199 protein-coding genes, 1 pseudogene and 1 riboswitch (2 of these 201 cut by a window edge) are annotated in these 230,686 nt (G+C 61.4%); of the genes and pseudogenes, 87 read left to right on the top strand and 113 right to left on the bottom strand.

Annotated features, from left to right (window positions below):
• The 8 genes from hflK to KSS96_RS03520 all read right to left on the bottom strand — a co-directional run.
• Positions 1-514 carry the 5' end (the start) of an FtsH protease activity modulator HflK gene (gene hflK, locus KSS96_RS03555; RefSeq protein WP_017526418.1) on the bottom strand. It extends 662 nt beyond the left edge of the window, so the window shows 514 of its 1,176 coding nt (coding positions 1-514); it begins with the start codon at positions 512-514; its stop codon lies beyond the left edge, outside the window.
• 96 nt (positions 515-610) lie between these two features.
• Positions 611-1,912, bottom strand: a complete 1,302-nt coding sequence (hflX, locus tag KSS96_RS03550) for a ribosome rescue GTPase HflX (RefSeq protein WP_017526419.1) — start codon at positions 1,910-1,912, stop codon at positions 611-613.
• A 12-nt stretch (positions 1,913-1,924) separates the two neighbouring features.
• Entirely contained in the window at positions 1,925-2,185 is a 261-nt protein-coding gene (gene hfq, locus KSS96_RS03545) for an RNA chaperone Hfq (protein ID WP_003188059.1), read from the bottom strand.
• Between the two features lie 94 nt (positions 2,186-2,279).
• Complete coding sequence (miaA, locus tag KSS96_RS03540) at positions 2,280-3,251, bottom strand: tRNA (adenosine(37)-N6)-dimethylallyltransferase MiaA (protein ID WP_017526420.1); 972 nt, start codon at positions 3,249-3,251, stop codon at positions 2,280-2,282.
• Complete coding sequence (gene mutL / locus KSS96_RS03535) at positions 3,251-5,167, bottom strand: DNA mismatch repair endonuclease MutL (protein ID WP_017526421.1); 1,917 nt, start codon at positions 5,165-5,167, stop codon at positions 3,251-3,253. Before mutL ends, miaA begins: the two co-directional genes overlap by 1 nt.
• Positions 5,167-6,588, bottom strand: coding sequence for an N-acetylmuramoyl-L-alanine amidase (locus tag KSS96_RS03530; RefSeq protein ID WP_135196327.1), 1,422 nt, complete (start codon positions 6,586-6,588; stop codon positions 5,167-5,169). The genes mutL and KSS96_RS03530 overlap by 1 nt, the downstream gene beginning before the upstream one ends.
• Positions 6,589-6,603: 15 nt before the next feature.
• Positions 6,604-7,074: a tRNA (adenosine(37)-N6)-threonylcarbamoyltransferase complex ATPase subunit type 1 TsaE gene (gene tsaE, locus KSS96_RS03525; RefSeq protein WP_135196328.1), complete on the bottom strand. Its 471-nt coding sequence runs from the start codon at positions 7,072-7,074 to the stop codon at positions 6,604-6,606.
• Positions 7,062-7,922, bottom strand: coding sequence for an NAD(P)H-hydrate dehydratase (locus KSS96_RS03520; protein ID WP_217855734.1), 861 nt, complete (start codon positions 7,920-7,922; stop codon positions 7,062-7,064). Before KSS96_RS03520 ends, tsaE begins: the two co-directional genes overlap by 13 nt.
• A 63-nt stretch (positions 7,923-7,985) precedes the next feature.
• Here KSS96_RS03520 and queG point away from each other — a divergent pair, with 63 nt between their 5' ends.
• Complete coding sequence (gene queG, locus KSS96_RS03515; protein WP_017526425.1) at positions 7,986-9,050, top strand: tRNA epoxyqueuosine(34) reductase QueG; 1,065 nt, start codon at positions 7,986-7,988, stop codon at positions 9,048-9,050.
• Here the strand turns inward: queG and KSS96_RS03510 are convergent.
• Positions 9,047-9,664, bottom strand: coding sequence for a trimeric intracellular cation channel family protein (locus tag KSS96_RS03510; protein WP_175404229.1), 618 nt, complete (start codon positions 9,662-9,664; stop codon positions 9,047-9,049). The genes queG and KSS96_RS03510 overlap by 4 nt on opposite strands.
• Positions 9,665-9,839: 175 nt before the next feature.
• Positions 9,840-10,382 (bottom strand): oligoribonuclease, encoded by a 543-nt coding sequence (gene orn, locus KSS96_RS03505; RefSeq protein WP_017526427.1) that lies wholly within the window; start codon positions 10,380-10,382, stop codon positions 9,840-9,842.
• 109 nt (positions 10,383-10,491) lie between these two features.
• Here orn and rsgA point away from each other — a divergent pair, with 109 nt between their 5' ends.
• Positions 10,492-11,523 carry a small ribosomal subunit biogenesis GTPase RsgA gene (gene rsgA / locus KSS96_RS03500; protein WP_003171340.1) on the top strand — a complete coding sequence of 344 codons (1,032 nt, stop codon included), beginning with the start codon at positions 10,492-10,494 and terminating at the stop codon, positions 11,521-11,523.
• A 51-nt stretch (positions 11,524-11,574) separates the two neighbouring features.
• On the opposite strand, the gene motB is transcribed toward rsgA, so the two are convergent.
• Together motB and motA are read right to left on the bottom strand one after the other, a co-directional pair.
• Positions 11,575-12,594, bottom strand: a complete 1,020-nt coding sequence (motB, locus tag KSS96_RS03495; RefSeq protein WP_017526428.1) for a flagellar motor protein MotB — start codon at positions 12,592-12,594, stop codon at positions 11,575-11,577.
• A gap of 3 nt (positions 12,595-12,597) precedes the next feature.
• Complete coding sequence (gene motA, locus KSS96_RS03490) at positions 12,598-13,449, bottom strand: flagellar motor stator protein MotA (protein WP_017526429.1); 852 nt, start codon at positions 13,447-13,449, stop codon at positions 12,598-12,600.
• A 167-nt stretch (positions 13,450-13,616) separates the two neighbouring features.
• On the opposite strand from motA, the gene KSS96_RS03485 reads away from it, so the two are divergent.
• The 3 genes from KSS96_RS03485 to asd are packed head-to-tail and all read left to right on the top strand — an operon-like array spanning position 13,617 to position 16,900.
• A complete protein-coding gene (locus KSS96_RS03485) occupies positions 13,617-15,152 on the top strand; it encodes an HDOD domain-containing protein (protein ID WP_017526430.1) in 1,536 nt (511 codons plus the stop codon).
• A 57-nt stretch (positions 15,153-15,209) separates the two neighbouring features.
• A complete protein-coding gene (locus tag KSS96_RS03480) occupies positions 15,210-16,031 on the top strand; it encodes a rhodanese-like domain-containing protein (protein WP_017526431.1) in 822 nt (273 codons plus the stop codon).
• An 8-nt stretch (positions 16,032-16,039) separates the two neighbouring features.
• The gene (gene asd / locus KSS96_RS03475; RefSeq protein WP_017526432.1) at positions 16,040-16,900 is read left to right on the top strand and encodes an archaetidylserine decarboxylase; all 861 of its coding nucleotides are present in this window, start codon (positions 16,040-16,042) and stop codon (positions 16,898-16,900) included.
• Positions 16,901-17,019: 119 nt separating this feature from the next.
• Here the strand turns inward: asd and serB are convergent, their stop codons facing one another.
• Positions 17,020-18,234, bottom strand: a complete 1,215-nt coding sequence (gene serB / locus KSS96_RS03470; RefSeq protein WP_017526433.1) for a phosphoserine phosphatase SerB — start codon at positions 18,232-18,234, stop codon at positions 17,020-17,022.
• A 133-nt stretch (positions 18,235-18,367) separates the two neighbouring features.
• Between serB and KSS96_RS03465 the strand changes: the two genes are divergently transcribed.
• Entirely contained in the window at positions 18,368-19,897 is a 1,530-nt protein-coding gene (locus tag KSS96_RS03465; protein ID WP_017526434.1) for an AhpA/YtjB family protein, read from the top strand.
• A gap of 120 nt (positions 19,898-20,017) precedes the next feature.
• Here KSS96_RS03465 and KSS96_RS03460 read toward each other — a convergent pair whose 3' ends face one another.
• The 10 genes from KSS96_RS03460 to KSS96_RS03415 form a co-directional block, all read right to left on the bottom strand.
• Positions 20,018-20,725, bottom strand: coding sequence for a PqiC family protein (locus KSS96_RS03460; protein WP_026067142.1), 708 nt, complete (start codon positions 20,723-20,725; stop codon positions 20,018-20,020).
• Between the two features lie 176 nt (positions 20,726-20,901).
• Entirely contained in the window at positions 20,902-23,166 is a 2,265-nt protein-coding gene (gene parC / locus KSS96_RS03455) for a DNA topoisomerase IV subunit A (RefSeq protein ID WP_065879446.1), read from the bottom strand.
• 73 nt (positions 23,167-23,239) lie between these two features.
• The gene (locus KSS96_RS03450; RefSeq protein WP_217855732.1) at positions 23,240-24,235 is read right to left on the bottom strand and encodes an esterase-like activity of phytase family protein; all 996 of its coding nucleotides are present in this window, start codon (positions 24,233-24,235) and stop codon (positions 23,240-23,242) included.
• Positions 24,235-26,139, bottom strand: a complete 1,905-nt coding sequence (gene parE / locus KSS96_RS03445; protein ID WP_065879448.1) for a DNA topoisomerase IV subunit B — start codon at positions 26,137-26,139, stop codon at positions 24,235-24,237. Before parE ends, KSS96_RS03450 begins: the two co-directional genes overlap by 1 nt.
• 54 nt (positions 26,140-26,193) lie before the next feature.
• Positions 26,194-26,802, bottom strand: coding sequence for a YqiA/YcfP family alpha/beta fold hydrolase (locus KSS96_RS03440; protein ID WP_065879449.1), 609 nt, complete (start codon positions 26,800-26,802; stop codon positions 26,194-26,196).
• A 130-nt stretch (positions 26,803-26,932) separates the two neighbouring features.
• Positions 26,933-27,337, bottom strand: a complete 405-nt coding sequence (locus KSS96_RS03435) for a hypothetical protein (RefSeq protein WP_017526440.1) — start codon at positions 27,335-27,337, stop codon at positions 26,933-26,935.
• A gap of 15 nt (positions 27,338-27,352) precedes the next feature.
• The gene (locus tag KSS96_RS03430) at positions 27,353-27,829 is read right to left on the bottom strand and encodes an ImmA/IrrE family metallo-endopeptidase (RefSeq protein WP_026067143.1); all 477 of its coding nucleotides are present in this window, start codon (positions 27,827-27,829) and stop codon (positions 27,353-27,355) included.
• A 209-nt stretch (positions 27,830-28,038) separates the two neighbouring features.
• Positions 28,039-28,854, bottom strand: a complete 816-nt coding sequence (cpdA, locus tag KSS96_RS03425) for a 3',5'-cyclic-AMP phosphodiesterase (protein WP_065879450.1) — start codon at positions 28,852-28,854, stop codon at positions 28,039-28,041.
• Positions 28,855-28,951: 97 nt separating this feature from the next.
• Entirely contained in the window at positions 28,952-29,401 is a 450-nt protein-coding gene (locus tag KSS96_RS03420; protein WP_017526444.1) for a DUF1249 domain-containing protein, read from the bottom strand.
• A complete protein-coding gene (locus KSS96_RS03415; protein WP_017526445.1) occupies positions 29,392-30,009 on the bottom strand; it encodes an NUDIX domain-containing protein in 618 nt (205 codons plus the stop codon). Before KSS96_RS03415 ends, KSS96_RS03420 begins: the two co-directional genes overlap by 10 nt.
• Positions 30,010-30,201: 192 nt before the next feature.
• Here KSS96_RS03415 and KSS96_RS03410 point away from each other — a divergent pair, with 192 nt between their 5' ends.
• Entirely contained in the window at positions 30,202-30,939 is a 738-nt protein-coding gene (locus KSS96_RS03410; RefSeq protein ID WP_017526447.1) for an RsiV family protein, read from the top strand.
• Here KSS96_RS03410 and cytX read toward each other — a convergent pair.
• Positions 30,908-32,197 carry a putative hydroxymethylpyrimidine transporter CytX gene (gene cytX / locus KSS96_RS03405; RefSeq protein ID WP_065879451.1) on the bottom strand — a complete coding sequence of 430 codons (1,290 nt, stop codon included), beginning with the start codon at positions 32,195-32,197 and terminating at the stop codon, positions 30,908-30,910. The genes KSS96_RS03410 and cytX overlap by 32 nt on opposite strands.
• Positions 32,198-32,289: 92 nt before the next feature.
• Positions 32,290-34,179, bottom strand: coding sequence for a phosphomethylpyrimidine synthase ThiC (thiC, locus tag KSS96_RS03400; protein ID WP_068937579.1), 1,890 nt, complete (start codon positions 34,177-34,179; stop codon positions 32,290-32,292).
• A gap of 148 nt (positions 34,180-34,327) precedes the next feature.
• A riboswitch (TPP riboswitch) is annotated at positions 34,328-34,433 on the bottom strand.
• A 192-nt stretch (positions 34,434-34,625) separates the two neighbouring features.
• On the opposite strand from thiC, the gene KSS96_RS03395 reads away from it, so the two are divergent.
• Positions 34,626-36,065: a TolC family outer membrane protein gene (locus KSS96_RS03395; protein WP_017526450.1), complete on the top strand. Its 1,440-nt coding sequence runs from the start codon at positions 34,626-34,628 to the stop codon at positions 36,063-36,065.
• A 56-nt stretch (positions 36,066-36,121) separates the two neighbouring features.
• On the opposite strand, the gene waaA is transcribed toward KSS96_RS03395, so the two are convergent.
• Complete coding sequence (gene waaA, locus KSS96_RS03390) at positions 36,122-37,399, bottom strand: lipid IV(A) 3-deoxy-D-manno-octulosonic acid transferase (protein ID WP_065879453.1); 1,278 nt, start codon at positions 37,397-37,399, stop codon at positions 36,122-36,124.
• A gap of 23 nt (positions 37,400-37,422) precedes the next feature.
• Complete coding sequence (locus tag KSS96_RS03385; RefSeq protein WP_116079075.1) at positions 37,423-38,313, bottom strand: LysR family transcriptional regulator; 891 nt, start codon at positions 38,311-38,313, stop codon at positions 37,423-37,425.
• A 103-nt stretch (positions 38,314-38,416) separates the two neighbouring features.
• Here KSS96_RS03385 and KSS96_RS03380 point away from each other — a divergent pair, with 103 nt between their 5' ends.
• From KSS96_RS03380 to KSS96_RS03365, 4 genes are read left to right on the top strand one after another with little or no spacing between them, the layout of a single operon-like run.
• Positions 38,417-38,752 (top strand): DMT family transporter, encoded by a 336-nt coding sequence (locus KSS96_RS03380; RefSeq protein WP_017526453.1) that lies wholly within the window; start codon positions 38,417-38,419, stop codon positions 38,750-38,752.
• 55 nt (positions 38,753-38,807) lie between these two features.
• Entirely contained in the window at positions 38,808-39,983 is a 1,176-nt protein-coding gene (locus tag KSS96_RS03375; RefSeq protein WP_017526454.1) for an NAD(P)/FAD-dependent oxidoreductase, read from the top strand.
• Entirely contained in the window at positions 39,980-40,792 is an 813-nt protein-coding gene (locus KSS96_RS03370; protein WP_017526455.1) for an aldo/keto reductase, read from the top strand. Before KSS96_RS03375 ends, KSS96_RS03370 begins: the two co-directional genes overlap by 4 nt.
• 41 nt (positions 40,793-40,833) lie before the next feature.
• Entirely contained in the window at positions 40,834-41,793 is a 960-nt protein-coding gene (locus tag KSS96_RS03365) for a hypothetical protein (protein ID WP_017526456.1), read from the top strand.
• A 47-nt stretch (positions 41,794-41,840) separates the two neighbouring features.
• Here KSS96_RS03365 and KSS96_RS03360 read toward each other — a convergent pair whose 3' ends face one another.
• The 3 genes from KSS96_RS03360 to msbA all read right to left on the bottom strand — a co-directional run bounded on the left by KSS96_RS03360 (position 41,841) and on the right by msbA (position 46,126).
• Positions 41,841-42,776 carry an NAD-dependent epimerase/dehydratase family protein gene (locus KSS96_RS03360; protein WP_017526457.1) on the bottom strand — a complete coding sequence of 312 codons (936 nt, stop codon included), beginning with the start codon at positions 42,774-42,776 and terminating at the stop codon, positions 41,841-41,843.
• Complete coding sequence (gene hldE, locus KSS96_RS03355; RefSeq protein WP_017526458.1) at positions 42,769-44,193, bottom strand: bifunctional D-glycero-beta-D-manno-heptose-7-phosphate kinase/D-glycero-beta-D-manno-heptose 1-phosphate adenylyltransferase HldE; 1,425 nt, start codon at positions 44,191-44,193, stop codon at positions 42,769-42,771. The genes KSS96_RS03360 and hldE overlap by 8 nt, the downstream gene beginning before the upstream one ends.
• A 127-nt stretch (positions 44,194-44,320) precedes the next feature.
• Complete coding sequence (gene msbA / locus KSS96_RS03350) at positions 44,321-46,126, bottom strand: lipid A export permease/ATP-binding protein MsbA (protein ID WP_017526459.1); 1,806 nt, start codon at positions 46,124-46,126, stop codon at positions 44,321-44,323.
• Between the two features lie 158 nt (positions 46,127-46,284).
• Between msbA and KSS96_RS03345 the strand changes: the two genes are divergently transcribed.
• Positions 46,285-48,168, top strand: coding sequence for a bifunctional O-antigen ligase/aminoglycoside phosphotransferase family protein (locus KSS96_RS03345; RefSeq protein ID WP_065879458.1), 1,884 nt, complete (start codon positions 46,285-46,287; stop codon positions 48,166-48,168).
• Positions 48,169-48,195: 27 nt separating this feature from the next.
• Here KSS96_RS03345 and KSS96_RS03340 read toward each other — a convergent pair whose 3' ends face one another.
• The 16 genes from KSS96_RS03340 to glnE form a co-directional block, all read right to left on the bottom strand.
• Positions 48,196-49,080 carry a glycosyltransferase gene (locus tag KSS96_RS03340; protein WP_017526461.1) on the bottom strand — a complete coding sequence of 295 codons (885 nt, stop codon included), beginning with the start codon at positions 49,078-49,080 and terminating at the stop codon, positions 48,196-48,198.
• On the bottom strand, positions 49,077-50,231 hold the full coding sequence (locus tag KSS96_RS03335) for a glycosyltransferase family 4 protein (RefSeq protein ID WP_017526462.1): 1,155 nt from the start codon (positions 50,229-50,231) through the stop codon (positions 49,077-49,079). Before KSS96_RS03335 ends, KSS96_RS03340 begins: the two co-directional genes overlap by 4 nt.
• On the bottom strand, positions 50,228-51,112 hold the full coding sequence (locus KSS96_RS03330; protein WP_017526463.1) for a DUF6625 family protein: 885 nt from the start codon (positions 51,110-51,112) through the stop codon (positions 50,228-50,230). Before KSS96_RS03330 ends, KSS96_RS03335 begins: the two co-directional genes overlap by 4 nt.
• Before the next feature lie 59 nt (positions 51,113-51,171).
• On the bottom strand, positions 51,172-52,587 hold the full coding sequence (locus KSS96_RS03325; protein ID WP_065879460.1) for a PIG-L deacetylase family protein: 1,416 nt from the start codon (positions 52,585-52,587) through the stop codon (positions 51,172-51,174).
• Entirely contained in the window at positions 52,584-53,480 is an 897-nt protein-coding gene (locus KSS96_RS03320) for an antimicrobial resistance protein Mig-14 (protein ID WP_017526465.1), read from the bottom strand. Before KSS96_RS03320 ends, KSS96_RS03325 begins: the two co-directional genes overlap by 4 nt.
• Complete coding sequence (locus tag KSS96_RS03315; protein WP_068937573.1) at positions 53,480-54,610, bottom strand: glycosyltransferase; 1,131 nt, start codon at positions 54,608-54,610, stop codon at positions 53,480-53,482. The genes KSS96_RS03320 and KSS96_RS03315 overlap by 1 nt, the downstream gene beginning before the upstream one ends.
• Complete coding sequence (locus KSS96_RS03310) at positions 54,594-56,351, bottom strand: carbamoyltransferase family protein (RefSeq protein ID WP_017526467.1); 1,758 nt, start codon at positions 56,349-56,351, stop codon at positions 54,594-54,596. The genes KSS96_RS03315 and KSS96_RS03310 overlap by 17 nt, the downstream gene beginning before the upstream one ends.
• A gap of 134 nt (positions 56,352-56,485) precedes the next feature.
• On the bottom strand, positions 56,486-56,821 hold the full coding sequence (locus tag KSS96_RS03305) for a YceK/YidQ family lipoprotein (RefSeq protein WP_065879462.1): 336 nt from the start codon (positions 56,819-56,821) through the stop codon (positions 56,486-56,488).
• 104 nt (positions 56,822-56,925) lie between these two features.
• Entirely contained in the window at positions 56,926-58,380 is a 1,455-nt protein-coding gene (locus tag KSS96_RS03300; RefSeq protein ID WP_065879463.1) for a lipopolysaccharide kinase InaA family protein, read from the bottom strand.
• The gene (locus KSS96_RS03295; protein ID WP_017526470.1) at positions 58,380-59,132 is read right to left on the bottom strand and encodes a lipopolysaccharide kinase InaA family protein; all 753 of its coding nucleotides are present in this window, start codon (positions 59,130-59,132) and stop codon (positions 58,380-58,382) included. The genes KSS96_RS03300 and KSS96_RS03295 overlap by 1 nt, the downstream gene beginning before the upstream one ends.
• Positions 59,129-59,863 carry a lipopolysaccharide kinase InaA family protein gene (locus KSS96_RS03290; RefSeq protein WP_017526471.1) on the bottom strand — a complete coding sequence of 245 codons (735 nt, stop codon included), beginning with the start codon at positions 59,861-59,863 and terminating at the stop codon, positions 59,129-59,131. Before KSS96_RS03290 ends, KSS96_RS03295 begins: the two co-directional genes overlap by 4 nt.
• Positions 59,863-60,669 (bottom strand): lipopolysaccharide core heptose(I) kinase RfaP, encoded by an 807-nt coding sequence (rfaP, locus tag KSS96_RS03285; protein ID WP_017526472.1) that lies wholly within the window; start codon positions 60,667-60,669, stop codon positions 59,863-59,865. The genes KSS96_RS03290 and rfaP overlap by 1 nt, the downstream gene beginning before the upstream one ends.
• Entirely contained in the window at positions 60,666-61,790 is a 1,125-nt protein-coding gene (locus tag KSS96_RS03280) for a glycosyltransferase family 4 protein (RefSeq protein WP_017526473.1), read from the bottom strand. The genes rfaP and KSS96_RS03280 overlap by 4 nt, the downstream gene beginning before the upstream one ends.
• On the bottom strand, positions 61,790-62,851 hold the full coding sequence (gene waaC, locus KSS96_RS03275) for a lipopolysaccharide heptosyltransferase I (protein WP_017526474.1): 1,062 nt from the start codon (positions 62,849-62,851) through the stop codon (positions 61,790-61,792). Before waaC ends, KSS96_RS03280 begins: the two co-directional genes overlap by 1 nt.
• Before the next feature lies 1 nt (position 62,852).
• The gene (gene waaF / locus KSS96_RS03270; protein ID WP_017526475.1) at positions 62,853-63,887 is read right to left on the bottom strand and encodes a lipopolysaccharide heptosyltransferase II; all 1,035 of its coding nucleotides are present in this window, start codon (positions 63,885-63,887) and stop codon (positions 62,853-62,855) included.
• Positions 63,888-63,941: 54 nt separating this feature from the next.
• Positions 63,942-66,881: a bifunctional [glutamate--ammonia ligase]-adenylyl-L-tyrosine phosphorylase/[glutamate--ammonia-ligase] adenylyltransferase gene (glnE, locus tag KSS96_RS03265; RefSeq protein ID WP_217855730.1), complete on the bottom strand. Its 2,940-nt coding sequence runs from the start codon at positions 66,879-66,881 to the stop codon at positions 63,942-63,944.
• 383 nt (positions 66,882-67,264) lie between these two features.
• Between glnE and aceE the strand changes: the two genes are divergently transcribed.
• The 4 genes from aceE (at position 67,265) to msrA (ending at position 75,285) form a co-directional block, all read left to right on the top strand.
• Positions 67,265-69,910: a pyruvate dehydrogenase (acetyl-transferring), homodimeric type gene (gene aceE / locus KSS96_RS03260; RefSeq protein WP_017526477.1), complete on the top strand. Its 2,646-nt coding sequence runs from the start codon at positions 67,265-67,267 to the stop codon at positions 69,908-69,910.
• A gap of 11 nt (positions 69,911-69,921) precedes the next feature.
• Positions 69,922-71,568, top strand: coding sequence for a dihydrolipoyllysine-residue acetyltransferase (gene aceF, locus KSS96_RS03255; RefSeq protein ID WP_217855728.1), 1,647 nt, complete (start codon positions 69,922-69,924; stop codon positions 71,566-71,568).
• Positions 71,569-71,870: 302 nt separating this feature from the next.
• Entirely contained in the window at positions 71,871-74,564 is a 2,694-nt protein-coding gene (locus KSS96_RS03250) for a putative bifunctional diguanylate cyclase/phosphodiesterase (RefSeq protein ID WP_065879467.1), read from the top strand.
• A 73-nt stretch (positions 74,565-74,637) separates the two neighbouring features.
• Positions 74,638-75,285 (top strand): peptide-methionine (S)-S-oxide reductase MsrA, encoded by a 648-nt coding sequence (gene msrA, locus KSS96_RS03245; protein ID WP_065879468.1) that lies wholly within the window; start codon positions 74,638-74,640, stop codon positions 75,283-75,285.
• 71 nt (positions 75,286-75,356) lie between these two features.
• On the opposite strand, the gene KSS96_RS03240 is transcribed toward msrA, so the two are convergent.
• Entirely contained in the window at positions 75,357-76,193 is an 837-nt protein-coding gene (locus KSS96_RS03240) for a 23S rRNA (adenine(2030)-N(6))-methyltransferase RlmJ (RefSeq protein ID WP_017526481.1), read from the bottom strand.
• Between the two features lie 174 nt (positions 76,194-76,367).
• On the opposite strand from KSS96_RS03240, the gene KSS96_RS03235 reads away from it, so the two are divergent.
• Positions 76,368-77,645 (top strand): O-acetylhomoserine aminocarboxypropyltransferase/cysteine synthase family protein, encoded by a 1,278-nt coding sequence (locus tag KSS96_RS03235; protein WP_217855726.1) that lies wholly within the window; start codon positions 76,368-76,370, stop codon positions 77,643-77,645.
• On the opposite strand, the gene KSS96_RS03230 is transcribed toward KSS96_RS03235, so the two are convergent.
• The 6 genes from KSS96_RS03230 to putP all read right to left on the bottom strand — a co-directional run bounded on the left by KSS96_RS03230 (position 77,631) and on the right by putP (position 84,399).
• Positions 77,631-78,356 (bottom strand): DUF4123 domain-containing protein, encoded by a 726-nt coding sequence (locus tag KSS96_RS03230; RefSeq protein ID WP_065879470.1) that lies wholly within the window; start codon positions 78,354-78,356, stop codon positions 77,631-77,633. The two genes, KSS96_RS03235 and KSS96_RS03230, sit on opposite strands and share 15 nt — an antisense overlap.
• A 72-nt stretch (positions 78,357-78,428) precedes the next feature.
• The gene (locus KSS96_RS03225; RefSeq protein ID WP_017526484.1) at positions 78,429-78,815 is read right to left on the bottom strand and encodes a hypothetical protein; all 387 of its coding nucleotides are present in this window, start codon (positions 78,813-78,815) and stop codon (positions 78,429-78,431) included.
• Positions 78,816-79,272: 457 nt separating this feature from the next.
• The gene (locus tag KSS96_RS03220; protein WP_135196337.1) at positions 79,273-79,617 is read right to left on the bottom strand and encodes a hypothetical protein; all 345 of its coding nucleotides are present in this window, start codon (positions 79,615-79,617) and stop codon (positions 79,273-79,275) included.
• Between the two features lie 41 nt (positions 79,618-79,658).
• Positions 79,659-80,510: a hypothetical protein gene (locus tag KSS96_RS03215; protein WP_217855724.1), complete on the bottom strand. Its 852-nt coding sequence runs from the start codon at positions 80,508-80,510 to the stop codon at positions 79,659-79,661.
• Complete coding sequence (locus KSS96_RS03210) at positions 80,467-82,710, bottom strand: type VI secretion system Vgr family protein (protein WP_225913309.1); 2,244 nt, start codon at positions 82,708-82,710, stop codon at positions 80,467-80,469. Before KSS96_RS03210 ends, KSS96_RS03215 begins: the two co-directional genes overlap by 44 nt.
• A 204-nt stretch (positions 82,711-82,914) precedes the next feature.
• On the bottom strand, positions 82,915-84,399 hold the full coding sequence (gene putP, locus KSS96_RS03205; protein WP_217855722.1) for a sodium/proline symporter PutP: 1,485 nt from the start codon (positions 84,397-84,399) through the stop codon (positions 82,915-82,917).
• A 461-nt stretch (positions 84,400-84,860) separates the two neighbouring features.
• Between putP and putA the strand changes: the two genes are divergently transcribed.
• Positions 84,861-88,814, top strand: coding sequence for a trifunctional transcriptional regulator/proline dehydrogenase/L-glutamate gamma-semialdehyde dehydrogenase (gene putA, locus KSS96_RS03200; protein ID WP_017526488.1), 3,954 nt, complete (start codon positions 84,861-84,863; stop codon positions 88,812-88,814).
• Positions 88,815-89,041: 227 nt separating this feature from the next.
• Positions 89,042-90,844: an acyl-CoA dehydrogenase gene (locus KSS96_RS03195; protein WP_017526489.1), complete on the top strand. Its 1,803-nt coding sequence runs from the start codon at positions 89,042-89,044 to the stop codon at positions 90,842-90,844.
• Here the strand turns inward: KSS96_RS03195 and KSS96_RS03190 are convergent.
• Together KSS96_RS03190 and KSS96_RS03185 are read right to left on the bottom strand one after the other, a co-directional pair.
• A complete protein-coding gene (locus KSS96_RS03190; RefSeq protein ID WP_017526490.1) occupies positions 90,841-91,131 on the bottom strand; it encodes a cell division protein ZapA in 291 nt (96 codons plus the stop codon). The genes KSS96_RS03195 and KSS96_RS03190 overlap by 4 nt on opposite strands.
• Positions 91,128-91,358: a hypothetical protein gene (locus KSS96_RS03185; protein ID WP_065879473.1), complete on the bottom strand. Its 231-nt coding sequence runs from the start codon at positions 91,356-91,358 to the stop codon at positions 91,128-91,130. Before KSS96_RS03185 ends, KSS96_RS03190 begins: the two co-directional genes overlap by 4 nt.
• A 360-nt stretch (positions 91,359-91,718) precedes the next feature.
• Here KSS96_RS03185 and KSS96_RS03180 point away from each other — a divergent pair, with 360 nt between their 5' ends.
• Genes KSS96_RS03180 through selO form a run of 3 tightly spaced genes read left to right on the top strand, consistent with a single transcriptional unit; the run spans position 91,719 to position 98,409 of the window.
• Positions 91,719-93,461 (top strand): potassium/proton antiporter, encoded by a 1,743-nt coding sequence (locus tag KSS96_RS03180; RefSeq protein WP_017526492.1) that lies wholly within the window; start codon positions 91,719-91,721, stop codon positions 93,459-93,461.
• 52 nt (positions 93,462-93,513) lie between these two features.
• Positions 93,514-96,897, top strand: coding sequence for a mechanosensitive channel MscK (gene mscK / locus KSS96_RS03175; protein ID WP_217855720.1), 3,384 nt, complete (start codon positions 93,514-93,516; stop codon positions 96,895-96,897).
• A gap of 48 nt (positions 96,898-96,945) precedes the next feature.
• The gene (gene selO / locus KSS96_RS03170) at positions 96,946-98,409 is read left to right on the top strand and encodes a protein adenylyltransferase SelO (protein WP_065879475.1); all 1,464 of its coding nucleotides are present in this window, start codon (positions 96,946-96,948) and stop codon (positions 98,407-98,409) included.
• 2 nt (positions 98,410-98,411) lie between these two features.
• Here the strand turns inward: selO and KSS96_RS03165 are convergent, their stop codons facing one another.
• Together KSS96_RS03165 and KSS96_RS03160 are read right to left on the bottom strand one after the other, a co-directional pair.
• Positions 98,412-98,816: a helix-turn-helix domain-containing protein gene (locus KSS96_RS03165; protein WP_017526495.1), complete on the bottom strand. Its 405-nt coding sequence runs from the start codon at positions 98,814-98,816 to the stop codon at positions 98,412-98,414.
• Positions 98,813-99,118, bottom strand: coding sequence for a type II toxin-antitoxin system HigB family toxin (locus KSS96_RS03160; protein WP_026067145.1), 306 nt, complete (start codon positions 99,116-99,118; stop codon positions 98,813-98,815). The genes KSS96_RS03165 and KSS96_RS03160 overlap by 4 nt, the downstream gene beginning before the upstream one ends.
• A gap of 207 nt (positions 99,119-99,325) precedes the next feature.
• On the opposite strand from KSS96_RS03160, the gene trxC reads away from it, so the two are divergent.
• Complete coding sequence (gene trxC, locus KSS96_RS03155) at positions 99,326-99,760, top strand: thioredoxin TrxC (RefSeq protein ID WP_017526497.1); 435 nt, start codon at positions 99,326-99,328, stop codon at positions 99,758-99,760.
• A gap of 137 nt (positions 99,761-99,897) precedes the next feature.
• Here the strand turns inward: trxC and KSS96_RS03150 are convergent, their stop codons facing one another.
• The gene (locus KSS96_RS03150) at positions 99,898-100,668 is read right to left on the bottom strand and encodes a ParA family protein (protein ID WP_003171256.1); all 771 of its coding nucleotides are present in this window, start codon (positions 100,666-100,668) and stop codon (positions 99,898-99,900) included.
• A gap of 327 nt (positions 100,669-100,995) precedes the next feature.
• On the opposite strand from KSS96_RS03150, the gene KSS96_RS03145 reads away from it, so the two are divergent.
• From KSS96_RS03145 to KSS96_RS03050, 20 genes are read left to right on the top strand one after another with little or no spacing between them, the layout of a single operon-like run.
• Entirely contained in the window at positions 100,996-101,715 is a 720-nt protein-coding gene (locus KSS96_RS03145) for a beta-ketoacyl synthase chain length factor (RefSeq protein WP_017526498.1), read from the top strand.
• Complete coding sequence (locus tag KSS96_RS03140) at positions 101,691-102,503, top strand: lysophospholipid acyltransferase family protein (protein ID WP_017526499.1); 813 nt, start codon at positions 101,691-101,693, stop codon at positions 102,501-102,503. Before KSS96_RS03145 ends, KSS96_RS03140 begins: the two co-directional genes overlap by 25 nt.
• Entirely contained in the window at positions 102,481-102,750 is a 270-nt protein-coding gene (locus tag KSS96_RS03135) for a phosphopantetheine-binding protein (protein WP_017526500.1), read from the top strand. Before KSS96_RS03140 ends, KSS96_RS03135 begins: the two co-directional genes overlap by 23 nt.
• A 9-nt stretch (positions 102,751-102,759) precedes the next feature.
• Positions 102,760-103,014: an acyl carrier protein gene (locus KSS96_RS03130; RefSeq protein WP_003187949.1), complete on the top strand. Its 255-nt coding sequence runs from the start codon at positions 102,760-102,762 to the stop codon at positions 103,012-103,014.
• Positions 103,011-103,556: a COG4648 family protein gene (locus tag KSS96_RS03125; protein WP_017526501.1), complete on the top strand. Its 546-nt coding sequence runs from the start codon at positions 103,011-103,013 to the stop codon at positions 103,554-103,556. Before KSS96_RS03130 ends, KSS96_RS03125 begins: the two co-directional genes overlap by 4 nt.
• Positions 103,553-105,223 (top strand): acyl-CoA synthetase family protein, encoded by a 1,671-nt coding sequence (locus KSS96_RS03120; protein ID WP_068937014.1) that lies wholly within the window; start codon positions 103,553-103,555, stop codon positions 105,221-105,223. The genes KSS96_RS03125 and KSS96_RS03120 overlap by 4 nt, the downstream gene beginning before the upstream one ends.
• The gene (locus tag KSS96_RS03115) at positions 105,216-105,950 is read left to right on the top strand and encodes a glycosyltransferase family 2 protein (RefSeq protein ID WP_065879478.1); all 735 of its coding nucleotides are present in this window, start codon (positions 105,216-105,218) and stop codon (positions 105,948-105,950) included. The genes KSS96_RS03120 and KSS96_RS03115 overlap by 8 nt, the downstream gene beginning before the upstream one ends.
• Positions 105,947-106,882, top strand: a complete 936-nt coding sequence (locus KSS96_RS03110) for a lysophospholipid acyltransferase family protein (RefSeq protein WP_065879479.1) — start codon at positions 105,947-105,949, stop codon at positions 106,880-106,882. The genes KSS96_RS03115 and KSS96_RS03110 overlap by 4 nt, the downstream gene beginning before the upstream one ends.
• Positions 106,866-108,407, top strand: coding sequence for an HAL/PAL/TAL family ammonia-lyase (locus KSS96_RS03105; RefSeq protein WP_065879480.1), 1,542 nt, complete (start codon positions 106,866-106,868; stop codon positions 108,405-108,407). The genes KSS96_RS03110 and KSS96_RS03105 overlap by 17 nt, the downstream gene beginning before the upstream one ends.
• Positions 108,400-108,825, top strand: a complete 426-nt coding sequence (locus KSS96_RS03100) for an acyl-CoA thioesterase (RefSeq protein ID WP_017526506.1) — start codon at positions 108,400-108,402, stop codon at positions 108,823-108,825. Before KSS96_RS03105 ends, KSS96_RS03100 begins: the two co-directional genes overlap by 8 nt.
• Positions 108,822-109,517: an outer membrane lipoprotein carrier protein LolA gene (locus tag KSS96_RS03095; RefSeq protein WP_032883352.1), complete on the top strand. Its 696-nt coding sequence runs from the start codon at positions 108,822-108,824 to the stop codon at positions 109,515-109,517. The genes KSS96_RS03100 and KSS96_RS03095 overlap by 4 nt, the downstream gene beginning before the upstream one ends.
• Positions 109,507-111,816, top strand: coding sequence for an MMPL family transporter (locus tag KSS96_RS03090; protein ID WP_017526508.1), 2,310 nt, complete (start codon positions 109,507-109,509; stop codon positions 111,814-111,816). The genes KSS96_RS03095 and KSS96_RS03090 overlap by 11 nt, the downstream gene beginning before the upstream one ends.
• 36 nt (positions 111,817-111,852) lie before the next feature.
• Entirely contained in the window at positions 111,853-113,100 is a 1,248-nt protein-coding gene (locus KSS96_RS03085) for an NAD(P)/FAD-dependent oxidoreductase (protein ID WP_017526509.1), read from the top strand.
• Positions 113,097-113,831: a class I SAM-dependent methyltransferase gene (locus KSS96_RS03080; protein ID WP_217855718.1), complete on the top strand. Its 735-nt coding sequence runs from the start codon at positions 113,097-113,099 to the stop codon at positions 113,829-113,831. Before KSS96_RS03085 ends, KSS96_RS03080 begins: the two co-directional genes overlap by 4 nt.
• Complete coding sequence (locus KSS96_RS03075) at positions 113,828-114,310, top strand: hypothetical protein (protein WP_017526511.1); 483 nt, start codon at positions 113,828-113,830, stop codon at positions 114,308-114,310. Before KSS96_RS03080 ends, KSS96_RS03075 begins: the two co-directional genes overlap by 4 nt.
• Positions 114,307-115,473: a beta-ketoacyl-[acyl-carrier-protein] synthase family protein gene (locus tag KSS96_RS03070; RefSeq protein WP_017526512.1), complete on the top strand. Its 1,167-nt coding sequence runs from the start codon at positions 114,307-114,309 to the stop codon at positions 115,471-115,473. The genes KSS96_RS03075 and KSS96_RS03070 overlap by 4 nt, the downstream gene beginning before the upstream one ends.
• Positions 115,470-115,931 carry a hotdog family protein gene (locus tag KSS96_RS03065; RefSeq protein WP_017526513.1) on the top strand — a complete coding sequence of 154 codons (462 nt, stop codon included), beginning with the start codon at positions 115,470-115,472 and terminating at the stop codon, positions 115,929-115,931. Before KSS96_RS03070 ends, KSS96_RS03065 begins: the two co-directional genes overlap by 4 nt.
• Positions 115,928-116,656 carry a 3-oxoacyl-ACP reductase FabG gene (gene fabG / locus KSS96_RS03060; protein WP_017526514.1) on the top strand — a complete coding sequence of 243 codons (729 nt, stop codon included), beginning with the start codon at positions 115,928-115,930 and terminating at the stop codon, positions 116,654-116,656. Before KSS96_RS03065 ends, fabG begins: the two co-directional genes overlap by 4 nt.
• On the top strand, positions 116,656-117,882 hold the full coding sequence (locus tag KSS96_RS03055) for a beta-ketoacyl-ACP synthase (protein WP_017526515.1): 1,227 nt from the start codon (positions 116,656-116,658) through the stop codon (positions 117,880-117,882). Before fabG ends, KSS96_RS03055 begins: the two co-directional genes overlap by 1 nt.
• 26 nt (positions 117,883-117,908) lie before the next feature.
• Positions 117,909-118,352: a hypothetical protein gene (locus tag KSS96_RS03050; protein ID WP_065879484.1), complete on the top strand. Its 444-nt coding sequence runs from the start codon at positions 117,909-117,911 to the stop codon at positions 118,350-118,352.
• A gap of 67 nt (positions 118,353-118,419) precedes the next feature.
• Here KSS96_RS03050 and KSS96_RS03045 read toward each other — a convergent pair whose 3' ends face one another.
• Positions 118,420-119,313: a LysR family transcriptional regulator gene (locus tag KSS96_RS03045; RefSeq protein WP_017526517.1), complete on the bottom strand. Its 894-nt coding sequence runs from the start codon at positions 119,311-119,313 to the stop codon at positions 118,420-118,422.
• A gap of 124 nt (positions 119,314-119,437) precedes the next feature.
• On the opposite strand from KSS96_RS03045, the gene KSS96_RS03040 reads away from it, so the two are divergent.
• Positions 119,438-120,706, top strand: a complete 1,269-nt coding sequence (locus KSS96_RS03040; protein ID WP_065879485.1) for an MFS transporter — start codon at positions 119,438-119,440, stop codon at positions 120,704-120,706.
• Between the two features lie 58 nt (positions 120,707-120,764).
• Here the strand turns inward: KSS96_RS03040 and hemE are convergent, their stop codons facing one another.
• From hemE to pilM, 10 genes are all read right to left on the bottom strand, one after another.
• Positions 120,765-121,832, bottom strand: a complete 1,068-nt coding sequence (gene hemE, locus KSS96_RS03035) for a uroporphyrinogen decarboxylase (protein ID WP_017526519.1) — start codon at positions 121,830-121,832, stop codon at positions 120,765-120,767.
• Positions 121,833-122,088: 256 nt separating this feature from the next.
• Positions 122,089-123,507 carry an FAD-dependent oxidoreductase gene (locus tag KSS96_RS03030; protein WP_010213750.1) on the bottom strand — a complete coding sequence of 473 codons (1,419 nt, stop codon included), beginning with the start codon at positions 123,505-123,507 and terminating at the stop codon, positions 122,089-122,091.
• A 32-nt stretch (positions 123,508-123,539) separates the two neighbouring features.
• Complete coding sequence (gltB, locus tag KSS96_RS03025; protein ID WP_017526520.1) at positions 123,540-127,985, bottom strand: glutamate synthase large subunit; 4,446 nt, start codon at positions 127,983-127,985, stop codon at positions 123,540-123,542.
• Positions 127,986-128,333: 348 nt separating this feature from the next.
• A complete protein-coding gene (locus KSS96_RS03020) occupies positions 128,334-129,890 on the bottom strand; it encodes an SPOR domain-containing protein (protein ID WP_017526521.1) in 1,557 nt (518 codons plus the stop codon).
• 10 nt (positions 129,891-129,900) lie between these two features.
• Positions 129,901-131,001, bottom strand: a complete 1,101-nt coding sequence (gene aroB / locus KSS96_RS03015; RefSeq protein ID WP_017526522.1) for a 3-dehydroquinate synthase — start codon at positions 130,999-131,001, stop codon at positions 129,901-129,903.
• 115 nt (positions 131,002-131,116) lie between these two features.
• Positions 131,117-131,635: a shikimate kinase AroK gene (aroK, locus tag KSS96_RS03010; RefSeq protein WP_003171222.1), complete on the bottom strand. Its 519-nt coding sequence runs from the start codon at positions 131,633-131,635 to the stop codon at positions 131,117-131,119.
• Positions 131,636-131,639: 4 nt separating this feature from the next.
• Entirely contained in the window at positions 131,640-132,968 is a 1,329-nt protein-coding gene (locus KSS96_RS03005) for a type IV pilus secretin PilQ (protein WP_017526523.1), read from the bottom strand.
• Between the two features lie 69 nt (positions 132,969-133,037).
• Positions 133,038-134,009, bottom strand: a complete 972-nt coding sequence (locus KSS96_RS03000) for a pilus assembly protein PilP (protein ID WP_217855716.1) — start codon at positions 134,007-134,009, stop codon at positions 133,038-133,040.
• The gene (locus tag KSS96_RS02995; protein WP_217855714.1) at positions 134,006-134,560 is read right to left on the bottom strand and encodes a PilN domain-containing protein; all 555 of its coding nucleotides are present in this window, start codon (positions 134,558-134,560) and stop codon (positions 134,006-134,008) included. The genes KSS96_RS03000 and KSS96_RS02995 overlap by 4 nt, the downstream gene beginning before the upstream one ends.
• Positions 134,557-135,210 (bottom strand): type IV pilus biogenesis protein PilM, encoded by a 654-nt coding sequence (gene pilM / locus KSS96_RS02990; protein ID WP_017526525.1) that lies wholly within the window; start codon positions 135,208-135,210, stop codon positions 134,557-134,559. The genes KSS96_RS02995 and pilM overlap by 4 nt, the downstream gene beginning before the upstream one ends.
• A gap of 220 nt (positions 135,211-135,430) precedes the next feature.
• Between pilM and KSS96_RS02985 the strand changes: the two genes are divergently transcribed.
• Complete coding sequence (locus KSS96_RS02985) at positions 135,431-137,890, top strand: penicillin-binding protein 1A (RefSeq protein ID WP_438811441.1); 2,460 nt, start codon at positions 135,431-135,433, stop codon at positions 137,888-137,890.
• Positions 137,891-138,036: 146 nt separating this feature from the next.
• Here the strand turns inward: KSS96_RS02985 and KSS96_RS02980 are convergent, their stop codons facing one another.
• The 3 genes from KSS96_RS02980 to rpmE all read right to left on the bottom strand — a co-directional run bounded on the left by KSS96_RS02980 (position 138,037) and on the right by rpmE (position 140,541).
• Complete coding sequence (locus KSS96_RS02980) at positions 138,037-139,305, bottom strand: malic enzyme-like NAD(P)-binding protein (protein ID WP_049710409.1); 1,269 nt, start codon at positions 139,303-139,305, stop codon at positions 138,037-138,039.
• Positions 139,306-139,486: 181 nt separating this feature from the next.
• The gene (locus KSS96_RS02975; protein ID WP_065879488.1) at positions 139,487-140,293 is read right to left on the bottom strand and encodes a thermonuclease family protein; all 807 of its coding nucleotides are present in this window, start codon (positions 140,291-140,293) and stop codon (positions 139,487-139,489) included.
• A gap of 14 nt (positions 140,294-140,307) precedes the next feature.
• Positions 140,308-140,541 (bottom strand): 50S ribosomal protein L31, encoded by a 234-nt coding sequence (gene rpmE, locus KSS96_RS02970; RefSeq protein WP_005784030.1) that lies wholly within the window; start codon positions 140,539-140,541, stop codon positions 140,308-140,310.
• 227 nt (positions 140,542-140,768) lie between these two features.
• Here rpmE and KSS96_RS02965 point away from each other — a divergent pair, with 227 nt between their 5' ends.
• From KSS96_RS02965 to KSS96_RS02920, 10 genes are all read left to right on the top strand, one after another.
• Positions 140,769-142,988, top strand: a complete 2,220-nt coding sequence (locus KSS96_RS02965) for a primosomal protein N' (RefSeq protein ID WP_017526529.1) — start codon at positions 140,769-140,771, stop codon at positions 142,986-142,988.
• Positions 142,989-143,174: 186 nt separating this feature from the next.
• A complete protein-coding gene (argS, locus tag KSS96_RS02960; protein WP_217855712.1) occupies positions 143,175-144,911 on the top strand; it encodes an arginine--tRNA ligase in 1,737 nt (578 codons plus the stop codon).
• Between the two features lies 1 nt (position 144,912).
• Entirely contained in the window at positions 144,913-145,614 is a 702-nt protein-coding gene (locus KSS96_RS02955; protein WP_217855710.1) for an SPOR domain-containing protein, read from the top strand.
• A gap of 257 nt (positions 145,615-145,871) precedes the next feature.
• Entirely contained in the window at positions 145,872-146,402 is a 531-nt protein-coding gene (gene hslV / locus KSS96_RS02950) for an ATP-dependent protease subunit HslV (RefSeq protein ID WP_003171209.1), read from the top strand.
• A gap of 37 nt (positions 146,403-146,439) precedes the next feature.
• Positions 146,440-147,777, top strand: a complete 1,338-nt coding sequence (gene hslU / locus KSS96_RS02945; RefSeq protein WP_003171208.1) for an ATP-dependent protease ATPase subunit HslU — start codon at positions 146,440-146,442, stop codon at positions 147,775-147,777.
• Between the two features lie 68 nt (positions 147,778-147,845).
• On the top strand, positions 147,846-148,223 hold the full coding sequence (locus KSS96_RS02940; protein ID WP_017526532.1) for a gamma-butyrobetaine hydroxylase family protein: 378 nt from the start codon (positions 147,846-147,848) through the stop codon (positions 148,221-148,223).
• A 249-nt stretch (positions 148,224-148,472) separates the two neighbouring features.
• Positions 148,473-150,152 (top strand): class II poly(R)-hydroxyalkanoic acid synthase, encoded by a 1,680-nt coding sequence (gene phaC, locus KSS96_RS02935; protein ID WP_017526533.1) that lies wholly within the window; start codon positions 148,473-148,475, stop codon positions 150,150-150,152.
• Positions 150,153-150,301: 149 nt separating this feature from the next.
• On the top strand, positions 150,302-151,147 hold the full coding sequence (phaZ, locus tag KSS96_RS02930) for a poly(3-hydroxyalkanoate) depolymerase (protein WP_017526534.1): 846 nt from the start codon (positions 150,302-150,304) through the stop codon (positions 151,145-151,147).
• 87 nt (positions 151,148-151,234) lie between these two features.
• Positions 151,235-152,917 carry a class II poly(R)-hydroxyalkanoic acid synthase gene (gene phaC / locus KSS96_RS02925; RefSeq protein ID WP_217855708.1) on the top strand — a complete coding sequence of 561 codons (1,683 nt, stop codon included), beginning with the start codon at positions 151,235-151,237 and terminating at the stop codon, positions 152,915-152,917.
• A 27-nt stretch (positions 152,918-152,944) separates the two neighbouring features.
• Positions 152,945-153,565 carry a TetR/AcrR family transcriptional regulator gene (locus KSS96_RS02920; protein ID WP_065879491.1) on the top strand — a complete coding sequence of 207 codons (621 nt, stop codon included), beginning with the start codon at positions 152,945-152,947 and terminating at the stop codon, positions 153,563-153,565.
• A gap of 7 nt (positions 153,566-153,572) precedes the next feature.
• On the opposite strand, the gene KSS96_RS02915 is transcribed toward KSS96_RS02920, so the two are convergent.
• Positions 153,573-154,256, bottom strand: a complete 684-nt coding sequence (locus KSS96_RS02915; protein ID WP_017526537.1) for a response regulator — start codon at positions 154,254-154,256, stop codon at positions 153,573-153,575.
• Between the two features lie 341 nt (positions 154,257-154,597).
• On the opposite strand from KSS96_RS02915, the gene KSS96_RS02910 reads away from it, so the two are divergent.
• The 6 genes from KSS96_RS02910 (at position 154,598) to KSS96_RS02885 (ending at position 160,921) form a co-directional block, all read left to right on the top strand.
• Positions 154,598-155,164, top strand: a complete 567-nt coding sequence (locus KSS96_RS02910; RefSeq protein ID WP_065879492.1) for a fimbrial protein — start codon at positions 154,598-154,600, stop codon at positions 155,162-155,164.
• A gap of 32 nt (positions 155,165-155,196) precedes the next feature.
• Positions 155,197-155,970, top strand: coding sequence for a fimbrial biogenesis chaperone (locus KSS96_RS02905; RefSeq protein WP_065879525.1), 774 nt, complete (start codon positions 155,197-155,199; stop codon positions 155,968-155,970).
• A 12-nt stretch (positions 155,971-155,982) separates the two neighbouring features.
• Positions 155,983-156,726 carry a fimbrial biogenesis chaperone gene (locus KSS96_RS02900; protein WP_032883364.1) on the top strand — a complete coding sequence of 248 codons (744 nt, stop codon included), beginning with the start codon at positions 155,983-155,985 and terminating at the stop codon, positions 156,724-156,726.
• A gap of 156 nt (positions 156,727-156,882) precedes the next feature.
• On the top strand, positions 156,883-159,405 hold the full coding sequence (locus tag KSS96_RS02895; RefSeq protein ID WP_217855706.1) for a fimbria/pilus outer membrane usher protein: 2,523 nt from the start codon (positions 156,883-156,885) through the stop codon (positions 159,403-159,405).
• 24 nt (positions 159,406-159,429) lie between these two features.
• Entirely contained in the window at positions 159,430-160,377 is a 948-nt protein-coding gene (locus KSS96_RS02890; protein ID WP_065879494.1) for a fimbrial protein, read from the top strand.
• Between the two features lie 16 nt (positions 160,378-160,393).
• Positions 160,394-160,921, top strand: coding sequence for a fimbrial protein (locus KSS96_RS02885; RefSeq protein ID WP_065879495.1), 528 nt, complete (start codon positions 160,394-160,396; stop codon positions 160,919-160,921).
• A gap of 57 nt (positions 160,922-160,978) precedes the next feature.
• Here the strand turns inward: KSS96_RS02885 and KSS96_RS02880 are convergent, their stop codons facing one another.
• The 3 genes from KSS96_RS02880 to KSS96_RS02870 form a co-directional block, all read right to left on the bottom strand.
• Positions 160,979-161,929: a phasin family protein gene (locus tag KSS96_RS02880; RefSeq protein ID WP_116078961.1), complete on the bottom strand. Its 951-nt coding sequence runs from the start codon at positions 161,927-161,929 to the stop codon at positions 160,979-160,981.
• Positions 161,930-161,941: 12 nt separating this feature from the next.
• Positions 161,942-162,364 carry a phasin family protein gene (locus tag KSS96_RS02875; protein ID WP_017526545.1) on the bottom strand — a complete coding sequence of 141 codons (423 nt, stop codon included), beginning with the start codon at positions 162,362-162,364 and terminating at the stop codon, positions 161,942-161,944.
• Positions 162,365-162,468: 104 nt separating this feature from the next.
• Positions 162,469-162,744, bottom strand: a complete 276-nt coding sequence (locus KSS96_RS02870) for a polyhydroxyalkanoic acid system family protein (RefSeq protein WP_017526546.1) — start codon at positions 162,742-162,744, stop codon at positions 162,469-162,471.
• Between the two features lie 144 nt (positions 162,745-162,888).
• On the opposite strand from KSS96_RS02870, the gene ubiE reads away from it, so the two are divergent.
• The 12 genes and pseudogenes from ubiE (at position 162,889) to KSS96_RS02815 (ending at position 172,909) form a co-directional block, all read left to right on the top strand.
• Positions 162,889-163,659: a bifunctional demethylmenaquinone methyltransferase/2-methoxy-6-polyprenyl-1,4-benzoquinol methylase UbiE gene (gene ubiE / locus KSS96_RS02865; protein WP_003171186.1), complete on the top strand. Its 771-nt coding sequence runs from the start codon at positions 162,889-162,891 to the stop codon at positions 163,657-163,659.
• Entirely contained in the window at positions 163,659-164,282 is a 624-nt protein-coding gene (locus KSS96_RS02860) for a ubiquinone biosynthesis accessory factor UbiJ (protein WP_017526548.1), read from the top strand. The genes ubiE and KSS96_RS02860 overlap by 1 nt, the downstream gene beginning before the upstream one ends.
• Positions 164,279-165,883, top strand: coding sequence for a ubiquinone biosynthesis regulatory protein kinase UbiB (gene ubiB, locus KSS96_RS02855; protein WP_017526549.1), 1,605 nt, complete (start codon positions 164,279-164,281; stop codon positions 165,881-165,883). The genes KSS96_RS02860 and ubiB overlap by 4 nt, the downstream gene beginning before the upstream one ends.
• A gap of 41 nt (positions 165,884-165,924) precedes the next feature.
• Positions 165,925-166,317, top strand: coding sequence for a phosphoribosyl-AMP cyclohydrolase (gene hisI, locus KSS96_RS02850; RefSeq protein ID WP_017526550.1), 393 nt, complete (start codon positions 165,925-165,927; stop codon positions 166,315-166,317).
• Positions 166,318-166,319: 2 nt separating this feature from the next.
• Complete coding sequence (locus tag KSS96_RS02845; RefSeq protein WP_003209299.1) at positions 166,320-166,652, top strand: phosphoribosyl-ATP diphosphatase; 333 nt, start codon at positions 166,320-166,322, stop codon at positions 166,650-166,652.
• Positions 166,653-166,677: 25 nt separating this feature from the next.
• Positions 166,678-166,956, top strand: a complete 279-nt coding sequence (locus tag KSS96_RS02840) for a twin-arginine translocase TatA/TatE family subunit (protein ID WP_017526551.1) — start codon at positions 166,678-166,680, stop codon at positions 166,954-166,956.
• Between the two features lie 10 nt (positions 166,957-166,966).
• On the top strand, positions 166,967-167,368 hold the full coding sequence (gene tatB / locus KSS96_RS02835) for a Sec-independent protein translocase protein TatB (protein WP_017526552.1): 402 nt from the start codon (positions 166,967-166,969) through the stop codon (positions 167,366-167,368).
• Positions 167,365-168,156: a twin-arginine translocase subunit TatC gene (tatC, locus tag KSS96_RS02830; RefSeq protein ID WP_017526553.1), complete on the top strand. Its 792-nt coding sequence runs from the start codon at positions 167,365-167,367 to the stop codon at positions 168,154-168,156. The genes tatB and tatC overlap by 4 nt, the downstream gene beginning before the upstream one ends.
• Positions 168,153-168,860: a 16S rRNA (uracil(1498)-N(3))-methyltransferase gene (locus KSS96_RS02825; RefSeq protein WP_017526554.1), complete on the top strand. Its 708-nt coding sequence runs from the start codon at positions 168,153-168,155 to the stop codon at positions 168,858-168,860. Before tatC ends, KSS96_RS02825 begins: the two co-directional genes overlap by 4 nt.
• A gap of 93 nt (positions 168,861-168,953) precedes the next feature.
• Positions 168,954-170,012, top strand: a pseudogene (locus tag KSS96_RS28205) (methyl-accepting chemotaxis protein); the annotation flags it as partial.
• The gene (locus KSS96_RS28200) at positions 169,998-170,870 is read left to right on the top strand and encodes a methyl-accepting chemotaxis protein (RefSeq protein ID WP_439653351.1); all 873 of its coding nucleotides are present in this window, start codon (positions 169,998-170,000) and stop codon (positions 170,868-170,870) included. The pseudogene KSS96_RS28205 and the gene KSS96_RS28200, both read left to right, overlap by 15 nt.
• A gap of 131 nt (positions 170,871-171,001) precedes the next feature.
• Positions 171,002-172,909 (top strand): methyl-accepting chemotaxis protein, encoded by a 1,908-nt coding sequence (locus KSS96_RS02815; RefSeq protein ID WP_065879498.1) that lies wholly within the window; start codon positions 171,002-171,004, stop codon positions 172,907-172,909.
• A gap of 36 nt (positions 172,910-172,945) precedes the next feature.
• On the opposite strand, the gene KSS96_RS02810 is transcribed toward KSS96_RS02815, so the two are convergent.
• The 20 genes from KSS96_RS02810 to hutC form a co-directional block, all read right to left on the bottom strand.
• The gene (locus tag KSS96_RS02810; protein WP_017526557.1) at positions 172,946-173,680 is read right to left on the bottom strand and encodes an amino acid ABC transporter ATP-binding protein; all 735 of its coding nucleotides are present in this window, start codon (positions 173,678-173,680) and stop codon (positions 172,946-172,948) included.
• A complete protein-coding gene (locus tag KSS96_RS02805; RefSeq protein ID WP_017526558.1) occupies positions 173,673-174,632 on the bottom strand; it encodes an amino acid ABC transporter permease in 960 nt (319 codons plus the stop codon). The genes KSS96_RS02810 and KSS96_RS02805 overlap by 8 nt, the downstream gene beginning before the upstream one ends.
• 141 nt (positions 174,633-174,773) lie before the next feature.
• Positions 174,774-175,571 (bottom strand): transporter substrate-binding domain-containing protein, encoded by a 798-nt coding sequence (locus KSS96_RS02800; protein ID WP_065879499.1) that lies wholly within the window; start codon positions 175,569-175,571, stop codon positions 174,774-174,776.
• Positions 175,572-175,782: 211 nt separating this feature from the next.
• Complete coding sequence (locus KSS96_RS02795) at positions 175,783-176,592, bottom strand: transporter substrate-binding domain-containing protein (protein WP_065879500.1); 810 nt, start codon at positions 176,590-176,592, stop codon at positions 175,783-175,785.
• Positions 176,593-176,779: 187 nt separating this feature from the next.
• Positions 176,780-179,350: a glucans biosynthesis glucosyltransferase MdoH gene (gene mdoH / locus KSS96_RS02790; protein WP_017526561.1), complete on the bottom strand. Its 2,571-nt coding sequence runs from the start codon at positions 179,348-179,350 to the stop codon at positions 176,780-176,782.
• Positions 179,343-181,022 (bottom strand): glucan biosynthesis protein G, encoded by a 1,680-nt coding sequence (locus KSS96_RS02785; RefSeq protein ID WP_223271434.1) that lies wholly within the window; start codon positions 181,020-181,022, stop codon positions 179,343-179,345. Before KSS96_RS02785 ends, mdoH begins: the two co-directional genes overlap by 8 nt.
• A 324-nt stretch (positions 181,023-181,346) precedes the next feature.
• Positions 181,347-181,784, bottom strand: a complete 438-nt coding sequence (gene dtd, locus KSS96_RS02780) for a D-aminoacyl-tRNA deacylase (RefSeq protein ID WP_017526563.1) — start codon at positions 181,782-181,784, stop codon at positions 181,347-181,349.
• Positions 181,781-182,752 (bottom strand): prolyl aminopeptidase, encoded by a 972-nt coding sequence (gene pip / locus KSS96_RS02775; protein ID WP_017526564.1) that lies wholly within the window; start codon positions 182,750-182,752, stop codon positions 181,781-181,783. The genes dtd and pip overlap by 4 nt, the downstream gene beginning before the upstream one ends.
• Before the next feature lie 139 nt (positions 182,753-182,891).
• Positions 182,892-183,692, bottom strand: a complete 801-nt coding sequence (gene hutG, locus KSS96_RS02770) for an N-formylglutamate deformylase (RefSeq protein ID WP_017526565.1) — start codon at positions 183,690-183,692, stop codon at positions 182,892-182,894.
• An 11-nt stretch (positions 183,693-183,703) separates the two neighbouring features.
• The gene (hutI, locus tag KSS96_RS02765) at positions 183,704-184,909 is read right to left on the bottom strand and encodes an imidazolonepropionase (RefSeq protein ID WP_017526566.1); all 1,206 of its coding nucleotides are present in this window, start codon (positions 184,907-184,909) and stop codon (positions 183,704-183,706) included.
• Positions 184,910-184,924: 15 nt separating this feature from the next.
• Positions 184,925-186,334: an amino acid permease gene (locus tag KSS96_RS02760; protein WP_065879503.1), complete on the bottom strand. Its 1,410-nt coding sequence runs from the start codon at positions 186,332-186,334 to the stop codon at positions 184,925-184,927.
• A gap of 106 nt (positions 186,335-186,440) precedes the next feature.
• On the bottom strand, positions 186,441-187,973 hold the full coding sequence (hutH, locus tag KSS96_RS02755) for a histidine ammonia-lyase (RefSeq protein WP_217855704.1): 1,533 nt from the start codon (positions 187,971-187,973) through the stop codon (positions 186,441-186,443).
• Positions 187,974-188,012: 39 nt separating this feature from the next.
• Positions 188,013-189,521: an HAL/PAL/TAL family ammonia-lyase gene (locus KSS96_RS02750; RefSeq protein ID WP_065879504.1), complete on the bottom strand. Its 1,509-nt coding sequence runs from the start codon at positions 189,519-189,521 to the stop codon at positions 188,013-188,015.
• Between the two features lie 89 nt (positions 189,522-189,610).
• Positions 189,611-190,435: a quaternary amine ABC transporter ATP-binding protein gene (locus KSS96_RS02745; protein ID WP_017529530.1), complete on the bottom strand. Its 825-nt coding sequence runs from the start codon at positions 190,433-190,435 to the stop codon at positions 189,611-189,613.
• Positions 190,432-191,283 carry an ABC transporter permease gene (locus KSS96_RS02740; RefSeq protein WP_065879505.1) on the bottom strand — a complete coding sequence of 284 codons (852 nt, stop codon included), beginning with the start codon at positions 191,281-191,283 and terminating at the stop codon, positions 190,432-190,434. Before KSS96_RS02740 ends, KSS96_RS02745 begins: the two co-directional genes overlap by 4 nt.
• Positions 191,284-191,354: 71 nt before the next feature.
• Positions 191,355-192,320, bottom strand: a complete 966-nt coding sequence (locus KSS96_RS02735) for an ABC transporter substrate-binding protein (RefSeq protein ID WP_065879506.1) — start codon at positions 192,318-192,320, stop codon at positions 191,355-191,357.
• A gap of 68 nt (positions 192,321-192,388) precedes the next feature.
• The gene (locus tag KSS96_RS02730; protein WP_065879507.1) at positions 192,389-193,849 is read right to left on the bottom strand and encodes a purine-cytosine permease family protein; all 1,461 of its coding nucleotides are present in this window, start codon (positions 193,847-193,849) and stop codon (positions 192,389-192,391) included.
• Between the two features lie 70 nt (positions 193,850-193,919).
• On the bottom strand, positions 193,920-195,590 hold the full coding sequence (gene hutU, locus KSS96_RS02725; RefSeq protein ID WP_017529534.1) for a urocanate hydratase: 1,671 nt from the start codon (positions 195,588-195,590) through the stop codon (positions 193,920-193,922).
• Positions 195,591-195,995: 405 nt separating this feature from the next.
• The gene (locus KSS96_RS02720) at positions 195,996-196,556 is read right to left on the bottom strand and encodes a HutD/Ves family protein (RefSeq protein ID WP_065879508.1); all 561 of its coding nucleotides are present in this window, start codon (positions 196,554-196,556) and stop codon (positions 195,996-195,998) included.
• The gene (hutC, locus tag KSS96_RS02715; protein WP_223271435.1) at positions 196,553-197,263 is read right to left on the bottom strand and encodes a histidine utilization transcriptional repressor HutC; all 711 of its coding nucleotides are present in this window, start codon (positions 197,261-197,263) and stop codon (positions 196,553-196,555) included. The genes KSS96_RS02720 and hutC overlap by 4 nt, the downstream gene beginning before the upstream one ends.
• A gap of 147 nt (positions 197,264-197,410) precedes the next feature.
• On the opposite strand from hutC, the gene KSS96_RS02710 reads away from it, so the two are divergent.
• Positions 197,411-198,775, top strand: a complete 1,365-nt coding sequence (locus KSS96_RS02710) for a formimidoylglutamate deiminase (protein WP_017529537.1) — start codon at positions 197,411-197,413, stop codon at positions 198,773-198,775.
• Positions 198,776-198,828: 53 nt separating this feature from the next.
• Here the strand turns inward: KSS96_RS02710 and KSS96_RS02705 are convergent, their stop codons facing one another.
• The 6 genes from KSS96_RS02705 to KSS96_RS02680 form a co-directional block, all read right to left on the bottom strand.
• Positions 198,829-199,398, bottom strand: a complete 570-nt coding sequence (locus KSS96_RS02705; RefSeq protein WP_017529538.1) for a lipocalin family protein — start codon at positions 199,396-199,398, stop codon at positions 198,829-198,831.
• 30 nt (positions 199,399-199,428) lie between these two features.
• Positions 199,429-199,683, bottom strand: coding sequence for a hypothetical protein (locus KSS96_RS02700; protein ID WP_003171143.1), 255 nt, complete (start codon positions 199,681-199,683; stop codon positions 199,429-199,431).
• 176 nt (positions 199,684-199,859) lie between these two features.
• A complete protein-coding gene (locus tag KSS96_RS02695) occupies positions 199,860-200,870 on the bottom strand; it encodes a class 1 fructose-bisphosphatase (protein WP_003171139.1) in 1,011 nt (336 codons plus the stop codon).
• Positions 200,871-200,979: 109 nt separating this feature from the next.
• Entirely contained in the window at positions 200,980-202,332 is a 1,353-nt protein-coding gene (locus KSS96_RS02690; protein WP_026067401.1) for a DUF3999 domain-containing protein, read from the bottom strand.
• Complete coding sequence (locus tag KSS96_RS02685) at positions 202,332-205,847, bottom strand: DUF2339 domain-containing protein (protein WP_217855703.1); 3,516 nt, start codon at positions 205,845-205,847, stop codon at positions 202,332-202,334. Before KSS96_RS02685 ends, KSS96_RS02690 begins: the two co-directional genes overlap by 1 nt.
• A gap of 157 nt (positions 205,848-206,004) precedes the next feature.
• Positions 206,005-208,455: a glycogen/starch/alpha-glucan phosphorylase gene (locus tag KSS96_RS02680; protein ID WP_017529541.1), complete on the bottom strand. Its 2,451-nt coding sequence runs from the start codon at positions 208,453-208,455 to the stop codon at positions 206,005-206,007.
• A 226-nt stretch (positions 208,456-208,681) separates the two neighbouring features.
• On the opposite strand from KSS96_RS02680, the gene KSS96_RS02675 reads away from it, so the two are divergent.
• Complete coding sequence (locus tag KSS96_RS02675) at positions 208,682-209,116, top strand: YkgJ family cysteine cluster protein (RefSeq protein WP_068935359.1); 435 nt, start codon at positions 208,682-208,684, stop codon at positions 209,114-209,116.
• Between the two features lie 193 nt (positions 209,117-209,309).
• On the opposite strand, the gene typA is transcribed toward KSS96_RS02675, so the two are convergent.
• Both typA and thiI read right to left on the bottom strand, forming a co-directional pair.
• Positions 209,310-211,130, bottom strand: a complete 1,821-nt coding sequence (gene typA, locus KSS96_RS02670) for a translational GTPase TypA (RefSeq protein WP_008028025.1) — start codon at positions 211,128-211,130, stop codon at positions 209,310-209,312.
• 139 nt (positions 211,131-211,269) lie between these two features.
• Positions 211,270-212,724 (bottom strand): tRNA uracil 4-sulfurtransferase ThiI, encoded by a 1,455-nt coding sequence (thiI, locus tag KSS96_RS02665; RefSeq protein WP_217855700.1) that lies wholly within the window; start codon positions 212,722-212,724, stop codon positions 211,270-211,272.
• Between the two features lie 334 nt (positions 212,725-213,058).
• Here thiI and glnA point away from each other — a divergent pair, with 334 nt between their 5' ends.
• The 5 genes from glnA to ntrC all read left to right on the top strand — a co-directional run bounded on the left by glnA (position 213,059) and on the right by ntrC (position 218,454).
• The gene (gene glnA / locus KSS96_RS02660; RefSeq protein WP_017529544.1) at positions 213,059-214,465 is read left to right on the top strand and encodes a glutamate--ammonia ligase; all 1,407 of its coding nucleotides are present in this window, start codon (positions 213,059-213,061) and stop codon (positions 214,463-214,465) included.
• A gap of 109 nt (positions 214,466-214,574) precedes the next feature.
• A complete protein-coding gene (locus KSS96_RS02655) occupies positions 214,575-215,114 on the top strand; it encodes a chorismate mutase (RefSeq protein ID WP_065879511.1) in 540 nt (179 codons plus the stop codon).
• 99 nt (positions 215,115-215,213) lie between these two features.
• Positions 215,214-215,639 carry a cupin domain-containing protein gene (locus KSS96_RS02650; RefSeq protein ID WP_065879512.1) on the top strand — a complete coding sequence of 142 codons (426 nt, stop codon included), beginning with the start codon at positions 215,214-215,216 and terminating at the stop codon, positions 215,637-215,639.
• Positions 215,640-215,935: 296 nt separating this feature from the next.
• The gene (glnL, locus tag KSS96_RS02645; RefSeq protein ID WP_017529546.1) at positions 215,936-217,021 is read left to right on the top strand and encodes a nitrogen regulation protein NR(II); all 1,086 of its coding nucleotides are present in this window, start codon (positions 215,936-215,938) and stop codon (positions 217,019-217,021) included.
• Positions 217,018-218,454 carry a nitrogen regulation protein NR(I) gene (gene ntrC, locus KSS96_RS02640; protein ID WP_017529547.1) on the top strand — a complete coding sequence of 479 codons (1,437 nt, stop codon included), beginning with the start codon at positions 217,018-217,020 and terminating at the stop codon, positions 218,452-218,454. The genes glnL and ntrC overlap by 4 nt, the downstream gene beginning before the upstream one ends.
• Before the next feature lie 335 nt (positions 218,455-218,789).
• Here ntrC and KSS96_RS02635 read toward each other — a convergent pair whose 3' ends face one another.
• Positions 218,790-219,230, bottom strand: a complete 441-nt coding sequence (locus KSS96_RS02635; protein WP_068937236.1) for a hypothetical protein — start codon at positions 219,228-219,230, stop codon at positions 218,790-218,792.
• Here KSS96_RS02635 and KSS96_RS02630 point away from each other — a divergent pair.
• A complete protein-coding gene (locus KSS96_RS02630) occupies positions 219,229-219,684 on the top strand; it encodes a tRNA (cytidine(34)-2'-O)-methyltransferase (RefSeq protein ID WP_010563141.1) in 456 nt (151 codons plus the stop codon). The two genes, KSS96_RS02635 and KSS96_RS02630, sit on opposite strands and share 2 nt — an antisense overlap.
• Positions 219,685-219,803: 119 nt before the next feature.
• Here the strand turns inward: KSS96_RS02630 and secB are convergent, their stop codons facing one another.
• The 3 genes from secB to KSS96_RS02615 are packed head-to-tail and all read right to left on the bottom strand — an operon-like array spanning position 219,804 to position 220,988.
• Positions 219,804-220,283, bottom strand: coding sequence for a protein-export chaperone SecB (gene secB / locus KSS96_RS02625; RefSeq protein ID WP_012721755.1), 480 nt, complete (start codon positions 220,281-220,283; stop codon positions 219,804-219,806).
• A 35-nt stretch (positions 220,284-220,318) separates the two neighbouring features.
• Positions 220,319-220,573: a glutaredoxin 3 gene (grxC, locus tag KSS96_RS02620; protein WP_017529549.1), complete on the bottom strand. Its 255-nt coding sequence runs from the start codon at positions 220,571-220,573 to the stop codon at positions 220,319-220,321.
• A 1-nt stretch (position 220,574) separates the two neighbouring features.
• Complete coding sequence (locus KSS96_RS02615; RefSeq protein WP_017529550.1) at positions 220,575-220,988, bottom strand: rhodanese-like domain-containing protein; 414 nt, start codon at positions 220,986-220,988, stop codon at positions 220,575-220,577.
• 151 nt (positions 220,989-221,139) lie between these two features.
• Between KSS96_RS02615 and gpmI the strand changes: the two genes are divergently transcribed.
• From gpmI to KSS96_RS02590, 5 genes are all read left to right on the top strand, one after another.
• A complete protein-coding gene (gene gpmI, locus KSS96_RS02610; RefSeq protein ID WP_017529551.1) occupies positions 221,140-222,666 on the top strand; it encodes a 2,3-bisphosphoglycerate-independent phosphoglycerate mutase in 1,527 nt (508 codons plus the stop codon).
• Positions 222,667-222,923: 257 nt separating this feature from the next.
• On the top strand, positions 222,924-224,219 hold the full coding sequence (locus tag KSS96_RS02605) for a murein hydrolase activator EnvC family protein (protein ID WP_017529552.1): 1,296 nt from the start codon (positions 222,924-222,926) through the stop codon (positions 224,217-224,219).
• 30 nt (positions 224,220-224,249) lie between these two features.
• Positions 224,250-225,578, top strand: a complete 1,329-nt coding sequence (locus tag KSS96_RS02600; RefSeq protein WP_017529553.1) for a S41 family peptidase — start codon at positions 224,250-224,252, stop codon at positions 225,576-225,578.
• A gap of 1 nt (position 225,579) precedes the next feature.
• Positions 225,580-226,365 (top strand): divergent polysaccharide deacetylase family protein, encoded by a 786-nt coding sequence (locus KSS96_RS02595; RefSeq protein WP_017529554.1) that lies wholly within the window; start codon positions 225,580-225,582, stop codon positions 226,363-226,365.
• Between the two features lie 36 nt (positions 226,366-226,401).
• On the top strand, positions 226,402-227,721 hold the full coding sequence (locus tag KSS96_RS02590) for a Vps62-related protein (protein ID WP_135196349.1): 1,320 nt from the start codon (positions 226,402-226,404) through the stop codon (positions 227,719-227,721).
• Here KSS96_RS02590 and KSS96_RS02585 read toward each other — a convergent pair.
• The 5 genes from KSS96_RS02585 to hisH all read right to left on the bottom strand — a co-directional run.
• Complete coding sequence (locus KSS96_RS02585) at positions 227,674-228,429, bottom strand: substrate-binding periplasmic protein (protein ID WP_065879515.1); 756 nt, start codon at positions 228,427-228,429, stop codon at positions 227,674-227,676. The genes KSS96_RS02590 and KSS96_RS02585 overlap by 48 nt on opposite strands.
• 66 nt (positions 228,430-228,495) lie before the next feature.
• Entirely contained in the window at positions 228,496-229,266 is a 771-nt protein-coding gene (hisF, locus tag KSS96_RS02580; RefSeq protein WP_003171107.1) for an imidazole glycerol phosphate synthase subunit HisF, read from the bottom strand.
• Between the two features lie 9 nt (positions 229,267-229,275).
• On the bottom strand, positions 229,276-230,013 hold the full coding sequence (gene hisA / locus KSS96_RS02575) for a 1-(5-phosphoribosyl)-5-[(5-phosphoribosylamino)methylideneamino]imidazole-4-carboxamide isomerase (RefSeq protein WP_003187784.1): 738 nt from the start codon (positions 230,011-230,013) through the stop codon (positions 229,276-229,278).
• 39 nt (positions 230,014-230,052) lie between these two features.
• Positions 230,053-230,310: a DUF2164 domain-containing protein gene (locus KSS96_RS02570; protein ID WP_017529557.1), complete on the bottom strand. Its 258-nt coding sequence runs from the start codon at positions 230,308-230,310 to the stop codon at positions 230,053-230,055.
• Positions 230,311-230,686 carry the 3' portion of an imidazole glycerol phosphate synthase subunit HisH gene (hisH, locus tag KSS96_RS02565; protein WP_017529558.1) on the bottom strand. Its footprint extends 263 nt past the window's final position, so only the last 376 of its 639 coding nucleotides appear in the window; its start codon lies beyond the right edge, outside the window; the stop codon is at positions 230,311-230,313. It abuts the gene before it with no gap.

The following is a 230,686-nucleotide window of genomic DNA, read 5'->3' as shown; positions in this document are numbered from 1 at the left end:
TGATTTCCGGCTGATCAACGTTCAGCACGAAGTCCTGCAGGTTGCTGATCTTGTACTGCACGGTCAGCGGCACTTCGACGATGTTTTCGTCTTCAGTCAGCATCTGGCCCTGCTTGGTGTAGGCACGCTCACGCGTGACGTTCTCCATGTACTTCTTGTCGATCGGCGGGAAGTAGATGTTCAGGCCTGGCCCGACCGTCTCGTAGTACTTGCCGAAGCGCAGCACCACGGCCTGCTCCTGCTCGTCCACGACGTAGACAGCGCTGTACAGCCAGACGGCCGCCAGTACGACAAGACCCAGGCCCAGCAGGCCATAGCCACCGCCCTTGCTTGTGCGACCGCCGTCGTCACCACCCCGTTTTTTTCCACCACCGAACAACCCATTCAGGCTTTCCTGCAGCTTTCGGAAGGCCTCGTCGAGATCTGGTGGCCCCTTGCGGTCGCCATTATTGCGGCGTTTACCACCCCAAGGATCCTGATTATTCGAGTTGCCACCCGGCTCATTCCAAGCCATAGCGCTCTCCATCTGATAAAGCAAAGACGCACCCACGGCGCGCCGACCAATGCTACAGAATGCCTGCTACTGCGGCACAACCGCTTTCGGAGGCTTTTATTGCAAAGTGTGTTGTTCGATGAACTCTGTCGGTACAACGCCTTCACGGCTGACCAGCCGATTGAGCTCCGAGCGCGGCAATCGAACGGCCAGCAAGCTGACACCTTCTTCGTCGTGTTCTTCTTTCTGTACCGCGCCCAGCTCGAAAAACTGTGCACGCAGTCGAGCAAAACGCTGAGGCAAGCGCAAGGTGCCGACAAACAAATCGCTGCCGAGCAATTCGGCAATGGCTTGTTCAAGCAGCTCCAAACCACTGCCATCGCGCGCCGACAGCCATACCCGTTGGGGCTTGCCGTTCTCGTCGCGCTGAATTTGCGGCTCAACGCCCTCAAGCAAATCGAGTTTGTTATAGACCTCGAGGATCGGCAAGTCCTGGGCCCCGATCTCGCCCAACACCACCATTACCTGCTCGATCTGCAACATGCGATCCGGCTCAGCCGCATCGATCACGTGCAGCAGCAGGTCGGAGTTGCTCGACTCTTCGAGCGTAGACCGAAATGCCTCGACCAGTTTGTGTGGCAGGTGGCGAATGAAACCCACGGTGTCGGCCAGGACAATCGGCCCCAGGTCGTCGATATCCAGACGGCGCAAGGTCGGGTCGAGGGTGGCGAACAGTTGGTCGGCCGCGTACACGTCGGATTTGGTCACGTTGTTGAACAGCGTGGACTTGCCGGCGTTGGTATAGCCCACCAGGGAGACGGTCGGGATATCCGCACGTGAACGGCCACGTCGCGATTGCTCGCGCTGGCTACGTACTTTTTCCAGACGCCCCTTGATCTGGCGCAGGCGAACCCGCAGCAGGCGCCGGTCGGTTTCCAGTTGGGTTTCACCAGGGCCGCGCATGCCGATACCGCCACCCTGACGCTCAAGGTGAGTCCAACCGCGAACCAGCCGCGTGCTCATGTGGTCAAGCTGGGCCAGTTCGACCTGGAGCTTGCCTTCATGGGTACGGGCGCGCTGGGCGAAAATATCGAGAATCAGGCCGGTACGGTCGATCACGCGACACTCGAAAACACGTTCGAGGTTACGCTCCTGACTGGGCGTGAGGGTATGGTTGAAGATCACCAGATCGGCTTCTTCGGCGTGTACAAGGTCGCGCAGCTCCTCGACCTTGCCGCTGCCAATCAGGTATTTGGCGGTTGGCCGATGACGCGGCACGTTAAAAAACGCAACGGTCTCGGCGCCGGCAGAATTTGCCAACTCCTGAAACTCCTGCGGATCTTCGCGCGCCTCAGGGTCCTGTCCATCCAAGTGAACGAGGATCACTCGCTCACCACCACCGTGGCGCTCAAAGAACAAAGGAGACTCCTATCAGGCGTTACCTGGCTCAGCGTCACCCTGTTCATCACCTGCTGCGCTAGGCAGACGGATTGGACGAACTGGAACGACTGTCGAGATAGCGTGTTTGTAGACCATTTGGCTGACGGTGTTTTTCAGCAGGATCACGAATTGGTCGAACGACTCGATCGTGCCTTGCAGTTTGATACCGTTGACCAGGTAGATGGAAACCCCCACTTTCTCTTTACGTAAAGTATTCAAGTAAGGGTCTTGTAGCGAATGCCCTTTTGACATGTGCCGCACTCCTTTAAGGATCAATAATAAAAAATCGGAAAATAGGTAGCTCATGGCCGTCACACCCCCAAGGATAGACGGCAATTGCAAGGACTCAGCTCAATATGGAGACCGTTCCCAAGTATTTCAAGGTGCGTGACAGATTGTCGCTGTCCAGACTGTCCAACCAGTGCAAATCGCTCCAGCTGCGCAGCCAGGTGAACTGGCGCTTCGCCAATTGGCGCGTGGCAATGATGCCGCGCTCCTGCATTTCGGCTGACGTCAGCTTGCCATCCAGATGGTCCCAGACTTGGCGGTAGCCTACAGCACGTATCGAAGGCAGCCCTGGGTGCAGGTCACCTCGTGAACGCAGTGCTACGACCTCGTCGATAAACCCCTGTTCCAACATAATTGTGAATCTTTGTGCAATTCGATCATGCAGCACCTGGCGATTTGCCGGAGCGATAGCCAGATTCGCCACAGTATAGGGCAATTGTGACTGTCCAGATGCGCCTGCATCAGCACTTTGCGCAGTTTGTTTCAGCCGCAGTTCAGTCATGGTCTGGCCGCTGACACGCCAGACTTCCAAGGCACGGCTGAGCCGCTGGGGATCATTCGGGTGAATCCGCGCGGCGGATACCGGATCCACCGCCGCCAACTGGTCGTGCAGGGCTTGCCAGCCAAGGCGTGCGGCCTCTTCTTCGAGTTCTGCGCGCACTCGGGCATCGGCGGCCGGCATGTCAGCCAAGCCTTCCTGTAAAGCCTTGTAATAGAGCATCGTGCCGCCCACCAGCAGCGGGATGTTGCCCCGCGCCGTGATTTCAGCCATGGCGGCCAGCGCGTCAGTACGAAAATCCGCGGCGCTATAGCTCTCGGCCGGGTCGATGATGTCGATCAGACGGTGCGGATGCTCGGCAAGCAGCTCCTTGGAGGGCTTGGCGGTGCCGATATCCATGCCCCGGTAAACCAGGGCAGAGTCGACACTGATCAGTTCGCATGGCAACACCTTCGTCAGCTCGATGGCCAGGTCGGTCTTGCCGGCGGCCGTGGGGCCCATCAGGAAGATTGCGGGGGGCAAGGCGCTCATCAACGCCCGCGCAAAAACAATTTGTCCAGATCGTCCAGGCCCATCTGGGTCCAGGTCGGTCGGCCATGGTTGCATTGACCGCTGCGCTCGGTGTTTTCCATATCACGCAGCAAACCATTCATTTCCGGCAGGGCCAGGCGGCGATTGGCGCGGATGGCACCGTGACAGGCCATGGTGCCGAGCAATTCGTTGATATGCGCCTGGATACGGTCACTCGTGCCGTACTCCATCAGGTCCGCCAGCACGTCGGCCACCAGCCGGTTGGCTTCGGCTTGCTTGAGCAGCGCAGGAATCTGGCGGATCGCGAGGGTTTCTGGCCCCAGGCGTTGCAGTTCGAAGCCCAGCTTCTGGAATACGCTGTGGTGTTCTTCTGCGCAATCGGCTTCACGCTGGCTCACGGCCAGGGACTCCGGCACCAGCAGTGGTTGGCCGCTGAGGCCTTCGCTGGCCATGGCAATCTTCAGGCGTTCGTACATGATTCGCTCGTGGGCGGCATGCATGTCGACCAGCACCAGCCCGTGGGCGTTTTCAGCGAGGATATAGATGCCTTTAAGCTGCGCCAGCGCATACCCCAGCGGCGGAATATCCCCGCCGCCTTCCGGCAAGGACGCCGCCGCACCCGGCTCGCCCCCCGGCAGTGGCGCAAAGAATTCGCGATAGGCCGCCTGGGCCTCAGCCACCGGTACCGCTGACTGCGGGCGCGGCGTGTATTGATATTGATAACCCGCTCCGGCACCGGAACCCGGCGCGGTATAGGCCGGCTGCGACTGCGGCGTTTGCAGCAGGTTGCCCGCCAGGCTCATTTCGCCCTGAGGGCCGAACTCACCGGCCTCGGGACCGCTCGGGCGCACCACCGCCGTCACAATCGGCGCCGACAGTTGATCGTCCGGGCGCACATCGCCCAAGGCTCGGTGCAAGGTGCCGTACAGGAAGTCATGCACCATGCGCCCATCACGGAAGCGCACTTCGTGCTTGGTCGGGTGCACGTTGACGTCGACCACCGCAGGGTCGACCTCGAAAAACAGTACGAACGTCGGGTGCCGCCCGTTGAACAACACATCGCGATACGCCTGGCGCACCGCGTGGGCGACCAGTTTGTCGCGTACCGCGCGGCCATTCACAAAGAAGTACTGCAAATCCGCCTGGCTACGGGAGAACGTCGGCAACCCGACCCAGCCCCACAGGCGCAGGCCATTGCGCTCGATCTCAATCGGCAGCGCCTGCTCCAGGAAACCCGCGCCACAGATCGCCGACACTCGACGCGCACGTGCCGCCTCGTCATGGGCTTCGTGCAGGCTGAGGATGGTCTTGCCGTTATGGCGCAGGTGAAATGCCACGTCGAAGCGCGCCAGGGCCAGGCGTTTGATGACTTCTTGCAGGTGATCGAATTCGGTCTTTTCGGCCTTGAGGAATTTGCGCCGCGCGGGGGTGTTGAAGAACAGGTCGCGCACCTCCACCGAGGTACCCACCGGATGCGCCGCCGGCTGGACCCGAGGCGCCATGTCGCGGCCCTCGGTCTCCACTTGCCAGGCCTGCTCGGCGCTGCGCGTGCGGGACGTAAGCGTCAGGCGGGCCACAGAGCTGATCGAGGCCAGGGCCTCACCGCGAAAACCCAGGCTCATCACCCGTTCAAGGTCTTCCAGGTCGCGGATCTTGCTGGTGGCGTGGCGGGCCAGGGCCAGCGGCAGGTCATCGGAGGAGATGCCGCTGCCGTCGTCGCGCACGCGCAGTAACTTGACGCCGCCCTGCTCCACGTCGACATCGATGCGCTTGGCGCCGGAATCGATGCTGTTTTCCAGTAGCTCCTTGATCACCGATGCCGGGCGCTCGACGACTTCGCCCGCCGCGATCTGGTTAGCCAGGCGCGGGCTGAGTAATTCAATACGCGACCCGCTGTTCAAGGTTGATTCGCTCATTACTGTGCCGCCAATTCAGTGCCGGGGATGGTCAATACCTGGCCGACTTTCAGCTCATCCGTCTTCAGGTTATTGGCATTGCGCAACGTCGCCGCCGACACCTGGAAACGCACCGCCAACATCGCCAGGGTGTCGCCGGGCTGAACGCGATGGTCACGCGGGCCCTGGGCAATTTTGCCGGAGTCGCGCAGCCAGGCGATGTAAGTGCCCGGCGGCGGGTTCTGCTGGAAGAACTGGCGCACACCCGCGCTGATGGAGCGCGCCAACGCTTGCTGGTGACTGGCACTGGCGAGCTTCGAGGCTTCGTTGGCGTTGGAGATAAACCCCGTTTCCACCAGGATCGAGGGAATATCCGGCGACTTCAGCACCATGAACCCGGCCTGCTCCACACGCTGTTTGTGCAGGGAGGTCACACGGCCGATGTTGCTCAGGACCTTCTGGCCCACGTTCAGGCTGGAAGTCAGCGAGGCGGTCATCGACAGGTCGAGCAGTACGCCGGCGAGCATCTTGTCTTTGTCATCGAGGGACACGTTGCCGGCCCCGCCGATCAGGTCGGAACGGTTTTCGCTGTCGGCCAGCCAACGAGCGGTCTCGGACGTGGCGCCGCGATCAGACAAGGCAAACACCGAAGCGCCGAACGCAGCGGTCGACGGCGCCGCATCGGCGTGGATCGACACGAACAGGTCAGCGCCTTTCTTGCGGGCGATTTCGGTACGCCCGCGCAATGGAATGAAGTAGTCGCCGGTACGGGTCAGCTCGGCGCGGTAGCCTTTCATGCCGTTGACCTGGCGTTGCAGTTCGCGGGCAATGGCCAATACCACGTCTTTTTCATGCTGCCCACGTGAGCCGGAGGCGCCCGGGTCTTCACCGCCGTGGCCGGCATCGATCACCACGATGATGTCGCGCTTGCCGGCCGGCGCCGGTGGTGGTGGCGGCAGCTTGACCTGGGGTTGCGACGGGTTCACCGGCACCGCAGGCACAGTCGCCACGCTCGGGGTTGGCGCAGGCGGGGGTGCGGCATCGGCGGCGTTATCGAACAGGTCGACCACCAACCGGTTGCCATACTGGGCATTCGGGGCCAGGGAGAAGCTTTTCGGCGTCACGACTTTTTTCAGGTCGATGACCACGCGCAAGTCGGTCGGCGTGCGCTGGGCCGAGCGCATGGCGGTGATGGGGGTATTGGCGGTGGACACCTTCAGCGGCGCGGCCAGGGTTGCACCGTTGATGTCGATCACCAGGCGATCAGGCGCCGTGAGGGTAAAGACACTGTGCTGGACCGGGCCAGACAGGTCGAACACCAGTCGCGTGTTATCCGGCGCTCGCCACAGGCGCACACTCTTTACCTGTGAAGCAGCCAGAGCATTGACAGTCATTGCCGCAAGCAACACCCCTACGACAGCAACCAACGCGCGAAAGCGCATACCTAACCCCACCAATTATTTGAATTCCAATGCCAGAGCGGCACACCACGATTCACCGCGCGGGCTCTGGGGCAACAACTTCAGCTGACGTCCGTGCTCATGCGGCGTAATGGTAATGGTCAGGTCCGGCTTTGGCAAAAAGCCTGTGCCTTTATCTGGCCATTCAATCAAACACAGCGGGTCTTCATCGAAGTAATCACGGATGCCCATGAACTCCAGCTCTTCGGGGTCCACCAAGCGATAGAGGTCGAAGTGAAAGGCGCGCAGGTCGCCGATCTCATAGGGTTCGACCAAGGTAAACGTCGGGCTTTTTACCGCGCCCGCATGGCCCAGCCCGCGAATAATCCCGCGGGATAACGTGGTCTTGCCCGCCCCCAGGTCGCCTTCGAGGAAGATCAACCCCGCCCCACGTGTGAGCTGGGCAATACGATGACCCAACGCGACCATGGCGTCTTCATCGGCCAGGAAAAGAATTACTTCAGGCACGGCGACTGCTCCTCCAGCAATTGACGAATGGCAGGTATGAGATCGCTGGCTGCCAAGCCGCGACCCAAGGTGCCTTGGCGCTGCCCTGCAGTGGCGTGCAACCACACAGCCAGGCAACTTGCTTCATAAGCCGGCATGCCCTGGGCCAGCAATGCCCCCACCAGGCCGGCCAACACATCGCCCAGGCCCGCCGTGGCCATTGCCGGGTGGCCCTGATCACAGCGGGAAACACGCCCATCCGGGCTGGCAATCAAACTGCCAGCACCCTTGAGGACAGCGACGGCATTAAATGTCTGGCTCAACGCGCGCGCCACCTTAAGCCGGTCGGCCTGAACCTCTGCTGTCGAAATGCCCAGCAGGCGCGCAGCTTCCCCCGGATGCGGTGTGATCACGCAATTGGCCGGAAGGTTGACGCTACCCGTGGCCAACTGATTCAAGGCGTCCGCGTCCCACACTTGCGGCTGGCGCGCATTGGCGGCGACCGACAACAGGCTGCTACCCCACGAGGCTGCGCCCAAGCCGGGGCCGATGACGATGACCGAGATTTTTTCCAGCAGGCCCATCAGTTGATTGGCAGAACTTACGCCCACGGCCATGAGTTCCGGCAAGCGCGCCAGCGCGGCGGGCACGTGCTCAACGCGGGTGGCCAGCGACACCATGCCCGCGCCACTGCGCAAAGCGCTTTCGGCACTCAGCAACGCTGCGCCGCCGAGGCCACGGTCGCCGCCGATCACCAACAGGTGGCCGAACCGGCCTTTATGGGCGTCCGGAGAACGCGCAGCCAGTTGCGGCAAATTCCCGTGCAACAGGAGCTGAACGTCGGTTATTGGGTGTTTTGTCTGAGGCATGCGTCTTCAAGCTCCGATGTCTGGCAGAATTATACGCATCTAACTTGTGGTTTCCCGTGTCTCATGCCTGCTATTACCTCCGATCTGCCCGCCCTCGCCCAATCGATCAAAGACTGGGGTCGCGAGCTGGGCTTTCAACAAGTCGGCATCAGCGGGCTGGACCTGGCCGAGCATGAACAGCACCTGCAACGCTGGCTCGACGCGGGCTACCACGGCGAAATGGACTACATGGGCGCCCATGGCAGCAAACGTTCCCACCCCGAAGAGTTGGTACCGGGCACCCTGCGCGTGGTGTCGCTGCGCATGGATTATCTGCCAGGCGACTCCCAAATGGCGCAGTTGCTCGCTCAGCCGGAAAAAGCCTACATCTCGCGCTATGCCCTGGGCCGTGACTACCACAAGCTGATCCGCAAGCGCGTGCAGCAACTGGCCGACCGCATTCAGGCGCAGATCGGCCCGTTTGGCTTTCGCGCTTTTGTCGATAGCGCGCCCGTCCTGGAAAAAGCCATCGCAGAAAAGGCCGGCCTCGGCTGGATCGGTAAAAATACCTTGGTGCTCAATCGCAAGGCCGGCAGCTATTTCTTTTTGAGCGAACTGTTTGTCGATTTACCGCTGCCGATCGATGAGCCACACAGCACTGAACATTGCGGGCGCTGCACAGCGTGCCTGGACATCTGCCCGACCAATGCCTTTGTCGGCCCCTACGTGCTGGATGCCCGGCGCTGCATTTCCTACCTGACCATCGAACTCAAGCATGCGATCCCGGAGGATCTGCGTCCCTTGATCGGCAACCGTGTATTCGGCTGTGATGACTGTCAGATCGTTTGCCCCTGGAATCGTTTCGCCCGGTCCACCGCCGAAGGCGATTTCCAGCCGCGACACAACCTGGATAACGCAGAACTGGCCGAGCTGTTCATGTGGGACGAGGATAAATTCCTCAGCAGCACCGAAGGCTCACCTTTGCGCCGTGCCGGTTACGAGCGCTGGCTGCGTAACCTCGCGGTGGGTTTGGGCAATGCGCCATCGAGTATTCCGGTGATCGAGGCCTTGAAGGCGCGCCGGGATTACCCGTCCGAGCTGGTACGCGAACACGTGGAGTGGGCGCTGAACCAGCACGCCACGCGCTAGTGCACGTCGTCGTTGTAGACAAACTTGGGCATTTCCCAGTGAAAACGGATCGCCAGCAGGCGCAATAGAAAGCCGCTGAACAACGTCAGCAGAATCGCTTGCTCGCTGGGCAACTCCAGATAAAGACACAGCAAATAGAACCAGGCGGCAAGGAACGACACGCTGGCATACAGCTCACGACGGAAAATCAGCGGAATGTCGTTACAGAAGATATCCCTCAGGATGCCGCCGAAAACCCCGGTAATCACGCCGCTGACCGACGCCACCAGCATGCCGTGGCCCATTTCCAGGGCAGTCATGCAGCCGATCAGGGTGAAGGCCACCAGGCCGACGGCGTCCAGCGCGAGAAACAGCGAGCGCAGGTGGCGCATCAGCGGCGCGGCAAAGATCGTCACCAGCGCCGCAACCGAGGTCAGCACCAGGTATTCGGGGTGCTTGACCCACGTCAGCGGGTAGTGCCCCAGTAACACGTCGCGCACCGAACCGCCCCCCAACGCCGTCACACAGGCGATCAGCACCACGCCGAACCAGTCCATGCCACGGCGCCCCGCAGAGAGGGCGCCGGTCATGGCTTCGGCGGTGATGGCAATGAGGTAGAGCATCAGCAGCATGATGGTGATCCTGGCAGAGAGGCCGGCAGTCTAATCATTTGCCGAGGGCACCAAAAGGGGGCACTTGGCGATAAACCGCGTCGCCGGCCATCGGGAGCAAGCCCCCACATTTGAAATGTGTTCACAAATCAAAATGTGTGGGCTTGCCTACGATGGCGTCAGCTCAGTCGCTACAGCTTCAGGCCTTGATGAAATGCTTGCGGTAATGCTGCAGCTCGGCGATCGACTCGCGAATATCATCCAGCGCCAGGTGAGTACTGCCTTTATGGAAGCTGTCTTTGACCTCCGGCGCCCAGCGTGCGGCCAGCTCTTTGAGCGTCGAGACATCCAGGTTGCGGTAGTGGAAGTAGCTTTCGAGCCCTTTCATGTGCGTATAAAGGAAGCGACGGTCCTGGCAGATGCTGTTGCCACAGATCGGCGATTTGCCCTTGGGCACCCATTTTTCCAGGAAGGCGATGGTCTGGGCTTCGGCTTCGGCCATGCTGACGCGGCTGTCGCGCACACGCTGAGTCAGGCCGGAGTTGCCGTGGGTGCGGGTGTTCCACTCGTCCATGGTGGCCAGCACGGCGTCGCTGTGGTGGATGGCGATCACCGGACCTTCGGCCAAGGTGTTGAGGTTGCTGTCGGTGACAATGGTGGCCATCTCGATGATGACGTCGGTGTCGGGGTTCAGACCGGTCATTTCCAGATCGATCCAAATCAGGTTCTGTGGGTTTTGCATGGCTTGATTCTCTTGGCACCTTGGCGTAGCTGCGCAGTTTAGCAGGCGGGGCCGTGCTAGACTCGCGACCGTTTTACCCAAACCTTTGCATTATCGACACGGAACACCAATGGCCAAACGCCAGCTCAACCGCCGCCAAAACTGGCGCATCGAAAAGATTCAAGGTGAACGCGCCGCGCGCGCCGCCAAACGTGAATCCTCCGCCGTAGAAGCGCTTGAAGGCGGCGACCTGGGCCCCGAGCAAACGGGCCTGGTAATCGCGCACTTCGGTGTGCAGGTCGAAGTCGAGGCGCTGGAAGGCGAACTCGCGGGCTCAGTCTCCCGTTGCCACCTGCGCGCCAACCTGCCGGCGCTGGTGACCGGCGACAAAGTGGTATGGCGCGCCGGCAACCAGGGCATCGGCGTGATCGTCGCCCAGTTGCCACGCACCACCGAACTGCGCCGGCCCGACAGCCGCGGCCAGCTCAAGCCGGTGGCGGCCAACGTCGACATGATCGTGATCGTATTCGCCCCCTTGCCCGAGCCTCATGCCAACCTGATCGACCGCTACCTGGTAGCCGCCGAACATGCCGGCATCCGCCCGTTGCTGTTGCTGAACAAGTTCGACCTGATCGACGAACAGAACGCCCCTGCGCTGAATGCGCTGCTGGCGGTCTACCGCACCTTGGGCTACCCGGTGCTGGAAGTGTCGGCCCATCACGGCAATGGCATGGAACAACTGCAACAGCAGTTGGACGGACGCATCAGCGTGTTTGTCGGCCAGTCCGGCGTGGGTAAGTCGTCGCTGGTCAACAGCTTGCTGCCCGAGGTCGACACCCGTGTAGGCCCGCTGTCGGAACTGTCCGGCCAAGGTACGCACACCACCACCACCGCGCGGTTGTTCCACTTCCCCGGCGGCGGCGAACTGATCGACTCCCCGGGCATTCGTGAATTCGGCCTCGGCCACGTGAGCCGCAGCGATGTGGAAGCGGGCTTCATCGAGTTCAACGACCTGATTGGCACCTGTCGCTTCCGCGACTGCAAACACGACCGCGAGCCGGGTTGTGCGTTGCTCAAGGCCCTGGAAGACGGCCGCGTGCAGCAGCAGCGAATGAACAGTTATCGGTCGATTATTGCGAGCTTGCCGGAGAGCAGTTACTAAACCGCCGAAACAACAAGGCCGCGATTATCGCGGCCTTGTTGTATGTGAAGCCTAGGATCCCGTCCCAGGCACCGTAGGGTCTTTCACCCCACCATCATCAAACAGATTCAATTTCTGACGCAGCTCATGCGCCGGCAAGGGTTCTTGCCCTGGCGGGATGGCGTTCGGGTCGGCCGGTACTTCGCCGGGCGCGCCAGCACCAGGGGTCGGTTGTGGCGGTGGGGGCTGATCACCCTCAATCGCACGCTGGGCCTTTTTGGTCAGCACGACGATATCGATGCGCCGGTTGGCCGGGTTGAACGGATCCTTGTGATCAAACAGCTGCGAGGATGCAAAACCCACCACGCGCGCGACTTGCGGGTCCGGGTAGCTGCCGGCTACCAACGCGCGACGTGCGGCGTTGGCGCGGTTGGCCGATAGCTCCCAGTTGCCGAAGTCACCCTGGCCCGCATACGGCTTGGCGTCGGTGTGACCGCTGATGCTGATCTTGTTCGGCACCGTCTTGATGGTGTCGGCCATGGCCAGCAGGATGTCTTCGAAATACGGCTTCAAGCGTGCGCTGCCGGAGTCGAACATCGGCCGGTTGGCGGCGTCGGTGATCTGGATGCGCAAGCCTTCCGGAGTGATTTCGAACGAAATCTGATCCTTGAATTTCAGCAACTGCGGGTTTTCTTCGACCTTGTTCTGCAACTCTTGCAACAGCAACTCAAGGCGCTCTTGCTCGACCTGCTCGGCCATGGCCTCGACGGTATCGCGCTCGATCGGGATTTTTTCCTGGGGCGCCTCGGTTTTGACTTCGGGGTTGATGGTGCGCTCAGGCGCCAATTGCGGCGAGCCGCCCAGATCGATCACGAAAGGCGTGCCGCTTTCCGAAAAGCCAATCGGGTCTTTGAAGTAGCCGGCAATGGCGATTTTCTGTTCGGGCGTGGCCGTCGACATCAGCCACAGCACCAGGAAGAACGCCATCATCGCCGTCGCAAAGTCGGCGAAGGCGATTTTCCAGGCGCCACCATGGTGCCCCGCAGCGAAGCGCTTGACGCGCTTGATGATTATCGGCTGGTTGTTTTCCATGGCTTAGCGACCGCGAACCGCTTGTTCCAGCTCGGCGAAGCTTGGGCGATGCTTCGGGTACAGGACCTTGCGACCGAACTCCACCGCCAGCGACGGCGGCATGCCGGAAGCGGACGCCACCAGACTGGCCTTGATCGATTCGTAAAGGTTGATTTCTTCCTTGGCATCATGGGCCAGGGAGGTCGCCAGAGGGCCGAAGAAACCGTAGGCCGCGAGAATACCGAAGAAGGTCCCCACCAACGCCGCACCGACGTGCATGCCGATGGCCGCCTGGTCACCCTCACCCAGGGAGGCCATGGTCACCACAATACCGAGTACCGCCGCGACGATACCGAAACCGGGCATGCCGTCTGCGACGCCGGTCACGGCGTGGGACGGATGCTCCAGCTCCTCTTTAAGGCTGAACAATTCCATGTCGAACAAGCCTTCAAGCTCATGGGGAGCCATGTTGCCGGAGGACATGATGCGCAGGTAATCACAGATATAAGCGGTCATGCGCTCGTCTTTGAGCACGGCCGGATACTTGGCGAAAATCGGGCTGGCCGCGGCGTCCTCGATGTCAGCCTCGATGGCCATCATGCCTTCGCGGCGGCTCTTGTTGAGGATCTCGTACACCAGCCCCAGCACTTCCAGGTAGAAGGTGTGGGTAAAGCGCGAACCAAACATGGCCAATGACTTCTTGATCACGTGCATGGTCATGTAGCCGGGGTTGGCCTGCAGGAAAGCGCCCAGTGCCGCACCACCGATAATCATCACCTCGAAAGGCTGGATCAGTGCCGCAATTTTACCGTGGGACAGGACGTACCCGCCGAGCACGCTCGCGAAGACGACGATGATGCCGATAATTTTAGCCATAGGAGATGAGTACTTGCGCCGTCGGGTTCATGGACATATTTGGGGGAACTGAAAAACTCTTGTTCTACTTATCGGCAAAACTGCGCCAGACTATAGCCCGTTAAGGCGAAAAGCCAGTTCGGCCCGCTCCGGGCGTGTTGACCGCATGTGATGATCGCGCCCCAATCATGGCTAATAAAACGACAGTCCCATCTGTAAGACCTCTCTCTCTCGCCGCTTGGATCAAGTGCCTGGACGAAGTGCCGCTGCCTGTTCCCCAGGCCAGCCACGACCGGGTGTGCAAGGCGATCCGCGACAGCCGCAGTTCGTTGCGAGATATTGCCGAACTGATGCAAAACAGCCCAGCCCTTGTACTCAGCGTGATGCGCGAGGCAAACAGCCATACCCATGGCAGCCTGACGGAGCCGGCGGAAAATCTCGAAGTGGCGCTCAACCGCCTGGGCCTCAAGCGCGCCGAAGAACTGCTGGCGCGCCTGCCCTCGGTGCCGGCCCAAGAGATCCCCATTGCATTGCGTCAATTGTTGCTGGTGAGCCAGCATGCATCGCAACAAGCCAACGGTTTGTTCGGCAGCCGCCTGGCACGGTTGTGGCAAGACATTCACTGGGGCAGCCTGCTGTTTCTGTCGCCGCTGTGGCCGATGGCCGTTGCCCACCCCAAGCTTCTCGAAGAGTGGGAGCTGCGCGTGATTCACAAGGGCGAGTCGGCACGCAAGGTCGAGCAGCAATTGTTCGGCGTACGCCTGCTGGACCTGTGCCTGGCACTGACCGAAACCTGGCACCTGCCGATCTGGGTGTCCCAGGGTTATAACCTGCTGAAGAACGAGCAACGGTTGCTGGTCAAGGCGCTGCATATCGCCCGTGAAGATGACCCGTTGCGCCATCAGCAGTTGCTCGACGCCGAGCCCAACCTGCGCCGCTGGCTGAACCAGCCGGCCAATACCGTGCTGCTGGCCAACGGTTTGGCGATGTCCGCGCAAGAATCCTGGACCTGCCCGCACACACAGCGCTGGCAGTACCTTACAGCTCTGTATCTGCAACAACCGCTGGCTGAGGTGCAGCAACACTCGCATCAACAAGCCGTCACCAGCGCTCGCACCACGCTGATGCCCGACCTCTGGCACCCGGCGCTTTCGCTGATCTGGCCGTGGCATGTACAGAAGATCCATCGCGGCCTGCTGCCCGCGCCGCCGCCCACCGCCGAAGCCTTGGCGGTATGGCGCAACCGCTGCACCGAACTGCTGGTGGAGCCGAGCCGTTTTGCCAACGCCATGCATTTGACCACGTGCGCCAAAGAAGCCCTGGTGGCCAGTGGCATGCAGCGAGTGTTGTTGTTCATGGCCGATCGCGCCTTGAGCACGCTGCGCGTACACCAAGCCGACGGCCTACCTAAAGACGCCGCCAACCTGAGCCTGGACGTGGTCAACAGCACACTGCTGCAGCGCCTGCTGGAAAAATCCGCCCAAGTGCGCCTCACACCGGACAATCATGCGCAGTTCTCGGCCTTGCTGCCGCCGATCCTGCGTCGCCTGTTCAACGGTGAGCACCTGTTGTTGCGTTCCATGAGCTGCAACGGTCGCGTGGTGATGGTGATGATCGCCGACCAGGGCGGTGGGCCGTTCTCGGAAACCACCGTGCAAGCCTTCGGCAAAACCGCGCAGTGCATCGAGAAAGCCCTGCACAGCTTTACCAACCGCAGCGTCTGATGCTTGCGCTACAATCGCCCTCCTTTATCGCCAACATTTGTGCCCAGGAGACCTCACATGCCTGACTTCTCTGGCTTGCCGCTGGTGATCGAACCCAGCGACCTGATCGGTCGCCTTGATGCCGAACACCTGATTCTGGTGGACCTCACCAGTGCCGCCCGCTACGCCGAAGGGCATATCCCGGGGGCGCATTTCGTTGACCCCAAGCGCACCCAGTTGGGCCAGCCGCCGGCACCCGGCCTGCTGCCCCACAAAGCCGACCTGGAAAAACTCTTCGGTGAACTGGGCCACACCCCGGATGCCACCTACGTGGTCTATGACGACGAAGGCGGCGGCTGGGCCGGACGCTTCATCTGGATGCTCGACGTGATCGGTCACCCGAAATACCACTACCTCGACGGCGGCCTGCTGGCCTGGCTGGCCGCTGAGTACACCGTGTCGACCGACGTGCCGCCAGCGCGCGGCGGCCCGGTCAGCCTCACGCTGCACGATGGCCCCACCGCCACCCGCGAATACCTGCAAAGCCGCCTCGGCGCCGCCGACCTGGGCATCTGGGACGCACGCGGCCCGCTGGAATATTCCGGCGAGAAGGTGCTCGCGGCCAAAGGCGGGCACATCCCCGGCGCCGTGAACTTCGAATGGACCGCCGGCATGGATAAGGCGCGCAGCCTGCGCATCCGCCGCGACATGCCGCAGGTCCTTGAAGAGCTTGGGCTGACCCCCGACAAAGAAATCATCACCCATTGCCAGACTCACCACCGCTCTGGCTTCACCTACCTGGTGGCCAAGGCGCTCGGTTATCCGCGAGTCAAAGGTTATGCCGGTTCCTGGGGCGAATGGGGCAACCACCCCGACACCCCCGTTGAGATTAAGGTTTAAGGACAGTTATGAAAAAGCAGTTGTTTATCCTCAGCCAGTACTTGCTGCCGCACCATCTGCTGTCGCGCCTGGCCGGCTGCATTGCCGAGTGCCGCGTGCGCTGGTTCAAGAACGCCTTCACCACCTGGTTCGCCAAACGCTATCAAGTGGACATGTCCCAGGCACTGGTTGAAGACGTAACCGCCTACGAGCACTTCAACGCGTTCTTCACTCGCGCCCTCAAAGACGGCGCGCGCCCGCTGGACCAGGCCCCTGGCGCCGTACTCAGCCCCGCCGATGGCGCGGTCAGCCAGCTTGGCCCGATCGAACATGGTCGTGTGTTCCAGGCCAAGGGCCACAGCTTCAGCGTGCTGGAATTGCTGGGCGGCGACGCCGCTGTAGCGGCGCCGTTCATGGGCGGCGACTTTGCCACCATCTACCTGTCACCGAAGGACTACCACCGAGTTCACATGCCGCTGGCCGGCACCCTGCGCGAGATGGTCTACGTGCCGGGCCGGATCTTCTCGGTCAACCAGACCACCGCCGAAAACGTACCGGAACTGTTTGCGCGCAATGAGCGTGTTGTGTGCCTGTTCGACACCGAGCGCGGCCCGATGGCGGTGGTATTGGTCGGCGCGATGATCGTGGCATCGATTGAAACCGTGTGGGCTGGCCTCGTCACGCCGCCCAAGCGCGAGCTGAAAACCTTCCGCTACGACGAAGCCGCGCGTGCGCCGATTTATCTGGAGAAAGGTGCCGAGTTGGGCCGCTTCAAGCTGGGCTCGACCGCCATCGTGCTGTTCGGGCCGGATCAGGTGAAATGGGCGGAAGAATTGGTGGCCGGTTCGCCGGTGCAGATGGGCCAGGGTATCGCACTGCCCAACGCCTGACCTGACGCCAATCCAGGTCAATTGTGGGAGGGGGCTTGCTCCCGATAGCTGTGTTTGAGTCAACTCATCGGGTGACTGATCCACGGCCATCGGGAGCAAGCCCCTTCCTACATTTTCAGTTACAGCTGCCCGTCGCGGTCGCGAAAGCCCAGCAGGTACAGCACACCGTCCAGCCCCAAGGTCGAAATCGCCTGCTTCGCCGATTGCTTCACCAACGGCTTGGCGCGAAACGCCACGCCCAACCCGGCAATCGCCAGCATCGGCAAGTCATTCGCGCCGTCGCCGACCGCAATGGTCTGCTCCAGGCGCAAGCCTTCCTTATGGGCCAATTCCTTCAACAGATCCGCTTTGCGCTGGGCGTCGACAATCGGCTCCACCGCCACACCGGTCACTTTGCCATCGACCACTTCCAGCTCATTGGCGAAGACGTAGTCGATGCCCAACTTGGCCTGCAATTGTTTGGCGAAGTAGGTAAAGCCACCGGACAGGATCGCAGTCTTGTAGCCCAGGCGCTTGAGTTCGGCGAACAGCGTTTCGGCGCCTTCCGTCAGGCGCAGCGACGCGCCGATGGAGTCCAGCACGCTCACATCCAGGCCCTTGAGCAGCGCCAGGCGCTCCTTGAAGCTGGCGCGGAAATCCAGTTCACCGGCCATGGCGCGCTCGGTGATCGCGGACACCTGTTCACCCACACCGGCGGCCTTGGCCAATTCGTCGATGACTTCGGCTTCGATCAGTGTGGAATCCATGTCGAACACCGCCAGGCGACGGTTGCGGCGGAACAGCGAGTCTTCCTGGAAGGCGATATCGACATTCAACGCCTGGGCCACGCTGAGGAACTCGGCGCGCAAGGCTTGCGGGTCGGCCGGCTCACCGCGCACGGAGAACTCGATGCAACCCTTGCCCTGATGAGCGGGTGTGTCCAGCGGCATACGGCCCGACAGACGGTCGATGTGGTCGATATTCAAACCGTATTGCGCGGTGATCGAACTGACACGTTGCAACTGTTCAGCCGTGACCTTGCGAGTCAACAGCGTGACGATGTGGCGTTTCTTGCCTTGGCCGGCCACCCAATGCTGGTAGTCCTCCTCGGACACCGGGGTGAAACGCACCTGTTGATCCAGCTTGTACGCTGTGAACAGGATGTCCTTGAGCACGGACGAGGCCTGCTCGGTGCTGGGAATTTCCACCAGGATGCCGAACGACAGGGTGTCGTGAATCACAGCCTGGCCGATGTCGAGAATGTTCACACCACCCTGGGCCAGCACACCGGTAATGGCAGCGGTGAGACCCGGACGGTCAACACCCGTGATGTTTATCAGGACAATTTCGCGCAAGGCGCACCCCCAGGCTGGAAAAAAACCGCATTCTACCCACTTTCAGTGACCATCGGGCACAGCCAGCGCTTTGCCGGTCTTGGGCCTGTCGCTATACTGCGCGTCAACTTCACGGACCGAGAGCCGAGCGCAAGTGAACCGGCCCACGCCAGTAAAAACCGATAACTTCTTCCTGCTGATCTTCCGGGCACTGCGCCACCGCCGTGTACCGATCGCATTACGCATCGCCAGCCATAACGTGATCCTGGTCGCCCTGGCCCTGGTGATTTATGCCTGCGTGATGGGTTTGCAGTTCAAACAGGCCATGCACGAGCAAGCCGACGCCCTGGGCGAGAGCTTGACCACTCAGACCGCCACATCGGCGACTGAACTGTTGGTGTCCAACGACATCCTCAGCCTCAACGTGCTGCTCAACAACCTGACCAAGAACCCGCTGGTGGCCCACGCCGCCATCTACAGCGTGGACAACCGGATCATGGCCGAAGCCGGGCAGCGCCCGAAAAACGGCCTGCTGGGCGAGGCCGAAGGCCTGTACCAGAGCAATATCACCTTTCAGGATGTAAAGGCCGGCCAACTGCGCATCAGCCTGGACATGCAGCAATTCCAGCAGCCGATGACCATTAGCCTGCAAAGCATGGGCATCCTCAGCGCAATCCTGCTGGCCCTGGCTCTGGCCTTGAGCCTGCGCCTGGGTCGGCATATCTCTACACCGCTGATGCAATTGCGCATCTGGCTGCGAGATATCGACGAACACACCCCGGCCACTGATCGCCAGGACGAAATCGGCGACATCGCCCGCCAACTGCACGCCAGCTTCGCCCCGGAGCCGGCACCCCAGGTTGAACCTGAACCCGAGTTCGACGACAGCGATTACGACGACGAACCCGAGTTTGAAGTACGCGACCTGCGCGATCCGGGTTTTGACGAAAGCGCACCCGCCGCCCGCCCGAAGCCTGCGCCGCGCCATGTGGTCAAGGCCGAAGAAGACGAACTGGACGACGAAGACCCCTTCGCCGATCTGCGCGACACGTCAAACGACAGCGCTGCCGTGACGCCAAAGCCCGCGCCGGCGCGCAGCACCGAGCCTCAGTACAGCGCCGTACTGGCCGTGCAATTGGGCGCCCAGGACCAACTGCGTCGCCTGCCCCGCGCGCGCCTGACCGAGTTATTGGAACGCTACCGCGACTGCCTCGACCAGGCCGCCTCGCTGTACCAGAGCGAGCTGCATACCCTCAATGACGGCAGCACGCTGATGCTGTTCCACAGTGAAGACAGCGGTGAGGATTACCTGACCAACGCCATCTGCTGCGGCGAGTTATTACGTGCGCTGGGCCATGAGCTGCAGATCGAAGTGGCGGACAGCGGCATCACCCTGCAACTGCAACTTGGCTTAACCGTGGGTGACGACCTGTTTGGCATGAGCCAGATCGACCTGCTGCTTACGGAAATCGCCCAGGACGCCCTGGCCTTGTCCCAACACAGCCGCAACCTGTTGCTGGTGGAGCGCAAGATCAGTGAAGACACGCTGATCCGCCAACGCGCGCGCATCCGCCCGATTGCCAGCCCTGAAGGCGCCAGCTGTGTGGAGCGTCTGATGGAGCCGTACCCATCGATGCTGGAGCGGCAGTTGGCGCGGATGCATGAGACCCGCGCCAAGCCGTGAAGAATGTGGGGTGGGGCTTGCCCCCTACCACACTTGGGATCTGCACAGGCTTCAAGTAAATCGCGCACAAACAAAAAGGCCCGCTGAGTAAGCGGGCCTTTTGTTTGTGCGCGATTCAGGTCAGAACCTGAACACTTCCATATCCGTACGGATCGGCGTAGCCATCGGCATCTTGGGCTTCTGCGGCTCGGCCGGTTTGGCCTGAGCCGGGGCTTGCTTGCGTGGTGCCTCAGCAATCGGCGGTTGGTTGGCCAATGGCTTGAGGGCCACCGACAACTGCTGCGCCAAGTGCTGCAACAGCACGCCCTGGGCCTGAACCTGGGAAGCTGTCGTGCCCGTGTGTTCTTCCTGCAGATGAACGATGCGGTTATCACGCACCTGGCCACGGCGGTCGATCAGGCGCCACTGCGCATCAAGGATCGCCGGCTGCGAAGTACCGGAGTCGAGCCGGGTGATGGTCAGCAACACCTGCACGTCCGGGGTAAAGCCAGTTGGCGCAGGCGAGAGGACCACACGCTGGCTGTCCAACTGACCCGCTACCTGGCGCAACATCAATTGGTTGATGTCGGACGACAAACTGCCCGCCCAACGACCATCGGTGGAACCTTGCAGACTGCCGTCGTTCTGACGTTGCAGCAGGGTTTCGCGTTGCAGATAGTCGGCTACGACCACCGGCCCCAGCAACACGGCCATGCCGGCGGTTTGTGCTGGTTGCGCCGGACTTCCGCTGTCCAACTGGTACAGCGACACCGGTTGGTGGGTGCTGCAACCCGCCAACCCCAAAAGGCCAGCGAGCATGAAAATAAAAGGAAGGCGTGGAGCAGTCATCATCCCATCCAGGTGGCTGCCACAAGGCGAACCACAATGTAATACTAAAAATAACCTAAACACGCTCGGCCACGCCGGCGCTGGAAAGGGCATATCATCCGTGAATATGCGCCATGACTCCAGCGCCAAAGCGTCGATCTACCCGTTAAATCGTAGATCGAGGGCTCTAATCCGGCTTAAACCGGCGTTTCCACCAACAAAGCATCCACACGCTGGAAGCCTCGAGGCAGTTTGTTACCGCGCCTGCCACGCTCACCCTTGTAATGTTCCAGGTCGTCGGGACGCAACGATAGCGTGCGTTTGCCGGCCTGGAGCACCAGGGTCGAGCCCTCGGGGATCACCGCGATGTCGGTCACGTACTCTTCGCGACTGGCCACCCGCTCCCCTGGTATACCAATAATCTTGTTGCCCTTGCCTTTGCCCAACTGCGGCAGATCGCTGATCTTGAACACCAGCAAGCGCCCTTCGGTGGTCACCGACGCCAGCCAGTTGCCTTCGCGATCATCCACCGGCCGCGGCAGGATCACCTTGGCATTATTCGGCAGGCTCAACAGCGCCTTGCCCGCCTTGTTCTTGGCCTGCAGGTCTTCGCCCTTAACGACGAAGCCGTAGCCCGCATCGGAAGCGATGACGTACAACGAGTCATCGTCCGGCAGCAGCACACACTCAAAATTCGCGCCCGGTGGCGGTGTCAGGCGCCCGGTCAGCGGCTCGCCCTGCCCCCGTGCGGATGGCAAGGTATGCGCCGGCACCGAATAACTGCGCCCCGTGGAGTCGATAAACACCGCAAACTGGTTGGAACGCCCGGCAGCGGCGGTTTTAAAACCATCGCCCGCCTTGTAAGACAAGCCAGTGGCGTCAATATCATGCCCTTTGGCGGAACGAACCCAACCCTTTTCCGACAGAACGACGGTAATTTTCTCGTTAGGCAGCAGTTCGGTTTCTGTCAGAGCCTTGGCTTCGGCACGCTGAACAATCGGCGAACGGCGGTCATCGCCATAGGTTTCGGCGTCTTTGATCAGCTCGCTGCGTACCAGCTTTTTCAGCTTGGCTTCGCTGCCCAGCAGCGCTTGCAGCTTGGCTTGTTCCTTGAGCAGCGCGTCCTGTTCGTCGCGCAGCTTCATTTCTTCGAGTCGCGCCAATTGACGCAAGCGGGTGTCGAGGATGTAGTCGGCCTGGATCTCGCTCAGCTCGAAACGCGCGATCAGCTCGGCTTTGGGGTGCTCGGCGGTGCGGATGATATGGATCACTTCATCCAGGTTGAGGTAGGCGATCAGCAAGCCGTCCAACAGGTGCAGACGGCGCTCGACCTTGTCCAAGCGAAATTGCAGGCGACGACGAACGGTCTGTACCCGGAACTCAAGCCACTCCACCAGCAGGTTGCGCAGGTTTTTCAGCTGCGGCTTGCCGTCCAGGCCAATGATATTGACGTTGACCCGGTAGCTGGACTCAAGGTCCGTGCTGGCAAACAGATGCTGCATCAGCACTTCGTGATCGACCCGGCTGTTGGTCGGGATGATCACAATGCGGCAAGGGTTTTCGTGGTCGGACTCGTCACGCAGGTCGGCCACCTGGGGCAGCTTCGACGGTTTGGCCTGCATCAACGCGGCGATCTGCTCCAGCACCTTGGCGCCGGACACCTGATGCGGCAGCGCGGTCACAATAATGTCGCCATCTTCGACGTGGTACACGGCGCGCATGCGCACCGAGCCCTTGCCGGTCTCGTACATCTTCAGCAGGTCGGCGCGCGGGGTGATGATTTCCGCTTCGGTCGGGTAATCCGGGCCCTGGATGTGCTCGCAGAGCTGCTCGACGGTAGCCTTGGGCTCATCGAGCAAGCGCACACAGGCCGTGGCGACTTCGCGCAGGTTGTGCGGCGGCACGTCGGTGGCCATGCCGACGGCGATGCCGGTGGTGCCATTGAGCAGGATATTCGGCAAACGTGCCGGCAACACCAGGGGTTCGTCGAGGGTGCCGTCGAAGTTCGGGCCCCAGTCAGCGGTGCCCTGGCCCAGTTCGCTCAGCAGTACCTCCGAATAACGCGACAACCGTGCCTCGGTGTATCGCATGGCGGCGAAGGACTTGGGATCGTCCGGCGCCCCCCAGTTACCCTGGCCGTCCACCAGCGTGTAGCGGTAGCTGAACGGCTGGGCCATCAGCACCATGGCTTCGTAGCACGCCGAATCGCCGTGGGGGTGGAACTTGCCCAGTACGTCACCGACGGTACGCGCCGACTTCTTGTGCTTGGAATCGGCGTCCAGGCCCAGCTCACTCATGGCGTAGATAATGCGCCGCTGTACGGGCTTGAGGCCGTCGCCGATGTGCGGCAATGCACGGTCCATGATCACGTACATGGAGTAGTTGAGGTAGGCATTTTCGGTGAAGTCAGCCAGCGACCGGCGCTCTACGCCGTCTAAGCTGTCTGCGAGGATGTCACTCATGCGGGCCTCATCATTATTGGGTGAGGCGCAGCGGAAATGCCGCCGCGCCGGGTCAATTCAATTGTTTGATCATTCATGGCCGGGCACTCCAGCCACCGACCGGGGCGGCAAAACGATAGACCACCGGGCGTTTTTCACCATCGGCACGCGGGCCGAAGTTGTTGTCCAGGCCGATCCAGGCACCGTCATCATCAATTACCAGCGCCTCGGCCAAGCCATAGGGCTGGTCGTATTGGCGTTGCGGCGCAAGCATGTCTGCGGCAAATGACCAACACTGCTCAACTGCCGCTGTCAGCGCATCGCGGCGGCACAACTGATATTGGCTGCTCTCAAGGGAAAACAACTTGCCCTTGAACCACACCACATCGGAGAAATTCCTGGAAACGGCCTTGGCCTTGGGCACCTGGGCGGGCTGCATCTGCGTGCCGGCCTCACTCAGTAATACGCACGGACCGTCACAATCCCACAGGCTTTGCGCACGCTTGATGGAGATAAGCCCGCGCCCCTCACGCTCTGCCGCCAGCCAGATCCGATTGCCCTCGGGGTTCACCGCCAGCCCTTCAAACAGCGCATTGAAGTGCAGCAACAGGCCACTGGCGCGGGCTTCACGCACCACGCTCGGCGCGATCTTCAACCACTCGGGCGCACCGGCAGCGGGCACTTGCAGCACGGCGGCATGGGCTTCACTGACGATGTATCGGTTACCGACGGCATCGCAACTGATGGCCTCGAAATCCAGGTCGCCACCGCGAATGAACGAGGCGGCCTTCGTGCGCGAACGCAACCCCCAAGGCAAACCGGAATCCGGCACCGGCGGCACGTCGATCTTCACCGCCGTGGCCTGCCAGGTCGGCATGCTGATATCCAAACGGTAGATCTGATCGTCATCGCGGTCGGAAACCGTCCACAGCTCATTGCCACACAGGGCCAGGCCCGACAGGTTGCCACCGCGCATGCCATCCACCGGGTGTTCGGACACCAGTTTGAGCTGCGCCCCGGGCGCCGCAACCCCCTGGGCGCTCGCCAAGCCGCTGAACAACAGGATCGCCAGGGCGAAACCTGTACGCATCAACCCAGCACCTCGGCCAGGTTGCCTTTGGACTCCAGCCAGGATTTACGGTCCGGCGCGCGTTTTTTCGCCAGCAGCATGTCCATCATTTCCGAGGTGGCGGCGAAATCGTCCAAGGTGAGTTGCACCAGGCGCCGGGTGTTCGGGTCCATGGTGGTTTCACGCAACTGCGGCGGGTTCATTTCACCCAGGCCTTTGAATCGCGTGACCTGTGGCTTACCGCGTTTCTTCTCGGCCACCAGGCGGTCGAGGATGCCATCGCGCTCGGCTTCGTCGAGGGCGTAGAAAATCTCTTTGCCCAGGTCGATGCGGTATAGCGGCGGCATGGCGACGTAGACGTGACCGGCATCTACCAGCGGGCGGAAGTGCTGCACGAACAGCGCGCACAACAAGGTGGCAATGTGCAGGCCGTCGGAGTCGGCGTCGGCGAGGATGCAGATCTTGCCGTAGCGCAGTTGGGTCATGTCTGCCGCGCCCGGGTCGACACCGATGGCCACGGCGATATTGTGTACTTCCTGGCTGGCCAGCACTTCGCTGCCATCGACTTCCCACGTGTTGAGGATCTTGCCGCGCAACGGCAGGATCGCCTGGAACTCTTTGTCCCGTGCTTGCTTGGCGGAACCGCCGGCGGAGTCACCTTCCACCAGGAACAGTTCGGAGCGCATCGGGTCTTGACCCGCGCAGTCAGCCAGCTTGCCAGGCAGTGCCGGGCCTTGGGTGATGCGCTTGCGCTCGACCTTCTTGCTGGCCTTGAGACGACGGCCGGCGTTGTTGATCGCCAGTTCGGCCAGGGCCAGGCCCAGTTCCGGGTGCTCGTTGAGCCACAGGCTGAACGCGTCCTTGACCACACCGGAGACAAACGCCGCCGCCTCGCGGGACGACAGGCGTTCTTTGGTCTGGCCGGAGAATTGCGGCTCCTGCATCTTCATCGACAGCACGAACGCGATGCGCTCCCACACGTCTTCCGGCGCCAGCTTCACACCGCGCGGCAGCAGGCTGCGGTATTCGCAGAACTCGCGCATGGCATCCAGCAGGCCCTGGCGCAAACCGTTGACGTGGGTGCCGCCCTGAGCGGTGGGGATCAGGTTGACGTAGCTTTCCTGCACGCTGTCGCCGCCCTCGGGCAACCACAGCAATGCCCAATCGACGGCCTCTTTGTTACCCGCCAGGCTGCCGCAGAACGGCTCGTTGGGCAGGCGTTCGAAGTCGCTGACGGAGTCTTCCAGATAGGAACGCAAACCGTCTTCGTAATGCCACTCGACCTTTTCGCCGGTGCCTTTGTCTTCAAAGGTAACCAAAAGGCCCGGGCACAACACCGCCTTGGCCTTGAGTACGTGCTTGAGGCGGCTGATGGAGAATTTCGGCGAATCGAAGTATTTAGGGTCCGGCGCGAAGTACACGCTGGTGCCGGTGTTGCGCTTGCCGACGGTGCCGATCACTTCAAGGTCGGTGGCTTTGTAGCCATCGGCAAAGGTCATCTGGTACTCGTTGCCGTCACGCTTGACCTTGACGCGGACCAGGGTCGACAAGGCGTTGACCACAGAAATACCCACGCCGTGCAAACCACCGGAGAACTGGTAGTTCTTATTGGAGAACTTGCCACCGGCGTGGAGCTTGGTGAGGATCAGCTCAACACCCGGCACACCCTCTTCCGGGTGAATGTCCACCGGCATGCCACGACCGTCGTCGGACACTTCCAGGGAGTGGTCAGCGTGGAGAATGACATGCACCGATTTGGCGTGCCCGGCCAAGGCTTCGTCGACGCTGTTGTCGATGACTTCCTGGGCGAGGTGATTCGGCCGACTGGTGTCGGTGTACATGCCGGGGCGTTTGCGCACCGGGTCGAGGCCCGAGAGGACTTCGATGGCGTCGGCGTTATAAGAGCTAGCGCTGGGAGTGGCCATGGGGTCTCGTCGTGAGTCGTTCGATTAAAAAATAACCTGCGGTTTCCAAGGCAATTACAGTGCCGAAAAATCGAAGGATTGATACTGATCCGCACCCACGCCGGCAAAACTCAAAAGCGCCGGCAATTGCTGGGCGAATCCTTGGTAGCCATGGTCGCCACCGGGCTGGATGCGCAAGGCACAGGCTCGGTAATACTGCTGGGCGAGGCGATAATCCAAGGTTTCATCGCCGGTTTGCAACCACACCTGATAACGTCCCGCATCCTGGGGCGCCGGTACTTCCAGCTCGGCCAGCGCCGTGACGTGGTCGTGGGTCAACTCCCAGGTTTCATCGGTGTAGAGGTTCTTCTGGGTGCCCAGGTAACCGTCGAACATGCGATGGGGACTCACCGCCGGGTTGACCAGCAGCGCCTTGAGGCCATGGCGTTCAGCAAGATGGGTTGCATAGTAGCCGCCGAGTGAGCTGCCGACCAGCAGTGGTCGACCCAGTTGCGCAATGGCCTCTTCCAACTGGGGAATCGCCTGACGGGGATGGTGATGCAAGGCTGGCACGCGCAATTGATCGGCCAGGCCAAGGGCGTCCATCACGCGGATCAACTGGCTGGCCTTGTTGGACGCCGGCGCACTGTTGAAGCCGTGGATGTACAGGATCGAAGCGGACATGCCGGGCTCTCCGTGCTTGCGCCAAAAGGGCGCAGTTTACAGGGAACCAGAGAATCTGAGCAGAGTTCGTCACAATGAGGTGCGGAATAAACATCGCGCCCGAGCGTCTCTCTAATTATTTATTTCAAGGCTATCCAGTCTTGGATTTGAGAAAATCCTTCAGCGCAGCGGCGAGCTCCTGAAAAATCGCAACAATATCGCTACCCAGGCCAGCAGGTTTATCCTCAACTTTGGCAGGCTCCGCAGCGAGCTTCATCATCAATAGAATCAAGGCTATCGGCATAATTGCCAATAACCACAAGAGCATGGGTGTAGTTTCCAGCTTGGCACCATGAATAAGCTTGAATGTGTAGACGACAAACGCTCCAAACACATAAACAGCCGCAACATAAATTGTAACGAAGATAATCCCTCGTTGGAGCCTACGAGTATCAGCCTCGTCGAGCTGGCTTCTATTGAAGCGCTCCGTGTCCGGAAGCTTAGGGATACTGCCTTCCGAATAGTCCACATCCTTTTGGAGATTCTGATCCTTCAAAACTCTACTCTCATTTCAGTAACGAATTAGTCCGAGGTTCATCAAGCGATAATGCATTGCCGCGCCTGACACATTTAGTATTGCCGCCATTTCCTCAACATCGTGTTTTTTTTCCTTGAAGACCAGCCACTCGACAACTTCTTTAGGCATCAACAACTCCGCCGCAAAACTATTTGCATCCCGCTCTCGGTAAAGATGTGTTCCCGAACTATAGTTTCTCGCATTATCCCTGAAGGAATGACCGTGCCTTAAAAACATATGCCCTAACTCATGAGCAATAGTAAAGCGCTGCCGAACAACCGCATCATCAGGATTGAAACGGATGGTTGGAATGTTATTCACAACGTCAAAGCAGCCACTCAGATCATGAGCGCTCATGCCGTAATCCGGTTCCACTGAAGCGCCCGCTGCACGTGCAATACGATAGGGATCAATAGGAAGTTGACGGTCCCAGTACCTATTTAGGACATCTTGAGCGGTGCGAACAGGCATGAGCGATCTCCTTGTCAGTACTGGTGGATAGATATCCTTCCGCCGAAGGAGGCAAAATTGTACAGAAAACTATCGATGGGTACAGATCTGCTGAATATATAGGCGCGTCTACGAAGAAAATCAAAACGCCCAGCGGGTTATCTGAGTCGAGTTGTAAATGACCGGAACCGCACTAAACATTCAGTGCTCGAGCCCAACGCGGAGGACGTTTAATAACCGTTGCTACCGTAATCCACCGTAAACGCGAAGCCGACCAGCCGCTCTACGCCAGTCTCCAACCGTCCGTCGGCATGCAAACGCAGCCAACGATACCCTGGCGCTTGCTCGCTGACCTTGAAGTCCTCGCTGCCCGGTGCGAACTGGATGCAGGTGGATGGCGACGCCAGCAGGCGCACGCCGTTGCGCTCACGGTCGATTTCCTGATGCACATGGCCCCAGAGTACTGCCTTGACCTGGGGGAAGCGGTCCAGCACGGCAAACAGTGCCTCGGGGTTGCGCAGGCCGATGGGCTCCATCCAGGCACAGCCGATGGGCACCGGATGATGGTGGAAACACACCAGGTGGTGACGGTTTGGCGCTTCGCTCAGGGCCTGAGCCAGTAGTTGCAGTTGTTGGTCTTGCAGGTAACCCGGCACGGAACCGGGTACGGCGGAGTCCAGCAGGATGACGCGCCAGTGGCCGATATCGACTACCGGCTCCAGAAAATCACTGTGCTCGGCGGCCCGGACCATGACTTGAGGCTCATCATGATTACCCGGAATCCAGCGCGCCGGGGCACCGATAGGCGCGGTCATCTGGCGAAACTGCTGGTACGACTCAAGCGTGCCGTCCTGGGACAGGTCCCCGGTGGCCAGCACCAGGTCGACCTGCGGCTGTTGCGCGCGCGCCAGCTCGATCACCCGTCGCAGGCTCTCACGGGTATTCATGCCCAGCAGCGTAACGTCGGCCTCGGCAAACAGATGGCTGTCGGACAGTTGCACCAGTAACGCCGAAGCGTCGGGGTTCACGGTGGATACGCTCGGCAAGGCGCTCTCCCAAGGCAATCACAGGAATGGACGTTTGGCGTGATTATGCTGGGGCAGGACGCAAAGAGGAAACCCAGGAACCAGATGCAGTTCACATCTACCGCACGACTTCGAACTCATGGCCCAGCGCCAGGCAGTGGCTCAGCCACTCACCGAGGAACACATTGAGCTGCGCTTTCTCATCGGGTTGGTGCATGAACACATTCGGGTAAGGATAGATGCTGCGAAAGCGCCGCGCGTGTTCGGCGCTGATCACTTCGGCCATACGGGCGTCGTGGTACACCTGCACTTCCAGTTGCGGCACGGGCAGCCACGGCAGGCTGTGCTCCTGGCGTACGCGCAGGGTGGTGGTGTACGGGCAGTTGACGATGACTTCAAGGGCCAGCACGCCCAGCATCTGGTCGCCGTGGGTCACGCCGATGCGACGCGCCTCGGGCGTGTGGCGCATGTCGGGCAGCAGGCGCATCAGCCGCGCATAGTTGGCCTCGCAGGCCGCTTGCAGCCCGATCAGGTCGACTCGATAACGTTCCCGTGCCTTTACTGCCATAACCCCCTCACTTCCGCGCGATTAAGCGCAAGCCATTGCAGGGCGATAATGCTGGCTGCGTTGGAAATCCTGCCGTCGCGCACGGCTTGCAGGGCGTCTTCGAATGCCCAGACCGTCACGCGGATGTCTTCTGCTTCTTCTTCCAGCCCATGCACGCCACCCGCTCCGGAGCTGTCGCAGCGCCCCAGGTATAGGTGCACAAATTCGGTACTGCCGCCGGGCGACGGAAAATACTTGGTGATCGGCCACAGCGCGGAGAAGGTCAGCCCAGCTTCCTCTTCGGCTTCGCGGTGTGCAACCTCCTCCGGTTCTTCATCCTTGTCGATCAGGCCGGCGACCATCTCGATCAGCCACGGGTTGTCGGCACGGCCCATGGCGCCCACGCGAAACTGCTCGATCAGCACCACTTCATCACGCTGCGGGTCATAGGGCAGTACACACACCGCGTCGTGACGGACAAAGACTTCGCGGTTGATCACGCGGCTCATGCCGCCGTCGAACTTCTCGTGGCGCAGTTGCACACGGTCAAGTTTATAGAAGCCCTTGTAGGCATTGTCGCGCTGCACGATTTCAATCGTGTTCGGCGTCGATTTTGCAAAGTCCGTCATATCCCTTCCTCGTTGTGCCTGGGCAATTCGCGCCATCCTAACGCGCTCGCGTCGGTTGGCGCAGCCCCTTTCCGGTTGCCGGGATAGACGGCGGGCCTCAAACTCACTCTAATCAGCTTAGTGGCGAACTGACTGCCTTGCCGGTAGTCGAAGCTGCACAATTTCGCTCTTATCGATAGACGAAGGACATCCATGTCGCTTTTAAAAATCGCCTCCGTGGCCTGCATCGCCTTGACCCTCGGCGCCTGCCAAAGCCTGTTCCAACCCAACTGGCGCACCCCGCTGGAAGCCACCCGAGACACCACCGAACAAACCCGGCCGGGCTGTGCCAGCGCCGATTGCGCGCTGGTGAATATCGACACCGTGCACTTTGCCAAGGAACCCAAGCTGGACGCGCTGATCGAACAGCGCCTGCTGGAGATGACCGGCGCCAACCCGCTGCCGACCAGCCTTGCGACCTATCGCGAGCAATTCCTGCAAACCGCCGCACCGAACAACAGCATGTATTTGCAGGCCAAGGTACGTGAGCAGCATGACGGCTTGGTGATCATCGAGTTGTCCAGCTACCTGGACCAGGGCGCCACCCATGGCGAGCCGGGCCGCGCGTTCATCAACTATTCGCGTCAGCAGCAAAAAGCCCTGTCGCTCAGCGATATGCTGCTGCCCGGCAAGGAAGACGCGTTCTGGAAAGCCGCCCAGGTGGCGCACAACAGTTGGCTGATCAGCACCCGCCTGAGCCTGGAAGCGGAATTCGTCAAAAAATATCCCTTCCAGAAAACCCCAAACGTGGCGCTGACTTACGGTGGCGTGATCCTCAAATACCCCACCACCACCATCGCGCCCTATGCCCTGGGCCATGTCGAGTTGCAGATCCCCTACTCGCGCCTGGACGGCATCCTCAAGCCTGAGCTGGTGCCCGTACGCCGCTGAAAGCCCGACCAAGGATGAACTGCAACAGCCCTGCCAGCACCAGCGCCGGCAGGGTTGCGCCGACATCCGGATACAGGTTGGCCAGCAGATGATAAGTGCCGATGCCACCCAGCCAGGCCAACAGCGCTGGCCAACGCAGGCCGGCGACCACGCCCCGGCCACGACGGCGAAGCACGAAATGATCGACCAGCACCACGCCGAACAGCGGCGCGAACACCGAGCCGATCAGCAACAGGAAGTTCTGGTACTGCGCCAACGGAGCAAAACAGGCGATCAAGGTGCAGATGACGCCGATGGCCAACGCCAGATGCTCGACCTTCAAGCGCAATAGAATCCCGCTGGACACCGCAGCCGAGTGAATATCGGCGAAGGCGTTCTCCGACTCGTCCAACAGGATCAGCAACAGCGGAATCCCCAGGCCCGCGCCGGCCAGCGCCAACAGCAGCGCATTCACCTCGCCACTTGGCGCAAACGCCAGGGTGTAGGCCACGCCCAGGCTCATCAGCCAGAAATTACCGATAAAAAACCCCAGCGCAGTGCCGCCGAATACACTTTTGGCGCGTTTGCCGAAGCGTGAGTAGTCGGCAATCAGCGGCAACCACGACAGCGGCATGGCGATGGCAATGTCAAAGCCCACGGCAAACGGCATCGAACCATCACCCGCCTGGGCCCAGAGCGCCGCCAGGTCGGCCTTGGCAAACAGGTTCCAGGTCAGCCACAGGCACGCGGCGAGCAACAGCCAGATACCCCATTTGCGCAGGATCTGGCGCACAAAGGTCAATGGCCCGCTGACTGCCAGCAAGGTCGCCAACCCCCCGAAAAACAGGGTCCACAGCAACGGGCTGGCCCATAGACCACCCTCGCCGAACGCCCGCGCGCCCAAGAGGCTGGCCGCATCGCGCATCACGATGATTTCAAACGAACCCCAGCCGACCAGTTGCAGCAGGTTAAGCAGCGCGGGCAGGCTGGCCCCCTGGGTACCGAGGCTGAGCTTGAGCGCGGCCATGGCGGACAGGCCAGTGTCGCTGCCGATTACACCGACGGCGGCCAGCAACAGCACGCCCACCAGCGTGCCGAGGAAGATCGCCAGCAACGAGCCGAACAACCCCAGGCCCGGCGCGAGTAGGGCGCCGGTTTGCAGGACCATCAGGCCGATGCCGAGGGAGAACCATAGAGAGAACAGGTCGCGGGCGCCGAACACGCGTTTGTCGCTCGGCACTGCGATATCAGGGGAGTAGGTGCTGGGTTGAATGCTCAAGGGTGTTGTCTCTGAAGAACATTTGTTGTTTGGGAGATTGCTATCGGGGGCAAGCCCCCGATGAGGCCAGTACCAGCACCTCCAATCTTTGATCAGACCTTTTTGTACAACTGACTACCTTCCTGCTTGAACCGCTGCGCCTGCTCCGCCAAACCCTTGGCCACGTCCACGTCCACCGCATCAATGCGCTGGTTGGCGGCGTATTCCCGCACTTCCTGGGTGATTTTCATCGAGCAGAACTTCGGCCCGCACATCGAGCAGAAATGCGCGACCTTGGCCGAGTCTTTCGGCAGGGTTTCATCGTGATAGGAACGCGCGGTGTCCGGGTCCAGGCCGAGGTTGAACTGGTCCTCCCAGCGGAACTCGAAACGCGCCTTGCTCAAGGCGTTGTCGCGGATCTGCGCGCCTGGGTGGCCTTTGGCAAGGTCGGCGGCATGCGCGGCGATTTTGTAGGTGATGATGCCGGTCTTCACGTCATCCTTGTTCGGCAGGCCCAGGTGTTCCTTGGGCGTGACGTAGCAGAGCATGGCGCAGCCGAACCAGCCGATCATCGCCGCACCGATGCCGGAGGTGATGTGGTCGTAGCCGGGCGCGATGTCGGTGGTCAAAGGGCCAAGGGTGTAGAACGGCGCCTCGTCGCAGCATTCAAGCTGCTTGTCCATGTTCTCCTTGATCAACTGCATCGGCACGTGGCCCGGGCCTTCGATCATGGTTTGCACGTCGTGCTTCCAGGCGGTCTTGGTCAGCTCGCCGAGGGTTTCCAGCTCGCCGAATTGCGCGGCATCGTTGGCGTCGGCAATCGAGCCGGGGCGCAGGCCGTCGCCGAGGGAGAAGCTGACGTCATAGGCCTTCATGATTTCGCAGATTTCGTCGAAATGCGTGTAGGTGAAGTTCTCCTTGTGGTGCGCCAGGCACCACTTGGCCATGATCGAACCGCCACGGGAGACGATGCCGGTGACGCGCTTGGCGGTCAGCGGCACGTAGCGCAGCAGCACGCCGGCGTGGATGGTGAAATAGTCGACGCCCTGCTCGGCCTGTTCGATCAGGGTGTCGCGGAACAGCTCCCAGGTCAGGTCTTCGGCGGCACCGCCGACTTTTTCCAGGGCCTGGTAGATCGGCACGGTACCGATCGGCACCGGCGAGTTACGGATGATCCACTCGCGGGTTTCATGGATGTGCTTGCCGGTGGACAGGTCCATCACCGTGTCCGAACCCCAGCGAATGCCCCAGGTGAGTTTCGCCACTTCTTCTTCGATGGACGAACCCAGGGCGCTGTTGCCGATGTTGCCGTTGATCTTCACCAGGAAGTTACGGCCGATGATCATCGGCTCCAGTTCGGTGTGGTTGATGTTGGCCGGAATGATCGCACGGCCGCGGGCGATTTCTTCGCGCACGAATTCTGGCGTGATGATCTTCGGCACGCTGGCGCCGAAGCTGTGGCCGGCGTGTTGCTGGTCAAGCAGGCCGCTGGCGCGGGCCTCTTCGAGCTTCATGTTTTCGCGGATGGCGACGTATTCCATCTCGGCGGTGATGATGCCTTTGCGCGCGTAATGCATCTGGGTGACGTTGGCGCCGGCCTTGGCGCGGCGCGGGTTTTTCACATGGGCGAAACGCAGGGCGGTCAATTCGGCATCGCTCAGGCGTTGCTGGCCGAAGTGCGACGTGAGGCCAGGCAGGCGCTCGGTGTCGCCGCGCACTTCGATCCAGGGTGAGCGCACATCGGCCAGGCCTTTGCGCACGTCGATGATCACGTTGGGGTCGGTGTAGGGGCCAGAGGTGTCGTACACAGTGACGGGGGCGTTGATTTCACCGCCGAAATCGGTGGGGGTCACGTCCAGGCTGATTTCGCGCATCGGCACACGAATGTCCGGGCGAGTGCCCTGCACGTAGATTTTTTGCGAACGGGTAAACGGTTGCACGGAGCCGGAGTCGACCTTGGCCGATTCACTCAGGTGCACGGTATTTTTTTGTGTTGTCGTCATCACGGGCTCTCCAACTTATCCAGGCGGTGGATTTTTGTCGGAGCGAACCTGTGACGGATGGACGCACTGCAAGCAGTGCTGTGCTCAATACAGAGGACTGTTCGATTGTCGAACAGCATCCCGGACGAAGCACAAGAGGACTCGCCGGGTGACGAGAAATCTTGTTCCCTACGCAGGCGCTAACCTGATCAGGTTCAACGGGATCCGGTATTTACCGATCTCAGCCTTCCAACAAGGCACCCCGACAAGAACGCGGCCAGTCTAGACCATGGCGTGGGCAAATTGCCAATGGCGGTGCATTCAGCGTGATGAATGGCGTGATTGCAGATTGTTGAGCCGTGGAACCGCCACTACACTCGGCTACGGCTTAAGGCTTGACGCTCTGGAAGAGTCGCCGTAGCCTTGGCCGATAAATTATAGCCGTAATATTAATCAGGGATCGCCTCATGCTGCGCAAACTTTCACTGGCTGTTGCCGTGTCTTGTGCAACCAACACGATGGTCTGGGCAGTTGAAGCGCCCTTGTCCGCCAAAACCGACCTGGTCAGCGTGTATCAGGAAGCGGTGGATAACAACGCCGACCTGGCCGCCGCCCGCGCGCAGTACGGCGCACAAAAGGAAGTGATACCCCAGGCCCGTGCCGGGTTGCTGCCAAACCTGTCGGCCGGTGCCGATATCAACAATGTCCGCACCCAGATCGACACCCCCGCAGCCACCGCCAACCGGGATGCCCATTCGTGGCGCGCCACCCTGAGCCAGCCGCTGTTCCGCGCCGACCGCTGGTTCCAGTTGCAAGCCGCCGAAGCCGTCAACGAACAGGCCGCGCTGCAACTGTCGGCCACCGAACAGAACCTGATTCTGCAAAGCGCCGAAAACTACTTCGCCGTGCTGCGCGCCCAGGACAACCTGGCGTCCACCAAAGCCGAAGAAAATGCGTTCAAGCGCCAGTTGGACCAATCCAACGAGCGCTTCGATGTGGGCCTGTCGGACAAGACCGACGTGCTGCAATCCCAAGCCAGCTACGACACCGCCCGGGCCAACCGCATCCTCGCCCAGCGCCAGGTCGAAGACGCCTTTGAAGCACTGATCACGCTGACCAACCGCCAATACAACTCGATCCAGGGCATTGTCCATACGCTGCCGGTGTTGCCGCCGCTGCCCAACGACGCCAAGGCCTGGGTCGACACCGCCGGCCGCCAGAACCTGAACCTGCTCGCCAGCAATTACGCCGTCACCGCCGCCGAAGAAACCCTCAAGCAGCGCAAGGCCGGCCACGCCCCCACCCTGGACGCGGTGGCACAGTATGAAAAAGGTGATAACGACGCCCTCGGTTTCAGCAACCCGAACGCCTTCGGCACGCCGTACCGTGGCGACGTAGAGCAACGCACCATCGGTTTGCGCCTGAGCATTCCGCTGTACAGCGGCGGCTTGACCAGCTCACAAGTGCGTGAGTCCTACTCGCGCCTGGGCCAGACCGAGCAGCAGCGCGAAGGCCTGCGCCGCCAAGTGGTGGAAAACACCCGCAACCTGCATCGCGCGGTGAACACCGATGTGGAACAGGTGCAGGCACGCCGCCAGTCGATCATCTCCAACCAGAGCGCCGTGGAAGCCACGGAAATCGGTTACCAGGTGGGCACGCGCAATATCGTCGACGTACTCGACTCCCAGCGCCAGCTGTACGCGTCGGTGCGCAATTACAACAACAGCCGCTACGACTACATCCTCGATAACCTGCGCTTGAAGCAGGCGGCGGGGACGTTGAACCCAGGTGACTTGCAGGACCTGGCGCGCTACCTCAAGGCCGACTACAACCCGGACAAGGATTTCCTGCCGCCGGACCTGGCCAAAGCCGCCGCCGAGCAGCTCAAGGCTCGCCCGGGCTACTGACCACAACACAAAACAAATGTGGGATGGGGCTTGCCCCCTCCCACATGTTGAACATGTCAGCGACTTAGCAGTCTGCCCAACCCATCCAGCAAACGCTTCAGCGCGCCCTGGTTCGCCTGCATCACCGTCAGCCCCGCCTGCGCCATCTTGCGCGCGTCCTGCGGCAGTTCGAACAACTGGCGCACGGCTTCAGCGAGTCCTTCAGCGTCATCAACCTCTCGCAGCGCTCCCGCTTCACGCAGCATTGCGGTGATTTCCAGGAAATTGAATACATGTGGCCCCATGATCACAGGCTTAGCCAGGGCCGCCGGCTCCAGCGGGTTGTGCCCGCCCGTCGCAACCAGGCTGCCGCCGACAAAAGCGCTGTCGGCCAAGGCGTATAGAAACAGCAGTTCGCCCATCGTATCGCCGAGCAACACCGCAGTGTTTGCGCTCACCGGCTCACCGGTGGAACGGCGCACCGTGGCAAAGCCTTGCTGCTCGCACAAGTCGAACATCGGGCCAAAGCGTTCCTGGTGACGCGGCACAAGAATCAACAGGGCATTCGGATAGCTGGCGAGCAATTGACGATGTGCCGCCAACACCACTTCATCTTCACCTTCGTGAGTACTGGCGGCGATCCACACCGGGCGCTCGCTGGCGCCCCATTGTTCACGCAGGGCGGCCGCACGCGCGAGCAACTGCGGGTCGATGGTCAGGTCGAACTTGATCGAGCCGGTGACTTCCACGGTTTCCGGCCGGGCCCCAAGGCTCAGGAAACGCTGGGCCTCGGCCTGCGTCTGCACGGCGAACCAACTCATTTGCGCCAGCATCGGCGCCGTCAGCCTGGCAAACCGCCCATACCCCTTGGCCGAACGCGCCGACAGCCGCGCATTGGCCAGCGCCACCGGAATACCGCGCATGGCGCAGGCATGGATGTGGTTGGGCCACAGTTCGGTTTCCATGATCACCGCGAGCGTGGGCTGCACACGGTCGAGAAAACGCTTGGCGGCGCAGGGCAAGTCATAGGGCAAGTAGCAATGCTGAATGCGCGGCTCATTGGCGAACAACGCCTGGATCCGCTCGGAACCGGTGGGCGTCATGCAGGTGACGGTGATCGGCAGCTGTGGATAACGCGCCAGCAACCCACGGATCATCGGCGCCGCGGCAATGCTTTCGCCCACCGACACGGCATGCACCCAGATCCCGCCAGGCTGCATGGCCGGCAAGCCGTAGGAAAATCGCTCGCCCACGCGCCTGGCATAGGCCGGCGCCTTGCGCGCGCGCAGCCACAGACGTAAAGCCACCAACGGCAGCGCCAGGTAAAACAGACAGCTATAGAGAGTTCTATTCATGGCGGCGGAGTTTATCGGCTTTTTTAGTCAATGGCCCGCAGGCACTCGGCAAAACGTTGGGCGAGAAAGCGCGCGGCGGGGCCCAGGGGCTCGTCGCGGCGCCACACCAACTCAACAACCAGCGCGGGCGGGGTCCATTCGCTGTCGAGTTCGACCATATGAGTTTGATAGGCGGGGTATTGCACCACGTGCCTGGGCAACCAGGCCCAGCCCAGGCCACGGATCAACCATTCGGCCAGCACGTAGAAGCTGTCGGCGCGCCATACCTGCGGGCTGGCGGCTTCGCTGCCGGGGTACACGCTGGTCTGGGTCGACATCAGCAACTGCCGAAACTGCGCCAGACGCTGACAATCCACGCTGCTCTGCGCAGCCAAGGGGTGATTGCGCCCACAGACGGTGACCATTTCAACACTGCCCACCACCCGGCGCTCCAGCGCTTCGGGGATCTGGTCGTGATAGAACAACAGGCCCAGGTCCGCCTTGCGCTCCACCAGCTTGCGTGCGACATCGCCTTGTGCGGCGCTGGAAAGCTGCACCTCCAGGTTCGGAAATTTCCCGGCCAGGGCATCCAGGCTGTCCAGAACCGGCTGGTACAACATCGCCTCGTCCTGGGCCAGGCGCAGACGCGCTTCTTCGCCGCGCATCAGCGACAGCGCGCGGCCGTTGAGGCGCTCGCATTGACGCAACACTTCCCTGGCTTCTTCGAGCAGCACCGCGCCGGCTTCGGTCAAGCGCGGCTGGCGGCCACTGCTGCGTTCAAACAGGCTTACACCCAAGTCCGCCTCCAGCAAGGCGATGCCATTACTCACCGCCGATTGCGCCTTGCGCTGCCCGCGCGCTACCGCCGAAAACGAACGCTGTTCGGCAACGCTCACAAACAGCCGCATCTGCTCCAGGTTCCACTGCACACTCATGGCATAACCCATCTTCAAATCGGATAGGTAATGACTTTACCCCATCTGGGCAACGCCTAGAATAGCGGCCATATCAAAGAGTTCCACACCGAGGATTGACGCCATGAACGCTGCTTACTACTACCTGGCCATTGCCATTTGCTCGGAAGTGATCGCCACTGTGTCGATGAAAGCCATCAAAGGTTTGAGCACGCCTATCCCGCTGTTGCTGGTGATCGTCGGCTACGGTGTGGCCTTCTGGATGCTGACCCTGGTCGTGCGCACCGTGCCGGTGGGCGTGGCCTACGCCGTGTGGGCCGGCATGGGTATCGTGATGGTCAGCATTGCGGCGTTGTTTATTTACGGGCAAAAGCTCGACCTGCCGGCAATGCTGGGCATGGGCCTGATTGTGCTGGGCGTGGTGGTCATCCAACTGTTCTCGAAAACCGCCGGGCACTGACCGTCACTCAACAGCCTGTATACTGCGCCTCTTGTCTTGAACACTGAGGTCGCCCATGCCATCCGTTATTTCCACCGACGTTCTGATTGTCGGCGCTGGGGTTGCCGGCCTTTGGCTGAACGCGCGCCTGCGCCGCCAGGGCTTTTCCACGGTGGTGGTTGAAAGCGCCACCTTGGGTGGCGGACAAAGCGTGAAGTCCCAGGGGATTATTCACGGCGGCGCGAAATACGCCCTGCACGGCGCCCTCACCGGCGCCTCCGAAGCCATTGCCGATATGCCGCGCCGCTGGCGCGAAGCCCTGGCCGGCACCGGCGAGCTGGACCTGTCCGGCGTGCGCGTGCTCTCCCAGGCTCATTACCTGTGGTCGCCTGGCACGCTCGCCGGCAACCTCACCAGCTTCTTCGCGAGCAAGGCCGTGCGCGGCCGAGTCGACCAGGTCAAGGGCGACGACTTGCCGCCGGCGCTGCAAGACCGCCGTTTCAAGGGCAAGGTGTATCGCCTGTCGGAGTTGGTGGTGGATGTGCCCAGCGTGATCAACCGCCTGGCGCAATTGGCCGGTGACGGTCTGCTCGCCGGGCAACACATCGAACCGCTGCGCGACGGCGAGACCCTGGTGGGCTTGAGGGTCGATGGCCGTGAGATCCGCGCCCAACGCATCGTGCTGAGCGCCGGCGGCGGTACCGCTGATTTACTCGCCGCCCTTGGCCTGAGCCAGCCGGCCATGCAAACCCGCCCATTGCACATGATCATCGCCAAAGGGCCGGGCCTGAAGCCGCTGTACGCGCATTGCCTGGGGGGCGGCACCAAGCCGCGCCTCACCGTCACCACTCACCCCGCGGCCGATGGCAACTGGGTGTGGTACATCGGCGGCGATATTGCCGAAGCCGACGGTGTGGCCCGTACCCCCGAAGAACAAATCGTCACCGCGCAAAAAGAACTGGCGCAACTGCTGCCGTGGATCGACATGAGCCACACCCAGTGGGCCACCCTGCGCGTCGAACGGGCCGAACCGCTGCAGTCGGGCCTGAGCCGCCCCGACAACGCCTTCCTGGCCGAAAACGACCGCCTGCTGGTCGGCTGGCCGACCAAACTGGCCCTGGCGCCGGACTTCGCCGACCGGGTGATCAACAGCCTCGAACGTGACGGCATCCGCCCAAGCGCATCGGCGCCGCTGCCCGACCTGCCAAAACCCAGCGTCGGCGTACCGGCCTGGGAGCATCTGTTGCCATGAGCCTGCCCACCCTGCACGACCTGCATCGCCCCCTGGGCAGCACCGGCCTGCTGGTATCGCCACTCGGCCTGGGCACCGTCAAGCTGGGCCGCGACCAAGGGGTGAAGTACCCCAACGGTTTCCAGATCCCGGATGACGACGAAGCGCGGATGTTGCTGCGCCAGGCACACCAACTGGGCATCAACCTGATCGACACCGCGCCCGCCTATGGGCGCAGCGAAGAACGCCTCGGGCCGCTGTTGCGTGGCCAGCGCAAAGACTGGGTAATCGTCAGCAAGGTCGGCGAAGAGTTCGACAACGGCGTGTCCCGCCACGATTTCAGCGCAGCCCATACGCGCCTGTCGATCGAGCGCAGCTTGAAACGCCTGGAAACGGATTTTATCGACCTGGTGCTCGTGCATTCCGACGGCAACGACCTGCACATCCTCAACGACTGCGAGGTTTACCAGACCCTGGCGCAGTTGAAACAAGAGGGCAAGATTCGTGGTTTCGGCTTCTCCGGCAAAACCGTCGAAGGCGGCGTTAAGGCTCTGGAACAGGGCGACTGCGCGATGGTCACCTACAATTTGAACGAACAGGCCGAGGAAGCCGTCATTGACTATGCGGCGGCCCACGGCAAGGGAATCCTGGTCAAAAAGGCGCTGGCCAGCGGCCATGTCTGCCTGGAGCCTGGAATGGATCCAATACACGCCAGTTTCATGCTGTTGTTTGCGCACACGGGCGTTGCCAGTGCTATTGTCGGGACCATCAACCCGCTGCACCTGGCCCATAACGTGGCAACCGCCGCCAAGGTCATTCGTCAACTCTGATGCCGCCGACGCGGCCGACCCAGTCGCACAAAGGAGCCGACATGCCGCGAACGCTCATTAGAAAAAACCCGAGCAACTTTAAAACACTGCCGCTGCACGTCGAAGCCACCCCCGAAGGCCTGAGCTACCAAAGCGTGGGCATGCCGCTCAATTTCGCCCAGACCCTGCAACGGCGCAAGCCGGTCGACGTGCCAGACGCCGAGCGCTTCGCCGTCGAACTGGCGAACCTCGGCGTGTCGGTGCGACTGACCCTGCATTGGCAAAATCGCGATTATTGGGTGCTGGTGCGCCAACGCCGCCAAGACCGTGGCGATGTGGTGCTCAAGCTGATCTCCGGCTACGTCCCGGCCCATGAACTGAACCTGCCACTGCACACGGCCATCCAGGAAATTGCCGAGGAGTGCCTGCTGGAAACACCTGAAGGCTGGCTCGGCGGGCGCTTCAATGACACGTGGCTACCCGCGCCCTACTCCGCCGCGCTGCATTACCGCGAAGCGCTGCCCTTTCGCTTGAGCCCGCTGTCTGGCGCCGCCCGCCCGGTGCGTTGCGCAACCACCCAACTGATTGAACGTCCTCGGGCCTATGTGCATTTGCCCACGGCGTCGCTGCAACTGATTTACGACCTGCGCCTGGAAGTGCCGAAGGAAGCCAAGTCCCTGAGCCTGTTCCATGTGGATGAGCGCTTGGAGGGCGACCAATTGGTCGCACGCCTTGATCGCAAGCGGCCGGATTTGTACCTGATGCCGCTCAAAGATGGCCAGCCGCTTCCGGAGCTTTATACCGTCAAGAAAGACCAGTTATACCCGGCCAGTACACGGGGTTTGTACCTGGCAGAAAGTTTCGCCCGGCAAGAGGGATGGCTGGTGCGTGAAGAACGCATTCGCTGGAAGGATTGGCTGAGGCAGCAAGGCCTGGCGGAGCCGGAGAAAGAATCGAAGTTGAAGGGATTGGCGCGGCGCGTGCTGCGCAAGATCGTGCCGAAGAAAAAGGCCAAAGGCTAAATACTCACATGTGGCAGGGGTTGCCCCCTGCCACATTGAGATCGCGGTTAGCCGTTAAGCAGGCGCTGCAGCCCCACCTTTAACGGTGTTGGCTGCGGCAATGTGAAGTTGGCCAGCAACCGCTGGTTATTCGCCCGCGAATGCCGAATGTCCCCCGAACGCGCAGGCCCGTAGGTCACGGCAGGCAGCGAGCCCACTGCTTCTTCCAATGCCTGCAGCACTTGCTTGAGCGTGGTGGTGCGGTTCCAGCCTACGTTGATCGCGCCCAACGGCGCGTCCGGCGCTTCGATGGCCTGCACTAACACGTCCACCAGGTCTTCCACGTACATGAAGTCGCGGGTCTGCTCGCCATCGCCAAACACGGCAATCGGCAAGCCCTGCTGGGCACGTTCGCTGAAGATACTAATCACGCCGGAGTACGGCGAGGACGGGTCCTGGCGCGGCCCGAAGATATTGAAGAAGCGGAAAATCACCGGCTCCAGACCATGCTGGCGACGGTAGAAATCGAAGTAGTGCTCGCCGGCCAGCTTGTCCACGGCATAGGGCGTCAACGGTGCCTTGGTGGTCTCTTCATTGATTGAAGCACCTTCGCCGTTATTGCCGTACACCGCAGCGCTGGAGGCATACACCACGCGCTTGACGCCCGCTTTGCGCATGGCTTCGCAGACGTTCAAGGTGCCGACGAAATTGCTTTGGTGCGTGCTGACCGGGTCATCCACCGAAGCCTGTACCGACGCCACCGCCGCCAGGTGCACCACCGCCATCGCGCCGACAGCGGCGCGCGCCATCAGCTCGGCATCGGCCACATCACCTTCGATCAGCTCGACACGCGGGTTGTCCAACGCCAGATTGCCGCGCTTGCCCGTGGACAGGTTGTCCAGCACACGCACGGCGTAGCCCTTGGCAAGCAGCGCATCGACCAGGTGCGAGCCAATAAAGCCCGCGCCGCCGGTAATCAGAACCCGTGGATCAGCCTTAGTCATTGCTGCGGATCTTCTCGACAATCGCCGTGGTCGAGCTGTTCTCAACCAGGCCCAGCACTTTGACCGTACCACCGTAGGCGCTGACGATATCGGCGCCGACCACCTGGTCGACGGAGTAGTCGCCGCCCTTGACCAGCACGTCGGGCTTGACCTGGGCCAGCAGGTTTTCCGGGGTCGCTTCAGGGAAGCTGATCACCCAGTCCACCGCGCCCAACCCGGCCAGCACGGCCATGCGTCGGTCGACACTGTTGATCGGACGGCCCGGACCTTTCAAGCGGCTGACCGAAGCGTCGTCGTTGACCGCGACGATCAGGCGATCGCCTTGGGCACGCGCCTGCTCAAGGTAGGTCACGTGGCCTGCGTGCAGGATGTCGAAGCAGCCATTGGTGAACACAATGCTTTCGTTATGCGCACGCGCATCGTCAATCGCCAGCAGCAATTGCTCGATGGTCAACACACCGCGCTCCGAACCCTCGGAACGCTGGATAGCGCGGCGCAGCTCAGGCGCGCTGATGGCAGCAGTACCCAGTTTGCCGACCACGATGCCCGCCGCCAGGTTGGCCAGCGCCACGGCGTGGGGCAGTTCTTCGCCGGCCGCGATGGACGCGGCCAGGGTGGAAATCACCGTGTCACCGGCACCGGTGACGTCGAACACTTCACGCGCCCGCGCCGGCAGGTGCATGGCCGGGTGGCCGGGGCGCAGCAGGGTCATGCCGTGCTCGCCACGGGTCACCAGCAAGGCCCCCAGGTCGAGATCGGCCATCAGCGCGGCGCCTTTGCTCACCAGTTCGTGCTCATCGGCGCAACCGCCGACGATGGCTTCGAACTCGCTGAGGTTTGGCGTGATCAGGCTGGCGCCTCGATAAATCGAGAAGTCCTTGCCCTTGGGATCGGCCAATACCGGGATGCCCTTGGCCTTGGCGGCCTGGATCAACGCCTGGTGGTTCTTCAACGCGCCTTTGCCGTAGTCGGACAGCACCAGCACCTTGATGCCTTCGAGCAGTTCGTCGACCTGGCCGCTGAGGGCCAATGCGTCGGTGGCGAAGGGTTCTTCGAAATCGATACGCAGCAATTGCTGGTGACGGCTCATGACCCGCAGCTTGACGATGGTCGGCTGATGGGCGATGCGCTGGAACAGCGCACGCACGCCAGCACCGCGCAGGCTGTTGGCCAGGCTGTCGGCGGCTTCGTCGTCGCCGGTCACTCCCACCAGGGAGGCCGGGGCGCCGAGGGCGGCAATATTGAGGGCAACGTTGGCAGCGCCACCTGGACGGTCTTCGATTTGCTCGACCTTGACTACCGGTACCGGTGCCTCAGGGGAAATCCGTGAGGTACCACCATGCCAGTAACGGTCGAGCATGACATCGCCGACCACCAAGACAGGGGCTTGATCGAATCGCGGCATGGACAACTTCATGGAGCAACCCACATACAAAATGAACAGGGGCGCGATATTAGCACAGGGTTACAGAAGGCTTGTGGGGGGTGTGAAGAAGATGTTGCAGGAGCCACAGGTGAGGCGGATTGCCCGCCTCACCTCAGGTTCAGGTGATATCCGCCGACACTGGCGCATCCAGGCCCATGGCGTGCAGGCGAGCGTAATAGCCATTTTGTGCCAGCAGCTCGCGATGGGTGCCACGCTCGACAATCCGCCCATCGTCCATCACCAGGATCAGGTCGGCTTTCTCGATGGTGGACAAGCGATGCGCAATCACCAGCGTGGTGCGGCCCTGCATGACCTTGTCCAGCGCCACCTGGATGTGCCGCTCGGACTCGGTGTCCAGCGCCGAGGTGGCCTCATCGAGAATCAGCAGCGGCGCATTCTTGAGCAAGGCCCGGGCGATCGCCAGACGCTGGCGCTGGCCGCCGGACAGGAGCACGCCGTTTTCGCCCACCTGCGTGTCGAAGCCTTTGGGCAACTGGTCGATGAAGTCCTTGGCATTGGCATCCGCCGCCGCCGCTTCAACGTCCTCGCGCGGTGCGCCCGCCAAATCGCCATAGGCGATGTTGTTGGTCACGGTGTCGCTGAACAGGGTCACATGCTGGGTCACCTGGGCAATGTGCTTGCGCAGGTTGAGCAGCTTGTAGTCCTCGATCTCGACGCCATCGAGCAGGATCTCGCCGCTTTCATGATGGTAGAAACGCGGGATGAGGCTGGCCAGGGTCGACTTGCCGCTGCCGGAACGTCCGACCAGGGCGATCATCTGTCCGGGCTCGGCGGTAAAGCTGATGTCCTTGAGCACATGGCGTTCGGTGCCAGGATAGGTGAAGTTCAGGTGACGCACTTCCAGGCGGCCGCTGACTTTATCGCGCTCGATGGTGCCGCGATCGACCTCCATCTCCTCGTCCAACTGCTCAAAAATGCTCTCGGCCCCTGCCACGCCCTTCTGGATAGTCGAGCTGACTTCCGACAATTGGCGAATCGGCTTGGGCAACAAGCCGGCCAGCGTGATGTAGGCCACCATGTCACCGGCGGAGGCATCGCCACGCAGGTAAAGCACCAGGAACATCAACACGGCCATTGCGGTGTAGATCACCAGTTGCAGCGCCGGCGTGTAGATGGCGCCGGTGCGGGTCATGCGCAGTTGCTTGTCGGTATTGCTTTGGCTGGCCTTGAGGAAGCGCTTCTCCTCATAGACCTCACCGCCAAAACTGCGCACCACGCGGTAGCCCTGAATGGTTTCCGACGCAACGTGCGTGACATCACCCATCGCCGCCTGGATCTTCTTGCTCTGCTTGCGGAATTTTTTGCTGGCGGTGCTGACCATGACCGCGATCAACGGCAGGATGGCGATCATCACCAGCGTCAATCGCCAGTTCATGTAGAGCAACGAGGCAAACAGGAAGATCACCGTCATGCCTTCACGGATCACCACCTTGATCGCATCAGTGGCCGCCCCCGTGACCATAGTCACGTTGAAGGTGATACGCGAAATCAGGTGCCCGGAGTTGTGGTTGTCAAAGTAGCGGTTGGGCAAGGTCAACAAATTATTGAACAACTGCACACGCAGGTCGTGGACCAGGCCCAGGGAAACCTTGGCCAGCAGGTAGTTGCCCAGGAACGAACCCAGGCCCTGCCAGGCCGCGATCAGAATGATCAGCAGCGGTACCGCCTGCAGCAACTGAAGGTCCCGCAGGTACGGCACGTTCGGGAACAGCACGGCTTGCGGATTGGAAAGGCCATCCACGAAATATTTGAGGATGTAACCCAGCATAGGCTGGGTCGACGCGAAAATCAGAAATCCAACGATACTCAGCGCGAACAAGCCGGCATAGGGCTTAACGTAACTGAGCAGGCGGAAGTATATTTTCAAGCTCGAAGGGCTTGCGCTCGGACTGGAGTCGGTCATATCACGCGGCGTTTTTGAAAAGGATGCTGACTTTAGCACAGCTTCTCTGTTGTACTTGCACCCGGCTTGACCCCACAGCCTGGTTGGATGCGACCGGCGACATTATATAGCCACCACCTTAAGATGGTCGGCTTTCTCTTTCTGGAATGGCTTCATTTATGCAGTCCAAGCGTTTTCTCTACGGTTCCAACCGTGTTTTCGATTTTCTGGTCCTATGGGTTTTGCCGGTCGGACTGCTGTTGTTACTGAGTTCATTGTTCTTTCTGGCCAATCGCAATGGCCTGCACCGGCTCTATTACCTCCTGTTCAGTGCCCCTGCACTTGTGCTGCTTTGCCTGCGCCCCAGCGAACTCAAACAGCTGGTGCGCGAGCCACTGATCATCGCGTTCCTGCTGTTTGCGGGCTGGGCCCTGATCAGCCTGTTCTGGAGCCCGGAACCCGAGTTGGACTCAGGCTTATTCAAAACGCCATTGCACACGTTCATGCTGTTCGCCGGGTGCGGCTTGCTGCTGCACTATCGCAGCGAATTGCTGGCGCCGATTTTTTTCAGCGCCGCCGTGATCGCCCTGGTAGTCAGTGCGTGCAACCTGGTGGCCTTTGCTCCCCACTTTGCTGAAGGCTTGCGCATGGTGGGTGGGCTGGGCGCGCTGGACAACCCGCTGCTGAGCTCCCACGTATTCGGGTTCTTCTGCGTCTATTGGCTATATATCTGCATGACCACCCAGCGCCTGCAGGTGTTCCTGTTCAGCCTGCCTGCCCTGGTGATCATGACCGCCGCCGTACTGGCGACGGGCTCAAGAACGCCACTGGTGGCCCTGGTGCTGGCGATACTGTGGATGAGCTTCACCACCCGCAACCGTCGCTCGGCCCTGCTGATTGTCGGCATGGTACTGCTGGGCGCCGCGATCTTGCTGTTTTACCCCGAGCTGATCACCAACCGCGGAAGTTCATTGCGCTTCGAGTTGTGGGGCATGACCCTGCAACGTATCGCCGAGCACCCATGGATCGGGCACAGCTACAACGCCGAACTCTTTCTGACACCTTCCGACGGCTATGAACTTCGCGAACCCCACAGTTTCAGCCTGGGCGTGCTCTATTACGTTGGCATCATCGGCTTTATCCCATGGGTCTTCATGCTCGGCCGTGGCCTGTACGTAGGTCTGCAGCAACGCGCACAACCGTTGTTCATCCTGGCCTCTTCGCTGTTGGCCTATGGGATTGGCGGCGGCCTGACCGAAGGCGGCGGGATTCTTTCGCGCCCCAAGGAACACTGGTTCCTGTTATGGATACCGCTGGCCCTGATTGCCGGCTTGAGCATCGCCCAACGCCGTCGCAGCCTGCTACGCGTGCCCGTGCAAACGCTTGCTCCACAGGCTCGCGAACAATTGTGTGCCAACGCCCACGTCGTTGAAGCCGACGGTCTGGGCCCGAAAGTCCTGCGACTGGAAGACGGCAGCTTCCTGAAGCTGTTCCGTGCCCGCCGCTGGTACACCTCCGGCAGGTTCAACCCGCTGTCGGAACGCTTCGCCCGCAACAGCCAACAGCTGCGCGAGCACGGCATTGCCTCACCTTCGGTGCTCAACCTGTACACCCTGCGCGATGGCAGCACTGCGGTTCGCTATCAACCGTTGCCCGGTCAGACACTGCGCCAGGTGCTGCAAGGCCTCGACACCAGCCTGCAGGAATCGCTGGTAGAGCGTTTTGGCCGGTTCGTCGCTCAACTGCACGAACGCGGCGTGTACTTCCGCTCCCTGCATCTGGGCAACGTACTGTTGATGGATGACGGTGAGTTCGGCTTGATCGACCTGGCGGACATGCGCATCTATCCGTCGGCGCTGCGCAACGCCTTGCGCCAGCGCAACTTGAAGCATATGCAGCGCTATCCCCAGGACCGCGGCTGGCTGTTCGAAACTCACTTTGAACAACTGGCCACGGGCTACGCGTGCGTTGCATCCCCACAAGCCACGCTGAGCATCCGCGAGCAGGCCCAGTCGTTCACGCTACGCACGCCGCAGGCTACGGGGCCGGCGGCAACACGCTAACGTTGACCCGGCGTAGCGGCGCCGGGTTCAGTCTTTTTCCAGCGGCGAAAAATACAGACGGGCCAGGCCACGCCAGGTCTTCTTGTTCCAGGCACGGAAAGGAATCTGTGCCAGCAGCTCACGAGCCAACGCCCGATTACGGTTGGAGGTCTTGAGGAACATGGAACTGAGGAACTTGTAACGCACCTCGTCGTACTGCGGATGATCACTGAACAACGCGTAGGAACGCAGGATGTTGTCGACCATGAATCGATGATTCTTGTACGAGTTGGTAGCGTGTTTACGGTACCGGGCCATGAGCACGTTCAAACCGTCGATGAAGTACCCGGCACGGGTAATTTTCAACTCGATCAACAAGTCTTCCAGACGAATCTCAGGGTCAAACCCACCGACCTTTTCCAGCGCCTCGCGCCGGATCATCAGCGTGGGCGCCGGCGGGTAAGGTTTACGCTCCAAGAACATATCGTCGAAGTCCAGGCGCCGGAACGGCACATCACGACGCTGGCGTTTTTCCGGGAAAAGCTCGCCATTGGAATCGATCAGCTCGATGTTGCCCGCGCAGATTCCCACCTCAGGCTTGCCATCCATATACGCAACCTGTATCGCGATACGCTCGGGCAACATGATGTCGTCCGAACCGAACGGCACGATCAGCGTCCCCTTGGCCCGCGCAATAGCACCGTTGAGCGTATTGGTCAGCCCCTGATTCTGCTGGACGCGAAAATCGAACGTGTAGCGCTCCTGCAGGCGGCGGATGCGTTCGACGCTGTCGTCTGTCGAGCCATCATCAATCACCAATAGTTCGATGTTGGGATACGTCTGGTTCAAGGCACTGAGGATGCTGTCCTCAATGTAGGGCCCATGGTTGTAAGACGCGATGATCACTGTGACCAAGGCCTGACTCTGATTCATATGTCGTTCCTGCGTGCTTGAGCCAATCCTGAGTCGATCAATGCCAGGTACTCCTGGCGGAACACCTCGATATCGTGTTGCGCCTGCAGGTACCGGTAGGCCTGCTCGCCTTTCTGCGCGAGCGCTTCATCGGACAGCGCCAGGTAAGTGTCGAGTGCCTGGGTCAATTCAGGCACGTTGGCCGGCTCCACCGCCAGGCCGCCCGCCCCTTCAATCAGTGGAAGCATGGCCGGTACGCTCGAGGCGATCACCGGCAGGCGCCCACTCATGCCCTCCAGCAGCGCGAGCCCCAGGCCCTCCGCCAGCGAAGGCATTGCCCAGATATCAAAGGCGCGCACGTATTGCAGCGCATTCTCCTTGAACCCCAGCAAATGCACGCGACCATCCAGGCCAAGGCTCTGGATTTGCGCGGCCAGGCTGGACGCCTCGCGCCCGGCGCCAATGATGGCGAGTTGCGCGGTCGGGTACTTGTCTTTCAGGGCGGCGAACGCCTGCAACAAATAGGTATGGCCCTTGACGGGCACCAGGCGCCCCAAGGCACCGATCAAGCGTACCGCCGGGTCAATGCCCAACAACTCGCGCGCGGCTTCACGCGAATGCTGCAAGGCTTCGGCCTGCTCGATATCGATCGCATTGGTAATGGCGTAGGTGTTGCGGTCGGTAAACCCGCACTGGCAATCCAGCAGGTACTGCTTGACCGCCGGCGATACACCCACGAAACGCCAGTGTTCATCGATCAGGCGCTGCGCCTGTTTGCGCCGGTAGAGACGGTCATACTCACCAAAACCATGGGAAATGCCGATGCACAACGGGATCTTCAGCCACCGATTGAGCTGCAACATCATGTTGACGGGCTTGAAGCGGTTGCACACCACCACGTCAAACTTTTCCTTGCGACAAAACTGATAAAGCCGCCACATGGCGCGCAATCTCATGCCCTTGAGAGCCTTATCGGGAAACTCGAAGTAGACGGAGGTCGCAGCGCGGCTTGTCGGCTCGCCAGGCCCCGGTCGGCCCCGCAGGAACGCTGCGGTGACTTCGTAGCGGTCAGCGGGCAGCGCTTTGACGATCTGTTCGGCCAGGTCGGCAAAATCATGGGATTTAACATTGTAGTCCGGCTGCAATTGCAGGACTTTGAAACGCCGGCTCATAACTCTCCTCGATGGAAACCTTCGGCATCAACGACCCAGGACGTCTCGGCGGCCAGCGCCTCGACGTGCTCGGCGCTTGGCGGCGGCAGCGACGACCACTGATTACGCTTCCAACAGACGAAATGAAAATACGGAAATTCCCGGTCGCCATCCCGGTCATTGGTCAAGCGACCCTTCTTCCAAAACCATTGGTGCGGGAAGCGGTCAGTGCCGTCATGCCACTTGATCACACCACCGGGCGTACTGTACGCCTCGGTGAAATCACTGCGACGGCGCCAGGGGTTGAACTTACCCACCAGCTCGAACAACGGCTTCGGAAAGTTCTTACGCCACAGAAAGATCCTACTGAAGGCCCCTTCATCCAGCGCATGATGCTCCTGATCAGTGAAGCGCGCTTCCCAATCCTTCATCTGCATAAACACTTCGCGCTTTCTGGCGGTGTTACGCATCAGGCACAAATGGCCGGCGACCCGTCGCTCATGTGTCGAGAACAGGTCAAAACCAGCCAGGCGCTCGGCGGTGAAATACCGGCGCAGGTTGCCATAGATCAAATCCAGGTCACCAAACGCCCAGAAGTCATAACCCGTGAGGCGATCAGCATGGATATGCCCCAGCGCAGGCTTGATGTCACACAACTTGTAGGCCTGCTGAGGCGCAAACTTGATATTCAACCGCCGTGAAACCAACGCGCAATAATCGGCAAACGTAATGCTTTCAATCCTGACGTTGTCAGGCACGTTATTTGGAACCGGGCAATCGCTGAACAGCAGCCAGTCAATATCGGCGTTATGCCGGCAGCTTTCGAGAAAAAAGGGCATCCAGAACGGCCAACGGCCAAAGTAAGGGATGAGGAACAGAATGCGAGGGCACTGTTTGATCACAAGGAGACTCACTGTCATTTTTTAATGGAGCGCTCTGCGCCCCAGGTACGTGGCATACGTTACTTGTGCTTGATGACCCAAAAAAGTTCATGGCGCCGAATGGCCTTGCGGAAAAATTCGTTCTCGCCCCAGGGCGAGACCGCCCGTGCAGCCAATACGCGTTGAATCAGCCGCCGCACCCGCCGCTTGAACGGCATCCTTGGTTGCAGGTCATGCATCATGCCAAGCGACATCGCCTTGTCACACTGGCGCTGCGCGGATAACGACAGGCAATAAGGTCGCAAAGTGTACGTTGGATCAAAGCAGGGTGGCAAAGCGACACTGGCCCCTGAATCCCCCATCGGCCAGCGGTCATTGTCATGCAGGTGGTTGGCGTAGCCGAGCAATGTGTCCGGCTGCCATGCCAGCCCCTGCAAGGCCTCCAGCACGGCTTGCTGGGCGCAGATATGATCGGGGTGCGGATCGAGCACCGGATGAGGCAGCACGATGACCTCAGGCCGCGCCTTCAGCAGCAGCGCCCGCAGGTCCGCCACCAGGTTGTTCCAGGTCGGTAAGCCATCGGCGTCCGCAGGCAACGGGAACGGATTGAACTGGCGAAATAGGCGGATATCACTCAAATCGGCTTCTCGGGAAGCCACTGCGCGGTCAGGCTCAGCCTTCATCGCCGCCAGTTGCAGGCAGAAATACCCCAACTGCACGCAATTTTCCTGTGCCACCCCGGCCCAGCGCGGCACGGCAATACTGTCCCAGGCTCGCAAACGCCCTTTGAGCCGTGCGGCGTCAGGCTTGCTCAGGCCCATTTGCTGGTAGTGCCCGGCTTCGATCTCGCCGGCCGTCAACGTCACAATCCACGGCTGCGTGGCCTGGCTGTACAGGCCAAAAGCCGCAAGCTCGGCATCATCGGCATGGGGCGCAATGACCATGATGCGTTGCCGGCACACATCGGGCTGACGGAATACAGACAGCACCGGCGCGCCCAACACGCGACAGAAGCGACCGCGCAACACAAGCCGCCCCTCGATCAAGGCTTGCGTCTGGCCGGTGAGGTTCAGGTAGCGCAGCCCATCGACGCCGCGCTCGAAGACCTGACGATCGCCCCCGGGCAATTCAATACAGGGGTCGATAAAGCGGCCCAACCAACCACTCTTGAGGCGCAGCGCCAGGACCAGCGTCTCATCGCCCGACAGCTCCAGCGCCTGGCCCAGCACCAGCCGGCCATTTTCCAAGCTGACTGGCGGCTGCTCATCCGGCGACTCGAACTGATACTGATAGTCGTCGCTGGGCGAGTAAAACAGGTGGTCGGCAAACCAGGCTTCATGGGCCACCCACCCCACGACCGCCAACAGCAGCGGCAACCACCAGGCCACCATCACACCGATGCAGACCAACAGCAGCAAGCCGACCAACAGGCTTATGCGTTTATTACGACGATGGCGCTTGAGCAGCGCCTGTTTACGGCTCGCGGACTCACTCATACGCTGAACACCGGCACGGGGTTGCACCAACGGTCCTTGTATTCGCGGTCGGCACGCCCAAAGGAAAAACGCAGCGGCTTGCCGAGTTCGCGCGCCTGTTCCCAGGCGCTTTGGGTGTTGAGGAAGCTCAACACGCTACCCGGGCTGAACGCGCGAGTTTGCGGGTCAACACCGCCGTTGACGTATTCCACGCTGATCCACTCGGGCGACTCGACCCGGTACACCAACTGAACGGCAATGGGCGCCTCGTTGAGGAAGATCACCGAGCCGATCAGCCATTCACGCAGCAGCTCGATCACCTCGGCCATGCGCTCGGCGCCCGTGGCGACAAAGCCCCAGCGACGCAGGAACAAATCGCAGTAGATCGCCGCCAGCTCCCGACTGGAAAACTCACTCACCGGTCGCACCACTCCCCCGGCCTCCTCCAGCAGGCGCAGTTCGCGGCGCTGGTTGTAGCGAAACTTCTTCGACAGCTCTTCCGGGGTTCGCGCCATGGCCAACTGCTCGGCCTGCAACTTGAGACCGCTGAAACGGCCTTCGTTCAAGGTCGACAGGTAACGTGCGCGATGACGCAACGGCGCCTGGGCGTTAGCGGCGGCCGGCAGGATCAACTCGGCATTGCCCAGGTCAAACAGGCCTTTCTTGCCCTTTTGCTTGAGCACATCTTTGGACAACGCCAGGTCGCGCCCCCAGGTGGCGATACACGCCTGCAACTCACCGCCCTGTTCCCAGGCCAGGTAGCGCACCGGGATATCGGCCAACCCGGCCAGGCGTTCGATCACCTGCGGATGGGTGGCGACGCTGCCGCCAAAGCGTTGCCAGGCGTCGCTGTAGGCAGGTGCGTCGACGACGGACCAGCCGCGCTCGCGCCAACCTTGGAATCGATTGAGCATCAAGCCCCCGCAGTCAGTTCAATAACATGCGGCAGTTGCCAGAAGGTATCGCGTACCGCCTGATCCGAGAAATGCGTGCGCAGACGCTCCAGCATCATCTCGGCGCACTGCCGTCGCTGGTGGTGATCCATTGCCGCCAGGTGCCGCAGCCCCTGGGCGAGGTGTTCGGCGTCGCCGAAGGGAAACAGGATACCCACGCCTTCGACCACTTCCCGCGCACCGCCACACGCCGTGGCCAGCAACGGCACGCCGGCCGCCATGGCTTCGAGCAACACCATGCCGAACGGTTCGTGGTCGGAACTCAGGGCAAACACATCGAACGCGCGAAAATAGCGGCGCGCATCCGGCACCTGGCCGAGGAACAGCACGTTGTCGGCAATACCCAGTTCGCGGGCCTGGCTTTTCAGGTCTTGCTCCAGCCGCCCGGTACCGAGGATCGCCAGGCGGCTTTGCGCCGGTAAGTGCGGCAGCGCCAGGGCAAAGCCCTTGAGCAGCGTGGCCTGGTCCTTGTCCGGGTGCAGGCGGCCGACATTGCCGACTACCCATTCGTCCGGCGACACGCCCAAGGCGTCGCGCGCCTCGTCCACAGGCACCTGAATGGCCTGCAACGCGTCGACATCAATGCGGTTATACAAGGTCTGGATACGCGCCGCAGGCCAGGCCGGCAGACAGCGGCGCATGTCGTCACGCACCGCGTCGGAAACCCCGAGCAGGCTCAGGCGCTTGCGGAAAAACCCGGCAAACAGCTTGCGGCTGCCACGCAGGTAATCCCCAAAGGCGTGATGCACACCGATCACCGGCAGCCGCGTACCGAGCAAGGCGATGTAGATCGGCTTGAAGCGATGCGCAATACAAAAACTGAAGTTGCGCGACGCAGCGATTTTGCGCAGCTCACGGATGGCGCCCAGCTTCAAACCACGAATGGCCTTGGAGCTGAACTCCATGAACAACACCTCATCGGACGCGCAACCGGCGGCCACGTGCGGGTCGGCGACCCCGGTGAGAAACACCGTGGTCACCTTGTAGCCTGTGCCTGCGAACAAACTGGCGTATTGCCGTGCGCAGTCCAGGAACGGCCCATCGTAACCGTGGCAAAACTGCAGGACGTGGCGGTCAGCCGAGCGCGTCATAAGGATCCACGCCGTCTTTGACGACCAGGATGTCTTCCATGATCAGGTATTGCAGGTCAGAGCCGAAGAACATGTCCAGCGCGTCTTTCGGCGAGCAGATCATCGCTTCGCCACGACGGTTGAGCGAGGTGTTCAGCGACACGCCGTTGCCGGTCAGTACTTCGAGCTCTTTCATCATGTCGTAGTAACGCGGGTTGTATTCGCGCTTGAGCACCTGGGCGCGGGAGGTGCCATCTTCATGGACCACTTCCGGCACACGGGCCTTCCATTCTTCGGCGACTTCAAAGGTGAAGGTCATGAACGGCGCCGGGTGATCGACCTTGATCATCTGCGGGGCGACGGTGTCGAGCATCGACGGGCAGAAAGGCCTCCAGCGCTCGCGGAACTTGATCTGGTGGTTGATGCGATCCGCTACGCCGGTCGCGCTCGGGCAACCGATGATCGAGCGACCGCCCAACGCGCGCGGGCCAAACTCCATGCGGCCCTGGAACCAGGCCACCGGGTTGCCGTCGACCATGATCTTGGCGATGCGCTGGGGCATATTTTCGATCTTGCGCCAGTTCGGCTTGCTCTCGTGCCTGGCGCACGCGGCGATCACCTCCTCGTTGCTGTAGGACGGGCCGAGATAGACGTGTTCCATCTTCTCCACCGGCACACCACGGGCGTGGGACACGTAGGCGGCCGCACCGACAGCGGTGCCGGCATCGCCGGACGCCGGCTGCACGAACAGTTCCTTGACGTCGTCGCGGGCGATGATCTTCTGGTTCAGCTTGACGTTCAGCGCGCAGCCGCCGGCGAAGGCCAGCTTGCCGGTGTCCTTGAGGATGTCGCCCAAGTAGTGGTCGATCATCTGCAAGGCCAGCTTCTCGAACAGCGCTTGCATGCTCGCGGCGTAGTGGATGTAAGGCTCGTCGGCGATGTCGCCTTCGCGTTTCGGGCCCAGCCACTCGATCAGTTTTGGCGAAAAGTAGAAACCCTTGCCCTTCTCTTTATAGCGGCGCAGGCCGATGACGTTGGCGTAGTCGGTGTTGATCACCAATTCGCCGTTTTCAAAGGAGGCCAGGCGCGAGAAATCGTATTTGCTGGCATCGCCGTACGGCGCCATGCCCATGACCTTGAACTCGCCGTCGAGCATCTCGAAACCGAGAAACTCGGTGATCGCGCCATACAGGCCACCGAGGGAATCAGGGTCGTAGAATTCCTTGATCTTGTGGATCTTGCCGTTCTCGCCGTAGCCGAAGAACGTGGTTGCGTACTCACCTTTACCGTCGATACCGAGGATCGCGGTTTTTTCCTGGAAACCCGAGCAGTGGTAGGCGCTGGAAGCGTGGGCCAGGTGGTGTTCAACCGGTTCGATCTTGATTTTCTTCGGATCGAAACCCAGTTGCTCCAGGCACCAGACGATCTTGTTGCGGTAGCGCTTGTAGCGACGGTTGCCCATCAGGATCGCGTCGAGCGCACGGTCAGGGGCGTACCAGTAACGCTTGGCGTAGTGCCAGCGCGCCTCGCCGAACAGGCTGATCGGGGCGAACGGAATGGCCACCACGTCAACGTCGCAAGGTTTGATGCCGGCCTGCTCCAGGCAGAACTTCGCCGACTCGTAGGGCATGCGGTTCTTTGCATGTTTGTCGCGCACGAAGCGCTCTTCTTCGGCGGCCGCGATCAGCTTGCCGTCGATATACAGGGCTGCGGAAGGATCATGGCTAAGGGCGCCGGACAGGCCAAGAATCGTCAATGCCACAGGGGTCTAGCCTCTTTTTGGTCAGCATGCAGGCGGGTTGCGCCTGAAAAAAGTGTGCATCCCGCCTGGGCGAGAAACAGCTAAAGGGCGGGATTATAGCGTAAAAGCGTTGAAAAGCAGTTAGCGACAAAGGGCTAGCGAAGCTCAATGCTGCCGTCGGCACTTTGCCGGTAGATCGTATAGGGCAGGATGAGCGTGTCCATGACACCCGAGAGGGGCACATCGATGAAAGCCCAGGGAACGCTATTCAATGTGAACCCCGCTCGCGAATTCGGCGGCCCATGCAATACACACAGGTTGTAGGCCACACCGCTGTAGATACGTGGGACAGACTCGCAATAGGTTTTTTTCGCCTTGAGCGCCTGGACGGTGACGGCGTCTTCGCGCAATGCCGTGGTCACCGTACCGCAGCCACTCACAACCAAGGATGCCCACCCCAATACCCATAACCCGACAATTTTAGTGCGCATGACCCGCTCTTCTTTTAATCAAAAGGGAGCGGAAATCTAGCACCACGAAACCCGTTGTTCAGAGCCTGGATGCGCCAATTGGCGTGGGAAACGTCCTGTTCCGCTTAACGGCCAGGGGCGTCGACCTCCCTGGGTAACCGCTGATCGATCAACTGATACAACGCACTCTCCCGCGGCCAGTTCCGCATGAACCGCGCGCGGTCCCGGGCAAACGCCGGCGCGAAGCTGGCGGCCGAGTGGTGCTGGCACATGGCATCGAGGTCGATCAGCGCCCAGCGGCCTTCATGCCAGAACAGGTTATGGCCCTTGAAGTCGCCATGGCTGATGCGCTCGCGGATCAGTTCGGCAAACAGGTGATCCAGCGCCAGCAATTCGTTTTCCGGCGCGTCGCCGTGTTCGACGTAGGGCGCGAAGCGCTCGATGATGTCCGGCCCCGGCAGGTATTCGGTGATCAGGTAAGCACGGCTGCGCAGCCAGAAAAAACGCTTTTCCAGCACGGCCAACGGCGTTGGCGTAGCGATGCCGAGGAACGCCAGGCGGTTGCCTTCGCGCCATGAATGCCAGGCGCGGCTCGGGCGCCAGAAGCGCTTGAGCCAATGAGCGAAGCCCTTGATGTTGTAGCGCTTGATCACCAGCGCGCGACCGTCCACTTCGACCTTGGCCACGCTGGCGGCGCCGCCGGTCTTGTACATGTGGCCGTTGTCGAGCAGCGCATCGGCCTGCTCCAGTACCGGCAGCATCGCAGGCTCTTCTTCACGCCGAATCGCGCGCAAGCCAAATGCGCCGCGAGCCACGCTGAACAGCGTGCATTCGCGGCCGACCTTGTTCAAAAAGTCCTTCAAGCGCCAGGCGCTGACCTTGCGCACCTGTTTCTCCAGCGCTTGCAGCGGCAAAGCATGTTCGCCATTGCCGAGCAGGTAGTACACCAGCAACTCTTCGGTAAACGGCTCGAGGTTTTTGGGCAGCTGGGCGAAAAACACGCCGAGGTTTTCCAGCACTCGGTGACGCGACAGCGGCTTGCCCGCCTCTTCGACACGGATACCGGCACCGTCGATCAAGTACAGCTTGTCGCGCTGACGCAGCAGGTTGTCCAGGTGCAGATCTTCCTGCCACAAGCCTTGCGTGTGCATGTGCGCAATCGCACCTAACGCCTGGGCAAGCACGGCGGTTTGCTCGTCAGCCAATGGCGGCAGGCTTTCGACAGCGTGCCAGGCGTCGGCCAAGCTTTCGGCGCCTTCGATAAACTCGAACAGCAGCCAGCCCCCTTCGCCCTCCTGCAACCCATCGGCCAACAGCAAAGGCGTGGTCAGGCCTTGCTCGGCCAACAGGCGCACGCCGCTGAGTTCACGCTGAAAGTGCCGCGCAGCCTTGCTGCCCACCAACAACTTGGCCAGCACCGGGCGCCCGCGCCACACCGCTGCGCCCACATAACGCTCGCCAGGCATTACGCGCACCAGGCTCAGCAGTTGCAGTTGGCCGGGGCCTGCGGCATCCGCCAGGTCGAGGGTCAGGGGCAGGCTCGGTGTGCGGCCGGCGTTTTTCAGCTCGGACAGGCGCATCAGCGGTTCTCCTTGTGGCTACGCCGCGTCGTCAGGCGTTGCAGCCAGGTGGCGACCAGCGCGCTGTCTTGCGGCTGGTCGGCATAGGCCGCCAGCAGTTGGCGCACCTGCGCATCCGACCACTGCGGCGCGCGGCGCAACAACGGCTCCAGGTCCTTGACCCGGTCACGCCAGCCGAACAACAGCGGGCGGGTTTTCTCCAGGTCGATCAACTGCGCGGCGTAACCGTCACCGGTGGCCTGCAGGAAAATATGCTTGGGATAGAAACAGCCGTGCACCTGACCGACGCCGTGCAACTGACGCGCAAGCTTGCCGCAGGCCAGCAGAATGGCGCGGTGCTGGGCCTCGCTCAGCGACGGCCATTGCTCGAGCAGCGAATCAAGGTCATTCCAGCCATCCAGGGCCCGGGTCAATAACATCGCGCGGTACTCACCCGCCACTTTTCGCTCGCCATAGAACGCCGCCTGCAACGCCGGGATACCCAGCGTGCGGTAACGGCTGATATTGCGAAACTCACGAGAGAAACTCGGCTCACCCAACGGCTTGCGAAGGCTGCGAGTGAGGTAATTGCTTTGGCGCTTGAGGTAATAAGCGTGGCCGTCGAGTTCCAGCCGAAATACGCTGCTCCAGCCGCCGCCACTGGTATTGGGCTCGTCAACCGCGTCCAACTGCTTGGCCCACAACGCGTCGAACGTCGCCAGGCCATTGCGCTCCAGCAAGGCACGGTCTTCAGCCGCCAGGAAATCACTCATTCGCGCCCCTCGAAAAACTTCACTACGTGGCGAATACGCCGCTTGTCAGACTCGGTCAGTCGCCGACACCCACGGTACTGCATGTAGAAACGCAAGCGCTGGGTAGCCGACAGGTGATATTTGGCCACCTTGTCCAGGCACGCCAGGTCTTTGGTAATGCGGTACTTAAGCCAGAAACCACGCCAGAAATCGCCGTTGGGGCAATCGATCAGGTACAGGGTCTGCTGGTCGTCGACCAACAGGTTGCGCCACTTCAAGTCGTTATGAGTGAAGCGGTGATCGTGCATCGTGCGCGTATATTCGGCGAGCTGGCGGCTGATCACGCTCACCCACTTGGGGTCGCGCAGGCGCGTATCTTTGCGATCGGCCAGGGCGGAGAGGTCTTCTGTTTTCGGCAATTCACGGGTGATCATCGCGCCGCGATCGTAGGCCAGGCCGTTGCGCTCCAAGCCCCAGGCCACCACGTCGGCGGTGGGAATGCCCCACTTGGCGAAGCGTTTGAGGTTCTGCCATTCGGACTTGACCCGCGGCTTGCCCAGGTAGCGACGCAAGCCCTTGCCGGCGCCGACGTAGCGCTTGACGTAGTAATTGACTCCGTCACGCTGCACCCGGATCACTTCCGACAACGGGTCGCGTGTTAGCCGCTCGCCCTGCAGCGCGAACACCGCTTCGAGGCTTCCAAAGTCGTCCGCCAGGGCGGCATAGGCAGGTTCCAGGTTCCAACCCGCCATCAGAGCGCATCCCCGTATCGCTGCTTACGCGCGTAGAGCTTGTCGGCCTTGCCCTGCAGCCACTGCAGCAACGCGGCCTCTTCGGCGAGGATCTGGCGCAGCGGCTGCTGGAAGTAACCCTTGAGGAAGCGCAGTTTGTCGCGGCGCGTCAGGCCGATGTCCAGCGCCGAGAAGTACAGCGCGGCCAGGTCCTTGTCACGCCAGCGATGGCTGATCTTGTCGCGGGTCTGGGCGCGGTGCAGGTCGATCACCGAGAGCCTGAAGTGATCGGCGGTCACCGGCGTGTCGGTGTGCAGCAGGAAGTGGCAGATGTAACAGTCACGGTGGTTGACCCCACCGCGATGCATCATGCCGGTCATGCGCGCCACTTCGGCGATCAGCGCGCGCTTGAGACGCGGCTCGGGCGGCTGCTTGAGCCAATCGATGCTGAAGTCTTCCAGGCTGACGGTGGGCGCCAGCTCCTCGGTGATGATGAACGAGTGCTGGTCGGCCGGGTTGCTGCCGCGCTCGCCGTAGGCCACGGCGGTCATGGTCGGCACGCCCAGTTGCTGCAAGCGCTGGATCGCCAGCCATTCCTGGCCCGCGCCCAGCACCGGAAGCTTGGCGGTGACCAGGTTCTTGACGATCTCGCCCCAGCCGATGCCGCGGTGGATCTTCACGAAATAGCCACGGCCATCGACCACCGTGCGCAGGGTGCGACGCGCTTCAAGCTCACGGTAGACCTCGCCTTCCAGCGCCTCGACGGCGGCGAACGCATCACGCCCGGCCCAGAGGGTCTTGAACGGTTCGGCAAGCATCAACTTCATCGTTTTGGCTCCGCCAGGATCACATCCGCCGCGTGCTGCGGCATGCTGTAGAGGTCGGCCGTCTCGGCGAAGGCCAACCCGTTGCGGCCCCAGGCCGCGCGCTGTGCAGAATCACTCAACATGCGCGTCAGGTAGCCGTTGAGCTGGGTTTGTTCGAAGGGCTCATCCAGCACCAGGCCGCTGTCGGCCTCACTGATGTAGTGGGCATAACCACACACCGCCGAGACCAGCACCGGCAACCCGGCCACCAGGGCTTCGAGCAAGACGGTGCCGGTGTTTTCGTTGTACGCCGGGTGGATCAACAGGTCGGCGCCCAGCAGGAAACGCGGGATATCGCTGCGCCCCTTGAGGAACTGCACGTTATCGCCCAAGCCCAACGTGGCGCTCTGCAATTGGAATACTTTGGGGTCGTCCTGGCCAATTACAAACAGGCGCGTACGTTTCTTCAATTGCGCCGGCAACGCAGCCACGGCTTTGAGGCTGCGGTCGACCCCCTTGGTCTTGAAGCCCGAGCCGATCTGCACCAGCAGCAGGTCGTCATCCGCCAGGTTGAATTCCTTACGGAAACCTTCGCGAATGTGCGCCGCATCCGGCGGCGCGCGACGGTCCTGGGCGATACCCGGCGGCAGCAGGTGGAAGCGTTCCAGCGGGGTGTCGTAATGCTTGATGAACAGCGGCTGCTGCACCTCGGAAATCATCAGGACTTCGGTCTTGGCGTCTTTGGCGAACACCGCGCGTTCGTAGTCGGCAAAGTGTTTGTAGCGGCCAAAATAGCGGTACAGCGAATGGCGCAGGTTTTGCGCCTTGTCTTCAAAGCAGCCATCGGCGGCGTAGTACACGTCGAGGCCGGGCATTTTGTTGAAGCCGATCAGTCGATCCACCGGGCGCTTGGCCAGGTCGGCCGCCATCCAGGCGCTGAGTTTCTCGTTGCGCCGATGGTTGAAGAACGCCTTGACCGGCGCCACCAGCACTTCGAAGCCGGGTGGAATGTCGCCTTCCCAGATCAGCGTATACACACGAATCTGATGGCCGCGCTGCTGGCACTCCAGGGCGATGCGCATGAAGTCCCGCTGCAGGCCGCCGAACGGGAAATACTTGTACAGAACAAACGCCAGTTGCATCAGTGCAGCTCCTCAGCCAATAACAACGTGCTCAGTCGGCTGGCCACACGCTCAGGGTTCAAGCGCGTAAAGCACAGGGGCGACTCGCGCTTGATGTCGAACCGACGCAGGTCGTCGGCCGTCGGTTGATAGGTACATAGCTTTTGCAGGCAGGGCGCGCACGGCCAGTCGCTGGCCAAGTGAATCTGGCCCTTGCCATAGGCGCCGGTGAGGCCGGGGTTGGTGGGGCCGAACAAAGAAATGGTCGGCACATCCAGTGCGGCGGCCAAATGGCCGAGGCCAGTGTCCACCGCCACACAGGCGCGGGCGCCGGCCAGCACGCGGGCCACCCCGGCCAGGTTCAACTTGGGCAGTACTTCGGCGTTGCCCAGGCCTTGGGCCAGGCGTTCGGCGCGGGCCTTTTCGGCGGCGTTGCCCCATGGCAGCTTCACGTCCACGCCCAGGCGCCCCATGCGTTCGGCAAGCTCACGCCAGTAGGCTTCGGGCCAGTGCTTGGTGTCCCAGGTGGTGCCGTGCAACAGCAGCACAAACGGCTTTTTCGGCGGCAGGCCGAGCAGTTTGTCGACGCTCAGGCCGTAGTCGCCCAAGCCTTTGGGCAAGTCATAACCCAGCGCTACGGCGAACAACTGGCGCAAACGCTCCACCGCATGCTGCCCACGGGCCACCGCCAGGCGTCGCGAGTAGAAGCGCGCGGCGAGCGGTTCACGGGCGGAGCTTTTGTCGAAACCGGCCACCGGCGCACGCACATAACGGGTCAGCCAGGCGCTCTTGAGCAGGCCTTGGGCGTCGATCACCAGGTCGTATTTGGTCGACTGGACTTGCTGCTTGAAGCGCCGCCATTCACCGCTCTTGATGGTTTGCCAGAGGTTCTTGCGCCAGCGGCGAATCGCCACCTTGATAACCTTGTCTACCGCCGGGTGCCAGGTGGGGATCTCGGCAAAGCCCTCTTCCACCACCCAATCGAATTGAATGCCGGGGATCGCCCGCGCCGCGTCGGTGAGTGCCGGCAACGCATGGATCACGTCGCCCAGGGATGAGGTCTTGATTACCAGTACCCGCAACTCAATTAACCTCGACCACTGTGCCCTGCAACCGCTGCAAGGCATCGTTTACCGGCTGCGGCAGCAACTGGCGCATGCAGTTGTAGTGGCCGAAACGGCAGGTCCGATCAAAACACGGGCTGCAATCCAGGCCCAGGCGCACCACTTCGACCTTGTCGGCCAACGGCGGGGTGAACCCTGGCGAGGTGGAGCCGTACACCGCCACCAACGGGCGATTCAGCGCCGCGGCCACGTGCATCAGGCCGGAGTCGTTGGACACCACCGAATCCGCGCAGGACAGCAGGTCAATCGCCTCGGCCAGCGACGTGTCGCCACTGAGGTTCACCGCCTCCTCGCGCAGGCCCGGTATCAAGCGCTGGCGGATATCTTCACCCACCGGATGATCTTTTTTCGAGCCGAACAACCACACCTGCCAGCCTTCACGAATCTTCGTCTCGGCGACTTTGGCGTAGTGCTCCGCCGGCCAGCGCTTGGACTCGCCAAACTCAGCGCCCGGGCACAGCGCCAATACCGGGCGATCCAGGCTCAGGCCGAACTTGGCCAGCGCCGCGTCGCGGGTGACCGGGTCGATCCGCAGGCGCGGGCGCGGGTACGGCTTGGGCAACTCGGCACCCGGCGCATAGGCCAGAGCCATGAAGCGCTCGATCATCAGCGGGTAGCGCGCTTTATCGAGCGTGCGCACGTCGTTGAGCAGCACGTAGCGGAACTCGCCGCGCCAACCGGTGCGCTTGGGGATGCCGGCAAAATACGGCACCAGCGCCGATTTCAGCGAGTTGGGCAGCAGGATGGCCTGGTCATACCGGCCGGCCAGGGATTTGCCGATGCGACGGCGCGTGGCCAGTTCCAGGGCGCCGTGGCCGAGCGGAAAGCTCAAGGCCTCGCGCACTTGCGGCATGCGCTCAAGGATCGGCCGGCTCCACTCGGGGGCGAGCACGTCGATCTGGCAGCCTGGATGGCGCTGGCGCAGGCACTCGAACAGTGTCTGTGCCATCACCATGTCACCGACCCAACTGGGCCCAACGATCAGAATATTCATGTAGTTTCCACAAACGATGCGGGGAGGCTTATGCCTCCCCGCCCTAATAGTGTTTCAGCTCAACCCCAGCTCCTGCCAGATACGCATCACTTGCCGCCGCTCATCGGCGAACTGATCCCCGGCTACCGTACCGGCCTCGTTTTGCAAGGCCTGGCGATGCGCGGCGGAACGGTAGGCCTTATACACCTCGCGCAGCAGATGGGCATCGGCGGCGGGCATCAGCCCCACCTGCTCCAGGCCTTCCAGAATGCGGATATTGTCGGTATAGCGCAGCAACGATGGATGTTGCGCAGACCACGCCAAAGCCGCGTATTGCACCATAAATTCAATATCGACGATACCTCCGGCGTCCTGCTTGAGGTCGAACGCCACCGTGGCTTCGAAGGCATTGGCGCCGGTACCGGCCAGCGTGGCCTTGGTACCCAGGTTATCGCGCATCTTGGCACGCATCTCACTGACTTCCTGGCGCAGCTTGGCGAGGTCCCGTTCACGCCCCAACACTTTAGCCCGTACCTGCTCGAACGCACGGCCCACATCCTGGCTGCCCACCAACACCCTTGCGCGGATCAAGGCCTGATGTTCCCAGGTCCAGGCTTCATTTTCTTGATAGCGATCAAACGCACCGAGGGAACTCACCAACAAACCGGATGCCCCCGACGGTCGCAGGCGCATGTCCACTTCGTACAACTGGCCGGAGTTGGTCTGGGTGGTGAGCAGGTGAATGATGCGCTGGCCCAGGCGCGTGAAGAACTGCGCGCCATCGATCGGCTTGGCGCCATCGGTTTCGGCCTGAGGGTCGCCGTCGTGGATAAACACCAGGTCCAGGTCCGAACCATGCCCCAGTTCAATGCCGCCGACTTTCCCATAACCGACAATGATGAACCCAGGATCGCACAGGGTGCCGTCCAGCCGCTGCGGCGAGCCGTGGCGCGCCACGGTCTGGCGCCAGGCCAGGGCCAGCACTTGTTCGAGGATGGCTTCGGCGAGCCAGGTCAGGTAGTCGCTGACTTTCATCAACGGCAGGCTGCCGGCGATTTCCGAGGCCGCCACGCGCAGGCGGTGAGCGAGCTTGAAGTGACGCAGGGCTTCCATCTGCTGCTCAAGGTCGTCCTCGGGGATGCGCGTGAGGCGCTCGCGCAGTTCGGCGGCCAATTCCGGCGCCAGCGGCGGCTTGAACAGCCGGCCCTCGTTAAGCAACTCGTCCAACAACAGCGGGAAACGGGTGATCTGCTCGGCGATCCACGGGCTGGCGGCGCACAGGGTCAACAGGCGGCGCAGGGCGTCGGGGTTTTCGGTGAGCAGCACCAGATAAGCGGAACGACGGGCGACGGCCTCGACCAACGGCAACACGCGCTCCAGCACCAGGTCCGGGTTGGCGTGTTCGACGGCCTGGGCGAGCAGGCGCGGGATAAACGCATCCAGCCGCTCGCGACCGAGGCGCTGCATGGCGCGCAATTGCGGGCTGCCGCGCAAACTGGCGAGAGCCTTGAGGGCCTTGGGCGCGTCGGTAAAACCGCCTTCAGCCAATTGGCGGCAGGCGGCGTCTTCATCCTGGGATTCCTCCCACAGTGGCAACCATTCACCGCCCACCACCAGTTCGCTTTCGGCGCCGTCTTCTTCATCCGGGTCGGCGATCACTTGGCGAAAGTGCCAATCCACCCGACCACGCCAATACATCAGGCGCTCATGGAACGCGGCCCAGTCGGCAAAGCCCAGCATGAAGGCCATGCGCGCCTGGTCCTGCGGGTTGTCCGGGAGCATTTGTGTCTGCCGGTCGGCAATCGCCTGGATCGCGTGTTCGGTGTAGCGCAGAAATTCATAGCCGTTGCGCAACTCGGCGATCACCGCCGCCGGCAAGTAGCCCTGCCCCTCCAGGGTGCCGAGCACTTTGAGCAACGGTCGCTGTTGCAGGCTCAGGTCGCGGCCGCCGTGGATCAGTTGGAACGCCTGGGCGATAAATTCCACTTCGCGGATGCCGCCCGAGCCCAGCTTGATGTTGTCGGCCATGCCTTTGCGCCGCACTTCCTGCTGGATCAGATGCTTCATGGTGCGCAGCGCTTCGATGGCAGAGAAGTCCAAGTAACGGCGGTAGACGAAAGGCCGCAGCATCTCCAGCAATTGCGCACCGGCCACCTGGTCGCCGGCAACTACCCGCGCCTTGATCATGGCGTAGCGTTCCCAGTCGCGGCCCTGGTCCTGGTAGTACTGCTCCAGCGCGTTGAAACTGAGCACCAACGCGCCGGCCGAACCATAGGGACGCAAGCGCATATCGACGCGGAACACAAAGCCGTCGACGGTCATCGGGTCCAGCGCCTTGATCAGTTTTTGACCCAGGCGGATGAAAAACTCCTGGTTATCCAGGGCGCGCTTCACGCCCACTGTTTCGCCGCCCTCGGGGTAGGCGAAAATCAGGTCGATATCGGACGAGAGGTTCAACTCCACCGCGCCGAGCTTGCCCATGCCGAGGATGACCATGTGCTGCGGCTCGCCGCTGCGCCGGCCCGTCGGCGTGCCGAACTGTGCGCAGTGGTGCTGGTAGAGCCACTGGTAGGCCTGGTCGATGCTGGCGTCAGCCATGTCGGAAAGGTCACGACAGGTTTGCACCAGGTCCGCCTGGCGGGTGAGGTCGCGCCAGATGATGCGCACTTGCTGGCGGGTACGTTGACGACGCAACAGGCGGCCCAGTTCATCTTCTGTTTCAGCCTGTTGCACGGCGCCGGCGATCTGACCGCACAGCTCGCCTGGGACGAAGCCACGGTCCAGCTCGCCCCAGGCGGCCAGCTCGAGCAACATCAAAGGGTCACGAACACTCTGTTCAATAACGAAATCACTGGCGGCGCAGACGCGGGCAAAATCGGCCCACCGTTGCGAGGTCCACGTAGAAAGGCCATGATCGTCGTCCAGCGTGGCCACCGCGTCACGAAATGACTGCTCGGCGCGCTGGGCAATCGGAAGAAGAAGGGTGGGCAATTCGGCCAGCGTTGGCAGGCTCATGGTCTATCCTCCATCGGCGCGTAAATGGCTTGTAGTTGTGAAGGCAAGCACCACGCCCGATGGAGGACTGTCGAACAAAGGTTATAAATAGCTGAAAATTCATAATTTTTGGCAGGCAACATTAAACTCATACCTTTTCTTGTTCGCAAAAGATCAACAATAACGATTATGCTCACCAGCCAGACCGAGCAATCCGCTCAGTCTTGTGTAGTTTTACTACTCGTATATACATTCGAAAGGCTGAAATGGCCGACGATTTGTAGTAAAACTACAGGACGCCGAAGCAACCTTCGGCCATCCAAGAATTTATGTCGTCTGCCCACAAGGCCAGTCGCAAACTTCAGGCAACCGATTCTGGTAGCCTTTCCGCCCTGGAGCAAGCCATGCAAGACCTCGATCCCGTCGAAACCCAGGAATGGCTGGACGCCCTGGAATCGGTTCTCGACAAAGAAGGCGAAGACCGTGCTCACTATCTGATGACCCGTATGGGCGAACTCGCGACCCGCAGCGGCTCGCAACTGCCTTACGCCATCACCACGCCATACCGCAACACCATCCCCGTTACCCACGAAGCACGCATGCCTGGCGACCTGTTCATGGAACGCCGCATTCGCTCGCTGGTACGTTGGAACGCCATGGCGATGGTAATGCGCACGAACTTGAAAGATTCGGACCTGGGCGGTCACATCTCCAGCTTCGCTTCCAGCGCAACCCTGTATGACATCGGTTTCAACTACTTCTTCCAGGCCCCGACCGACGAACACGGCGGTGACCTGATCTACTTCCAGGGCCACACCTCGCCAGGCGTCTACGCTCGTGCGTTCATGGAAGGTCGCATCAGCGAAGAACAAATGAACAACTTCCGCCAGGAAGTCGACGGTCAGGGCCTGTCGTCCTACCCGCACCCTTGGCTGATGCCTGATTTCTGGCAGTTCCCGACCGTTTCCATGGGTCTGGGCCCCATTCAAGCGATCTACCAGGCACGCTTCATGAAGTACCTGGAAGCCCGTGGCTTCATCCCTGAAGGCAAGCAGAAAGTCTGGTGCTTCCTGGGCGATGGCGAATGCGACGAGCCTGAATCCCTGGGCGCTATCTCCCTGGCCGGCCGCGAGAAGCTGGACAACCTGATCTTCGTCATCAACTGCAACCTGCAGCGCCTCGACGGCCCGGTTCGCGGCAACGGCAAGATCATCCAGGAACTCGAAGGCGTGTTCCGTGGTGCTCAGTGGAACGTGACCAAAGTCATCTGGGGCCGTTTCTGGGACCCACTGCTGGCCAAGGACGTCGACGGCATCCTGCAACGCCGCATGGACGAAGTCATCGACGGCGAATACCAGAACTACAAAGCCAAAGACGGCGCGTTCGTGCGCGAGCACTTCTTCAACACGCCTGAACTCAAGGCGATGGTTGCCGACCTGTCCGACGACGAGATCTGGAAGCTCAACCGTGGCGGCCACGACCCGTACAAGGTCTATGCGGCTTACCACGAAGCGGTCAACCACAAAGAACAACCGACCGTCATCCTGGCCAAGACCATCAAGGGTTATGGCACCGGTGCCGGCGAAGCGAAAAACACTGCGCACAACACCAAGAAAGTCGATGTCGACAGCCTGAAGTTGTTCCGCGACCGCTTCGACATCCCGGTCAAGGATGAAGAGCTGGAAAACCTGCCGTTCTTCAAGCCGGAGCCAAACAGCGCCGAAGCCCGCTACCTGGCCGAGCGCCGCTCCGCGCTGGGTGGTTTCGTGCCACAGCGCCGCGCCAACAGCTTTGCCGTACCAACCCCGGACCTGAGCACGCTCAAGGCAATCCTGGACGGTTCGGGCGACCGTGAAATCTCCACCACCATGGCCTTCGTGCGGATCCTCGCGCAGTTGGTCAAGGACAAGGACATCGGCCCGCGCATCGTCCCGATCATCCCGGACGAAGCCCGTACCTTCGGCATGGAAGGCATGTTCCGTCAGTTGGGCATCTACTCATCCGTCGGCCAGCTCTACGAGCCAGTCGATAAAGACCAGGTGATGTTCTACAAGGAAGACAAAAAGGGCCAGATCCTCGAAGAAGGCATCAACGAAGCGGGCGCCATGAGCTCCTTCATCGCTGCCGGTACTTCGTACTCCAGCCACAACCAGCCGATGCTGCCGTTCTACATCTTCTATTCGATGTTCGGCTTCCAGCGTATTGGCGACCTGGCTTGGGCAGCAGGCGACAGCCGTACCCGTGGTTTCCTGATCGGCGGTACCGCCGGCCGCACCACACTGAACGGCGAAGGCCTGCAACACGAAGACGGTCACAGCCACATCCTGGCTGCCACCATCCCGAACTGCCGCACCTTTGATCCAACCTACGGCTACGAGCTGGCGGTGATCATCCAGGACGGCATGAAGAAGATGACCGAAGAGCAGCAGGACGTTTTCTACTACATCACCGTGATGAACGAGTCCTACCAGCAGCCAGCCATGCCGGCCGGCGTGGAAGAAGGCATCATCAAGGGCATGTACCTGCTCGAAGAAGACACCAAGGAAGCGGCGCACCACGTGCAACTGATGGGCTCCGGCACCATCCTGCGTGAAGTGCGTGAAGCGGCGAAGATCCTGCGTGACGAATTCAACGTCGGCGCCGACGTGTGGAGCGTTACCAGCTTCAACGAACTGCGTCGCGACGGCCTGGCCGTGGAGCGCAGCAACCGCCTGCACCCTGGCCAGAAGCCAGCCAAGAGCTATGTCGAAGAGTGCCTGGCCGGCCGTAAAGGTCCAGTCATTGCCTCTACCGACTACATGAAACTGTTTGCCGAACAAATTCGCCAGTGGGTCCCGTCCAAGGAATTCAAAGTCCTGGGCACCGACGGTTTCGGTCGCAGTGACAGCCGCAAGAAGCTGCGTCACTTCTTCGAAGTCGACCGTCACTTCGTGGTGTTGGCAGCCCTGGAAGCCTTGGCTGACCGTGGTGAGATCGAACCCAAGGTGGTGGCTGACGCCATCGTCAAGTTCGGGATCAACCCGGAAAAACGCAACCCACTGGACTGCTGAGGAGATTTTTTGTGAGCGAACTCATTCGCGTACCTGACATCGGCAGCGGTGAAGGTGAAGTAATCGAGCTGTTTGTGAAGGTCGGCGACAAAGTCGAAGCCGACCAGAGCATCCTGACCCTGGAGTCGGACAAGGCGAGCATGGAAATCCCTGCTCCCAAGGCCGGCGTGGTCAAGAGCCTGAAAGTGAAGCTGGGCGACCGCCTGAAAGAAGGCGACGAACTGCTGGAACTGGAAATCGAAGGCGCCGCCGACGCGGCGGCACCTGCTGCCGCTGCCGCACCTGCACCTGCACCTGCCGCTGAAAAGCCTGCCGCTGCTGCCGAGGCTGCCCCAGCCCCGGCCGCCGCACCTGCCGCCGCCACCGTGCAGGATATTCACGTGCCGGACATCGGTTCGTCGGGCAAGGCCAAGATCATCGAGTTGCTGGTCAAGGTGGGCGACACCGTCGAAGCCGATCAGTCGCTGATCACTTTGGAGTCCGACAAAGCCTCCATGGAAATCCCATCGCCGGCTGCCGGCGTGGTGGAGAGCATCGCGGTCAAGCTGGAAGACGAAGTCGGCACCGGTGACTTCATCCTCAAGCTGAAAGTACAAGGCGCTGCGCCTGCTGCCGCGCCAGCACCTGCCGCTGCTCCGGCAACTGCAAAAGCTGAAGCCGCACCGGCCGCCGCACCTGCACCTGCCACAAAAGCCGAGGCCGCACCGGCCCCTGCTGCTACCGCGCCTGCGCCTAGCGGTGCCAAGGTTCACGCCGGCCCGGCTGTACGTCAACTGGCCCGTGAATTCGGCGTCGAGCTGAACGCTGTGTCGGCCACTGGCCCGCACGGTCGCGTGCTGAAGGAAGACGTGCAGGTTTACGTCAAAGCCATGATGCAGAAGGCCAAGGAAGCTCCGGCTGCCGGCGCTGCAACGGGCGGCGCGGGCATTCCACCGATTCCGGTGGTGGACTTCAGCCGCTTCGGCGAAACCGAAGAAGTGCCGATGACCCGCCTGATGCAAATCGGCGCGTCGAGCCTGCACCGCAGCTGGCTGAACATTCCGCACGTGACTCAGTTCGACCAGGCCGACATCACCGACCTGGAAGCTTTCCGCGTCGCGCAGAAAGCCGTGGCCGAAAAAGCCGGCGTGAAACTGACCGTGCTGCCATTGCTGCTCAAGGCCTGTGCGCACCTGCTCAAGGAGCTGCCGGACTTCAACAGCTCGCTGGCGCCAAGCGGCAAGGCGATCATTCGCAAGAAGTACGTCCACATTGGTTTTGCCGTCGATACCCCGGATGGCCTGCTGGTACCGGTCATCAAGAACGTCGATCAGAAGAGCCTGCTGCAGCTTGCCGCTGAGGCCGCTGCCCTGGCTGCCAAGGCGCGCGACAAGAAGCTGACCGCAGACGACATGCAAGGCGCTTGCTTCACCATCTCCAGCCTCGGTCACATTGGCGGCACTGGCTTCACGCCAATCGTCAACGCGCCGGAAGTGGCGATCCTGGGTGTGTCCAAGGCCACTATCCAGCCAGTCTGGGACGGTAAAGCGTTCCAGCCGAAGCTGATGCTGCCGCTGTCGCTGTCCTACGATCACCGTGTGATCAACGGCGCGGCCGCTGCACGCTTTACCCAGCGTCTGAGCCAGTTGCTGAACGACATCCGCACGATCCTGCTGTAAGCCGCAGCGGCCTCCCCGTAACCGGGGAGGCCTGCTTGCAACGATTTCCGAGCGCCACGCTCGTACCTCAACCCCGTCAATTTGGCGGGGCTTTTTTTGCTTTTCTATACAGACAGGACAGGGTTGTACACCTTCTGTCATTCCGACTGAAGAATTCCCCCGTCCGGCCGATACCCCCCTTATAGCACTTAGCCTTCATCCTCTCTTGTCAGCCCGCGCTGCATGATGCAACCTTGCCGCAGGCAGCAGAAAAGAGGGCGTGAGCCCGGCGCCGTGCGCGTTACTTCAAGTGAGTTCCCCCCATGAAAAGCCAACCCGATGTCGCCCGTATGGCGGCCGAGGTAGTGACGCAGTTACCGGTGCCTTCGCGCCTCGGTATGCTGCGTTTCGAGCGGCTTAATGAGGCAAGCTGGGCCCTGCTGTACCTCGACCCCAACTGCGAGCGCCAATTCGGCCTGTCGGCGGTCGAGCTGTGCGCCCTGATCGGCACACCCTACGCCAGCCTGATGGAACCCCAGGCGCGCTATCAACTGCACGACACCATTCAACAGCAACTGAGCCAAAGCCCGCATTACCTGGTGCGCTACACCTTGCACACCAACGACGGCCCCCTGAGCCTGCTCGAAATGGGCGAGGCCTATAAACAACACAATCGCCATCTGCTGCGCGGCTACCTGATGGTGGTCGACGGCCTGTTCAGCGAAATCCCCTTGCCTGCCCCGACGCAGGACCTGGAAAGCCAGAACAACCGCCTGCAGATCGCCCTCGAACTCAACCAGCGTGCCCAGCAGGAACAGCTGCAGCATCTGGAACGGGTGCGCGCCCAGCAAGAGTTGATCCTGCTGCTGGCCCGCCAGCGCTACACCGCCAACAACTCGCTGCAGGAAGCCGCCGAGCTGATCACCCGTAGCGCCTGCGATATCTACCAGATCGATTGCGCAAGCCTCTGGAATCTCGAAGGCCAGCGCCTGACGCCGATTTCGGCCTATCACCGCGCCGACCAGCAGTACCATCTGCCGGACCCCATTGATGCCGGCTGCTTCCCGGATTATCTGGAAGCCTTGCACACCAGCCGCGCCATCGACGCCAACAATGCCATGCGCGACCCGCGCACCCGTGAGATGGCCGAGAACCTGCGCGCCAAAGACATCCACGCCATGCTGGATGCGAGCATCCGCGTCGATGGCCAGGTGGTCGGCGTGCTATGCCTGGAACAAGGCGGCAGCTCGCGCGTGTGGCAGGCCGATGAGATTGCCTTCGCCGGTGAGTTGGCCGACCAGTTCGCGCAAGTGATCAACAACCACAACCGCCGCACCGCCACCAGCGCCCTGCATCTGTTCCAGCGCGCGGTGGAGCAAAGCGCCAACGCGTTTTTGCTGGTCAACTGCGACGGCGTTGTGGAGTACGTCAACCCAAGTTTTACCGCGATCACCCAGTACAGCGCCGAAGAAGTCCACGGCCATCGCCTGGCGCAATTACCCGCGCTGGAGAACCTCAGCGAGTTGCTGTTTGACGCGCCGTCGAGCCTGGCCAAAAGCAACAGTTGGCAGGGTGAATTCAAAAGCCGGCGTAAAAACCTCGAACCCTACTGGGGCCAGCTGTCGATCTCCAAGGTGTATGGCGACAACCGTGAGCTGACGCACTACATCGGTATCTACGAAGACATCACCCAGACCAAGCTGGCCCAGCAGCGCATCGAGCGCCTGGCCTATACCGACAACCTGACCAACCTGGGCAACCGCCCGGCGTTTATCCGCAACCTCGACGAGCGCTTTGCCCGCGACAGTGACACCCCGATCAGCCTGCTGCTGGTGGACATCGACAACTTCAAGCGCATCAACGACAGCCTCGGCCACCAGACCGGCGACAAGCTGCTGATCAGCCTGGCCCGGCGCCTGCGCAACAGCCTGAGTACCGGCGGCAGCCTGGCGCGCTTTGCCAGCAACGAGTTTGCGGTACTGCTCGACGACACCGACCTGGAAAGCGGCCAGCAGGTCGCCAGCCAGTTGCTGGCAACCCTGGATAAACCGATGTTCGTCGACAACCAATTGATCAGCGTCACCGGTTCCGTGGGCCTGGCATGCGCCCCCCTGCATGGCCGCGACCCGCAAACCCTGATGCGTAACGCCGGCCTGGCGCTGCACAAAGCCAAGGCCAACGGCAAACACCAGGTACAAGTGTTCACCGAAGCGCTGAACGCCGAGGCCAGCTACAAGCTGTTCGTAGAGAACAACCTGCGTCGCGCCTTGACCCAGAACGAGCTGGACGTGTTCTACCAGCCCAAGCTATGCCTGCGCAGCGGTCGCTTGCTGGGCATGGAAGCGCTGCTGCGCTGGAACCATCCGGAAAAGGGCATGATCCGTCCTGACCAGTTCATCAGCGTGGCCGAAGAGACCGGCTTGATCATCCCCATCGGCAAATGGATCGCGCGCCAGGCCTGCCGCATGAGCAAGCGTCTGAGCGCCGCCGGCATGGGCAACCTGCAGGTGGCAATCAACCTGTCGCCCAAGCAGTTCTCCGACCCGGACCTGGTGGCCTCGATTGCCGCCATCCTCAAGGAAGAAGACCTGCCCGCCAACCTGCTGGAACTGGAACTCACCGAAGGCCTGCTGCTGGAAGCCACCGAGGACACACGCCTGCAACTGGACCAACTCAAGAGCTTCGGCCTGACCCTGGCCATGGACGATTTCGGTACCGGTTACTCATCGCTGAGCTACTTGAAAAAATTCCCCATCGACATCATCAAGATCGATCGCAGCTTTATCCACGAGATCCCGGACAACCAGGACGACATGGAAATCACCTCGGCCGTGATCGCCATGGCCCACAACCTCAAGCTCAAGGTTGTGGCCGAAGGCATCGAGACCGCCGAGCAACTGGCGTTCCTGCGACGGCACCGCTGCGACGTGGGCCAGGGCTACCTGTTCGACCGGCCAATCCCCGGCGCAGAGCTGTTGACGATGCTCAAACGCTACCCGCGCGGGCCAATCGCCTGACAGCGCTGTAACACTCGGGCACACTGGCTGTCTGAATCCTTACCGCTAACTCAACCTGACGAGAGGACTGATCATGGTCTTGCGCTCGGAAATTCTGGTGAACAAAAACGTGCTGCCTACTCAAGAACAAGCGTTGCCTGGCCGTGAAACCCCGATGAACCTGCCCGAGACACACTTCGTCAACGGCAACCCACTGCTCGGCCCGTTCATTGACGATGTCGGTTTTGCGATCTTCGGCCTGGGATGTTTCTGGGGTGCGGAACGCAAGTTCTGGCAGCGCGATGGCGTGGTCAGCACCGTGGTGGGTTACGCCGGCGGCTTCACGCCGAACCCGACCTACGAAGAAGTCTGCTCCGGCCTGACCGGCCACAGCGAAGTGGTGCTGGTGGTGTATGACCAGGCCAAAGTGAAATACGAAGACCTGCTGAAGATGTTCTGGGAATTGCACAACCCGACCCAGGGCATGCGCCAGGGCAACGATATCGGCAGCCAGTACCGCTCGGTGATTTATGCGACCACCCCGGAACAACTGGCGGCGGCGAAGGCCAGTGCCGAGGCGTATCAGCAAGAACTGAGCAAGGCCGGCCTGGGTGAAATCACCACCGAAATCGACGAAGCCCCAACGGTGTACTTCGCCGAGGCGTACCACCAGCAGTACCTGGCGAAGAATCCGCAGGGGTATTGCGGGATCGGCGGCACCGGCGTGACCTGCCCGATCTAAAGGCCAACACAGATCAACATGTGGGAGGGGCGCCCTCCCACATTGGGTCCTGTGCCTGGCTTTAGAGCAGGTTACTCAGCGATCAGCCAATCCATCTGCCACCCACCCTGGGTCTGGCCAAGTTTCTTGGACAGCCACGGCAGCAGCTCGCGCAATTCCTCTTCCAAGCCCCACGGCGGGTTGGCAATCGCCAGGCCCGAGCCGGTCAGGGTGTTGGGCGTGTCCAGGGGATGCACCAGCAATTCCACGCGCAACAGCTTCGGCGCGCCAGTGCCGGCCAGGTCCTGGTAGAAGCGACGCAGCATGCGCTGGTCCTTCACCGGGTACCAGATGGCCGCGACGGTCTGGCGCATGCGGCTGACCGCTTCCTTGAGGGAGGCAGCGCACCGCTGCATCTCATCGAGTTTCTCGAAGGGCGGGTCGATGAGCATCAATGCGCGTTTTTCCGGCACCGGCAACAAGGCGCGCGGTACATGCCAGCCTTCGCCCAGGTGCACTTTGACGCGGCGATCACCTTTCATGTTGTCCTTGAGCAGCACGCCGTCTTCGGGGTGTTTCTCATTGAGCAAAACCCGATCCTGCGGGCGCGTAAGGCGCCGTGCCAGTTCCGGCGAGCCCGGGTAGTAACGCAACTGGCCATCCGGGTTCATCTCTTGCAGCACGCGCATGTAGTCGGCGGTCAGTGACGGCAGGTCGTCCTCGCCCCACAGACGCGCGATGCCTTCCAGGTATTCACCCGTGCGGTTGGCCTGGTCGCCCTGCAGGTCATACAGACCGATCCCGGCATGGGTATCGAGGTAGGCGAACGGCTGTTCCTTGCGCGACATCAGGGCAATGAGGCGGGTCAAGGTCAGGTGTTTGAAGACATCGGCGTGGTTGCCGGCGTGAAAGGCGTGACGATAATTCATGGTTGCTCCTGCGCAGGGGGCGAAGTTTACCTTCTACACGGGCAAAGGTGCAGGGCTGCGTGTCGGGCGGTGCTTATGCCGTAAATACAGGAGGCAGGCCAAAAAAAATCTAAACGGCCGTATCACGGTGGACTTATTGTGGCGATCCATTCTCCAGGGAGGTCAATAACAATCATGAAAGACGCCACCATCGCGCTGCACCATGGCTTTAAGTCGGACCCCACCACCAAGGCCGTCGCTGTGCCGATCTACCAGAATGTCGCCTTCGAATTCGATAACGCCCAGCATGGCGCCGACCTGTTCAACCTGGATGTGCCCGGCAACATCTACACGCGGATCATGAACCCCACCAACGATGTGCTGGAGCAACGCCTCGCCGCCCTCGAAGGCGGTATCGCCGCGCTGGCGGTGTCGGCCGGCAGCGCCGCGATCCACTACGCGATCCAGACCCTCACCCGGGCCGGCGACAATATCGTCACCACCCCGCAGCTCTACGGCGGTACCTACACCCTGTTCGCCCACCTGCTGCCGAGCTTTGGCGTCGATGTGCGCTTCGCCCGAGACGACTCTGCCCAAGCCATCGCCGAGCTGATCGACGACAACACCAAGCTGGTGTACTGCGAAAGCATCGGCAACCCGGCGGGCAATATCATCGACATCCAGGCACTGGCAGACGTCGCCCATGCCCGTGGCGTGCCACTGGTGGTGGATAACACCGTGGCCACGCCGATCCTGTGTAAGCCGATCCAATTCGGCGCCGACATCGTTGTGCACTCAATCACTAAATACATTGGCGGCCATGGCAACTCCCTGGGCGGCGTGATCGTCGACAGCGGCACCTTCCCCTGGACCCAATATCCGGAAAAATTCCCCGGCCTCAACAACCCCGAGCCGGCCTATCACGGCGTGATCTATACCGAAAAATTCGGTCCAGCGGCCTTTATCGCCCGCGCCCGCACTGTGCCGCTGCGCAATACCGGCGCGGCGCTGGCGCCGATGAATGCGTTTTTGCTGCTGCAAGGCCTGGAAACCCTGGCTCTGCGCATGGAGCGCCACACCGAAAACGCCCTGAAGGTCGCGCAGTTCCTACAAGGCCATGCGGCAGTGGAATGGGTCAGCTATGCCGGGCTACCCGATCACCCGCACCACGCCCTGGCGCAAAAATACATGCAAGGCAAACCGTCGGCGATCCTGTCTTTCGGCTTGAAGGGCGGCTTCGATGCCGGCGTGCGCTTCTACGACTCGCTGCAAATCTTCAAGCGCCTGGTCAACATCGGTGACGCCAAATCCCTGGCCTGCCACCCTGCCTCCACCACCCATCGGCAGATGAACGAGCAAGAACAGGCCAAGGCCGGTGTGAAGCCGGAGATGATCCGCCTCTCTGTGGGCATCGAGGCGATTGAAGACCTGATCGACGACTTGCAGCAGGCCTTGGGCTCAAGCCGAGTCTGACGCCAGGGCGCTGGCCAGTGCGTCATCGCTGATATCCGCACCCCGCGCAAAGTAGGCGACCTTGTGCCGCAAGGTCGCCGGCGGGAAGGCGGTGTACAGGTCCGGGCGCTGTTCTTCGAGCCGTTGGAGCAGGTTGTCGATCAGGGTTTGCGGTGACTGCTCTGCCAAATGTTTGAGCACCGGCGCAGGCACTCGCCACCACGGGCTGGCTTTAGCCTCGGTCATCGGCCCCGGCGCAACCGTCAGCGGCTGGCCATTAATCAGGTAACGCTGGAACACCGGCAATACCGTTGACGCCGCGTCGCCCAACGCCTGCAACATCGGTAGAAATTGGGCGCCATCCCAGAAGCGCAGAAACACTTCCTGATGATCGGGCAGGTAGACCTTGGTCAAGCCTTGCAGATGCGCAACCACGGTTTGCAACGAGCTGGAGGACACCGCCAGCCAGCCCCAGTCCGTGGATTCGGTGGTCGCTATCCAGTCGAGAAAAGGACTGTCGGGCTCGATGATTGCGACATAGGGCATCACCTCACTCCACTCGGCGTAGGCTGTGCCGGACCAGATGGGTTGGGGCGGCATGCCGGCAGCTGTGCTTCGCCAAGCATCGAGAGGTTTGGCGTCACTGGCATTGCTGAGGACGACGAAGAAGCGCTCGCCTGATTCGAGTAGGTGGTGGGCTAGCCAAGTCCGAGGTGCTAGCTGCTTAAGCATTCGAGATAATCCTTTGCACATAGAAGTTAATTAAATAGTCCACCGTCAAACACTGCGACGCCCCGAGAGTTTTTATCCAAGCCAGCCCATATATTCACCGACACACCACAAAGTAACCGCGTACCCCCCCATACCCATCAAAAAAAAACCCCACAGTCTCAACTCACGCATTAGCTGGCGAGGAACATTGTCCAGATCTTCACGCGTAATGGCCCCATCCTTAATATGCAATTTCTGAAAGACAAACATTCCAGCGACGGTATTCACAAAAAAAGTTTTGCTTAAAAAATCGGAACCAATAAAACGCTTACGGTAAGAGATCAATCTTGAAGCACCCAAGCACTCCAATATTTCATCGACTTTACGATATGAAAAATACACCTGCCCCACTAAAACAAGAACGACCCATAACGCCGCGATCATCAAACAATAAAAATACAAAGTCCTTGCGCTTTCCATATTTATTTCACTCCCTCATAAACAACTTCCCCCAACTTGCTCCCCATGCGAGCTCCGGCATTCCCCCCTATTGCGGCTCCGGCACCCACAACCACCACGCCGCAAATTAACCCGCCAACGCCAAGGGTTCCTACACCGATAGCAATACAAACCGGAGTGGCCGCCAATGTGCCCCGGTCGAGCGTACTGCGTAAGGTGTGGATTCAGGCTGCGAAAACGCTCCAGAATAATTGCACCGGGAGACTCGAACAGCGTTTTTTCCAACTCACCACGCTGCATGGCGCGTTGCACGATATGAAAACCCGGCTCTACAGCCGAGGCTTCGCGGCTGAGCCTCCGCGAGCTGATTATCGGGCAGGTGACCTTCGTCAAGCCTTGCAGGTGTGCCAATACGGTTTCCAACGAACTGGAGAGACCTTAATCGCATCAAAAGCAATACGTCGATGTCGTAATTTTTTCATTTCAACCAACCTACGCACTCTCCAACACCCCATAACACCACGCAAACAACCACCAAGAAGAATAAGACATACACCAACGCCCTTAATTGAAACTTAAGTTTCGACGGAACACTTTCAAACTCCTCACGGGTAAACCCACCCTCTCTTATGTGCACTTTCGGAAAAGCAAGCATTCCGGCAATCGTCAGTACAAAACAAGATCTACTAAAAAAATCCTTTCCCAGCAACTGCTTACGAAACACTACAACCTTTGAATTTCCCAAACAGGCCAGTATTTCATCTACTTTCGAATACGAAAAATAAAGCTGCACTAGAAAAGTTAAAAAAATCAAAGCGAACACGCTTATCCAGCACCACATATAAATTACGTAATACTCGTTCATTATGGGTTTCGCACCTCATAAATGAATTCACCGATGTGTTCTCCAACTTTCGCTCCACCCAACCCGGCAATAGATGTACCTGCCCCTATGACCACCAAGACACATAACACTCCTCCTACACCGAAAGTTCCGGCGCCGACGGCAGCGCAAATTGTACTAGCGCCAGCTACTCCGGCGGCGCCACCCAACCAGCCACCGGCAACGCCTCCGACGAAGCTCCCCCCTTCAATGAACTTTACTTTCTTACACTTCGCCGGCGTATCAACGCGGCACGTTTCCTTCACTTTCAACGCTGAGGCTGAAGCCCCGAGCACCATACCAACGAAACCACCAACCTTCATGTATTGGCTTGCACGCGCCACACCCTGAATATGTGTCGCATACCCGGGAATACCTCCTGCCACACCGGCCCTGCTCCAATGATGAACCAGACTACGACTGGAGATTCCCAGCGCGCTTTTGAGCTTTGGGTGATCTGCAATATTTACACCCTTTCGGACTAAGGGTCCCAGGCTGTTATCCAGTCGAGTTAACAACTGCTTGCGCTTTGTAAAGAATTCGACACCTTGCAAACTCCCTTGTGCCTGAAAGGTTCTAACATGCAATTTTTCGAGAGCATCAAGTACCGACTTCGTCCGTATCAGATGACCTTCCACCATCGTCGACCCAATCCCCACCGCCATCGAGCTATCCGCCAAAAACCCCCTAACCACCTCATGGTGCTCCACCATAAACGCCGCTTCCTCATCACTCATCGGCGTCAGCGCATTGCTCACCTCTTGCGCTGCCTCCATCAGCAATGCTTCCTCACGGGTGCATTGGCTGTTGAGTGGATCGCTGAGGACGAGCATCTGCCCCGGTCGGGCGTACTGCGTAAGGTGTGGATTCAGGCTGCGAAAAACGCTCTAGGACAGTTGCACTGGGAGACTCGAACAGCGTTTTTTCCAACTCATCACGCGGCATGGCGCGTTGCACAATATGAAAACCTGGCTCTACAGCCGAGGCTTTCGCCGCAGGGGCTCCTCGAGCGTTATTACCTGCGCTGCCATGCTGCGCGATATCGCACTGCCCATTCTTGCAACGCTCACATTCCTCGCAAAACGGTGCACTACGCTTCAAACTCGCCACTTGCACGGGGCTCAGTGGGGCGGGGATAACCGCCAAGAGTTTTTCCTTGAGCCCCGGTATCAACGGCGCCGGGCCGGGGGCAGGGCCGCCGCCGAGCTGGATCGGCACGCTGCTGAATATGCCGCCCGCTGAAAGCGTGATCGACTGCCCTCCTGCCTGGATCGTGAGGGTGGCGCCCGCGTCGATAACGATGCTCTGCCCTGCGCCAATCTGAATGGTTTGCCCAGCCTTTACCTGCTGCGAGCCGCCGACCACCAGGTGATCATCCAGCTTGAGTTCGGTCAGGCGGTTGCCATGGGTGATGCGCTGTTCTTCGCCCTGCAGTTCATGGTGCGACTCACCCCCAACTTTCACCCGGCGCTGGTTGTCGACCTGTACCTGCTGGTCATGTAACACGTGCTGGGTCCAGTCGCGCTGGGCACGCAGGTAGATTTCTTCGGCGCCCTTGCGGTCTTCGATGCGCAATTCGTTGTAACCGCCGCCACCGGGGCTGCTCTGGCTGCGGAAGATGCTGCGGGTCTTGTCCGCCGGCAGGTCGAGGGGCACCGGCGTCGCCGCGTTGGGCAGGCAACCCATCACCAGCGGCATGTCCAGGTCGCCATTGACGAAGCCCACCAGCACTTCCATGCCCACTCTGGGGATAAGCACCGCGCCATAGCGGTCATGGGCCCAACCGCTGGCAACCCTCAACCAACAACTGGAATGATCGTCATGGACCCCGGCGCGGTCCCAGGCCAGTTGCACCTTGACCCGGCCGTACTCGTCGCAATGGATTTCGCTGTCGGCAGGCCCCGTGACCACGGCGTTCTGATAACCCGAGATAGCCGGGCGCGCTTGCTCGGACAAAGGCGGGCGGAAGATCACATCCCAAGGCGCGGCGACAAAGTTATTGCGATATCCCTGCCGAAACTCACCGTCGCAGACTTCAGTCACAGCCTCCTCAAGCACTTGCGGCTGCTTGCCTTCGTGGCTTACTTGGCGCACCAGCCACAAGTCATTCCAGCTCTCGCGGGGGTGCCCTGACAGCTTGAGGAAACCGCCACTGACCAATGCCGGTTCATCACCCTCGCCATGGGCCAGTCGGTAGTCGCTGCGTTGGCGCTCCAACCCGCGCTGCGCGAAGTGTTTGCCATGGGCACGGTCGCTGAATTGGCCGGGATAGCCTTGCTGTTCGAGCATGGGAAGCTGTTCACCGCTGGCCGCGCTTTCCAGCGCCAGGCGCGGTTTTCGGAAATCGTAATCGCGCAGGTTTACCGCCGTGGTAGCGGTCGCCAACTGCACGGCGAAGCGTTTGATCGCCGGGGTTTGCGCGACCATCCCGGAACCGGGCATGTAGGGAGTGGGTTGCTCCGCCTGGGCAAACACGGTCTGGTCATCGCCGAACACCAGCAGATGTCCTTCGGGTGAATGCTGAAAATGGTAGTGAATGCCCTGCTCGGCACACAGACGTTGAATGAACGCCAGGTCGGTCTCGCCGAACTGCACGCAATATTCGCGCTCGAGGTAAGTACCGCTGAGGCGAAATTCGAACTGATCACTCAGGATGCCCTGCCCCACCAGCACCAGTGCCACCATCTGCGGCACCGTCTTGTGCTGGAAAATACGCTGGTGGCTGCTATGCGCCAGGTAGGCCAATTGCGGTACAAGAGTGATTTGATATCGCGTCAGACGGCGCCCGGAGTCACCCTGCGCCACTCGGTAAACCAGGCCGTGGACGCCATGCCCCCGATCATCGAAACCCAGGTAAACCTGGCGATGCAACACGCTTTGCAGGTCAAGATCGGGCTGCTCGCCTACCAGCTCAAGGTCAAAACAGTAGGGCTGACTAAGCGCCTCGTTACCGTTGAAGCGGTAGACCTTGAGGTCACTGGCAACCCCGTCGAGGGTCAGGGTAAAGGCACTTTGATTGGCAGGAGCGAACATCCGGTGTTTCTCTGCGAGGGGTAGGCGCAAGATTCTGCACCACGATTTCGCCTCTCTGAGCGCCCCCCGAGCAAATCAGTAAACCCCTACACGCCAATGTCGGAATCTTCTTCGGACCAACTCAAATCACACGCAAAAAAAGGCCCGCCATCCGTAGGACGCGGGCCTTCTTTTTAACTCAAACGGCGCTTAACGCCCGGCGAGTTACTTGTTGAGGTTGTAGTCTTTTTCGGCGGCGTCAAAGCGCTCGACCATACCGGCGGTCGGTGCGCCCATCTTGCTCACGAAGTAGATCGCCAGGCTGGCGAAGATGAAGCCTGGGATGATTTCGTACAGGCCCAGCAGCGAGAAGTGCTTCCACACGATCACGGTGGTTGCGCCGACCAGGATGCCGGCCAGTGCGCCGTTGCGGGTCATACCTTTCCAGATCACCGAGATCAGCACCACCGGGCCGAACGCCGCGCCGAAACCGGCCCAGGCATAGCTGACCAGGCCCAGTACGCGGTTTTCCGGGTTGGCGGCCATGGCGATGGCGATCAATGCCACCAGCAGCACCATGGCGCGACCGACCCATACCAGCTCAACCTGGGAAGCGCTCTTACGCAGGAAGGTCTTGTAGAAGTCTTCGGTCAGGGCGCTGGAGCACACCAGCAATTGGCAGCTCAGGGTGCTCATGACGGCCGCGAGGATGGCCGACAGCAACACACCGGCAACCCATGGGTTGAAGAGGATTTTTGCCAGTTCGATAAACACACGCTCAGGGTTCTCGGTCACAGGACCCGCCACTTCCGGATGCGCCGAAAAGTAGGCGATACCGAAGAAGCCAACGGCCACGGTGCCGCCCAGGCACAGGATCATCCAGGTCATGGAGATGCGGCGCGCCTTGGCGATCGACTTCACCGAATCCGCCGCCATGAAACGCGCCAGGATATGCGGTTGGCCGAAGTAGCCCAGGCCCCAGCCCATCAGCGAGATCACGCCGATGAAGGTGGTGTTTTTCAGCATGTCGAAATTGGTCGGGTCCTTGGCTTCGATGGCAAGGAAGGTGGTGTCTACGCCGCCGGTGGCCAGCAGCACGATGATGGGCGTCAGGATCAACGCAAAGATCATCAGCGTCGCTTGCACGGTATCGGTCCAGCTCACCGCCAGGAAACCACCGATAAAGGTGTAGGCAATCGTCGCCGCAGCGCCGGCCCACAAGGCAGTCTCGTAGGACATGCCGAAGGTGCTTTCGAACAGGCGGGCACCGGCCACGATGCCGGACGCGCAGTAGATGGTGAAGAACACCAGGATCACGACGGCGGAGATGATCCGCAGCAGGCCGCTTTTATCTTCGAAACGGCTGGAGAAGTAATCCGGCAGCGTCAGGGCGTCGCCGTTGTGTTCGGTCTGTACCCGCAGGCGACCGGCCACGAACAGCCAGTTGAGGTAGGCACCGGCGATCAGGCCGACGGCGATCCAGCTTTCCGACAGACCGGACATGTAGATCGCGCCCGGCAAGCCCATCAACAACCAGCCGCTCATGTCGGAAGCGCCGGCGGACAACGCCGTCACCACGCTGCCGAGGCTGCGACCGCCAAGGATGTAATCGGAAAGGTTATTGGTGGAGCGATAGGCCATCAGGCCGATCAGCACCATTGCTGCGATGTAGATCACGAATGTGATCAGGGTTGGATTGCTAACGCTCATATGAGTGACGCCCTGGCTTTGTTTTTATGTGGCAGCGGTCTGTCGGACGGCTACCCACTGATCAGTGAGTAAACGTACCTGTGTGCCGCGCATTTATGACTGACGTTTCCCCAGGAAAGCCGCCAGCCGATGAACCCCGCTTTCGCGTTGGTTGCACCTTGGCCGCGAATGCTATTCAACAAAGCAAATAAGGTGCAACCAGTTTCTTGGGATTAAGTTGCACCTGAGCGTAAATTCGCTCAAATACCCTGTTTTTGCTCCTTTTCGGAGCAAGAACAGCGGATCTCAGAAGCAAATGCACCAAGAGAAAGCGCAATCCGCTGAACGCTCAATTTTTTCACTGCATCCATCGAAAATTTCATGGATAAAAAGGGTTGCACCCGGTTGCACCTCTTCTTGGGCGCAGCTAATCTTGCCGCCAGCTAATGCCACTCGGTAGTGGCACCCATGAGGATAAGAAAATGGCGACGACCACCCTTGGGGTCAAACTCGACGACCCGACCCGCGAACGCCTTAAGGCTGCCGCGACCTCCATTGATCGCACGCCGCACTGGCTGATCAAGCAGGCGATTTTCAATTACCTGGAGAAACTAGAGGGTGGTGCAACCCTGGCCGAGCTCAATGGTTTGAGCAGCAAGGATGCCGACGACGCGGGCGAGGTCCAGGCCGACCACGCGCACCAGTGCTTCCTTGAGTTCGCCGAGAGCATCCTGCCGCAATCGGTACTGCGCGCCTCGATCACCGCCGCTTACCGCCGCCCGGAGCCGGAAGTGGTGCCGATGCTGATCGAACAGGCCCGCCTGCCGGCCCCCATGGCTGAAGCCACCAACAAGCTGGCCGCCTCGATTGCCGAGAAACTGCGCAATCAGAAGAGCGCCGGCGGCCGTGCCGGTATTGTTCAGGGCTTGCTGCAGGAGTTTTCCCTGTCGTCCCAGGAAGGCGTGGCCCTGATGTGCCTGGCCGAAGCGCTGTTGCGTATCCCGGACAAGGGCACTCGCGACGCACTGATCCGCGACAAGATCAGCACTGGCAACTGGCACCCGCACTTGGGCAACAGCCCGTCGCTGTTCGTCAATGCCGCCACCTGGGGCCTGCTGCTGACCGGCAAACTGGTCGCCACGCACAACGAAGCCGGCTTGACCTCATCCTTGAGCCGCATCATCGGCAAGAGCGGCGAGCCGATGATCCGCAAGGGCGTCGACATGGCCATGCGCCTGATGGGCGAACAGTTCGTCACCGGCGAAACCATCGCCGAAGCCCTGGCCAATGCGAGCAAGTTCGAAGCCAAGGGTTTCCGCTATTCCTATGACATGCTCGGTGAAGCCGCGCTCACCGAACACGACGCCCAGAAGTACCTGGCCTCGTATGAACAAGCCATTCACTCCATCGGCAAAGCCTCACACGGCCGTGGGATTTATGAAGGCCCGGGCATTTCCATCAAGCTTTCGGCACTGCACCCGCGTTACAGCCGTGCGCAATATGAGCGCGTGATGGACGAGTTGTACCCGCGCCTGCTGTCCCTGACCCTGCTGGCCAAGCAATACGACATCGGCCTGAACATCGATGCCGAAGAAGCCGACCGCCTGGAACTGTCCCTGGACCTGCTGGAACGCCTGTGCTTCGAGCCGCAACTGACCGGCTGGAACGGCATCGGTTTCGTCATCCAGGCTTACCAGAAGCGTTGCCCGTACGTGATCGATTATGTGATCGACCTGGCACGCCGCAGCCGCCATCGCCTGATGATCCGCCTGGTTAAAGGCGCGTACTGGGACAGCGAAATCAAGCGCGCCCAGGTCGAAGGCCTGGAAGGCTACCCGGTGTACACCCGCAAGGTGTACACCGACGTTTCCTACATCGCATGTGCTAGAAAACTGCTGTCGGTGCCGGAAGTCATCTACCCGCAGTTCGCCACGCACAACGCCCACACCCTGTCGGCCATCTACCATATCGCCGGTCAGAACTATTACCCCGGCCAGTACGAGTTCCAATGCCTGCACGGCATGGGCGAGCCGTTGTACGAACAGGTTGTAGGCAAGGTCTCCGAAGGCAAGTTGAACCGTCCGTGCCGCGTGTACGCGCCGGTCGGCACTCACGAAACGCTGCTGGCGTACCTGGTGCGTCGCCTGCTGGAAAACGGCGCCAACACCTCGTTCGTCAACCGTATCGCCGACCAGTCCATCTCGATCCAGGAACTGGTGGCCGACCCGGTGGCCAGCATTGAGCAAATGGCCACGCAGGAAGGCGGCTTCGGCTTGCCGCACCCGCGTATTCCATTGCCGCGCGACTTGTATGGCAGCGACCGCGCTAACTCGGCGGGTATCGACCTGGCCAACGAACACCGCCTGGCGTCACTGTCGTGCGCCCTGCTGGCCACCGCTCACAACAACTGGAAAGCCGCGCCGATGCTCGGTTGCGCCGCCAGCGAGCAGGCCGCGACAGCGGTGCTGAACCCGTCCGACCTGCGTGATGTGGTCGGCCAGGTGCAAGAAGCCACTATTGAAGACGTCGACAACGCGATCCAGTGCGCCATCAATGCGGGCCCGATCTGGCAGGCCACCCCGCCCGCCGAACGCGCCGCGATCCTGGAGCGCGCCGCCGACCTGATGGAAGGCGACATCCAGCCACTGATGGGCCTGCTGGCCCGCGAAGCCGGCAAGACCTTCGCCAACGCCATCGCCGAAGTGCGTGAAGCCGTGGACTTCCTGCGTTACTACGCGGTGCAGGCACGCAACGATTTCACCAACGATGCCCACCGCCCATTGGGCCCGGTGGTCTGCATCAGCCCGTGGAACTTCCCGCTGGCGATTTTCAGCGGCCAGGTGGCGGCTGCGCTGGCCGCCGGCAACCCGGTATTGGCCAAGCCCGCCGAGCAAACCCCATTGGTAGCGGCCCAGGCCGTGCGCATCCTGCTCGAAGCCGGTATTCCGGAAGGCGTGCTGCAACTGCTGCCGGGCCAGGGCGAAACCGTCGGTGCCCGCCTGGTGGGCGACGATCGCGTCAAAGGCGTGATGTTCACCGGCTCCACCGAAGTGGCGCGCCTGCTGCAACGCAATGTCGCCGGGCGCCTGGATGCCCAAGGCCGTCCGATCCCGCTGATCGCCGAAACCGGCGGCCAGAACGCGATGATCGTGGACTCCTCGGCGCTCACCGAACAAGTGGTCATCGACGTGGTGTCGTCGGCCTTCGACAGCGCCGGTCAACGTTGCTCCGCGCTGCGAGTGCTGTGCCTGCAGGAAGATTCGGCGGACCGCGTCATCGAAATGCTCAAGGGCGCCATGGCGGAATGCCGCCTGGGCAACCCGGAGCGACTGTCGGTGGACATCGGCCCGGTGATCGACGCAGAAGCCAAGGCCGGCATCGAAAAACACATCCAGGCCATGCGCGACAAAGGCCGCAACGTTTACCAAGTGGCGATTGCCGATGCTGAAGAGATCAAGCGCGGCACCTTCGTGATGCCAACCCTGATCGAACTGGAAAGCTTCGACGAACTGCAACGCGAGATCTTCGGCCCTGTGCTGCACGTGGTGCGCTACAAGCGTAAAGAGATCGACCAGTTGATCGGCCAGATCAATGCGTCCGGCTACGGCCTGACCCTGGGCGTGCACACCCGCATCGACGAGACCATCGCCAAGGTGATTGATAACGTCAACGCCGGTAACGTTTACGTTAACCGCAACATCGTCGGCGCCGTGGTCGGTGTGCAGCCGTTCGGTGGCGAAGGCCTGTCGGGCACCGGCCCGAAAGCCGGTGGCCCGCTGTATCTGTACCGCCTGCTGTCGACACGTCCTACCGATGCGATCGAACAATCCTTCGTACGTGGCGACAAGCTGGCAGCACCCGATGTGCGCCTGCGCGATGCCATGAGCCAACCACTGACTGCCCTGAAAACCTGGGCCGACAGCAATAAGTTCAGCGAGCTGAGCACCCTGTGCACTCAATTCGCCGCGCAGTCGCAAAGCGGCATCACTCGCCAACTGGCCGGGCCGACCGGCGAGCGCAACAGCTACGCCATTCTGCCCCGCGAGCATGTACTGTGCCTGGCGGAAGTAGAAGGCGACCTGCTGACCCAACTGGCCGCGGTGTTGGCGGTAGGCGGCTCGGCGGTATGGCCGGAAACCGACCTGACCAAGGCCGTGTTCCCACGCCTGCCGAAGGAGATTCAGGCGAAGATCCAGCGCGTGGCTGATTGGGCCAAGGACGAGGTGGTGTTCGACGCGGTCCTGCACCACGGCGATTCCGACCAACTGCGCGCGGTGTGCAAGCAAGTGGCCCAGCGTGGCGGTGCGATTGTTGGCGTGCATGGTTTGTCGCAAGGTGAGACGGCGATTGCACTGGAGCGCCTGGTGATTGAGCGGGCGTTGAGTGTTAACACCGCAGCAGCGGGTGGCAACGCCAGCTTGATGACCATCGGCTAAAAAACGCAGTTGCACAATGTGGGAGGGGCTTGCCCCCGATAGCGGAGTTTCAGTCAGCACACCTGGTGCTGACACACTGCTATCGGGAGCAAACCCCCTCCCACTTTTTTGATCGTGTTTCAATTCCCTCCCCGCGTTCTGCCCCTTCATCACCCAGATCAATCTTGCTATCCACCCTCCATTTGCGCACTTAGACTCCGGCCTATTCCCCTAAAAGGTAAGCCGCCATGTCCGAGACGCTGCTCAGTTCCCGCAATCTGGCTTTCGAGCTCTACGAAGTCCTCGATGCCGAGGGCCTGACCCAGCGCGAGCGGTTTGCCGAGCACAACCGCGAAACCTTCGACGCGGCCATCAGCACCGCGCGCAGCATCGCCGAAAAGTACTTCGCCCCCCACAACCGCAAAAACGACGAAAACGAACCGCGCTACGAAGACGGCAAGGCCATCCTGATTCCCGAGGTCAAGCCGGCCGTGGATGCGTTCCTTGAGGCGGGCTTCCTCAACGCCGCGCGCAGTTTCGACGCGGGCGGCATGCAGTTGCCCACCCTGCTGTCCCAAGCCTGTTTCGCCCACTTCCAGGCGGCCAACGCGGCGTCCACGTCCTACCCGTTCCTGACCATGGGCGCGGCCAACCTCATCGAAAGCTTCGGCACCGAAGAGCAGAAACAACGTTTTCTGCAGCCCATGATTGATGGGCGCTTTTTCGGCACCATGGCCCTGACCGAGCCCCATGCCGGCTCATCCCTGTCGGATATTCGCACCCGCGCAGAGCCGGCGGCTGACGGCACCTATCGGCTCAAGGGCAACAAGATCTTCATCTCCGGCGGCGACCACCCGCTGTCGGAAAACATTGTGCACATGGTGCTGGCCAAGCTGCCGGACGCACCGGCCGGGGTGAAGGGCATTTCGCTGTTTATCGTGCCCAAATTCCTGGTCAACGAGGATGGCAGCCTCGGCGCACGCAACGATGTGTTGCTGGCCGGGCTGTTTCACAAGATGGGCTGGCGGGGCACCACGTCCACCGCGCTGAATTTCGGCGATAACGGCAACTGCGTCGGCTACCTGGTAGGTAAACCGCACCAAGGCTTGAGTTGCATGTTCCAGATGATGAACGAGGCCCGCATTGGGGTTGGCATGGGCGCCGTCATGCTCGGTTACGCGGGCTACCTGTACTCACTGGACTACGCTCGCGAACGCCCGCAAGGGCGCCTGCCTGACAACAAAGACCCCAGCACCGCGCCGGTCTCGATCATCCAGCACGCCGATATCAAACGCATGCTGCTCACCCAAAAAGCCTATGTGGAAGGCGCCTTCGACCTGGGCCTGTACGCCGCGCGGTTGTTCGATGACACCACCACGCTGGGAACCGACACCGAGCGCAAACAAGCTCACGAACTGCTGGACCTGCTCACGCCCATCGTCAAATCCTGGCCGTCGGAGTTCTGCCTCAAGGCCAACGAACTGGCGATCCAGATCCTCGGCGGCCACGGCTACACCCGCGAATATCCGGTGGAGCAGTACTACCGCGACAACCGCCTGAACCCGATCCATGAAGGTACCCATGGCATCCAGTCCCTGGATTTGCTGGGTCGCAAGCTGGCGCAAAACGGTGGCGCGGGGCTCAAGCAACTGATCCGCCTGATTGCCGAAACCGGTGCGCGGGCGCACAAATACCCGTCACTCACCGCCTTGAGAGAGCCGCTGGAACAACTGGTGGCGCGCCTGCAAGAAGTCACGTTGGGACTGCTGACGGATCTCGCCCAGGGCAGCGTCAACAACAGCCTGGCGAACTCGGCGCTGTACCTGAAGGTATTCGGGCATACGGTGATTGGCTGGCGCTGGCTGGAACAGGCGATTCGCGCCGAAGAAGGGCTGGCCCGGGGCAATGCGGCGGACATGGCCTTCTATAAAGGCAAGCTCCAGGCCGCCCGTTACTTCCTGACCTGGGAAGTACCGGGCTGCCATCATGAACTGGCGATTCTTGAGGCACGCGACGATACGTGCCTGGGGATGCAGGATGGATGGTTCTAAGGCTGGATCGCCTTGGAAATCACTTCGACCGTGGCGCTGACTTGCTCTTGGTAACGGTCGAGTTCCTGTTGGTGCGCCTGCTGCATTTCGATCTGCTCGGCGCACAGGTTCAGCGCCGCCAGCACCAGTAATTTGTCACCGATCAGGGTCGGGTACTTTTTCTTGGTGGTGGCCAGGGAAGCCTTGAGCATGGTCACGGCGTGCATCAGGGTTTTATCCTCCCCGGCCGGCGCCTTGATCGAGTAATCCTCTCCGAGAATCGAAACGACCTTTATGCCTTCATTCATGCGCCGACAGGCCCCGCGCTCACGCGCTCAACCAACGCCTGGATACGGGCCGCGGTGGCGCCATGCTTTTCTTCCTGCTCCATCAGGCTCAGTTGCAGGCTGTCGTTCTCATCCTTGGCGCTGGCAAGTTGCGCCTTGAGGGATTCGTTGCTGCCCAACAGGTCATGATTCTGCTGTACCAGGTCGCTGACCAGTTGTTCCAATTGGCTGAGGGATGCTTCTAACATTTTGATTTCTCGGGCTTTTTCAAAGGGCGGTGACGATAAAGAAAATTCACCTCGGATGCCAGGGTTATCCCCGGCGCGCAGCTCGATTTTTAAGGGGCCGGGCCACACTTTCGAGCCTTAGTGACTGCATATCCCCCATCTGGTTCCTGAAACCATAAAACCTCTGGTCGGGCGCTTGCGCCTCCAACTGAACGTACTCGGTTAAAAATGTGGGAGGGGGAGTTTGCCCCTTACACATTTGGATCCCTGCGAATCAGAAAAAGCTTTTTGACAGCGCAGCAATTCAACAGGTTAGAATCGCTGGCACGCAGACTGCATGGTCAGTCCGCGCCTGTCTTGTTTGCCCACGGAGTACTGCCTTTGAATGCGACGACCATCAACAGCCTGTTCTTGATCGGCGCGTTGCTGGTGAGTGCGAGCATTCTGGTAAGTTCTCTTTCGTCGCGCCTGGGGATTCCGATCCTGGTGATCATCCTGGGCGTAGGCATGCTGGCCGGTGTCGATGGCGGCGGCATCATCTTCGACAACTACCCGACCGCCTACCTGGTGGGCAACCTGGCCTTGGCCGTGATCCTGCTCGACGGCGGCCTGCGCACACGGGTAGCGAGTTTTCGCGTGGCGCTCTGGCCGGCGTTGTCGCTGGCCACGGTGGGGGTATTGATTACCACCGGCCTCACCGGCATGGCGGCGGCCTGGCTGTTTAACCTCAATATCATTCAAGGCTTGCTGATCGGCGCCATCGTCGGCTCCACCGATGCGGCGGCGGTGTTCTCGCTGCTGGGCGGCAAGGGGCTTAACGAACGGGTCAGCGCCAGCCTCGAAATTGAATCCGGCAGCAACGACCCGATGGCGGTGTTCCTCACCGTGACACTGATCGACATGCTCGCCAGCGGCCAGACCGGCCTGCACTGGAGCCTGCTGACCCATCTGGTGCGCGAATTCGGTATCGGCGGCATCGTCGGCCTGGGTGGCGGCTGGTTAATGCTGCAAATGGTCAACCGCATCAACCTGGCCAACGGCTTGTACCCGATCCTGGTGATCGCCGGCGGCCTGTTCGTATTTGCCCTGACCAACGCCCTGCACGGCAGCGGCTTCCTCGCGGTGTACCTGTGCGGCCTGGTGATCGGCAACCGTCCGGTGCGCAGCCGTCATGGCATTTTGCATATGCTCGATGGCATGGCCTGGCTCGCGCAGATCGGCATGTTCCTGGTGCTGGGCCTGCTGGTCACCCCCCACGACTTGCTGCCGATCGCCCTGCCGGCGCTGGGCCTGGCGCTGTGGATGATCCTGTTTGCGCGGCCGCTGTCGGTGCTGGTCGGCCTGCTGCCGTTCAAGGCGTTCCACGGCCGCGAAAAAGCCTTTATCGCCTGGGTCGGCCTGCGCGGCGCGGTGCCGATCATTCTGGCAGTGTTCCCGCTGATGGCCGGGCTGCCCCATGCGCAGCTGTATTTCAACCTGGCGTTCTTTATCGTGCTGGTGTCGTTGCTGGTACAGGGCACGAGCCTGCCGTGGGTGGCCAAGTTGTTGAAAGTGACGGTACCGCCGGACCCCGCGCCGATCTCCCGTTCCGCCCTCGAAGTACATGTCACCAGCGAGTGGGAACTGTTCGTCTACCGCCTGGGCGCGGAAAAATGGTGCATCGGCGCAGCCCTGCGCGAGCTGAAAATGCCCGAAGGCACACGGATCGCTGCCCTTTTTCGTGGCCAGCAACTGCTCCATCCGTCGGGTAGTACCGTGCTGGAAGTCGGCGATCTGCTCTGCGTGATCGGCCACGAACACAACCTGGCGGCCCTGGGCAAACTGTTCAGCCAGGCACCGCAACGCGGCCTCGACCTGCGCTTCTTCGGCGACTTCGTCCTTGAAGGCGACGCCCAACTGGGCGCGGTTTCGGCGCTGTATGGCCTCAAGCTCGAAGGGATCGACCCGGACATGCCGTTGAGCCGTTTCATCACCCAGAAAGTCGGCGGCGCGCCGGTGGTCGGCGACCAGGTGGAGTGGAACAACACCATCTGGACCGTCGCGGTCATGGACGGGAACAAGATCGGCAAAGTGGGCGTCAGATTCCCCGAAGGAAGTCGCCCGGGCCCCGGTCTCTTCCTCTAAACTGCCGAGCGACGCAACGCTCCCGACTCTTCACCTAGCTCAATCGGTCTCTATGCCAACCCTGCGCACATTTCTCGCCACCGCCCTGCTGGGCCTGACCCTTTGTGTCGGCAACGTCTACGCCGCCGACCCGCCCAGCGCCGACGCCATCCAGCAAACCCTGGACAAGCTGCCCGACCGCAAGCTGCCCGACGCCGACATGAAGGCGCTGCAAACCGTCCTGCAGCAAACCCTGACGTACCTGGGCAACAAGCAGGACTACGAGCAGCGCCTGGCCGACGTCAAGCGCCAGTTGGAAGATGCCCCGCGCCAGACCAGCGAAAATCAGCGCGAACTGACTCGACTCAAAGCCACCAAGGTCATTCCGGTGGCCCAGCGCTATGCCACGCTGCCCGTACCGCAACTGGAACAACTGCTGGTCCAGCGCAGCACCCAGCAAGGCGACCTGCAAAAAGAACTGGCCGACGCCAACAGCATGACCATCGCCGCGCAGACCCGCCCCGAGCGTGCGCAGACCGAAATCAGCAGCAGCCAGGCGCGCATCCTGCAGATCAACTCGACGCTCAAGGCCGGCAAGGACAATGGCAAAGCCCTCAACGCAGACCAACGCAACCAGTTGAATGCCGAACTGGCGGCACTGAATGCCTTGATCCCGCTGCGCCGCCAGGAACTGGCCGGCAACAGCCAATTGCAAGACCTGGGCAACAGCCAGCATGACCTGATCCAGGAAAAAGCCGCGCGCCTGGAACAAGAGATCCAGGACCTGCAAACCCTGATCAACCAGAAGCGCCTGGCGCAATCCCAGCAGACCGTGACGCAGCAGTCCATCGAGGCACAGAAGTCCGGCGGCAGCAGCATCCTGGCCACGGAAAGCGCAGAGAACCTGAAGCTGTCCGACTACCTGCTCAAAAGCACCGACCGCCTCAACGACCTGACCCAGAAGAACCTGCAAACCAAGCAACAACTGGACACGGTGACCCAGAACGACGCCGCGCTGGACGACCAGATCAACGTGCTCAAGGGCAGCCTGCTGCTGTCGAAGATCCTCTATAAGCAAAAACAGGCCTTGCCACGCCTGACCGTCGACCGCGACCTGGCCGACGACATCGCCAACATTCGCCTGTACCAGTTCGAGGTCAACCAGCAACGCGAGCTGATCAGCTCCCCCAGCGCCTATGTGGAAAATCTGCTGGCCAACCAACCGCCGGATGACGTGACGCCACAGCTGCGCCGCACCTTGCTGGAACTGGCGATTACCCGCAGCGACTTGCTGGAACGCCTGAGCCGCGAACTGAGCGCGCTGCTCAACGAATCCATCACCCTGCAACTGAACCAGAAACAACTGCTGAGCACCGCCACCACCCTGCGCGCGACGCTCGACGAACAGATGTTCTGGATCCCCAGCAACAAGCCGCTGGACACCGAGTGGCTGGAAAGCGTGCCGGCGCACCTGAGCAAGCAAGTCACCAGCCTGCCGTGGGCGTCCAGCGTCAGCGAACTGTATGACGGCCTTACCCAGCGCCCACTATTGTTTCTGCCGCTGCTGCTATTGATTGGCGCCCTGCTGTGGCGACGCAAGGCGCTGTACCAGCGGCTGAGTAAAGTGCATCTGGACATCGGCCACTTCAAGCGCGACAGCCAATGGCATACGCCGCAGGCCATCCTGATCAACATCCTGCTGGCGATGCCGGTGTCCCTGGGGCTGGCATTGTGCGGCTACGCATTGCAGATCGACGCCCGCGGGCAAAACGCCAACCTGGGTTCAGCGCTGCTGCAACTGGCCCAGGCATGGTTGGTGTTCTACACCGCCTACCGGATTCTCGCGCCAGGTGGCGTGGCCGAACTGCACTTCCGCTGGGAAAAACCCCAGGTTGAATTCCTGCAAGGCTGGGTCCGCAAGCTCGGGCTGGTGGTACTGGCCCTGGTGGCCGTGGTGGCGGTTGCCGAGCACCAGCCGGCGGCGCTGGCCGATGACGTATTGGGCATCGGCGTCGTGCTGATCTGTTATGCCCTGATGGCCTGGCTGCTGGGCCGCCTGCTGCTCAACAGCCCCACCCACGAAAAAGCCTCGCTGTTTCGCAAAGCCATGGGCCTGCTGTTTACCGCTTTGCCCGTCGCATTGTTTATCGCCGTGTGCTTCGGCTATTACTACACCGCCCTCAAACTCAGCGACCGCTTGATCAACACCCTGTACCTGCTGATGTTCTGGCTGGTGATCGAAGCCACCTTCGTGCGCTGGCTGAGCGTCGCCGCACGACGCCTGGCCTATGCGCGCGCCCTGGCCAAACGCCAGGCGGCCAAGGAAGCGGGTGAAGGCGAAGCGGTGGTTGAAGAGCCGACGCTGGACATCGAAAAGGTCAACGAACAATCCTTGCGCCTGATCCGCCTGGCCCTGCTCGGTGGTTTTATCGCGGCGCTGTACTGGGTATGGTCGGACCTGATCTCGGTGTTTTCCTACCTGGATAACGTCACCCTGTACGAATACACCAGCGGCACCGGGGCCAATATCAGCATGGTGCCCATCAGCATCGGCGACTTGCTCGGCGCGCTGATCATCATCGGTATCACCTTCGCCCTGGCGCGCAACTTGCCCGGCTTGCTGGAAGTATTGGTGCTATCCAAGCTCGACCTGGCCCAGGGCAGCGCCTACGCCACCACCACGTTGCTTTCGTACGTGATTGCCGGGGTGGGTTTTGTCTCCACGCTCTCTACCCTCGGCGTGAGCTGGGACAAATTGCAATGGCTGGTGGCCGCGCTGTCGGTAGGCCTGGGCTTCGGCATGCAGGAGATCTTCGCCAACTTTATTTCCGGCATCATGATCCTGTTCGAACGCCCGGTGCGCATCGGCGACACCATCACCATCGGTAACCTGTCGGGCACGGTGAGCAAAATCCGCATCCGCGCCACCACCATCACCGACTTCGACCGCAAGGACATCATTGTCCCGAACAAAACCTTCATTACCGGGCAACTGATCAACTGGTCGCTGACCGACACCATTACCCGCGTCACCCTGAAGCTGGGTGTGGACTACGGCTCCGACCTGGACCTGGTAAAGGAGTTGTTGCTCAAGGCCGCCAGGGAAAACCCACGGGTACTCAAAGAACCCGAGCCTCACGTGTATTTCCTCAATTTCGGCGAAAGCACCCTCGATCACGAACTGCGCATGCACGTACGTGACCTGGGCGACCGTAACCCGGTGCTGGACGAGGTCAACCGCTACATCAACCGTGAATTCAAGAAACAGCACATCAACATCTCCTTCCGGCAGATGGAGGTGTACCTGAAAAACCTGCACGGCCAGGAATACAAACTGGTGCCGGTGGAAGACGAGCGCAAGACCCTTATCGGTCCCGCGCCGGTGCAGGACGCACCCGAGCCGCCCGCCGGAAAGGTCGAGGATGCGCCGGAACCGCCACCGAGCAAACTCGACTAACGCATCTAGCCCCAGCACAATGCCGGGGCATTCTGCTGGAGATGGCCGGTGAAAGCCCTAGACGAACTGACCTTCGACAACCGCTTCGCCCGTTTGGGCGACGCGTTCTCAACCCACGTCCTGCCAGAACCGCTCGATGAGCCGCGCCTTGTCGTGGCGAGCGATGCTGCCATGGCCCTGCTCGACCTCGACCCGGCGGTGGCCGAAACGCCGGTGTTTGCCGAGCTGTTTGGCGGCCATAAGCTATGGGCCGAAGCTGAGCCGCGGGCGATGGTCTATTCGGGGCATCAGTTCGGCGGCTATACCCCGCAACTCGGCGATGGCCGCGGACTGTTGTTGGGCGAGGTGTACAACAATGCCGGCGAGCACTGGGACCTGCACCTCAAGGGTGCCGGGATGACGCCGTACTCGCGGATGGGCGATGGCCGCGCGGTGCTGCGCTCCTCGATTCGTGAATTCCTCGCTTCCGAGGCGCTGCATGCGCTGGGTATCCCCACCAGCCGCGCCTTGTGCGTGATCGGCTCCAGCACGCCGGTATGGCGCGAGAAGCAAGAGCGCGGCGCCATGGTGTTGCGCCTGGCGCCGAGCCATATCCGCTTCGGGCATTTCGAATATTTCTACTACACCAAAAAGCCCGAGCAGCAGGCAGAACTGGCCGAGCACGTCTTGAATCTGCATTACCCCGAATGTCGCGAACAGCCCGAGCCGTACCTGGCGATGTTCCGCGAGATCGTCGAGCGCAACGCCGAACTGATCGCCAAATGGCAGGCCTACGGTTTCTGCCATGGCGTGATGAACACCGACAACATGTCGATCCTCGGCATCACTTTCGACTACGGGCCGTATGCGTTTCTGGATGATTTCGACGCGCACTTTATCTGCAACCATTCGGACCATGAAGGGCGCTATTCCTTCAGCAACCAGGTGCCCATCGGCCAATGGAACCTCAGCGCGCTGGCCCAGGCGCTGACGCCGTTTATCAGCGTTGAAGCCTTGAAGGAGGCGCTCGGCCTGTACCTGCCGTTCTACCAGGCCCACTACCTGGACCTGATGCGCCGCCGCCTGGGGCTGACCACGGCCGAAGACGACGACCAGAAATTGGTAGAGCGCCTGCTCAAGCTGATGCAGAACAGTGGCGTGGATTACACGCTGTTCTTCCGCCGTTTGGGGGATGAATCTGCGGCGCTGGCCGTGGCGCGGCTGCGCGATGACTTTGTCGACATGGCCGGGTTCGATGCCTGGGCCGACCTGTACAAGGCCCGTGTTGCGCGGGATGGGGAGTACAGCGAAGAACAGCGCCGTGGGCGGATGCACGCGGTCAACCCGCTGTACATCCTGCGCAACTATCTGGCACAAAACGCCATCGCCGCCGCCGAATCCGGGGATTACAGCGAAGTACGGCGGCTGCATGCGGTGCTGTCCAAGCCGTTTGAGGAGCAAACGGGGATGGAGCAATACGCGCAGCGGCCGCCGGATTGGGGCAAGCATTTGGAGATTAGTTGTTCGTCGTAATGTCACCGAATGAAGGTTTCAACCGAAACTCCAAAGCGCTCAGCCAGCCAACGAATTTGCCGCACGTTGAGCTGGCGCTTTCCGCTCAATACTTCAGAAACAACCGATTGGGCACCCACGCCCGGCAGATCGCTTTGGGTGAGGTTGTGCTCACGCATCATGTAGCGCAACACGTCTACACCGCTGGCCTCGGGCATAGGGCGATGCTTATGATCGTAGGCTTCGATCCAGTCGCTGAGGATATCCACCAAGCTCATCAGAGGGCTGTTTTCATCTTCACCGACCAGGCTCAGTAACTCGTCCAAGCCGCACACCAGGGCGTCGTAGGCCGCCTCGTTTTCTGGTTTGCGCAGCACGGGCGAAACGTATTGCCAGTGCTCTGCCGCCACTCGCATAAGCGCGCTCATCTGGTTTTTTCCTTCCACTTATCTTTCTCATAATCACGATGATCAAGCAGCTGCTTGATATAGACGCGCTGCACCTGATAGGCCACGCAAGCAATCAATCTCAGCTTGTTACCTCCGATATCAAACACATGAAACTTTCCGACCTTATCCGTGGCAGGGAACATGGTTTTCATCGACGCGAAGTCTTTGGGGGAGTTGCGCCTGATCAAGCGATACCACTGATCCAAAGCCGTTGCTGAGCGCGGCCACTTTTCCTTTGCTTCCCAAATCTTTTTTTCACTGTCCTTATCGCATCTTGCTATAGAGGTTAGACCTGTACCTCGAATATCTCAATTTGCTATAGCTGCAAACAGACCGATGGCACAAAACGGAACAGACTCCAACAGACTAGATAGCGGGGCCTTCACTAGCATGAGCAAACTATGAGCGAATAAGTCGCCCACTCGTCTCCTTGATAAATCCAAGGCCTGGCTCCAGATAGATCCCATTGGCCAAACCAAGGAGCCCCCATGTCCGAACCTCTCGTCATCCCCTGCCCCCATTGCAACGGCCTCAACCGCATCCCCGGCGAACGCCTGGGTGATACGCCCAAGTGCGGGCGTTGCAAGCAACCCGTGTTGTTGAACAAGCCGTTTGAGCTTAAGCAAGGCGACTACGCCAGCCAGATCAAGGGCGACCTGCCGCTGTTGGTGGATGTGTGGGCCGACTGGTGCGGGCCGTGCAAGTCGTTTGCGCCGGTGTTTGAACAGGCGGCTGGGCAGCTTGCGGGCAAGTGCCGACTGGCCAAGCTCGACAGTGAGGCCAACCAGCAGTTGTCGGGGCAATTGGGGATTCGTTCGATCCCCAGTTTGATTCTGTTCAAGAACGGCCGCGAAGTGGCGCGCCAGAGCGGGGCGTTTCCGTTGCCGCAGTTGATGAGTTGGTTGCGTAGCCAGGGCGTGTAACCGATCGGGAAAGCACCACCGGACAGTGTGGGAGGGGGCTTGCTCCCGATAGCGATGGGTCAGTCAGTCCATCCGAAACTGATACACCGCTATCGGGAGCAAGCCCCCTCCCACAAGTTTTTGTGTCGTCGGCAAAATCAGCCGTTTTCCAGCAAGTTATGCAATTCCACAAACTGCTGCGTCAGCTTGTGTCGCGGGTCCAAGTGGATCAGCGGTTTGCTCTCTTGGTGCGACTCGCGCATGCGCACCGAGCTGGCCAGGTACACCGGCAGCACCGGCAGCCCTTCGGCAATCAGTTCGTCCAATATCTGCTGTGGCAGGCTTGCCCGAGCCTGGAACTGGTTAACCACGATGCCTTCCACTTCCAGGCCTTCGTTGTGGTCGTCCTTCAGTTCTTCGATTTCCGCCAGCAGGCCGTAGAGGGCTTGGCGCGAGAAGCTGTCGCAATCGAAGGGGATCAGTACGCGATCAGCGGCAATCAACGCCGAAACCGCATAAAAATTAAGTGCTGGCGGCGTATCCAGGTAAATCCGGTCGTAATCCTCGCCCAGTTCATCCAACAGCTTTCTCAGCTTGTTGATCTTGTGCTTAGCCTCAAGCTTGGGCTGCAGATCAGCCAATTCGGCAGTGGCGGTAATCACATGCAGGTTGTCGAACGGCGTTTCGTAGATATCCACCTTGTTCTTCTTCGAAAACGGCCCGGAAGACAGGGTTTGCTTGAAAAAGTCCGCGATCCCCATGGGGATATCATCGCCAGTCAGCCCGGTGAGGTACTGCGTTGAGTTGGCTTGTGCATCGAGGTCCACCAACAGGGTTCGATAGCCTTCGCTGGCGCTGACCGCCGCCAGGTTGCAGGCGATGCTGGACTTGCCCACGCCGCCTTTCTGATTGAACACCACACGCCGCATGGAAAAACCTCCGTGTATCAATAATTGTCCGAGTGTAGAGGGCAAAAGCGCCTGTTAGCTACCTCGTTCATCGATGCGTTGCGGCAACAAAGGCAGGCCACGCACAGGTGATTAGGAATAGTCCGACAATCCAAGCCGACCTCGGCTAGGGGACAATCTGTAAATCTCTCCCACTATTTTGTAATCAGCCGTGAACAATTATTTACCAAAGTTTGCTAGAACCCCACGGCACCGGGATAATGCGCGCCATTCGGCGATTGCTCCCTGTCCCGGTATTCGGGGCCAAAAGCCGCACATGGAAGCCCGCAGGGGCGGGATAACTTCTCAGTGATCAACTTCAACATCGCCCAATGGCGCGCCTGGGCCCCTGGCCTGGAGCGTGCGGACGACTGGCACGCCTGGTGTCGGGCCCCGGTGTTGCTGCCCGCCAGCGAAGCCTCGCCCGACGTGTCGTTTTTGCCGGCCATGCAGCGCCGGCGCCTGAGCCGTCTGGCGCGCATGGCGTTCAGCGTGGGCTGGCCGCTGGCCGAGGGCCTGCAAGACCTGCCGTTGGTGTTTGTTTCCCGGCATGGTGAAACCCCGCGCACGCTCGACATTCTCAGCGACCTGGCCAACGACCAGCCGCTGTCGCCGACCCAGTTCAGCCTGTCGGTGCACAACGCGGTGATTGGCCTGTGGTCGATCCTGCGCGATGAAACCAGTGAAATGACCGCCCTCGCCGCCGCCGGCGACGGCCTGGAGCACGGCGTGCTTGAGGCTGCCGCGCTGCTCAACGAAGGCACGCCGGCGGTGTTGCTGGTGATTACCGAAGAACAGCCCCCCGAGGCCTACGCCAACTGGATTGTCGATGTGCCGTTCCCTTACGCCCTTGGCTTGCTGCTGACACCAGGCGACGAGTGGCAACTGGAACTCACCTCGGGCACTGTCCAACCCACTCGAACCCAGTGGCCCCACGCCCTGAACCTGCTGCGCACCCTGCTCACCGAACAGGGCGCCTGCCAACATGCCTGGAAGAACCGCGTATGGAACTGGCAACGCAAGGCCTGACCAGCAAGCCACGGGATGCCTACTACTGGCGCCTGCTCGCCACCGCCGCCAGCTTCACGCTGTTCGGCTTCGGTGGGCTGTGCCTGCGCTTGCTGATTTTTCCGTTACTAAGTTGCCTGCCGGGCAGCGCAGAAAAACATCAGCGCCGTGCCCGCCATACCATCAGCAAACTGTTCTGGTTCTTTGTCCGCATGATGTATCGCGCAGGCGTGCTGACCTACAGCGTCGAAGGCGCCGAAAAGCTCGGTCGCCCCGGCCAGATGATCATCGCCAACCACCCTTCGCTGATCGACGTCGTGTTCCTGATCGGCCTGATGCGCCAGACCAACTGCGTGGTCAAGCAGAGCCTGTTCCAAAACCCATTCATGCGTGGCCCGGTGCGCGACGCCGGCTACATCAGCAATGACGGCAGCTCGGACATGCTCGACGCCGCCGCAGACGCCCTGCGCGCAGGCCAGACCTTGATCATTTTCCCGGAAGGCACCCGCACCACACCCGGCGCAGCGCCTGCCTTTCATCGCGGTGCCGCCGCCATTGCACTGCGAGGTGCGACACTCATCACCCCGGTGGTGATCAAAGTAAGCCCCACCACGCTGACCAAAGCCGAACCCTGGTATCGCATCCCCAAACGCCGCTTTCATTTCAGTTTGCGCGTGGGTGCCGATATAGAACCACAGGCGTTTGCAACACTGGGACCCGCACCCCAGGCCTCACGCAAGCTCAACGATTACCTGCATGACTATTTTATTAAGGAGCTCGCCGAAGATGAGCGACCAACACCGCCTTGAGCACGACATAAAAACGCTGATTATCGACGCCCTGGGCCTGGAAGATATCAACCCCGACGACATCGGTAGCGACCAAACCCTGTTCGGCGAAGGCCTGGGCCTGGATTCGGTAGACGCCCTGGAATTGGGCCTGGCGATCCAGAAAAAGTACGGCATCAAAATCGATGCCGACGCCAAAGACACGCGCAATCACTTCACCAATGTGGCCAGCCTTGCGGCATTCGTCACAGCCAGACAGGCAGCTTGAGACCGGACCATGCAAACTCGTGACGATATTTTCAACACCCTGCGCGATGCCTTGGTGGAACTGTTTGAACTGCCCCCGGAACGCGTCACTCTGGACGCCAACCTGTATCAAGACCTGGAAATCGACAGCATCGACGCTGTCGACCTGATCGACCATATCAAGCGCCAGACCGGCAAGAAAATCGCCGCCGAAGAGTTCAAGGCGGTGCGCACTGTCAACGATGTGGTTGAGGCGGTGTACCGTCTGGTCCAGCCCGCCGCATGAGCCGGCTGATCGGCCTTGGCCTGTTGTTGGCGGGGCTGCTGTACCCCTTTGCGGTGTATTACGGCACCGAACATTTTGCACCCTGGCAATTCGGCCTGCTGTTGGGCGGCCTGTGGCTGCTGCGCGCCTTCACGGGTACGCGCCGCCCCGGCAGCCGCTGGATGGCGCTGGCGGTGATCGTGTTCTGCCTGTTGCTGGCCTGGTTCGATAACCCGTACTTGCTGCGCTGGTACCCGAGCCTGGTCAGTGCGTTCATGCTGGCGCTGTTTGGCCTGAGCCTGAAATACGGCCCGCCGATGGTCGAGCGCCTGGCACGCATGACTGAACCGGACCTGCCTGCGAATGCGGTGGTGTATACGCGCCAGGTCACCGTGGTGTGGAGTGTATTTTTTCTGTGCAATGGCCTGCTCGCCGCCGCCCTCACCCTGTGGGCGCCGCTGAGCTGGTGGACGTTGTACAACGGCTTGATCGCCTACGGGCTGATGGGGCTGTTGTTTGCCGTGGAATGGCTGGTACGACAAAGGGTTCGAGGCCGCGTATGAATGGGTTGAAACTTGAGCACCTGCTGCTTGAGCCGCTGCAACAACGCAGGGTCACGACCGAACCTGCGATGAATCACGCCCAGCTGTGGGAATATTCCCTGAGCCTGGCGGCCGGCCTGCAAGCGCGCGGCATTCGACGCCTGGCCGTGTACCTGGAAGATGCCGGCAGCCTGGCGATCGCCCTGCTGGGGGCCTGGCGTGCCGGAGTCAGCGTGCTGCTACCCGCCGACCTGCAACCGCAAACCCGCCAACGCTGGGCCGATGCCGTCGACGCCTGGCTGACTGAAGCGGCGGACCTGGACGCGCTCTACCAAGCCCCCTTGAGCCCTGCCGCCCTCAGCCTCGATACCTGCCAACTGAGCCTGTGCACCTCCGGCTCCAGCGGCGAGCCCAAGCGCATCGATAAAACCCTGCGTCAGTTGGCCAACGAAGTCCAAGCCCTTGAGGCGCTGTGGGGCGCCGATCTCAAGGATGCGTGCATCATCGGCAGTGTCGCCACCCAGCACATCTACGGTTTGCTGTTCCGCGTACTGTGGCCGTTGTGTGCCGGTCGCACCTTTGTGCGCAAGCAGCTGGCCTTCCCCGAAGACTTGCAACGCGCCAGCCGCGAGCATGCGCAGTTCGCCTGGGTGGCGAGCCCGGCGCTGCTCAAGCGCATGGGCGACAACCTCGACTGGCCCGCGTTGAGCCAGGTTTCACGGGTGTTTTCCTCCGGCGGCGCGCTGCCGTCCGAGGCCGCCGGCAGCCTCTACGATCGCTTGCAACAATGGCCGACGGAAATCCTCGGCAGCTCAGAAACCGGCGGCATTGCCTGGCGCCAGGGCGCGCAACCCTGGCAGCCGTTTGCCGATGTGCAGTTGAGCCAGGATGCCGACGGCGCCCTGCGCATCGCATCCCCCTACCTGCCCGCCGGGCATATCGAACACACCGCCGACGCTGCGCGCATTCATGCCGATGGCCGCTTCGAGCTGCTCGGCCGCCTGGATCGCATCGTCAAGCTGGAAGAAAAACGCATTTCCCTACCCATGCTCGAACAGGCGTTGATGACTCACCCCTGGGTCGCCGAAACGCGCCTGGGCGTGATCCAGGAAAGTCGCGCCTCCCTCGGCGCCCTGGTGGTATTGAGCGCCGCCGGCCTGCACGCCCTGCGCAATCAAGGCCGACGCAGCCTCACCCAGACCCTGCGTCAGCACCTGAGCCAACATTGCGAAGCCCTGGCGCTGCCGCGTCGCTGGCGTTTGCTGCGCCAACTGCCGCTGAATGCCCAGGGCAAACTGCCCCAGGCCGAGGTGACCGCGCTGCTGTTGGCGCCTCGGCCGAAAGCGCCTGAAGTACTGGAGCAAGTCGAGGCCAATGGCGAATGGACCCTGCAGTTGAGCGTGCCGCCGGACCTGGCCTATTTCAGCGGCCACTTCCCGGCCACCCCGGTGCTGCCGGGCGTGGTGCAGGTGGAATGGGCCGTCAACCTCGGCCGGCAACTGCTTGATTTGCCCGCGACCTTTGCCGGCATGGAAGTGCTCAAGTTTCAGCAACTGGTGCGCCCCGGCGACACGGTCGAACTGCACCTGCGCTTCGACCGCGAACGCAGCAAGCTGTATTTCGCCTACCGCAACGGCGTTGCCGCGTGTTCCAGTGGCCGGATAGTGCTGGAGGCCACACATGCATAGCCCCTGCGCACTGATCCCGGTCTACAACCACGAGGCCGCCGTGCCTGCGGTGGTCCAAAGCCTGTTGAACAGTGGCCTGCCGTGCCTGCTGGTGGACGACGGCAGCAGCTCGGCGTGCGCGGCGGTGTTGGCGCAATTGGCGACCCTGGAGCACGTCACCCTGGTGACCCTGCCCCATAACCTGGGCAAGGGCGGCGCCGTCATGGCCGGTTTTCGCGAAGCGGCGCGCCTGGGCTACAGCCATGCGCTGCAAGTCGACGCCGATGGCCAGCATGACCTGCGCGAAGTCGAGACCTTTATCGACACCTCGCGCAGGCACCCCGATGCCATCATCTGCGGCTACCCCGAATACGATGAAAGCGTGCCCAAAGGCCGTCTCTACGCACGCTACCTGACCCACGTGTGGGTGTGGATCAACACGCTGTCGCTGCAGATCCGCGACTCGATGTGCGGCTTTCGCGTATACCCCCTGACGCCGGTGCTGGCGCTGATGGACTCGGCCTACATCGGCACGCGCATGGACTTCGACTCGGACATCCTGGTGCGCCTGGCCTGGCGCAACCAACCGATGCGATGGTTGCCGACGAAGGTGCACTACCCCGCCGACGGCCTGTCGCATTTCCGGCTGTTCCACGACAACGTGCGCATCAGCGCCATGCACACCCGGCTGTTCTTCGGCATGTTGGTGCGCGCGCCGATGATTCTGTGGCGACGGTGGCAGGTATGACCGACAGCACCAAGCACTGGGCCGACCGCGAAGAGCGCGGCAGCTACTGGCTGATGAGGCTCACCGCCATCGCCGCCAAAGTTCTCGGCCGACGCGTGCTGAGCCCGGTGCTGTACGGCATCGTCTTGTACTTTTTCCTTTTTGGCCGCACGGCGCGCCAGAGCGCCTGGCAATACCAACGGCGCCTGGCCGAGTGGAGCGAGCGCAAGGAGTTGCGCCCGTCCCATTGCAGCGTCTTCGGCCAGTTCATGGCCTTCGCCGACGCCCTGCTCGACAAGCTCGACGTGTGGAACGGCAAGCTGCGCCTGGAACAGATCCACATCAACGACCCGGCGCAATTACGCGGGCAACTGCGCGGCGAGCGCGGGCAGATGCTGGTGGGCGCGCACTTGGGCAACCTCGAAGTGTGCCGCGCTCTGGCCGAGATTGGCGAACAAGTCACCATGAACGTGCTGGTGCACACCAAGCACGCCGAACGTTTCAACCGCTTGCTCGGTGAAGCCGGCGCGACCCATTTGCGCCTGATCCAGGTCAGCGAGCTGGACCCGGCCACCATGCTGCTGCTCAGCCAGCGCCTGGACGACGGCGAGTGGCTGGCCATTGCCGGCGACCGCGTACCGCTGCACGGCGGGCGCACGGTGCGCGTGGATTTCCTCGGCCATGACGCGGCATTTCCTCAAGGCCCGTGGCTGCTGGCGGGCCTGCTCAAATGCCCGGTGAACCTGCTCATGTGCCTCAAGCAGCAGGGCCGCTATCACTTGACTATTGAGCCGTTCGCGCCATCGATCGAATGGAAGCGCAGCACCCGCGAGCAGGTCATCGCTCAATGGACCGCGCGCTACGCCGCGCGCCTGGGCCAGTTCTGCCTGCAAGCGCCCCAACAATGGTTCAACTTTTACCCTTTCTGGAAGACCGATGACGACGCATCTTGAGCCGGTAACCTTTGGCGAACGCCCCCTGCGCATCGAAGACGTGCTGGCCCTGGCCAACCGTCAGGCGCCCACGCAGTTGCAGGGCGATGCCGCGTATCGCCAGCGCATCGCCAAGGGCGCGCAGTTCCTCGACTCGCTGCTGGACAAGGAAGGCGTGATCTACGGCGTGACCACCGGCTACGGCGACTCGTGCGTGGTGGCCGTGCCGTTGCAGCACGTCGAAGCCTTGCCGCGCCACCTGTATACCTTCCACGGCTGTGGCCTGGGCAAGTTGCTCGATGCCCAAGCCACTCGCGCGGTGCTCGCCGCGCGGTTGCAGTCGCTGTGCCACGGCGTGTCCGGGGTGCGCGTGGAACTGCTGGAGCGCCTGCACGCGTTCCTGGAGCACGACGTACTGCCGCTGATCCCGGAAGAAGGCTCGGTGGGCGCCAGCGGTGATTTGACGCCGCTGTCCTATGTAGCCGCGACCCTGTCCGGCGAGCGCGAGGTAATGTTCCGTGGCGAACGCCGCCAGGCCGCCGATGTACATCGCGAACTGGGCTGGACCCCGCTGGTTTTGCGCCCCAAGGAAGCCCTGGCGCTGATGAACGGCACCGCTGTGATGACCGGCCTCGCCTGCCTGGCCTTCGCCCGCGCCGACTACCTGCTGCAACTGGCCACGCGCATCACCGCGCTCAACGTGGTGGCGCTGCAAGGCAACCCGGAACACTTCGACGAACGCCTGTTCGCCGCCAAACCGCATCCGGGGCAAATGCAAGTCGCCGCGTGGCTACGCCAGGACTTGGCCATCGACGCACCGACCGCGCCGCTGCACCGCCTGCAGGACCGCTACTCCCTGCGCTGCGCGCCCCATGTGCTTGGCGTGCTGGCCGACAGCCTGAACTGGCTGCGGTCCTTTATTGAGATCGAACTGAACAGCGCCAACGACAACCCGATCATCGACGCTGAAGAAGAGCGCGTGCTGCACGGCGGGCACTTCTACGGCGGGCATATCGCCTTTGCCATGGACAGCCTCAAGACCCTGGTGGCGAACGTCGCCGACCTGCTGGATCGCCAGCTCGCGCTGCTGGTGGACGTGCGCTACAACCACGGCCTGCCGAGCAACCTGTCCGGCGCCCCGGCCGACCGCGCAATGATCAACCACGGCTTCAAGGCCGTGCAGATCGGCACCAGTGCCTGGACCGCCGAGGCCCTTAAAAACACCATGCCGGCCAGCGTGTTCTCGCGCTCCACCGAGTGCCATAACCAGGACAAAGTCAGCATGGGCACCATCGCCGCCCGCGATGCGATCCGCGTGCTGGAACTGACCGAGCAGGTCGCCGCCGCCACTTTGCTCGCCGCCAACCAGGGCGTGTGGCTACGCGCCCAGGCCGCGGATGCACGCCCATTGCCGCCCGCACTGGCCGCAATGCACGAAGCGCTGGCCAAGGACTTCCCGCCGGTCATCGAAGACCGTGCCCTGGAAGGCGAACTGCGCCTGTGCCTGCAACGCATCGCCGAACAACACTGGAGGCTGCATGCGTAGCCAAGGCGTATTGCACAGCGACACCGAAATCCTCGTGCCGTTTTTCGACGTCGACACCATGAACGTGGTCTGGCACGGGCATTACGTGAAGTACCTGGAAGTGGCGCGTTGCGCGCTGCTGGACAAGATCGGCCACAACTACACGGCCATGCTCGAAGCCGGCTACGCCTGGCCGGTGATCGACATGCAACTGCGCTATGTGCGCGGGGCGATCTTTGGCCAGACCATCAACGTGCGCGCCAGCCTGGTGGAATGGGAGAACCGCTTGAAGGTCAACTACCTGATTACCGACCTGGCCAGCGGCGAGCGCTTGACCCGCGCCAGCACCGTGCAAGTGGCCGTGGAAATGGCCAGCCGCGAGATGCAGTTGGCCTCGCCCAAAATATTTACAGACGCCGTAGAGAGAGCCTTGAAATGAGATCCCCTGTGGGAGCGGGCTTGCTCGCGAAGGTCGTTAACGATATCGCTGGGTACCTGACACGCTGCGGCGCCCTCAAGTCCTTCGCGAGCAAGCCCGCTCCCACAGTGATCGGGTTTATGCTGTTGTTGAGCGTTTCAGGCACAGCATGCGCTTTTGACCTGCAACAACTCAGCGACCAGTTGGCAAAGCCTTCAGTGATCCACGGCAGTTTCATCCAGGAAAAACACCTGCGTGCCCTGCCGCAACCGCTGGTCAGCCAGGGCTCCTTCGTCCTCGCCAAAAACCACGGCCTGTTGTGGCTGCTCAAGACTCCGTTGCAGCAGGACTACCGCATCAGCGCCCAGGGCATTGCCCGTCGTGACGCCAATGGCTGGCAACTGCTGCCGAACAAGAGCGCCGGCGCCGAGCAGAATCGCTTGTTCCTCGCCGTGTTGCAGGGCGACAGCAGCGGCCTGCAGCGCGACTTCGAACTGCAACTGCAAGGCGAGGCCACGCAGTGGAAGCTCACGCTGATCCCCCGCTCTATGTTGCTCAAGCAGGTGTTCAACCAGATCAACATCGACGGTGGCGCCTTGGTGCACACCATCGAACTGCTGGAAACCCAGGGCGACAGCACCCTATTGCGCCTGCAAGGCAGCACCGCCGATCAACCGTTGAGTGAAGCGGAGCAACACGACTTTGCCCAGTGAGCGTCTGTTGCCGCGCCTGTTCCTGATCCTGCTGGTGGCCGTGCTGGCCCTGGCCGGCTGGCAGTGGCGCCATGGCGCGCCGCTGTCGGCCAACCTGATGGAGCTGGTGCCGGGCAGCACGCCGGATGCCTTGGAACTGCAAGCCGAACAGCGCGTGCAAGAGCCGCTCAACCGCGAAATGCTGGTGCTGGTGGGGCACGCCGACCGCCAGCAAGCGGTGGCCGTGGCGCAGCAGTTGGGCGAGCGCTGGCAGGCCAGTGGCCTGTTTGAAAAGGTGCAGTGGAACCTGCAGGCCGACCTGCCGGCGCTGCGCGAACAATTGCTGCGCGGCCGCCTGGCAATGCTCTCGGCCAAGGACCGCGAGCAACTGATCGAACACCCCGACGCGTTTATCCAACAACGTGTGCAGTCGCTGTTTGACCCCTTCACCGGCTTCAGCCTGGTGCCGAGCCAGGAGGACTGGCTCGGCCTCACCGGGCGTATCCAGAACAGCCAGCCGCAACGCGGCGCGGTGCAGTTGGATATCGGCAGCGGCGCGTTGATCGCCGATGCCGACGGCAAAAGCTGGGTGCTGCTGCGCGCGCGCACCACCGGCAATGCCTTCGACATGAAACTGCCGCTGCAGGTGGCGGACTTGCTCCAGGCCAGCCGCGCACAGGCCGGCCAGCAGGGTGCGCAACTGCTGGCCGCCAGCGGCTTGCTGTATGCCGCCAACGGTCAACGGCAAGCCACCCGGGAAATCACCTGGGTCGGCGGCGGCGCGACCGTGGGCATCCTGTTATTGCTGTTACTGGCGTTCCGTCGTTGGCGGGTGTTGCTGGCCTTCGTGCCGGTGCTGGTGGGCATGCTGTTTGGCGCCGTGGCCTGCGTGGCGCTGTTTGGCCGTATGCATGTGATGACCCTGGTACTCGGCTCCAGCCTGATCGGCGTGGCGGTGGATTACCCGCTGCACTACCTGACAAAAAGCTGGAGCCTCAAGCCATGGCGCAGTTGGCCGGCGTTGCGCCTGACCCTGCCGGGGCTGAGCCTGAGCCTGGCGACCAGTTGCATCGGTTACCTGGCGCTGGCCTGGACGCCGTTCCCGGCGCTGACGCAAATCGCCGTGTTCTCTGCCGCAGGCCTGGTCGGGGCCTACCTGTGCGCCGTGTGCCTGTTGCCGGCGCTGCTCAAGGGCGTGGAGCTGCGCCCGGCGCACTGGCCACTGCGTATCGCCGAATGCCTGTGGCTGTTGCGTGAGGCCTTGCTCAAGCGTGTACCCAGCCCGGTGCTGCTGGCGCTGGTGCTGCTGTTTTGCGCCGGGGGCCTGTGGCAACTGAACAGCAAAAACGATATCCGCCAGTGGATCGGCGCGCCGCCGCAATTGCTGCAAGAGGCCCAGGCCGTGGCGCGCATCACCGGGTTCCAGCCCACCAGCCAGTTCTTCCTGGTGCGCGCCGAGAACCAACAACAGTTGCTGGAGCGCCAACGCGCCTTGAGCCAGCGTCTGGACCAACTGGTGAACATGGACAAGCTCCAGGGTTACCTGGCACTGAATCAACTGGTCAACCTGCCGGCCGAGCAGCAACAGCTGCGCGAGGCCCTGAACGCACTCGCGCAGCATTGGCAGCCGTTGCTGGACCTCGGCGTACCGGCGAGCGCCCTGCAAGCCGAAGTCGCGCACCTGCAAGCGCTGCCCACCGAAGACATCGACTCCGCGCTGACAGGGCCGTTGGCCGAACCCTGGCGCACCTTGTGGCTCGGCCCGGTGGATGGCGGCGTGGCGGCGATGGTCAGCCTGCAGGGCCTGAACAATCCGGCGCTGCTGCGTGTGCAGGCGGTGGACTTGCCCGGCGTGCAGTTAGTCGACCGCCTCGGCGACTTGAACCGCGTATTTGCCGACACACAGGTCAGCGCCGCCGAATTGAAACTGATGTCGTGTGTACTGATCGTGCTGTTGCTGATCTTGCCGTTCGGCTTCGGGGGTGCCTTGCGCATCGTCGCCCTGCCGTTGCTGGCCGCGCTGTGCAGCCTGGCCAGCCTCGGTTGGCTGGGCCAGCCGCTGACGTTGTTCAGCCTGTTTGGTTTGCTGCTGGTCACGGCGATCAGCGTCGATTACGCGATCCTGATGCGCGAACAGATCGGCGGCGCTGCTGTCAGCCTGTTGGGTACACTGCTGGCGGCGCTGACGACCTGGTTGTCGTTTGGCCTGCTGGCCGTATCCAGTACGCCCGCGGTGAGTAATTTCGGCCTATCGGTCAGCCTGGGCCTGGCCTTCAGCTTTATGCTGGCGCCCTGGGCCGGCCAGCGCAAATACGCCTAATGAATGTGATTATCGCCAATGTGGCAAGGAGCCCTCGTGCCCATAGTTGAAATGGAACGTCGCCAAGTGGTGGTGATCGGCGCCGGCCCGTCCGGAGCCATCGCCGCCGCGCTGCTGAAACGCAAAGGGCATGACGTATTGATCATCGAGCGCCAGCATTTCCCGCGGTTCTCGATCGGCGAAAGCCTGCTGTCCCACTGCATCGACTTTATTGAAGAAGCCGGCATGCTTGATGCCGTGCAGGCCGCCGGTTTCCAAGTGAAAACCGGCGCCGCGTTCGCCTGGGGCGAGCGCTACAGCGCCTTTGACTTCAGCGACACCTTCAGCAACGGCAAGCCGACCACCTTCCAGGTGCAGCGCGGCGAATTCGACAAGTTGCTGGCCGACCAGGCCGCACAGCAGGGCGTGGAGATCCGCTACGGCGAAACCATCGTCGGCGTGGATTTCAAGGGCGAAACCCGTTACCTGCACGTGCGTCGCGAGAACGGCAGCGAGTACCACCTCAAAGCCAAGTTCGTGCTCGACGCCAGCGGTTATGGCCGCGTGCTGCCGCGCTTGCTGGACCTGGAGGCGCCGTCGAACTTCCCGGTACGCCAGGCGGTGTTCACCCATGTCGAAGACCGCATCGAACACCCCGGTTTCGACCGCACCAAGATCCTGATCACCACCCACCCGACCCAACGCGATATCTGGTTCTGGACCATCCCCTTCAGCAACGGCCGCTGCTCGGTGGGCGTGGTGGCGGCCAAGGAACATTTCGACGGCCGCGACGCCGACCTTGACGCTTGCCTGCGTGGTTTTATCGACGAAACCCCAAGCCTGTCCGGCGTGCTGCACAACGCCGTGTGGGATACGCCGGCGCGCACCATCGGCGGCTACTCGGCCAATGTCAAAGCGTTGCACGGCCCAGGCTTTGCCTTGTTGGGCAATGCTGCGGAGTTCCTCGACCCGGTATTTTCATCCGGCGTGACCATCGCCATGCGCTCGGCGAGCATGGCGGCCGGCCTGCTGGACCGTCAGCTCAAAGGCCAGACCGTGGACTGGCAAACCGAGTTCGCCGCCCCCTTGAAGCGCGGCGTCGACACCTTCCGTTGCTACGTCGAAGGCTGGTATGCGGGCACGTTCCAGGACGTGATCTTCCACCCGGACAGTTCGCCGGATATTCGCCGCATGATCAGCTCGATCCTCGCCGGTTATGCGTGGGACGAACGCAACCCGTTTGTCAGCGAACCCAAGCGACGGTTGCGGATGTTGTCGGAAATCTGTGCGAGTGAACCGGTATGAGCGCTCAATATTTGAGTAAAAACTACGTCGAAGAAACCCGATTCGGCTTCTGGTTCCTGCGCAGCCACACCTGGCAGCACCATGTGCTGCGCGTGGCGATCAATGACCTGCGCAGCTTGTTCACCGAGCCGCTGCCGGCAGCGCCGGTGCTGTTGGACGCCGGTTGCGGCCAGGGCAAGTCGTTTCAGTATTTGCAGCAGGTGTTCGCCCCCCAGCGCCTGATCGGCCTGGATGCCGACCCTCACAGCCTGGCACTGAGCAAGGCCGAAGCCGCACGCCAGGGCCTGGAAGTGGAGCTGATCGGCAGCGATTGCGCGACGCTCAACGTGCCGGATGCCAGCGTCGACATCCTGTTCTGCCACCAGACTTTCCATCATCTGGTTGAACAGCATCGCGCCCTGCAAGAGTTTTATCGGGTACTCAAGCCGGGCGGCTATCTGCTGTTCGCCGAATCCACCGAGGCCTATATCGACACCTGGGTGATCCGCTGGCTGTTCCGCCACCCCATGCATATGCAGAAAAGCGCCGAAGAGTACTTGGGGATGCTTCGCGAGCAGGGCTTTGAATTTGGCCCGCAGAACGTCTCGTACCCGTATTTGTGGTGGAGCCGCTCCACCGATTTCGGCCTGCTGGAGCGCTGGGGCCTGCGTAACCCGCCGCCGGTGGGCCAGCGGGAAGAAACCCTGGTCAACTGCGTGGCACGCAAACCCCTGGCGAGCGCCACGCCATGATGCGCAGCCTGCTGATCGCTTGCCTGTTGCTGCTGAGCGCCTGCGCCGGCCAACCGCCGTTGCCGGAAAAAACCCCGGCCTTGGCGCTGCCGATGCAACTGCATGTGCAGCGCCTGGCCGAGGGCCAGAGCCAAGACTGGCTGCTGGTGATCCAACGTGAGGACGGCGCGATCCGCTGGTCAATGATGGACCCGCTGGGCATCCCCCAGGCCCGGCAAAAACTGCTCAATGGGCAGTGGCAGGCCGACGGCCTGCTGCCGCCCAACCCCCAGGCGCGCGAATTGTTTGCCGCGCTGCTGTTTGCCCTGACCTCGGCGGATGACCTGCGCGCGCTCTACCCCGACGCCCAGGCGATGGACCTCACGCGTACGCTGCCGGGCCATTGGCAGATCGTGTATCAGTCGTCCGAAGTGTTCAGCGTGAACATGACCGGCCAGCCGTTGAGCTACCGCATCACACCGCTGGGTGCCGCGCGATGAGCGCTTACCTGAATGCCCTTGGGGTGATTTGCGCCCTCGGCCGGGGCCAGGCCGAAGTGAGCCGCAGCCTGTTTGCCGGCGATTGCTCCGGCATGCGCGCCGAAAGTGGCTGGGTGCCGGAACGCGTGTTGCCAGTGGCGGGCGTGCAGGGCGAGTTGGCGGCCATCCCGCTGGAGCTCGGCCAACAGAGCAGCCGCAATAACCAGTTGCTGCTGGAGGCGGCGTTGCAGGTCGAACAGCCGATTCGCCAGGCGATCCACACCTACGGCGCCTCGCGGGTCGGCATCGTGCTGGGCACCAGCACCTCGGGCATCGACGAAGCCAGCCGTGGCATCGCCGAGTACCTGCGCGATCGGCAATTCCCCGGCGACTACGACTATCAGCAACAGGAACTCAGCGCGCCGGCGAACTTCCTCGCCGACTGGCTGCAATTGAGCGGCCCGGCCTATGTGATTTCCACCGCTTGCACCTCCAGCGCCCGCGCGCTGCTGAGTGCCCAACGCCTGCTCGACCTTGGCGTATGCGATGCGGTGATCTGCGGCGGCGTGGACAGCCTGTGCAAGCTGACCCTCAATGGCTTCAGTGCGCTGGAAGCGGTGTCGAGTGAACGTTGCAACCCGTTTTCGGCGAACCGCGATGGCATCAATATCGGCGAAGCGGCGGTGCTGTTTCTGATGACCCGGGCACCGGGCCCCATCGCTCTGCTCGGCGGCGGCGCCAGCTGCGACGCCCACCATATTTCCGCGCCCGAGCCCACCGGCAAAGGCGCATTGCAGGCAATGCGCAAGGCCCTGGCCAGTGCAGGGCTTGTGCCCGAGCAGATCGGCTACCTGAACCTGCATGGCACCGCCACCCAGCACAACGACGCGATGGAAAGCCTGGCCGTCGCCAGCCTCTTCCCCGATGGCGTCGCCTGCTCATCGACCAAACCCATGAGCGGCCATACCCTGGGCGCGGCCGGCGCATTGGAAGCTGCCTTCTGCTGGCTGAGTCTGGCCCACGGCCGCGTGCCGCCCCACGTGTGGGACGGCCAGCCCGACCCCGCGCTGCCTGCCTTGCAATGGGCGCGCCGCGGCGACACCCTGGAAAAACCTTGCCTGATGAGCAATTCATTTGCCTTCGGCGGCAACAACATCAGCCTGATTATCGGAGAGGCCCCATGACCCACTGGCCACTCGCCGAACTGCTGCCTCACGCCGGCGACATGATTCTGATCGACCACGTGCTGTCGTTCGATGACGAGCAGATCCACACCCGCACCACCGTCAAGCCTGGCGGCCTGTTCAACCAGGCCGACGGCAGCCTGCCGGCGTGGGTCGGCGTTGAGTTGATGGCGCAAAGTGTCGCCGCCTACGCCGGTTGCCACGCACGTCAAAAGGGCGAAGCGGTGGAACTGGGGTTCCTGCTGGGCACACGTAAGTTTGAATGCAACGTGGCGCACTTCCCTGCCGGCGCCGAGTTGACCATCCACGGTTTGCGCTCCCTGGAAGACGACAACGGCATGGGTGTGTTCGAATGCCACCTTACCGGAATCGGCATCCAGGCCAGCGCCCGTTTGAACGTATTTCGACCGCCCCAGGCGGCCAACTATTTAGCTGAATCGAAGGACGAAACGCCATGACTGAATCCGTACTGGTCACCGGCTCCAGCCGTGGCATCGGCCGCGCCATCGCCCTGCGCCTGGCCCAGGCCGGGCATGACATCGTGCTGCATTGCCGCAGCGGCCGTGCCGAAGCCGACGCAGTACAGGTCGAAATCGAGGCCCTGGGACGCCGGGCGCGGGTGCTGCAATTCGACGTAGCGGACCGTACGGCCTGCAAGGCAATCCTTGAAGCCGATGTGGAGCAACACGGCGCCTACTATGGCGTGGTGCTCAACGCCGGCCTGACCCGCGACGGCGCGTTCCCGGCCTTGTCCGAAGACGATTGGGACGTCGTGATGCGCACCAACCTGGACGGCTTCTACAACGTGCTGCACCCGGTGATGATGCCGATGATCCGGCGCCGCGCCGCCGGGCGTATCGTGTGTATTACGTCGGTCTCGGGGCTGATCGGTAACCGTGGCCAGGTTAACTACAGTGCCTCCAAGGCCGGCCTGATCGGCGCCGCCAAGGCCTTGGCCATCGAACTGGGCAAGCGCAAGATCACCGTCAACTGCGTGGCACCGGGCTTGATCGATACCGCCATGCTGGATGAAAACGTACCGGTGGAAGAACTGATGAAGATGATCCCGGCGCAGCGCATGGGCACCCCGGAAGAAGTCGCCGGTGCGGTGAATTTCCTGATGTCGGCCGAAGCCGGCTATATCACTCGCCAGGTATTGGCCGTGAATGGGGGCCTGTGCTGATGAAACGCGTCGTCGTCACCGGCATGGCCGGCATGACCTCCCTGGGCGGTGACTGGGCCACCATCTCGGCCAACTTCCGCGCCAACCGCAGCGGCATCCGGCGCATGGACGAGTGGGATCGGTTCACCGAACTGAACACGCGCCTGGCCGGGCCGATTGATGATTTCGTGGTGCCGGCGCATTGGACGCGCAAGCAATTGCGCAGCATGGGCCGCGTCTCGCGCCTGGCGGTGTGGGCGGCGGAGCAGGCGCTGCAGGACGCCGGCCTGCTCGGTGACGAGTCGATCAAGGACGGGCGCATGGGTGTGGCCTGCGGCTCGTCCACCGGCAGCACCGACGAGATCAAGGCCTTCGGCAACATGCTGCTGAACTCCGTGGCCGAGGGGCTCAACGCCAACTCCTATGTGCGCATGATGCCGCACACCACCGCGGCGAATATCAGCATCTTTTTTGGCCTGACCGGGCGCCTGATCCCCACCTCCAGCGCCTGCACCAGCGGCAGCCAGGGCATCGGCTATGCCTACGAGGCGATCAAGTTCGGCCGCCTGCCGTTGATGCTCGCCGGCGGCGCCGAAGAGCTATGCCCCACCGAAGCCATGGTGTTCGACGCGCTTTACGCCACCAGCCTGAAAAACGACGCGCCGCAAACCAGCCCACGCCCATACGACAGCGGCCGCGACGGCCTGGTGATCGGCGAAGGCGGCGGCATGCTGGTGCTTGAAGAGTTGGAGCACGCCCTGGCGCGCGGTGCGCATATCCACGCAGAGATCGTCGGCTTCGGCAGCAACGCCGACGGCCAGCACACCACTCGCCCGGAACAGAAGACCATGCGCCGCGCCATGGAGCTGGCCCTGGAAGACGCCGGGCTGGCACCGTCCGCCATCGGCTACGTCAACGGCCACGGCACCGCCACCGATCAAGGCGACATCGCCGAAACCCAGGCCACCAGCAGCCTGTTCGGCCCGCGCATGCCCATCAGCTCGCAGAAAAGCTTCTTCGGCCACACCCTCGGGGCGTGCGGGGCGTTGGAGTCGTGGTTCAGCATCGAGATGATGAACAGCAACCAGTACGTGCACACCTTCAACCTGGACTCCGTCGACCCGCAATGCGGCGAGCTGGATTACCTGCAAGGTGAGTTTCGCGAGATGCATCACGACTACGTGATGAACAATAACTTTGCCTTTGGCGGCGTGAACACGTCGCTGATCTTCCGCCGCTGGTCCTGACTTTTTAATCGATTGGAGAATACGGAATGTCTTCCTTGCTACGCGCCACCCTGATCACCCTGGCCCTGCTGACCACTGCCGGCTGCACCAGCAAACCGGTGCTCAACACCCAGCACGACCTGCAGGCCGACACCCAGGTCAGCGAAGAAAAAATGAAGCAGGTCATCGTCAACGCCCTGCAAAAACGCGAATGGACCGTACAACGCCTGAGCCCGCAACTGGTGCAGGCCGAGATCACCGTGCGCAACCAGTATTACGCAGCCATCGACATCCGCTACACCCGTAACAGCTACGCCATCACCTACCGCGACAGCCGCGCGCTGGGCTACAAGGACGGCAAGATCCACCGCAACTACAACCGCTGGGTGAACAACCTGGACAGCGACATCATGGCGGGCTTGCGCAACGGTGGCGTGAATGAATCGGGCTCGGCGGCACAGTTGTTCGAGCAGACGGGTACCTCCAAGTAGAACCGACGCGCTCTGTTCTTCAGCAACGACAAAGGGCGCCTTTCGGCGCCCTCTTCCCTGCCAGTGCCTACACCAGCGCCTTACGCGTCAGCAGCTCCACAAACGCCGCAGCCATGGGCGTCTGCGCACCCTTGCGCTGCACCAGCCACACCGACGTCACCGCCTCCGGGTCGAGCAAGGTGCGATACACCACACCATCAATGCGAATGCGCTGGTAAGACGCCGGCAACACCGAAACTCCCAGCCCTGCGGCCACCAGGCCGATGATGGTCATCGCCTCTCCCGCTTCCTGGGCGACGTGTGGGCTGAAGCCGGCGTCGCGGCACAGGCTGAGCAGTTGGGCATACAAGCCACTACCGTAACTGCGTGGGAAAAACACAAATGGCTCGTCAGCCAGTTGCGTCAGATGCAAGCCACGCTCGCTGCCTTGCGCCAATGGGTGGCCTGCGTTCAATACCGCGACCAGCGGCTCACGCATCAGCTCGACAACACTCAACGAGTCCGCCAACGGCAACGGCCGCATCAGCCCCACCTGGATCGACTCATCCAGCAGCGACTCGGCCACTTCGGTGCTGCTCATTTCCTGCAAGTTCAGGTGTACCGCCGGGAAGGCCTGGCGAAACGCAAAGATCGCCTGGGGAATGCTGGAATTGAACGGCGCCGACGACGTGAAGCCGATCTTCAATTCCCCCAGTTCGCCCAATTGCGCACGCCGGGCCACGTCAGCCGCCTTGTCCACCTGCGCCAGCACTAATCGCGCTTCGTGCAGGAACAGCCGCCCCGCCTCGCTCAGCTCGACCCGACGATTGGTACGCTCGAATAACCGTGCGCCCACCTCCTGCTCCAGCGCCTGGATCTGCTGGCTCAGCGGCGGTTGCGAGATGCCCAGCACCTGCGCCGCTCGACCAAAGTGCAGCTCTTCGGCGACGGCGATGAAGTACCGCAGATGACGCAATTCCATGCCCACCTCATTAGGTCGTAAAAGCTATCAAACAGGTCGAACAATATATTGGAAAGAATCATTAGCCAGCTATATTCTTTTTTGCATTGCCTGCCCTGGCAGACCATTGCTCAACGAGGCCCCTGTGAAATCTGCTGTCGCGCCACTCGCTCACGAAGTACCGCCCACCGCCCTGGATGAAGGGGTGGCTCAACCGAGCGACGCCTACATCGAAAAAGGCACGCCGATGTTCATGCGTACGGTGCTGGCGCTGTTCTGCGGCGGTTTCGCCACGTTTGCCCTGCTGTATTGCGTGCAACCGATGATGCCGGCGCTGTCCCACGAGTTTTCCATCAATGCGGCGCAAAGCAGTCTGATTCTGTCGGTCGCCACCGCGATGCTTGCCCTGGGCCTACTGATCACCGGGCCGATTTCCGACACCCTGGGACGTAAACCGGTGATGGTGGCTGCATTGTTCTGCGCGGCGCTGGCCACGATTGCCAGCGGTCTGATGCCATCCTGGGAAGGGATCTTGCTGATGCGTGCGCTGGTCGGGCTATCGTTGAGCGGCTTGGCCGCCGTTGCCATGACCTACCTGAGCGAAGAGATCCACCCACACCACATTGGCCTGGCCATGGGCCTTTACATCGGCGGCAATGCGATAGGCGGGATGAGCGGGCGCTTGATGATCGGCGTATTGATCGACTTCGTCAGCTGGCACACCGCGATGCTGATCATCGGCGCCCTGGCGCTGATTGCGGCCACGGTGTTCTGGAAGATCCTCCCCGAATCGCGCAACTTCCGCGCCAGCAGCCTCAAGCCGCGCAGCCTGGTTGACGGCTTTGTCATGCACTTCAAGGACGCCGGCCTGCCATGGTTGTTTCTGGAAGCCTTCCTGTTGATGGGTGCCTTCGTGACGATGTTCAACTACATCGGCTATCGCCTGCTGGCCGATCCCTACGACCTGAGCCAGGCGGTGGTCGGCCTGCTGTCGTTGGTGTACCTCTCGGGTATCTACAGCTCGGCGAAAATCGGCTCGCTGGCCGACCGCCTCGGCCGCCGACGCGTGCTGTGGGCCACCATCGTGTTGATGCTCGGCGGAATGACGTTAACCCTCTTCACGCCATTGTGGCTGGTGGTGCCGGGCATGTTGGTCTTCACCTTCGGCTTCTTCGGCGCCCACTCGGTGGCCAGCAGTTGGATCGGCCGCCGCGCGGTCAAGGCCAAGGGGCAAGCGTCCTCGCTGTACCTGTTCAGCTATTACGCCGGCTCCAGCGTCGCGGGCACCACGGGCGGTTTTTTCTGGCACCTTGCCGGGTGGAACGGGATCGGCGCGTTTATCGTGGCGTTGTTGATCGGCGCGCTGCTGGTGGCATTGAAGTTGGCGAAGCTGCCGCCGTTGGGGCATGTCTGAAGGTTTCTGGCTATTAATGTGGGAGGGGCGGTGCCCCTCCCACATTTTGGTTTGCGTTTTATTCGTGGTATTGCGCGGACAGTTCATGCACCGCCTGCAGGAACGCGCCCGCGTGCTCCGGGTTCACTTCCGGCGTGATGCCATGACCCAGGTTGAACACATGCCCGCTGCCCTTGCCATAGCTGGCCAGGATGCGGCCGACTTCGGCGCGGATCGCTTCCGGCTTGGCGTACAGCACCGTCGGGTCCATGTTGCCTTGCAGCGCAACCTGGTTGCCGACGCGACGGCGGGCTTCGCCGAGGTCGCAGGTCCAGTCCAGGCCCAGGGCATCGGCACCGGCGTCTGCAATGCTCTCCAACCATAGGCCGCCGCCTTTGGTGAACATGATTACCGGCACTTTGCGGCCTTCGTGTTCGCGGATCAGGCCGCCGACGATCTTGCGCATGTAGGCCAGGGAGAATTCCTGGTATGCCGCCGCCGACAGGTTGCCGCCCCAGGTGTCGAAAATCTGCACCGCTTGCGCGCCGGCCATGATCTGGCCGTTGAGGTAGGAGGTCACCGACTGCGCCAGCTTATCCAGCAGCAGGTGCATGGCCTGCGGGTTGTCGTAGAGCATGGCCTTGGTTTTGCGGAAGTCTTTCGACGAGCCGCCTTCGACCATGTAGGTGGCCAGGGTCCATGGGCTGCCGGAGAAACCGATCAGCGGCACGCGGCCGTTCAGTTCGCGGCGGATGGTGCTTACGGCGTCCATCACGTAGCCGAGGTCTTTGTGCGGATCGGGGATCGGCAGGGCTTCGATATCGGCCAGGGTGCTGACGACCTTCTTGAAACGCGGGCCTTCGCCGGTTTCAAAATACAGGCCCTGGCCCATGGCGTCGGGGATGGTGAGGATGTCGGAGAACAGGATGGCCGCGTCCAGTTGTGGGTAGCGGTCCAGCGGCTGCAGGGTGACTTCGCAGGCGAATTCCGGGTTCATGCACAAGCTCATGAAGTCGCCGGCGTGGGCGCGACTGGCGCGGTATTCCGGCAGGTAGCGACCGGCTTGACGCATCATCCACACCGGAGTGACGTCTACGGGCTGCTTGAGCAGGGCACGAAGGAAACGGTCGTTCTTGAGGGCAGTCATGTCGGCATCCGCAAAAAAAGTGCGGGCATTTTCTCAGAGCGCGACGCAAAAGGCACGGAGTGAGCCGTGCCTTTTGTCTATCGGGTTGATTTACGACAATATCTTGAACCTGCGCAAATCAAATGTGGGAGGGGCGGTGCGACGATTCGGCTTGCCCCGATTGCAGTGTGTCAGTCTGAGTATCTTTAACTGAACCACCGCTACCGGGGGGCAAGCCCCCTCCCACATTTTGGCCATATTTCAAAGGTGAAATGGGTCAGACCTGAAGATAGTCCAGGATGCCTTCGGCGGCGTTGCGGCCTTCGAAGATCGCCGTTACTACCAGGTCAGAGCCGCGCACCATATCGCCACCCGCAAAAATCTTCGGGTTGCTGGTCTGGTGCTTGTACTGGCCTTGTTCCGGGGCGACGACGCGGCCCTGGCTGTCGGTCTGGATCTGGAACTGCTCGAACCAGGGCGCCGGGCTTGGGCGGAAACCGAAGGCGATGACCACGGCGTCGGCCGGGATGATCTCTTCGGAACCCGGGATCGGCTCGGGGCTGCGGCGGCCACGGGCGTCCGGTTCGCCGAGACGGGTCTCGACCACCTTCACGCCTTCGACACGGTCTTCACCGACAATCGCGATCGGCTGGCGGTTGTAGAGGAATTTCACGCCTTCTTCCTTGGCGTTCTTCACCTCTTTGCGCGAGCCGGGCATGTTGGCTTCGTCACGGCGATACGCGCAGGTCACCGACTTGGCGCCCTGGCGGATCGAGGTGCGGTTGCAGTCCATCGCGGTGTCGCCACCGCCCAGCACCACGACCTTCTTGCCCTTCATGTCGACGAAATCTTCCGGCGACTTTTCAAAGCCCAGGTTGCGGTTGACGTTGGCGATCAGGAAGTCGAGCGCGTCATACACGCCCGGCAGGTCCTCACCGGCAAAGCCGCCCTTCATGTAGGTGTAGGTGCCCATGCCCATGAACACCGCATCGTATTCTTCGAGCAGTTGCTCCATGGTCACGTCTTTGCCGATCTCGGTGTTCAGGCGGAACTCGATACCCATGCCGGTGAACACTTCACGACGGTTGCTCAACACGGTTTTTTCCAGCTTGAACTCTGGGATACCGAAGGTCAGCAGGCCGCCGATTTCCGGGTTCTTGTCGAACACCACCGGGGTCACGCCGCCACGCACCAGTACGTCGGCACAACCCAGGCCGGCAGGGCCCGCGCCGATGATCGCCACGCGCTTGCCGGTCGGCTTGACCTTGGACATGTCCGGGCGCCAGCCCATGGCGAAGGCTGTGTCGGTGATGTACTTCTCCACCGAACCGATGGTCACCGCGCCGAAGCCGTCGTTGAGGGTGCACGCGCCCTCGCACAGACGGTCCTGCGGGCACACCCGGCCGCAGACTTCCGGCAGGGTGTTGGTCTGGTGCGACAGCTCGGCGGCGGCGAGGATGTTGCCCTCGGCCACCAGCTTCAGCCAGTTGGGAATGAAGTTGTGCACCGGGCACTTCCATTCGCAATACGGGTTACCGCACCCCAGGCAGCGGTGGGCCTGGTCGGCCGAGTGCTGGGGTTTGAAGGGTTCGTAGATTTCCACGAACTCTTTCTTGCGTTGACGCAACAGTTTCTTCTTCGGATCTTTGCGCCCGACATCGATGAACTGGAAGTCGTTATTCAGACGTTCAGCCATGTTAAAACCTCATCAAACTCTTCAGGCGCATATCACTGCGGGTTGGCACGGATGCTGGAAAGCAACGATTTCAGGTTGGCAGCCTTGGGCTTGACCAGCCAGAAACGACGCAGGTAATCATCGAGGTTTTCGGCGAGGTTACGACCCCATTCGCTGCCGGTTTCCTCGACGTATTCATCCAGCACGTGCTGCAAGTGGTTGCGATAGGATTCCATGGCTTCGCCGCTGATGCGCTGGATCTCGACCAACTCGTGGTTGACCTTGTCGACGAAGGTGTTGTCCTGGTCGAGCACGTAGGCGAAACCGCCGGTCATGCCCGAACCGAAGTTGTAACCGGTTTTGCCCAGTACCGCGACAAAGCCACCGGTCATGTACTCGCAGCAGTGATCGCCGGTGCCTTCCACCACGGTGTGGGCACCGGAGTTACGCACGGCGAAACGCTCGCCGGCGGTGCCTGCGGCGAAGAGCTTGCCACCGGTGGCGCCGTACAAGCAGGTGTTGCCGATGATGGCGCTGTCCTGGGTCTTGTACACGCTGCCTTTGGGCGGAACGATGACCAGCTTGCCGCCGGTCATGCCCTTGCCCACGTAGTCGTTGGCGTCGCCTTCCAGGTACATGTGCAGGCCGCCGGCGTTCCACACGCCAAAGCTCTGGCCCGCAGTGCCCTTGAAGCGGAAGGTGATCGGCGCCTTGGCCATGCCCTGGTTGCCGTGCTTGCGCGCGATTTCGCCGGAGACACGTGCACCGATGGAACGGTCGCAGTTGCAGATATCCAGGGCGAATTCGCCACCGCTGGCGTCGCTGATCGAGGAGCCGGCCATCGCGACCATCTGCTCGGCCAGCAGGCCTTTGTCGAACGGCGGGTTGCGTTCCACGCCGCAGAACTGTGGCTTGTCGGCCGGGATGTGATCACTGCCCAACAACGGCGTCAGGTCCAGGTGGTGCTGCTTGGCGGTCTGGCCCTGGAGGATCTCCAGCAGGTCGGTGCGACCGATCAGCTCTTCGAGGGAACGCACGCCCAGCTTGGCCAGCCACTCACGGGTTTCTTCGGCGACGTAGGTGAAGAAATTCACCACCATGTCGACGGTGCCGATGTAGTGATCCTTGCGCAGTTTTTCGTTCTGCGTCGCCACGCCGGTGGCGCAGTTGTTCAAGTGGCAGATGCGCAGGTATTTGCAACCCAGGGCGATCATGGGCGCAGTGCCGAAGCCGAAGCTCTCGGCACCGAGGATCGCGGCCTTGATCACGTCCAGGCCGGTTTTCAGGCCGCCGTCGGTCTGTACCCGCACCTTGCCGCGCAGGTCGTTGCCGCGCAGGGTCTGGTGGGTTTCCGCCAGGCCGAGTTCCCATGGCGCACCGGCGTATTTGATGGAGGTCAGCGGCGAAGCGCCGGTGCCGCCGTCGTAGCCGGAGATGGTGATCAGGTCGGCATACGCCTTGGCCACGCCGGCGGCGATGGTGCCCACGCCGGCTTCCGCCACCAGTTTCACCGAGACCAGGGCCTGCGGGTTGACTTGCTTGAGGTCGAAAATCAGCTGCGACAAGTCTTCAATCGAATAGATATCGTGGTGCGGCGGTGGCGAAATCAGAGTCACGCCCGGCACCGCATAACGCAGCTTGGCGATCAGGCCGTTGACCTTGCCGCCAGGCAGCTGGCCGCCCTCACCGGGCTTGGCGCCCTGGGCGACCTTGATCTGCAGCACTTCGGCGTTGACCAGGTATTCCGGGGTCACACCGAAACGGCCGGTGGCGACCTGCTTGATTTTCGAGCTTTTGATGGTGCCGTAGCGCGCCGGGTCTTCGCCGCCTTCGCCGGAGTTGGAACGCGCACCCAGGCGGTTCATGGCTTCGGCCAGGGCTTCGTGTGCCTCGGGCGACAGGGCGCCCAGGGAAATACCGGCGGAGTCGAAGCGCTTGAGGATCGATTCCAGCGGTTCGATTTCGCTGATGGCCAACGGTGTGTCCAAGGTCTTCACCTTGAACAGGTCGCGGATCATCGACACCGGGCGGTTATCCACCAGCGCGGTGTATTCCTTGAACTTGGCGTAGTCGCCCTGCTGCACGGCGGCTTGCAGGGTGCTGACCACGTCCGGGTTGTACGCGTGGTATTCGCCACCGTGCACGAACTTGAGCAGGCCGCCTTGCTGGATCGGCTTGCGCGCGCTCCAGGCTTCGGCCGCCAGGGCTTTCTGTTCGGCTTCGATGTCGACGAAACGCGCGCCTTTGATACGGCTTGGCACGCCACGGAAGCTCAGGTCGCAGACTTCTTCGGACAGGCCGATGGCTTCGAACAGTTGAGCGCCGCGATACGACGTGACGGTGGAGATGCCCATCTTCGACAGAATCTTCAGCAGGCCCTTGGTGATGCCCTTGCGGTAGTTCTTGAACACCTCGTAGAGATCGCCCAGTACTTCACCGGTACGGATCAGGTCACCCAGCACTTCATAGGCGAGGAACGGGTACACCGCCGAAGCGCCGAAGCCGATCAGCACCGCAAAGTGGTGCGGATCGCGAGCGGTGGCGGTCTCGACGAGGATGTTGGAGTCGCAACGCAGGCCTTTTTCGGTCAGGCGATGGTGCACGGCGCCGGTGGCGAGCGAGGCGTGGATCGGCAGCTTGCCCGGCGCGATGTGGCGGTCGGTCAACACGATCTGGGTGCGGCCGGCGCGCACAGCTTCTTCGGCCTGGTCGGCGACGTTGCGCACCGCGGCTTCAAGGCCGAGGCTCTCGTCGTAGTTCAGGTCGATGATCTGGCGGTCGAAGCCCGGGCGATCCAGGGTCATCAGCGAGCGCCACTTGGCCGGGGAAACGACCGGCGAGCTGAGGATCACGCGGGAGGCATGCTCAGGCGATTCCTGGAAGATATTGCGCTCGGCACCGAGGCACACTTCCAGGGACATCACGATGGCTTCGCGCAGCGGGTCGATCGGTGGGTTGGTGACCTGGGCGAACTGCTGGCGGAAGTAGTCGTACGGCGTGCGCACGCGCTGGGACAGCACGGCCATCGGCGTATCGTCGCCCATGGAGCCGACGGCCTCGTAGCCTTGCTCACCGAGCGGGCGCAGCACTTGGTCGCGCTCTTCGAACGTGACCTGATACATCTTCATGTACTGCTTGAGCTGGTCGATGTCATAGAAGGCCGAACCGTGGTCGTTGTCTTCCATGGTCGCCTGGATACGCAGGGCGTTCTTGCGCAGCCATTGCTTGTACGGGTGACGGGACTTCAGGCGGTTGTCGATGGCGTCGGTGTCGAGGATCTGCCCGGTTTCGGTGTCCACGGCCAGGATCTGCCCAGGGCCGACACGGCCTTTGGCGATCACGTCTTCGGGCTGGTAGTTCCACACGCCGATTTCCGACGCGAGGGTGATGAAACCGTTGGTGGTGGTGACCCAGCGCGCCGGGCGCAGACCGTTGCGGTCGAGCAGGCACACCGCGTAGCGACCGTCGGTCATGACCACGCCGGCCGGGCCGTCCCACGGCTCCATGTGCATCGAGTTGTACTCATAGAACGCACGCAGGTCCGGGTCCATGGTCTCGACGTTCTGCCACGCGGGCGGAATGATCATGCGCACGCCACGGAACAGGTCGATGCCGCCGGTGACCATCAATTCGAGCATGTTGTCCATGCTGGAGGAGTCCGAACCCACGCGATTGACCAGCGGGCCGAGCTCTTCGAGGTCCATCAGATCGTTGGCGAACTTGGTGCGACGGGCCACGGCCCAGTTGCGGTTGCCGGTAATGGTATTGATCTCGCCGTTGTGGGCGAGGAAGCGGAATGGCTGGGCCAGCGGCCATTTCGGCAGGGTGTTGGTGGAGAAGCGCTGGTGGAACACGCAGATCGCGGTTTGCAGGCGCTCATCGCTCAGGTCCGGATAGAAGGCGGTGAGGTCCGCCGGCATCATCAGGCCTTTATAAATGATGGTCTTGTGGGAAAAGCTGCAGATGTAGTGGTCGGTGTCCGCGGCGTTGGCCACGGACGAGCGACGGCGCGATGTAAACAGCTTGATCGCCATGTCCTGGTCGCTCAGGCCGTCGCCTGCGATGAACACCTGTTCGATCTGCGGCAGGCGCTCCAAGGCCAGGCGGCCGAGCACGCTGGTGTCGATCGGCACTTTGCGCCAGCCGACGAGTTGCAGGCCGGCTGCGACGATTTCGCGGTTCATGTTCTCGCGAGCGGCTTCGGCTTTGACCGGGTCCTGGTTGAAAAACACCATGCCCACGGCGTACTGCTTGGGCAGGTCGACCGCGAAATGCTCTTTGGCGACAGCGCGCAGGAACTGGTCGGGCTTTTGAATCAGCAAGCCACAACCGTCACCGGTCTTGCCGTCGGCGTTGATCCCACCACGGTGGGTCATGCAGGTCAGGGCCTCGATGGCCGTTTGCAAAAGGGTATGACTGGGCTCGCCCTGCATATGGGCTATCAGGCCGAAACCGCAGTTATCCTTGAATTCATCGGGTTGGTACAGACCTGCTTTCATAGACACTTTCTCACCAGGCTGCCTCTTTTACCGAGGCAAATTTCTTTTCAATTCAACCGGTTACCTTCCACGCCGAACGTACGCCGGCTTAGCGGGGGCAAAAGGGAGGTCATTGTACACACCGACACAGACGCTCACAAATTTAGCGACGAAATGTCGCAAATCTATGTCGCATTTATGAAAGGTTTAAAGCGATATGCTGTGCTAGTCAAAACTTTTTTAATTCTGACCGCTACGACTCAAAAGCTACATGCGCAGACACCACAAAGCGCGCGGCCTTCAGGGCTGCACGCTGTTGTAGTTTTTTTGAGGTGCCGGGAGGGCGACCTGGGTAAGGTCGCCGGATCTTCAGCGAGTTGTTGCCAGTTCTTGTTGAACGCTGGCAACAGTGCGAGGCCAAGGTTTACCAGCCTGAACCTTCGCTGGCAAGGTTTTGATCGCAGAATCAGCTGCGGCACGGCTTGCGAAGTTACCGTAGGTGATCACGTAGAGAGGCTTGCCGTTGAGCACTTTCTTGAAATAACGGTACTCGCCGCCCTGCTCCTTCACGAACGCCTGGGCATTGGCTTCGGAGCTGGTGCCGAGGATCTGCACCACAAAATTCCCGGTAGGCTGGCTGGCGTACCAACTGCTGCCGGCCGCACCGGCCTTGGCCACGGTGGCCGGTTTTTCAGCCGGCTTGGTCACAGGCGCTGGCTTGGCGGCTGGAGCAGGCGCGACAGGCTTGGTCACAGGTGCGGGCTTGGCGGTAGCAACGGTAGGCGCAGGTGTTGGCACTGGCTTGGCGGCCGGCTGACCCGCCGGCACGCCCGCAGGTGGTGCGGTGGTGGTCACCGTCGGTGGGGTAGCGCTGGAACCTTCCACAGGCACGCCGTCGTCGCCTTCGGAGATACCGCCGGCTTCTTCGGCGAGCGGGCCGCGCATTACAGGCTGGCCGACCATCGGCAGGTTGGTCGGCTGGCCGGAGTTGGCGAACTCGACATTCGGCGTGGGTTTACCCAGTGGCAGTTGCGCCTGTTCAGCCGGGGCGCCGGCCGTGGTGGGTGCCTTACTGCGGCCTGGGATCAACCAGGCGGCCGCAACAGCGACCACGACAACAGCGGAAATCGCCAATACGTGCTTCTTAGGCATAGTGAACCCCATCTTTGGACGCTTGACCGCTGAGCGGCTGGCAATCATGGCTTCGATCATGGCATCGCGGGCAACTTGGTTGATGGTGCCAGGCCAGCCGCCTGCGCTTTCGTGAATATCAGAGATCTGTTGAGCGGAGAAAAGTTCGATACCCGCCCCTGCGCCTTCGAGGCGTTGAGCCAGGTATTCGCGGGTTTCTTCCTCTTCGTAGGGCTGTAATTCGATGACGTGGAACAGCTCTTGATCGCCACTGATCTGCTCCAGATCGGCGATGAGCGACGACTCACCAAACAGGAACACATGGGGGCGACCTTCCGGCGTACCCGCCGCCAGCGCCAGCAGCGCTTCCAGGGCTGATTCATCGAGCTGCTCGGCGTCATCCACCAGCAGGTAGACTTCCTGGCCGGTGAGACCCAACTGCACCACTTGCTTGAGGATCGCGTTCGGTTCGGCAGTAGACACGTCCAGGGCTTGTGCCACTTGGCGCAGCACGCCCGCCGCATCCCCGGCACCACGGGCCGACACCACCAGGCTTTGGACCGATTGCTTATTGGTGCTCGCCACCAGGGCCTGGCGCAACAGCGTCTTGCCGCTGCCCAACGGGCCCGTCACCACCAACAGCAACTGGCTGTAGCGTGCGAGGTGATGCAACTGCCCCAGCACCGGCTTGCGCTGGGCCGGGAAAAATTTGAAACCAGGCACCCGTGGCGCAAAAGGGTCATGGCTGAGGTGGTAATGGCCGAGGAACGCCTCGTCGGCATGCAAACTAGTCATCGCGATCTTATTAACCTTTAAGCTGGGCCAGGGCGCGGTAATCCGCTCCCAGCGTGGCCTGTAAAATCTCTTTCGGATAATCGTCGGTCACCACCGCTTCACCCATATGGCGCAGCAGCACCAGTCGCAGTCGACCGTCGATCACTTTCTTGTCTATCGCCATATGCTCGAGGAAGTCCGCCTCGCTCATCTCTTCGGGCGGAATAACCGGCAAACCGGCACGCTGGAACAGGCGGATACCACGGTCACGCTCCTGGGCACTGATCCAGCCCAGGCGTTGCGACATCTCCAACGCCATCACGGTGCCAGCCGCCACGGCCTCACCATGCAACCACACACCATAGCCCATGTGCGTTTCGATCGCGTGGCCGAAGGTATGGCCCAGGTTCAGGGTGGCCCGTACACCGGACTCGCGCTCGTCGGCATTCACCACCAGCGCCTTGGCGGCGCAGGAGCGGGAAATCGCCTCGGTCAGTGCCGCTTGATCGAGGTTGCGCAGCGCATTCACATGTTCTTCGAGCCAGGCCAGGAAAGGCTCATCGCAGATCAACCCATACTTGATGACTTCCGCAAGGCCCGCCGACAGCTCGCGCGGCGGCAAGGTGTTGAGGGTCGCGGTATCAATCAGCACAGCCTGCGGCTGGTAGAACGCGCCGACCATATTCTTGCCCAGCGGGTGGTTGATGCCGGTCTTGCCGCCCACCGACGAATCGACCTGGGACAGCAGGGTGGTCGGCACTTGGATGAAGTCCACGCCACGCTGGTAGCAGGCCGCCGCAAACCCGGCCATGTCGCCGATCACACCGCCGCCCAGGGCGATCACGGTGGTACGCCGATCATGGCGTGCGGTCAGCAGGCCATCGAAAATCAGTTGCAGGGTTTCCCAATTCTTGTGGGCTTCGCCGTCAGGCAAAATCACCGAGATCACCGAGTACGCCGCCAGGCTGCGGCTCAAACGCTCAAGATATAGCGGCGCAACCGTTTCATTGGAAATGATCGCCACTTGCCGCCCGGCAATATGCGGCGCCAGCAATTCGGGCTGGTCCAACAGACCTTCGCCAATATGGATCGGGTAGCTGCGCTCGCCTAGATCGACCTTAAGTGTCTGCATGTGTCCCCGCGTTAGAGATGATTGACGACCGGCAACGTCCGCTGCCTGATGGCTCTACGCCACACCCCTTGGGGTCATAGCGCGCCGCCGAGAATAGCGCATTTCGGGCCTGGCTTTAACGGGGTGGCAGCCGTTGCAGACGCTCCAGGATGTCGAGAACCACCATCCGAGGCGGCCGCTCATCGGTTTCCACCACCAGATCGGCGATTTCCCGATACAGCGGATCGCGCAACGCCAGCAGGTCGCGCAAGGTTTTTTCCGGGTTGGCCGTGCGCAACAACGGGCGATTGCGATCGCGTGCCGTACGGCCCACCTGCTGCTCGACCGACGCATGCAAATAGACCACCCGACCACCGGCATGCAGCGCCCGACGGTTTTCATCGCGCATCACCGCGCCACCCCCGGTAGCCAATACCACGCCATCGCAGCCGCACAGCTCGGCGATCATCGCCTGTTCGCGGTCACGAAAGCCCAGTTCGCCTTCTTTATCGAAGATCCACGGGATATTGGCACCCGTGCGCAATTCAATTTCCTTGTCGGAGTCTTTGAATGGCAGGCGCAGCTCTTTGGCAAGCAAACGGCCGATGGTGCTTTTTCCAGCCCCCATCGGTCCTACAAGAATCAAATTTCGCACAGAATCAACGACTCACAGCAATCGCCTGGTTATTCATAATACGCGGAGTCAGGAATACCAGCAGCTCGGATTTTTTCTCCGCCAGCACATCGCGCCGGAAAAGGCGGCCAAGATACGGCACATCGCCCAAAAATGGCACTTTATCTACCACTTTGCTCTGGGTATTGGAGAAAACTCCGCCAATAACGATGGTCTCGCCATCCTTGACCAGCACCTTGGCGTTGACCTCGTTTTTCTTGATGGGCGGTACGTCATTGAGTTTGTTCAGGTAGTCGGGCTCATCCTTGGTGACTTTGACCACCATGATCACATGGTCGTCGGGGGTGATTTGCGGCGTAACCTCCAGGGACAGCGAGGCCTCCTTGAATGACACGGAGGTTGCACCCTGGGAGGTGGATTCCTGATAGGGAATTTCGGTGCCCTTCAGGATACGTGCGGTCTCCTTGTCGGAGGTGACCACCTTGGGCTGCGAGACAATCTCGCCGTTGCCGGTTTTCTCCATGGCCGTCAGTTCCAGGTCGAGCAGCAAATTGTCGGTGATGTAGGCAATACCCAGGCCTGAAGCAGCGGTGAGCGACCCCATGTCGACAAACGGCGAGCTGGGTGGGTTTTCCGGCGGCTCCGCCCCCTCGGCCAAGGGTTTATTGATACCGCCGGCACTCCAATGACCACGATTGAGCCGCCCACCCCAGCGCACACCCAGGCTTTTGTCGTAGTCGACATTCGCCTCGACAATCCGCGCCTCGATCATCACCTGACGCACCGGGATGTCCAACTGCGCCACGATCCGCCGCAGCTCTTCAAGCCGCTCGTGGGTCTGGTAAGCGATGATATTGTTCGTGCGATCATCCACTGCCACCGAGCCGCGCTCATCGGTCGTGCCTTCCAGCCCGTTCACCGACTGAAACAACTTGGCCAGGTCCGCCGCCTTGGCGTAATTGACCTGCAGCAACTCACGACGCAGTGGCGCCAGGTCAGCCATTTGCTTGCGTGACTCCAAGGTGAGCAACTCGCGCGCAGCCAACTCTTCAGCGGGCGCCACCAGCAATACGCCGGCTTTTACCCGTTTATCCAACCCCTTGGTTTGCAGCACCAGGTCCAGGGCCTGATCCCAAGGCACGCCCTTGAGTCGCAGCGTAATCGAGCCTTGCACGTCGTCGCTGGCCACCAGGTTGAGGCCCGCCACATCGGCAATTTGCTGCAAGACGGCGCGCAACTCGATGTTCTGGAAGTTGAGATTGAGTTTGTCACCGGTATAGGCATCCAATACCGCGGCGCTCACCGGAGGTGGTAGTTGGATCAGATCCACACGATTGGGCACAGCAACAACCATCGGTGTCGTGAACGCTATCCATAGCGCCACACCGAAGGACGAAAACATCCTTTTCATTGTTTTATTCCGTTATGAATTGACGTTTAGCACGAGGGTTCGCGGGCGCTCCAGCCATGCGCCCTGTTCATCGGGGAACAATTCGACCAATTCGAGATGGCGCTCATCGATGGCCGTGACCCGCCCATGATCCCGCCCCAGGTAATCGCCGACCGCCAGGCGATACACCGTTGAGGCGGCACGCAGCAACGCGAAGGTCTGCGTTCCACGGGACAGTGTGCCGACCATTTCGAACTGATCCACCGCAAAACCTTCCAGCAAGCCTCGTGATCGAGCGAGGTCTGGCGCAAGGCCCGCCCTCAACGGCACACGATCAACTTGCATGGCCAGCGGCTGGAACGGATCGCGCAGCGCGCCAGCGTCATAGACAAAGGACGGCGCCTGTGCGACCGGCCTGCCCCGCGTGGCGCCTGGCCGTGCAAGCCAATAGGTCCTGGCCAGCAGATCAAGTCGCAACAACGCGCCATCCCGCTGCAGGGCAACATCGTGCACCGTCGTCATTCGCGAAAGGCCACCCAAGGTACTGACGAACGTCGCCAGGTCGTGGTAATTCCCGGTAACGCCGACTTGCACGGGCTGTTCAACATAGAACGCTTGAGGGCGCTCATCCAACGGCGTGACGCTCTCGACCACCAGCCCATTGGCCAGCGCCAACCGAGCAATATCCTCCAGCAGGCCGGGCATTTCGGACTCGCCTGGCAATTGCTGCAAAAGCTGCTCAGCGTTCTTCTGCACATGCTGGAACTGCCGGGCCTTCGCCTCAAGGCCAGCGGCCAAGGCAGTTTTTTCTGCGAGCTGGCGCCGTAGGACCTCTTCCTGTGCCTGGACCTGAGACAAGCGCTCGCGCAACGGGCTCAGGAGCACAAGGTCGGCCGCCGCCAGCACCAAGCCCGCCAGCGCGCAGCCAAGCAAGACCTTGCCAGGTAGGGGCCATTTTGCGGCGTTGTGGGTCAGTGCGTAGAAATCGAGCCTGGGCAGGCTCATGGCTGGGCCTCAGCGGACTCTCCATGACGCACCATCAATTGAAATTCGTTGGCGCCATGCGTGCCTTCGGTTCGCACATGCTGCAACCGCGTCGCGTGGCCGCCTTCGGATGCTTCCAGGCGGCGCATCAGTTGAGCGATATCCTGGCTGGACTCAGCACTGCCACTGATACTCACCTTATCGCCCTTGGCCACCACTTCATGCAGATGCACGCCGTCGGGTACCGCGCGCGCCAATTGGTCCAACAGCTGGGCGCTGGATGAGCGGGCATCGTGCAGGTCCTGCACAACCTTCATGCGCTTTGCCAATAGCTGGCTTTGCTCCCGCAGGTCGTCGAGGGTCTTGATGCTGGAATCCTGAAGGGCCACGTCCTGAGCCACGTGGCTATTACGCGTCACTTGCCGATCGATCGCCTGGTCGATCACCTGATCGGCCAGCCACACGGCCGCCAGCGCCATGCAGGCAAACGCCAGCAGAAACGCCAGGAAGTATTTGCGCCGCCGCTCCGCCAGCGCCTGGCGCCAAGGCAAAAGGTTGATTCGTGTCTTCAAGCGAAACTCCTCAGGGCCAGCCCGCAAGCAACTCCCATCCCTTGGGCATCCACGGCCCATTGTGCACCATCGACTCGATGGCCCGGCGTGAAGCTGGCGAAATCCTGACTGCTCGCGCGCGCCAATGCAAACGCTTCAACATCAATCACCGCCGGCACCAGCCCCGCCAGTGCCAAAACCGCTTCTCGGGCTTCCACGTGCGCCTTCAGGCACGCCGCCAGCAGCACCTCGACCCGCGCAGGATGGTGAGCTGACGGGCCCTGGACCTGAAAGTCGATAGCCATGTCGTCCAGCGGATACGGAATGTACTGCTCGGCCTCCATCTGGATCATCCAGCTCATCTCATCATCGCCGAGCCCGGCGTCCAACTCGACCACCCGCGTGATGACCGATGGCCCAGTCACCGCCACTGCCGCTGCGCGGGCCGAGGTCTGCATGCGCGACAACGCCGTGCGCAGAGCAAGGCCTGCGCCTTCGAGGTCCAACACCGAGCCATCCACCACAGCTTGGGCAGGCAGCCCCTGCGTGGCATAGGCTCGGATACTGTAGCCGCTGCCTGAACGCGCCAGCTCGACCAACCTGATAGCCGTGTCACTGATATCGACGCCCAGCAAGGTATCCACTTTGCGCCGGAAAAATCCCTTTCCCATAAAACTCCCCAAAACTTTACCTGTCATACCGCTTGATTGCTGTTGTGCACCCTGCATTCGGTCGACTTGTTAAAGAGCCGCGAATGACGTCCCAAGGCGAAAATGCTTTAATGCCCAGCGTTTTTCCCCGCTTTTTATCTGCAGCTCGGGTTGATCCATCGTTTGCCATGCATGCCCCGACGCGTAACTCATTCTTTTCTCTGGAAATCCAAAAGCCTTGATTCGTCTGCTGAAGTTTTTCGGGTACTCCATTGTCGCCATCGTCTGCGGGCTGCTGCTCGTGCTCAGCGGGGCTTACCTCTACCTTAGTCCGGGTTTGCCATCGGTAGAGGCCCTTAGAAGTATCCAGTTGCAGATTCCTTTGCGGGTCTACAGCAGCGATGAAAAATTGATCGCGGAGTTCGGCGAAATGCGCCGCACACCGATCCGTTTTGCCGACATTCCGCCCAATTTCATCAGCGCCCTGCTGTCCGCCGAAGATGACAATTTCGCCAATCACTACGGCGTCGATCCGAGCAGCCTGGTGCGCGCCGCCACGCAGTTGGTAAAAAGCGGACACATTCAATCCGGTGGCAGCACCATCACCATGCAGGTGGCAAAGAACTTCTTCCTCACCAGCGAACGCAGTTTTTCGCGCAAAGCCACCGAGATCCTGCTGGCCCTGCAGATCGAACGCCAGTTGACCAAGGACGAGATCCTTGAGCTGTACGTCAACAAGATTTACCTGGGTAACCGCGCCTACGGCATCGAAGCCGCTTCGCAGGTGTACTACGGCAAGTCCATTCGTGACGCCAGCCTGGCGCAGATGGCGATGATTGCCGGCCTGCCCAAGGCCCCTTCGCGTTTCAACCCCCTGGCCAACCCGGCGCGCAGTAAAGAGCGTCGCGACTGGATCCTGGGGCGCATGTACAAGCTGGGCAAGATCGACCAGGCCGCCTATGAAAGCGCGGTCGCCGAACCGCTGAACGCCAGCTATCACGTCCCGACGCCGGAAGTGAATGCACCGTACATCGCCGAAATGGCCCGTGCCGAAATGGTCGGCCGTTATGGCAGCGAGGCCTACACCGAAGGCTTCCGCGTGACCACGACCGTTCCGAGCAACCTGCAGGAAATTGCCAATGATTCGGTGCATTCCGGCCTGATCACTTACGACCAGCGCCATGGCTACCGTGGCCCTGAGTCGCGCCTGCCGGGCAAGACTCTGAGCGCCTGGACCACCGAACTGGGCAAGCAACGCGCAATCAGCGGCCTGGAGCCGGCGATCGTTACCCAGGTAAAGAAAGACGGCCTGCAGGTGCTGACCCGCGCCGGCGAAGCCCATGTGGCGTGGGACAGCATGAAGTGGGCGCGCCCCTTCCTGAATACCAACAGCATGGGCCCGATGCCCAAGCAGCCATCGGACGTCGCTCAAGTGGGTGACCTGATCCGCGTACAACGCCAGAAAGACGACAGCCTCAAATTCAGCCAGGTGCCGCTGGCCCAGAGCGCGCTGGTATCGCTGGACCCGCAGAACGGTGCGATCCGTGCCCTGGTGGGCGGCTTTGCGTTCGAGCAGAGCAACTACAACCGCGCCACCCAGGCCAAGCGCCAACCGGGTTCGAGTTTCAAACCGTTCATTTACAGTGCTGCATTGGATAACGGCTACACCGCCGCCAGCCTGGTCAACGATGCACCTATCGTGTTTGTCGACGAGTACCTGGACAAGGTCTGGCGCCCGAAGAACGACACCAATACCTTCCTTGGCCCGATCCGCATCCGCGAGGCCCTGTATAAGTCGCGCAACCTGGTCTCGATCCGCCTGCTGCAAGCGATGGGCGTAGGCAAGACCATCGACTACATCACGCGCTTTGGCTTCGCCAAGTCGGACCTGCCACCGAACCTGTCCCTGGCCCTCGGCACCGCGACGCTCACGCCAATGGAAATCGCCACCGGCTGGAGCACCTTCGCCAACGGCGGCTACAAGATCACGCCGTACCTGATCGACAAGATCGAAAGCCGCAACGGAGACACCCTGTTCACCGCCAACCCGCCACGGGTGCCGGGCGATGTGGTCAACGGCGTGGCGGCCACCGATGGCCTGGCAGCGCCAAGCAACGGTGGCATTACCATTGAGCCGACTCCAGGCGCCGCGCCGTCCACGACGGCCGCCCCGACGGAACCGCAGACACCGGCCGTTGCCGAGCGCATTGTGGATGGCCGTACCACTTATATCCTCAACAGCATCCTCGAAGACGTGATCAAGAAAGGCACCGGCCGTCGCGCCCTGGCCCTGGGCCGCGCGGATATCGCGGGCAAGACCGGTACCACCAACGAGTCCAAGGATGCCTGGTTCTCCGGTTATAACGCGGACTACGTGACCACCGTGTGGACCGGCTACGACCAACCGGAAAGCCTCGGCCGCCGTGAGTTCGGTGGCACCGTCGCACTGCCGATCTGGATGAGTTACATGGGCGCGGCCCTGAAGGACAAGCCGCTGCATACCCAGCCGGAGCCGGAAGGCATCCTCAGCCTGCGGATCGACCCAGTGAGTGGTCGTGCAGCCTCGCCAAGCACGCCGAATGCTTACTTCGAGCTGTTCAAGAGCGAAGACACGCCGCCGTCGATCAACGAGCTGGGCAATGGCGTGGTACCGGGCAGCCCGCTGCCGGCGGATGAAGCGGCGCCGATCGATCTGTTCTAATCGCTACTTCAAGCCAATAGAGATCCAAACGTGGGAGGGGGCTTGCCCCCTCCCACATTTAGATCTTCACAAGGCTCAATTAAAAGCCCACAAAAAAGCCCCGACTCGCAAGAGCCGGGGCTTTTTTGTGGGTGCGCTACAACGGCTTAGCCGTTGAACACATCATCCACGCTTTGCAGCGGGTAGTTCTTCGGATACGGCAGGGTGGCCACACCAGTCTCGATTGCGGCTTTGGCCACGGCATCGGAGATCAGGGTGATCAGGCGCTTGTCCATTGGCTTCGGAATGATGTACTCACGGCCGAATTCCAGTTTGGCGCCACCGTAGGCGTCGCATACATCCTGAGGTACCGGCAGCTTGGCCAGTTCACGCAGGGCATTGGCGGCCGCGACTTTCATCTCTTCGTTGATGCGCTTGGCGCGAACGTCCAGGGCACCACGGAAGATGAACGGGAAGCCCAGTACGTTGTTGACCTGGTTCGGGTAGTCCGAACGACCGGTGGCCATGATCACATCGTTACGAGTGGCGTGGGCCAGCTCCGGCGAGATCTCTGGGTCTGGGTTGGAGCAGGCGAACACGATCGGGTTGGCCGCCATGGACTTCAGGCCTTCAGCGCTCAGCAGGTTCGGGCCGGACAGGCCGACGAACACATCGGCGCCGTCGAGGGCGTCAGCCAGGGTGCGCTTGGAGGACGGGTGGGCAAACATCGCCTTGTACTGGTTCAGGTCGGTACGCTCGGACTGGATCACGCCCTTGCTGTCGACCATGTAGATGTTTTCCAGCTTGGCACCCATGCTCACGATCAGCTTCATGCAGGAGATAGCCGCAGCGCCGGCGCCCAGGCAGACGATCTTGGCATCAGCCAGGGTTTTGCCGGCGATTTCCAGGGCGTTGATCATGCCGGCCGCGGTAACGATCGCGGTGCCGTGCTGGTCATCGTGGAATACCGGAATGTCACATTGCTCGATCAGGGCCTTTTCGATTTCGAAGCACTCAGGTGCCTTGATGTCTTCCAGGTTGATGCCACCGAAGGTGATGGAGATGCGCTTGACGGTATCGATGAAGGCCTGCGGGCTTTCGGAGTCGACTTCGATGTCGAATACGTCAATGCCGGCGAAGCGCTTGAACAGCACGCCCTTACCTTCCATGACTGGCTTGGATGCCAATGGGCCGAGGTTTCCCAGGCCGAGAATCGCGGTGCCATCGGAAATCACTGCAACCAGGTTGCCCTTGCCGGTGTACTTGTACGCCAGCTCAGGGTCACGGGCGATTTCACGTACGGGCTCGGCCACGCCGGGGCTGTAGGCCAGCGACAGGTCGCGGGCGGTAGCGGTGGCCTTGGTGAGCTCTACACTCAGCTTTCCTGGACGAGGATGGGCATGATATTCGAGAGCGGCAGTTTTCAAATCAGACATATCGGCATTCCGCTTTTACTGTTGGTCGACGGACCGCCGAGGATACTCGTGTCGTAAAGCCCCTACAAGACTGGGCAGTCACAGGTGTCAAGGCCCCAAAGCGCCGTACTTTGGTCTAAGGCCACGGGATACAAGGGCTCAACTGTTCACAATTGAATAAAAAAATGTCTACAATTTTTTATTAATCTGTCGATTTGAGCATACCGGGATCGGTCAGCGGCAGCAGCCAACGCGCTTGACCGTTTTTCAGGCGCCCCTGCCTGGAGCGATCCTGCACCCAACCGCGCGCCTCGATTGTCTTGCCTTGCAGACCATTGAGCAAGCCACTGTCGAACTGGCGGGCAAGATCGGGCGCCACGCGCAATACCAGTGAGCCCTGCAATTGAATCCAGATGCCGCCGCGATTGCGCTCGATCTTGCTCACCCGGCCGCTGACCAGCGCAAAACCGGATTGCCTGAGGTCGCTCACCGATTGCACCGGCGATTGCCGCCAGAGCCCCAACCCGGCCTGGCGGGCGCTGTTTTCCGCCGCCTGCTGGCAAGCGACGAGGTCAACATTGGGCGCGACCCCCACTTGAAACCCCAAGCCTTCGGCGAGCAAGCGCGCCTCGAGGTTTTCGCCATCGGCACCGTAAAGGTGGGCCAGGGTACGTCCGTAGCGGTCTTTTCGCTCGCGCCCCGGCACCAAGCCGACGCGACCGTCACTGGCCGCCACCAACGCCTGCAAACGCTGGCGGGCAGCGACCGCATAAGGCTCGTCGCCACGCCCCTTTTTAGCGGTTTCCGGGGCGTTGACGCCGATCATGCGCACGCTGCGGCCATCCTTGAGGCGCACGGTGTCGCCATCGACCACGCGCTGTACTTCAACCCGGACCACAGACGCCGGCGCAGGGCAAAACACCTCGGCCTGGGCGGCCTGCTGCCAAATCCCAGGCACAAAAAAGGCGCCCGCGAGGGACGCCTTTTTCAACAGCTGGCAAAAGCCCATAAGGCTTTTGAGCCTTACTCTGCTGGAGTAGCAGCAGGCTTCTTGCCGAAAGCACCAAAGCGATCTGCGAAGCGCTGTACGCGGCCGCCGGTGTCCAGGGTCTTCTGCTTACCGGTGTAGAACGGGTGGCACTCGTTGCATACGTCAGTACCCAGTGGCTTGCACAGGTTCGAACGGGTTTCGAACTTGTTGCCGCAGCTGCAGGTAACTTCGATGGTTTCGTACGCTGGATGGATATCGGCTTTCATGGTGACTTCCTCGGGCTAGCGTGCCGCCACTCGACACTATTGTCGAATACCGCACGTAATTAGGCCGCGGATTCTACCAGACCTTTTTAAACGCGCAAGCTGCGGCACCTATCGCCTGTCAACATAAAAGCACCTTTCATCAGAAAACCATGGCATACCCAACACCCCCCTCGTCTGCTAGGCTCGCGCCCCTGCACCGTCACCCGCCTTTATATGAGACTCCCCGCGTGCCCGACGCCATTTTGCGCCTAGCCCTGCCCTCGCCCCTGCGCCGCCTGTTCGACTATCGAGCCCCGGCCGGCGTGCTGCGGGCGCAGTTGCAGCCGGGCATGCGCGTACGCGTGCCGTTTGGCCGCCGGGAGATGATCGGCATCCTGATCGAAATCGCCGATCACAGCGAAGTGCCCGCCGAAAAGCTCAAGCCCGCCCTGGCGATCCTTGATGCCACGGCGCCACTGCCGCACGCGCTGTTCAAGCTGTGCCTGTGGACAGCCCAGTATTACCAGCACAGCCTGGGCGACACCCTGAGCTGGGCGTTGCCAGTGCTGTTGCGGCAGGGCGAACTGGCCGAGGCGCGTCAGGAGCGCTTCTGGTCGATGGCCCCCGGCGCACGCCTCGATGACCCGCGCATCGCACGCGCGCCGCGTCAACGCGAAGCCCTGGCGACACTGGCCCAGCACCCTCACGGCGTGGCCCATCAGCTTTTAAGCAAGCTGATGCTGAGCAAAGACAGCCTCGACCTGTTGCTGGCCAAAGGCTTGGTACAGGTCGAAATCCGCAAACACGCCCCTGACCCACGCCACGAACATTGGCTGGCCCAGCCGGAACTGCCGCTGAACCCCGAGCAACGCGCCGCTTACGAGGCGATTCGCGCAGGTTTCGACAGTTTCCATGCGTTCCTGCTGGCCGGCGTCACCGGCAGTGGCAAGACCGAAGTCTATTTGCAGTTGATCCGCGAAACCCTGCAAGCCGGCAAACAGGCGCTGGTACTGATCCCTGAGATCAACCTCGGCCCGCAGACCCTGGCGCGTTTCGAGCAACGCTTCAATGCCCGCATCGCCCTGGTGCACTCGGCGGTCAACGACCGTGAGCGCCTGGAGTCATGGCTGGCGGCACGGGATGGCGAGGCCGACATTATTATCGGCACGCGTTCGGCGCTGTTCACGCCAATGAAGAACCCCGGGCTGATCATCATCGACGAAGAACACGACGGCTCCTATAAGCAGCAGGAAGGCCTGCGCTACCACGCCCGCGACCTGGCGCTGGTGCGCGCCCGCCAGGAAGACATCCCGATCGTGCTCGGTTCGGCCACGCCGTCCCTGGAGAGCCTGCACAACGCCTACACCGGCCGTTACGGACTCCTACGCCTGAATGAACGCGCCGGCGGCGCCAAACAACCGCGCTTCCTGCGCCTGGACGTAAAAAGCCGCCCGCTGGACAGCGGTATTTCCGGGCCGATGCAGCAAGCAATAGGCCAAACCCTCGCCGCCGGCCAGCAAGTCCTGGTGTTTCTTAACCGCCGCGGCTTTGCGCCGACGCTGCTGTGCCATGACTGCGGCTGGATGTCCGAATGCGAGCGCTGCGATGCGCGCATGACCGTGCACCAGCGCTACGGCGAGTTGCGCTGCCATCACTGCGGCCATGTGGAGCGCGTGCCCCGCCACTGCCCGCAGTGCGGCAAGGTCGACCTGCGCCCGGTTGGCGCGGGCACCGAGCGCGCCGAAGAGCGCCTGGGCATTCTGTTCCCGGACTACCCCGTGCTGCGGGTCGACCGCGACAGCACCTCGCGCAAAGATGCGATGAACCAACTGTTCGCGACCATCCAGAAGGGCCAGCCATGCATCCTGGTGGGCACGCAGATGCTCGCCAAGGGGCACCACTTTCCCCGGGTGACCCTGGTGTCGATCCTGGACGCCGACGGCGGCCTGTTCTCCGGCGACTTCCGCGCCAGCGAGCGCATGGCGCAGTTGATCGTGCAAGTGGCCGGGCGCGCCGGGCGTGCCGAAGAGCCGGGCAAAGTGATTATCCAGACGCACCTGGCCGACCACCCGCTGCTGATTCAACTGACCGAACAAGGTTATTTTGCCTTCGCCGAACAGGCCCTGAGCGAACGCCGCTCCGCCGGCCTGCCGCCGTTTGCCCACCTGGCCTTGCTGCGCGCCGAGGCGCACAAGCCGGGGCAGGCCGAAGGTTTCCTGGACGAGGCGTGCAGTGCCGCCGAGCGGTTGCTAGGCGAACTGGGCCTGAGCGGCATCGAACTGCTCGGCCCGGTGCCCGCGCCCATGGAACGCCGCGCGGGACGTTATCGCGCTCAGCTACTGTTACAAGCCACCTCGCGCGCGCCACTGCATCGCTTATTAAGTAGCTGGTTACTTGCTCTGGAGCAAATACCCAGCGGGCGGCAGGTGCGATGGTCGTTGGATGTGGACCCGGTAGATTTGTATTAGTAGCAAGCCAACTCCCACATTTTGAAAGGTGAACACCGTTAAATGCGGGAGCGGGCGTGCCCGCGATGAGGCCCGCAGGTCCGCCATCTGGTCTGAACGGTTGGCAAGCCCGCCCTCGCCACGGATAATGCCCAGTTTTTCCACCTGCGCATCGCGCGCCGCCGCTTGCGGTCGAAAGAGAACACCATGAAAGACACCATTCGCCAGCTGATCCAACAAGCCCTCACCCAACTCGTCAACGAAGGTGTGTTGCCTGAAGGCCTGACGCCGGCGATCCAGGTGGAAAACACCCGCGACAAGACCCACGGTGACTTCGCCAGCAACATTGCGATGATGCTGTCCAAGCCCGCCGGCATGAAACCGCGCGACCTGGCGGAAAAAATCATCGCCGCGCTGCCGGTCGACGAGAGTGTCACCAAGGCCGAAATCGCCGGCCCCGGCTTTATCAACTTCTTCCAGAACACCCAGGCCCTGGCCTCGCGCCTGGACGCCGCGCTGGCTGACGCAAAAATAGGCGCCCGCAAGGCCGGCGCCAACCAGCGCGTGGTCGTCGACCTGTCGGCACCGAACCTGGCCAAAGAGATGCACGTGGGCCACCTGCGCTCCACCATCATTGGCGACGGCGTGGCGCGGGTGCTGGAGTTTCTCGGCGACAACGTGATCCGTCAGAACCATGTGGGCGACTGGGGCACCCAGTTCGGCATGCTGATGGCGTACCTGCAAGAGAACCCCATCACCAGCAATGAGCTGTCGGACCTGGAGAACTTCTACCGCGCCGCCAAGAAGCGCTTTGACGAATCCGAAGAATTCGCCGACCGCGCCCGTGGCCTGGTGGTCAAGCTGCAGGCCGGCGACGCCGAATGCCTGGAGCTGTGGAACCGCTTCCGTGAGATTTCCCTGTCCCACTGCCAGGAAATCTACGAACTGCTCAACGTCAAATTGACCATGGCCGACGTGATGGGCGAAAGCGCCTACAACGACGACCTGATCAATGTGGTCAACGACCTCAAGGCCAAGGGCCTGTTGGTGGAGAGCAACGGCGCGCAGTGCGTGTTCCTTGAAGAATTCAAGACCGCCGACGGCGAGCCGTTGCCGGTGATCATCGTCAAGGCCGATGGCGGTTACCTCTATGCCACCACCGACCTGGCCGCCGTGCGCTATCGCAGCGGCGTGCTCAAGGCTGACCGTGCGTTGTACTTCGTCGACCAACGCCAGGCCCTGCACTTCCAGCAGGTGTTCGAAGTGGCGCGTCGCGCGGGCTTCGTCACCCACCCGATGCACATGGAACACATGGGCTTCGGCACCATGAACGGCGCCGATGGCCGCCCGTTCAAGACCCGCGATGGGGGCACCGTCAAGCTGATCGACCTGCTCAACGAAGCCCAGGATCGCGCCTACAGCCTGGTCAAGGAAAAGAACCCGGAACTGGCCGAGGCCGACCTGCGCAACATCGCCCGCGTGGTGGGCATCGGCGCGGTCAAATATGCCGACCTGTCCAAGCACCGCACCAGCGACTACAGCTTCAACTTCGAACTGATGCTCAACTTCGAAGGCAATACCGCGCCGTACCTGCTCTACGCCTACACCCGCGTGGCCGGTGTGTTCCGCAAGCTGGGCAAGGACTTCAACGAAGTCGAAGGCCGGATCATGCTGGACGCGCCCCATGAACTGGAACTGGCGGCGAAACTGGCGCAATTTGGCGAAGTGTTGAACAGCGTCGGCGAGAAAGGCACGCCGCACATCCTGTGCAGCTACCTGTATGAAGTGGCCGGCCTGTTCTCCAGTTTCTACGAGAACTGCCCGATCCTCAGCGCCGACGACGAAGCCCAGAAGCAAAGTCGCCTGCGCCTCGCCGCACTGGCTGGACGGACCCTCAAGCAAGGCCTGGAACTGTTGGGCCTGGAAACTCTGGAGCGTATGTAAGTTGGCTGCCAAGAAAAAACCTGCACCCAAGCGCGGCGCCAGCCGCTACCAGGCCCCGGCGAAAAAGCCGATCCCAGGCTGGTTGTGGATGGCCATCGGCCTCTCGGTCGGCGCGTTTGTGGTGTTCCTGATGAAGCTGGATCCGGGCCAGGGCGATGACGTCAAACGGGTCAAGCAGGAACAGCAGAAGGCCACCAAAATCGCCGAAGCCAACAAGACCGCGCCGAGCCCGACCGCACCAGTGAAGCCCAAATACGACTTCTACACGCTGCTGCCAGAATCGGAAGTGATCGTGCCACCTGACGCCGTGCCGGAGAAAACCCTGCCGCTTCCGCAGGTGCCGACCACCCCGGTGACGCCGGCGGAAGCGGCGAAAATCGACACCGCACGCGCCCAGGCGGCACTGGCCGGCATCACCCCGCCACCTGCTCCGCCGGTTGCCGAAACCAAGGCGGCGCCGGTGACCAAGTTCTTCCTGCAGGCGGGTTCGTTCCCCAAGCAGGCGGATGCGGACCGTGTACGCGCGCAGATCATCCTGCTGGGCCAGTCGGTGACGGTGGAGTCTGGCACCGTGAAGGACGCGACGTGGTATCGCGTGCTGGTGGGGCCGTTCAGCAACCGTGAACAACTGACCGTGGCGCAGAAACAATTGGCTGGAGCAGGGTTTAGCAACCTGTTGTTACAACAACGCCAGAGCCGCTGATTCAGGCTCAACATGGATCAAAATGTGGGAGGGGGCTTGCCCTCGATGGCGGGCTGTCAGTCGATGAATCTGGTGACTGACACACCGCTATCGGGAGCAAGCCCCCTCCCAAATTGGCTTCTCGGTGTTCTCGAAAGGGTGTCAGACCAATAGACACCATTCGTCCGCACTAAGCACTCAAGGTTGAAATCACCCCCACCACCCCCATATGAGTTTCCATCAGGGCATTTTCGCCCCGCTGCGTGGAGACTCTCCCCTTGACCACCATCGTTTCAGTACGTCGCCACGGCAAAGTCGTCATGGGCGGCGACGGCCAGGTTTCCCTGGGTAATACCGTGATGAAAGGCAACGCGAAAAAAGTGCGTCGCCTGTACCACGGTCAGGTACTCGCCGGCTTCGCGGGCGCCACCGCCGATGCCTTTACCCTTTTTGAGCGTTTCGAAGGCCAGCTTGAAAAACATCAGGGCCACCTCGTGCGCGCTGCCGTCGAACTCGCCAAAGAGTGGCGCACCGACCGCTCCCTCAGCCGCCTGGAAGCCATGCTGGCCGTGGCCAACAAAGACGCGTCCTTGATCATCACCGGCAATGGCGATGTGGTTGAGCCTGAACATGGCCTGATCGCCATGGGTTCCGGCGGTGGTTACGCCCAGGCCGCGGCCAGCGCACTGCTGAAGAAAACCGACCTGTCGGCCCGGGAAATCGTCGAGACCGCCCTGGGCATCGCCGGCGATATCTGCGTGTTCACCAACCACAACCAGACCATTGAGGAGCAGGACCTCGCCGAGTAAGCCGTAGGCTTATTCCTGCTTGAGGCCGCCAAACACTATGTCCATGACTCCCCGCGAAATCGTCCACGAACTTAACCGCCATATCATCGGCCAGGACGATGCCAAGCGCGCCGTTGCCATCGCCCTGCGTAACCGCTGGCGCCGGATGCAACTGCCCGAAGAACTGCGCGTTGAAGTGACGCCCAAGAACATCCTGATGATCGGCCCGACCGGTGTCGGTAAAACCGAGATTGCCCGGCGCCTGGCCAAACTGGCCAATGCACCGTTCATCAAGGTCGAAGCGACCAAGTTCACCGAAGTCGGCTATGTGGGCCGGGACGTCGAGTCGATCATCCGTGATCTGGCCGACGCCGCCCTGAAGATGCTGCGCGAACAGGAAGTGACCAAGGTCAGCCACCGCGCCGAAGACGCCGCCGAAGAGCGCATCCTCGATGCCCTGCTGCCACCGGCGCGCATGGGCTTCAACGAAGATGCCGCGCCGTCGTCGGATTCCAACACCCGCCAACTGTTCCGCAAGCGCCTGCGCGAAGGCCAGTTGGATGACAAGGAAATCGAGATCGAAGTTGCCGAAGTGTCTGGCGTGGACATCTCCGCACCGCCTGGCATGGAAGAAATGACCAGCCAGTTGCAGAACCTGTTCGCCAACATGGGCAAGGGCAAGAAGAAAAGCCGCAAGCTCAAGGTGAAAGAGGCGCTCAAGCTGGTGCGCGATGAAGAAGCCGGGCGCCTGGTGAACGAGGAAGAGCTCAAGGCCAAGGCCCTCGAAGCGGTCGAACAACATGGCATCGTGTTTATCGATGAGATCGACAAGGTGGCCAAGCGCGGCAATTCCGGCGGCGTCGACGTGTCCCGCGAAGGCGTGCAGCGTGACCTGCTGCCGCTGATCGAAGGCTGCACCGTCAACACCAAGCTGGGCATGGTCAAGACCGACCACATCCTGTTCATCGCCTCCGGCGCGTTCCACCTGAGCAAGCCAAGCGACCTGGTGCCGGAGTTGCAAGGCCGCCTGCCGATCCGCGTGGAGCTCAAGGCCCTGACCCCGGGCGACTTCGAACGCATCCTCAGCGAACCGCATGCCTCGCTGACCGAGCAATACCGCGAACTGCTGAAAACCGAAGGGCTGGGCATCGAGTTCCAGGCCGACGGCATCAAGCGCCTGGCGGAGATCGCCTGGCAGGTCAATGAAAAGACCGAGAACATCGGTGCCCGTCGCCTGCACACACTGCTTGAGCGCCTGCTTGAGGAAGTGTCCTTCAGCGCAGGCGACATGGCTGGTGCGCAGAATGGCGAGGCGATCAAGATCGACGCTGACTACGTCAACAGCCACTTGGGCGAATTGGCGCAGAACGAAGATTTGTCGCGGTATATCCTGTAAGCCGCACACCGAACTGCTTTGCTTCAATGTGGGAGGGGGCTTGCTCCCACATTTCAGGGTTATCTCCAATGTCCAAATTTCCGACTGCCGTAAACCTGCACAAAACCTCCAACACCCTCAGCCTCACTTACGGGCCGGATGAAACCTATCAACTGCCCGCCGAATTCCTGCGAGTGCACTCCCCTTCCGCCGAGGTCCAGGGCCACGGCAAACCCATTCTGCAATACGGCAAGCTCAACGTCAGGTTGATCAAGCTGGAACCGGCCGGTCAGTACGCACTGAAATTGACCTTCGACGATGGGCATGACAGCGGGCTGTTCACGTGGGACTACCTCTACCAATTGGCCGTGCGTCAGGACGCGCTGTGGGCCGATTATCTCGCCGAGCTCAAGGCTGCCGGAAAAACCCGCGACCCGAGTCAGTCGGTCGTGCGGCTGATGCTCTAGCCCAGGCTTCTTGCTCTTTAGAGGGCATTTTCTAATTTCATCTGCTTGAATGCCCTGTCTCGTGGCCAACGATTGGCCCGCTTGCGAAAAAAATTAAACTCGGGTAACCAATGGAACTGGCAAGTTCCCTGCATTTGACGATGCGGTATCAACGGTCACCCGAGTCGCAGTACCAGGCTTGTGTTGTGTATCGAAACTTCGTACGCAGCGGTACCCGGTACTCGTCTTTCGGACAATGGAGCGTCGTAGATGAGTAACAAGAACAACGATGACTTGAAACGCCAGGCCTCGGAAAACACCCTGGGGCTGAACCCGATCATCGCGTTACGCAAAAAGGATTTATTGGCCTCGGCGAAGATGGTGCTGACCCAAGCCATCAAGCAACCGTTGCACAGCGTCAAACACGTCGCCCACTTTGGTGTGGAACTCAAGAATGTGATGTTCGGCAAATCCGCGCTGGTGCCCGAGAGCGACGACCGTCGCTTTCACGACCCGGCCTGGAGCCAGAACCCGCTCTACAAACGCTACCTGCAAACCTACCTGGCGTGGCGCAAGGAACTGCACGACTGGATCGGTGACAGTAACCTTCCCGCACAGGACATCAGCCGCGGCCACTTCGTGATCAACCTGATGACCGAAGCCATGGCACCGACCAACAGCGCGGCCAACCCGGCGGCGGTCAAACGCTTCTTCGAAACCGGCGGCAAGAGCCTGCTCGACGGTCTGTCGCACCTGGCCAAAGACATGGTGCACAACGGCGGCATGCCGAGCCAGGTCAATATGGGCGCCTTTGAAGTCGGTAAATCGCTGGGCACCACCGAAGGCGCTGTGGTGTTTCGCAATGACGTGCTGGAGCTGATCCAGTACAAGCCGATCACCGAGCAGGTGCACGAGCGCCCGCTGCTGGTGGTGCCGCCGCAAATCAACAAATTCTATGTGTTCGACCTGAGCCCGGATAAAAGCCTGGCGCGCTTCTGCCTGCGCAATGGGCAGCAGACGTTTATCGTCAGCTGGCGCAACCCGACCAAGGCCCAGCGTGAATGGGGCCTGTCGACCTATATCGAGGCGCTCAAGGAAGCGGTGGATGTGGTCACGGCGATCACCGGCAGCAAAGACATCAACATGCTCGGCGCCTGCTCCGGCGGCATCACCTGCACGGCCCTGCTCGGTCACTACGCCGCGCTGGGGGAGAAAAAGGTCAACGCCCTGACCCTGCTGGTCAGCGTGCTCGACACCACCCTGGACACTCAGGTGGCCTTGTTCGTCGACGAGCAAACCCTGGAAGCAGCCAAGCGCCACTCCTACCAGGCCGGCGTGCTGGAAGGCCGCGACATGGCCAAAGTGTTCGCCTGGATGCGCCCCAACGACCTGATCTGGAATTACTGGGTCAACAACTACCTGCTGGGCAACGAGCCGCCGGTGTTCGACATCCTGTTCTGGAACAACGACACCACGCGCTTGCCCGCGGCGTTCCACGGTGACCTGATCGAGCTGTTCAAGAACAACCCGCTGGTGCGCCCCAACGCGCTGGAAGTGTGCGGCACCCCCATCGACCTCAAGCAAGTGACTGCCGATATCTATTCACTGGCCGGTACCAACGACCACATCACGCCGTGGCAGTCTTGCTACAAGTCGGCGCAGCTGTTTGGCGGCAAGGTGGAGTTCGTGCTGTCCAGCAGCGGGCATATCCAGAGCATCCTCAACCCGCCCGGCAACCCCAAGGCACGCTATCAGACCAGCGACAGCCTGGCGGGCAAGCCGCTGGAATGGCAAGAAAACGCGACCAAGCACACGGATTCGTGGTGGCTGCATTGGCAGGCCTGGCAGGCGGAACGGGCGGGCAAGCTGAAGAAGGCGCCGACGTCATTAGGCAATAAAACGTACGTCGCAGCCGAAGCGGCACCTGGAACCTATGTACACGAGCGCTAGATTGAAATGGGATCAAATGTGGGAGGGGGCTTGCTCCCGATAGCGGTGTGTCAGTCAGCTGATCCATTGGCTGAGCAATTGCAATCGGGAGCAAGCCCCCTCCCCCATTTGGCCCGCACTCCGGCTGTAACACTTCACAGGGCTTGAGCATGCCGCAACCGTTCATCTTCCGTACCATCGACCTGGATGGCCAGACCATCCGCACGGCGGTACGCCCAGGCAAGCCTCACTTGACGCCGCTGCTGATTTTCAACGGCATCGGCGCCAACCTTGAGCTGGTGTTTCCGTTTGTACAGGCGCTGGACCCGGACCTGGAAGTGATCGCCTTCGATGTACCGGGCGTGGGCGGTTCGTCCACGCCCAAGCGGCCCTACCGCTTTCCCGGCCTGGCCAAACTCACCGCGCGCATGCTCGATTACCTGGATTATGGCCAGGTGAATGCGGTTGGGGTGTCCTGGGGCGGGGCGCTGGCGCAGCAGTTTGCCTATGACTACCCGGAGCGCTGCAAGAAGTTGATTCTGGCCGCCACCGCGGCCGGCGCCTTTATGGTGCCGGGCAAGCCCAAGGTGCTGTGGCTGATGGCCAGCCCACGCCGCTACATCCAGCCGTCCCACGTGGTGCGCATCGCGCCGATGATTTATGGCGGCTCATTCCGCCGCGATTCCAAGCTGGCCGCCGAGCATGCCAGCAAAGTGCGCTCGGCCGGCAAGCTCGGCTATTACTGGCAGCTGTTCGCCGGGCTGGGCTGGACCAGCATCCACTGGCTGCACAAGATCCGCCAGCCAACCCTGGTACTGGCGGGGGACGACGACCCGCTGATCCCGCTGGTCAACATGCGCATGCTCGCCTGGCGCATTCCCAACGCACAGTTGCACATCATCGATGACGGGCATCTGTTCCTGATCACCCGGGCCGAGGCCGTGGCACCGATCATCATGAAGTTTCTGGAGGAGGAGCGCCTGCGCGCCGTGATTCACCCAAGACCCGCGGTGTAGGACCACACCGCCGCGCAACTTGCCGGGAACCGGCTATGGTTCTGAATTGGCGTGCCTGTTGATGGTTTGACGAAGGAGTGTTGGCTCATGCGAGAAAGACCCGTGACGAACCCGGCGCCCACCCCTGCCGCGTTTATCAATGCGCAAAACGCAATCACCGGCCTGCGCGGCCGGGATTTGCTGTCCACGCTGCGTAACGTTGCCGCTCACGGCCTGCGCAACCCGGTGCATACCGCCCGTCACGCCCTGGCCCTGGGTGGCCAATTGGGTCGCGTGCTGCTCGGGGAGACGGTGCATGAACCCAACCCGCGCGACAGCCGCTTCGTCGACCCCACCTGGACGCTCAACCCCTTCTACCGGCGCAGCCTGCAAGCCTATCTGAGCTGGCAGAAACAGACTCGCCACTGGATCGATGACAGCGCCCTGAGCGCCGACGACCAGGCCCGCGCGCACTTTGCCTTGGCCCTGATCAATGACGCGGTGTCGCCCTCCAATACCCTGCTCAACCCGCTGGCGATCAAGGAACTGCTCAACTCCGGCGGCAACAGCGTGGTGCGCGGTGTGAGCAACCTGTTCGACGACCTGCTGCACAACAATGGCCTGCCGCGCCAAATCAGCAAGCATGCATTCGAAGTGGGCAAGACCGTCGCCACCACCCCAGGCTCGGTGGTGTTTCGCAATGAGCTGCTGGAGCTGATCCAGTACAAGCCCATGAGCGAAAAACAGTACGCCAGGCCGCTGTTGATCGTGCCGCCGCAGATCAACAAGTACTACATTTTCGACCTGAGCCCGGCCAACAGCTTTGTGCAATACGCGCTCAAGAATGGCTTGCAGACGTTCATGGTCAGCTGGCGCAACCCCGACGTGCGGCATCGCGAATGGGGTCTTTCCACTTATGTGGCGGCGCTAGAGGAAGCACTCAACGTGTGCCGGGCGATCACCGGTGCCCGCGAGGTCAACCTGATGGGCGCCTGCGCCGGCGGCCTGACCATCGCCGCCCTGCAAGGCCACCTGCAAGCCAAGCGTCAGTTGCGACGCGTCTCCAGCGCCAGCTACCTGGTGAGCCTGCTCGACAGCCAGATCGACGGCCCGGCCATGCTGTTCGCCGATGAGCAGACCCTGGAAGCCGCCAAGCGCCGCTCCTACCAGCAAGGCGTGCTGGACGGCCGCGACATGGCCAAGGTGTTCGCCTGGATGCGCCCCAATGACCTGATCTGGAACTACTGGATCAACAACTACCTGCTGGGCAAGGAACCGCCGGCCTTCGACATCCTGTACTGGAACAACGACAACACCCGCCTGCCCGCTGCGCTGCATGGCGACCTGCTGGATTTCTTCAAGCACAACCCACTGACCCACGCGGGCGGCCTGGAGGTGTGCGGCACGCCCATCGACTTGCAGAAAGTCACGGTGGACAGCTTCAGCGTCGCCGGGATCAACGACCACATAACGCCGTGGGACGCGGTGTACCGCTCCACGCAATTGCTCGGGGGCGACCGGCGCTTCGTGCTGTCCAACAGCGGGCATATCCAGAGCATCCTCAACCCGCCGGGCAACCCCAAGGCCAACTACGTCGAGAACCCCAAGCTGAGCAGCGACCCGCGCGCCTGGTACTACGACGCCAATCATGTCGAAGGCAGCTGGTGGCCGCAGTGGCTGGACTGGATCCAGCAGCGCTCGGGCGTGCAACGCGAAACCCTTACCGCCCTGGGCAACCAGAATTACCCACCGATGGAAGCGGCGCCGGGCACTTACGTGCGTGTGCGCTGAGCTCAACGATCACATTAAGAAGACTGGATGAAGACCCGCGACCGTATCCTTGAATGCGCCCTGCAGTTGTTCAACCAAAAGGGCGAGCCGAACGTGTCGACCATGGAAGTCGCCAACGAAATGGGGATCAGCCCCGGCAACCTCTACTACCACTTCCATGGCAAGGAGCCGCTGGTACTTGGGTTGTTCGAGCGCTTTCAAAACGAGCTGGCGCCGCTGCTCGACCCACCGGCGGACGCACAGCTGGAGGCCCAGGATTACTGGCTGTTCCTGCACCTGATCGTCGAACGTTTGGCCCATTACCGGTTTTTGTTCCAGGACCTGTCCAACCTGGCCGGGCGCCTGCCGAAACTGGCCAAGGGCATTCGCCACCTGCTCACCGCGCTCAAGCGCACCCTGGCGTCATTGCTGGCGCGGCTGAAGGCGGCCGGGCAGTTGGTCAGCGACACCCAGGCGCTGGGGCAGTTGGTGGAACAGATCACCATGACCTTGCTGTTTTCCCTGGACTACCAGCGCATCCTCGACCGCGAAGGCGAGGTGCGGGTGGTGGTCTACCAGATCATGATGCTGGTGGCGCCCCATCTGTTGCCGCCCGCACGCCAGGCAACGCAACGCCTGGCGCTGCGTTATCTGGACGATCCGACTTGACCGGCGGTTATGCCGGCTTGCCGAACTGCTGAGTGAACTTGAACAGTTCACTGTCGCTGGAAATACCCAGCTTTCGATAAGCCGATTGTTTTTGCGTGCTGATCGTACTTGCGCTGCGCGAAAACTTGGCGGCAATTGAATTGACGCTCATCCCGTCCAGAAAACACCTTAGTACTTCCTGTTCCTTGGGCGTGAGGCCGCTACTGAGTTGCAGAGCGCTCGCCAAGTCCGCCTGTTTATTTGCAACATCACGCCCCGCGTGCAGGTCTTGCAGTGCCAATACACTACTGGGCTGTAGATAAAGACGCCCCTGGGCAACCGTTCGAATAGCCGTGAACAGGTCCGCCAGGTTTTGCGTTTTACCCAGGATCCCCCAGCACCCGGCCTTCAATGACAATGAAACGGTGGCCGGCGTGCAGTGCGAAAACACCACCAACGGCCGGCAACTGCTAAAGCGCCTGTGCAGCGCTTTAATCAGGCTGAGGCCATCGAGGTCCGACGGCGCCAGGGCGAAGTCCATGACCACCACATCCGCCAACCGCCGGGATAGCGCCTCCAGCAGGTCTCGCGCCGTGGCGAAGGAACCGATCACTTCGATATCGGACTCTTTACTCAGGCTCAGCTCAATGCCTTGGCGAACCATTTCATGGTCATCCAACAACATCACGGTATACGCAGTGGAAGTACGCATCTGAACACCTGCGTCGGTAAATACAACACGCTGAGCCCGGTATAGCTCAGCACTTGAGCGGCTTCAATATTAAGGCAGGTTATTTAATGCCGCGCCTTACAGTAATAACTGAAGGAAACAGCTGAGTCGTTTTCTTACACACAGAAACGCAACTTCAAAATCAATAAACAAAACAACACGATTTCGAACAATCACGAACGGTTATTCGTAGGTTTTCTATAGAGCGCGTTCAACTTTTGATACAAATTGTCCTCAACGCCAATCCAGAAAGATGCGATCGCCAAGACCCAGGCCGCATTAACCGGAGGCGAGTTACACCTCACTTAATAACTGGACATACGATGAACCTTTACGCTCTCTCCACCGCCGCGGCCGTTCTTGCCTTGAGTGCTGCGGCAAATGCCGCTGACGGTGTGATCAACTTCACCGGGCTTGTCTCCGATGTGACCTGCACAATCGAAAGTGCAACGGCGGGCACCCGCGCAGTGGTCAAAAACGTCAACCTGGGCGGCGTGAGCGCTTCGCGACTGGCAACCGCGGGCAGTCGCTCCAACCTGACCGGTTTCACGATTCGTATCGGTGCGCCCGGCGAGGCCAGTTGCACCAATGGGCGCACCGCCATGGTTGCCTTCGACCCCACCAGCCCGGCCATCGATGTAGCCACCGGGCGCCTGAATATCGATGGTCACGACGACCCGGCCGACACCACCACCGCCAAGAACGTGCAAGTTGAAATAACGCGCCGCGACGGCGTCCCGATCAATGTCTACACCGATAAATCCGATGGCGTGGTGATTGCCGACAACCAGGCCATCATCCCCCTGGCAGCACAAATGTTCGCCAGTGGCGCCGCGACCGAAGGCACGGTCAAGACGCGTGTCGGCTTTATGGTCGAGTACGCCGAGTAGAGCGCCGCCAGGAGCGCGAAGCGATCACCATGATGAAAACAATCACCGCCCTCGTGCTTGCCTGCTGTGCCGTTGCAGGCCTGCCCGCGTTTGCGCCGCCCGCCATGGCCGGCGTGATTGTGCATGGCACTCGGGTGATCTACCCCGCCGAGCGGCAGGAGGTGATTGTGCGCCTGGAGAACAAGGGAGACCGCCCGACGCTGGTACAGACGTGGCTCGACAGCGGTGACCGACACTCCACCCCGGCAACCGCCCAGACGCCGTTCGCCCTTTCACCGCCCTTGTTTCGCATCGAGCCCAACCAGCAGCAGGCACTGCGCCTGCGCTATACCGGCGAACCGCTGCCCGTCGACCGCGAACGGCTGTTCTGGCTCAACGTGCTGGAGGTGCCGCCGCTGTCGGCCGATGCCGCGCAGAACAACCAGCTCGAAATGTCGTTTCGCACGCGTTTGCGGGTGTTCCTGCGGCCGGCGTCGCTGCCTTATCCGGTCACGGCGGCCGCCTCAAAATTGCAGTGGCGCCTGGTGGCCCATGATCGCGGGTTCGCCCTGCAGGCCAGCAACCCCACGCCGTACCATATTTCGTTGGCCACGGTGGTATTGGTCAGCGGCGCCAAGCGGTTCAGCAAGGCACCGAACCAGGCCGCCGACGACAGCCTGATGCTGCCGGCAGGCGACGTGAAGCGGTTTGTATTGCCCCAATTGCGCAACCCCCCCAGCCACGCGGCCAGGGTGGAGTTCACCACGGTCAGCGACTTTGGCGCCCGAGTGCAGCACTCGGCTGACCTGACCTACAGCGGCGGATAACCCATGCAGGCGATGTCGGTTTTACCTGTGCTGGCGAGCATTGTGCTGATGAGCGCGCTCACGGCACACGCCGGTGTTGTCATCAACAGCACGCGGATTATTTACCCCCAGAACGACAAAGAGGTAACGGTCAGGCTGGAAAGCAAAAACCAGGTGCCGGTATTGGTCCAGGTCTGGCTGGATCGCGGCGATGAGCATTCAACCCCGGGGCTGACCGACATCCCCTTCGTCGCCACACCGCCGATTTTTCGCATGGAACCCGGCAAGCAACACGTGGTGCGCCTGGCCTACACAGGTGAAGCCTTAGCGCCTGCGCAAGAAAGCCTGTTCTGGTTCAACGTGCTGGAGGTGCCCTCACAGCCCCACGGCGCTCGGCACAGCAATCAATTGCAGTTGGCCTTCCGCACTCGTATCAAGCTGTTTTTGCGCCCACACAACTTGCCTTACGCGGTCGAGGCGGCGCCGGCAAAACTGCAGTGGCGACGCGTCTCGGGTGAGCACGGCCAAGCGCTGGAGGTCTTTAATCCGACGCCCTATCACCTGACCTTCGAACAGATCGACGTGCAGGTCTCGGGCCAGCGTCACCCCCGCAAATCGGCGGCGTCGGGCCCCGAAAACATGGTGATGCCCGGCGGGCGCAGGCGTTTCGAGCTGCCGACGCTCAGCTCTTTTCCAGGCCGCACGACCAACGTGGTGTTCCAGACCCTGGATGACTTTGGCGTAACGGTCTCCCACAACGCCGAGGTATTGCCATGACCGCGCACGGCCTTAGGGCATAGCCGGCTGGCGCCAATCATGGCCTGTCGCGGCAGGCCGGCCAGGTGATTCGCACCGCTTCGGTTGATGCCCATTGGCTTGGGCAGGGGCTCCCCATGCCCACATTTGCACAACCACTGTTTGAGTACGCTAAACATGAGTTTGAAGACAGCATCGGTGAGACACCAACGGTTCAAGCGTTCGGTGCGCGGCGTGTTGCTGGCGGGAAGCGCCCACGCACTGAGCGGCCACTGCGCCGAGCATGTCGAGTTCAACCCGGCGTTCTTCCCGGATGGCGCCGCCGGCTTGCAGGTTGATATTTCACGCTTCAACCAAGGCAATGTGGTGCTGCCCGGCAGCTATCGCACCGAGGTCTACCTCAACGGCCAGTGGATCGGCCGCGAGACATTGGCCTTTGCGGCCGTCGCCGGCCACAAGTCGGCGCAATTGTGCCTGGAGCGCGATGCGCTGCTCAGGTTCGGGATTGATCTGGCGGCGGTGCAAGCTTCCGCGCTTTCCAGCTGCGCTGACATCGCCGCGTACTTGCCAGGCGCCAGCAGCCAGTTTGAATCGGGCGAAAGCCGCCTGGACCTGCAAGTCCCGCAGATCTACCTCAAACGTCAGCCACGGGGTTATGTTGACCCCCAGCACTGGGACAGCGGCATCAATGCCGCTTTTGTGCGCTATAACGCCAATACCTTTGCCACACAGGCCGGTGATCGTTCGCTGAGTTCCAGCTACTTGGGCGTGAATGCGGGGCTCAATCTCGGCGATTGGCATTGGCGCCACAACGGCAGCTACACCCGCACCCAGACGACCTCCGGCTACCAACGCAGCGCCACGTATGTGCAGCGTGAAATCAGCGCATTGCAGGCCCAACTGACGGTGGGCGAACTCTACACGCCGGGTGAACTGTTCGACAGCGTACGCCTGCGCGGCACCAGCCTGGCCAGTGATGATCGGATGTTGCCTGACGCCCGGACCGGCTTTGCCCCGGTGGTGCGCGGCATCGCCGAAACCAACGCACGGGTCAGCGTGCGCCAGCGCGGGGTGCTATTGGACGAGGTGTCCGTGGCGCCCGGCCCGTTCGTGCTCAATGACCTGTTCCCCACCGGTTACGGCGGCGACCTCAGCGTGACGATCACCGAGGCCGACGGCCGCACCCGTGAATTCATCGTGCCGTTTGCCGCCAACGCCAACCTGCTGCGCCCCGGCTATCAACGCTACTCAGTCAGTGTCGGCACGCTGGATGAGATCGGCCTGCGCCACCCGCCTTCGCTGGCCCAGGCGACGTATCAACAAGGCCTGAGCAACCTGCTGACCGGCTACACCGGCGCGGTGCTCAGCGACGACTACCAATCGCAGTTGCTGGGCGCGGCCTTCAATACCCCGCTGGGTGCGCTGTCGCTCGACCTGACCCGCTCCAACGCTCGCCTGCCGGGCCACGGCTCGCGCGAGGGGCGAAGCGTACAGGTGCGCTACAGCAAGAACTTCGCCGACACAGGCACCCACTTTACCCTCGGTGCATACCGTTACTCCACCGCCGGTTTCCTCAGCGTGAGCGACGCCGCCCGCGTTCGCGACCTGGCTATCGACGGGTTCAAAGGCGACAGCGTCTCGCGCCTGCGCGACCGGATGGACATCAGCCTCAACCAGAGCCTGGGCAACGGCTCGGTTTTTTTGACCGGTTCCTCGCAGCACTATTGGAACCGCACCAATGGCAACCTGACCTTCACGGCCGGCTACAGCAGCCATTGGCAAAAGCTGCATTACACCGTCAGCGTGCAGCGCACCCGCGACCTGCTCAGCGAACGGGTCGACCAGCAGTTTGACCTGTCATTCAGCCTGCCATTGGGCCGCGGTGCGCGTTCACCGACCCTGACCACCACCGTCTATCGGGGCGACCAGAGCAGTGGCGAGCGCGTGAGCCTGGGCGGCAGCATGGGTGAGCGCAGCGAACTCAGTTATGGTTTGAACGCCAGCCGGGCCGACGGCAGCGGCAACGCCACCAGCGCCGACATGAAATACCAGACCAGCCATGGCGTGCTGTCCGCCGGCTACGGCCAGAGCAATGCCTATCGCTCGACATCGTTCGGCATGACCGGCGGCATCGTGGCCCATGCGGGCGGCGTGACGTTCGCCCCCGAACTGGGCGATACGGTTGGCATCGTCCAGGCACCGGGTGCGGTCGGCGCGCGCATCAATGGCAACCACGGCGCCCAGATTGGCCGGCGCGGCTTTGCCGTAGTGCCCCATCTCACGCCCTACCGCAAGAATGTCGTGGAGTTGGACCCCAAAGACCTTGCCGTCGACATAGAACTCAAGACCGCGTCGCACAACGTGGCACCCCGCGCCGGCGCGGTGGTGAAGCTGCAATTTGCGACCGTGAGCGGCCAGGCCCTGTTGATTACTGCACGGCGCGACGATGGCAGCGCGCTGCCGTTCGGCTCGGACGTATTCGATGAGGATGGCGCCAGCGTCGGGATTGTTGGCCAGGGCGGCAAAGCCTTTGTGCGCGTGTCCCGCCCGCAAGGGCAACTGACGGTCAAGTGGGGCGCGGGTGCGCAAACCCTGTGTCGGTTGACCTATGGCGCAGGCACGCCAGTTTCCAGCGATAACACCCAGCGGTTACGCCACCTGAACGCGGGCACCTGTGAAGCCGGCGCCAACCCTGTCTGAAAAACTCATTTTGCGAGGCCCAGCATGAAACACTCGATCACACTCGTTTTGACGCTATTGGGTTGTGGCGGGTCGATAGCGGCCCACGCGGCATGCGACAGCTACCCCAGCGCCACGACCCATACCCTCACGCTCGCCGCGACGATCACCGTGCCGGACAATCTTCCCGTGGGCAGCCTGATTACCCGACAGCCGTTCAGCGGGACCGCACCCGGCCTGTTTATCCGCTGCCCCACCTCTACCCAGGTAACGGTCATTGGCAAATACCCCAACTTACGAGACCCGGGCACGCTCACCTATCTCACCGAAGTGCCAGGCATCGGCCTGCGCATCTTCATGAAAGACGCACGCGGAGTGACTACGGCCTTTGCCATACACAATCAAGCGGCCTTCGCGAACGAGGGAACCTGGGTAACCCTCACCAATGCGGAGGCGGCGTTCTACAAAATCGGACCGACGCCCGCCGGGGTCATGAACAGCGGTGAGATCTTCAGGTACTACTGGCATACGGAGCCGAACATGATCCTGCGGCTCGGCAACTCGGTACGTTTCGTCAGCCCCGTGGCCACCTGCGACTTGGCGGCCGGTGACGTCAACCGCACGGTTTCCCTTGACCCGGTGCAAGTCAGCGCCTTTCAACATGCGCTGTACACCGGTGCGCGCGAGTTTGAGTTAACGGCCCACTGCAGCAATGCCGCCACTGTGACCTTCAGTTTTTCCGGCACCCCCGCGCCAGGCGATGACCGGCTCTTTGCCAATACAGGCACGGCCGGCGGCGTTGCGCTATGGCTGTACTCGCGCGTGGGTGGGAGAACCCAGAATATCCTCGCGAACGGCACCGAAAACACACGCACGGTAGCGGTCTCCGGCAATCGAGCGGTGTTGCCGCTCGGCGCGGCTTATCACCGAAACGGCACGGTCAGCCAAGGTACCCTCGCCAGCACCGCTACCGTCACCATCACCTACAACTGAACCCCGAGAACGACCCATGAGCTTCCTTAAACTGCCCCTGCTGCTGGCAATCAATGTGAGCCTGGCGAGCCAAACGGTGCTCGCCGCCACCACGGGTACGCTGACCTTTGCCGGTCAGGTCAACGGTGGCACCTGTGACCTCAGCGCCGGCGACGTGAACCGCACCATCACCTTGCCGGCCATCAAAATTTCGGACTTTGACGCAAGCCCAAGTGCGGGTTCGCTTGATTTCGAGGTCTCCGCCGATTGCGAGTCGGACATACGCACGGTGGTTTTCCAATTCGCCGGCACGCCCGCGCACGAGAACCCCATTCTGTTTTCCAATACGGGCACCTCGAGCGGTACCGCGTTGTGGCTGATACACCGGGCCTCTCCCTTGTATGCCATCCCTGCCAACGGCACGGAGGCTCAGCGCAGCCGTACCGTGACCACGAGCGGTAACAAAGCTGTGCTGCCACTCAGTGCGGCCTACTATAAAACCGGCGCAGCGGTCACCCAGGGCACCCTGGCCAGCGCCGTCACCGTGTCGATTACCTACAATTGAGCACGCAAAAAAATGCCCGGACTTCACAGGCCGGGCATTTTTATATCCTGGAAAAAATCAGGACTGACTGGAGGGCGTCGGCGTAACCGGCGTTGCAGTAGGAGCCGTAGCCGCGTGCGTCGGCGCGGAGACCGAGTTGGCCGTGGAAACGGCAGGGGTGGCAGGCTTGGCCGCGACAGCCGGCTTGGGCGCTGCTGGTTTTTTCGCGGCCACAGGCTTCTTCGCGGCAGCGGGTTTTGCCGCTGGCTTGGCGGCGGCAGGTTTGGCGGCAACCGCTTTAGCCGCAGGTTTGGCGGCAGGTTTTGCAACCGCCTTGGCCGCAGGTTTTGCAGCGGCTTTAGCGGCGGGTTTCGCGGCCGGCTTGGCAGCTGGTTTAGCGGCGGGCTTGGCAGTCGCTTTTGCAGCGACTGGCTTAGCGGCCGGTTTTGCCGCAGGCTTGGCTGCCGCGGTTTTGGCCGCTGGTTTGACGGCGGCCTTCGCGGGTGCCTTGGCCGCTGGTTTGGCCGCAGCTTTTACCAGGGGTTTGGCGGCGGCTTTAGCGGCTGGCTTGGCGGCAGCCGTTTTAGCGGCAGGCTTAGCCGCGGCGGTTTTCACTGGAGCCACTTTGGCGCCGGTGAGTTTTTCGATTTGCTTGGTCAGGGTATCGACCTTACTGTGCAGCGCCTTCAGTTCCGCTTTGCTGGGAACGCCCAAGCGTGAAATGGCACTGTTAAGGCGCTTGTCCAACGCCCCTTCGAGTTCGCCCCAAGTCCCCAATACCTGTTTCTTCGCATCGCTGATGCGTGAACCGGCGGTCGCTTTAGCAGCACCCACTTGTTTACCCACTGCGCTCTTGGTCAACTTCTCGGCCTTTTCGCCGTCTTTAACCAAAGTCTCGAAGAGTTTGCTGCCGTCACTGTCGATCTTCGAGTACACGCCTAAACCAGCGAGCCAGATTTTGCGGGAATATTCTTCAACTTTCCCGACCCACGAGCTGCCTTCTTTCTGAGTAGTCTTTTTAACAGCCATCCCGATGTCTCCTTAGTGTTTACGCGCGACACGTTCGAGCAATGCCGTCAGCTCTTCGAGCTTAGCAGAGAGTGTCTCCACGTCATGTTTAGACGCAATGCCGATTCGATTCAAGGCACTTGCAACGCGAGTATCAAAAGCTTTTTCAACTTTATCCAGCTGAACTTCTACCAGACCTTTGACAACGGAGACATTACTCTTGACTTGGTCAATCTGACTGTTGGCGGCATCAAGTTGTTCAACGGCAACTTTTTTACCTTTACTTTCAACATGTTGACCACTCTTAACGAGCTCTTTGAAGTACTCGCCGCCCTCGCTGCCGACCTTGGCATAGGCACCAAGACCCGCCAGCCAGATCTTGCGTGCGTAGGTTTTAACGTCAGTCAGGGCGCCGGTTTGTACGTCGATTTTTTTCTTCAGGATAACTTTGGCCATGGTGCACCTCACGCAGGATAGGGTGGAGGAACGGCCCGCAGGAGTTGAGGGCGTGGGCACAAAGTAGGGTTAAAAATTAGAATCGGCACCCTAAGAACACGCGCTCAGGCCAATGCCTTATCCAGGGCTTTCTCGATTTCGGACTTGATAGTGCCGCTCATGGCCGACATCAACAGGCCCAGTTCCACATCGATGCGCAGAGAATCATCGGCCACTAATACTGTGCCTTTCACCCCGGAGCGCTTGAGGTTCAAGGTATCGCCAGACCACGACGGCTCCAGGCCATATTGCTCCTTGAGTTTGAGCGCCAACTTCTCGGCCTTCGCTCGCGCCCCTTCTTTACCCAGGGCATGTGCCCGCTCAACGGTTATACGGGCCATCGCGATGATTCCTCTTTATAGGGATTTGAATACCTTCGATGCGGCAAAAGGTCTCGGTGGGTAGCTATCTTACCTGCAGCCTTGCCAAGACAAAGCAGGCCTTGGGGATTATCATGTCCCGCATTCTCTTTTGGTGACAGCGATATGACTGATCAGCGCAAAGGCAGCGATGCCGAACCCACCACTCACTTCGGCTTCAAGAACGTCCCGGAAAGCCAAAAAGCGGAAAAAGTCGCTGAGGTGTTCCACTCAGTCGCCGCCAAGTACGACCTGATGAATGACGTGCTTTCCGGCGGCATGCACCGCCTGTGGAAGCGGTTCACCATCGAGTTGTCGGGCGTGCGCACTGGCAACCGCGTGCTCGACATCGCCGGCGGCACGGGCGACCTGGCGGCCAAGTTCTCCAAGCTCGTCGGCCCCACCGGCCAGGTGGTGCTGGCGGACATCAACGGTTCGATGCTCAAGGTCGGCCGCGACCGCCTGCTCGACAAAGGCGTCGCCGGCAATATCGAGTTCGTCCAGGCCGATGCCGAAAAGCTGCCGTTCCCCGACAACCATTTCGACTGCGTGACCATCGCCTTCGGCCTGCGTAACGTCACCCACAAGGAGGACGCGATCCGCTCGATGCTGCGCGTGCTCAAGCCGGGTGGGCGCCTGTTGGTGCTGGAGTTCTCCAAGCCGACCAACGCGCTGATGTCCAAGGTCTACGACACCTACTCCTTCGCGTTCATGCCGTTGATGGGCAAGCTGATCACCAATGACGCCGAGAGCTATCGCTACCTGGCCGAGTCGATCCGCATGCACCCCGACCAGGAAACCCTGAAGTCGATGATGGTAGAAGCCGGTTTTGACCGTGTGACCTACCACAACATGACTTCCGGCATCGTCGCCCTGCACCGCGGTATCAAGCCCTGATGCTGCTGCAAGGCCTGCTCGCCAGCGTCGAACACGGCCTTAACCGTGTGCTGCGCCTGGACAGTACCGCCCTGGCTCGGCTCGCGCATCTGAACGGCAAGATCATCGCCGTCGACTGCACGAGCCCCGCCTTGCAGCTGTTTATCCTGCCCAGCGATGAAGGCCTGTTGCTAGCCAGCCACTGGGCCGCCGACGCCGACTGCACCCTGCGCGCGCCGGCGTCGAGCCTGCTGCACCTGGCGCTGAGTCGCAACAAGACCGCCATCCTGCATAGCGCCGAAGTGGCACTGGAAGGCGACAGCTCGGTGCTGATGGACCTCGCCGCCGTGCTGCAAGACCTGGAGCTGGATTGGGAATACGAGCTGTCACGCTGGATCGGCCCCGTCGCCACCCACTTGATCAGCGGGCACCTGCGCAGCCGCTCGCGCTGGTACCAGCAAGGGTTCGCCAGCCTCAACCAGAACCTCGCCGAATACCTGAGCGAAGAATCGCGCACCCTGGTCGGGCAGCGGGAAGCGCAAGCGCGCTTTCGCGAACTCGACAAGGCCAAAATCGACCTGGAACGCCTTGAGGCGCGCTTCGAGCGCCTGAGCCGTTCCCTTGATCCAAGCGATAACGCATGAAGCTGCTCGCCGTCCGCCGTTTGTTTCGTATCCAGCGCGTCGTAATCCGCTACCGTCTCGATGACCTGCTGTTCGCCCTGCCCCTGCCGTGGTTCCTGCTGGCGGTGCGCTACGTGCTGCCGTGGCGCTGGTTCCCGCGCAAACAGCTGGAGCTGAGCCGTGGCGCGCGCCTGCGCCTGGCGTTGCAGGACCTGGGGCCGATCTTTATCAAGTTCGGGCAGATCCTCTCCACGCGTCGCGACCTGCTGCCCGAAGACATCGCCGATGAGCTGATGCTGCTGCAGGACCGCGTACCGCCGTTCGATTCCAAGCAGTCGATGGCGTTGATCGAGGCACAACTGGGCAAGCCGATCAGCGACGTGTTCAGCCGCTTCGATGTCGAGCCGCTGGCCTCGGCCTCGGTGGCGCAAGTGCACGCCGCGCAGCTCAAGAGCGGTGAAGAAGTGGTGGTGAAAGTGATCCGCCCCGGCCTCAAGCCGATCATCGGCCAGGACCTGGCATGGCTGTTCATCCTCGCCCGCGCCGCCGAACGTTTCAGCGCCGATGCTCGCCTGCTGCACCCGGTGGACGTGGTCGCCGACTACGAAAAAACCATCTACGACGAACTCGACCTGCTACGCGAAGCCGCCAACGCCAGCCAGCTCAAGCGCAACTTCGAAGGCTCACCGCTGCTCTACGTGCCGCAGGTGTATTGGGACTGGTGCCGCCCCAAGGTGCTGGTGATGGAGCGCATCTACGGCGTGCAGGTCACCGACCTCGCCACCCTGGCCGACCAGCGCACCGACATGAAGATGCTCGCCGAGCGCGGCGTGGAGATCTTCTTCACCCAGGTATTTCGCGACAGTTTCTTCCACGCCGACATGCACCCAGGCAACATTTTCGTCAGCACCGTCAACCCGTGGAGCCCGCAGTACATCGCGATCGACTGCGGCATCGTCGGCAGCCTCACCCCGGAAGACCAGGACTACCTGGCGCGTAACCTGTTTGCCTTCTTCAAGCGCGACTATCGCCGCGTGGCGCAGTTGCACATCGATTCCGGCTGGGTGCCGGCGGAGACCAAACTCAACGAATTCGAAGCGGCGATCCGTACGGTGTGCGAACCGATCTTCGAAAAACCGTTAAAAGATATTTCGTTCGGTCAGGTGTTGATGCGCCTGTTCCAGACCGCGCGGCGCTTCAACATGGAAGTGCAACCGCAGTTGGTCTTGCTGCAAAAAACCTTGCTCAACATCGAGGGCCTGGGCCGCCAGTTGTACCCGGATCTAGACCTGTGGAACACCGCCCAGCCGTTCCTGGAACGCTGGATGCGCGAGCGCATGAGCCCCAAGACTGTGCTGGGCAACCTGCACAGCCAGATGGAACAACTGCCCCACCTGGCCAACATGACCCGCGACCTGTTGGAGCGCATGTCCCAACCCCACGCCAAGGACCCGGAGCCGCCGTGGCGCAAGCGCAAGGACGACTGGTTCCTGCGCCTGCTCGGCGCCGCGCACCTGGTGGGCGGGGTCATGCTGGCGATTGGCGGCCCGTTGAATCAGTTGGGCCATTGGCCGGCCGGCATCATGGTCGCCGTGGGCGTTTATCTGATCGTGCGTCGATAGCCGATCCGGTTATACACTGTTGCAAATTGCCGGAGCCGAACATGAAAGACTGGCTGGACGAGATCAAATGGGACAGTGACGGCCTGGTGCCGGCCATCGCCCAGGACTACAAGACCGGGCGCGTGCTGATGATGGCCTGGATGAACCGCGAGGCCCTGAGCCTCACCGCCACTGAGCAGCGCGCCATTTACTGGTCACGTTCGCGTGGCAAACTGTGGCGCAAGGGCGAAGAGTCCGGACATGTGCAGACCCTGCATGAGATACGCCTGGACTGCGACGCCGACGTGGTAATCCTCAAGGTCGAGCAGATCGGCGGCATCGCTTGCCACACCGGCCGTCACAGCTGCTTCTATCGCGTGTTCGAGAACGGCGAGTGGAAGGTTGTAGAACCGGTGCTCAAAGACCCGCACGCCATTTATTCCGCAGGACACTGACCATGAGCGATACCCTGAACCGCGTGGCCCAGGTACTGGAAGACCGCAAAGGCGCGGACGCCGACAGCTCCTACGTCGCCAGCCTGTACCACAAGGGCCTGAACAAGATCCTGGAAAAGCTCGGCGAAGAATCCGTCGAGACCATCATTGCCGCCAAGGACGCGCAAATCAGCGGCGACTGCAGTGATGTGATCTACGAAACCGCCGACCTGTGGTTTCACAGCCTGGTCATGCTCGCCCAACTGGGGCAGCATCCGCAGGCCGTACTGGATGAACTGGACCGTCGCTTCGGCTTGTCCGGGCACGCTGAGAAGGCCTCGCGTCCGTCCGCCTGAATAATTTTTATCGAGGATTTGCAGCATGGGCATTTTTGACTGGAAACACTGGATCGTCATTCTGGTAGTGGTGGTACTGGTGTTCGGCACCAAGAAACTCAAAAACCTGGGCACCGATGTCGGCGAGTCGATCAAGGGCTTTCGTAAAGCCATGAACGACGACGAAAAACCCGCCGACCCTGCGGCCAATCCCGTACCGCCGGCCCAGCCTGCACACCCGCAGGCCAGCCAGCCGATCACCGAGCGTCGTACCTTCGACGTGCAGGCTGAGAAAGTCGAAGAGCCGACCCGCAAAGACTCGTGAGCACTGACTAATGTTTGGTATCAGCTTCTCTGAACTGCTGCTCGTCGGCCTCGTGGCCCTGCTGGTACTGGGGCCGGAACGCCTGCCCGGTGCCGCGCGCACCGCCGGCCTGTGGATCGGGCGCCTGAAACGCAGTTTCAACGCGATCAAACAGGAAGTTGAACGGGAAATCGGCGCCGACGAGATCCGCCGGCAACTGCATAACGAACATATCCTGTCGTTGGAGCAGGAGGCACGCAAGATTCTCTCGCCGGTGCAGGAGCCGGCCAAGCCGGTGGAGCCTGTGCCTGAGCAGGCCGCCCCGCACGTCGTCGACGCCACGCCAGCCGCGCCCCACCCCAACGAGCCTGCGCCGACGCCCGTTGCGTCGCCCGCCCCCCATGACCCAACATTGCCGCCGCGAGCCCCATGAGCGCTGATAAACCGGAAAACGACCAGCACATGCCGCTGGTCTCGCACCTCACCGAGCTGCGTACCCGCCTGCTGCGTTGCGTAGCGGCCATCTTCATCATCTTTGCCGGGCTGTTCGCCTTTACCCAGCAGATCTACACCTTCGTCTCCACGCCACTGCGCCAGTATCTGCCGGCCGGCGCGACGATGATCGCCACCGACGTCTCATCACCGTTCCTCACACCGTTGAAGCTGACGATGATGGTCTCGCTGTTCCTGGCGATCCCGGTGATCCTGCATCAGATCTGGGGCTTTATCGCGCCGGGCCTGTACAAGCACGAGAAACGCATTGCGGTCCCGTTGCTGGTGTCGAGCATCCTGCTGTTCTACACCGGCATGGCGTTCGCCTACTTCCTGGTGTTCCCGTTGATCTTCAAGTTCTTCGCCGCCGCCACCCCGGCCGGCGTGGAGATGATGACCGACATCACCAGCTACCTCGACTTTGTGATGACGCTGTTCTTCGCCTTTGGCGTGGCCTTCGAGATCCCGGTGGCCGTGGTGCTGCTGGTGTGGATCGGCGTGGTCAACGTGCAGTACCTGAAGAAGATCCGCCCGTATGTGATCATCGGCTGCTTCGTAGTCGGCATGATCCTGACCCCGCCGGACATTTTCTCCCAGACCCTGCTGGCCGTGCCGATGTGGATGCTGTTCGAGATCGGCATTCTGTTCAGCGGCCTGATCAGCAAGCGCGGCGAACACCCGGATGACAGACCCGCCGACGACGACCAGCCGCCAGCGACCCAGCCGTGAACCTGCTGCTACTGGAAGAGGCCGACTTTATAGCGGCCGACCGCGTGGTGCTGCGTGATCGGCGCCTGGTGCATATGCAGGAAGTCCACCGCGCCGCCGTAGGCGACAACCTGCGGGTTGGGCGCATGGGTGGCTTGATGGGCAATGCACACTTGCTGCGCCTGGAAGCCAGCGAAGCCGAGCTGCAGGTGAGCTTCGACCAGCCGCCCCCGGCCAAACTGCCGCTGACCCTGTTGCTGGCCCTGCCGCGCCCGAAAATGCTGCGTCGTGTGCTGCAAACCGTGGCGGCGATGGGCGTGCCGAAGGTGGTGCTGGTCAACAGCTACCGGGTGGAAAAAAGCTTCTGGCAAACTCCGTTTCTGGAACCCGAGGCGGTTCGCGAACAACTGATCCTCGGCCTGGAACAGGCGCGGGACACGGTGCTGCCCGAGATCATCATCGAGAAGCGCTTCAAGCCATTCGTCGAAGACCGCCTGCCGGCGATGACGCAAGGCACCCGGGGCCTGGTCGGCCACCCCGGCGACTACCCACCCTGCCCGCGTGGCCTGGATGAACCGGTCACATTGGCCATCGGCCCCGAAGGCGGCTGGATCCCCTACGAAGTCGACCTGCTGACCAAGGCCGGCCTGCAACCGGTGCAGCTCGGCGCACGCATCCTGCGGGTTGAAACCGCCGTGACCGCGTTGCTCGCCCGACTGTTCTAACCACAGCACAGATCCGATGTGGCTATAGATTCCTGCGCTCATGCCGATAACCCCTGCAATAAGTCCAAGCCGTGCTCCAGGGGAGTTTGCAACATGTACCGTGCGTTAGCCGAAAAGCTGGGTAATGTCAGCGTCAAGACCAAGCTGGGCGTGGGCTTTGGCCTGGTATTGCTGTTGACGCTGATCACGACGTTCACCGGCTGGACCGGGCTCTCCGGGGTGATCAGCCGTGGCGACAAGCTGGGTTATATCGCCAGCCTCAACGACCTGACCAAGGACCTGCGCATCGCGCGCCTGGACTTCGAAATGCGTCGCGGCGAGCAGGGCCCGACAGCGGTCAATGGCTTCCTTGGCCAACTGGAAAGCGGCTTGAAAACCGCGCGCACATTGATCGAGCAACCCGCCGACATCGTCTTGATCGACGACCAACTCGCTGCCGTCGACCAATACAAACGCGCCTTCGACGCCATGGTCCAGGCCGGGGCCAACCGCGAAAACGCCCGCAGCAAACTGGGCGACACTGCCGACAACGCGGTAATCAAGGTCGGCGAAGTGGAAAAAACCCTGTTGCAGGGCGACAGTGTCAGCCAGTTCAACAGCATCGTCGGCCTGAGCAAACTCATCCAACAGGCGCGTTTCCAAGTGCGCGGCTACACCTACAGCGGCAAGGTCGAGGCGGAACAGCCCGCGCTGGACGCCATCGACAACGCCTTGAAGAAAGCCACTGAGCTGACCGGCCAACTGCCTGAACAATTTTCGACCAACCTGCAACAGGCCGGCGTTTCGCTGCAAGCCTACCGCGCAGCGGTCAGCCAGTACCGCGACTCTCAGGTGGCGAGCGCCGCCGCACTGAAAATCATGAGCGCCCAGGGCGATGTCCTGCTGGATCGCAGCAACAAACTTACCGTTTCGCAGACCGTGGTCCGCGACAACGACGCCGCACAAGCCAAACAACTGCTGGCGCTGGCCACCACCCTGGCGCTGATCTTCGGCCTGGTTGCCGCATGGGCCATCACCCGCCAGATCATCATTCCGCTGAACCAGACCCTGCAAGTGGCCGAACGCGTCGCCTCGGGCGACCTGAGCCACAACCTGAACTCGCTGCGCCAGGACGAACTGGGCCAACTGCAACGGGCCATGCAAAGCATGACCCTGGGCCTGCGGGAACTGATCGGTGGTATCAGCGATGGCGTCACCCAGATCGCCAGCGCCGCCGAGCAGCTGTCGTCCGTGACCGAACAGACCAGCGCCGGGGTCAACAGCCAGAAGATCGAGACCGATCAGGTCGCCACCGCCATGAACGAAATGGCTGCGACCGTACAGGAAGTGGCACGCAACGCCGAAGAGGCCTCGGAAGCCGCCGTCGCGGCGGACCAGCAGGCTCGCGAGGGCGACAAAGTGGTCGGCGAAGCCATCGCCCAGATCGAGCGCCTGGCCACTGAAGTCGGTAATTCCACGGTTGCCATGGCCGACCTGAAGCAGGAAAGCGACAAGATCGGCAGCGTACTCGACGTGATCAAATCCGTGGCCCAGCAAACCAACCTGCTGGCCCTCAACGCGGCCATCGAAGCCGCGCGAGCCGGTGAAGCCGGGCGCGGTTTCGCCGTAGTGGCCGACGAAGTACGCAGCCTGGCCCAGCGTACCCAGAAGTCCACCGAAGAGATCGAAGAGCTGATTGTCGGCCTGCAGAGCGGCACCCAGCAGGTGGCGACCATCATGGACAACAGCCGCAGCCTCACCGACAGTAGCGTCGAGTTGACCCGCCGCGCCGGCAGCGCCCTGGAAAACATCACCCGTACCGTCTCGACCATCCAGGCGATGAACTCGCAGATCGCCACCGCCGCCGAACAGCAAAGCGCCGTGGCGGAAGAGATCAACCGGAGCGTGCTGAACGTGCGCGATGTGTCGGAACAAACCTCGTCGGCCAGCGAAGAGACCGCCGCATCCAGCGCCGAACTGGCGCGCCTGGGTGTCTACCTGCAAACCCTGGTCGGTCGCTTCCGCATCTGACCGACGCTGCGCGGCGGCCGATCAAGGCCGCCGCACATTGCGAAAGTTCCTACGCAGTTATCAGCCCGCGATCACCCCGAATCGATTTAGCGTTTCTGCTCGAAGCGCTTTTTCAGATTAGGAGGTGCAGCATGTTTGCTCGACTGACCCGCTTACTGGCCAACGCCAGCATTCGTCTCAAACTCGCCCTGGGCTTTGGCCAAGTGCTGATGCTGAGCCTGATCATCGCCATGACCGGCTGGCAGGCCCTCAATGCTGTGCTTGCTCGATCAGCCAAGCTCTCGACGCTGGGGCAGCTGGCGGTTGCGGCCGAAACCATGCGTGCCGACTGCATTGTGTATCGCACCCTGACGGACACCAGCAGCCTGGGAAAAATCGGCGTAGAGATTGAAAAGATCGAACAGCATCTGGCCGTCCTCTCAAGCCGCATGGGAGACCCGGCCGACCAGCAACGCCTGGAGCAAGCCACCCGTTTGGTGACGGGTTTCAAAGCGGCTCTTGCCGAGTTGCCGACTTTGATCGAACGTCGTGAGCGCGCGCGCAGCCCCCTGCAAAACAGTGCGCTTCAGGCCAGCGACACCCTGGCCCAGTTCGCCAGTGACCTGCCCGACCAGGAAGACCAGAAAGCCCTGGATGCGATCGAAGACCTGCGCCAAGCGATGGCACTTGCCGACGACGGCACGCAAAAACCCGCGTGGGCGGCCGAGTCACTGCAAGCCTATGCCGAAGCCGTCGGCAAGGCGCTCGACGCCCTGGAGGTCGCACAGTCGGCCGTCATGGACCTGCCCGTCGATTCCGCCCAGCTCAAAGCCGACCTGGCGACCTACCGCGAGCAATTGGTGGCGCTCAAAGACGCTCAGTTCAACACCGAGACGATGCAAAACCGACTCGAACAGCACGTCGACCAGTTGCTGGAGCAAAGCGACCTACTGAGTCAGGCGCAAATCTTCAAACGTGACCGCGAGGCCAGCCAAACGCGCACTCTGCTGATCAGTGTCACCCTCGCCTGCGTAGTGCTCGGCGCCCTGACCGCCGGGTGGATCGGCCGCCAGATTGCGCTGCCGTTGCGCCAGGTGCTGGCGGTTGCCGGCCGTATCGCCAAGGGCGATCTCAGCCATGACGTGAAGGTGGAACGTCGGGATGAGGTGGGCCAGTTGCAACACAGCATCAGCCTGATGACGCGCAATTTGCGCGACCTGATCAGCGGCATCGGGGACAGCGCTGGGCAAATCGCCAGTGCCGCCGGGCAACTCACGGCCGTGACCGAACAGACCCGCGACGGGGCCAACAACCAGAAAGACGAAACCGATCAGGTCGCCACGGCCATGAATGAAATGCTCGCCACCGCCCACGAAGTCGCCCGGCACGCCGAACAAGCGTCGTTGGCGGCGAATGAGGCAGACCAGCAGGCCAGCGCCGCAGACAAGGTGGTCGCATTGGCCATTGAACAGATTGGTAACCTGGCCAGCGAAATGACCCTGTCGGGCCGGGCCATGCTGACGCTGCAGCAAGAGAGCAAAAAAATCGGCAGCGTGCTGGACGTGATCAAATCCGTGTCCCAGCAGACCAACTTGCTGGCGCTGAACGCCGCCATTGAAGCCGCACGCGCAGGCAGCGCCGGCGAAGGCTTTGCCGTGGTGGCCGACGAAGTGCGCAGCCTGGCCCAGCGCACTCAGGAGTCAGCCGAAGAAATCGAGGCGTTGATTCTGGGCCTGAATAAAGGCACCCAACAGGTGGCAGACATCATGGACAGCAGCGGCAACCTGACCGACTACAGCGTCAGCCTGACCCGCGACGCCGGCGAGGCGCTGGCGGCCATTACTCGCACGGTGTCGGTCATCCAGGAAATGAACCCGCAGATCGCCGCCGCCGCCGAACAGCAGAGCGCCGTGGTCGAAGAGATCAATCGCAGCGTGTTGAAGGTACGGGATGTGTCTGAACAAACCGCCGCCGCCAGTGAGGAGACGGCGGCGGCCAGTGTTCAACTGACAAGGCTGAGCCTGGATCTACAAACGCTGGTCGGTAAATTCAGGCTATGAGGTTTACCCCATGACCCCTTACTCAGGACCTTGGTGTTACAGGACCTGACGCAGGAACGCCTGGGCACGCGGGTCTTTCGGGCTGTCGAAGAATTCGGCCGGGGCGGCGTCTTCCAGCAACTTGCCATGGTCGAAGAACAGCACCCGGTCGGCCACTTCACGGGCAAAGCCCATTTCGTGGGTGACGCACACCATGGTCATGCCTTCCAGGGCCAGGGTCTTCATCACGTCGAGTACTTCGCCGACCATTTCCGGGTCGAGGGCCGAGGTGGGCTCGTCGAACAGCATCACCTTGGGCTCCATCGCCAGGGCGCGGGCAATCGCCACACGCTGTTGCTGGCCGCCGGACAGCCGCGAGGGGAACTCGTTGGCCTTCTGCGCAATGCCGACTTTTTCCAGCAGCGCCAGGGCCTTGGTTTCGCGCTCTTTCTTGCCGCGCTTGCGCACCACTTTTTGCGCCAGGCACAGGTTTTCCAGCACGGTCATATGGGGGAACAGGTTGAAGTGCTGGAACACCATGCCGACTTCGCGGCGATAGGCGTTCACGTCGGTTTTCGGATCAGCCAGTTGCAGACCGTCGATGCTCACCGAGCCGGAGTCGAACTCCTCCAGGCCATTGAGGCAGCGCAGGAACGTGGATTTACCCGAGCCGGACGGCCCGATCACCACCAGCACCTCACCCTTGGCCACCTGAGTGGTGACGTGGTCCACCGCGCGCACCACCTGGCCACGGGTGTCGAAGACTTTTACCAGATCGCGGACTTCAATCACTTTGGGCGAGCCTCCGCTCAAGCCGGCTGGCCATTTTCGACAGCGGCAGGTTGATCAGCAGGTACAGGCCTGCAACGCAGAACAGGATTTCAAACGGCGAGAACGAGGTGGTGATCACCTCGCGGCCGCTCTTGAGCAATTCGGTAATTGCGATCACCGACACCAGCGAGGTGTCTTTCACCAGGCTGATAAATTGCCCGGCCAGGGGCGGCAGCACGCGCTTGAATGCCTGCGGCAGCACCACATGGCGCATCGACTGGCCGGCACTCAGGCCCAGGGAACGCGCGGCTTCGTTCTGGCCACGGGTGATGGACTGCACGCCGGCGCGGACGATTTCCGCCACGTAGGCGCCGGTGAACAGCGACAGCGCGGCGATCCCGGCGAATTCCCGGGACAGGTTGAGCACCGTGCCGATAAAGAAATAGAAAATGAAGATCTGCACCAATAACGGCGTGCCGCGCACAAGTTCGACGTAGATTGTCGACAGATCGCGCAGGGTCGGGTTGCTGGACAGCCGGCACAGCCCGGTGGCCAGGCCAATAGCCAGGCCCAGGACGCCGGACACCACCGACAGCCACAGCGTGGTCCACAAGCCCCACATCAGCGGGCCCAATGCCCAATGGCGGTTCACACCGATGACATCGCCCTCGGCCACGTCATCGCCGCGCGCCACTTGCAGGCTGTTGTCGGCAACCATCACTCGTTGTTCGGTACCGGCGTCGTTGCGCAGGGTCACTTCGGCAACGTCGCCTTTGCGGACCAACTCGATGACGGTGGAGATATCCGCCGCCCGCTGAGCCTCTTCGGCCTGATAGGCAAAGTACTGCGGCACACGGTTCCAGCGCCATTCGTAGGACATCAGCGAGGTGGCGTAATACAAGGCGCCCGCCAGGCCAACCAGCACGACCACGGTCAGCAGGTGCCAGGGCCATTGGGCTTTTTTCTGTTTCATTTCAGGTTCCGGGATTGGTGTCGCCTGTGAGGCCGCTTGCGCGAGCAAGCCCGCTCCCACACTTGACCGAGTTCCAACATGAGAATGCGGTCGAATGTGAGAGCGGGCTTGCTCGCGAAGGGCGCGCCTCGGTCTAAAGCCTTATTCCATGTCCTTGAGCCACTCGGAGCTTTTGAACCACTTGTCATGGATGCGATCGTAGGTGCCGTCATTCTTGATCTGGTGCAGGAAGTTATTGATGAAGTTGACGCTGTCGTAGTCGCCCTTCTTCAGGCCAAAGGCCAATGGCTCAAACGTGAAGGGTTCGTCGAGGAACACCAGCTTGCCGTTACCCACCTTCTTCTCGGCCACCACGTTGTACGGTGCGTCGTAGACAAACGCGTCAGCCTTGCCGTTGACCACGTCCAGCACGCCTTCCTGCTCATTGTCATAGCCGTGGTACTTGGCTTTGGCGATCAACTTCTTGGCGACCATCTCACCGGTGGTGCCCAGCTTGGAGGTCAGGCGGTATTTCTCGTCGTTGAGGTCTTTGTAGGACTTGATGGTGCCTTCCAACTCTTTGCGGATCAGCAGGGTCTGGCCGACCACGATGAAGGGTTCGCTGAAATTCAGGCGCAGGTTGCGTTCCTGGGTCAGGGTCATGCCGCTGCCGATCATGTCGAACTTGCCGGTCAGGAAGGCCGGGATGATGCCGTCATAACCGGTGGACACCAGCTCCAGCTTGACGCCCATGGACTTGGCCATGGCCTTGAGGATGTCGACTTCAAAACCGATGATGTCACCGCGCTTGTCTGTCATTTCGAACGGCATGTAGGTCGGGTCCATGCCGACTTTCAATGTGCCGCGTTTGACCGCATCGTCGATGGCACCGGCCTGCGCCGCGTTGACCGCCATCAGCGCGGTGATGCCTAGCAGCAGCATCGAAAGATACTTTTTCATCATCAAATCCCCTGAACGTTTCTTATAAGATCGGCGCGCAAAAGGGCCGCACCCAGTCGGGGTGCGATGCTAACCCACTCGCTGTCTGCCACAAAGGTTTCACGGGTAATTGTTGTCGGCATATGTCGCAAAAGCCCCACAAGGGTGCAGCCAAGCGCACGAGGTAGACACCTGCCCGTATCGCGTCGGTATCGGACGGTTATGTAAGCAGTTATGACTTCGAGTCGATTTCGCCGAGCCAGGCGGTGTCCTTGAACCACTTGTCATGCAGCCGATCGTAGGTGCCGTCCTGGGCCACTTGGTTGAGGAAATGGTTGATCCAGTTGAGGCTGTCGAAATCACCTTTTTTCACGCCAAACGCCAAGGGTTCGAAGGTGAAAGGTTGCTCCAGTAAAAGCAGCGCGCTGTTTTCCGGGCGGCTCAGGGCGATCAGGTTGTAGGGCGCATCGTGAACAAACGCATCAGCCGCACCGATCACAACCTGGCGCACGCCTTCTTCCGGCGTCGCAAAGCTGCTCACCCGCGCCGCGCCCAGAAAGCGCTGCGCCGCGGACTCGCCGGTGGTGCCTTCGGTGGCAGCGATCCGGTAGCTGGCATCGTCGAGGTCTTCAACACTGGCAACTTTGCCGAGCAGGCCGGGGCGCAACAGCACGGTCTGGCCCACCACGATGAAGGAGTCACTGAAGTTCAGCGCCAGGTTGCGCTCCTGGGTAACCGTCATGCCGCTGCCGATCAGGTCGAAGTGCTTGGCCTGCAGGCCCTTTATCAGCTCGGTGTAGGGCACCGAGACCAGTTCCAGCTCCACGCCAAGGGCCTGGCTCATCACCTTGAGCAGGTCGATTTCAAAGCCGACGATGCGCCCCTGCTTATCGGTCATTTCGAAGGGGACATAGGTGGGTGTGGTGCCCACTTTGAGCACCCCGCGCCGCACCGCGTCATCGATGGCACCGGCCAGCGCCTGGCCAGTGTGAATTAATGCAACAGCGCCAAGCAGCAAGGCCGAACAATACCTTTTGATCATGGATCCCCCTGTGACCGAGTCAATTTTGGGGGGCGATCCTACCCCAGCCGCACGCAGGCAAATACGCCTCGAACGAGGGTCTTTTGTTTCGAAATAACAGAGGGTCAGAACGACAAAGAAGAGACGCAAAACGCTGTAGGACCAGCGTTTGAAACACCCCCGAGGTGAGCCCTCGGGGGTGTCTGAATCAGGCCGGTTGGGCCTGGGACGACAGCGGTTGCAGCGGCAGCAACGGCGCGTGCGGGTCGGCTTTGATCGAGTCACGCCAGGCGGCCAGCCACTCGGCATGCCCTTCGCTCCAGACCTGCTCGTGCAGGCGGCCCAGGGCCACCGGATCACTGAGCAAGGCAACGCGCTCGGCGTTGTTGAGGCCGGCAGGGCCGACTTTCAACGCATGGCGAACGCGCTCGGTACGCAGGTATTCGATCGGCTCGGCCTCACGGTGACGCGAAGTCGCCAGGGCACACGCCAGGGCGTTCTGCTGCGGGTCGACCACCGAACGCACAAACCCGTCGTGCAAGGCGTGCCAGCGGTTTTCGTGGGTGTACTTCTCGGTCGACTGCAGCGCTTGCGGCGGGTTGTATTCCTCAGGAATCAGGAACAGGCTCTCGTCGCGAGACTTGAGGCCCAGGTTCACACGGCTGGAGATCACCGATACCGGAATCGACAGCATCAGCGAACCGACGATCGGCACCAGCCACCACAGGAAGCTTGGGTTCAACCACACCACCAGCAGGGCCCACAGGAAGCCCAGCAAGGTCTGGGTCCCGTGACGCTTGAACGCCTCGCCCCAGGTGGTCGAGTCGTCGTCACGCTTGGGCGAGTTCCAGGTGGCGGCCCAGCCGAGGAACGCGGCAAGCACGAAACGGGTGTGGAAAATCATCCGCACCGGCGCCAGCAGCATGGAGAACAGCATCTCCAGCAGCATCGACATGGTGACCTTGAACTTGCCGCCGAACTCTTTCGCGCCCTTTGCCCAGATCAGGATGATGCTCAGCAGTTTAGGCAGGAACAGCAGCACGATGGTGGTGGAAAACAGCGCCACCGCCTTGTCCGGATGCCATTGCGGCCACAGTGGGTACAACTGGCGGGGTGCCATGAAGTACTGGGGTTCCATCAGGGTGTTCACCGCCAGCAAGGCCGTGGACAACACCAGGAACAGAAACCACAACGGTGCCGACAGGTACGACATCACGCCGGTCAGGAACACCGCACGGTGCACCGGGTGCATGCCTTTGACCAGGAACAGGCGGAAGTTCATCAGGTTACCGTGGCACCAGCGACGGTCACGCTTGAGTTCGTCCAGCAGGTTGGGCGGCAGTTCTTCGTAGCTGCCCGGCAGGTCGTAGGCAATCCACACGCCCCAGCCGGCACGGCGCATCAGCGCCGCTTCAACGAAGTCGTGGGACAGGATGGAGCCGGCGAACGCGCCTTTACCGGGCAAAGGCGCCAGGGCGCAGTGCTCGATAAACGGCTTCATGCGGATGATCGCGTTGTGACCCCAGTAGTGGGATTCACCCAGCTGCCAGAAGTGCAGACCGGCGGTGAACAGCGGGCCGTACACACGGGTGGCAAACTGCTGCATGCGCGCATACAGGGTGTCCATGCCCGACGCACGTGGCGCGGTCTGGATAATCCCGGCATCCGGCGTGGCTTCCATCAGGCGCACCAGGCTGGTCAGGCATTCGCCGCTCATCACGGAGTCCGCGTCGAGCACGACCATGTACTTGTAGTCACCGCCCCAACGACGGCAGAAGTCGTCCAGGTTGCCGCTCTTGCGCTTTACGCGACGGCGACGACGGCGATAGAAGATCTTGCCGAAGCCACCGGCTTCGCGGCACACGTCGAGCCAGGCTTGCTGTTCGGCGATACAAATGTCGGCGTCATTGCTGTCGCTGAGCACGAAGAAGTCGAAGCGATCGAGGTCACCGGTGGCGGCCACCGATTCGAACGTCGCCCGCAGGCCGGCGAATACACGCGGCACGTCTTCGTTGCAGATCGGCATCACCAGCGCGGTACGCGCCTCTTTCGGAATCGGCTCGTCGCCGGCACTTTTACCGGAGATGCGGTATTTATCGTGACCGGTGAGCAGTTCAAGAAAGCCCATCAAGGCCGTCCAGAAACCCGCCGACACCCAGCAGAACAAAATCCCGAACATGATCAGGATGCTGGTTTGCAGGGCGTAAGGCAGAACCTGGGTAGCCGTTTGCAGCAGGGTCTGGTTGCGGATCTCGTCGAAGTCGACCAGCGACCAGCCCTGGTACGGCATGATGCCTTTCATGTACCAGCCGGCCACGATGGTCTGGCCGAGCATCAGCACCAGCAGGATGTAACGACGGATCGAACCGACCGTACGCCAGCGCGCGGCCGGCAATACGCGTTCATCCTTCGGTGGTTTGGGCGGGTTGCTGCGGCCGGTGATACGACGCCAGCCACGCACCAGGATGTTGGTGCGCCACGGCTCCGGTACCACGCGAGTGCGACGAATCGGCGGCGTGGCCTTGAGGCACACACGGCCGCTCGCGTCGAGCGCGAGCATTTCGGCGTCTTGCAACTCTTCGGCCGTGCTGAGGTTCAACCGGCTGCCAACCGACGCTTGGGCGGCGTCGGCTGGCGCATCGAAGGTCGATGACGACAACCGCTCGTGCAACTCGCTGAAGGATGCGCAGCCCGCCAATTCGGCACGCTGCTCAGCGGTCATCGGTAGATGCGCCAGATACTCGGAGAGCGTCTCTGGCCGGGCTTGAGAATTACTCATCGGCAGGCAACTGATAGCTCCAGGTTTCGGTCAGGACTTGCTCGGTCTTGATCGGCTCCGGTGTGGCTGGGGCAGCTTCTGGCTGCTTGGCTTCCTTGTCTTTCGCGTCTTTCTTGGCCTGTTTCTCGTGCTGCTTGGCCAAGACCTTGTCGGCCTTGAGCACCTGGGTAGAAACATGCTCAGGCTCGGCCTGGGGAACGTCCTGCACCAGGGCCGCACGCATTTCGGTCGGTTTGCTTGCGTCCTTGATCTTCATGCGCAGGGTCAGGCGCCAGCCTTTGGTGTGTTCGTTGTAACGCACGCTGTTTTCCACCAGTTCAGCGTTGTCACCCACGCTCACCTGGCTGCGCACCGGGGCGTCCGGCAGCAGTCGCTTCAGGGCCGGGCCCTCGAAATCGACCAGGTAAGCCACGCTGCCGTCCGGCTGACGGATCAGGTTGGATTGCTTCACATCGCCAGTGGAACGCAAGGTCTGCTTGACCCAGGCGCTGTCCGGCGAGTGGAACGCGGCGTCGTCGAGGGTCCAGTGCAGGCGGTAGGCCACTTCGAGCGGCTGACCGACTTCCGGCAATTTCTCCGGGCTCCAGAAGGCAACGATGTTGTCGTTGGTTTCATCGGCGGTCGGGATCTCGACCAGGTCGACGGAACCCTTGCCCCAGTCGCCTTCAGGCTCGATCCAGGCGCTTGGACGCTTGTCGTAGTTGTCGTCCAGGTCTTCGTAGTGGCTGAAGTTGCGGCCACGTTGCAGCAGGCCGAAACCGCGCGGGTTTTCCACGCTGAAATTGCTCACCGACAGGTGTTTCGGGTTGTTCAGCGGGCGCCAGATCCACTCGCCGTTGCCGGCATGAATCGACAGGCCACTGGAGTCATGCAACTCGCGACGGTAGTTGAGCACCTTGGACGGCTGGTTCGCGCCGAACAGGAACATGCTGGTCAGCGGGGCAACGCCCAGCTTGCTGACCTTGTCGCGCAGGAACATCTGGGATTTGACATCGACAACCGTGTCGGTACCCGGGCGCAGGATCAGGCGATAAGCGCCGGTCGCGCGTGGCGAATCCAACAGGGCAAAGATCACCAGGTGCTTGTCACCCGGTTTTGGACGCTCGATCCAGAACTCGGTGAAGCGCGGGAATTCTTCGCCGGACGGCAGCGCAGTGTCGATTGCCATGCCACGCGCGGACAGGCCATACACCTGGTCCTTGCCGACAACGCGGAAATAGCTCGCGCCGAGCATGGTCATGATTTCGTCTTGCTTGTCGTTCTTGTTGATCGGGTACAGCACACGAAAGCCGGCATAACCCAGCTGTTCGGTGGCTTTAGGATCAAACTTCACGTCACCGAAATCGAAACGCGACGGGTCGTATTTGATTTCCTGGACGCTGTCAGCGGTGACTTCGTTGATTTTCACCGGTGTATCAAAGTGCATACCCTGGTGATAGAAGGACAGCTTGAACGGGGTGTTCTGATCGGCCCATTCGGCTTTTTCGTTGCGGAAACGAATCTTCTGGTAGTCCGCGAACTTCATTTCACGGAATTCGTTCGGCAGATTGCTGCGCGGAGCTTCGTACTTCTGCCCGGCCAGCTCTTTTGCCTTGGCCGACACATCATCCAGACTGAATGCCCACAGTTGACCCGCGCCGAACAGGCAAAACAGGGCAGAGCCCGTCACCAGTGCGTTTCGTAACCGTTTGGCAGACAATTTTGGTGCATTACAGGGACTAACAATCACGAGCAACCCTCGCCGAAAACAGATCAAAAAACCAACGGCCAGCTATCTATATGCCAGGTTGGCGAGCATTGTTCCGACTCCCATGGGTCAAAATGATTCCCCAATGGTTGTCGGACAAGTCTCTACCTAAGTCAAAAATGGACCAAACAACGCTGATCCCCGTAGCGCGCGATTATCTAGTAGCCCGCGAGACAACGCATCAGGGGCAACGAAGTATTTGTAGCGAAAACCTGCGTTTTTAGGCATTAAAAGTCGTTTTTAATACATTCACGTCTGTAAGAGAAAGGTCACAGGGCCATCATTGACCAAATGCACCTGCATATCGGCGCCAAAACGCCCCGACGCCACCTTGCCATGCAATTGTTGCGCTTGTAACAACAGGTGCTCAAAAAGCGCCTCTCCCAAGGCCGGCGGTGCGGCTTTCGAGAAACTTGGCCGCAGCCCGCTCTTGGTGTCCGCCGCCAGGGTGAACTGCGACACCAGCAGCAAACCGCCGTCGATATCCTTGAGCGACAGGTTCATCTTGCCTTGGTCATCGCTGAACACTCGGTAGTTCAGCAATTTGTGCAGCAGCTTATCGGCGCTCTCCGGGGTATCTGAAGGTTCGACCGCCACCAGCACCAGCACCCCCTGGTCAACCGACCCGATGACTTCGCCCGCCACCTCGACCCGGGCGCCACGCACCCGCTGTAACAAACCTTTCATGCTTCTTCAGGCGGAAGATCAAGCAGGCGCCGTGCCATCTCGCTGGTCGCACGGACCAATGCATCGGTGATGCCAGGCTCGGAGGCCGCATGGCCCGCCTCGCGAATTACCTGCAGCTCGCTGTTCGGCCAAGCTTGATGCAGCTCCCAGGCGTTATCCAGCGGGCAGATCATATCGTAGCGGCCGTGGATGATTACGCCAGGCAGATGGGCGATCTTGTGCATATCGCGGATCAGTTGGTTGGGCTCAAGGAATGAGTTGTTGGTGAAGTAGTGGCACTCGATACGCGCGATGGACAGGGCGCGCTGCGGCTCGGAAAACCGCTCCACATGCTGCGGGCTCGGGCACAGGCCCAGCATGCGACCTTCCCACCCGGACCAGGCTTTGGCGGCGTGCATCTGCGCGATCTGGTCGTTGCCGGTGAGGCGCTTGTGGTAGGCGGCGATCATGTCGTGGCGCTCTTCCGGTGGGATCGGCGCGAGGTAATCCTGCCAGTAGTCCGGGAACAGACGGCTCGCGCCCTCCTGGTAGAACCAATGGATGTCCTGCGGGCGGGCGAGGAAAATGCCCCGCACGATCAGGCCGTGTACACGCTCCGGATGGGTTTGCGCGTAGGCCAGGGACAGGGTCGAGCCCCAGGAACCGCCGAACAGCACCCACTTTTCGATGCCCAGGTGCTCGCGGATGCGCTCAAGGTCGGCGACCAGGTCCCAGGTGGTGTTGTTTTCCAGGCTGGCGCGGGGGGTGGAACGCCCGCAGCCACGCTGGTCGAAGGTGACGATGCGGTACAGGTTCGGGTCGAAATAGCAGCGGCTCTGGGCATCACAACCGGAACCAGGGCCACCATGGATGAATACGACGGGCAAGCCTTCGGGAGAGCCACTTTCATCGACGTACAGCGTGTGGGTGTCATCGACTGCCAGATCGTGCCGGGCGTAGGGTTTGATCTGCGGGTACCAAGTCTGCATTGCGCGCTCCGTAGGGGTTCGGGTTCATCCCTGGGGGGACATCTTTTATTGTGCCGTCCGGCACTATAAACCCGAATTGTGCAATGAGCATGTCCTTGCGCACTCAGACCTGTGTCAGCTCGCGCCTGTTCGGCCTCCCTTACCGGTAGCGGTTTTGCCCCCAAGCCAACAAACCCTCCAGCAATTGCTTAAGCACCACCCGAGTCGGCTCGGCCAGGTCAGGTCGATAGCGAAACGGCTCCATTTCTTCCATATAGGTGCTTTGACACAACTCCAGCTGCACCGCATGAATATCCTGCGCCGGGTTGCCGTAGTGCCGGGTGATGTGGCCGCCCTTGAAGCGCCCGTTCAGCACATGGGTGTACGGGGGATGCTGGGCGCAGATGGCTTCCAACTGACTGGCCAATTCCGGGTCACAGGCGACGCCGTTGAAGGTGCCGAGGTTGAAGTCCGGTAATTTGCCTTCGAACAGGTGCGGGATCACCGAACGGATCGAGTGGGCGTCAAACAGCAGCGCGTAACCGAACTCAGCCTTGAGGCGTGCCAGTTCTTCCTGCAGTTGGCGGTGATACGGGCCCCAGATTTTTTGCAGGTAGCTGGCACGTTCCTCCTCGGAGGGCGCCTGCCCTTCACGGAACAACGGCACGCCGTCAAACAGCGTCTGCGGATAGAGGCCGGTGGTGGCACCGGCATAGAGCGGTTTGTTATCGGAGGGCCGGTTCAAGTCGATGACAAACCGTGAGTACTGTGCCGAGAGCGTGCTGGCGCCCAGCTCTTCGGCAAAGTCATATAACCGCGGGATATGCCAGTCCGTATCCGGCAGGCTTTGCGCCTCGGCAATCAGCCCGGCCTCGACCGCAGGGGTAAGGCGCAGCCCGGCGTGGGGCATGCTGATTAGCAGCGGCACACGGCCTTGTTTGAAATTCAGAACCTTATCCACAGCAATGCTCCTTAAACGGTGACGTCGACGCCATGGCGCACGACGCGTTTATCCAGTTCGCCGCCCAGCCAGTAGGCCAGGTCGGCGGGGCGATCGATCTGCCAGGCGACAAAGTCGGCAACCTTGCCCACTTCCAGCGAACCGTGGGTGTCGCCCATGCCCAACGCGGTCGCCGCATGTTGCGTGGCGCCGGCCAGGGCTTCTTCCGGGGTCATTCGGAACAGGGTGCAGGCCATGTTCAACATCAGGCGCACCGACAGCGCCGGCGAGGTGCCAGGGTTGAGGTCGCTGGCGATGGCGATCTTCACGCCGTGCTTGCGCAACGCGTCCATCGGCGGCAACTGGGTTTCACGCAGGAAGTAAAACGCACCCGGCAGCAAGACCGCGACGGTGCCGGCGGCGGCCATGGCGATGGCATCTTCTTCAGTCATGAATTCCAGGTGGTCCGCCGACAACGCCTGGTAACGCGCCGCCAAGCTGGAGCCGTGCAGCGACGACAGTTGCTCGGCGTGCAGCTTCACCGGCAGGCCCAGTTGCCGCGCAACCTGGAAGACTCGCTCCACCTGCTCGGTGGAAAACGCCAGGTATTCGCAGAACGCATCCACCGCATCCACCAGCCCTTCAGCCGCCAGCGCCGGAAGCATCTCGTTGCAGATGTGCTCGATGTAATCGTCGGCATGGTCCTTGTACTCGGGCGGTAACGCATGGGCCGCCAGGCAGGTGGCGCGCACGCTGACCGGCAACGCTTCACCCAGGCGACGAGCCACGCGCAGCATCTTGCGTTCGTTGGCCAGGTCCAGGCCGTAGCCGGACTTGATCTCCACGGTGGTCACGCCATCACGCAGCAAACTGCGCAGGCGCTTGTGCGCGCCGGCAAACAGTTCGTCTTCGGTGGCAGCGCGGGTGGCACGCACGGTGCTGGCAATACCGCCGCCCTGGGCCGCGATCTCGGCGTAGCTCACGCCCTGAAGGCGTTGCTCGAATTCGCCGCTGCGATTGCCGCCGAACACCGTGTGGGTGTGGCAGTCAATCAGCCCGGGGGTGACCCACGCGCCTTGCAGGTCGTGCCGTTGGGCGTAATCCGCCACCGGTACTTCGCTGCGCGGGCCGATCCACTCAATCAGCGAGCCGGCAGTGACCATGGCGGCATCCTCGATGATCGAGTAGTTGCCGCCTGCCATGGTTGCGACGTGGCAGTGTTGCCAAAGGGTTTTCATCAACGCCTCCCTAAGTTATCGATGAGACACAGCCGGTTCGTAATGGACCCTGGCCGCTTGCCCGGCGGCGGGTTTTACCCACAGCAGGTAGGCAACGACCAACAGCACGATCCACACGGCACCGACCAGCAAGGCAGCCTGGGTGTCGGGGAAGTAACCGAGCACGCCAAACACGAACAGCATGAAAACAATGGCCGCTGCCGGTGCATAGGGCCAGAACGGCACCGGGAATGCCAGTTCGGCGACCTGTGCCTTGGTCATCGAGCGGCGCATCGCGACTTGGGTGACCAAAATCATCAGCCATACCCACACCGTGGCGAACGTCGCGATGGAGGCGATCACCAGGAACACGTTTTCAGGGATCACATAGTTGAGCACCACACCGCCCAGCAGCGCCGCGCCCATCACCACCACGGTCATCCACGGCACGCCCTGCCTGGACAACCGCGCAAAGCCCTTGGGCGCCTGCCCTTGCTGGGCCAGGCCGTACATCATGCGGCCAGCGCCGAAGATGTCGCTGTTGATGGCCGAGACCGCCGCCGAGATCACCACAATATTGAGGATGGTCGCCGCCGAACCGATGCCCAGGTTGCTGAAGATCTGCACGAACGGGCTGCCCTGGCTGCCGATCTGCGGCCATGGGTAGATGGCCATCAGCACAAACAGCGTCAGCACGTAGAACAAGAGAATGCGCAGCGGCACGGCATTGATCGCCTTGGGGATCACCCGTTGCGGGTCCTTGGCTTCACCGGCGGTGATGCCGATGATTTCGATGCCGCCGAACGCGAACATCACCACCGCGAACGAAGCGATCAGGCCGCCGACGCCATTGGGCATGAACCCACCGTGGGCCCACAGGTTGCTCAGGCCGACGGCCTGGGTTTCGCCCGCCGAATGGATGCCGAACAGCATGATGCCAAAGCCGCCGAGGATCATCGCGACAATCGCGCCGACCTTGAGCAGCGACAGCCAGAATTCCATCTCGCCAAAGACCTTGACGTTGCACAGGTTCAGGCCGCCGATCAGGAACACGATACCGAGCACCCAGACCCAACGCGCCACCTCGGGAAACCAAAAGCCCATGTAGATACCGAACGCGGTGACGTCGGCCAGGCAGACGATGATCATTTCAAACGCGTAGGTCCACCCCAGGATAAAACCGGCCATAGGCCCCAGATAGGTGCTGGCGTACTGGCCGAAGGAGCCGGCCACTGGGTTGTGCACGGCCATCTCGCCAAGGGCGCGCATCACCATGAACACCGCGGCACCGCCGATCAGGTAGGCCAGCAGCACGGCGGGGCCGGCCATCTGGATGGCCGAGGCGGAGCCGTAGAACAGCCCGGTGCCGATCGCCGACCCCAGTGCCATGAAGCGAATATGTCGGGCGCTCAGCCCGCGTTTCAAAGCCTTTTCTTGCTGGTGCATTTCTCGTCCCTATTATTTTTATCCTGAGAAAATTAAAAGCCACGCGCGTGACAACGGCTATTTCCGTGGTGAGCAGGCCTGCTCACCACAGAAGTGCCAGGGTGCCTTACAGGCTCGGCAGCAGCTCGGCCGGCACCAGCTCATTCAGGCAGCGGCTGGCGAGCAGTTCGCTGGCGGCGATGATGTCCGGGGCGAAGAAGCGGTCCTTTTCATAGAACGCCACTTTGTCACGCAGGATGCCGCGGGCCTTTTCCAGCTTGGGCGAGGTTTTCAGGCCTTCGCGCAGGTCCAGGCCCTGGCATGCCGCCAGCCATTCGACGGCCAGGATGCCACGGGTGTTCTCGGCCATTTCCCACAGGCGCTTGCCCGCAGCCGGGGCCATCGACACGTGGTCTTCCTGGTTGGCGGAGGTCGGCAGGCTGTCGACGCTATGGGGATGGGCCAGTGCCTTGTTCTCGCTGGCCAATGCGGCTGCGGTGACCTGGGCGATCATGAAACCGGAGTTCACGCCGCCATTGCCGACCAGGAACGGCGGCAGTTGCGACATGTGCTTGTCCATCATCAACGAGATGCGACGCTCACTGAGCGAGCCGATTTCGGCGATGGCCAGCGCCATGTTGTCAGCCGCCATGGCCACCGGTTCGGCGTGGAAGTTGCCGCCGGAGATCACGTCACCTTCGGCCGCGAAGACCAACGGGTTATCCGACACGGCGTTGGCTTCGACCACCAGCACCTCGGCAGCCTGGCGCAATTGGGTGAGGCAGGCGCCCATCACTTGTGGCTGGCAGCGCAGGGAGTACGGGTCTTGAACCTTGTCGCAGTTCTGGTGCGACTGCGAGACCTGGCTGCTTTCGCCGAGCAGATCGCGGTAGGCGGCGGCCGAATCGATCTGCCCACGCTGGCCACGGGCGGCGTGAATGCATGCGTCGAACGGCGAGCGCGAACCGAGCACCGCTTCCACGGTGAGGCCGCCACACGCCAGGGCGCCGGCGAACAGGTCTTCGCCTTCGAACAGGCCGCGCAAGGCATAGGCCGTGGAGACCTGGGTGCCGTTGAGCAGCGCCAGGCCTTCTTTGGCGGCCAGGGTCAGCGGCGTGAGGCCGGCGACTTTCAGCGCTTGCGTCGCCTCCAGCCATTCACCTTTGTAGCGCGCCTTGCCTTCGCCGAGCAGTACCAAGGACATGTGGGCCAACGGCGCCAGGTCACCGGAAGCGCCCACCGAGCCTTTCAACGGAATATGCGGGTACACCTCGGCATTGATCAGCGCGATCAACGCATCGATCACCTGCCGACGAATCCCCGAAAACCCACGGCTCAAGCTGTTGACCTTGAGCACCATGACCAGCCGCACCAGCGCATCGCTGATCGGCTCGCCGACGCCGGCGGCATGGGACAGCACTAGGGAGCGCTGCAGGTTTTCCAGGTCTTCGCTGGCGATGCGGGTGGACGCAAGCAAGCCGAAACCGGTGTTGATGCCATAGGCCGTGCGGTTCTCGGCGAGAATCTGCTCCACGCACGCAACGCTGGCTTCGATCTGGGCCGTGGCGCTGTCATCCAGGCTGAGGGTTACCGGCTGCTGGTAGATGGCACGCAGTTGGGCGAGGCTCAATTGGCCTGGAATCAGGTTTAGCGCAGTCACATTCGTTCTCCTTGTGAATTATTTTTTTTGAATACGTACTTAGTGCAAATTCGGTAGTGCGGTGTCTTTGAGCAATGTGGCGGCCGCCGCGATATCCGGCGCCAGCCAGCGGTCTTCTGCATAGGCCGGCACGACCTCACGCAGCAGGCGCCAGGCGCGGTCGGTGCCGACGCCAAAGCGCTGGCTCTTGAGGAACTCGAACGCCTGGGCCGCCAGCAGATATTCGATGGCAAGAATCTGGGTAACGTTGGCCAATACCTGGTGCAGCTTGAGCGCGGCGTTGGTGCCCATGCTCAGGTGGTCTTCCTGCAGGCCCGAGGTGACGAAGTTGTCGAGTACCGCCGGCTGCGCCAACTGGCGGTTTTGCCCGCACAGCGAAGCAGCGACGTACTGCACGATCATCATTCCGGAATTGACCCCGGGGTGACTCACCAGGAACGCCGGCAAACCGCTGACGTGCGGGTTGATCAAACGGTCCAGGCGACGTTCGGCCACCGAGCCGATTTCGGCCATGGCAATGGCGAGCATATCGGCGGCCAGCGCCACGGACTGGCCGTGCGGGTTGGCCTGGGACACCACGCGGTAATGGGCCGGGGTGCCGAGCACCAGCGGGTTGTCGGTGGCACTGTTGAGTTCGGTCTCGATCTGACGCGTGGCGTGTTCCACCTGGTCACGCGCGGCGCCGTGGATCTGCGGGATCGAACGGATGCTCAAGGCGTCCTGGGTGCGAATGCCTTGGCTGCCGGCGATCACTTCGCTGCCATCGAGCAGCGCCCGCAGGTTGCTGCCGACGAGCTGCATGCCGGGGTGCGGTTTGAGGGCGATGATCTGTGCATCGAACGCGTCGATCTGACCGCGCTGGGCCTCGAAGCTCATGGCGCCGATCACGTCGGCCCATTGCAGCAAGTGATGGGCGTCGGCCAGGGCCAGGCAGCTCAGGCCAGTCATGCACGGCGTGCCGTTGACCAGGCACAGGCCGTCCTTGGCGCCGAGTACCACAGGCGGTAAACCTTCGGCTTGCAATGCGTGCTGCGCCGAAACGACCTGGCCGCGATAGCTCACGTTGCCCACACCCAGCAAGGCCACGCCGACATGGGCCATGTGGGTCAGGTAACCCACCGAGCCCTGGGAGGGCACTTGCGGCGTGATGCTGTGATTCAGCAGGGCCAGCAAGGCCTGCACCACCTGCGGGTGTACGCCGGACTTGCCGTGGCTGTAGTTGATGACCGCCGCGCAGATGATCGCGCGGGTTTGCTCATCGCTGAGTACCGGGCCAACGCCACAGGCATGGCTGAGCAAGGTATTGCGCGACAGCTGGCTGAGTTGCTCGCCTTCGAGCGAGACATTGCACAGCGCGCCCAGGCCGGTATTCACGCCGTAGGCGCGTTCGCCGCTGCTGACGATGCGCTGCACGATGGCCTGGGCATTGTCGATGCGCGCCCAGGCCTGGCCCGAGAGTTCGAGCGCCGCGCCGTGGCGGGCGACGGCGACTACGTCCTGCCAGCGCAAGGGCGTATCGGCGATGATGATTTTTGCTGCCTGGGACATGGTTGACCTCTTCATATTCTCTACAGCTTTGCCGGCCTCATCGGGAGCAAGCCCCCGATGAGGCCAGTAGCCCCACCACAAAACCTGGATCAGACCACCGCCGCCCGCCGCTGAACAAACCGGTCCACATATTCATCCGCCGGCGAATGCAGGATCTCCCGCGGCGTGCCGACCTGGATCAGCTTGCCGTCCTTGAGGATGGCAATGCGGTTGCCTATGCGTACGGCCTCATCGAGGTCGTGGGTGATAAATACGATGGTCTTGTGCAGGGTCTTTTGCAGCTCCAGCAACTGGTCCTGCATCTCGGCGCGGATCAGCGGGTCGAGGGCGCTGAAGGCTTCGTCCATCAGGATGATGTCGGTATCGGCCGCCAAGGCACGGGCCAGGCCGACGCGCTGGCGCATGCCGCCGGAAAGCTGGTGCGGGTATTTGTTTTCGTAGCCCTTGAGGCCCACGGTTTCGATCCAGTGCAACGCGCGTTCGGCGCACACCTGTTTGGTTTCGCCACGCACCTTGAGGCCGTAGGCAACGTTGTCGAGCACGGTTTTGTGCGGCAACAGGCCGAAACTCTGGAACACCATGCTGATTTTGTGCCGACGAAATTGGCGCAGGGCGTCCATGTCCAGCTGCAGGATGTCTTCGCCGTCCACCAGGATCGCGCCGCTGGTGGGGTCGATCAGGCGGTTGAAGTGGCGCACCAGGGTGGATTTGCCGGAGCCCGACAGGCCCATGATCACAAAGATCTCACCGGTATCGATGCTCAGGGACAGATCGTTCACGCCAACCACACAACCGGTCTCGGCCAACACCTGGTCCTTGGTCTTGCCCTGGCCAACCAGCGCCAGCGCTTCTTGGGAACGGTTGCCGAAAATCTTGAAGACGTTTTTGACTTCGATTTTGCTGACGGTAGTCATTTGTTCGCCTCATGCCGTGGACGACCATAGGCCTGGGTAATGCGGTCGATGACCACTGCAAGAATCACGATTGCCAGCCCGGCCTCAAGGCCACGGCCGACGTTCAGCGTCTGGATGCCGACCAGGACGTCTTCACCCAAGCCACGGGCGCCGATCATCGAGGCAATCACCACCATCGACAGCGCCATCATGGTGGTCTGGTTGATGCCGGCCATGATGCTCGGCAGCGCCAACGGCAGTTGTACGCCGAACAGTTGCTGCCAGCGGTTGGCGCCGAAGGCGTTGATGGCTTCCATGACTTCGCCGTCGACCTGGCGAATCCCCAGGTCGGTGAGGCGAATCAAGGGCGGTGCTGCGTAGATCACCGTGGCGAAAATCGCCGGGACTTTGCCCAGGCCGAACAGCATCAGCACCGGGATCAGGTACACGAAACTGGGCATGGTTTGCATGATGTCGAGCAGCGGCATCAGCACCGAACGCAGACGATTGCTGCGCGCCGACAGGATGCCCAGCGGAATGCCGATCAGCACCGAGATCACCGTGGCGACCATCATCAGCGCCAGGGTTTGCATCAGCTTGTCCCACAGGCCAACCGCGCCCACCAGGAACAGCAGGCCGACAATTACCGCAGTGGTCAGTACTTTGCGCGTGGCGTGCCAGGCAATGCCGCCGACAATCGCCAGCATCAGCCACCACGGCGCTGCGCGCAGCAGGCCTTCCAGGTTGACGATGGCCCACAGCAGCGTGTCGGAGATGTGCCGGAACACATCGCCGTAATTGGTGACCAGTGAATCCACCCAACCGTTGACCCAGTCGGCGATGGAAAACGTAAAACTCTCAGGAAACATAGCGTGCTCTCGATCCAGTGGGTTGTAGCCAGGCGCCCGGCCACCCCTCAGGGTAGCCGCGCACACTTGACCTACAAGGCCGCGTCGATTTTCTTGGCTGCGTCTTCACTGACCCAGGCGTGCCAGACTTCAGGATGTTCCTTGAGGAAAACCTTCGCCAATTTCGGCGAGTCGATTCGCTCTTTGGCCATGCGCCCCAGGTTCTGGTTCAGCAGGTCGATCGGCAGGTTGACCTTCTCCAGCACGGCCACCAGTTCCGGGGCTTGCTCGTGGAAAGTCTTGGACAGGCCGACCTTGATGCTCACGGTCTTGTCCACACCGGGTTTTTCTTCGAGTTTGACCAGGTCGACCTGGCCCATCAGCGGGGTAGGCGACCAGTAGTAGAACAGGATCGGCTCGCCACGCTTGTAGCTCGACAGCACCGCCGCATCCAGCGCCGGGCCGGTGCCTGGGCGGAAGTTGGTGTAGCTGCTTTCCAGGCCATAGCTTTTGAGCATTTCGCTGTTGTCGAGCTCGCAGGTCCAGCCGGCCGGGCAGTTATAGAAACGGCCTTTGGAGGGTTCTTCCTGGTCTTTGAACACCGAGGCGTATTTGGCTAGGTCAGCGATGTTTTTCAGGTCCGGCGCCTTGGCTGCAAGCTTGCGCTTGGCGTCGCCTTCGATTACGTAGCGCGGCACGTACCAACCTTCAATCGCACCCACCACCGGCGCGCCGACGCCGACGACTTTGCCGGCCTTCTCGGCCTTGTTCCAGACTTCGCTGCGGCCCACCCATTCTTCGGCAAACACTTGGATGTCGTTGCTGCTCAGGGCATTTTCCATGGTGATGGAGTTACCCGGCAGGCTGTCGGTTTTACAGTCGTAGCCTTTTTCCAGCACGGTTTGCAGGATGTCCGTGAGCAACATGCCGCTTTCCCAGTTCAGGCCGGCGAATTTCACCGGTTTGCCGGACTCGCACCACCCCGCCGCCTGGGCGCCGGCGCTGGCCAGCAAGCCCGCAGAAAGCAAGGTGGTGAGCAGGGTCTTATGCATTTTCATTGTGTGACGCTCCCAATCATGAAATGGATTACGGCAGTCAAAAGGCGTCCTGCCTTGTCCACGTCCTGTCAGGCCTGCGCCGCAGCGCGACCGGCTCCGCTTGTTTTCGTGGCTACAGCGCTGTCCTGCTCGACCGGCAGGATCAGTTGATCGGGCACGCTGGCGTGCCATTTTTTCGCACACAGGTAATACAGGGCGGCGGGAAGCACCAGGCCGATGATCCAGGAGATATCCACGTCACCCAACGCGGCCACCAGAGGCCCTGTGTAGAACTTGGTAGAGATGAACGGCAACTGCACCAGCACGCCGAACACATACACGCTGATACCCAGCGCGTTCCAGCGGCCGTAGCGACCGTTCGGATCGGCCAACGCCGGCACGTCATAGCGCTCGCGGGTGATGCAGTAGTAATCCACCAGGTTGATCGCGCTCCATGGCGTGAAGAACGCCAGCAGGAACAGGATGAAAGATTTGAACGCCCCCAGGAACGAGTGCTGGCCGAGCAAGGCAATCAGGGTCGCCGTACCGACGATGGCCAACACGAACACCAGGCGCTGCAGGCGCGTGACCTCCAGCCGACCACGAAAGCCGCTGATGATGGTCGCGATGCACATGAAGCTGCCATAGGAGTTAAGCGTCGAGATGGTGACCTTGCCGAACGCAATGCTGAAATACAGCAGGGCAGCGGTAGCACCTGTACCACTCAGGCCCACGATGTAAGCCACCTCGTGACCGGCGAATTGCCCATTGGACATGGCGGCGGCAAACACACCGAGAATCATCGCCACCTGCGCGCCGATGACCGAACCCGCGCCGGCGGCCAGAAAGGTTTTCACCGAGGACGTATTGCTTGGCAGGTAGCGTGAATAGTCCGCCACATAAGGGCCGAACGCGATTTGCCAGGAGGCCGCGAGCGACACCGCCAGCAGGAAACTGCTCCAACTGAAATGGCGGATCTGCAGGAGTGCGCCCACGTCGGTCTGGCTCATCAGGCGGCTGAACAGGTACACAAAGGCAATCACCCCAACCACGCTGGCGACGCGCCCGATGAAGTGGATCACCCGGTAGCCAAGCACCGTGACCAGCACGATGACACTGGCGAAGATCAGGATGCCAACGCTGTCGCTGACGCCAAACAACTGGCCCAGCGCCTGGCCGGAAAGCACCGTGCCGGTTGCGGTGAACCCCAGGTACATCAGACACACCAGCACGATCGGAATGGCCGCGCCATACACGCCAAATTGCACGCGACTGGAGATCATCTGCGGCAGGCCAAGCTTGGGCCCTTGCGCCGCATGCAAGGCCATGACGCCGCCGCCGATCAGTTGGCCGACCAACAGACCGATCAGCGACCAGAACACATCACCGCCCAGCACCACGGCCAGGGCGCCGGTGACAATCGCGGTGATTTGCAGGTTGGCCCCCATCCACAGGGTGAACTGACTCAAGAGACGACCATGTCTTTCCGCTTCCGGGATGTAGTCGATCGAACGCCTTTCGATCAACGGGGTGGTGTCGTTTGCAGCCATGGGTATTCAACCTCTGATGGATTGTCTACAGATCCAGTGTGGGAGGGGGCTTGCTCCCTCCCACATTGGGTTATTTGATCATTGGGAGATTGAGGCCCTGCTCCTTGGCGCAGTCGATGGCGATCTGGTAACCGGCGTCTGCGTGACGCATCACCCCGGTCGCCGGGTCGTTGTGCAACACGCGCGCAATCCGCTCGGCCGCTTCGTCGGTGCCGTCACACACGATGACCATGCCCGAATGTTGCGAGAAGCCCATGCCGACGCCACCACCGTGGTGCAGCGAGACCCAGGTCGCGCCGCTCGCAGTGTTGAGCAAGGCGTTAAGCAGCGGCCAGTCGGACACGGCGTCGGAGCCGTCCTGCATGGATTCGGTTTCGCGGTTGGGGCTGGCGACCGAGCCGGAGTCGAGGTGATCGCGGCCGATGACCACCGGTGCCGAGAGCTCGCCGCTGCGTACCATTTCGTTGAACGCAAGGCCCAGCTTGGCGCGCTGGCCCAAGCCGACCCAACAAATGCGCGCCGGCAAGCCCTGGAAGCTGATGCGCTCGCGGGCCATGTCCAGCCAATTGTGCAGGTGGGCGTCGTCGGGGATCAGTTCTTTGACTTTGGCGTCGGTCTTGTAGATGTCCTGCGGGTCGCCGGACAGCGCCGCCCAACGGAACGGGCCGATACCACGGCAGAACAGTGGGCGGATATACGCCGGTACGAAACCTGGGAAATCAAAGGCGTTTTCCACGCCTTCTTCCTGGGCCATCTGGCGAATGTTGTTGCCGTAGTCGAAGGTCGGGATGCCTTGTTTCTGGAATTCCAGCATGGCCTTGACGTGCACGGCCATCGACTGTTTGGCCGCCTTGATCACGGCAGCCGGCTCGGTCTTGGCGCGGGCGCGGTATTCGTCCCAGGTCCAGCCGGCCGGCAGGTAACCGTTGAGCGGGTCGTGGGCGCTGGTCTGGTCGGTGACCATGTCCGGGCGCACGCCGCGCTTGACCAGCTCCGGCAAAATTTCTGCCGCGTTACCCAACAGGGCGATCGAGATGGCCTTGCCTTCCTGGGTGTACTTGGCGATGCGGGCCAAGGCGTCGTCGAGGTCAGTGGCTTGCTCGTCGACATAGCGGCTGGCCAGGCGGAAATCGATGCTGACCTGCTGGCACTCGATGTTCAGCGAGCACGCACCGGCCAGGGTTGCAGCCAGAGGTTGCGCCCCGCCCATGCCGCCGAGGCCGGCGGTGAGTACCCAGCGACCTTTGAGGTTGCTGTCGTAATGCTGGCGACCGGCCTCGACGAAGGTTTCGTAGGTGCCTTGCACGATGCCTTGGCTGCCGATGTAGATCCAGCTGCCAGCGGTCATCTGGCCGTACATGGCCAGGCCCTTGGCATCCAGTTCGTTAAAGTGTTCCCAGCTCGCCCAGTGCGGCACCAGGTTGGAGTTGGCGATCAGCACGCGCGGCGCATTGCTGTGGGTCTTGAACACGCCGACCGGCTTGCCCGATTGCACCAGCAGGGTTTCGTCGTCGTTCAGATGGGTGAGGCTCTCGACGATCTGGTCGTAGCACTCCCAGTTACGCGCGGCACGGCCGATACCGCCATACACCACCAGTTCTTTCGGGTTTTCGGCTACCTGCGGGTCGAGGTTGTTCATCAGCATGCGCAGCGGCGCTTCGGTCAGCCAGCTTTTGGCGGTGAGCTTGTTACCGCGGGCGGCGCGGATTTCAACGTCACGGTATTTTGTAGGCTTGGTCACAACTCGGACTCCTCGGCGATCAATGCACGAACAGAAATGGTGCGAAGCAGGGTCTTACGCACACATCTTTACTTGTATGTACAAGCATATGCAATCAAGCGGCCAACTTGAGGAGCGGGTTGTGGAAATTTTTTTTGAGGGCGTCTGTAAGCCTTGGAAATTAAGGCTTCGGGGCTTGATGAAATTTCTTAGGGAAGGGTTTTGCGGCGAAGGGAATGTGTGATGACCGCATGACATTGCGTCACGCTGGGGCATTCGGTAACAAATTGGTGCGCGGGTTGGAAACAGTTTTTAGGAACGACACAAAACAAATGTGGGAGGGGGCTTGCTCCCGATAGCGGTGTATCAGTCAGTCCACTCGGCACTGACGTACCGCAATCGAGGGCAAGCCCCCTCCCACATTTTTTACCCGCGCGGGGTCAGTTCGATAATGCAGCAGCGGCCAGTGACGCAGACGTCCAGCAGCTCGTTGTCACCGTCAACCTGCAGGCAATCGTGATGGCCCAGCTTCTCGCCCAGCACCTTCACCTCATCCGCCACGCTGAACACCAACACCGTCTGCGCCGTACTGAAAAACCGCTGCACGCCGTCAACCCACTGCAAGCGCGCGTGGTAACGCTGGGGCGAATAGATCAGGTTGAAATCGCGGATCGGCCCGGTGATCAGGCGGCACGACACTTGGCTGTCGCCCTTGAATGCGAACGGCTGCAGCGGTAACAGGCCGCGCTGCTCTTCTGCGTCCACGGTCAACACCATGCCGGCACCCTGGATAACGGTAATCACGCGCTGATAACCGGCAAACGTGGAAAAACCGCCCGACTCGCTAATATCGGCAATCGACAGGCGCCAGCCAAAGCCATCCAGGCCGGTGCCGGCGTCACGGGCGATTTCTTCGGTGCTGCCGCCGCCGTTTTTCCACGGCATGCTTACGTATTCGGCAGCGCGCCAGACCTTTACCGCACTCATTTGCTGAAACGTCCTTCGAGGCTGTGACGAGAGCCGGGATGGATCAGCCGTGCGGCGGTCACCGGCTGGCGACCCGACCACGTGCGGCGGCGAATCAACAGGCAGGGTTCGGTGGGTTCGATTTGCAGCAGCTTGCACTCGTCAGCGTCGGCAAGAATCGCTTCGACGACGTGCTCACCTTCCGTCAGCGGTGCAACCTGGTTCAGGTAGGCATAGGGCGTTTGCTGGGTGAAGTCTTGCTGCAAATATTCCGGAGCGACCAGGGCGTTGACGAAACGGTCTTCGATTTGCACGGGAATGTCATTTTCGAAATGCACGATCAGCGAATGAAACACCCGCCCGCCTTCGCGCATTTCCAGGGCAACAGCGCGCTCGGAACCGGCCGCTTCTTCGCCCAGATGAATGACTTGGCAGGTATGCCGATGACCACGGGAGGCGATTTCATCGGCAATGTTGTGCACCTCGAACAGCGCCGACTGGCTCTTGGGCTCGGCGACAAACGTGCCGACGCCTTGCATGCGCACCAGCAAACCTTCGGCGGTGAGCTCGCGCAGGGCGCGGTTGATGGTCATGCGGCTGAAGCCCAGTTGGCTGACCAGTTCACTCTCCGACGGCACGCGATAATGCGGCGGCCAGTTGCCGTTGAGGATCTGCTGGCTGATCATTTGTTTGACGCGGGCATACAAGGGCGCCGGACTTTCGTCCATGTGGGCAGCCAGCGAAGAGTTGGCGGGCGGAGTCGGCACAGGGAATCCTTGCAGAGGGAAAAGATGCATAGATTGCCGGAGTTTACCGAGCAGGCAAACGTCTGTATATGTATATACAAATAAACACACGACCGGAGTGTTCTGATCATGTCCGCTTTTTTTGCCGAACGCGCGCTGCTGCCTAGTGGATGGGCCAACGATGTACGCCTTGAAGTCAGCGCCGACGGGCGACTGACACAGGTCACGGCCAATGCCAGTTCCGCTGCCGCCGAACGGTTGAGAGGCCCGGTTTTGGCGGGCATGCCTAACCTGCATTCCCATGCTTTCCAGCGCGCCATGGCAGGCTTGGCCGAAGTGGCCGGCAACCCGAATGACAGCTTCTGGACCTGGCGCGAGCTGATGTACCGCATGGTTGGCAAGATCAGCCCGGAGCAATTGCAGATCATCGCGCGCCAGCTGTATATCGAGATGCTCAAGGCTGGCTACACCTCGGTGGCCGAGTTTCACTATGTGCATCACGATGTCAGCGGCCAGCCGTATGCCGACCGCACGGAGCTGTCGCGCCAGATCAGCCAGGCGGCGGCCAGCAGTGGGATGGGGCTGACGTTGCTGCCGGTGCTCTATACCCACTCCGGATTTGGTGGCCAGGCACCGAATGAAGGCCAGCGGCGGTTTATCAACAGCACCGAACATTATCTGGACTTGCAGGCGCGCTTGCAGCCGATCCTCGCGGCGCAACCGGCGCAGCAACTGGGCCTGTGTTTCCACTCCCTGCGCGCAGTCACGCCACAACAGATCGAGGAAGTGCTGGCTGCCAGTGACAAAGCGTGCCCGGTGCACATCCACATCGCCGAACAGCAAAAAGAAGTCGACGACTGCCTGGCCTGGAGCGGCAAGCGCCCCCTGCAATGGCTGTATGACAACGTCGAGGTGGATGAGCGTTGGTGCCTGGTGCACGCCACCCATGCCGATGCCGACGAGGTCACACGCATGGCCAGGAGCCGCGCGATTGCCGGCCTGTGCCTGACCACCGAAGCCAACCTGGGCGATGGGATTTTCCCGGCGGTGGATTTTCTCGCCCAGGGCGGGCGCCTGGGCATTGGCTCCGACAGCCATGTATCGCTGAGTGTGGTAGAGGAATTGCGCTGGCTCGAATACGGCCAGCGCCTGCGCGATCAACGGCGCAACCGTTTGTATCGTAACGATCAACCGATGGTCGGGCGGACGCTGTTCGATGCGGCGCTGGATGGCGGCGCGCGGGCACTAGGGCAGCCGATTGGTCGGTTGGAAGTGGGTAAACGCGCGGATTGGATTGTGCTGGACGGTAACGATCCATACCTGGCAACGGCCAGCGAGGATGGGATTCTCAATCGCTGGCTGTTCGCCGGTGGCGATCGGCAAGTGCGCGATGTCCTGGTGAACGGCAAGTGGGTGGTGCGCGATGGGCGCCATGCCGGCGAGGAAGAAAGCAACCGCGCATTTACGCAGGTACTGAAGGATTTACTCGGTTAAACAGGTGGGAGGGGGCAAGCCCCCTCCCACCGTTTGATTTGCGTGATGCTGGGTTACTGCGACGTCTTGGCCATCTGCTTATCCGACGTACGCCAGATCAACCGCGTGGTGTCGTACCCCTGCTGCCGCGCCCTGCTCAGCAGGTCTTCGCGGGTATCGGCGCTCACCGTTGGCGTGCGCGATAGAATCCACATGTAGCGCCGGCTCGGGCTGCCGACGATGGCGGTCTTGTAGTCATCGCTGACGTACAGCACCCAGTAATCGCCCTTGGCGACGCCCGGCAACAGCGCGGTAAACCAGTTATTGAATTCCACCCAGAGCTTGTCCGTTTTACCAGGCACTTGCGGCGTCGCGGTGCCCTTGGCTTCTTCCCACTTCCATTCGGTCGTCAAGCAGCGGTTGAATACCGACATGTCGCCATCGGGCAGCAAGGTGTAACGGGCTTCGGACTGCGCACAATTGCGCTGGAAGTACATCGGCAGTCGGGCCAACTCATACCAGGTGCCCTGGTAACGCTTGAGGTTGACGCTACCGGCGGTCTTGGGTTGCAAATCATCGCCAGAATGGCTGGCGCAGCCCGCCAAAAACAGGCTGGCGCAAAGGAACACAACAAAACGCATCATTCTTCTTCTCCCGCAGGCTCTCGCCCCGGTTTACTTCAGGCCTTGCCCGGAAAACATCAGAACTTTGTCACCGGCATATTGAACGCTGATAAAGCTGGTTTTATCGCCCCACGTGCAACTGGACATACCCAGTGCGCCGGAGCAGTCGGTTGGCTTACCCAGCAACGACTCGACCTCAGCCTTGGGCATTCCGGCCGACAACTTCGCATAATTCTCTTGATTGACCTTGCTGCAGGCGGCCAACAGCACGCAGAAAGTCAGCAGGGCAAGACGGCGTAACGACATGGAATAACTCCTGGAGGGACAAAGCAGCGTGGGTATCTGCCAGAAGCTTAGAAGGGAAAACAGGTGTCTGGTTCCCGAGGCGCAAAAACAAAAAAGCCCCGAAAACGCTGAAACGTTTCGGGGCTTCTTTAAGGGTGAACCGGCTCACATTTACGCCGATCACTTGTCACAACGGCTTACTTCTTGTGATAAGCCGTCACACGCTCAACTTCTTCCTTGGAACCCAGGAACACCGCCACCCGCTGGTGCAGGCCTTCAGGCTGGATGTCGAGGATGCGCTGGTGGCCGTCGGTGGACGCGCCGCCCGCCTGCTCAACCAGGAATGACATCGGGTTGGCTTCGTACATCAGGCGCAGCTTGCCCGGTTTGGACGGCTCGCGGCTGTCGCGCGGGTACATGAACAGGCCACCACGGGTGAGGATACGGTGCACGTCAGCCACCATCGCAGCTACCCAGCGCATGTTGAAGTTCTTCTTCAACGGGCCTTCTTCGCCTTCCATCAACTCGTTGACATAGCGCTTGACCGGTTCTTCCCAGTGGCGCTGGTTGGACATGTTGATCGCGAATTCCTGCGTAGAGGCAGGAATGGTGATGTCTTCGTGGGTCAGTACGAAGCTGCCCATTTCACGGTCCAGGGTGAAGCCTTTGACGCCGTCACCCAGGGTCAGCACCAGCATGGTCTGCGGGCCGTAGATCGCGTAGCCGGCAGCCACCTGCTCGGTACCCGGCTGCAGGAACGCCTTTTCGTTCAGGGCTTCATTCTGGCTCAGGTATTCGTTCGGGCAACGCAGCACGGAGAAGATGGTGCCGACCGGTGCGTTGATGTCGATGTTGGACGAGCCGTCCAGCGGGTCGAATACCAGCAGGTAGGCGCCTTTGGGGTACTTGCCGGGGATCTGGTAGGCATTGTCCATTTCTTCGGACGCCATGCCGGCCAGGTGGCCACCCCATTCGTTGGCTTCGAGCAGGATCTCGTTGGAGAGTACGTCGAGCTTCTTCTGCACTTCGCCCTGCACGTTTTCGGTGCCCATGCTGCCCAGGACACCACCCAGTGCGCCTTTGGACACGGCGTGGCTGATTTCCTTGCAAGCACGCGCCACCACTTCGATAAGGAAGCGCAGATCGGCAGGCGTGTTGTTGCTGCGGGTCTGCTCAATCAAATAGCGACTCAAGGTAACGCGGGACATGTAAGGCTCCGAAGAATGGGGGGCTTGAAAACCCGCGCAGTTTAACGCGAGTCGGGGCGTATTTCCTCCTATCAGAGGATTAAAACCCAATAGAGTTCATGGACTTTATTTAACGTGCCACCGGCGGCTTGCGCAGCAAACTGTAGGCCATGGCGCCCAGCGCGGCCACGCCGAGCAATAATACGGCCCAGAGCCCGAGCTTTTTCCAGTTCGGCCCACTCTCCACAGCCGCCGTAACCGCAGGCGGCGCAACCGCAACCTCCCCGGCTATTTTGGCTTGCCCCAGCGCCTTGAGACGCTCGAAGCTGTAGTCCGGGATAAGGGTCGACAGCGGCAGGTTCGCGGCCTTCACCGAAGCATTGCCCAGCGCCAGGCTGAACGGTGGCTCCCCTCGCGCCAGGAACACCAGTTGGGTGGTGCGCACGGCAAAACGCAGCGCCGGTGCTTCAGTGCCCAGGCCACCGCCGCGCTCGTCCACCTGCAGCTTGAGCTGGTTGACCACCTGGCCCGGTAACTGCAATTCATCCTGCACCACGTCCTGGCCGTTCTGGGCCAGGCGGTACAGCAAACCATTGCTCAAGGGCTGCCACGCTTGCCTGGCATCACTTCGCCCCGCCAACATCACCGGCGCGAGCGTGTTGGGCTGCTTCAGCTCAATACGCAAGCGTTCCACACTCAGCCCCGTGGGCAGTTGCCAACTGTATTCGCCGGCCTTGAGTCGCGTACCGGCCAAAGGCTGCGACCACACCAGCGGCAGCGGCAAGTTGCTGCTGGTAGCACTTGCCAGTTTGGCCGAGGTCAGCAGCGGCGCCGCCTGACCTTGCCACACCAGGCGCAGGTAACGCGCCGATTGCCCCGGCAGGCTGACGTCATGTTGCTCGACCCGCTCGTCGGCGAACGACAAGCGCGCCACTTGCCCATCGCCCCAGGATTCCCAGTGCTGCAGGTCATCACTGGCTTCAATGCTGAAACGCTGGAAACCGTCTTGCTCGCGGCTCCAGTCCAGGCTCAGTTGCTGCAACGGCGCCTTGATCGCGCTGGCGTCAAGCACCCAGCCGCGCAGCACCTGTTTGCCGGGTTTAGTGGCGGCGGATGGTTTGATTTCCACCAGCGTGCCCTCAGGGGTGGTTTTCATCACCACGCCGGGCAGGGTTTGGCGGGTGTCGGCAGCGTAAAGCGGGAACCACTTCACGTCGACGACGTGGCGGCTTTCCGTGCGCTGGGAGGCCTGTCGCGACAGCGCATACGCCTGGGGCTCACCGGCGGCGTTGAATACGCGCACATCACTGAGGTCCGCCTGACGCGCATTCAATTGCACGGCCAACGGCAACTCAAGGCGATACCATGGGCCGTTACCGCTGACGCTCAACGGCACCTGGCTGGCGAAATCCGTCGGGGCTTCCTGGGCCCAGGCCGACAACACCGCACTCATGCCGACCACGGCGACGCTCAACTTACCGATCAAGAGGATGCTCCTTGAGTTTGCAGCACAGGTTCGACACGCTTGGGCGGCAGCGGCGCGAAGTAGCCCACCACCAGCAACAGCCCGCCCACGCCGATAAACGACACGATTCGCGCCAAGCCGCCACGGTTGCTCAGCTCGACAAAAAACAACTTAGCCACCACCACGGCAATCAACGCCGCGCCGATCAGCCACACCTCGCGCCGATGACGCAGGTGGCCACCGATCATCAGGCCGAGGGCGATCAGGGTCCAGACAATCGACAGGCCGGCCTGCACCAACATCGATTCGAGCAACGCGTCCAACTGGAAGGGGACGGCGCCCCAATGGTGGGAGGTGCGCATCACCAGCGCGGTGAAGAACGCAAACAGTGAAAGCCCCGCAACGCCCTGGGCGAGCAACTCGGCCCGTGGTCCGCGTTGCGGCGCCACACTGCGCGACCACACGTACACCCCCAGCAAGGCGAACAACAGGCCCAGGTCCAGCGGGTTAAGCAATGGCACATAGGGCAACGGGTTGGCCGTGCCGTCGCTGAAGCTGTTCGCCAGCCAGAACCAACCGAGCATCAACACGGCCAACGGCAGTGCCGCAAGCACGCGATATTCCCGTGGATACGCCGACACCGGCCACGGCCAGTTGCGCGGCGCGGCGGCCAGCACCAGGTAGAGGCTTGGCAGGATCGCCCAGCCCAACCAGCGCCAGGCGTTGTATTCGGCGGAAAAGCGCAGCAAGCCGTAGCGCAATTCCAGCGCCAGCATGCCGATCAGCATCCAGCAGCCCAATACATGGGCGATGCTCAGCGCCCTGCCCGGCGCCACCGCCGCCAAGCGCCGCAGCGAGACAAAATGCACCACAAACACCGCCAGCCACGCCAACCAACCGTACTGCGCCGCCGGGTGGTAATAGGTGTGCGCCGAGGCCAGCAGCACAATGCCCGCCGCCGGCATCAACAGGGTGCAGAGCCTACCCAGCGACACCCAGCGCAGGCGTGTCGCCAGCAGCGTCCAGATCGCCACGCTGACGGCCGCGATCCCGAGCAGGAAGGCGCCCTGCAACTCGTCGGGAACAAAACGCAGCACTTCGCCGGTCAGCGCCATCGTCCACCAGGCCGCGCCCCACACCAGCAACACATCGGATAGGCGTTGCAGTTGCAACTGAGCAAACACCGGCGCATGTGGTTCGCGCTGCAAGCGCCAGGCACCGACCAGAGCGGCCAGGCCGAGTACCATCGGCGTCCAGAAGCCGCTGTGAGCCAAGGGGCGCAGACCTTCGCTCGTCAACGGCCCCAGCAAGTCCGGCACCGCCAGCAGGAAGGAGCCACCACCGATCAGTTGCAGCAGCAAACCAAATACAAAACTCACGCGCTGTTGCAGGTACAGGCTCAGCCAGATGATCAACAAACCACTGGCCGCCCAGACGCCACTGGCGCTTTCCCACGGCAGCACGAACAGCACGGCGAGGTTGATCAACACCAGGCCGGCCAGCAACACCACCGAAAGGCCACGCAACAGACGCACATCACTGCGCACCATGTCGTCGCGCGCCGCCAGCAGCATGCCGCCGATCAAAGCCAGGCCGATCAGCGAGGCGGTGAGCAAACCACTCCAACCGGCATTGAACACCGCCTCGCCCTCACCGCCCTGCAATCGCAGCAGAAACAACGCGCCACCCAGCAACTGCACGGCGAACGCGGTAAACAGGAAGGTGCGCGAGCCAATGCGCAGGCCAACAAGCAGCGTCACCAAGCCGGCGATGGCCCAGCTGACAGCGGTGCCTTGGGTCAGCAGCAGCAACGGCGCCAGCAGGTACAAAAAGCCCAGGCCCAGGCTCGCCAGTACCGGCAGGCCACGGCGCTCCCAGGCCGCCGCCTGCTCGCTCGGCGCCTGGCGCAACTGAAGGAAGCTGAACAACAACGCCGCGCCCAGCAGCAACGCACCCAGCGGCGCGCCGTCGAGCAAGGTGTGCTCGCCGATACGCAGTTCGCTGAGGAACGCCAGCGCCGAGCCCAGTTGCAGCAGTAACCCAAAGGCCCGCGCCAACGGTCGTTGCTGACGCAGCCCCAGCCAGAAGATCCCCGCGCCTTCCACCGCCCAGGCCGCAGCGGTCCAGCGCGCATCGAGACCCAGCGCAATCGCCAGGCTGGCAAAGATCACACCCAACGCCAGGCAGGTTTCCGCCAGTAGCAAGGCCCGCCCACCGCTCAACACACGCGCCAGGCCCATATAGATAATGCCCAGGCCGAGTGCGCTGAACGCTGCGGCGAACTCCAGGTGTTGTACCAACGCGAACTGCAAACCAAAGCCCACCAGTGGCGGGCCGAACAGCATGCTGCCGTCGACATAATCGCCTTTGGCCGCCGACCAGCGCAGCAACGCCTCACGCTCCTCTGGCGCCTCGCCCATTTCCTGCAACTTGCGCCGGGCGAACAACAGGCCGATGGCCAGGTACATCAGGAAAAACAGCATCAGGAACGGCTCGGTGCTCCACAGCAGTTCCGGCGTGTAGGAACGCATGCCCCAGGCGAAGCCGATGCCGAAGGTGCCGACAAAGCCGATCAGGTTGAGCAAGCGCCAGGCCTTGAACCAGGCAATAGCGAGGATGCCGGTATTGAGCAGGGCGAAATAGCTGAACAGCGCCACATGGTTACCGGCGCCGGTGGATGTGAGAATCGGTGCCGCAAAACCCCCGAGCGCCGCCGCGCAGGCCAACCCCAGCGCGTCCTGGGTGATCGCCAGGATCGCCGAGAACACCGTGACCGCCACCAGCATGCCCAGGGCCGCACCAGGATCAATCAGCGGGTGCAGGCGCATCGCCGCAAATACTGTGAGGTACAACACCGCGATACCGGTGCCTTGCAGCATCAAGCCGTAGTTGCTGTTACGCAGCCGCAACCACCAGCCCAGGCCCAACAGGGCGAGTGCGGCAGCGGCCACGCCGGCGTAACGCAGTTCGATCGGCACCACCATGCCTTCAGTGGCATAGCGCAACAGGAACGCCAGGCCGAGGAACAACAGCACCACCCCGACCCGCAGCACGGTGTTGCCCCCAAACAGCCAATTGCGCGCGCCGCCAATGGCGCGCTCGATCAGGTTGGGGCCGCGCGGCGCGACCGGTTCTTGAGGTGGACGTGGCGTCGGCGCAGGCGCCCAGACATCATCCGGCAACGGTTGGCTCGGTTCGGCGACCCTGGCGGCAGGCGCCAATTCGGCAGGCAGTTCCCACACCAGCTCGGGTGCCTTGGCGACAGGTGTCGGTTCAGGAGCAGGCGCTTCAAAAATGACGGTGCTCGACGGCGTGGGCACTTCGAGTTGCCGCAGGCGTTCACCCAGGGCGATCAGCGCCTTTTGCGTGGTTTCCAACTGACGTGCCTGCTGCTGCGCCTGGGTCGCCAGCTTCGACAGGCGAATCGCCTGGCCGATGCCCAACCCCAGCAGCGCACCGATGCCCGCATCATAGAACGACTCATCGAGCGTCCAGCCGAGCACCAGGCCAATCAGCATGAAAATCCATTGCATGGTCGATATTCCCTAAGCAAACCGGCGCTCAGTATATCGACGTGAACCCAATGTGGGAGGGGGCTTGCTCCCGATAGCAGGGTACCAGTCCACATATCTGCAAACTGACACTCCGCTATCGGGAGCAAGCCCCCTCCCACATTTGGATCTGCGCGGTTTAGTCGAGCGCTTTCCAGATCTCGGTAGCGTATTCGCGGATCGTGCGGTCCGAAGAGAACCAGCCCATCCGCGCCGTATTGAGCACCGCCGAACGCCACCATGCCTTGGAATCGTGCCAATGCGCTTCGACCTTGGCCTGGGCGTCCCAGTAGGAGTCGAAGTCGGCGCAGACCAGGAAGCGGTCATAGTCGATCAGCCCGTCGATCAAGCCCACGTAGCGGCCCGGATCATCCGGCGAAAACACCCCGCCACGGATCGCTTGCAGCACATCGTTGAGGCGATGCGAGGCGGCGATGTCCGGCCCGGCATTGAATTCGCCGGCATGCTTGCGCGCCTCGACCTGCTGGGCACTGAGGCCGAAGATAAACATGTGCTCGGCGCCCACGCGCTCGTGCATCTCCACGTTGGCACCGTCCATGGTGCCGATGGTCAGCGCGCCGTTGAGGCCGAATTTCATGTTGCTGGTGCCCGACGCCTCGAAACCGGCCGTGGATATCTGCTCCGACAAGTCCGCCGCCGGAATGATGCTTTCCGCGAGGCTCACGTTGTAGTTGGGCAGGAACACCACTTTGAGCAAGCCGCGCACGGTCGGGTCGTTGTTGACGGTGCGGGCGATGTCGTTGGTCAGCTTGATGATCAGCTTGGCCTGGTGATAACTGGCCGCCGCCTTGCCCGCGAAGATCTTCACCCGTGGCACCCAGTCGGTGCCCGGCTCGGCACGGATCGCCTGGTACAGCGCCACGGTGTGCAGCAGGTTGAGCAGTTGACGCTTGTATTCGTGGATCCGTTTGACCTGCACATCGAACATCGCTGCCGGGTTCACCGAAATGCCCAGGCGCTCATGGATGATATCGGCCAATGCTCGCTTACTGTGCAGGCGCTGGTCAGCGAAGGCCTTGCGGAACGCCTGCTTCTCGGCAAAGGTTTCCAGCTCGCCCAGCCGGGTTTCGATGTTGTCGAGGATATCCGGCCCCAGGGCATCCACCAGCATGGCGGTGAGTTTGGGGTTGGCCTGGTACAGCCAGCGGCGGAAGGTGATGCCGTTGGTTTTGTTGTTGATGCGCTCCGGGTAGAGTTTGTGCAGTTCTGAAAACACCGTGCTGCGCATCAATTGGGTGTGCAGGCCGGATACACCGTTAACGCTGTGGGAGCCGAGGAACGCCAGGTTACCCATGCGCACGCGGCGGCCGTTGTCCTCTTCGATCAGCGATACGGCGCGCAGGACGTCGAAGTCGTGAATGCCCTTGGCCCGCAGCGAGTCAATGTGCTGGGCGTTGATCAGGTAAATGATCTGCATATGCCGGGGCAGCATGCGCTCCATCAAGCCTACCGGCCAGGTTTCCAATGCCTCGGGTAGCAGCGTGTGGTTGGTGTAGGAAAGCGTTTCGACGGTGACGTCCCACGCGGCTTCCCAGGGAATGTCATGCAGGTCGACCAGTTGCCGCATCAACTCGGCCACGGCGATGGACGGGTGGGTGTCGTTGAGTTGGATTGCTGCGTGTTCGCCCAGGCTGAGCACCGAGCCATGCATGTTCTTGTGACGGCGCAGCAGGTCTTGCAGGGAGGCGGAAACGAAGAAATATTCCTGGCGCAGGCGCAGTTCCTGCCCCGCTTCGGTGCTGTCGGCCGGGTAAAGCACGCGGGAGATGCTTTCGGCGCGGGCCACTTCCGCCACGGCGCCCAGGTGGTCACCGGCGTTGAAGCGCTCCAGGTGCAAGTCTTCCACCGCCCGTGCCCGCCACAGGCGCAGGGTGTTGACGCTGGCGCCACGCCAGCCGACCACCGGGGTGTCGTAGGCCACGGCACGTACGGTTTCGTTGGGCGACCACACCTGGATCATCTTGCCGGAGGCGTCCGCCACGGTTTCGACGCTGCCGCCAAAGCCGATCGGGTAAATCACCTCGGCGCGCTCGAATTCCCACGGGTTGCCGAAATCCAGCCAGCGTTCGGTTTGCTCCTGTTGCCAGCCATCGACAATCGCCTGGCGGAACAAGCCATGTTCATACCGAATGCCATAGCCGTGGCCGGCAATGCCCAGGGTCGACATGCTTTCCATAAAGCACGCCGCCAGGCGGCCCAGACCACCGTTGCCCAGCGCCGCGTCGGGCTCCAGCAGGCGGATGCGTTCCAGGTCGACGCCCAGCTCCGCCAGCGCATCGCGAGCGATCTCCAACACCCCCAGATTACTCAGGCTGTCGTAGAGCAAGCGGCCGATCAGGAATTCCAGGGACAGGTAATAGACCCGCTTCTGACCTTTGCGGTAAATCCGCCGGGTATGGTCCATCCAGTGGTCGACCATCTGGTCGCGGGCGGCCAGGGCAATGGCTTCGAACCAGTCATGGTCGAAGGCGTGATCCGGGTCCTTGCCCACCGCGTAGGTGAGTTTGGTCAAGACGGCATCGCGAAATGCGGCTACCTCTGCTTCTCGTGCAAGTGGTTCCTGAGACATCAAATGCGACCTCGGGCGAGATAGAAGGAGTTGCTAGAGCCTAGACGGTCTGACAGATGGCAGACGCTCTGGTTCGTCAGTTTTTTAACTCATTCATCGTTGCGTGAATTAGATGCAGGGGCCGTGCCCAATCATGGCCACAGATGAAATCTTGAAAAGATTGTTCAAAAAACCACCAATCCCGGTATGATCGCGCGCCCTGATATCGCCTCACCCTGGAACCCTGATGAAGCCCCAACTGATCGCAGCCGCGGAACTCGACCGTCTTGAGACCTGGCAAAAATATTCCGCGCACATGTGTGGCGGTTGTGTGTCCAGCTGCTGCACGCTGCCGGTCGAAGTGAAGATCAAGGACCTGATCCGCATTGGCATCGTCGATGAATTCGAGCGCGGCGATCCGCCGAAGAACATCGCCAAGCGCTTGCAGAAGGAAGGCATTGTCGAGCGCTTCAATTCCAAGTCGGAAATTTTTACCCTGCAGCGCATGAGCAACAACGATTGCCTGTACCTGGATCGTAAGACGCGCTTTTGCACCATTTATGACAAGCGCCCGGACACTTGCCGCAACCACCCGAAGATCGGGCCGCGGCCGGGGTACTGTGCGTACAAGCCCAAGGAAGTGGTGCGCGAGACCAAGCTCAAGACCCTCGACAAGTTCTGATCCAGGTTTTTTGGGGCTTTCAAGGGCCTCATCGTGGGCAAGCCCCCTCCCACCTTTGACTATGTTCACAAACCAAAAAGTGGGAGGGGGCTTGCTCCCGATAACGCCAGTACAGGCACCCCAAATTCTGCAGGCACAAAAAAACGCCCCCGGCCTTTCGACCGGGGGCGTTTTTCATTCAGCCTGAGTTAACTCAGTTCTTGGCTTTCTTGGCAGCGCGGGTACGCTCGCCTTCGTCCAGGATCTTCTTACGCAGACGGATCGACTTAGGCGTAACTTCGCACAGCTCGTCGTCCTGGATGAATTCCAGGGCCTGTTCCAGGGTGAAGCGAACAGGTGGGACCAGGGCGATGGTTTCGTCTTTACCCGAAGCACGCATGTTGTCGAGCTTCTTGCCTTTGGTTGGGTTGACGCCCATGTCGTTGTCACGGCTGTTCAGACCAACGATCTGACCGTTGTAGATCTCTTGACCGTGTTCAACGAACAGCTTGCCACGCGCCTGGAGGGTTTCCAGGGAGTAGGTCAGTGCCTTGCCGGTTTCTACCGATACCAGAACACCGTTCTGACGGCCGGACATGTCGCCGGACTTCATGGTGTCGTAGCGATCGAAGATCGAGGTCAGGATGCCGGCGCCGTTGGTCAGGGTCAGGAACTGGTTACGGAAACCGATCAGACCGCGAGCAGGGATGTTGTATTCCAGACGTACACGGCCCTTGCCATCCGGCACCATGTTGGTCAGGTCGCCCTTACGCAGGCCCATCTCTTCCATGACCTTGCCCTGGGATTCTTCAGGGGTGTCGATGGTCACGTTTTCGAACGGTTCCTGCTTCACGCCGTCAACCTGACGGATGATCACTTCAGGACGACCAACGCCCATTTCGAAGCCTTCGCGACGCATGGTTTCGATCAGTACCGAGAGGTGCAGCTCACCACGGCCGGAAACCTTGAACTTGTCAGCCGAGTCGCCTTCTTCAACGCGCAGTGCAACGTTGTACAGCAGCTCTTTGTCCAGACGCTCCTTGATGTTACGGGAGGTCACGAACTTGCCTTCTTTACCGCAGAACGGCGAGTCGTTTACCTGGAAGGTCATGGAAACGGTTGGCTCGTCAACGGTCAGAGGCTTCATCGCCTCGACGTTGTCCGGCTGGCACAGGGTGTCGGAGATGAACAGCGAGTCCATACCGCTGACGCACACGATGTCGCCGGCGAAGGCTTCTTCGACGTCGATGCGGTGCAGGCCGTGGTGACCCATCAGCTTCAGGATACGACCGTTACGCTTCTTGCCGTCGGCGCCGATAGCCACAACCGGGGTGTTCGGCTTGACGCTGCCGCGAGCGATACGGCCAACGCCGATAACACCCAGGAAGCTGTTGTAGTCCAGTGCCGAGATCTGCATCTGGAACGGACCTTCACGGTCAACTTTCGGCGCCGGTACGTTGTCGACGATCGACTGGTACAGCGGGGTCATGTCTTCAGCCATGTCGGTGTGGTCAAGACCGGCAATGCCGTTCAGGGCCGAGGCGTAGACGACCTTGAAGTCCAGCTGCTCTTCGGTGGCGCCCAGGTTGTCGAACAGGTCGAAGATCTGGTCCAGAACCCAGTCCGGACGCGCGCCTGGACGGTCAACCTTGTTGATGCACACGATCGGACGCAGGCCGGCTTCGAAAGCCTTCTTGGTCACAAAACGGGTTTGCGGCATAGGGCCGTCTTGAGCGTCAACCAGCAGCAGAACGGAGTCGACCATCGACATTACGCGTTCTACTTCGCCGCCGAAGTCGGCGTGGCCCGGGGTATCCACGATGTTGATGTGGTAGCCGTTCCAGTTGATAGCGGTGTTTTTTGCCAGGATGGTAATACCGCGCTCTTTTTCCTGGTCGTTGGAGTCCATCACGCGCTCGTCGTTGAGCTCGTTGCGCTCCAGGGTGCCGGATTGACGCAGGAGTTTGTCTACCAGGGTGGTTTTACCATGGTCAACGTGAGCAATGATGGCGATGTTACGTAGATTTTCGATCACTTGTGTATCTCGATCAGAGGATTCGGTGTGCTGACAGGTCGTGGCAGCGATTTACAGTAGAGTCAGGCCTTGCCGTTACAGCTTGACGGCAGAGTCGGGGGGCCGGTGACGCAGGCCACAGGCAAACAGCCCCGGGCTCTTAGCTCGGTCGATAAACGCGCACATTGGCATGCCCCTCACTGAGCAAATGGTGGGCATGCAGGCGACTCATCACGCCTTTGTCGCAATACAGCAGGTACTGACGGCTGTCATCCAGTTCCTTGAAACGCGCGTTCAATGCATAGAACGGCAGCGTTTGTACGTCGATGCCGGCGATTTCCAGCGGCTCGTCTTCAGCGGCATCCGGGTGACGGATATCGATGACGATCTGACCGGCCAGAGCTTCGCTGACTTCTTCGATCTGCACATCCTGGCCCAACTCGTCGATAACCCGATCGATCGGCACCAGTTTGGCGTTCTCGAGCGCACGCTCCAGAATCGCCATGTCGAACTGTTGTTCTTCGTACTCCACGCGGTTGCGCTTGGCGTGGGTCTTGGGATTCACCGAGATGACCCCGCAATATTCAGGCATATGCTTGGCGAAGTCGGCGGTGCCGATTTCTTCCGCCAAATCGATGATGTCCTGCTTGTGGCTGGCGATCAGCGGGCGCAGCACCAGCTTCTCGGTCACGCAGTCGATCAGCGACAGGTTCGGCAGCGTCTGGCTGGAAACCTGGGAAATCGCTTCGCCGGTCACCAGCGCGTCGATCTGCAATTGATCGGCGATACGGGAGGCCGCGCGCAACATCATACGCTTCAATACCACGCCCATATGACTGTTATCGACTTTGCCGAGAATTTCGCCCAGCACTTCCTCGAACGGTACGCTCACAAATAGCACGCGTTGGGAGCTGCCGTACTTCTTCCAGATAAAGTGCGCAACTTCCATCACGCCCAATTCGTGTGCGCGCCCACCCAGGTTGAAGAAGCAGAAGTGGCTCATCAGGCCGCGGCGCATGATCTGGTAGGCCGCCACCGTGGAATCGAAACCGCCGGACATCAGCACCAGGGTCTGTTCCAGGGCGCCGAGCGGGTAGCCGCCGATGCTGTTGTGCTGGCTGTGGATCACAAACAACCGTTGGTCGCGAATTTCCATGCGCACTTCAATTTGCGGCGCTTTCAGGGAAATTCCAGCGGCGCCGCACTCGCGACGCAGCTTGCTGCCGACGTATTTCTCCACGTCCATGGAGCTGAACGGGTGCTTGCCGGCACGCTTGCAGCGCACCGAAAAAATCTTGCCTTCAAGGCTGTCGCCAAAATGCAGTTTGCATTTTTCGGTGATGTCGTCGAAGTCGCCCAGCGCGTACTCGTCAACCTGCAGGAAGTGTGCGATGCCCGGCATGCAGCTCAGGCGCTCGGTCATATCCTTCAAGGCTTTGGCGTCGGTCAGGCGGGTTTCCAGCTCGAGGTTGTCCCACACGCCATTCACCACCACAGCCGGGTCCAGATCTCGGAGCACGGCACGGATGTTCTTGGCCAATTGACGGATAAAACGCATCCGTACCGGTCGGCTCTTGATGGTGATTTCGGGGAAGACTTTAACGATTAATTTCATGGAAACAGCGCGCGCCGGGCCTGCTGAAAAAGGGGGGCGCGGATTATAGCGGAAATCGCTCAAGGTTTAACCAGTTAATATGCACTCACACCGCAACGCACTAAAGCGGTGCATTTGCATGCGCATGCGCCACATTGCAGTGCGCTATTTTCGGGCTTTTGTCGCTGCGCACCTTTATAGGGTCGCTTTTGGCGCAAAAAACCCATGTTGGCGCACTGGCATGCAATTTGCTCTCTTGTGAGGCAGGTTGCCATGGCGGACTATCCGCGCCGGCATCACCCACATTCTAAGGGCTAACTCCACTACCCCAGCCCGAAGCCACCCGGAGGACACTATGTCGAAGTCGGTTCAACTCATCAAAGATCATGACGTTAAATGGATTGATCTGCGCTTCACGGACACCAAAGGCACTCAGCACCACGTGACCATGCCGGCTCGCGACGCGCTGGATGATGCTTTCTTCGAAGAAGGCAAAATGTTCGACGGTTCCTCCATTGCCGGCTGGAAAGGCATCGAAGCCTCCGACATGATCCTGATGCCGGACGACAGCACTGCCGTCCTTGACCCGTTCACCGAAGACCCAACCCTGATCATCGTCTGCGACGTGATCGAGCCTTCGACCATGCAAGGCTACGATCGCGACCCACGTGCGATCGCCAAGCGCGCCGAGGAATACCTGAAGTCGACCGGTATCGGCGACACCGTATTCGTAGGCCCGGAACCAGAGTTCTTCATCTTTGATTCGGTCAAGTTCAAGTCCGACATCTCCGGTTCCATGTTCAAAATCTTCTCCGAGCAAGGCTCGTGGATGTCCGACCAGGACGTGGAAGGCGGCAACAAAGGCCACCGTCCAGGCGTCAAAGGTGGCTACTTCCCGGTTCCGCCGTTCGACCACGACCACGAAATCCGTACCTCCATGTGCAACGCCATGGAAGAAATGGGCCTGGTCATCGAAGTTCACCACCACGAAGTGGCGACTGCCGGCCAGAACGAAATCGGCGTGAAGTTCAACACCCTGGTAGCCAAGGCTGACGAAGTCCAGACCCTGAAGTACTGCGTACACAACGTAGCTGATGCCTACGGCCGTACCGCTACCTTCATGCCTAAGCCACTGTACGGCGATAACGGTTCGGGTATGCACGTTCACCTGTCCATCGCCAAAGAAGGCAAGAACACCTTCGCCGGCGAAGGTTATGCCGGCCTGTCCGACACCGCCCTGTACTTCATCGGCGGTATCATCAAGCACGGTAAGGCCCTGAACGGCTTCACCAACCCGTCGACCAACTCCTACAAGCGTCTGGTCCCAGGTTTCGAAGCACCGGTGATGCTGGCCTACTCGGCTCGCAACCGTTCCGCCTCGATCCGTATTCCTTACGTGTCCAGCCCACGCGCTCGCCGTATCGAAGCGCGCTTCCCTGATCCGGCAGCCAACCCATACCTGGCCTTCGCTGCGCTGGTCATGGCTGGCCTGGACGGCATCCAGAACAAGATCCACCCAGGCGATGCCGCCGACAAAAACTTGTACGACCTGCCGCCTGAAGAGGCCAAAGAGATCCCACAAGTGTGCGGCAGCCTGAAAGAAGCCCTGGAAGAGCTGGACAAGGGCCGTGCGTTCCTGACCAAAGGCGGCGTATTCAGCGACGACTTCATCGATGCCTACATCGAGCTCAAAAGCGAAGAAGAAATCAAGGTTCGCACCTTCGTACACCCACTGGAATACGAGCTGTACTACAGCTGCTGATCCGGTAGCGCTGCTTGACGCAGCGTGATGAAAAAGGCCTCCTTCGGGAGGTCTTTTTTTGCCCGGGAATTAACCCGAATCCCCCCTCCCTCCCACAAGGAGATCAGCATTGAAACGTCGACTTGCGTTCGCTTTAGTGTTTTTCAGCGCCAGTGCATTGGCTGCGCCCCCCACTCTTGAGCCGCTGCTCAACAGCATCGCCGAACGCCTGGAAATCGCCGACCAGGTGGCGCTGAGCAAATGGGACAGCAAAAAACCGGTGGAAGATAAGAAGCGCGAACAAGAAGTGATCGCCAGCGTTGTCGCCCAGGCGCCGAGCTACAAACTGGCACCCGCCGCCGCCGAGCAATTCTTCTCGGCCCAGATCGAGGCAAACAAGCTGGTGCAGTACACCCACCTGTCCGATTGGCAGTTCCAGGGCAAGGCACCCGACGATCCGCGCCCGGACCTGGTGAAGCAGATTCGCCCGCAGCTGGATCAATTGCAAACACGCCTGCTGCAACAACTGGCGGACTTCACCCCCCAACGTAGCGACCCGCAGTGCCCTCACTGGCTGGCCGAAGCGGTGCATGAGCCGCTGAACGACCCGCTGCGGCAACTGGCGATGATCCGCGCCACGGCCGAGCTGTGTATTCGCACAGGCCAATAACGGATGACACCCACATTATTTTAGGCACCTTCCGGCATCCCTCCCCGAACAGCGATCGTAGCCTGACCGGCCACTCAGCGAACGGGATGAAACCAAACCATGGAAGCCCTCAAATGCTTGATCGCAACAGCGGCCTGCTTGTCTGCCCTAGGCTGCAGCAGCCAGCCGAAAAACGTCGTGCAAATCGAAAAGGAAACCCTGCTGCAGAGCAGCGCATCATGGGACGGAACACCTTACAAGGCCTACCCCTCCGGACCGCCGGAACTCACGCTGTTGCGGCTCAAGATCCCCGCGAATACGCAGTTACCCTGGCACAGCCACCCCATGCCGAACGCAGCGTATATCCTCTCGGGCGAGTTGATCGTTGAAGCCCGTAAAGGTGGGCAAGCCCTCACCCTGACACAAGGGCAAACCCTGGCCGAGATGGTAGGCACAGTCCATCGCGGCAGAACCGGAAGCACACCGGTGGAACTGCTGGTCTTTTACGCCGGCAGCGCGGGCATGCCACTCTCCCAGCCACACTGATAAAGCCCCACCACTGAGATCGCTCTCGCACAGCCGCCGAGAGCACTCTCTCATCACTTCCTGAACAAACCTCACAAAACCGCACTATATTGGTGCGACGACCTGCACCCTTCCCACTGACTCACCCCATTTTGGTTCGAAACTTCCCGGCCAAGCTGGCAGAACGCCACAGTTTCGCGCCTTAAACCCCTATTTCAGGGGATTAACGCTTCTTTTCGGAGCCTTGGTTTGGTTTTTGCATTTTCCTTGTATCAGCGTGTGCCTCAAGCCCGCGCCTTGCTCCAAAAGAGGTCCCGATGACCATCAGCGATGCACTGCACCGTTTGCTACTCGACAACCTGACCACCGCGACCATCCTGCTCAATGACGACCTGCGCCTTGAGTACATGAACCCGGCGGCAGAGATGCTCCTGGCCATCAGCGGCCAGCGCAGCCATGGGCAGTTCATCAGCGAATTATTCACCGAGTCGGCCGAAGCCCTGAGTTCGTTGCGCCAGGCCGTGGAGCAGGCACACCCGTTCACCAAGCGCGAGGCGATGCTCACCGCCCTGACCGGCCAGACCCTGACCGTCGACTACGCCGTGACCCCGATCCTGAGCAACGGCGCCACCCTGCTGCTGCTTGAAGTCCACCCTCGCGACCGACTGCTGCGCATCACCAAGGAAGAAGCGCAGCTGTCCAAGCAGGAAACCAGCAAGATGCTGGTGCGCGGCCTGGCCCATGAGATCAAGAACCCCCTGGGCGGCATTCGCGGCGCGGCGCAGCTGCTGGCCCGCGAGCTGCCGGAGGAGCATCTCAAGGACTACACCAACGTCATCATCGAAGAGGCCGACCGCCTGCGAAACCTTGTGGACCGCATGCTCGGCTCGAACAAACTGCCGTCGCTGGCGATGACCAACGTGCATGAAGTACTGGAGCGCGTCTGCCAATTGGTCGAGGCCGAAAGCCAGGGCTGCATCACCTTGGTGCGCGACTACGACCCAAGCATTCCCGACGTCCTGATCGACCGCGAACAGATGATCCAAGCGGTGCTCAATATCGTGCGTAACGCCATGCAAGCCATCAGCAGCCAGAACGAGCTGCGCCTGGGCCGCATCAGCCTGCGCACCCGCGCCTTGCGCCAGTTCACCATCGGCCATGTGCGCCATCGCCTGGTGACCAAGGTCGAGATCATCGACAACGGCCCGGGCATTCCCACGGAACTGCAGGAAACCATTTTCTTTCCCATGGTCAGCGGCCGCCCGGACGGTACCGGGCTGGGCCTGGCCATCACCCAGAACATCATCAGCCAGCACCAGGGCCTGATCGAATGTGAGAGCCACCCCGGCCACACCACGTTCTCGATCTTCCTGCCATTGGAACAAGGAGCCCCCACGACATGAGCCGTAGTGAAACTGTCTGGATCGTCGATGACGACCGTTCTATCCGCTGGGTCCTCGAGAAAGCCTTGCAACAGGAAGGCATGACCACCCAGAGCTTCGACAGCGCCGACGGGGTGATGAGCCGCCTGGCGCGCCAGCAGCCCGACGTGATCATCTCCGACATCCGCATGCCCGGCGCCAGTGGCCTGGACCTGTTGGCGCGGATTCGCGAACAACACCCGCGCCTGCCGGTGATCATCATGACCGCGCACTCGGACCTGGACAGCGCTGTCGCGTCCTACCAGGGCGGCGCGTTCGAATACCTGCCCAAGCCATTCGACGTGGACGAAGCCGTCGCACTGGTCAAGCGCGCCAACCAGCACGCCCAGGAGCAACAAAACCAGGAAGCCCCACCCACCCTCACCCGCACCCCGGAAATCATCGGCGAAGCGCCGGCGATGCAGGAAGTGTTTCGCGCTATTGGGCGCTTGAGCCACTCCAACATCACCGTACTGATCAACGGCGAGTCGGGTACCGGTAAAGAGCTGGTGGCCCACGCCCTGCATCGCCACAGCCCGCGGGCAGCCTCGCCGTTTATCGCGCTGAACATGGCGGCGATTCCGAAAGACTTGATGGAGTCCGAACTGTTCGGCCATGAGAAAGGCGCATTCACCGGTGCGGCCAACCTGCGTCGCGGGCGCTTTGAACAAGCTGACGGCGGCACGTTGTTCCTCGACGAAATCGGCGACATGCCCGCCGACACCCAAACCCGCTTGCTGCGGGTACTGGCGGACGGTGAGTTTTACCGCGTCGGCGGGCACACCCCGGTAAAGGTCGACGTGCGCATCATCGCAGCCACCCACCAGAACCTGGAAACCCTGGTGCACGCGGGCAAGTTCCGCGAGGACTTGTTTCACCGCCTCAACGTGATCCGCATCCACATCCCACGGATGTCGGACCGCCGCGAAGACATCCCGACCCTCGCTCGCCACTTCCTCAGCCGCGCCGCCCAGGAACTGGCCGTTGAGCCGAAGTTGCTCAAGAGCGAGACCGAGGAGTACCTCAAGAACCTGCCATGGCCTGGCAACGTGCGCCAACTGGAGAACACCTGCCGCTGGATCACGGTGATGGCGTCCGGGCGCGAAGTGCATATCAGCGACCTGCCGCCGGAGCTGCTGAGCCTGCCGCAGGATTCGGCCCCGGTGACCAATTGGGAACAGGCACTGCGTCAATGGGCTGACCAGGCGCTGGCTCGTGGCCAGTCAAACCTGCTGGACAGCGCCGTGCCGGCATTCGAGCGGATCATGATCGAGACCGCGCTGAAGCACACCGCCGGCCGTCGTCGCGATGCTGCGGTGTTGCTGGGTTGGGGGCGTAACACCCTGACGCGCAAGATCAAGGAATTGGGGATGAAGGTTGATGGTGGGGATGATGATGAGGGTGATGAAGCCTGATCACATTTGGATCTTCATAACGCTCGGGTTTGTGCACCGCTTCAATGCACTATGAACCGGCATTGAGCACAGACCAGAAAACTCGCCTATCGCTTTCGCTACAAACTCCTTAGCAGTAGAAACAACCAAAGCCCCGTATTCCGGGGCTTTGCGCTTTTTGGCATTTTCTCAAGCGGCAAATGCAAGTTTTGGCACGCCCCCTGCAATAACCCCAGTACAACCCAGTTTCGGGGACCTTGGTACAGGCAGGCCGAGAATCCCCTCTTTAACACCGAAGCCTCTGGCTTCACCCCGTTTTGGGAGCCCTGGTACAGGCAGGCCGGGAACTCCCTCTTTTATTGCTCTTGGAGATGGATCTCCAGCCGCCAGCGGTCATCGACCTCCTCGCCTTTCCACTCCCCGCGCAACGGCCGAGCCGCCACCAGGTTCAGCAGCAAACCTCCATCGGTCTTGCGAATGCGCCAGTTCACGTCCCTTTCATTGACCTTGAGCTGCCCGCTGGCGACCTTGCCCTGGGCGTCGAACAGCAGCGCCACGGTGCCGTCGACATGCTCGCCGTGCAGCTTGGGTTCACTGTTGAACCACACCACCACGCCGTCGCTTATTGTCTCTACCTGCTGCAATTGCACCGGATCGGGGATAGTCAGGCGGCCGATCATCAAGCCCACCATCAAACCGACAATCGCCAATGAGCCCATGACCCGTGGCAATAGCTTCGGCCTGGGGTCCTCTTCGGGGGTAGAATGCAGCGCATCTTTGCCTTCGGAGCCGTGCATGTTTCACGTCATCCTTTTTCAACCAGAAATTCCGCCGAATACCGGCAACGTTATCAGGCTGTGCGCCAACAGTGGCTGCCACCTGCATTTGATCGAACCTTTGGGCTTCGACATGGACGACAAGCGCCTGCGCCGCGCCGGGCTGGACTACCACGAGTACGCCACCTTGCAGCGCCACGCCGACCTGGCCAGTTGCCTGGAAAGCCTGGGCCATCCGCGCTTGTTCGCGTTCACTACCAAGGGTTCGCGGCCGTTCCATGATGCCAGTTTTGCCGAGGGCGATGCCTTCCTGTTCGGCCCGGAAAGCCGTGGCCTGCCGGCAGAGGTACTGGACGCCCTGCCCGACGGCCATCGCTTGCGTTTGCCGATGCGTGAAGGCTGTCGCAGCCTGAACCTGTCCAACACCGTGGCGGTGGCCGTGTACGAAGGCTGGCGCCAACTCGGTTTCAAATAACACGCAAAACAAATGTGGGAGGGGGCTTGCTCCCGATGACGGGTTGCCAGTCGACACTGATGTGACTGGTACACCGCTATCGGGAGCAAGCCCCCTCCCACATTTTTTACCGCATCGACTTACTGAACCGTCGACGAACCTTCCTGTTGCATGCGCTGCAGCTCTTGGGCGTACAGGGCATCGAAGTTCACCGGGGCCAGCATCAGCGCAGGGAACGAGCCACGGGTGACCAGGCTGTCCAGGGTCTCGCGGGCATACGGGAACAGGATGTTCGGGCAGAACGCGCCCAGGGTGTGGCTCATGGATGCTTCGTCCAGGCCCTGGATCAGGAAGATGCCGGCCTGTTGTACTTCAGCGATGAAGGCCACTTCTTCGCCATTCTTGACGGTGACCGACAGCGTCAGCACGACTTCGTGGAAGTCACCTTCCAGGGCTTTTTGGCGGGTGTTCAGATCCAGCGCAACGCTTGGGGTCCATTCCTGACGGAAGATGGCCGGGCTTTTCGGCGCTTCGAACGACAGGTCACGCACATAGATACGCTGCAGCGAGAACTGTGGGCCTTGAGCTTCTGCTGCTTCGGTGTTCTGTTGATCAGTCATCGCAGATCCTTCTTTATCTTGGGGTCTTTAAGGGGTTAAGCGGACAGCAGCGCATCCAGTTTACCGGCGCGCTCAAGAGCGAACAGGTCATCGCAGCCACCGATATGTTTGGCGCCGATCCAGATCTGCGGGACCGACGTGCGGCCGGCCTTCTGGGCCATTTCGGCGCGTACCTGGGGTTTGCCGTCGACCTTGATCTCTTCGAAGGCAACACCCTTTTTCTCAAGCAGGGCCTTGGCCCGCATGCAGTAAGGGCACCAATCGCTGGAATACACGACAACCTGGGTCATATCACTTCACCAGAGGCAGGTTATCGGCGCGCCAGCTGCCGATGCCACCGGACAGCTTGGCGGCGGTGAAACCGGTCTTGAGCATTTCGCGAGCGTGGGTGCCGGCGTGCTGGCCTTGGGCGTCGACCAGGATGATGGTCTTGGCCTTGTGCTTTTCCAGCTCGGCCAGGCGCGCGATCAGCTTGTCCTGGGGAATGTTCAGGGCACCGACGATGTGGCCGGCGGCGAACTCCTTGGCGGGGCGGATATCCACCACAATGGCTTCATCCTTGTTGACCAGCGCGGTCAGCTCCGAGGTGCTCAGGCTGCGGCCACCGCGGCTCAATTCGTGAGCGATCAGCAGCGCCAGCAAGATGACGAAGGCACCCACGAGCAGATAGTGGGCAGTGGCAAATGCAATCAGGTGATCAACCATCAAGGAGGTTCCAGGGCGTTAAAATGGCGGTAAGTATACACAGCCGTCAGGGGGGGCCAACCCCCGTAAAGCGGTGACGTGGTCGGAACTTCGCTTTAAACTGCCACTCCCTTTTCAATTGCCTTCCTTTATTACCGCCGCGAGAGGATCTATGACTACCACGCCTAAACCTTTGGTCCTGATAATTCTCGATGGCTTTGGACACAGTGAAAGCCACCACGACAACGCGGTCTACGCGGCGCGCAAGCCGGTGCTGGACCGTTTGACCGCCACCGTGCCCAACGGCCTCATCTCCGGCTCCGGCATGGACGTGGGCCTGCCGGACGGCCAGATGGGCAATTCGGAAGTCGGCCACATGAACCTCGGTGCCGGACGAGTGGTGTATCAGGACTTCACCCGCGTGACCAAGGCGATCCGCGATGGCGAGTTCTTCGAGAACCCGACCATCTGCGCTGCGGTGGATAAAGCAGTGGCCGCCGGCAAGGCCGTGCACTTCATGGGCCTGCTGTCGGACGGCGGCGTACACAGCCACCAGGACCATCTGGTGGCCATGGCCGAACTGGCGTTCAAGCGTGGCGCCGACAAGATTTACCTGCACGCCTTCCTCGACGGCCGGGACACGCCACCCAAAAGTGCGCAATCGTCCATCGAACTGCTGGACGCCACCTTCGCCGCCCTGGGCAAGGGCCGCATCGCCAGCATCGTGGGCCGCTACTTCGCCATGGACCGCGACAACCGCTGGGACCGCGTATCCCAGGCCTACAACCTGATCGTCGACGGCCAGGCCGACTTCAACGCCGCCACCGCCCAGCAAGGCCTGGAAGCCGCCTACGCGCGCGGCGAAAGCGATGAGTTCGTCAAGGCCACTACCATCGGCGAGCCGGTGAAGGTTGAGGACGGCGACGCCGTGGTGTTCATGAACTTCCGCGCCGACCGTGCCCGCGAGCTGAGCCGCGTGTTCGTCGAAGACGGCTTCAAGGAATTCGAACGCGCGCGCCAACCCAAAGTGCAGTACGTGGGCCTGACGCAGTACGCCGCCAGTATTCCAGCCCCGGCCGCCTTTGCGCCGGGCAGCCTGGACAACGTGCTGGGCGATTACCTGGCAAAAAACGGCAAGACCCAGCTGCGCATCGCCGAAACCGAAAAATACGCCCACGTGACGTTCTTCTTCTCGGGCGGGCGTGAAGAACCGTTCCCCGGGGAAGAGCGCATCCTGATCCCGTCGCCAAAAGTCGCCACCTACGATTTGCAGCCGGAAATGAGCGCTCCGGAGGTGACCGACAAAATCGTCGACGCCATCGAGAACCAGCGTTATGACGTGATCGTGGTCAACTACGCCAACGGCGACATGGTCGGCCACAGCGGTAACCTGGAGGCGGCGGTCAAGGCCGTGGAATGCCTGGACCTGTGCGTGGGCCGCATCGCCGACGCGCTGGAAAAAGTCGGCGGCGAAGCACTCATCACCGCCGACCACGGCAACTGCGAGCAAATGTCCGACGAATCCACGGGCCAGGCCCACACCGCCCACACCACCGAGCCGGTGCCGTTCATCTACGTCGGCAAGCGTGATTTCAAAGTGCGTAACGGCGGGGTGCTGGCGGATGTCGCGCCGACAATGCTGATGTTGATGGGGCTGGAGAAGCCGGTTGAGATGACTGGCACTTCAATCCTGGTGTGATTTCAACCACACCGCACAGCAGTGTGGGAGGGGGCTTGCTCCCGATAGCGGCGTGCCAGTTGATACATATACCGACTGACACCCTGCCATCGGAGCAAGCCCCCTCCCACATTAGCTTTGCGGTGTTTGGAAGATGTCTTTTTGCCATACCGCCGCCACTCGGCAGCTAACTTGCCCGCCGGCCCCAATTGGGCGTTTTTTTTGCAGCGCTTGGCGGGCATACTAGACCGTCCCTTTCCCTGGTGTCGCCCGCCTCTATGCTTCGCGCCTTGATTACCCTCGCTCTTGTCTGCCTGCTCCAACCGGCGTTTGCCGATGAGCGCGCACAAACCCAACAACAGTTGGACGCTACGCGTCAGGACATTACCGAGCTGAAAAAACTGCTCGGCAAGCTCCAGGAAGAAAAATCCGGAGTGCAGAAAGACCTGCGCGGCACGGAAACCGAAATGGGCAAGCTGGAAAAGCAAGTCCAGGAGCTGCAAAAAGAACTAAAGAAGAGCGAGTCGGAACTGGAGCGACTCGACGCTGAGAAAAAAAAACTCCAGAGCGCACGCGTTGAACAGCAACGCCTGATCGCGATCCAGGCCCGCGCCGCCTACCAGAGCGGCCGCCAGGAATACCTCAAGCTGCTGCTCAACCAGCAGAACCCCGAGAAATTCGCGCGCACCCTCACCTACTACGACTACCTGAGCAAGGCCCGCCTGGAGCAGCTCAAAAGCTTCAACGAGACGCTGCGCCAGTTGGTCAACGTGGAACAGGAGATCGCCAACCAGCAGTCGCAGTTGCAGGACCAGAAAAGCGCCCTCGACACCCAGCGCGATGAGCTCGACAAGGTCCGCAAGGAGCGCCAGCTGGCACTGGCCAAACTCAATGACGACGTGAAAGCCCGCGACGCCAAGCTGCAGGCCCGCGAGCAGGACCAGGCCGACCTGGCCAAAGTGCTCAAGACCATCGAAGAAACCCTGGCGCGCCAGGCACGTGAGGCTGAAGAAGCGCGGCAAAAAGCGCTGATCGCCCAGCAGGAAGCGGAAAAAAAGCGTCAGCGTGAGGCCGAACTGGCAGCCACCACCGACGCCCCGGCGCCCCGTAAACCGGCGCATTCCGCCCCAGGCCCGCTGGTTTCCAGCGCCGGCGAGTCCTTCGGCGGCCCTTTTGCTTCAGCCCGAGGCAAACTTCCATGGCCAGTTGATGGTCGATTGCTGGCACGCTTTGGGGAAACCCGTGGCGATGACACCCGCGCCAAGTGGGATGGGGTGATGATCAGCGCCTCCGCCGGCAGCCAGGTGCATGCCGTTCACGGTGGGCGCGTGGTATTTGCCGATTGGCTGCGGGGCGCCGGTTTATTGGTAATTCTCGACCACGGTAATGGCTATTTGAGCCTTTATGGCCACAATCAGACATTGCTCAAGTCGGCAGGTGATGTTGTAAAAGCCGGTGAATCCATCTCCACTGTCGGTAACAGTGGTGGCCAGGACACCCCGGCGCTGTACTTCGCTATTCGTCAGCAGGGTCGCCCGAGCGATCCCGCACAATGGTGCCGTTCCCAAGGATAGGGCCGCATCTACACTAGGAGTTCGTTCGACATGCTGCATTTGTCCCGCCTCACTTCGCTGGCCCTGACGATCGCCCTGGTGATCGGCGCGCCTCTGGCTTTCGCCGACCAGGCCGCCCCGGCTGCACCCGCCGCCACGGCCGCGTCCTCTGCCGCGACCACCAGGGCGCCGTTGCCGCTGGACGAGCTGCGCACCTTTGCAGAGGTCATGGACCGGATCAAGGCAGCCTATGTTGAACCCGTAGACGACAAGACCCTGCTGGAGAACGCCATCAAGGGCATGCTCAGCAACCTCGACCCGCACTCCGCCTACCTGGGCCCGGAAGATTTCGCCGAGCTGCAGGAAAGCACCAGCGGTGAATTCGGCGGCCTGGGCATCGAAGTCGGCGCCGAAGACGGCAACATCAAAGTGGTTTCGCCGATCGACGACACCCCGGCTTCCAAGGCCGGCATCCAGGCCGGCGACTTTATCGTCAAGATCAACGGCCAGCCGACCCGTGGCCAGACCATGACCGAAGCCGTCGACAAGATGCGCGGCAAGATCGGCCAGAAAATCACCCTGACCCTGGTACGCGACGGCGGCAACCCGTTCGACGTGACGCTGACCCGCGCGACGATCATGGTCAAGAGCGTGAAGAGCCAGTTGCTGGAGTCGGGCTACGGTTACATCCGCATCACTCAATTCCAGGTCAAGACCGGCGACGAAGTGGCCAAGGCCCTGGCCAAGCTGCGCAAGGACAACGGCAAGAAACTCAGCGGCATCGTGCTCGACCTGCGTAACAACCCAGGCGGCGTGCTGCAATCGGCGGTGGAAGTGGTCGACCACTTCATCACCAAGGGCCTGATCGTCTACACCAAGGGCCGTATCGCCAATTCCGAGCTGCGCTTCTCGGCCACCGGCAACGACCTCAGCGAAAACGTGCCACTGGCCGTGCTGATCAACGGCGGCAGCGCCTCGGCCTCGGAAATCGTCGCCGGCGCCTTGCAAGACCAGAAACGTGGCGTGCTGATGGGCACCACCAGCTTCGGCAAAGGCTCGGTGCAAACCGTATTGCCGCTGAACAACGAACGCGCGTTGAAGATCACCACGGCCTTGTACTACACGCCGAACGGTCGCTCGATCCAGGCCCAGGGCATTGTCCCGGACATTGAAGTACGCAAGGCCAAGATCACCAACGAGGTCGACAGCGAGTACTACAAAGAGGCGGACCTGCAAGGCCACCTGGGCAATGGCAACGGCGGCGCCGACCAGCCGACCGGCAGCGCAGCCAAAGCCAAGCCGATGCCACAGGACGATGATTACCAGTTGGCCCAGGCGCTGAGCCTGCTCAAGGGCCTGAGCATTACGCGCAGCCGTTGATATGCGCTTTGCCCTGATCATCGCAGTATTGTGCAGCCTGGCCGGGGTCGCCCACGCGACCCCGGCCGGTGAGCCGCGCAAAGCCTATCTCACCCTGATCATCGATGATCTCGGGCAAAACCTGCCCCGGGATCGTCGCGTGCTGGCCCTCCCCGGGCCGGTGACCACGGCGATCATGCCCGACACGCCTCACGCCGCCGAATTCGCCCGCGAAGCCCACAAAGCCGGCAAGATCGTGATGCTGCACATGCCCATGGACCCGGCCACCGGCCCGTTCGCCTGGCATCCCGAGCTGCCTATCGAAGAGCTGGGCAAACGCCTGGACGCCGCGTTCAACGCCGTGCCCTACACCGCCGGCGTCAACAACCACATGGGCAGCCGCATGACCGCGCAACCCGCCGCCATGGCCTGGTTGATGGCCGAGCTGCAACGGCGCAACAAGTTCTTTGTCGACAGCCGCACCAGCGCGCAAACCGTAGCCGCCGCCGAGGCACAGAAGATCGGCCTGGCCCATGTCTCGCGGGATGTATTCCTGGACGACGAACGCACCGAAGCGGCGATCACCACCCAACTGCAAACCGCAATCAAGCTGGCCCACAAACAAGGCTCGGCCGTGATGATCGGCCACCCTTACCCGCAAACCCTGGCGGTGCTGGAGCGCGAATTGCCCACGCTCAAGGCACAGGGCGTGGAGTGGATCGACATCAAGTTGATGATCAGTGTGCGCAGTAATCAGGCCATGGCCGGTCACGGCAAAAACGGCACCTACCTTCCTGCGCATAGATAGATACAGCCCGCCCACGCGCTCGCTGCTCGACAGTTGATGCTCCCATCAACTGGAGCGTTTTCCATGCAACCTCTGCAATTCAACGACCTGCTCATCAGCTTTACCAGCGAGTTCTTGCCGCTGTGGAACGATAAGGGTTCCAGCGCACAAAAGGCCGTCGGCCTCTGGCGACCCAGCACAACATCCGATGCGCTGAGTTCGTTTTACGCCTTGGGCGATATCGCGGTCGGTCACTACCGCAATATCAACCAAGGCAAGATCGTCGCAGTGGTGAGCGACGCGAATAAGGCCGACGGCACGGCGCTGCGTCCGCCCGTTGACTACCAACGGGTGTGGCACGATGAAGGGACCGGGGCGCATAGCAACCTTTCCATCTGGCGCCCGCTTGCGCCGCAGGGCTACGTCACGATGGGGCTGGTGTGTGGCGTCGGCTACGACAAACCCTCGCGCCATGCCGTGCGCTGTGTGCGCGAAGACCTGGTCGTGACGGCGCAATTGGGCGAGCTGATCTGGAACGATAAAGGCAGCGGCTGCGCCAACGATTTAAGCATCTGGTCGATCACCGCACCCGAGGCGCCCGTCGGCGAAGCTTACCTGGCGCCCGGTACCTTCCTTGGTCATGGCAGTTATGCCAAGCCAGGTATTGAGGCCTACTCCCTGCGCCTGGCGTTGACCACCCATCTGAGCGACCTACCGTCACCTCCGGTTCTCACCGGGCACGAAATCCCCTCCCTGGATGAAAACACCGCCACGCTGCACGCCTGCGAGCTGCCGTGGTTTTGCGTAAAAGACCCGGAACTGAGCGCGGTCGAACAGCTTCAGTCGTCGCCCACCTACCGGCTCGAACGCACGGACCGTTATCGCCTCGGCGGCTTCGGGCACAACACCGGGCAGACCCCTCAGCCGTTTATGTGGACGGCCTCCAAAGGGGAACTGGGCACAAATGCCAGGGCCTTGGCGTTCAATACCAGCATCGACTTATGCAAAGAGTGGCCTGCGCATCCACAGGCGTTTGAGTTGAGTTTTTCGGCGCAGCTGGATCGTGACTTCACGCATACCCAACGCTCCGCGAAAGGCTGGAGTCATTCCTCGCCCTTGGAGATCATCATCTATGTCCCGCCGAAAAAGGCCGTGGCCGCTTACCTGTTACACAGTGAGTACTGCCTGCTGCGTCAGGATGGCAGCCAGGTTTCAGCGACCGTCAGCTACACCAATGGCGATCACGTTTATATGAGCGAATCTCCCGACACCGAGCCGCTGCCGCAAGAGGCAACCCCAAGGGAAGAAGCCGCACAAGCGGAGCCGGATCTACAGGTAACGGGCCATGATTTGATCGACAACGCCCTCACTCCGTAACTGATCAAGGGCCGCTTGCAGCCTGACCATCACGTCATCCGGCACGTCTTTGTTCAGCGCCAGATAAAGCTGCGCACTGTTGAAGCGCAGCACGGTTCTGAGTTGGGTCACCCCGACCTGGCGGGCCAGGTATCGGCCCGCCGGATCACCTGTGGCCCATAGGTCTATCTGGCCATCCATCAGCTTTTGCGCGTTGTCCTGGTCACGCAACGCGACGATCGGGTTGAGGCCCTGCTTTTCCAGGCTCTCGGCGATGGCATCGCCCTTGTAGGCGCCGATCTTGTAGCACCGCGCCTGTTTCACGTCATCCAGCTTGATCTTGCTGTCGGCTTTGGCGAGCAGTACCCAGTCATCCGGACCGATGGGGCCGACCCACTTGAACAGCGCTTCGCGGTCGGGCAGGCGGGCCATGACGAACACGCCATAGCCGGGCTTCTCCAGGGCGAGTTTGTAGATTCGCTCCCAAGGAAAACGCAAGGTGAGGTTGTAGGAAATACCGGCGCGCTTGAAGGTCTCGCGCACGATGTCCACGGCGATGCCTTCGATGTTCTCGTCCTTGGCGAAGTTCTTGCCGTTTTTCGCCATGTTGTAAGGCGGGAAATTTTCCGTGAGCAACACCAGGGAGGCGTCAGACGGTTCTTCGGATCGGGCGGTACCGACCATCAGCACGGAAATGCTGGCGAGAGCGAGCAGCAGCTGTTTGAACATGAAAGTTACCGGAATCCATGGCAAGCGCAGAGAGTGCCCCGCGCCTGCCACGGTGTCCAGCGACGTTTAGCGAACGACGATACCGCGTGCCGCCATGTAGGCCTTGGCCTCGGGAACAGTGTATTCGCCAAAGTGGAAAATACTCGCCGCCAGCACCGCGCTGGCATGGCCTTCGATCACGCCATCGGCCAAATGCTGCAGGTTGCCGACGCCGCCGGACGCGATCACCGGAATGCCCAGCGCATCGCTGATGGCGCGGGTCACGCCCAGGTCGAAGCCATTTTTCATGCCGTCCTGGTCCATGCTGGTCAGCAGGATTTCCCCGGCGCCCAGGCCTTCCATCTTCATCGCCCACTCCACCGCGTCCAGGCCGGTGGGCTTGCGCCCGCCGTGGGTGAAGATCTCCCAGCGCGGGGTTTCACCCGGGCCCGAGACCTTCTTGGCGTCGATGGCCACCACGATGCATTGCGAGCCGAAGTGCTGCGCGGCTTCGCCGACGAATTCCGGGTTGAACACCGCGGCCGTGTTGATCGATACCTTGTCCGCGCCGGCGTTGAGCAGGTTGCGGATGTCTTGCACGGTGCGCACGCCGCCGCCCACGGTCAGCGGGATAAACACCTGGCTGGCCATGCGCTCGACGGTATGCAACGTGGTGTCGCGGCCGTCGACGCTGGCGGTGATGTCGAGAAAGGTAATCTCGTCGGCACCTTGCTCATCGTAGCGACGGGCGATTTCCACCGGGTCGCCGGCATCGCGGATGTTCTCGAACTTGACGCCCTTGACCACGCGACCGTTGTCGACGTCCAGGCAAGGGATGATGCGTTTGGCCAGCGCCATGGTCAGTCCTCAGCCGTTGTAGGCATCGCAGTAAGCCTGGGCCTCGGCGACATCCAGGGTCCCTTCGTAGATCGCCCGGCCGGTGATCGCGCCGATGATCCCTGGCGCCTTGGCGTCCAGCAGCGACTTGATGTCGCCCAGGTTGTGAATACCGCCGGACGCGATCACCGGGATCTTCGTCGCGGCCGCCAATGCGGCGGTGAACGGCACGTTGCAGCCCTGCATCATGCCGTCTTTGGCGATATCGGTATAAACGATGGCAGAGACGCCGTCGGCTTCGAACTGCTTGGCCAGGTCGATCACCTGCACGGTGCTGATTTCAGCCCAACCGTCGGTAGCGACGAAACCATCTTTAGCGTCCAGGCCGACGATCACTTTGCCCGGGAACGCGCGGCAGGCTTCGGCGACGAAGGCGGGGTCTTTCACGGCCTTGGTGCCGATGATCACGTAGCTCACGCCGGCCTTGACGTAATGCTCGATGGTTTCCAGGGAGCGGATACCGCCGCCGATCTGGATCGGCAGGTTCGGGTAACGCTTGGCGATCGCGGTGACCACCTCGCCATTGACCGGCTGGCCTTCGAAGGCGCCGTTCAAGTCCACCAGATGCAGACGACGGCAGCCCCCTTCCACCCATTTGGCAGCCATGCTCACCGGGTCATCGGAGAACACGGTGGAGTCTTCCATACGGCCTTGGCGCAGACGTACGCAGGCGCCGTCCTTGAGATCGATAGCGGGGATAATCAGCATCTGGCAAACCTTATTCGAAATTCAGCAATGCTTGGGAAATCAGGGTTTCTCAAGCGACCACAAGTCGCTTTCGATGCTTTCGAACCTTTCTTTAAGGAGCGTCTGCGTGTCGAAAATCGCCCTGTTGTAATAATGCGGCGCCACTTCGTGGGTGAACAATTCGAGAATCTCGGCGACCTCGAACGACCCCAACTTGAGTTCGAAGCGATCTTCCATGAAACGCTTGATCTTGAGGGTAGCCTCACTCTCCTGTTCGGGCGTGAGGCTCAAGATCGGCTGCTTCGGCTTCCTGGCCATTTACCAGCGCCCATCCCAGGCGGCGAAGTTCTGCAGCAATTGCAGGCCATGGGTATGGCTCTTCTCCGGGTGGAACTGCACGGCAAAACGCGAGCCTTCAGCCAGCGCTGCGGCGAAATCGACGCCGTAGTGCCCACCCCCCACCACCTGGCGCGGGTTACCGGCGGCGATGTAGTAGCTGTGCACGAAGTAGAAACGCGCCATGTCCGGAATGTCGTGCCACAACGGGTGTTCCACGGTCTGGCTGACTTCGTTCCAGCCCATGTGCGGGACCTTCAGATGGGCGCCGTCTTCGTGCAGGTCCTTGCCGAAGAACTTCACCTGGCCGGGAAACAGGCCGATGCAGTCGACGCCGTCGTTCTCTTCACTGCGCTCG

The sequence above is a fragment of the Pseudomonas asgharzadehiana genome (genome assembly GCF_019139815.1).
Taxonomy (GTDB): domain Bacteria; phylum Pseudomonadota; class Gammaproteobacteria; order Pseudomonadales; family Pseudomonadaceae; genus Aquipseudomonas; species Aquipseudomonas asgharzadehiana.
The sequence above is the reverse complement of the archived record's forward strand: the minus strand, read 5'-3'. Positions and strand labels throughout refer to the sequence as shown.

What these genes read in the sequence shown, in the direction of transcription:
- dtd (WP_017526563.1), bottom strand. Translation starts at nt 181,784, where the DNA reads ATGAAAGGTTTGTTACAGCGGGTGCGTGGCGCCCGGGTCGAGGTGGCG.
- glnA (WP_017529544.1), top strand. Translation starts at nt 213,059, where the DNA reads ATGTCGAAGTCGGTTCAACTCATCAAAGATCATGACGTTAAATGGATT.
- KSS96_RS03410 (WP_017526447.1), top strand. Translation starts at nt 30,202, where the DNA reads ATGTCGCTTTTAAAAATCGCCTCCGTGGCCTGCATCGCCTTGACCCTC.
- KSS96_RS03520 (WP_217855734.1), bottom strand. Translation starts at nt 7,922, where the DNA reads ATGCCTCAGACAAAACACCCAATAACCGACGTTCAGCTCCTGTTGCAC.
- KSS96_RS03130 (WP_003187949.1), top strand. Translation starts at nt 102,760, where the DNA reads ATGCAAACTCGTGACGATATTTTCAACACCCTGCGCGATGCCTTGGTG.
- KSS96_RS03185 (WP_065879473.1), bottom strand. Translation starts at nt 91,358, where the DNA reads ATGTTAGAAGCATCCCTCAGCCAATTGGAACAACTGGTCAGCGACCTG.
- trxC (WP_017526497.1), top strand. Translation starts at nt 99,326, where the DNA reads ATGTCCGAACCTCTCGTCATCCCCTGCCCCCATTGCAACGGCCTCAAC.
- KSS96_RS02795 (WP_065879500.1), bottom strand. Translation starts at nt 176,592, where the DNA reads ATGATCAAAAGGTATTGTTCGGCCTTGCTGCTTGGCGCTGTTGCATTA.
- rsgA (WP_003171340.1), top strand. Translation starts at nt 10,492, where the DNA reads ATGGCCAAACGCCAGCTCAACCGCCGCCAAAACTGGCGCATCGAAAAG.
- KSS96_RS02940 (WP_017526532.1), top strand. Translation starts at nt 147,846, where the DNA reads ATGTCCAAATTTCCGACTGCCGTAAACCTGCACAAAACCTCCAACACC.
- KSS96_RS02695 (WP_003171139.1), bottom strand. Translation starts at nt 200,870, where the DNA reads ATGTCCCGCGTTACCTTGAGTCGCTATTTGATTGAGCAGACCCGCAGC.
- KSS96_RS03335 (WP_017526462.1), bottom strand. Translation starts at nt 50,231, where the DNA reads ATGAGCCGGCGTTTCAAAGTCCTGCAATTGCAGCCGGACTACAATGTT.
- queG (WP_017526425.1), top strand. Translation starts at nt 7,986, where the DNA reads ATGCCTGCTATTACCTCCGATCTGCCCGCCCTCGCCCAATCGATCAAA.
- pip (WP_017526564.1), bottom strand. Translation starts at nt 182,752, where the DNA reads ATGCAGACTTGGTACCCGCAGATCAAACCCTACGCCCGGCACGATCTG.
- KSS96_RS02615 (WP_017529550.1), bottom strand. Translation starts at nt 220,988, where the DNA reads ATGGTTGATCACCTGATTGCATTTGCCACTGCCCACTATCTGCTCGTG.
- KSS96_RS03005 (WP_017526523.1), bottom strand. Translation starts at nt 132,968, where the DNA reads ATGGTTGTTGCTGTGCCCAATCGTGTGGATCTGATCCAACTACCACCT.
- hldE (WP_017526458.1), bottom strand. Translation starts at nt 44,193, where the DNA reads ATGAAGTTGTCCATGCCGCGATTCGATCAAGCCCCTGTCTTGGTGGTC.
- KSS96_RS03480 (WP_017526431.1), top strand. Translation starts at nt 15,210, where the DNA reads ATGCCTGACTTCTCTGGCTTGCCGCTGGTGATCGAACCCAGCGACCTG.
- KSS96_RS03105 (WP_065879480.1), top strand. Translation starts at nt 106,866, where the DNA reads ATGACGACGCATCTTGAGCCGGTAACCTTTGGCGAACGCCCCCTGCGC.
- KSS96_RS02605 (WP_017529552.1), top strand. Translation starts at nt 222,924, where the DNA reads ATGCTTCGCGCCTTGATTACCCTCGCTCTTGTCTGCCTGCTCCAACCG.
- phaC (WP_217855708.1), top strand. Translation starts at nt 151,235, where the DNA reads ATGCGAGAAAGACCCGTGACGAACCCGGCGCCCACCCCTGCCGCGTTT.
- KSS96_RS03065 (WP_017526513.1), top strand. Translation starts at nt 115,470, where the DNA reads ATGACCCACTGGCCACTCGCCGAACTGCTGCCTCACGCCGGCGACATG.
- KSS96_RS02680 (WP_017529541.1), bottom strand. Translation starts at nt 208,455, where the DNA reads ATGTCTCAGGAACCACTTGCACGAGAAGCAGAGGTAGCCGCATTTCGC.
- KSS96_RS03280 (WP_017526473.1), bottom strand. Translation starts at nt 61,790, where the DNA reads ATGCAACTGGCGTTTGTTCTGTACAAGTATTTCCCGTTCGGCGGCCTG.
- rfaP (WP_017526472.1), bottom strand. Translation starts at nt 60,669, where the DNA reads ATGAAGTTGATGCTTGCCGAACCGTTCAAGACCCTCTGGGCCGGGCGT.
- glnL (WP_017529546.1), top strand. Translation starts at nt 215,936, where the DNA reads ATGACCATCAGCGATGCACTGCACCGTTTGCTACTCGACAACCTGACC.
- putA (WP_017526488.1), top strand. Translation starts at nt 84,861, where the DNA reads ATGGCGACGACCACCCTTGGGGTCAAACTCGACGACCCGACCCGCGAA.
- KSS96_RS02875 (WP_017526545.1), bottom strand. Translation starts at nt 162,364, where the DNA reads ATGGCCAAAGTTATCCTGAAGAAAAAAATCGACGTACAAACCGGCGCC.
- ubiE (WP_003171186.1), top strand. Translation starts at nt 162,889, where the DNA reads ATGACTGATCAGCGCAAAGGCAGCGATGCCGAACCCACCACTCACTTC.
- motA (WP_017526429.1), bottom strand. Translation starts at nt 13,449, where the DNA reads ATGGCTAAAATTATCGGCATCATCGTCGTCTTCGCGAGCGTGCTCGGC.
- KSS96_RS02885 (WP_065879495.1), top strand. Translation starts at nt 160,394, where the DNA reads ATGAGCTTCCTTAAACTGCCCCTGCTGCTGGCAATCAATGTGAGCCTG.
- KSS96_RS03215 (WP_217855724.1), bottom strand. Translation starts at nt 80,510, where the DNA reads ATGCTCGTCCTCAGCGATCCACTCAACAGCCAATGCACCCGTGAGGAA.
- msrA (WP_065879468.1), top strand. Translation starts at nt 74,638, where the DNA reads ATGGTCTTGCGCTCGGAAATTCTGGTGAACAAAAACGTGCTGCCTACT.
- KSS96_RS03190 (WP_017526490.1), bottom strand. Translation starts at nt 91,131, where the DNA reads ATGAATGAAGGCATAAAGGTCGTTTCGATTCTCGGAGAGGATTACTCG.
- grxC (WP_017529549.1), bottom strand. Translation starts at nt 220,573, where the DNA reads ATGACCCAGGTTGTCGTGTATTCCAGCGATTGGTGCCCTTACTGCATG.
- KSS96_RS03000 (WP_217855716.1), bottom strand. Translation starts at nt 134,009, where the DNA reads ATGAGCCTGCCCAGGCTCGATTTCTACGCACTGACCCACAACGCCGCA.
- hfq (WP_003188059.1), bottom strand. Translation starts at nt 2,185, where the DNA reads ATGTCAAAAGGGCATTCGCTACAAGACCCTTACTTGAATACTTTACGT.
- KSS96_RS02675 (WP_068935359.1), top strand. Translation starts at nt 208,682, where the DNA reads ATGAAGCCCCAACTGATCGCAGCCGCGGAACTCGACCGTCTTGAGACC.
- KSS96_RS03070 (WP_017526512.1), top strand. Translation starts at nt 114,307, where the DNA reads ATGAGCGCTTACCTGAATGCCCTTGGGGTGATTTGCGCCCTCGGCCGG.
- KSS96_RS03380 (WP_017526453.1), top strand. Translation starts at nt 38,417, where the DNA reads ATGAACGCTGCTTACTACTACCTGGCCATTGCCATTTGCTCGGAAGTG.
- KSS96_RS03530 (WP_135196327.1), bottom strand. Translation starts at nt 6,588, where the DNA reads ATGCGCTTTCGCGCGTTGGTTGCTGTCGTAGGGGTGTTGCTTGCGGCA.
- KSS96_RS03225 (WP_017526484.1), bottom strand. Translation starts at nt 78,815, where the DNA reads ATGGAAAGCGCAAGGACTTTGTATTTTTATTGTTTGATGATCGCGGCG.
- aceE (WP_017526477.1), top strand. Translation starts at nt 67,265, where the DNA reads ATGCAAGACCTCGATCCCGTCGAAACCCAGGAATGGCTGGACGCCCTG.
- KSS96_RS03320 (WP_017526465.1), bottom strand. Translation starts at nt 53,480, where the DNA reads ATGCTCAATCGATTCCAAGGTTGGCGCGAGCGCGGCTGGTCCGTCGTC.
- KSS96_RS02630 (WP_010563141.1), top strand. Translation starts at nt 219,229, where the DNA reads ATGTTTCACGTCATCCTTTTTCAACCAGAAATTCCGCCGAATACCGGC.
- KSS96_RS02735 (WP_065879506.1), bottom strand. Translation starts at nt 192,320, where the DNA reads ATGAAAATGCATAAGACCCTGCTCACCACCTTGCTTTCTGCGGGCTTG.
- KSS96_RS03150 (WP_003171256.1), bottom strand. Translation starts at nt 100,668, where the DNA reads ATGCGGCGTGTGGTGTTCAATCAGAAAGGCGGCGTGGGCAAGTCCAGC.
- motB (WP_017526428.1), bottom strand. Translation starts at nt 12,594, where the DNA reads ATGGAAAACAACCAGCCGATAATCATCAAGCGCGTCAAGCGCTTCGCT.
- KSS96_RS02720 (WP_065879508.1), bottom strand. Translation starts at nt 196,556, where the DNA reads ATGAGTGCGGTAAAGGTCTGGCGCGCTGCCGAATACGTAAGCATGCCG.
- KSS96_RS03030 (WP_010213750.1), bottom strand. Translation starts at nt 123,507, where the DNA reads ATGGCTGAACGTCTGAATAACGACTTCCAGTTCATCGATGTCGGGCGC.
- KSS96_RS03440 (WP_065879449.1), bottom strand. Translation starts at nt 26,802, where the DNA reads ATGTCCGCTTCGATCCTGTACATCCACGGCTTCAACAGTGCGCCGGCG.
- phaC (WP_017526533.1), top strand. Translation starts at nt 148,473, where the DNA reads ATGAGTAACAAGAACAACGATGACTTGAAACGCCAGGCCTCGGAAAAC.
- KSS96_RS03415 (WP_017526445.1), bottom strand. Translation starts at nt 30,009, where the DNA reads ATGACGGACTTTGCAAAATCGACGCCGAACACGATTGAAATCGTGCAG.
- KSS96_RS03290 (WP_017526471.1), bottom strand. Translation starts at nt 59,863, where the DNA reads ATGGCGGGTTGGAACCTGGAACCTGCCTATGCCGCCCTGGCGGACGAC.
- KSS96_RS02570 (WP_017529557.1), bottom strand. Translation starts at nt 230,310, where the DNA reads ATGGCCAGGAAGCCGAAGCAGCCGATCTTGAGCCTCACGCCCGAACAG.
- hisI (WP_017526550.1), top strand. Translation starts at nt 165,925, where the DNA reads ATGAAAGACTGGCTGGACGAGATCAAATGGGACAGTGACGGCCTGGTG.
- KSS96_RS02745 (WP_017529530.1), bottom strand. Translation starts at nt 190,435, where the DNA reads ATGACTACCGTCAGCAAAATCGAAGTCAAAAACGTCTTCAAGATTTTC.
- KSS96_RS03450 (WP_217855732.1), bottom strand. Translation starts at nt 24,235, where the DNA reads ATGCGTACAGGTTTCGCCCTGGCGATCCTGTTGTTCAGCGGCTTGGCG.
- hslU (WP_003171208.1), top strand. Translation starts at nt 146,440, where the DNA reads ATGTCCATGACTCCCCGCGAAATCGTCCACGAACTTAACCGCCATATC.
- KSS96_RS02890 (WP_065879494.1), top strand. Translation starts at nt 159,430, where the DNA reads ATGAAACACTCGATCACACTCGTTTTGACGCTATTGGGTTGTGGCGGG.
- KSS96_RS02980 (WP_049710409.1), bottom strand. Translation starts at nt 139,305, where the DNA reads ATGTCTGATTTGAAAACTGCCGCTCTCGAATATCATGCCCATCCTCGT.
- KSS96_RS02595 (WP_017529554.1), top strand. Translation starts at nt 225,580, where the DNA reads ATGCGCTTTGCCCTGATCATCGCAGTATTGTGCAGCCTGGCCGGGGTC.
- hemE (WP_017526519.1), bottom strand. Translation starts at nt 121,832, where the DNA reads ATGACTGCCCTCAAGAACGACCGTTTCCTTCGTGCCCTGCTCAAGCAG.
- asd (WP_017526432.1), top strand. Translation starts at nt 16,040, where the DNA reads ATGAAAAAGCAGTTGTTTATCCTCAGCCAGTACTTGCTGCCGCACCAT.
- KSS96_RS03140 (WP_017526499.1), top strand. Translation starts at nt 101,691, where the DNA reads ATGGAACTGGCAACGCAAGGCCTGACCAGCAAGCCACGGGATGCCTAC.
- tatB (WP_017526552.1), top strand. Translation starts at nt 166,967, where the DNA reads ATGTTTGGTATCAGCTTCTCTGAACTGCTGCTCGTCGGCCTCGTGGCC.
- KSS96_RS02635 (WP_068937236.1), bottom strand. Translation starts at nt 219,230, where the DNA reads ATGCACGGCTCCGAAGGCAAAGATGCGCTGCATTCTACCCCCGAAGAG.
- KSS96_RS03020 (WP_017526521.1), bottom strand. Translation starts at nt 129,890, where the DNA reads ATGACTAGTTTGCATGCCGACGAGGCGTTCCTCGGCCATTACCACCTC.
- KSS96_RS02800 (WP_065879499.1), bottom strand. Translation starts at nt 175,571, where the DNA reads ATGAAAAAGTATCTTTCGATGCTGCTGCTAGGCATCACCGCGCTGATG.
- KSS96_RS02920 (WP_065879491.1), top strand. Translation starts at nt 152,945, where the DNA reads ATGAAGACCCGCGACCGTATCCTTGAATGCGCCCTGCAGTTGTTCAAC.
- hutI (WP_017526566.1), bottom strand. Translation starts at nt 184,909, where the DNA reads ATGAAAACCCTTTGGCAACACTGCCACGTCGCAACCATGGCAGGCGGC.
- phaZ (WP_017526534.1), top strand. Translation starts at nt 150,302, where the DNA reads ATGCCGCAACCGTTCATCTTCCGTACCATCGACCTGGATGGCCAGACC.
- KSS96_RS02915 (WP_017526537.1), bottom strand. Translation starts at nt 154,256, where the DNA reads ATGCGTACTTCCACTGCGTATACCGTGATGTTGTTGGATGACCATGAA.
- secB (WP_012721755.1), bottom strand. Translation starts at nt 220,283, where the DNA reads ATGACTGATCAACAGAACACCGAAGCAGCAGAAGCTCAAGGCCCACAG.
- KSS96_RS02590 (WP_135196349.1), top strand. Translation starts at nt 226,402, where the DNA reads ATGCTCCCATCAACTGGAGCGTTTTCCATGCAACCTCTGCAATTCAAC.
- KSS96_RS03075 (WP_017526511.1), top strand. Translation starts at nt 113,828, where the DNA reads ATGATGCGCAGCCTGCTGATCGCTTGCCTGTTGCTGCTGAGCGCCTGC.
- KSS96_RS03055 (WP_017526515.1), top strand. Translation starts at nt 116,656, where the DNA reads ATGAAACGCGTCGTCGTCACCGGCATGGCCGGCATGACCTCCCTGGGC.
- aroB (WP_017526522.1), bottom strand. Translation starts at nt 131,001, where the DNA reads ATGCAGACACTTAAGGTCGATCTAGGCGAGCGCAGCTACCCGATCCAT.
- KSS96_RS02750 (WP_065879504.1), bottom strand. Translation starts at nt 189,521, where the DNA reads ATGTCCCAGGCAGCAAAAATCATCATCGCCGATACGCCCTTGCGCTGG.
- KSS96_RS02845 (WP_003209299.1), top strand. Translation starts at nt 166,320, where the DNA reads ATGAGCGATACCCTGAACCGCGTGGCCCAGGTACTGGAAGACCGCAAA.
- KSS96_RS03365 (WP_017526456.1), top strand. Translation starts at nt 40,834, where the DNA reads ATGCCGCGAACGCTCATTAGAAAAAACCCGAGCAACTTTAAAACACTG.
- KSS96_RS03045 (WP_017526517.1), bottom strand. Translation starts at nt 119,313, where the DNA reads ATGGAATTGCGTCATCTGCGGTACTTCATCGCCGTCGCCGAAGAGCTG.
- gltB (WP_017526520.1), bottom strand. Translation starts at nt 127,985, where the DNA reads ATGAAAGCAGGTCTGTACCAACCCGATGAATTCAAGGATAACTGCGGT.
- KSS96_RS03135 (WP_017526500.1), top strand. Translation starts at nt 102,481, where the DNA reads ATGAGCGACCAACACCGCCTTGAGCACGACATAAAAACGCTGATTATC.
- KSS96_RS03485 (WP_017526430.1), top strand. Translation starts at nt 13,617, where the DNA reads ATGGCTAATAAAACGACAGTCCCATCTGTAAGACCTCTCTCTCTCGCC.
- KSS96_RS03300 (WP_065879463.1), bottom strand. Translation starts at nt 58,380, where the DNA reads ATGCGCCTGTCCGAGCTGAAAAACGCCGGCCGCACACCGAGCCTGCCC.
- KSS96_RS03080 (WP_217855718.1), top strand. Translation starts at nt 113,097, where the DNA reads ATGAGCGCTCAATATTTGAGTAAAAACTACGTCGAAGAAACCCGATTC.
- thiC (WP_068937579.1), bottom strand. Translation starts at nt 34,179, where the DNA reads ATGACGACAACACAAAAAAATACCGTGCACCTGAGTGAATCGGCCAAG.
- KSS96_RS02585 (WP_065879515.1), bottom strand. Translation starts at nt 228,429, where the DNA reads ATGTTCAAACAGCTGCTGCTCGCTCTCGCCAGCATTTCCGTGCTGATG.
- tatC (WP_017526553.1), top strand. Translation starts at nt 167,365, where the DNA reads ATGAGCGCTGATAAACCGGAAAACGACCAGCACATGCCGCTGGTCTCG.
- KSS96_RS03115 (WP_065879478.1), top strand. Translation starts at nt 105,216, where the DNA reads ATGCATAGCCCCTGCGCACTGATCCCGGTCTACAACCACGAGGCCGCC.
- KSS96_RS02600 (WP_017529553.1), top strand. Translation starts at nt 224,250, where the DNA reads ATGCTGCATTTGTCCCGCCTCACTTCGCTGGCCCTGACGATCGCCCTG.
- KSS96_RS03305 (WP_065879462.1), bottom strand. Translation starts at nt 56,821, where the DNA reads ATGCGCACTAAAATTGTCGGGTTATGGGTATTGGGGTGGGCATCCTTG.
- KSS96_RS03325 (WP_065879460.1), bottom strand. Translation starts at nt 52,587, where the DNA reads ATGAGTGAGTCCGCGAGCCGTAAACAGGCGCTGCTCAAGCGCCATCGT.
- KSS96_RS03240 (WP_017526481.1), bottom strand. Translation starts at nt 76,193, where the DNA reads ATGAATTATCGTCACGCCTTTCACGCCGGCAACCACGCCGATGTCTTC.
- KSS96_RS02805 (WP_017526558.1), bottom strand. Translation starts at nt 174,632, where the DNA reads ATGAAACAGAAAAAAGCCCAATGGCCCTGGCACCTGCTGACCGTGGTC.
- KSS96_RS03110 (WP_065879479.1), top strand. Translation starts at nt 105,947, where the DNA reads ATGACCGACAGCACCAAGCACTGGGCCGACCGCGAAGAGCGCGGCAGC.
- KSS96_RS02710 (WP_017529537.1), top strand. Translation starts at nt 197,411, where the DNA reads ATGTCCGCTTTTTTTGCCGAACGCGCGCTGCTGCCTAGTGGATGGGCC.
- orn (WP_017526427.1), bottom strand. Translation starts at nt 10,382, where the DNA reads ATGCAAAACCCACAGAACCTGATTTGGATCGATCTGGAAATGACCGGT.
- argS (WP_217855712.1), top strand. Translation starts at nt 143,175, where the DNA reads ATGAAAGACACCATTCGCCAGCTGATCCAACAAGCCCTCACCCAACTC.
- parE (WP_065879448.1), bottom strand. Translation starts at nt 26,139, where the DNA reads ATGGCCACTCCCAGCGCTAGCTCTTATAACGCCGACGCCATCGAAGTC.
- KSS96_RS03340 (WP_017526461.1), bottom strand. Translation starts at nt 49,080, where the DNA reads ATGAATCAGAGTCAGGCCTTGGTCACAGTGATCATCGCGTCTTACAAC.
- KSS96_RS03375 (WP_017526454.1), top strand. Translation starts at nt 38,808, where the DNA reads ATGCCATCCGTTATTTCCACCGACGTTCTGATTGTCGGCGCTGGGGTT.
- KSS96_RS03125 (WP_017526501.1), top strand. Translation starts at nt 103,011, where the DNA reads ATGAGCCGGCTGATCGGCCTTGGCCTGTTGTTGGCGGGGCTGCTGTAC.
- hutC (WP_223271435.1), bottom strand. Translation starts at nt 197,263, where the DNA reads ATGGACGAAAGTCCGGCGCCCTTGTATGCCCGCGTCAAACAAATGATC.
- KSS96_RS03385 (WP_116079075.1), bottom strand. Translation starts at nt 38,313, where the DNA reads ATGAGTGTGCAGTGGAACCTGGAGCAGATGCGGCTGTTTGTGAGCGTT.
- KSS96_RS02910 (WP_065879492.1), top strand. Translation starts at nt 154,598, where the DNA reads ATGAACCTTTACGCTCTCTCCACCGCCGCGGCCGTTCTTGCCTTGAGT.
- KSS96_RS02840 (WP_017526551.1), top strand. Translation starts at nt 166,678, where the DNA reads ATGGGCATTTTTGACTGGAAACACTGGATCGTCATTCTGGTAGTGGTG.
- KSS96_RS03420 (WP_017526444.1), bottom strand. Translation starts at nt 29,401, where the DNA reads ATGGCAGTAAAGGCACGGGAACGTTATCGAGTCGACCTGATCGGGCTG.
- fabG (WP_017526514.1), top strand. Translation starts at nt 115,928, where the DNA reads ATGACTGAATCCGTACTGGTCACCGGCTCCAGCCGTGGCATCGGCCGC.
- KSS96_RS03235 (WP_217855726.1), top strand. Translation starts at nt 76,368, where the DNA reads ATGAAAGACGCCACCATCGCGCTGCACCATGGCTTTAAGTCGGACCCC.
- KSS96_RS02760 (WP_065879503.1), bottom strand. Translation starts at nt 186,334, where the DNA reads ATGCACCAGCAAGAAAAGGCTTTGAAACGCGGGCTGAGCGCCCGACAT.
- miaA (WP_017526420.1), bottom strand. Translation starts at nt 3,251, where the DNA reads ATGAGCGCCTTGCCCCCCGCAATCTTCCTGATGGGCCCCACGGCCGCC.
- rpmE (WP_005784030.1), bottom strand. Translation starts at nt 140,541, where the DNA reads ATGAAAGCCGATATCCATCCAGCGTACGAAACCATCGAAGTTACCTGC.
- KSS96_RS03210 (WP_225913309.1), bottom strand. Translation starts at nt 82,710, where the DNA reads ATGTTCGCTCCTGCCAATCAAAGTGCCTTTACCCTGACCCTCGACGGG.
- KSS96_RS03460 (WP_026067142.1), bottom strand. Translation starts at nt 20,725, where the DNA reads ATGACTGCTCCACGCCTTCCTTTTATTTTCATGCTCGCTGGCCTTTTG.
- KSS96_RS02900 (WP_032883364.1), top strand. Translation starts at nt 155,983, where the DNA reads ATGTCGGTTTTACCTGTGCTGGCGAGCATTGTGCTGATGAGCGCGCTC.
- mdoH (WP_017526561.1), bottom strand. Translation starts at nt 179,350, where the DNA reads ATGAGTAATTCTCAAGCCCGGCCAGAGACGCTCTCCGAGTATCTGGCG.
- KSS96_RS03165 (WP_017526495.1), bottom strand. Translation starts at nt 98,816, where the DNA reads ATGAGCGCGCTTATGCGAGTGGCGGCAGAGCACTGGCAATACGTTTCG.
- ubiB (WP_017526549.1), top strand. Translation starts at nt 164,279, where the DNA reads ATGAAGCTGCTCGCCGTCCGCCGTTTGTTTCGTATCCAGCGCGTCGTA.
- waaA (WP_065879453.1), bottom strand. Translation starts at nt 37,399, where the DNA reads ATGAATAGAACTCTCTATAGCTGTCTGTTTTACCTGGCGCTGCCGTTG.
- KSS96_RS02730 (WP_065879507.1), bottom strand. Translation starts at nt 193,849, where the DNA reads ATGGCTGCAAACGACACCACCCCGTTGATCGAAAGGCGTTCGATCGAC.
- KSS96_RS03345 (WP_065879458.1), top strand. Translation starts at nt 46,285, where the DNA reads ATGCAGTCCAAGCGTTTTCTCTACGGTTCCAACCGTGTTTTCGATTTT.
- KSS96_RS02700 (WP_003171143.1), bottom strand. Translation starts at nt 199,683, where the DNA reads ATGTCGTTACGCCGTCTTGCCCTGCTGACTTTCTGCGTGCTGTTGGCC.
- KSS96_RS02880 (WP_116078961.1), bottom strand. Translation starts at nt 161,929, where the DNA reads ATGGCTGTTAAAAAGACTACTCAGAAAGAAGGCAGCTCGTGGGTCGGG.
- ntrC (WP_017529547.1), top strand. Translation starts at nt 217,018, where the DNA reads ATGAGCCGTAGTGAAACTGTCTGGATCGTCGATGACGACCGTTCTATC.
- KSS96_RS03295 (WP_017526470.1), bottom strand. Translation starts at nt 59,132, where the DNA reads ATGAGTGATTTCCTGGCGGCTGAAGACCGTGCCTTGCTGGAGCGCAAT.
- KSS96_RS02815 (WP_065879498.1), top strand. Translation starts at nt 171,002, where the DNA reads ATGTTTGCTCGACTGACCCGCTTACTGGCCAACGCCAGCATTCGTCTC.
- KSS96_RS02895 (WP_217855706.1), top strand. Translation starts at nt 156,883, where the DNA reads ATGAGTTTGAAGACAGCATCGGTGAGACACCAACGGTTCAAGCGTTCG.
- KSS96_RS03430 (WP_026067143.1), bottom strand. Translation starts at nt 27,829, where the DNA reads ATGCCTGTTCGCACCGCTCAAGATGTCCTAAATAGGTACTGGGACCGT.
- KSS96_RS03120 (WP_068937014.1), top strand. Translation starts at nt 103,553, where the DNA reads ATGAATGGGTTGAAACTTGAGCACCTGCTGCTTGAGCCGCTGCAACAA.
- putP (WP_217855722.1), bottom strand. Translation starts at nt 84,399, where the DNA reads ATGAGCGTTAGCAATCCAACCCTGATCACATTCGTGATCTACATCGCA.
- KSS96_RS02860 (WP_017526548.1), top strand. Translation starts at nt 163,659, where the DNA reads ATGCTGCTGCAAGGCCTGCTCGCCAGCGTCGAACACGGCCTTAACCGT.
- KSS96_RS02650 (WP_065879512.1), top strand. Translation starts at nt 215,214, where the DNA reads ATGGAAGCCCTCAAATGCTTGATCGCAACAGCGGCCTGCTTGTCTGCC.
- KSS96_RS02975 (WP_065879488.1), bottom strand. Translation starts at nt 140,293, where the DNA reads ATGGGCTTTTGCCAGCTGTTGAAAAAGGCGTCCCTCGCGGGCGCCTTT.
- hisA (WP_003187784.1), bottom strand. Translation starts at nt 230,013, where the DNA reads ATGCTGATTATCCCCGCTATCGATCTCAAGGACGGCGCCTGCGTACGT.
- glnE (WP_217855730.1), bottom strand. Translation starts at nt 66,881, where the DNA reads ATGAGCCTGCCAACGCTGGCCGAATTGCCCACCCTTCTTCTTCCGATT.
- KSS96_RS03230 (WP_065879470.1), bottom strand. Translation starts at nt 78,356, where the DNA reads ATGCTTAAGCAGCTAGCACCTCGGACTTGGCTAGCCCACCACCTACTC.
- KSS96_RS03095 (WP_032883352.1), top strand. Translation starts at nt 108,822, where the DNA reads ATGAGATCCCCTGTGGGAGCGGGCTTGCTCGCGAAGGTCGTTAACGAT.
- KSS96_RS02740 (WP_065879505.1), bottom strand. Translation starts at nt 191,283, where the DNA reads ATGTTTCCTGAGAGTTTTACGTTTTCCATCGCCGACTGGGTCAACGGT.
- waaF (WP_017526475.1), bottom strand. Translation starts at nt 63,887, where the DNA reads ATGAATATTCTGATCGTTGGGCCCAGTTGGGTCGGTGACATGGTGATG.
- pilM (WP_017526525.1), bottom strand. Translation starts at nt 135,210, where the DNA reads ATGGGAAAGGGATTTTTCCGGCGCAAAGTGGATACCTTGCTGGGCGTC.
- msbA (WP_017526459.1), bottom strand. Translation starts at nt 46,126, where the DNA reads ATGACCGACTCCAGTCCGAGCGCAAGCCCTTCGAGCTTGAAAATATAC.
- gpmI (WP_017529551.1), top strand. Translation starts at nt 221,140, where the DNA reads ATGACTACCACGCCTAAACCTTTGGTCCTGATAATTCTCGATGGCTTT.
- KSS96_RS02685 (WP_217855703.1), bottom strand. Translation starts at nt 205,847, where the DNA reads ATGCAATGGATTTTCATGCTGATTGGCCTGGTGCTCGGCTGGACGCTC.
- KSS96_RS03050 (WP_065879484.1), top strand. Translation starts at nt 117,909, where the DNA reads ATGTCTTCCTTGCTACGCGCCACCCTGATCACCCTGGCCCTGCTGACC.
- hisF (WP_003171107.1), bottom strand. Translation starts at nt 229,266, where the DNA reads ATGGCGCTGGCCAAACGCATCATCCCTTGCCTGGACGTCGACAACGGT.
- mscK (WP_217855720.1), top strand. Translation starts at nt 93,514, where the DNA reads ATGCCAACCCTGCGCACATTTCTCGCCACCGCCCTGCTGGGCCTGACC.
- KSS96_RS28200 (WP_439653351.1), top strand. Translation starts at nt 169,998, where the DNA reads ATGCAAAGCATGACCCTGGGCCTGCGGGAACTGATCGGTGGTATCAGC.
- KSS96_RS03395 (WP_017526450.1), top strand. Translation starts at nt 34,626, where the DNA reads ATGCTGCGCAAACTTTCACTGGCTGTTGCCGTGTCTTGTGCAACCAAC.
- KSS96_RS03370 (WP_017526455.1), top strand. Translation starts at nt 39,980, where the DNA reads ATGAGCCTGCCCACCCTGCACGACCTGCATCGCCCCCTGGGCAGCACC.
- KSS96_RS02905 (WP_065879525.1), top strand. Translation starts at nt 155,197, where the DNA reads ATGAAAACAATCACCGCCCTCGTGCTTGCCTGCTGTGCCGTTGCAGGC.
- thiI (WP_217855700.1), bottom strand. Translation starts at nt 212,724, where the DNA reads ATGAAATTAATCGTTAAAGTCTTCCCCGAAATCACCATCAAGAGCCGA.
- KSS96_RS03250 (WP_065879467.1), top strand. Translation starts at nt 71,871, where the DNA reads ATGAAAAGCCAACCCGATGTCGCCCGTATGGCGGCCGAGGTAGTGACG.
- KSS96_RS03315 (WP_068937573.1), bottom strand. Translation starts at nt 54,610, where the DNA reads ATGACGCGCTCGGCTGACCGCCACGTCCTGCAGTTTTGCCACGGTTAC.
- mutL (WP_017526421.1), bottom strand. Translation starts at nt 5,167, where the DNA reads ATGAGCGAATCAACCTTGAACAGCGGGTCGCGTATTGAATTACTCAGC.
- KSS96_RS02870 (WP_017526546.1), bottom strand. Translation starts at nt 162,744, where the DNA reads ATGGCCCGTATAACCGTTGAGCGGGCACATGCCCTGGGTAAAGAAGGG.
- parC (WP_065879446.1), bottom strand. Translation starts at nt 23,166, where the DNA reads ATGAGTGACATCCTCGCAGACAGCTTAGACGGCGTAGAGCGCCGGTCG.
- KSS96_RS03360 (WP_017526457.1), bottom strand. Translation starts at nt 42,776, where the DNA reads ATGACTAAGGCTGATCCACGGGTTCTGATTACCGGCGGCGCGGGCTTT.
- KSS96_RS03195 (WP_017526489.1), top strand. Translation starts at nt 89,042, where the DNA reads ATGTCCGAGACGCTGCTCAGTTCCCGCAATCTGGCTTTCGAGCTCTAC.
- KSS96_RS03100 (WP_017526506.1), top strand. Translation starts at nt 108,400, where the DNA reads ATGCGTAGCCAAGGCGTATTGCACAGCGACACCGAAATCCTCGTGCCG.
- KSS96_RS02705 (WP_017529538.1), bottom strand. Translation starts at nt 199,398, where the DNA reads ATGATGCGTTTTGTTGTGTTCCTTTGCGCCAGCCTGTTTTTGGCGGGC.